Annotated in this window: 222 protein-coding genes, 4 tRNA genes and 1 other annotated feature (2 of these 227 running past the window's edge); of the genes, 95 read left to right on the forward strand and 131 right to left on the reverse strand. The window is 56.1% G+C overall.

The features are described from left to right. A protein-coding gene (locus OVA10_RS21200; RefSeq protein WP_268196747.1) for an ABC transporter substrate-binding protein crosses the window boundary here: on the forward strand, window positions 1-245 show its 3' portion. It extends 874 nt beyond the left edge of the window; only the last 245 of its 1119 coding nucleotides appear in the window; its start codon lies beyond the left edge, outside the window; its stop codon occupies window positions 243-245. Here the strand turns inward: OVA10_RS21200 and OVA10_RS21205 are convergent. From OVA10_RS21205 to tal, 3 genes are all read right to left on the reverse strand, one after another. Beyond that, window positions 232-1533, reverse strand: coding sequence for an MFS transporter (locus tag OVA10_RS21205; RefSeq protein ID WP_268196748.1), 1302 nt, complete (start codon window positions 1531-1533; stop codon window positions 232-234). The two genes, OVA10_RS21200 and OVA10_RS21205, sit on opposite strands and share 14 nt — an antisense overlap. Before the next feature lie 120 nt (window positions 1534-1653). Then, window positions 1654-2241: a molybdopterin adenylyltransferase gene (mog, locus tag OVA10_RS21210; protein WP_248859636.1), complete on the reverse strand. Its 588-nt coding sequence runs from the start codon at window positions 2239-2241 to the stop codon at window positions 1654-1656. A gap of 116 nt (window positions 2242-2357) precedes the next feature. Beyond that, window positions 2358-3311 carry a transaldolase gene (tal, locus tag OVA10_RS21215; RefSeq protein WP_100777705.1) on the reverse strand — a complete coding sequence of 318 codons (954 nt, stop codon included), beginning with the start codon at window positions 3309-3311 and terminating at the stop codon, window positions 2358-2360. 376 nt (window positions 3312-3687) lie between these two features. Here tal and OVA10_RS21220 point away from each other — a divergent pair, with 376 nt between their 5' ends. Together OVA10_RS21220 and yaaA are read left to right on the forward strand one after the other, a co-directional pair. Then, the gene (locus tag OVA10_RS21220) at window positions 3688-5118 is read left to right on the forward strand and encodes an alanine/glycine:cation symporter family protein (RefSeq protein WP_100777706.1); all 1431 of its coding nucleotides are present in this window, start codon (window positions 3688-3690) and stop codon (window positions 5116-5118) included. A 66-nt stretch (window positions 5119-5184) separates the two neighbouring features. Beyond that, complete coding sequence (gene yaaA, locus OVA10_RS21225; protein ID WP_268196749.1) at window positions 5185-5958, forward strand: peroxide stress protein YaaA; 774 nt, start codon at window positions 5185-5187, stop codon at window positions 5956-5958. A 67-nt stretch (window positions 5959-6025) separates the two neighbouring features. Here the strand turns inward: yaaA and OVA10_RS21230 are convergent, their stop codons facing one another. The 7 genes from OVA10_RS21230 to yjjY form a co-directional block, all read right to left on the reverse strand. Next, entirely contained in the window at window positions 6026-6322 is a 297-nt protein-coding gene (locus OVA10_RS21230) for a DUF2502 domain-containing protein (protein WP_100777708.1), read from the reverse strand. 239 nt (window positions 6323-6561) lie between these two features. Continuing rightward, window positions 6562-7848 carry a threonine synthase gene (gene thrC, locus OVA10_RS21235; protein ID WP_123429516.1) on the reverse strand — a complete coding sequence of 429 codons (1287 nt, stop codon included), beginning with the start codon at window positions 7846-7848 and terminating at the stop codon, window positions 6562-6564. A gap of 3 nt (window positions 7849-7851) precedes the next feature. After that, a complete protein-coding gene (thrB, locus tag OVA10_RS21240; RefSeq protein ID WP_100777710.1) occupies window positions 7852-8781 on the reverse strand; it encodes a homoserine kinase in 930 nt (309 codons plus the stop codon). A 1-nt stretch (window position 8782) separates the two neighbouring features. After that, entirely contained in the window at window positions 8783-11245 is a 2463-nt protein-coding gene (thrA, locus tag OVA10_RS21245; protein WP_102104556.1) for a bifunctional aspartate kinase/homoserine dehydrogenase I, read from the reverse strand. 23 nt (window positions 11246-11268) lie between these two features. Beyond that, window positions 11269-11387: a sequence feature (Thr leader region), on the reverse strand. Further along, window positions 11326-11394 carry a thr operon leader peptide gene (gene thrL / locus OVA10_RS21250; RefSeq protein WP_107704209.1) on the reverse strand — a complete coding sequence of 23 codons (69 nt, stop codon included), beginning with the start codon at window positions 11392-11394 and terminating at the stop codon, window positions 11326-11328. Its footprint overlaps the feature before it by 62 nt. Before the next feature lie 203 nt (window positions 11395-11597). Beyond that, entirely contained in the window at window positions 11598-12293 is a 696-nt protein-coding gene (locus tag OVA10_RS21255) for a tRNA/rRNA methyltransferase (protein WP_268196750.1), read from the reverse strand. 399 nt (window positions 12294-12692) lie between these two features. Next, on the reverse strand, window positions 12693-12833 hold the full coding sequence (gene yjjY, locus OVA10_RS21260) for a protein YjjY (protein ID WP_001303782.1): 141 nt from the start codon (window positions 12831-12833) through the stop codon (window positions 12693-12695). Between the two features lie 95 nt (window positions 12834-12928). Between yjjY and arcA (OVA10_RS21265) the strand changes: the two genes are divergently transcribed. Next, complete coding sequence (gene arcA, locus OVA10_RS21265; RefSeq protein ID WP_006174002.1) at window positions 12929-13645, forward strand: two-component system response regulator ArcA; 717 nt, start codon at window positions 12929-12931, stop codon at window positions 13643-13645. Between the two features lie 45 nt (window positions 13646-13690). Here arcA (OVA10_RS21265) and creD read toward each other — a convergent pair whose 3' ends face one another. From creD to creA, 4 genes are read right to left on the reverse strand one after another with little or no spacing between them, the layout of a single operon-like run. Then, window positions 13691-15043 (reverse strand): cell envelope integrity protein CreD, encoded by a 1353-nt coding sequence (gene creD / locus OVA10_RS21270; protein WP_268196751.1) that lies wholly within the window; start codon window positions 15041-15043, stop codon window positions 13691-13693. 57 nt (window positions 15044-15100) lie between these two features. Then, window positions 15101-16525 carry a two-component system sensor histidine kinase CreC gene (gene creC / locus OVA10_RS21275; RefSeq protein WP_268196752.1) on the reverse strand — a complete coding sequence of 475 codons (1425 nt, stop codon included), beginning with the start codon at window positions 16523-16525 and terminating at the stop codon, window positions 15101-15103. Then, entirely contained in the window at window positions 16525-17214 is a 690-nt protein-coding gene (gene creB, locus OVA10_RS21280; protein ID WP_100777715.1) for a two-component system response regulator CreB, read from the reverse strand. The genes creC and creB overlap by 1 nt, the downstream gene beginning before the upstream one ends. 14 nt (window positions 17215-17228) lie before the next feature. Then, complete coding sequence (creA, locus tag OVA10_RS21285; protein ID WP_100777716.1) at window positions 17229-17699, reverse strand: protein CreA; 471 nt, start codon at window positions 17697-17699, stop codon at window positions 17229-17231. A gap of 211 nt (window positions 17700-17910) precedes the next feature. Between creA and robA the strand changes: the two genes are divergently transcribed. Further along, complete coding sequence (gene robA / locus OVA10_RS21290; RefSeq protein ID WP_100777717.1) at window positions 17911-18780, forward strand: MDR efflux pump AcrAB transcriptional activator RobA; 870 nt, start codon at window positions 17911-17913, stop codon at window positions 18778-18780. Here the strand turns inward: robA and gpmB are convergent. Next, window positions 18777-19424: a 2,3-diphosphoglycerate-dependent phosphoglycerate mutase GpmB gene (gene gpmB, locus OVA10_RS21295; protein ID WP_268196753.1), complete on the reverse strand. Its 648-nt coding sequence runs from the start codon at window positions 19422-19424 to the stop codon at window positions 18777-18779. The two genes, robA and gpmB, sit on opposite strands and share 4 nt — an antisense overlap. 49 nt (window positions 19425-19473) lie before the next feature. On the opposite strand from gpmB, the gene yjjX reads away from it, so the two are divergent. Continuing rightward, a complete protein-coding gene (yjjX, locus tag OVA10_RS21300; RefSeq protein ID WP_123429520.1) occupies window positions 19474-19989 on the forward strand; it encodes an inosine/xanthosine triphosphatase in 516 nt (171 codons plus the stop codon). A gap of 84 nt (window positions 19990-20073) precedes the next feature. On the opposite strand, the gene trpR is transcribed toward yjjX, so the two are convergent. Continuing rightward, complete coding sequence (gene trpR / locus OVA10_RS21305) at window positions 20074-20400, reverse strand: trp operon repressor (RefSeq protein WP_100777720.1); 327 nt, start codon at window positions 20398-20400, stop codon at window positions 20074-20076. Between the two features lie 56 nt (window positions 20401-20456). After that, window positions 20457-22394, reverse strand: a complete 1938-nt coding sequence (gene sltY / locus OVA10_RS21310) for a murein transglycosylase (protein ID WP_268196754.1) — start codon at window positions 22392-22394, stop codon at window positions 20457-20459. A 226-nt stretch (window positions 22395-22620) separates the two neighbouring features. On the opposite strand from sltY, the gene ettA reads away from it, so the two are divergent. Continuing rightward, window positions 22621-24288, forward strand: coding sequence for an energy-dependent translational throttle protein EttA (gene ettA, locus OVA10_RS21315; protein ID WP_100777722.1), 1668 nt, complete (start codon window positions 22621-22623; stop codon window positions 24286-24288). A gap of 83 nt (window positions 24289-24371) precedes the next feature. Here ettA and OVA10_RS21320 read toward each other — a convergent pair whose 3' ends face one another. Continuing rightward, complete coding sequence (locus tag OVA10_RS21320) at window positions 24372-25271, reverse strand: LysR family transcriptional regulator (RefSeq protein WP_268196755.1); 900 nt, start codon at window positions 25269-25271, stop codon at window positions 24372-24374. Window positions 25272-25377: 106 nt separating this feature from the next. On the opposite strand from OVA10_RS21320, the gene OVA10_RS21325 reads away from it, so the two are divergent. Further along, a complete protein-coding gene (locus OVA10_RS21325) occupies window positions 25378-26379 on the forward strand; it encodes a zinc-binding alcohol dehydrogenase family protein (RefSeq protein WP_100777724.1) in 1002 nt (333 codons plus the stop codon). Between the two features lie 62 nt (window positions 26380-26441). On the opposite strand, the gene nadR is transcribed toward OVA10_RS21325, so the two are convergent. The 3 genes from nadR to serB form a co-directional block, all read right to left on the reverse strand. Beyond that, window positions 26442-27674: a multifunctional transcriptional regulator/nicotinamide-nucleotide adenylyltransferase/ribosylnicotinamide kinase NadR gene (gene nadR / locus OVA10_RS21330; RefSeq protein WP_100777725.1), complete on the reverse strand. Its 1233-nt coding sequence runs from the start codon at window positions 27672-27674 to the stop codon at window positions 26442-26444. 66 nt (window positions 27675-27740) lie between these two features. Beyond that, complete coding sequence (gene radA, locus OVA10_RS21335) at window positions 27741-29123, reverse strand: DNA repair protein RadA (RefSeq protein ID WP_100777726.1); 1383 nt, start codon at window positions 29121-29123, stop codon at window positions 27741-27743. An 11-nt stretch (window positions 29124-29134) separates the two neighbouring features. Next, a complete protein-coding gene (gene serB, locus OVA10_RS21340; RefSeq protein WP_100777727.1) occupies window positions 29135-30103 on the reverse strand; it encodes a phosphoserine phosphatase in 969 nt (322 codons plus the stop codon). 117 nt (window positions 30104-30220) lie between these two features. Here serB and OVA10_RS21345 point away from each other — a divergent pair, with 117 nt between their 5' ends. Continuing rightward, complete coding sequence (locus OVA10_RS21345; RefSeq protein ID WP_100777728.1) at window positions 30221-30865, forward strand: YtjB family periplasmic protein; 645 nt, start codon at window positions 30221-30223, stop codon at window positions 30863-30865. A 38-nt stretch (window positions 30866-30903) separates the two neighbouring features. Then, window positions 30904-31920 (forward strand): lipoate--protein ligase LplA, encoded by a 1017-nt coding sequence (gene lplA / locus OVA10_RS21350; RefSeq protein ID WP_248859627.1) that lies wholly within the window; start codon window positions 30904-30906, stop codon window positions 31918-31920. Between the two features lie 70 nt (window positions 31921-31990). Here the strand turns inward: lplA and deoD are convergent, their stop codons facing one another. From deoD to deoC, 4 genes are all read right to left on the reverse strand, one after another. After that, a complete protein-coding gene (gene deoD, locus OVA10_RS21355) occupies window positions 31991-32713 on the reverse strand; it encodes a purine-nucleoside phosphorylase (RefSeq protein WP_100777730.1) in 723 nt (240 codons plus the stop codon). 103 nt (window positions 32714-32816) lie between these two features. After that, a complete protein-coding gene (gene deoB / locus OVA10_RS21360) occupies window positions 32817-34040 on the reverse strand; it encodes a phosphopentomutase (protein ID WP_100777731.1) in 1224 nt (407 codons plus the stop codon). A gap of 60 nt (window positions 34041-34100) precedes the next feature. Then, the gene (deoA, locus tag OVA10_RS21365) at window positions 34101-35423 is read right to left on the reverse strand and encodes a thymidine phosphorylase (RefSeq protein WP_102104548.1); all 1323 of its coding nucleotides are present in this window, start codon (window positions 35421-35423) and stop codon (window positions 34101-34103) included. A 161-nt stretch (window positions 35424-35584) separates the two neighbouring features. Further along, window positions 35585-36364 carry a deoxyribose-phosphate aldolase gene (gene deoC / locus OVA10_RS21370; RefSeq protein ID WP_103947176.1) on the reverse strand — a complete coding sequence of 260 codons (780 nt, stop codon included), beginning with the start codon at window positions 36362-36364 and terminating at the stop codon, window positions 35585-35587. Between the two features lie 261 nt (window positions 36365-36625). Here deoC and OVA10_RS21375 point away from each other — a divergent pair, with 261 nt between their 5' ends. After that, window positions 36626-38173, forward strand: coding sequence for a YjjI family glycine radical enzyme (locus OVA10_RS21375; RefSeq protein WP_268196756.1), 1548 nt, complete (start codon window positions 36626-36628; stop codon window positions 38171-38173). Beyond that, window positions 38148-39008 carry a YjjW family glycine radical enzyme activase gene (locus tag OVA10_RS21380; protein ID WP_268196757.1) on the forward strand — a complete coding sequence of 287 codons (861 nt, stop codon included), beginning with the start codon at window positions 38148-38150 and terminating at the stop codon, window positions 39006-39008. Before OVA10_RS21375 ends, OVA10_RS21380 begins: the two co-directional genes overlap by 26 nt. Here the strand turns inward: OVA10_RS21380 and OVA10_RS21385 are convergent. From OVA10_RS21385 to OVA10_RS21420, 8 genes are all read right to left on the reverse strand, one after another. Continuing rightward, window positions 39003-39785, reverse strand: a complete 783-nt coding sequence (locus OVA10_RS21385) for a TatD family hydrolase (protein WP_268196758.1) — start codon at window positions 39783-39785, stop codon at window positions 39003-39005. The two genes, OVA10_RS21380 and OVA10_RS21385, sit on opposite strands and share 6 nt — an antisense overlap. Next, on the reverse strand, window positions 39782-40834 hold the full coding sequence (locus OVA10_RS21390) for a patatin-like phospholipase family protein (protein ID WP_268196759.1): 1053 nt from the start codon (window positions 40832-40834) through the stop codon (window positions 39782-39784). The genes OVA10_RS21385 and OVA10_RS21390 overlap by 4 nt, the downstream gene beginning before the upstream one ends. Window positions 40835-40978: 144 nt before the next feature. Then, entirely contained in the window at window positions 40979-41140 is a 162-nt protein-coding gene (locus OVA10_RS21395; RefSeq protein WP_002887716.1) for a DUF1328 domain-containing protein, read from the reverse strand. 83 nt (window positions 41141-41223) lie between these two features. Further along, window positions 41224-41841 (reverse strand): molecular chaperone OsmY, encoded by a 618-nt coding sequence (gene osmY, locus OVA10_RS21400; RefSeq protein ID WP_268196760.1) that lies wholly within the window; start codon window positions 41839-41841, stop codon window positions 41224-41226. Between the two features lie 305 nt (window positions 41842-42146). Continuing rightward, a complete protein-coding gene (gene prfC / locus OVA10_RS21405) occupies window positions 42147-43736 on the reverse strand; it encodes a peptide chain release factor 3 (RefSeq protein ID WP_102104542.1) in 1590 nt (529 codons plus the stop codon). Window positions 43737-43827: 91 nt separating this feature from the next. Next, window positions 43828-44505 carry a pyrimidine 5'-nucleotidase gene (gene yjjG / locus OVA10_RS21410; RefSeq protein WP_100777741.1) on the reverse strand — a complete coding sequence of 226 codons (678 nt, stop codon included), beginning with the start codon at window positions 44503-44505 and terminating at the stop codon, window positions 43828-43830. A gap of 17 nt (window positions 44506-44522) precedes the next feature. Further along, window positions 44523-44966: a ribosomal protein S18-alanine N-acetyltransferase gene (gene rimI, locus OVA10_RS21415; protein WP_100777742.1), complete on the reverse strand. Its 444-nt coding sequence runs from the start codon at window positions 44964-44966 to the stop codon at window positions 44523-44525. After that, window positions 44935-45348 carry a DNA polymerase III subunit psi gene (locus OVA10_RS21420; RefSeq protein WP_100777743.1) on the reverse strand — a complete coding sequence of 138 codons (414 nt, stop codon included), beginning with the start codon at window positions 45346-45348 and terminating at the stop codon, window positions 44935-44937. Before OVA10_RS21420 ends, rimI begins: the two co-directional genes overlap by 32 nt. 102 nt (window positions 45349-45450) lie before the next feature. Here OVA10_RS21420 and rsmC point away from each other — a divergent pair, with 102 nt between their 5' ends. From rsmC to OVA10_RS21440, 4 genes are all read left to right on the forward strand, one after another. After that, entirely contained in the window at window positions 45451-46479 is a 1029-nt protein-coding gene (gene rsmC, locus OVA10_RS21425) for a 16S rRNA (guanine(1207)-N(2))-methyltransferase RsmC (RefSeq protein ID WP_102104540.1), read from the forward strand. A gap of 156 nt (window positions 46480-46635) precedes the next feature. Beyond that, window positions 46636-46722 (forward strand) — tRNA-Leu (locus tag OVA10_RS21430). Window positions 46723-46751: 29 nt separating this feature from the next. Then, window positions 46752-46838: transfer RNA gene (locus OVA10_RS21435), tRNA-Leu, on the forward strand. A gap of 33 nt (window positions 46839-46871) precedes the next feature. Further along, window positions 46872-46958, forward strand: a tRNA-Leu gene (locus OVA10_RS21440). A 42-nt stretch (window positions 46959-47000) separates the two neighbouring features. On the opposite strand, the gene OVA10_RS21445 is transcribed toward OVA10_RS21440, so the two are convergent. After that, window positions 47001-47270 carry a DUF1435 domain-containing protein gene (locus OVA10_RS21445; protein WP_100780767.1) on the reverse strand — a complete coding sequence of 90 codons (270 nt, stop codon included), beginning with the start codon at window positions 47268-47270 and terminating at the stop codon, window positions 47001-47003. A 216-nt stretch (window positions 47271-47486) separates the two neighbouring features. Here OVA10_RS21445 and OVA10_RS21450 point away from each other — a divergent pair, with 216 nt between their 5' ends. Both OVA10_RS21450 and fhuF read left to right on the forward strand, forming a co-directional pair. Next, complete coding sequence (locus tag OVA10_RS21450; RefSeq protein WP_102104538.1) at window positions 47487-48551, forward strand: GGDEF domain-containing protein; 1065 nt, start codon at window positions 47487-47489, stop codon at window positions 48549-48551. A gap of 98 nt (window positions 48552-48649) precedes the next feature. Further along, window positions 48650-49438, forward strand: coding sequence for a siderophore-iron reductase FhuF (gene fhuF / locus OVA10_RS21455; protein ID WP_181827298.1), 789 nt, complete (start codon window positions 48650-48652; stop codon window positions 49436-49438). A gap of 82 nt (window positions 49439-49520) precedes the next feature. Here fhuF and OVA10_RS21460 read toward each other — a convergent pair whose 3' ends face one another. Then, entirely contained in the window at window positions 49521-50864 is a 1344-nt protein-coding gene (locus OVA10_RS21460) for a PTS sugar transporter subunit IIC (RefSeq protein WP_100777747.1), read from the reverse strand. A 328-nt stretch (window positions 50865-51192) separates the two neighbouring features. Between OVA10_RS21460 and OVA10_RS21465 the strand changes: the two genes are divergently transcribed. Continuing rightward, entirely contained in the window at window positions 51193-51651 is a 459-nt protein-coding gene (locus tag OVA10_RS21465) for a YbaK/EbsC family protein (RefSeq protein ID WP_100777748.1), read from the forward strand. Between the two features lie 46 nt (window positions 51652-51697). On the opposite strand, the gene bglJ is transcribed toward OVA10_RS21465, so the two are convergent. After that, window positions 51698-52321: a DNA-binding transcriptional activator BglJ gene (bglJ, locus tag OVA10_RS21470; RefSeq protein WP_129035777.1), complete on the reverse strand. Its 624-nt coding sequence runs from the start codon at window positions 52319-52321 to the stop codon at window positions 51698-51700. A gap of 11 nt (window positions 52322-52332) precedes the next feature. Next, window positions 52333-53055: a response regulator transcription factor gene (locus OVA10_RS21475; protein ID WP_123429534.1), complete on the reverse strand. Its 723-nt coding sequence runs from the start codon at window positions 53053-53055 to the stop codon at window positions 52333-52335. A 400-nt stretch (window positions 53056-53455) separates the two neighbouring features. Between OVA10_RS21475 and OVA10_RS21480 the strand changes: the two genes are divergently transcribed. The 9 genes from OVA10_RS21480 (at window position 53456) to opgB (ending at window position 60945) form a co-directional block, all read left to right on the forward strand. Further along, window positions 53456-54232 carry a threonine/serine ThrE exporter family protein gene (locus OVA10_RS21480; RefSeq protein ID WP_268196761.1) on the forward strand — a complete coding sequence of 259 codons (777 nt, stop codon included), beginning with the start codon at window positions 53456-53458 and terminating at the stop codon, window positions 54230-54232. Beyond that, on the forward strand, window positions 54223-54696 hold the full coding sequence (locus OVA10_RS21485) for a threonine/serine exporter (RefSeq protein WP_100777752.1): 474 nt from the start codon (window positions 54223-54225) through the stop codon (window positions 54694-54696). Before OVA10_RS21480 ends, OVA10_RS21485 begins: the two co-directional genes overlap by 10 nt. A gap of 65 nt (window positions 54697-54761) precedes the next feature. Then, window positions 54762-55403 (forward strand): TetR family transcriptional regulator, encoded by a 642-nt coding sequence (locus OVA10_RS21490; RefSeq protein WP_102104535.1) that lies wholly within the window; start codon window positions 54762-54764, stop codon window positions 55401-55403. 41 nt (window positions 55404-55444) lie between these two features. After that, window positions 55445-55897: a MarR family winged helix-turn-helix transcriptional regulator gene (locus OVA10_RS21495; protein ID WP_100777754.1), complete on the forward strand. Its 453-nt coding sequence runs from the start codon at window positions 55445-55447 to the stop codon at window positions 55895-55897. Between the two features lie 84 nt (window positions 55898-55981). Continuing rightward, window positions 55982-56410 (forward strand): organic hydroperoxide resistance protein, encoded by a 429-nt coding sequence (locus tag OVA10_RS21500; protein WP_268196762.1) that lies wholly within the window; start codon window positions 55982-55984, stop codon window positions 56408-56410. 124 nt (window positions 56411-56534) lie between these two features. Continuing rightward, window positions 56535-57074: a primosomal protein DnaT gene (gene dnaT, locus OVA10_RS21505; protein WP_268196763.1), complete on the forward strand. Its 540-nt coding sequence runs from the start codon at window positions 56535-56537 to the stop codon at window positions 57072-57074. A gap of 1 nt (window position 57075) precedes the next feature. Further along, window positions 57076-57813 carry a DNA replication protein DnaC gene (gene dnaC / locus OVA10_RS21510; protein ID WP_100777757.1) on the forward strand — a complete coding sequence of 246 codons (738 nt, stop codon included), beginning with the start codon at window positions 57076-57078 and terminating at the stop codon, window positions 57811-57813. A gap of 83 nt (window positions 57814-57896) precedes the next feature. Further along, window positions 57897-58382, forward strand: coding sequence for a DUF2501 domain-containing protein (locus tag OVA10_RS21515; protein ID WP_102104646.1), 486 nt, complete (start codon window positions 57897-57899; stop codon window positions 58380-58382). Window positions 58383-58653: 271 nt separating this feature from the next. Then, window positions 58654-60945, forward strand: coding sequence for a phosphatidylglycerol--membrane-oligosaccharide glycerophosphotransferase (gene opgB / locus OVA10_RS21520; protein WP_123429536.1), 2292 nt, complete (start codon window positions 58654-58656; stop codon window positions 60943-60945). A 94-nt stretch (window positions 60946-61039) separates the two neighbouring features. Here the strand turns inward: opgB and tsr are convergent, their stop codons facing one another. Next, a complete protein-coding gene (gene tsr / locus OVA10_RS21525) occupies window positions 61040-62710 on the reverse strand; it encodes a methyl-accepting chemotaxis protein (protein ID WP_102104533.1) in 1671 nt (556 codons plus the stop codon). A gap of 239 nt (window positions 62711-62949) precedes the next feature. On the opposite strand from tsr, the gene OVA10_RS21530 reads away from it, so the two are divergent. The 5 genes from OVA10_RS21530 (at window position 62950) to OVA10_RS21550 (ending at window position 68385) form a co-directional block, all read left to right on the forward strand. Continuing rightward, window positions 62950-63852, forward strand: a complete 903-nt coding sequence (locus tag OVA10_RS21530) for a helix-turn-helix transcriptional regulator (RefSeq protein ID WP_268196920.1) — start codon at window positions 62950-62952, stop codon at window positions 63850-63852. Window positions 63853-64063: 211 nt separating this feature from the next. Then, entirely contained in the window at window positions 64064-66217 is a 2154-nt protein-coding gene (locus tag OVA10_RS21535) for a carbon starvation CstA family protein (protein WP_100777761.1), read from the forward strand. A 97-nt stretch (window positions 66218-66314) separates the two neighbouring features. Beyond that, entirely contained in the window at window positions 66315-66518 is a 204-nt protein-coding gene (locus tag OVA10_RS21540; RefSeq protein WP_100777762.1) for a YbdD/YjiX family protein, read from the forward strand. Between the two features lie 10 nt (window positions 66519-66528). After that, window positions 66529-67482 (forward strand): GTPase, encoded by a 954-nt coding sequence (gene yjiA, locus OVA10_RS21545; RefSeq protein ID WP_102104531.1) that lies wholly within the window; start codon window positions 66529-66531, stop codon window positions 67480-67482. 357 nt (window positions 67483-67839) lie between these two features. Then, window positions 67840-68385, forward strand: a complete 546-nt coding sequence (locus OVA10_RS21550; RefSeq protein ID WP_100777764.1) for a YfaZ family outer membrane protein — start codon at window positions 67840-67842, stop codon at window positions 68383-68385. A gap of 59 nt (window positions 68386-68444) precedes the next feature. On the opposite strand, the gene OVA10_RS21555 is transcribed toward OVA10_RS21550, so the two are convergent. From OVA10_RS21555 to OVA10_RS21565, 3 genes are all read right to left on the reverse strand, one after another. Continuing rightward, window positions 68445-70985 (reverse strand): penicillin acylase family protein, encoded by a 2541-nt coding sequence (locus OVA10_RS21555; protein ID WP_268196764.1) that lies wholly within the window; start codon window positions 70983-70985, stop codon window positions 68445-68447. Between the two features lie 216 nt (window positions 70986-71201). Next, window positions 71202-72572 carry an NAD-dependent succinate-semialdehyde dehydrogenase gene (locus OVA10_RS21560; protein ID WP_268196765.1) on the reverse strand — a complete coding sequence of 457 codons (1371 nt, stop codon included), beginning with the start codon at window positions 72570-72572 and terminating at the stop codon, window positions 71202-71204. A 136-nt stretch (window positions 72573-72708) separates the two neighbouring features. Further along, complete coding sequence (locus tag OVA10_RS21565) at window positions 72709-72849, reverse strand: hypothetical protein (protein ID WP_164971804.1); 141 nt, start codon at window positions 72847-72849, stop codon at window positions 72709-72711. Window positions 72850-72994: 145 nt separating this feature from the next. Between OVA10_RS21565 and OVA10_RS21570 the strand changes: the two genes are divergently transcribed. The 5 genes from OVA10_RS21570 (at window position 72995) to OVA10_RS21590 (ending at window position 77601) form a co-directional block, all read left to right on the forward strand. Further along, on the forward strand, window positions 72995-73174 hold the full coding sequence (locus OVA10_RS21570) for a hypothetical protein (protein ID WP_142503576.1): 180 nt from the start codon (window positions 72995-72997) through the stop codon (window positions 73172-73174). Between the two features lie 74 nt (window positions 73175-73248). After that, entirely contained in the window at window positions 73249-74082 is an 834-nt protein-coding gene (gene xapA / locus OVA10_RS21575) for a xanthosine phosphorylase (RefSeq protein ID WP_268196766.1), read from the forward strand. A gap of 44 nt (window positions 74083-74126) precedes the next feature. Continuing rightward, a complete protein-coding gene (gene tsgA / locus OVA10_RS21580; RefSeq protein WP_268196767.1) occupies window positions 74127-75326 on the forward strand; it encodes an MFS transporter TsgA in 1200 nt (399 codons plus the stop codon). Between the two features lie 20 nt (window positions 75327-75346). Beyond that, a complete protein-coding gene (locus tag OVA10_RS21585; protein ID WP_268196768.1) occupies window positions 75347-76282 on the forward strand; it encodes a LysR family transcriptional regulator in 936 nt (311 codons plus the stop codon). 47 nt (window positions 76283-76329) lie between these two features. Further along, on the forward strand, window positions 76330-77601 hold the full coding sequence (locus OVA10_RS21590; RefSeq protein WP_268196769.1) for a DUF445 domain-containing protein: 1272 nt from the start codon (window positions 76330-76332) through the stop codon (window positions 77599-77601). Between the two features lie 26 nt (window positions 77602-77627). Here the strand turns inward: OVA10_RS21590 and OVA10_RS21595 are convergent, their stop codons facing one another. The 8 genes from OVA10_RS21595 to OVA10_RS21630 all read right to left on the reverse strand — a co-directional run bounded on the left by OVA10_RS21595 (window position 77628) and on the right by OVA10_RS21630 (window position 88883). After that, the gene (locus OVA10_RS21595) at window positions 77628-79256 is read right to left on the reverse strand and encodes an alpha-glucoside-specific PTS transporter subunit IIBC (RefSeq protein ID WP_268196770.1); all 1629 of its coding nucleotides are present in this window, start codon (window positions 79254-79256) and stop codon (window positions 77628-77630) included. A 33-nt stretch (window positions 79257-79289) separates the two neighbouring features. Beyond that, window positions 79290-80378, reverse strand: a complete 1089-nt coding sequence (gene bglB / locus OVA10_RS21600) for a beta-galactosidase BglB (RefSeq protein ID WP_107702322.1) — start codon at window positions 80376-80378, stop codon at window positions 79290-79292. Then, window positions 80375-82762 carry a hypothetical protein gene (locus tag OVA10_RS21605; RefSeq protein WP_268196771.1) on the reverse strand — a complete coding sequence of 796 codons (2388 nt, stop codon included), beginning with the start codon at window positions 82760-82762 and terminating at the stop codon, window positions 80375-80377. Before OVA10_RS21605 ends, bglB begins: the two co-directional genes overlap by 4 nt. 250 nt (window positions 82763-83012) lie before the next feature. Then, entirely contained in the window at window positions 83013-84686 is a 1674-nt protein-coding gene (locus OVA10_RS21610; RefSeq protein WP_268196772.1) for a hypothetical protein, read from the reverse strand. 69 nt (window positions 84687-84755) lie between these two features. Further along, window positions 84756-85823 (reverse strand): DUF2955 domain-containing protein, encoded by a 1068-nt coding sequence (locus OVA10_RS21615; protein ID WP_181827284.1) that lies wholly within the window; start codon window positions 85821-85823, stop codon window positions 84756-84758. Continuing rightward, a complete protein-coding gene (locus OVA10_RS21620) occupies window positions 85813-86880 on the reverse strand; it encodes an HlyD family secretion protein (RefSeq protein ID WP_123429545.1) in 1068 nt (355 codons plus the stop codon). Before OVA10_RS21620 ends, OVA10_RS21615 begins: the two co-directional genes overlap by 11 nt. Before the next feature lie 2 nt (window positions 86881-86882). After that, the gene (locus OVA10_RS21625; protein ID WP_100777776.1) at window positions 86883-87347 is read right to left on the reverse strand and encodes a MarR family winged helix-turn-helix transcriptional regulator; all 465 of its coding nucleotides are present in this window, start codon (window positions 87345-87347) and stop codon (window positions 86883-86885) included. A 126-nt stretch (window positions 87348-87473) separates the two neighbouring features. Further along, on the reverse strand, window positions 87474-88883 hold the full coding sequence (locus OVA10_RS21630) for an aldehyde dehydrogenase family protein (RefSeq protein WP_268196773.1): 1410 nt from the start codon (window positions 88881-88883) through the stop codon (window positions 87474-87476). A 99-nt stretch (window positions 88884-88982) separates the two neighbouring features. Between OVA10_RS21630 and OVA10_RS21635 the strand changes: the two genes are divergently transcribed. Continuing rightward, on the forward strand, window positions 88983-89885 hold the full coding sequence (locus OVA10_RS21635; protein ID WP_268196774.1) for a LysR family transcriptional regulator: 903 nt from the start codon (window positions 88983-88985) through the stop codon (window positions 89883-89885). On the opposite strand, the gene OVA10_RS21640 is transcribed toward OVA10_RS21635, so the two are convergent. Then, entirely contained in the window at window positions 89872-90351 is a 480-nt protein-coding gene (locus OVA10_RS21640; RefSeq protein WP_123429548.1) for a carboxymuconolactone decarboxylase family protein, read from the reverse strand. The two genes, OVA10_RS21635 and OVA10_RS21640, sit on opposite strands and share 14 nt — an antisense overlap. A 101-nt stretch (window positions 90352-90452) precedes the next feature. Here OVA10_RS21640 and pdxR point away from each other — a divergent pair, with 101 nt between their 5' ends. After that, complete coding sequence (gene pdxR, locus OVA10_RS21645; protein WP_268196775.1) at window positions 90453-91844, forward strand: MocR-like pyridoxine biosynthesis transcription factor PdxR; 1392 nt, start codon at window positions 90453-90455, stop codon at window positions 91842-91844. Between the two features lie 105 nt (window positions 91845-91949). Then, window positions 91950-92204 carry a DUF4282 domain-containing protein gene (locus OVA10_RS21650; RefSeq protein WP_102104517.1) on the forward strand — a complete coding sequence of 85 codons (255 nt, stop codon included), beginning with the start codon at window positions 91950-91952 and terminating at the stop codon, window positions 92202-92204. 45 nt (window positions 92205-92249) lie between these two features. On the opposite strand, the gene OVA10_RS21655 is transcribed toward OVA10_RS21650, so the two are convergent. Next, window positions 92250-92420 (reverse strand): DUF1127 domain-containing protein, encoded by a 171-nt coding sequence (locus OVA10_RS21655; protein WP_181827280.1) that lies wholly within the window; start codon window positions 92418-92420, stop codon window positions 92250-92252. A 176-nt stretch (window positions 92421-92596) separates the two neighbouring features. On the opposite strand from OVA10_RS21655, the gene OVA10_RS21660 reads away from it, so the two are divergent. Beyond that, a complete protein-coding gene (locus OVA10_RS21660; RefSeq protein WP_268196776.1) occupies window positions 92597-94012 on the forward strand; it encodes an aminotransferase-like domain-containing protein in 1416 nt (471 codons plus the stop codon). Between the two features lie 39 nt (window positions 94013-94051). On the opposite strand, the gene foxA is transcribed toward OVA10_RS21660, so the two are convergent. From foxA to OVA10_RS21685, 5 genes are all read right to left on the reverse strand, one after another. Next, the gene (gene foxA / locus OVA10_RS21665; RefSeq protein WP_248860250.1) at window positions 94052-96160 is read right to left on the reverse strand and encodes a ferrioxamine B receptor FoxA; all 2109 of its coding nucleotides are present in this window, start codon (window positions 96158-96160) and stop codon (window positions 94052-94054) included. 121 nt (window positions 96161-96281) lie between these two features. Beyond that, window positions 96282-97253, reverse strand: coding sequence for a helix-turn-helix transcriptional regulator (locus tag OVA10_RS21670; RefSeq protein ID WP_248859614.1), 972 nt, complete (start codon window positions 97251-97253; stop codon window positions 96282-96284). A gap of 84 nt (window positions 97254-97337) precedes the next feature. Further along, the gene (locus OVA10_RS21675; RefSeq protein WP_248859613.1) at window positions 97338-98459 is read right to left on the reverse strand and encodes a ribosomal protein uL16 3-hydroxylase; all 1122 of its coding nucleotides are present in this window, start codon (window positions 98457-98459) and stop codon (window positions 97338-97340) included. Between the two features lie 531 nt (window positions 98460-98990). Then, a complete protein-coding gene (locus OVA10_RS21680; protein ID WP_268196777.1) occupies window positions 98991-99596 on the reverse strand; it encodes an ATP-dependent Clp protease proteolytic subunit in 606 nt (201 codons plus the stop codon). A 64-nt stretch (window positions 99597-99660) separates the two neighbouring features. After that, window positions 99661-100431, reverse strand: a complete 771-nt coding sequence (locus OVA10_RS21685) for a DeoR/GlpR family DNA-binding transcription regulator (protein WP_268196778.1) — start codon at window positions 100429-100431, stop codon at window positions 99661-99663. An 89-nt stretch (window positions 100432-100520) separates the two neighbouring features. Between OVA10_RS21685 and OVA10_RS21690 the strand changes: the two genes are divergently transcribed. The 3 genes from OVA10_RS21690 to OVA10_RS21700 all read left to right on the forward strand — a co-directional run bounded on the left by OVA10_RS21690 (window position 100521) and on the right by OVA10_RS21700 (window position 102007). Continuing rightward, window positions 100521-100703 carry a hypothetical protein gene (locus OVA10_RS21690; protein WP_268196779.1) on the forward strand — a complete coding sequence of 61 codons (183 nt, stop codon included), beginning with the start codon at window positions 100521-100523 and terminating at the stop codon, window positions 100701-100703. Next, a complete protein-coding gene (locus OVA10_RS21695) occupies window positions 100700-101086 on the forward strand; it encodes a VOC family protein (protein ID WP_268196780.1) in 387 nt (128 codons plus the stop codon). Before OVA10_RS21690 ends, OVA10_RS21695 begins: the two co-directional genes overlap by 4 nt. 102 nt (window positions 101087-101188) lie before the next feature. Next, a complete protein-coding gene (locus OVA10_RS21700) occupies window positions 101189-102007 on the forward strand; it encodes a GNAT family N-acetyltransferase (RefSeq protein ID WP_268196781.1) in 819 nt (272 codons plus the stop codon). Here OVA10_RS21700 and OVA10_RS21705 read toward each other — a convergent pair. Continuing rightward, window positions 101992-102414, reverse strand: coding sequence for a FosA family fosfomycin resistance glutathione transferase (locus tag OVA10_RS21705; protein ID WP_102104508.1), 423 nt, complete (start codon window positions 102412-102414; stop codon window positions 101992-101994). The genes OVA10_RS21700 and OVA10_RS21705 overlap by 16 nt on opposite strands. A 204-nt stretch (window positions 102415-102618) precedes the next feature. Between OVA10_RS21705 and trpS the strand changes: the two genes are divergently transcribed. After that, complete coding sequence (gene trpS, locus OVA10_RS21710; RefSeq protein WP_268196782.1) at window positions 102619-103623, forward strand: tryptophan--tRNA ligase; 1005 nt, start codon at window positions 102619-102621, stop codon at window positions 103621-103623. A gap of 38 nt (window positions 103624-103661) precedes the next feature. Here trpS and OVA10_RS21715 read toward each other — a convergent pair whose 3' ends face one another. Together OVA10_RS21715 and OVA10_RS21720 are read right to left on the reverse strand one after the other, a co-directional pair. Next, window positions 103662-105056, reverse strand: a complete 1395-nt coding sequence (locus tag OVA10_RS21715; protein WP_102104506.1) for an MFS transporter — start codon at window positions 105054-105056, stop codon at window positions 103662-103664. A 45-nt stretch (window positions 105057-105101) separates the two neighbouring features. Continuing rightward, window positions 105102-106190 carry a cellulase family glycosylhydrolase gene (locus tag OVA10_RS21720; RefSeq protein ID WP_268196783.1) on the reverse strand — a complete coding sequence of 363 codons (1089 nt, stop codon included), beginning with the start codon at window positions 106188-106190 and terminating at the stop codon, window positions 105102-105104. A gap of 197 nt (window positions 106191-106387) precedes the next feature. Between OVA10_RS21720 and OVA10_RS21725 the strand changes: the two genes are divergently transcribed. After that, window positions 106388-107395, forward strand: a complete 1008-nt coding sequence (locus OVA10_RS21725; protein ID WP_268196784.1) for a LacI family DNA-binding transcriptional regulator — start codon at window positions 106388-106390, stop codon at window positions 107393-107395. 189 nt (window positions 107396-107584) lie between these two features. Here OVA10_RS21725 and OVA10_RS21730 read toward each other — a convergent pair whose 3' ends face one another. The 4 genes from OVA10_RS21730 to OVA10_RS21745 form a co-directional block, all read right to left on the reverse strand. Beyond that, window positions 107585-108058: a SymE family type I addiction module toxin gene (locus OVA10_RS21730; protein WP_268196785.1), complete on the reverse strand. Its 474-nt coding sequence runs from the start codon at window positions 108056-108058 to the stop codon at window positions 107585-107587. A 441-nt stretch (window positions 108059-108499) separates the two neighbouring features. Beyond that, a complete protein-coding gene (locus tag OVA10_RS21735; protein WP_268196786.1) occupies window positions 108500-108985 on the reverse strand; it encodes an Hcp family type VI secretion system effector in 486 nt (161 codons plus the stop codon). A gap of 1 nt (window position 108986) precedes the next feature. Further along, window positions 108987-109505: a hypothetical protein gene (locus OVA10_RS21740; protein WP_107702341.1), complete on the reverse strand. Its 519-nt coding sequence runs from the start codon at window positions 109503-109505 to the stop codon at window positions 108987-108989. Beyond that, window positions 109486-110001, reverse strand: a complete 516-nt coding sequence (locus OVA10_RS21745; RefSeq protein ID WP_107702342.1) for a DUF2778 domain-containing protein — start codon at window positions 109999-110001, stop codon at window positions 109486-109488. Before OVA10_RS21745 ends, OVA10_RS21740 begins: the two co-directional genes overlap by 20 nt. Before the next feature lie 282 nt (window positions 110002-110283). Here OVA10_RS21745 and OVA10_RS21750 point away from each other — a divergent pair. Beyond that, a protein-coding gene (locus tag OVA10_RS21750; RefSeq protein WP_416079273.1) for an IS3 family transposase occupies window positions 110284-111458 on the forward strand; the annotation gives its coding sequence in 2 pieces (ribosomal slippage) (window positions 110284-110542 and window positions 110542-111458; 1176 coding nt in all). 174 nt (window positions 111459-111632) lie between these two features. On the opposite strand, the gene OVA10_RS21755 is transcribed toward OVA10_RS21750, so the two are convergent. From OVA10_RS21755 to rraB, 7 genes are all read right to left on the reverse strand, one after another. Further along, window positions 111633-112148 (reverse strand): hypothetical protein, encoded by a 516-nt coding sequence (locus OVA10_RS21755; RefSeq protein WP_268196788.1) that lies wholly within the window; start codon window positions 112146-112148, stop codon window positions 111633-111635. Further along, on the reverse strand, window positions 112063-112566 hold the full coding sequence (locus tag OVA10_RS21760; RefSeq protein WP_268196789.1) for a hypothetical protein: 504 nt from the start codon (window positions 112564-112566) through the stop codon (window positions 112063-112065). The genes OVA10_RS21755 and OVA10_RS21760 overlap by 86 nt, the downstream gene beginning before the upstream one ends. Window positions 112567-112797: 231 nt before the next feature. Then, window positions 112798-114054, reverse strand: coding sequence for a tyrosine-type recombinase/integrase (locus tag OVA10_RS21765; protein WP_268196790.1), 1257 nt, complete (start codon window positions 114052-114054; stop codon window positions 112798-112800). A 186-nt stretch (window positions 114055-114240) separates the two neighbouring features. Further along, window positions 114241-114325, reverse strand: a tRNA-Leu gene (locus OVA10_RS21770). A 107-nt stretch (window positions 114326-114432) separates the two neighbouring features. Beyond that, window positions 114433-115164: a topoisomerase II gene (locus OVA10_RS21775; protein ID WP_100777803.1), complete on the reverse strand. Its 732-nt coding sequence runs from the start codon at window positions 115162-115164 to the stop codon at window positions 114433-114435. Between the two features lie 27 nt (window positions 115165-115191). Then, complete coding sequence (gene miaE, locus OVA10_RS21780; protein ID WP_123429573.1) at window positions 115192-115950, reverse strand: tRNA isopentenyl-2-thiomethyl-A-37 hydroxylase MiaE; 759 nt, start codon at window positions 115948-115950, stop codon at window positions 115192-115194. Between the two features lie 182 nt (window positions 115951-116132). Further along, complete coding sequence (rraB, locus tag OVA10_RS21785; protein WP_100777805.1) at window positions 116133-116558, reverse strand: ribonuclease E inhibitor RraB; 426 nt, start codon at window positions 116556-116558, stop codon at window positions 116133-116135. A gap of 99 nt (window positions 116559-116657) precedes the next feature. Here rraB and argL point away from each other — a divergent pair, with 99 nt between their 5' ends. From argL to OVA10_RS21800, 3 genes are all read left to right on the forward strand, one after another. Continuing rightward, window positions 116658-116753, forward strand: a complete 96-nt coding sequence (gene argL / locus OVA10_RS26195) for a putative translational regulatory protein ArgL (RefSeq protein WP_228483316.1) — start codon at window positions 116658-116660, stop codon at window positions 116751-116753. Further along, a complete protein-coding gene (gene argF, locus OVA10_RS21795; RefSeq protein WP_181827253.1) occupies window positions 116723-117727 on the forward strand; it encodes an ornithine carbamoyltransferase in 1005 nt (334 codons plus the stop codon). Before argL ends, argF (OVA10_RS21795) begins: the two co-directional genes overlap by 31 nt. A gap of 153 nt (window positions 117728-117880) precedes the next feature. Beyond that, on the forward strand, window positions 117881-118639 hold the full coding sequence (locus tag OVA10_RS21800) for an IclR family transcriptional regulator (RefSeq protein ID WP_100777807.1): 759 nt from the start codon (window positions 117881-117883) through the stop codon (window positions 118637-118639). A gap of 4 nt (window positions 118640-118643) precedes the next feature. Here OVA10_RS21800 and OVA10_RS21805 read toward each other — a convergent pair whose 3' ends face one another. The 5 genes from OVA10_RS21805 to OVA10_RS21825 all read right to left on the reverse strand — a co-directional run bounded on the left by OVA10_RS21805 (window position 118644) and on the right by OVA10_RS21825 (window position 125555). Beyond that, entirely contained in the window at window positions 118644-120263 is a 1620-nt protein-coding gene (locus OVA10_RS21805) for a glycoside hydrolase family 43 protein (protein ID WP_268196791.1), read from the reverse strand. Window positions 120264-120275: 12 nt separating this feature from the next. Further along, a complete protein-coding gene (locus tag OVA10_RS21810) occupies window positions 120276-121658 on the reverse strand; it encodes an MFS transporter (RefSeq protein WP_100780771.1) in 1383 nt (460 codons plus the stop codon). Between the two features lie 354 nt (window positions 121659-122012). Next, the gene (locus tag OVA10_RS21815; protein ID WP_268196792.1) at window positions 122013-123980 is read right to left on the reverse strand and encodes a YjhG/YagF family D-xylonate dehydratase; all 1968 of its coding nucleotides are present in this window, start codon (window positions 123978-123980) and stop codon (window positions 122013-122015) included. A gap of 14 nt (window positions 123981-123994) precedes the next feature. Further along, window positions 123995-124903 (reverse strand): dihydrodipicolinate synthase family protein, encoded by a 909-nt coding sequence (locus OVA10_RS21820; RefSeq protein WP_268196793.1) that lies wholly within the window; start codon window positions 124901-124903, stop codon window positions 123995-123997. A 199-nt stretch (window positions 124904-125102) separates the two neighbouring features. Continuing rightward, window positions 125103-125555, reverse strand: coding sequence for a YhcH/YjgK/YiaL family protein (locus OVA10_RS21825; RefSeq protein ID WP_268196794.1), 453 nt, complete (start codon window positions 125553-125555; stop codon window positions 125103-125105). 675 nt (window positions 125556-126230) lie between these two features. On the opposite strand from OVA10_RS21825, the gene arcA (OVA10_RS21830) reads away from it, so the two are divergent. The 11 genes from arcA (OVA10_RS21830) (at window position 126231) to OVA10_RS21885 (ending at window position 134720) form a co-directional block, all read left to right on the forward strand. Further along, window positions 126231-127451 carry an arginine deiminase gene (arcA, locus tag OVA10_RS21830; protein WP_100777812.1) on the forward strand — a complete coding sequence of 407 codons (1221 nt, stop codon included), beginning with the start codon at window positions 126231-126233 and terminating at the stop codon, window positions 127449-127451. A 10-nt stretch (window positions 127452-127461) separates the two neighbouring features. Continuing rightward, window positions 127462-128373: a carbamate kinase gene (arcC, locus tag OVA10_RS21835; RefSeq protein WP_268196795.1), complete on the forward strand. Its 912-nt coding sequence runs from the start codon at window positions 127462-127464 to the stop codon at window positions 128371-128373. 104 nt (window positions 128374-128477) lie between these two features. Beyond that, on the forward strand, window positions 128478-129482 hold the full coding sequence (gene argF, locus OVA10_RS21840; protein WP_100777814.1) for an ornithine carbamoyltransferase: 1005 nt from the start codon (window positions 128478-128480) through the stop codon (window positions 129480-129482). A gap of 47 nt (window positions 129483-129529) precedes the next feature. Further along, on the forward strand, window positions 129530-130933 hold the full coding sequence (locus tag OVA10_RS21845) for a YfcC family protein (RefSeq protein WP_181827246.1): 1404 nt from the start codon (window positions 129530-129532) through the stop codon (window positions 130931-130933). Between the two features lie 106 nt (window positions 130934-131039). Then, complete coding sequence (locus OVA10_RS21850; protein ID WP_095280563.1) at window positions 131040-131519, forward strand: arginine repressor; 480 nt, start codon at window positions 131040-131042, stop codon at window positions 131517-131519. 100 nt (window positions 131520-131619) lie between these two features. Beyond that, the gene (locus tag OVA10_RS21860) at window positions 131620-131724 is read left to right on the forward strand and encodes a pyrBI operon leader peptide (RefSeq protein ID WP_095280562.1); all 105 of its coding nucleotides are present in this window, start codon (window positions 131620-131622) and stop codon (window positions 131722-131724) included. A 34-nt stretch (window positions 131725-131758) separates the two neighbouring features. Beyond that, on the forward strand, window positions 131759-132691 hold the full coding sequence (gene pyrB / locus OVA10_RS21865; protein ID WP_100777816.1) for an aspartate carbamoyltransferase: 933 nt from the start codon (window positions 131759-131761) through the stop codon (window positions 132689-132691). A 12-nt stretch (window positions 132692-132703) separates the two neighbouring features. Then, window positions 132704-133165: an aspartate carbamoyltransferase regulatory subunit gene (gene pyrI / locus OVA10_RS21870; protein ID WP_100777817.1), complete on the forward strand. Its 462-nt coding sequence runs from the start codon at window positions 132704-132706 to the stop codon at window positions 133163-133165. Window positions 133166-133355: 190 nt separating this feature from the next. Next, window positions 133356-133742 (forward strand): enamine/imine deaminase, encoded by a 387-nt coding sequence (locus tag OVA10_RS21875; protein WP_100777818.1) that lies wholly within the window; start codon window positions 133356-133358, stop codon window positions 133740-133742. 194 nt (window positions 133743-133936) lie between these two features. After that, window positions 133937-134506, forward strand: a complete 570-nt coding sequence (locus OVA10_RS21880; RefSeq protein WP_123429582.1) for a hypothetical protein — start codon at window positions 133937-133939, stop codon at window positions 134504-134506. Then, window positions 134490-134720, forward strand: coding sequence for a hypothetical protein (locus OVA10_RS21885; RefSeq protein ID WP_123429583.1), 231 nt, complete (start codon window positions 134490-134492; stop codon window positions 134718-134720). The genes OVA10_RS21880 and OVA10_RS21885 overlap by 17 nt, the downstream gene beginning before the upstream one ends. 56 nt (window positions 134721-134776) lie before the next feature. On the opposite strand, the gene OVA10_RS21890 is transcribed toward OVA10_RS21885, so the two are convergent. The 3 genes from OVA10_RS21890 to mgtL form a co-directional block, all read right to left on the reverse strand. Continuing rightward, window positions 134777-137161 carry a beta-N-acetylhexosaminidase gene (locus OVA10_RS21890; RefSeq protein ID WP_268196796.1) on the reverse strand — a complete coding sequence of 795 codons (2385 nt, stop codon included), beginning with the start codon at window positions 137159-137161 and terminating at the stop codon, window positions 134777-134779. Between the two features lie 196 nt (window positions 137162-137357). After that, window positions 137358-140066, reverse strand: coding sequence for a magnesium-translocating P-type ATPase (gene mgtA / locus OVA10_RS21895; RefSeq protein WP_268196797.1), 2709 nt, complete (start codon window positions 140064-140066; stop codon window positions 137358-137360). 213 nt (window positions 140067-140279) lie between these two features. Next, on the reverse strand, window positions 140280-140333 hold the full coding sequence (mgtL, locus tag OVA10_RS26200; RefSeq protein ID WP_220186778.1) for a mgtA regulatory leader peptide MgtL: 54 nt from the start codon (window positions 140331-140333) through the stop codon (window positions 140280-140282). A 191-nt stretch (window positions 140334-140524) separates the two neighbouring features. On the opposite strand from mgtL, the gene treR reads away from it, so the two are divergent. The 5 genes from treR (at window position 140525) to nrdG (ending at window position 147772) form a co-directional block, all read left to right on the forward strand. Continuing rightward, window positions 140525-141472, forward strand: a complete 948-nt coding sequence (gene treR, locus OVA10_RS21900) for a trehalose operon repressor TreR (RefSeq protein WP_100777823.1) — start codon at window positions 140525-140527, stop codon at window positions 141470-141472. A 125-nt stretch (window positions 141473-141597) separates the two neighbouring features. After that, window positions 141598-143016 (forward strand): PTS trehalose transporter subunit IIBC, encoded by a 1419-nt coding sequence (treB, locus tag OVA10_RS21905; protein ID WP_181827912.1) that lies wholly within the window; start codon window positions 141598-141600, stop codon window positions 143014-143016. 51 nt (window positions 143017-143067) lie between these two features. Next, window positions 143068-144723: an alpha,alpha-phosphotrehalase gene (gene treC / locus OVA10_RS21910; RefSeq protein WP_268196798.1), complete on the forward strand. Its 1656-nt coding sequence runs from the start codon at window positions 143068-143070 to the stop codon at window positions 144721-144723. Between the two features lie 375 nt (window positions 144724-145098). Further along, window positions 145099-147237, forward strand: coding sequence for an anaerobic ribonucleoside-triphosphate reductase (nrdD, locus tag OVA10_RS21915; RefSeq protein WP_100777827.1), 2139 nt, complete (start codon window positions 145099-145101; stop codon window positions 147235-147237). 70 nt (window positions 147238-147307) lie between these two features. Then, window positions 147308-147772, forward strand: coding sequence for an anaerobic ribonucleoside-triphosphate reductase-activating protein (nrdG, locus tag OVA10_RS21920; protein WP_268196799.1), 465 nt, complete (start codon window positions 147308-147310; stop codon window positions 147770-147772). 32 nt (window positions 147773-147804) lie between these two features. Here the strand turns inward: nrdG and OVA10_RS21925 are convergent, their stop codons facing one another. The 10 genes from OVA10_RS21925 to OVA10_RS21970 form a co-directional block, all read right to left on the reverse strand. Then, window positions 147805-149715 carry a BglG family transcription antiterminator gene (locus tag OVA10_RS21925; RefSeq protein WP_100777829.1) on the reverse strand — a complete coding sequence of 637 codons (1911 nt, stop codon included), beginning with the start codon at window positions 149713-149715 and terminating at the stop codon, window positions 147805-147807. Between the two features lie 19 nt (window positions 149716-149734). Continuing rightward, window positions 149735-150880: a lactonase family protein gene (locus tag OVA10_RS21930; protein ID WP_181827238.1), complete on the reverse strand. Its 1146-nt coding sequence runs from the start codon at window positions 150878-150880 to the stop codon at window positions 149735-149737. 77 nt (window positions 150881-150957) lie between these two features. Then, a complete protein-coding gene (gene dagF, locus OVA10_RS21935) occupies window positions 150958-151698 on the reverse strand; it encodes a 2-dehydro-3-deoxy-phosphogluconate aldolase (protein WP_268196800.1) in 741 nt (246 codons plus the stop codon). Further along, window positions 151695-152813: a DgaE family pyridoxal phosphate-dependent ammonia lyase gene (locus OVA10_RS21940; RefSeq protein WP_100777832.1), complete on the reverse strand. Its 1119-nt coding sequence runs from the start codon at window positions 152811-152813 to the stop codon at window positions 151695-151697. The genes dagF and OVA10_RS21940 overlap by 4 nt, the downstream gene beginning before the upstream one ends. Further along, window positions 152797-153930 carry an amidohydrolase/deacetylase family metallohydrolase gene (locus OVA10_RS21945; protein WP_268196801.1) on the reverse strand — a complete coding sequence of 378 codons (1134 nt, stop codon included), beginning with the start codon at window positions 153928-153930 and terminating at the stop codon, window positions 152797-152799. Before OVA10_RS21945 ends, OVA10_RS21940 begins: the two co-directional genes overlap by 17 nt. 42 nt (window positions 153931-153972) lie before the next feature. Next, window positions 153973-154614 (reverse strand): DUF4310 family protein, encoded by a 642-nt coding sequence (locus OVA10_RS21950; RefSeq protein ID WP_095280544.1) that lies wholly within the window; start codon window positions 154612-154614, stop codon window positions 153973-153975. 13 nt (window positions 154615-154627) lie between these two features. Further along, on the reverse strand, window positions 154628-155404 hold the full coding sequence (locus OVA10_RS21955; protein WP_095280543.1) for a DUF4311 domain-containing protein: 777 nt from the start codon (window positions 155402-155404) through the stop codon (window positions 154628-154630). A gap of 22 nt (window positions 155405-155426) precedes the next feature. Next, window positions 155427-155726, reverse strand: coding sequence for a DUF4312 family protein (locus tag OVA10_RS21960; RefSeq protein ID WP_100777834.1), 300 nt, complete (start codon window positions 155724-155726; stop codon window positions 155427-155429). A 2-nt stretch (window positions 155727-155728) separates the two neighbouring features. Beyond that, entirely contained in the window at window positions 155729-156091 is a 363-nt protein-coding gene (locus tag OVA10_RS21965) for an SFCGS family glycine-rich protein (RefSeq protein ID WP_100777835.1), read from the reverse strand. Window positions 156092-156102: 11 nt separating this feature from the next. After that, a complete protein-coding gene (locus OVA10_RS21970) occupies window positions 156103-156441 on the reverse strand; it encodes a glycine dehydrogenase (RefSeq protein WP_100777836.1) in 339 nt (112 codons plus the stop codon). Window positions 156442-156853: 412 nt separating this feature from the next. On the opposite strand from OVA10_RS21970, the gene OVA10_RS21975 reads away from it, so the two are divergent. After that, window positions 156854-157009, forward strand: coding sequence for a Hok/Gef family protein (locus OVA10_RS21975; RefSeq protein WP_100777837.1), 156 nt, complete (start codon window positions 156854-156856; stop codon window positions 157007-157009). Window positions 157010-157078: 69 nt separating this feature from the next. Here OVA10_RS21975 and cybC read toward each other — a convergent pair whose 3' ends face one another. Together cybC and pmbA are read right to left on the reverse strand one after the other, a co-directional pair. Next, entirely contained in the window at window positions 157079-157465 is a 387-nt protein-coding gene (gene cybC / locus OVA10_RS21980) for a cytochrome b562 (protein ID WP_100777838.1), read from the reverse strand. 101 nt (window positions 157466-157566) lie between these two features. Then, a complete protein-coding gene (gene pmbA, locus OVA10_RS21985) occupies window positions 157567-158919 on the reverse strand; it encodes a metalloprotease PmbA (protein WP_100777839.1) in 1353 nt (450 codons plus the stop codon). Window positions 158920-159013: 94 nt separating this feature from the next. Here pmbA and yjgA point away from each other — a divergent pair, with 94 nt between their 5' ends. Continuing rightward, entirely contained in the window at window positions 159014-159565 is a 552-nt protein-coding gene (yjgA, locus tag OVA10_RS21990; protein ID WP_095280536.1) for a ribosome biogenesis factor YjgA, read from the forward strand. Between the two features lie 63 nt (window positions 159566-159628). On the opposite strand, the gene mpl is transcribed toward yjgA, so the two are convergent. Then, entirely contained in the window at window positions 159629-161005 is a 1377-nt protein-coding gene (gene mpl, locus OVA10_RS21995; RefSeq protein WP_102104471.1) for a UDP-N-acetylmuramate:L-alanyl-gamma-D-glutamyl-meso-diaminopimelate ligase, read from the reverse strand. Window positions 161006-161203: 198 nt separating this feature from the next. Here mpl and fbp point away from each other — a divergent pair, with 198 nt between their 5' ends. Together fbp and OVA10_RS22005 are read left to right on the forward strand one after the other, a co-directional pair. Further along, on the forward strand, window positions 161204-162202 hold the full coding sequence (fbp, locus tag OVA10_RS22000) for a class 1 fructose-bisphosphatase (protein ID WP_100777841.1): 999 nt from the start codon (window positions 161204-161206) through the stop codon (window positions 162200-162202). Window positions 162203-162350: 148 nt separating this feature from the next. Then, window positions 162351-162644, forward strand: a complete 294-nt coding sequence (locus OVA10_RS22005; protein WP_268196802.1) for a helix-turn-helix domain-containing protein — start codon at window positions 162351-162353, stop codon at window positions 162642-162644. 34 nt (window positions 162645-162678) lie between these two features. Here the strand turns inward: OVA10_RS22005 and OVA10_RS22010 are convergent, their stop codons facing one another. The 5 genes from OVA10_RS22010 to ytfQ form a co-directional block, all read right to left on the reverse strand. After that, entirely contained in the window at window positions 162679-164247 is a 1569-nt protein-coding gene (locus OVA10_RS22010) for a methyl-accepting chemotaxis protein (RefSeq protein ID WP_102104470.1), read from the reverse strand. 93 nt (window positions 164248-164340) lie between these two features. Beyond that, window positions 164341-165342 (reverse strand): galactofuranose ABC transporter, permease protein YjfF, encoded by a 1002-nt coding sequence (gene yjfF / locus OVA10_RS22015; protein ID WP_102104469.1) that lies wholly within the window; start codon window positions 165340-165342, stop codon window positions 164341-164343. After that, window positions 165329-166354, reverse strand: a complete 1026-nt coding sequence (ytfT, locus tag OVA10_RS22020) for a galactofuranose ABC transporter, ATP-binding protein YtfT (RefSeq protein WP_102104468.1) — start codon at window positions 166352-166354, stop codon at window positions 165329-165331. Before ytfT ends, yjfF begins: the two co-directional genes overlap by 14 nt. A 10-nt stretch (window positions 166355-166364) precedes the next feature. Next, window positions 166365-167867: a galactofuranose ABC transporter, ATP-binding protein YtfR gene (gene ytfR / locus OVA10_RS22025; RefSeq protein WP_100777846.1), complete on the reverse strand. Its 1503-nt coding sequence runs from the start codon at window positions 167865-167867 to the stop codon at window positions 166365-166367. 110 nt (window positions 167868-167977) lie between these two features. Then, entirely contained in the window at window positions 167978-168934 is a 957-nt protein-coding gene (gene ytfQ / locus OVA10_RS22030) for a galactofuranose ABC transporter substrate-binding protein YtfQ (RefSeq protein ID WP_095284160.1), read from the reverse strand. 306 nt (window positions 168935-169240) lie between these two features. Between ytfQ and ppa the strand changes: the two genes are divergently transcribed. The 3 genes from ppa (at window position 169241) to OVA10_RS22045 (ending at window position 173085) form a co-directional block, all read left to right on the forward strand. Further along, window positions 169241-169771 (forward strand): inorganic diphosphatase, encoded by a 531-nt coding sequence (gene ppa / locus OVA10_RS22035; RefSeq protein ID WP_064324598.1) that lies wholly within the window; start codon window positions 169241-169243, stop codon window positions 169769-169771. A gap of 185 nt (window positions 169772-169956) precedes the next feature. Beyond that, entirely contained in the window at window positions 169957-171027 is a 1071-nt protein-coding gene (gene yncE, locus OVA10_RS22040) for a 7-bladed beta-propeller protein YncE (protein WP_268196803.1), read from the forward strand. Window positions 171028-171102: 75 nt separating this feature from the next. Further along, window positions 171103-173085, forward strand: coding sequence for a TonB-dependent receptor domain-containing protein (locus tag OVA10_RS22045; RefSeq protein ID WP_107702370.1), 1983 nt, complete (start codon window positions 171103-171105; stop codon window positions 173083-173085). 42 nt (window positions 173086-173127) lie between these two features. Here the strand turns inward: OVA10_RS22045 and OVA10_RS22050 are convergent, their stop codons facing one another. The 3 genes from OVA10_RS22050 to tamA are packed head-to-tail and all read right to left on the reverse strand — an operon-like array spanning window position 173128 to window position 178981. Next, window positions 173128-173472: a gamma-glutamylcyclotransferase family protein gene (locus tag OVA10_RS22050; RefSeq protein WP_095280525.1), complete on the reverse strand. Its 345-nt coding sequence runs from the start codon at window positions 173470-173472 to the stop codon at window positions 173128-173130. Window positions 173473-173474: 2 nt separating this feature from the next. Next, on the reverse strand, window positions 173475-177251 hold the full coding sequence (gene tamB / locus OVA10_RS22055) for an autotransporter assembly complex protein TamB (protein WP_268196804.1): 3777 nt from the start codon (window positions 177249-177251) through the stop codon (window positions 173475-173477). After that, on the reverse strand, window positions 177248-178981 hold the full coding sequence (gene tamA / locus OVA10_RS22060; RefSeq protein WP_100777850.1) for an autotransporter assembly complex protein TamA: 1734 nt from the start codon (window positions 178979-178981) through the stop codon (window positions 177248-177250). Before tamA ends, tamB begins: the two co-directional genes overlap by 4 nt. A 224-nt stretch (window positions 178982-179205) precedes the next feature. On the opposite strand from tamA, the gene msrA reads away from it, so the two are divergent. Beyond that, window positions 179206-179847 carry a peptide-methionine (S)-S-oxide reductase MsrA gene (gene msrA / locus OVA10_RS22065; RefSeq protein ID WP_100777851.1) on the forward strand — a complete coding sequence of 214 codons (642 nt, stop codon included), beginning with the start codon at window positions 179206-179208 and terminating at the stop codon, window positions 179845-179847. Here msrA and OVA10_RS22070 read toward each other — a convergent pair whose 3' ends face one another. After that, window positions 179848-180906 (reverse strand): LacI family DNA-binding transcriptional regulator, encoded by a 1059-nt coding sequence (locus OVA10_RS22070; RefSeq protein WP_123429597.1) that lies wholly within the window; start codon window positions 180904-180906, stop codon window positions 179848-179850. 190 nt (window positions 180907-181096) lie between these two features. Between OVA10_RS22070 and OVA10_RS22075 the strand changes: the two genes are divergently transcribed. The 6 genes from OVA10_RS22075 to OVA10_RS22100 all read left to right on the forward strand — a co-directional run bounded on the left by OVA10_RS22075 (window position 181097) and on the right by OVA10_RS22100 (window position 188683). Beyond that, a complete protein-coding gene (locus tag OVA10_RS22075) occupies window positions 181097-182251 on the forward strand; it encodes a Gfo/Idh/MocA family protein (protein WP_123429598.1) in 1155 nt (384 codons plus the stop codon). A 17-nt stretch (window positions 182252-182268) separates the two neighbouring features. Next, window positions 182269-183447, forward strand: coding sequence for a Gfo/Idh/MocA family protein (locus tag OVA10_RS22080; RefSeq protein ID WP_181827232.1), 1179 nt, complete (start codon window positions 182269-182271; stop codon window positions 183445-183447). A gap of 2 nt (window positions 183448-183449) precedes the next feature. Continuing rightward, window positions 183450-184517: a Gfo/Idh/MocA family protein gene (locus OVA10_RS22085; RefSeq protein ID WP_268196805.1), complete on the forward strand. Its 1068-nt coding sequence runs from the start codon at window positions 183450-183452 to the stop codon at window positions 184515-184517. Between the two features lie 12 nt (window positions 184518-184529). Further along, a complete protein-coding gene (locus OVA10_RS22090; protein ID WP_181827230.1) occupies window positions 184530-185555 on the forward strand; it encodes a Gfo/Idh/MocA family protein in 1026 nt (341 codons plus the stop codon). Between the two features lie 58 nt (window positions 185556-185613). Continuing rightward, window positions 185614-187152: an MFS transporter gene (locus tag OVA10_RS22095; protein ID WP_248859559.1), complete on the forward strand. Its 1539-nt coding sequence runs from the start codon at window positions 185614-185616 to the stop codon at window positions 187150-187152. Between the two features lie 193 nt (window positions 187153-187345). Next, window positions 187346-188683: a hemolysin family protein gene (locus OVA10_RS22100; protein ID WP_100777858.1), complete on the forward strand. Its 1338-nt coding sequence runs from the start codon at window positions 187346-187348 to the stop codon at window positions 188681-188683. A gap of 74 nt (window positions 188684-188757) precedes the next feature. Here the strand turns inward: OVA10_RS22100 and OVA10_RS22105 are convergent, their stop codons facing one another. After that, a complete protein-coding gene (locus OVA10_RS22105) occupies window positions 188758-188964 on the reverse strand; it encodes a DUF1107 domain-containing protein (RefSeq protein WP_012015808.1) in 207 nt (68 codons plus the stop codon). Window positions 188965-189285: 321 nt separating this feature from the next. Between OVA10_RS22105 and OVA10_RS22110 the strand changes: the two genes are divergently transcribed. Next, window positions 189286-189843 carry a YtfJ family protein gene (locus OVA10_RS22110; protein WP_268196806.1) on the forward strand — a complete coding sequence of 186 codons (558 nt, stop codon included), beginning with the start codon at window positions 189286-189288 and terminating at the stop codon, window positions 189841-189843. Here OVA10_RS22110 and cysQ read toward each other — a convergent pair. Next, window positions 189837-190577, reverse strand: coding sequence for a 3'(2'),5'-bisphosphate nucleotidase CysQ (cysQ, locus tag OVA10_RS22115; protein ID WP_100777860.1), 741 nt, complete (start codon window positions 190575-190577; stop codon window positions 189837-189839). The genes OVA10_RS22110 and cysQ overlap by 7 nt on opposite strands. Window positions 190578-190767: 190 nt before the next feature. Between cysQ and OVA10_RS22120 the strand changes: the two genes are divergently transcribed. After that, complete coding sequence (locus OVA10_RS22120; protein ID WP_268196807.1) at window positions 190768-192711, forward strand: bifunctional 2',3'-cyclic-nucleotide 2'-phosphodiesterase/3'-nucleotidase; 1944 nt, start codon at window positions 190768-190770, stop codon at window positions 192709-192711. Between the two features lie 58 nt (window positions 192712-192769). On the opposite strand, the gene OVA10_RS22125 is transcribed toward OVA10_RS22120, so the two are convergent. Genes OVA10_RS22125 through OVA10_RS22145 form a run of 5 tightly spaced genes read right to left on the reverse strand, consistent with a single transcriptional unit; the run spans window position 192770 to window position 196706 of the window. Beyond that, window positions 192770-193156, reverse strand: a complete 387-nt coding sequence (locus OVA10_RS22125) for a winged helix-turn-helix transcriptional regulator (RefSeq protein ID WP_100777862.1) — start codon at window positions 193154-193156, stop codon at window positions 192770-192772. 49 nt (window positions 193157-193205) lie between these two features. After that, window positions 193206-193709, reverse strand: a complete 504-nt coding sequence (locus OVA10_RS22130; RefSeq protein ID WP_248859557.1) for a protein disulfide oxidoreductase — start codon at window positions 193707-193709, stop codon at window positions 193206-193208. Continuing rightward, window positions 193699-194283 carry a DsbA family protein gene (locus OVA10_RS22135; protein WP_123429606.1) on the reverse strand — a complete coding sequence of 195 codons (585 nt, stop codon included), beginning with the start codon at window positions 194281-194283 and terminating at the stop codon, window positions 193699-193701. Before OVA10_RS22135 ends, OVA10_RS22130 begins: the two co-directional genes overlap by 11 nt. A gap of 2 nt (window positions 194284-194285) precedes the next feature. Further along, window positions 194286-196298 (reverse strand): protein-disulfide reductase DsbD family protein, encoded by a 2013-nt coding sequence (locus tag OVA10_RS22140; RefSeq protein ID WP_268196808.1) that lies wholly within the window; start codon window positions 196296-196298, stop codon window positions 194286-194288. A gap of 48 nt (window positions 196299-196346) precedes the next feature. Continuing rightward, window positions 196347-196706 (reverse strand): copper resistance protein, encoded by a 360-nt coding sequence (locus tag OVA10_RS22145; protein WP_181827227.1) that lies wholly within the window; start codon window positions 196704-196706, stop codon window positions 196347-196349. Window positions 196707-196875: 169 nt separating this feature from the next. Between OVA10_RS22145 and OVA10_RS22150 the strand changes: the two genes are divergently transcribed. The 3 genes from OVA10_RS22150 to OVA10_RS22160 all read left to right on the forward strand — a co-directional run bounded on the left by OVA10_RS22150 (window position 196876) and on the right by OVA10_RS22160 (window position 199674). Next, on the forward strand, window positions 196876-197724 hold the full coding sequence (locus OVA10_RS22150) for an SDR family oxidoreductase (RefSeq protein ID WP_107702383.1): 849 nt from the start codon (window positions 196876-196878) through the stop codon (window positions 197722-197724). An 81-nt stretch (window positions 197725-197805) separates the two neighbouring features. Next, the gene (locus OVA10_RS22155) at window positions 197806-198630 is read left to right on the forward strand and encodes an AraC family transcriptional regulator (protein WP_102104451.1); all 825 of its coding nucleotides are present in this window, start codon (window positions 197806-197808) and stop codon (window positions 198628-198630) included. Between the two features lie 75 nt (window positions 198631-198705). Then, window positions 198706-199674, forward strand: a complete 969-nt coding sequence (locus tag OVA10_RS22160; RefSeq protein WP_123429640.1) for a DMT family transporter — start codon at window positions 198706-198708, stop codon at window positions 199672-199674. 79 nt (window positions 199675-199753) lie between these two features. Here the strand turns inward: OVA10_RS22160 and OVA10_RS22165 are convergent, their stop codons facing one another. Next, window positions 199754-201403, reverse strand: a complete 1650-nt coding sequence (locus OVA10_RS22165) for a methyl-accepting chemotaxis protein (protein WP_123429610.1) — start codon at window positions 201401-201403, stop codon at window positions 199754-199756. Between the two features lie 248 nt (window positions 201404-201651). On the opposite strand from OVA10_RS22165, the gene ytfE reads away from it, so the two are divergent. After that, a complete protein-coding gene (ytfE, locus tag OVA10_RS22170) occupies window positions 201652-202314 on the forward strand; it encodes an iron-sulfur cluster repair protein YtfE (RefSeq protein WP_100777870.1) in 663 nt (220 codons plus the stop codon). An 88-nt stretch (window positions 202315-202402) separates the two neighbouring features. Here ytfE and cycA read toward each other — a convergent pair whose 3' ends face one another. Both cycA and fklB read right to left on the reverse strand, forming a co-directional pair. After that, a complete protein-coding gene (cycA, locus tag OVA10_RS22175) occupies window positions 202403-203812 on the reverse strand; it encodes a D-serine/D-alanine/glycine transporter (RefSeq protein WP_100777871.1) in 1410 nt (469 codons plus the stop codon). 308 nt (window positions 203813-204120) lie between these two features. Further along, the gene (gene fklB, locus OVA10_RS22180) at window positions 204121-204741 is read right to left on the reverse strand and encodes an FKBP-type peptidyl-prolyl cis-trans isomerase (RefSeq protein WP_187469894.1); all 621 of its coding nucleotides are present in this window, start codon (window positions 204739-204741) and stop codon (window positions 204121-204123) included. A gap of 233 nt (window positions 204742-204974) precedes the next feature. On the opposite strand from fklB, the gene OVA10_RS22185 reads away from it, so the two are divergent. Beyond that, a complete protein-coding gene (locus OVA10_RS22185) occupies window positions 204975-205619 on the forward strand; it encodes an OapA family protein (protein ID WP_268196809.1) in 645 nt (214 codons plus the stop codon). Window positions 205620-205653: 34 nt separating this feature from the next. Here the strand turns inward: OVA10_RS22185 and OVA10_RS22190 are convergent, their stop codons facing one another. The 5 genes from OVA10_RS22190 to rpsF form a co-directional block, all read right to left on the reverse strand. Further along, window positions 205654-206589, reverse strand: a complete 936-nt coding sequence (locus OVA10_RS22190) for a DMT family transporter (RefSeq protein ID WP_268196810.1) — start codon at window positions 206587-206589, stop codon at window positions 205654-205656. 151 nt (window positions 206590-206740) lie between these two features. Continuing rightward, complete coding sequence (gene rplI, locus OVA10_RS22195; RefSeq protein ID WP_059179941.1) at window positions 206741-207190, reverse strand: 50S ribosomal protein L9; 450 nt, start codon at window positions 207188-207190, stop codon at window positions 206741-206743. 41 nt (window positions 207191-207231) lie between these two features. Then, window positions 207232-207459, reverse strand: coding sequence for a 30S ribosomal protein S18 (gene rpsR / locus OVA10_RS22200; RefSeq protein ID WP_000135199.1), 228 nt, complete (start codon window positions 207457-207459; stop codon window positions 207232-207234). A gap of 4 nt (window positions 207460-207463) precedes the next feature. Beyond that, window positions 207464-207778, reverse strand: a complete 315-nt coding sequence (priB, locus tag OVA10_RS22205; RefSeq protein WP_100777875.1) for a primosomal replication protein N — start codon at window positions 207776-207778, stop codon at window positions 207464-207466. Between the two features lie 6 nt (window positions 207779-207784). Next, a complete protein-coding gene (gene rpsF / locus OVA10_RS22210) occupies window positions 207785-208180 on the reverse strand; it encodes a 30S ribosomal protein S6 (RefSeq protein WP_100777876.1) in 396 nt (131 codons plus the stop codon). Between the two features lie 341 nt (window positions 208181-208521). On the opposite strand from rpsF, the gene yjfY reads away from it, so the two are divergent. Then, the gene (yjfY, locus tag OVA10_RS22215) at window positions 208522-208797 is read left to right on the forward strand and encodes a DUF1471 family protein YjfY (RefSeq protein ID WP_100777877.1); all 276 of its coding nucleotides are present in this window, start codon (window positions 208522-208524) and stop codon (window positions 208795-208797) included. 78 nt (window positions 208798-208875) lie between these two features. On the opposite strand, the gene OVA10_RS22220 is transcribed toward yjfY, so the two are convergent. From OVA10_RS22220 to ulaA, 6 genes are read right to left on the reverse strand one after another with little or no spacing between them, the layout of a single operon-like run. After that, on the reverse strand, window positions 208876-209562 hold the full coding sequence (locus OVA10_RS22220; protein WP_268196811.1) for an L-ribulose-5-phosphate 4-epimerase: 687 nt from the start codon (window positions 209560-209562) through the stop codon (window positions 208876-208878). Continuing rightward, window positions 209549-210415, reverse strand: coding sequence for an L-ribulose-5-phosphate 3-epimerase (locus OVA10_RS22225; RefSeq protein ID WP_181827221.1), 867 nt, complete (start codon window positions 210413-210415; stop codon window positions 209549-209551). The genes OVA10_RS22220 and OVA10_RS22225 overlap by 14 nt, the downstream gene beginning before the upstream one ends. A 9-nt stretch (window positions 210416-210424) precedes the next feature. Beyond that, entirely contained in the window at window positions 210425-211075 is a 651-nt protein-coding gene (gene ulaD, locus OVA10_RS22230) for a 3-keto-L-gulonate-6-phosphate decarboxylase UlaD (RefSeq protein ID WP_100777880.1), read from the reverse strand. A gap of 12 nt (window positions 211076-211087) precedes the next feature. Further along, window positions 211088-211555 (reverse strand): PTS ascorbate transporter subunit IIA, encoded by a 468-nt coding sequence (gene ulaC / locus OVA10_RS22235; RefSeq protein WP_268196812.1) that lies wholly within the window; start codon window positions 211553-211555, stop codon window positions 211088-211090. A gap of 9 nt (window positions 211556-211564) precedes the next feature. After that, window positions 211565-211870 carry a PTS ascorbate transporter subunit IIB gene (gene ulaB / locus OVA10_RS22240; protein WP_100777882.1) on the reverse strand — a complete coding sequence of 102 codons (306 nt, stop codon included), beginning with the start codon at window positions 211868-211870 and terminating at the stop codon, window positions 211565-211567. Between the two features lie 15 nt (window positions 211871-211885). Continuing rightward, on the reverse strand, window positions 211886-213283 hold the full coding sequence (gene ulaA / locus OVA10_RS22245; protein WP_123429617.1) for a PTS ascorbate transporter subunit IIC: 1398 nt from the start codon (window positions 213281-213283) through the stop codon (window positions 211886-211888). A gap of 359 nt (window positions 213284-213642) precedes the next feature. Between ulaA and ulaG the strand changes: the two genes are divergently transcribed. After that, window positions 213643-214707: an L-ascorbate 6-phosphate lactonase gene (gene ulaG / locus OVA10_RS22250; RefSeq protein ID WP_107702393.1), complete on the forward strand. Its 1065-nt coding sequence runs from the start codon at window positions 213643-213645 to the stop codon at window positions 214705-214707. Between the two features lie 111 nt (window positions 214708-214818). Then, window positions 214819-215574: an HTH-type transcriptional regulator UlaR gene (gene ulaR, locus OVA10_RS22255; protein ID WP_100777885.1), complete on the forward strand. Its 756-nt coding sequence runs from the start codon at window positions 214819-214821 to the stop codon at window positions 215572-215574. On the opposite strand, the gene yjfP is transcribed toward ulaR, so the two are convergent. Continuing rightward, window positions 215571-216299 carry an esterase gene (gene yjfP / locus OVA10_RS22260; protein WP_268196813.1) on the reverse strand — a complete coding sequence of 243 codons (729 nt, stop codon included), beginning with the start codon at window positions 216297-216299 and terminating at the stop codon, window positions 215571-215573. The genes ulaR and yjfP overlap by 4 nt on opposite strands. 138 nt (window positions 216300-216437) lie before the next feature. Here yjfP and bsmA point away from each other — a divergent pair, with 138 nt between their 5' ends. The 3 genes from bsmA to OVA10_RS22275 all read left to right on the forward strand — a co-directional run bounded on the left by bsmA (window position 216438) and on the right by OVA10_RS22275 (window position 219295). Further along, window positions 216438-216767: a biofilm peroxide resistance protein BsmA gene (bsmA, locus tag OVA10_RS22265; RefSeq protein WP_100780773.1), complete on the forward strand. Its 330-nt coding sequence runs from the start codon at window positions 216438-216440 to the stop codon at window positions 216765-216767. 136 nt (window positions 216768-216903) lie between these two features. Further along, entirely contained in the window at window positions 216904-217191 is a 288-nt protein-coding gene (gene yjfN, locus OVA10_RS22270) for a DUF1471 family protease activator YjfN (protein WP_100777887.1), read from the forward strand. Window positions 217192-217363: 172 nt separating this feature from the next. Next, window positions 217364-219295: a methyl-accepting chemotaxis protein gene (locus tag OVA10_RS22275; RefSeq protein WP_100777888.1), complete on the forward strand. Its 1932-nt coding sequence runs from the start codon at window positions 217364-217366 to the stop codon at window positions 219293-219295. Here the strand turns inward: OVA10_RS22275 and OVA10_RS22280 are convergent. Beyond that, the gene (locus OVA10_RS22280; protein WP_268196814.1) at window positions 219292-220914 is read right to left on the reverse strand and encodes an isovaleryl-CoA dehydrogenase; all 1623 of its coding nucleotides are present in this window, start codon (window positions 220912-220914) and stop codon (window positions 219292-219294) included. The genes OVA10_RS22275 and OVA10_RS22280 overlap by 4 nt on opposite strands. A 191-nt stretch (window positions 220915-221105) precedes the next feature. On the opposite strand from OVA10_RS22280, the gene OVA10_RS22285 reads away from it, so the two are divergent. After that, window positions 221106-222395, forward strand: coding sequence for an MFS transporter (locus tag OVA10_RS22285; protein ID WP_181827213.1), 1290 nt, complete (start codon window positions 221106-221108; stop codon window positions 222393-222395). A gap of 83 nt (window positions 222396-222478) precedes the next feature. Here the strand turns inward: OVA10_RS22285 and rlmB are convergent, their stop codons facing one another. From rlmB to hflX, 8 genes are all read right to left on the reverse strand, one after another. Further along, window positions 222479-223210, reverse strand: coding sequence for a 23S rRNA (guanosine(2251)-2'-O)-methyltransferase RlmB (rlmB, locus tag OVA10_RS22290; RefSeq protein ID WP_095280487.1), 732 nt, complete (start codon window positions 223208-223210; stop codon window positions 222479-222481). A gap of 70 nt (window positions 223211-223280) precedes the next feature. Next, window positions 223281-225728, reverse strand: a complete 2448-nt coding sequence (rnr, locus tag OVA10_RS22295; RefSeq protein ID WP_100777891.1) for a ribonuclease R — start codon at window positions 225726-225728, stop codon at window positions 223281-223283. 38 nt (window positions 225729-225766) lie between these two features. After that, a complete protein-coding gene (gene nsrR, locus OVA10_RS22300) occupies window positions 225767-226192 on the reverse strand; it encodes a nitric oxide-sensing transcriptional repressor NsrR (RefSeq protein ID WP_100777892.1) in 426 nt (141 codons plus the stop codon). A 201-nt stretch (window positions 226193-226393) separates the two neighbouring features. Next, on the reverse strand, window positions 226394-227692 hold the full coding sequence (locus OVA10_RS22305; RefSeq protein WP_100777893.1) for an adenylosuccinate synthase: 1299 nt from the start codon (window positions 227690-227692) through the stop codon (window positions 226394-226396). A 102-nt stretch (window positions 227693-227794) separates the two neighbouring features. Further along, window positions 227795-227992, reverse strand: a complete 198-nt coding sequence (locus tag OVA10_RS22310; RefSeq protein WP_095280484.1) for a DUF2065 domain-containing protein — start codon at window positions 227990-227992, stop codon at window positions 227795-227797. Between the two features lie 71 nt (window positions 227993-228063). Continuing rightward, window positions 228064-229068 (reverse strand): protease modulator HflC, encoded by a 1005-nt coding sequence (hflC, locus tag OVA10_RS22315; protein WP_100777894.1) that lies wholly within the window; start codon window positions 229066-229068, stop codon window positions 228064-228066. Between the two features lie 2 nt (window positions 229069-229070). Next, window positions 229071-230333, reverse strand: coding sequence for an FtsH protease activity modulator HflK (hflK, locus tag OVA10_RS22320; RefSeq protein ID WP_100777895.1), 1263 nt, complete (start codon window positions 230331-230333; stop codon window positions 229071-229073). A 60-nt stretch (window positions 230334-230393) separates the two neighbouring features. After that, window positions 230394-230686, reverse strand: the end of a protein-coding gene (gene hflX / locus OVA10_RS22325) for a ribosome rescue GTPase HflX (protein ID WP_268196815.1). The gene runs 988 nt beyond the window's last position; 293 of the gene's 1281 nt are visible here — the last part of the coding sequence; its start codon lies beyond the right edge, outside the window — the gene reads right to left on this strand; the stop codon is at window positions 230394-230396.

Consider the following 230686-nt stretch of genomic DNA (forward strand, 5'->3'; position numbering starts at 1 on the left):
TTAAAGCGCTGGTGTCGCGCCAGGGCGTGAGCAGCATTCCGGCCGTCGCGGAGGGCCGAACCGGCGCGCTGTACCATCACTTCTACAATAATCCGTATAACATCATCGCCATTGAAGCGTTGAGTAAACGCTTCTACCCAACGCTGTTCAATGATGTGGATCCGCTGGCGGATTATCACGAGCTGATCAAAAGCTTCACCCACATACCGGATGACAACATCATCCTGAGTTTTACCCCTCGTTAGTCTGCGCGTGCGCCATCAGCTGATGGCGCTCACCGCGAAGCCAGATCCCAAGCCCCATTCCCATCAACGCCAGCGCCAGCACGTACCAGGCAGGCGCCATCGGCGACACGCCCATCAGCAGCGTGACGGCAATCGGCGTCAGGCCGCCGAAAATGGCGTACGAGACGTTGTACGAGAACGAAATCCCGGTGAAGCGCACTTCTGCCGGGAAGGCGCGGACCATCACATAAGGCACCGCACCGACCACACCGACGCACAGCCCCACGACACCGTAGAGCAGGAACAGCTGTTCCGGATGTGCGCCCGCCAGATGATAGAACGCCCAGCTCGACCCCGCGAGCAGCAGGCTGCCTATGATGAACGTCCGGCTGGCGCCAAAGCGGTCAGCCGCCAGACCGGCAATCAGACAGCCAAAGCAGAGCATGATGGTTGCAATGCTGTTGGCCTGCAGCGTCACCGCCGGGGCAAAGCCGTACTGTTTTTGCAGCCAGACCGGCGACATTAAAATCACCACCACAATCCCGGCAGACAGCAGCCAGGTGAGCAGCATGGAGATCACCACCGCTTTCTGATGGCGCACCACAACTGATTTCACCGGCAGCTCCTGCGCCAGCGCTTTACGCTGCTGCATTTCGAGGAAAATTGGCGTCTCCTGCAACCAGCGGCGCAGGTACATCGCCACCAGGCCAAACGCGCCACCCAGCAGGAACGGAATACGCCAGCCCCACTCATGTACGGCCTGGGTGGTCATACTGGTGTTGATCAGGGTCGCCACCACCGAGCCGAGCAGAATCCCGACGGTCAGCCCGGCGGTTAAGGTTCCGCAGGCAATCCCGATGCGCCGCGCCGGAACATGTTCAGCGACAAACACCCACGCCCCCGGCACTTCCCCGCCGATTGCCGCCCCCTGCAAAATGCGCATCAACAGCAGCAGAACTGGCGCCACGATGCCCATTGAGGCATAGGTCGGCAGCAGACCGATGGCCAGCGTCGGCACCGCCATCAGCAAAATGCTGAGGGTAAACATCTTTTTACGCCCGACCAGATCGCCAAAGTGGGCCATAATGATGCCGCCCAGCGGACGCGCGAGATAGCCTGCGGCAAAAATGCCGAAGGTCTGTACCTGGCGCAGCCATTCCGGGATATCCGCCGGGAAGAAGAGTTCGCCCACGACGGCGGCAAAGAAGACGAAGATGATGAAATCGTAAAACTCCAGCGCGCCGCCGAGGGCCGCGAGCGTGAGCGTTTTGTAGTCCTGACGGTTCAGAGGCCGGGTGTAATGTGACATAGCAAACCTTTACTGGCAGTGTTGATTTAATTTTACAGCAATCGTAAAGAAAAAATGACTATACCGTAAATGTATCACCACGCCATTGAGGCTGTAGCTTATGTCACAAACACACTAATTTCAGGAGATTGTTTCGCGTCGCGCGCTTTTAGGACGAAAAGCTGCTACCACTTGCGGATCGGTCTCAATGTAGGGGCCGTCCAGTAACTGTATACAATACGGTACACTGGCGAAAATCCCGGCCACCGCCACTTTCCCGTCTTCGGCTTTCACACCTTCAAGCGTCTCTTTGATCGACTTCGGCTGGCCCGGCAGATTGAGAATCAATGCCTGTTTGCGGATCACCCCTACCTGGCGCGAAAGAATCGCCGTTGGCACAAAGTGCAGGCTGATCTGGCGCATCTGTTCACCGAAACCTGGCATCTCGCGGTCGGCCACCGCCAGGGTCGCATCCGGCGTCACATCGCGGCGCGCAGGCCCGGTACCGCCGGTGGTCAGCACCAGATGGCAGCTCATTTCGTCCACCAGCTCGCACAGGGTTTGCTCGATGATCGGCTGTTCATCCGGGATTAAGCGGGTTTGCACTTCAAATGGGGTGGTCAGTGCGGCAGCCAGCCACTCTTCTAACGCCGGGATGCCTTTATCGGCATAAACGCCGCTGGAGGCGCGGTCAGAAATCGACACTAAGCCGATGCGTAAGGTATTCATATCCATTCCCTTCATAACAATACTGATTAAGGGGAATGATACACGCAGAGGGGAAAATCAGACAGGGGACGAAAGAAGTAACGTGGCCGGGAGAGGCTCCCGGCCATGAAAAATGATTACAGCAGATCGCCGATCATTTTTTCCAGTTTTTCCTGGTCAACAGCAAACTTACGGATACCGTCCGCCAGTTTGTCTACTGCCATTGGGTCCTGGTTGTGCTGCCACAGGAACTCGGACTCGGTGATACGCTCTGGACGCGCTTTCACTTCGCCGGTGTAGCTCAGTTTACGCTCCAGTGCGCCTTCGCTCTCTGCCAGCTCTTTCAGCAGCGCAGGGGCGATGGTCAGACGGTCGCAACCCGCCAGCTCGATGATTTCGCCGACGTTACGGAAGCTTGCGCCCATCACGACAGTCTCATAACCGTGCTGTTTGTAGTATTCGTAGATTTCAGTGACGGAAACCACGCCTGGATCTTCAGATGCTGCGTACTCTTTCTTGTCGGTGTTGGCTTTGTACCAGTCCAGAATACGGCCCACGAACGGAGAAATCAGGTACACGCCCGCTTCTGCACAAGCACGTGCCTGAGCGAAGGAGAAGAGCAGAGTCAGGTTACAGTTGATACCTTCTTTTTCCAGCTGCTCTGCAGCGCGGATGCCCTGCCAGGTAGAAGCCAGTTTAATCAGGATACGATCGTTGCTGATGCCCGCATCGTTATACAGTTTGATCAGGTGTTTGGCTTTCGCGATAGACGCTTCGGTGTCGTAGGACAGACGCGCGTCAACTTCGGTAGAGATACGACCCGGAACCAGTTTCAGGATTTCCAGACCGATGTTCACAGCCAGTTTGTCAGTTGCATCCACAACCTGCTGCGCACGATCGTTGCTCTGGCCTTTCGCCCAGGTGACAGCTTCGTCGATCAGTTTGCGGTACTCAGGGATCTGCGCGGCGTTAAGAATCAGAGAAGGGTTAGTTGTGGCATCCTGCGGCTGGTACAACTTCATTGCCGCGATATCTCCGGTGTCAGCTACGACAGTGGTGAACTGACGAAGGGAGGTCAATTTATCCGTCATGATAGTGTTTCTCTTTTAACGTGCCCTGGATAATTCACGCTACCGACAGCCTGCCAGCAGCGGAAAAATGACAGGTTTACTTGTTAGGGGGATGTAACCGGTCTGCCATGATGATAACACGACGGAATGACAGCGCAACCGCAGACAGTGCGCTTACGGATAGTATGGTAAACTCTGAATATTAACAGCGTGCTAATTAACAGCAGGCTTACTCAACAATCTAACCTTACCCTAAAACATTCGCGTTGCAGACAGGCGGCAGGCGAGCAAATCCCCGGAAGTGATACGTCAGTAACTGGGATGAACGAGCACAGCCAGCGCACCGGCGGCCCGAAGCAGGAGGGGTAAGAAAGTGGCATCAACAAGAGGGACGTTAATGCCGGACTATTTCTCGTTTATCAATGAAGTCCTGTGGGGCTCAGTAATGATTTATCTGTTACTGGGGGCCGGGATTTGGTTTACCGTTCGCAGCGGTTTTATTCAGTTTCGCTATATTCGCCAGTTTGGCAAAAGTCTTAAAAACAGCGTCAGCCCCCAGCCCGGCGGATTAACGTCCTTCCAGGCGCTCTGCACAAGTCTTGCGGCACGCGTCGGCAGCGGGAATCTCGCCGGTGTGGCACTCGCCATCAGCGCGGGCGGCCCTGGCGCCGTGTTCTGGATGTGGGTCACAGCCATTATCGGAATGGCGACCTCCTTTGCAGAGTGCTCGCTGGCGCAGCTCTACAAAGAGCGGGACAAGCATGGTCAGTTTCGCGGCGGCCCGGCCTGGTACATGGCCCGAGGCTTGGGCATGCGCTGGATGGGCGTTCTGTTTTCCCTTTTCCTTCTCGTCGCCTACGGTCTTATTTTTAACACCGTTCAGGCTAACTCCGTGGCCCATGCTGTGCGCTATGCCTTCGACTTCCCGGAATGGATAACGGGTGTCGTCCTGGCGGTACTGACGCTGCTGGTGATCGTGACCGGCATCAAAGGCGTCGCACGCCTGATGCAGTGGCTGGTTCCGGCCATGGCCCTGCTGTGGGTGATCGCAAGCCTGGTGGTCACCGCCGCGCATCTCGAACAGGTTCCAGGGGTGATCGCCACCATTTTCAAAGCCGCGTTTGGCTGGCGAGAAGCCGCCGCTGGCGCACTGGGATACACCCTCAGCCAGGCGCTGACCGCGGGGTTCCAGCGCGGTATGTTCTCAAACGAAGCCGGGATGGGTTCGACGCCAAATGCGGCCGCGGCGGCAGCGTCATGGCCCCCTCACCCGGCGGCTCAAGGGATCGTGCAGATGATCGGTGTGTTTACTGACACCATTATCATCTGTTCAGCCAGCGCGATGATTGTGCTGCTGGCAGGGCCGGTGCCTCATTCCGCAGATGCCGTTGGAATTCAAATCATCCAGCAGGCGCTAGTGAATCTCTCAGGCAGTTGGGGCGCAGGATTTGTCTCGCTGATTGTGATTCTCTTCAGCTTCAGCTCCATCGTCGCCAATTACATTTATGCCGAAAATAACCTGATATTCCTGCGCATCGATTCACGCAACACCCTGTGGTGTCTGCGCGTCGCGCTCGTCGGTATGGTGTTGACAGGCTCGATGATGAGCCTGCCGCTGGTCTGGCAGCTGGCGGATGTGATTATGGCGCTGATGGCAATCACAAATCTGACAGCCATTCTGCTGCTGTCGCCGGTGGTGACGCTGATTGCCAGTGATTATCTACGCCAGCGGAAACTGGGCGTGAGGCCGGTGTTTGACGCCACCCGCTATCCCGAAATCGAGTCACAAATTGCCCCGGGCAGCTGGGATGATTTGCCACGGCAATAACAGTCATCGATCAAATCAGGCCGTTTTTTTGCTAAAGTCGCACTAAATTTCCTGCAAGGACTGGATATGCTGATTCTGATTTCACCTGCAAAAACGCTCGATTACCAGAGCCCGCTCGCCACCGAGCGCTATACCCAGCCCGAACTGCTGGATCATTCCCAGCAGCTGATCCGCGAGGCGCGCAAACTTTCCGCCCCGCAGATTGGCAAGCTGATGAGCATCAGTGACAAACTCGCCGATCTCAACGCCACCCGCTTCCACGACTGGCAGCCGGACTTTACGCCGAAAAACGCCCGCCAGGCGATCCTCGCCTTTAAAGGTGATGTGTATACCGGCCTGCAAGCGGAAACGTTCAGCGAAGCCGATTTCGATTTTGCCCAGCAGCACCTGCGTATGCTCTCGGGTCTTTACGGCGTGCTGCGCCCACTGGATCTGATGCAGCCGTACCGCCTGGAGATGGGCATTCGTCTGGAAAACGCCAAAGGCAGAGATCTGTACCACTTCTGGGGCGATATCATCACCGAGAAGCTGAACGACGCGCTGAGCGCTCAGGGCGATAACATCGTGATCAACCTGGCATCTGACGAATACTACAAATCCGTGAAGCCGAAAAAGCTGAACGCCGAGATCATCAAGCCGGTATTTTTGGATGAGAAGAACGGTAAGTTCAAAGTGATCAGCTTCTACGCCAAGAAAGCGCGCGGGTTGATGAGCCGCTACATCATCGAAAACCGCCTGACGAAGCCAAAACAGCTGACTCACTTTAACAGCGAAGGGTATTTCTTTGACGGCGAAGCGTCAGGGAAAGGCGAACTGGTGTTTAAGCGTCACGAGCAGTAATTCCCCGTGGCGCTACGCTTCCCGGAGCGACTCGTCGCTCTGCTAAGCGCAGCGCCATCAGGCAGTGTTAATGATGTTTCCAGTCCGGCCCCTTGCCGTGGTTATCATGCTTATCACCATGACGATTATCGTGAGGCTCGCGATGCTCGTCATGCGGATGCCAGCGGTTGTCGCGCCATTCGTAATGCGATTTCCACCAGTCATGGTCGCGCCAGCGGCCGCCATCCCAGTAGTGTCCGCTTTTATCCTGATCGCCAATCTGTAATTTAACCGCCGGGATCAGCGTGATCTCTCCGGCCTGTACCACTGCGGGAGCGACCAGCATCAGCGAAAGTGCGAGCATTGCAGGTTTCAGTTTAGACATAGGTGACTCCTTCATATTCTTGCCCAACGTGGGCCGATGTAAGGAGATTACGTGAGGGAAGTCGGGGATGTTATTCTCTGCAATCCTAATCTCTAAGTGAGCGCATTTATTGGGAATTTCTGCTTTTTCCCTGCATTTTTTCTCCTTATTTTCTCCATAAAAAAACCGGGCGAACCCGGTTTAGCTAGCTATGTGCGTTCTGTTAGCCGGTTAGGCGAAGCCGCCACCCGGCATAACCCTCACTCGCGCGTCATCATCAGCTGACGCAGCGCCGCAAAATCTGCTGGCAGAGTGTGGGACAGCAGCGGCAGATCGGCGCGATCGGCCAGCTCTTTTGGCAACGGCAGCGATTCACCCAGGATCTCATCCACGCTCTCTTTGAACTTCGCCGGGTGCGCTGTTCCGAGGAACAGGCCGTACTCGCCCGGATTAAGCTGGTCGCGCAGCGCACGATAGGCAATCGCCGCGTGAGGCTCGGAGGTATACCCCACCGCTTTCAGCTCACGCATCGTCGCTTTGGTAGTGTCATCACTCACCGCCGCATAGCCGAGATCGCCCAGACGCCAGATCTTACGGCGGAACAGCTCTTCCACGCGCGGCCAGTTGTTCGGCTGGCTCACGTCCATCGCGTTAGAGAGCGTCGCCTGCGTCGCGTTTGGCGTCCACTTGCCATCCTTCAGGAAGCGTGGAACGGTGTCATTGGCGTTGGTCGCCGCGATAAAACGCTTCACCGGCAGGCCCAGGGATTTGGCCAGCAGCCCGGCGGTCAGATCGCCAAAGTTGCCGCTTGGAACAGAAATCACCAGCTGATTGCGAGCTTCCTGCGGCAGTTGCGACACCGCCTCGAAGTAGTAGCAAATCTGCGCCAGCAGACGGCTGATGTTGATTGAGTTCGCCGAGTTCAGTCCCAGCGCCACTTTCAGCTCTTCGTCGTCGAAGGCCTGCTTCACCAGCGCCTGACAGGCATCGAAATCGCCGTCGATGGCGACGGTTTCAATGTTACCGCCGAGGGTACAGAACAGTTTTTCCTGCAGCGGGCTGATTTTGCCCTGCGGATAGAGGATCACCACGCGCACGTTTTTCAGGCCGTAAAACGCGTGAGCCACCGCTGCACCGGTATCACCAGACGTCGCCGTCAGAATGGTGACCGGTTTGTCGCCGCTGATGTGCGTCAGCATCTGCGCCATAAAGCGCCCGCCGAAATCTTTAAACGCCAGCGTCGGGCCGTGGAACAGCTCCAGACAGCCGATGTCTGGCTCAACGGATTTCACCGGTGCCGGGAAGGCAAACGCAGTGCGCACGCGCGCTTCCAGCAGTTCGTGAGGAATTTCATCGCCAATAAAAGCAGAGAGGATTTTCGCGCTGCGGCTGACGAAATCCTGCTTCAGCATTTCATCGACTTCCGTCAGGCTAAACTCCGGCAAATCATGCGGAAAAAACAGCCCCTGATTTTTGCCCAGCCCCTGAGTCACCGCCTGCGCGAAGCTCACCTGCTCGTTATGATCTTTAAGATTGTAGAGTTTCATCGTTTATCCCAGTACTCGTGCGCCTGCCGTGTCCAGACGGCAAATATGAACAAAGCCTTCCTGATTTTGCAGGTAATTTTTCGCCAGCCAGTCTGCCACGCGCTGCGCGGTGTCCGGCTTATCGCAAAGGGCGAACAGCGTTGGGCCTGAGCCCGAAATACCGCACGCCTGCGCGCCGATATCCAGTGACGCCTCACGCGCTTCATTGAAGCCCGGCAGCAGTTTGGTGCGGTACGGCTCGGCAATCACATCTTTCATCAGCTTCGCGGCGAGCGCAGGCTGACGGGTATAGCAGGCGTGAATAAAGCCCGCCAGATGACGACCGTGCGCGATACAGTCCTGACGACGATACTGCGCGGGCAGAATCGCGCGCGCTTCAGCGGTCGAAACTTTAATCCCCGGATAGGCCAGCACCCATAGCCACTCATCAAAGCCTGGCACCTGCTGGCTGATAATGCCGTTCTCTTCGATCATCAGCTGCATCCCGCCAAGGAAGCACGGCGCGACGTTATCATAGTGAATGCTGCCAGAGATGCGCCCTTCCAGTTCGCCCATCAGTGACAGCAGGCGGGTGTTGTTAAGCGGTTTGCCGCAGTGTTCGTTCATCGCCACCAGCGCGGCGACGACGGAACAGGCGCTGGAACCCAGCCCGGAGCCAATCGGCATACTTTTTTCAAGGGTCATGGCGACCGGCACGTTTTTACCGATCTCCTGACAGAAGCGCTCCCAGCACTGGTAGACAATATTCTCGCGCGGCTCTGGCGGCAGCTTGTTGGCGAAGCGGCCAATGTTATTGAGGCTGAAACTGTCCGCCGCTTCGACGGTGACGGTATCACCCAGCAGCGAACCGTCGAGGGGCGTTACCGCCGCACCCAGCACATCAAATCCGACGCTCATATTAGCGCTGGAAGCCGGGGCATAAACTTTGACCATGTTAAACTCCTAACTTCCATGACAGGGTACGCAGCAGATCGGCAAACACGCCCGCCGCCGTCACATCATTCCCTGCGCCATAACCGCGAAGTACCAACGGTAATGGCTGATAATAGTGGCTGTAAAACGCCAGGGCGTTTTCGCCGTTTTTCACTTTAAAGAGCGGATCGTTCCCGTCCACTTCAGCAATCTTCACGCGGCACACGCCGTCGTCTTCGATGTTGCCAACATAGCGCAATACTTTGCCTTCATCACGGGCTTTTGCGATACGTGCCGCAAAGTCGTCATCGAGCTGCGCTAAGCGATCCATAAAAGTAGCGACATCGCCGCTGTCATCAAAACTTGCAGGCAGCACCGGCTCGATGACGATATCCGACAGCTCCAGCTCACGGCCGGTTTCACGGGCGAGGATCAGCAGCTTACGCGCGACATCCATGCCCGAGAGATCGTCACGCGGGTCTGGCTCGGTATAGCCCAGCTCACGCGCTTCACGGGTGGCTTCCGAGAGGCTCATCCCTTCATCCAGCTTGCCGAAAATGAACGACAGAGAACCGGAGAGAATGCCGGAGAAGCGCTGCAGTTCATCACCCGCGTTCAGCAAGTTTTGCAGGTTCTCAATCACCGGCAGCCCCGCGCCGACGTTGGTGTCGTAGAGGAACTTACGGCGAGACTTGCTGGCCGCGGTGCGCAGCTGATGGTAATAATCCATCGACGAGGTGTTGGCCTTTTTGTTCGGCGTCACGACGTGGAAACCTTCGCGCAGGAAGTCAGCATACTGATCGGCGACGGCCTGGTTTGAGGTACAGTCCACAATCACCGGATTAAGCAGGTGATACTCTTTCACCAGACGAATCAGACGGCCAAGATTAAACGGCTCTTTCGCCTGCGCCAGTTCATCCTGCCAGCTTTCCAGATTCAGCCCGTGGACGTTGGTCAGCAGCGCTCGGGAGTTCGCCACGCCGCAGACACGCAGATCGATATGTTTGTTCTTCAGCCAGCCCTGCTGACGCTTCACCTGCTCCAGCAGTGCGCCGCCCACACCGCCGACGCCAATGACGAACACTTCGATCACCTGATCGGTGTTGAACAGCATCTGGTGCGTGACACGGACACCGGTGGTCGCGTCATCATTGCTCACCACAACCGAAATCGAGCGCTCGGAAGAGCCCTGGGCAATGGCCACGATGTTGATGTTGGCGCGTGCCAGCGCGGCAAAGAATTTTGCGGAGATCCCGCGCAGGGTGCGCATTCCGTCGCCGACGACCGAGATAATCGCCAGGCGTTCCTGGATCGACAGCGGTTCCAGCAGCTCTTCTTTCAGCTCCAGATAAAACTCATCTTCCAGCGCGCGACGCGCACGGCCACAATCCGCCTGCGGCACGCAGAAGCTGATGCTGTATTCAGAGGAGGACTGCGTGATGAGCACAACGGAGATACCGTTGCGCGACATCGCGGCAAACACACGTGCGGCCATGCCGACCATGCCTTTCATCCCCGGACCGGAGACGCTGAACATCGCCATGTTATTGAGGTTAGAGATGCCTTTGACCGGCAAATCGTCTTCATCATGGCTCGCGCCAATCAGCGTTCCTGGCGCCTGCGGGTTACCGGTATTTTTGATGAGGCAAGGGATCTGGAACTGGGCAATCGGGGAGATGGTGCGTGGATGGAGGACTTTTGCGCCGAAATACGACAGCTCCATCGCTTCCTGATACGACATCGATTTCAGCAGCCTTGCGTCCGGCACCTGGCGCGGATCGCAGGTATAGACGCCGTCAACGTCCGTCCAGATTTCGCAGCAATCGGCGCGCAAACAAGCAGCCAGCACGGCGGCAGAGTAGTCGGAACCGTTACGGCCCAGCACCACGAGTTCGCCCTTCTCGTTACCGGCAGTGAAGCCCGCCATCAGAATCATATGGTCAGCCGGGATTTTACTGGCGGCGATGCGACGGGTAGATTCGGCGATATCGACGGTGGATTCGAGGTAATGGCCCACCGCCAGCAGTTTTTCGACCGGGTCGATCACCGTGACATGGTGACCACGCGCTTCCAGCAGGCCCGCCATGATGGCGATTGAGAGTTTTTCACCGCGGCAAATCAGCGCCGCGTTGATGCCATCCGGGCATTGTCCCAGCAGGCTGATGCCGTGCAGGACATGTTTGATCTGTGCGAACTCTTGTTCCACTAAGGCTTTCAGCCGGGCGAGCGGGAAGCCTGGCTGGATATCTGCCAGCCCCTGAAGCAGCTCGGTAAAAATGCGCTCGGCATCGCTGATGTTCGGGAGAGCATCCTGGCCACCGATGGTTTTTTCAATCATCGCCACCAGGTGGTTAGTAATTTTCGCCGGGGCAGAGAGCACGGTTGCCACCTGCCCCTGCCTGGCGTTGCTTTCCAGGATATCGGCAACGCGCAGAAAACGTTCTGCGTTTGCCACTGATGTACCGCCGAACTTCAAGACTCGCATGGTTTACCTCGTGATCTTTGGTCGAAAAAAAAGCCCGCACTGTTCAGGTGCGGGCTTTTTTCTGTTTTTCCTGTTACGCGTCAGCCCGCATCGTTACCTGTGGTAATGATGATGGTTGTTGTAATGGTGGTGGTGCTAACGCGATTCATGGATGTTGTGTGCTCTGTGTTGTTTTCTGTCTGTCCTGTATTCTTTTAGGGTTAAAGTATCCGGCACCTTAAGTCAATGAATTTTTAATTTGATCACAATTTGTAACCCTTTCACGACCCGCTGCTTGCGGTTTTATTTTTATCCGGATACGACCAGTTGCAACCCTTATCGACAGACGGTTAAGCCATACGAAAAACAAATGTCAGGTTTTTATTCTGCCAATTTTTTTTTCGATATCGTGCAGCAATCGGTGCAACATTGCCGTGTCGCGCTGCTCAAGCAATCCCAGTCGCTGATGAAGCCAGTCCACCATTTTCTGATCGTCAGCCACGCCAAGCTGGTTTAAGAGCGAGTGCGTTCGCGTGCGCAACGCCCGCAGCTGGTTTTCATCTCCGCCGTTCACATCGGGCGCGGGAATTTGCATTAAAGATGCTAATTGATAGCAATAGACCATCACCGCCTGGCCGAGATTGAGGGACGGATAATCCGCCACCATCGGCACACCGGTCAGCACGTCTGCCAGCTCCAATTCTTCATTGGTCAGGCCCGAATCTTCGCGGCCAAAAACCAGTGCAGCTTTGGTTAGCCACGTGCTTTTTTCTTCCAGCAGCGGCACCAGTTCGGTTGGCGTCGCGTAATAATGATACTTCGCCCGGCTGCGGGCGGTGGTCGCGACGGTGAACGAAATGTCGTGCAGCGCATCGGCGAGATTCGCGTAAGTGGTTATGTTATCGAGGATTTCACCCGATCCGTGTGCCACCCAACGGGCGGCTGGCTCAAGGTGCGCCTCGCTGTCTACGATGCGCAAATCGGTGAATCCCATGGTCTTCATTGCCCGGGCGGCAGCGCCAATATTTTCTGCTCTTGCTGGCGAAACCAGCACTATCGATAAGTGCATTTTTGCTCTCTTTTTAATCAGTTAGCCGGTAAAAGTGTGACGCAGCTCAACATATTACGCAGCGCGAATTTACAAAATTGCAACACAAATCACCGAAATAGCGTTTCACCATGAATTAAAAGCGCTAAACTGTTCCGTAACGGAACTAGTGATTCAAATGTTAACAGACATTAGTTATCCGTATGTTTAATAATGATAATACTCGTATTGATTGGTTTTTCGAATTGGATTCGCGTTGTTTATTAATCAATATCTGCAACTAGTTGGTTTATTGAAAAATTGTGACAAAGGCTAGCAATCAGATACGATGATTTCATCAAACTGTTAACGTGCTACAATTGAACTTGATATATGTCAACGAAGCGTAGTTTTATTGGGTGTCCGGTGTCACTTAGCCTGTTATGTTGCTGTTAAAATGGTTAGGATGACAGCCGTTTTTGACACTGTCGGGTCCTGAGGGAAAGTGCCCACGACCAAGCTAATGATGTTGTTGACGTTGATGGAAAGTGCATCAAGAACGCAATTACGTACTTTAGTCACGTTAGGCCGATCATGTTAATTTGCGACATGTATCAGGCAGGTCAGGGACTTTTGTACTTCCTGTTTCGATTTAGTTGGCAATTTAGGTAGCAAACATGCAGACCCCGCACATTCTTATCGTTGAAGACGAGTTGGTAACACGCAACACGTTAAAGAGCATTTTCGAAGCAGAAGGCTACGATGTCTTTGAAGCGACCGATGGCGCAGAGATGCATCAGATCCTTTCTGAAAATGATATCAACCTGGTCATCATGGATATCAACCTGCCCGGGAAAAACGGCCTTCTTCTGGCACGCGAGCTGCGTGAACAGGCGAACGTGGCGTTAATGTTCCTGACAGGCCGTGATAATGAAGTTGATAAAATTCTTGGCCTGGAAATCGGCGCTGATGACTACATCACCAAGCCGTTTAATCCTCGCGAGTTAACCATTCGTGCACGCAACCTGCTGTCCCGTACCATGAATCTGGGTACGGTGAGTGAAGAGCGTCGTAGCGTAGACAGCTACAAATTCAACGGCTGGGAACTTGATATCAACAGCCGTTCGCTGGTTAGCCCGAACGGTGAACAGTACAAACTGCCGCGCAGTGAATTCCGCGCCATGCTGCACTTCTGCGAAAACCCGGGCAAAATTCAGTCCCGTGCAGAGCTGCTGAAGAAGATGACGGGCCGCGAGCTGAAGCCGCACGACCGTACTGTTGACGTGACGATCCGTCGCATTCGTAAACACTTCGAGTCTACGCCGGATACGCCAGAAATCATCGCCACTATCCATGGCGAAGGCTATCGTTTCTGCGGCGACTTGCAGGAATAATCCCGCTCTCAATGCAGTAAAAACGGCGCTTAACGCGCCGTTTTTTTATTTCCAGATCCGTAACGAATACGGGTTCTCTTCACTTTTCGGCATACTGCGCTTCACCTGTGTGAGCGAGTACCAGTCAAAGTGCCGCGTCAGATACATCACCGCAAACAGCGCTATTGCCAGCACGCCCGACCCCAGCAGCAGCGCGCTGTCTTCCGAACGCAGCAGGAACCACATCACACCGTCCAGGCCTAACAGCGCTACGACAAACACCGCGCTTCGCTTCCAGCCCTTCAGCACCGCCTGCAAATAAACCCCGTTCATCATCGCCCCGACCAGGCTTGCGATAATCCAGGCAGGGGTAAAGCCCACATGTTCTGACAACGCCAGCAGTACCAGATAGAACAGTACCAGCGACAGCCCCACCAGCAGATACTGCATCGGGTGCAGACGAAGGTGAGAGAGCGTTTCGTAGACAAAGAAAGCCATAAACGTCAGCGCAATCAACAAAATGGCATACTTAATGGCACGGTCAGTTAACTGATACTGATCGGCAGGCGTCGCCACCGTCACGCTAAAGGCTGGAACGTCACGAAACGAAGGTGTTTCACTCGCGCTGAACACGCTTTCAAGATTGTTCGCAAACCAGCTGCTTTGCCAGTGGGCCTGAAATCCTGAGGCGCTGATTTCGCGCTTCGACGGTAAGTAATCCCCCATAAAACCAGGGTGCGGCCAGTTGCTGCGCAGCGTCAGCTCGCTGTTACGCCCGACCGGCACGACGGAGAAACTGCCCGTCCCGTTGAGATTCAACGCCATCTCCAGTTCGATGTTTTTTGCATTGAGCGTTTCCCACGTCAGTGGAATGTGAATCCCCGCCTGCTCCCCCAGGATGCCGGAACCCGGCTCTACGGTCATGGTTTCGCCGTTCACTTTCGACACGTTCACCGCACCGATCCCACGCGCATCACCGACGCCGACAGCCACAAACGGTTGGCCCAGCGTGATGGTTTCCCCTTTGAGCTGGTCCAGCTTATCCGTATTAAATTGCGCTTTCAGTTTCAGATCAGTGCTCCAGATCTGCCCATCGTAGATGCCGATGCTTCGGGATTCGACCTGCTGATTGCCATCAATCACCAGCGATTCCGGCAGCAAAAAGTGCAGGAAACTGCGCTTGTGCTCAACCTGAACCTTATCTTCAATCGTGTAATAAATTTCCGTTACCGGAATCGCGATTAACGGGCCGGTGAGCTGCTGCGGCCCGCTGGTGCTTTGGCGCAGCGTATCTTCGACGTCATCGCGATAGCTGGCACGCTCCGAAATCAGGTTGCTTACCATAAACAGCGGAACTAACAGCAGCAGGATGCACCCCATCAGGGTGCTAACTTTCCAGAACAGGGGGGATTTTTTCATTGCCTTCTCCTTAGTGATGGAGAGAGCGTAACGTGGCTATGTGCGCGGAATTTGAAGTTATGTGAAGGGACGGTGAAGTGCCAAAATAGCCTCGACGCCGCCTGCTTCGCGATTGCGAAGTTGAATATCGCCGTGATGCAGACGCGCCACCTCCTGCACAAACGCCAGCCCAAGGCCGCTGCTCTTCAGGCCCGTTTCGCGCGGAAGTGAGTAAAAGCGCTCAAAGATGCGGGCCAGGGCGTAGTCTGGAATACCGCTGCCGCTGTCGGTCACCTTCAGCAGGGTCTGCTTGTGCGCGGCTTCAGCGGTGAGCGTGATACTCCCGCCGTGCGGCGTAAAGTCGATGGCGTTATCCAGCAGGTTGCCCAGCGCCTGCTCCAGCAAATCCGCATCGCCCTCGACCGTCGGCACGTCGACCTGACAACTCAGATGGATATCTTTTGCCGCCAGCATCGTTGCGCGCGCGTCGCTGATGCGCGTGAACAGCGCAGTCATATTGACGGTACCGGGGATAATCTCCACGCGGTTTTCCAGCTTCGCCTGCTCCAGCAGCTTTTCGACCAGCGACTGCATCCGCGCGTTCTGCACCAGGATATTGTCGATAAACCGCGCGGCTACCGGCGGTGGCGGCTGCTCTGACAAGATCTCCGCCGCGCCGCGAATCGCCGCCAGCGGGCTTTTCAGCTCATGGGTCAGGGCGTGAACGTAATGCTCAATATAATTTTTGCCTTCGAGGCGGATACGCATGTTTTCCAGCGCCTGCGCCAGCTTGCGCAACTCGCTGCTGCCCGGATCGGGCAACGGCAGCGGCGTCTCGTGGGTCACAGAATCCGCGTAGCGCGACAGGGAGCTGATGGAACGGTTGATCCACCACGCCACAATCAGCCCTATCAGCAGGGCAATCCCCAGCAGCGCGCCGCCCGCCCAAAGAATGCGCCGCTCGCTGCGGTGGATCACCGGCGCCATAGCGCTGTTCGGTTTCCCCACCGACAGCACGCCGATGATTTTTCCCCGATCAACAATGGGTGCCGCCACGTACATCACGGTGCTCTCAGGGTCGTTGGGATCGTCCTGGGTACTGCGCGCGCCGTACTGCCCGCGCAGGGTGCGCCAGACATCATTCCAGCGCGAATAATCCTCTCCCAGCCCTTTGCCGATGGAATCAAACACCACTTTGCCCTGCGCGTCGGTCATGTAGACGTGATATTCGTTGCGCACTTTGTAGATGCCGCCAATGTTGGCGCGAAACGGGCGTTGATGCAGCTGCGAGAAGGCCTGCGCAACTCTGCCGTTTTGGGGATCATTCGCCAGCAGATCGTCGCGCCCCACTTCCGCCAGCAGCGTGGCGGTATCAATCAGTGTCCCCTCGGTAGCCCTGCGTACGCCGGGTTTCACCTCCTGCACAAAGATCGACAGCACAAACCAGGCGGCGATTGCGACAATCAGGAAATAGCCCAGCAGCAGCCGCATGCCGATGCGCATTACGACAGCCCCAGGCTGTAGCCCATGCCGCGATGGGTGCTGATGGGCGAAAGGTCCGCATTCACGGCGCGCAGTTTGGCGCGCAGGGTTTTGATATGGGTATCCACGGTGCGATCGAAGCTGTCGCCATCCTCGCCCCAGACTTTGTCCATCAGCTGCTGGCGGGAAAATACCCGGCCAGGCGCGTGGAGCAAGGTTTTGAGCAGCAAAAATTCGTAGCGCGTTAAAAGTAATGCTTCGCCGCACCAACTGATCTGCGCGGCGGGTTCGTTGAGTTCAAACTGCCCGATGCGCAGGATCTCCGAAGGCAACGCCGATTTCTGCATCCGTCGCAAAATGGTCCGCACCCGGGCGCACACTTCGCGCGGCGAGAAGGGTTTGGCGACGTAATCATCGGCCCCCATTTCGAGGCCCAGCAGTTTATCCACCTCATCGCTGCGGGCCGTGAGGAACAGCACCGGCAGCGACGGATGTTGCGCCAGCAGCTGACGACACAGCTCGAAACCGCTGATATCCGGCAGACCCACATCCAGAATCGCGAGCGCAGGCGCCTGACGCCGCGCCTCTTCGAGCGCAGGCAGCCCGCGTTCGAAGGACTTCACCGCAAAGCCTTCCTGCGAAAGCATGTAGATTAGCGTCTCGGCGATGCTGATTTCGTCTTCCACCAGCCAAATCAACGGTTGCTGCATCGGGTGCCCCTGAGTTAGCGCCACGGCATGATCGGCACGGCGCTCAGTGCGTTTTTCGGCGATCCCTCAACCACTTTATCGGAGTACGCGAGGTACGCCAGCGTGTTCCGTTTTGCATCATAGAAACGCACGACCTGCAGTTTTTTGAACACCAGCGAAGTGCGTTTCTGGAACACCACATCGCCCTGCGCTTTGCCGTTTTTAATTTTGTCGCTCAGCTCCACCGGCCCCACCTGCTGACAAGAGATCGCCGCATCGGCCGTATCTTCAGCCAGCCCCAGCCCCCCTTTGATCCCGCCCGTTTTCGCGCGGCTGATATAGCAGGTGACGTTCTTCACATCGGGATCGTCAAAGGCTTCGACCACGATTTTATGGTCCGGGCCAAAGATTTTAAACACGGTATCGACGGAGCCAACTTCTTCGGCCAGCGCGTTACGACCCACTAACAGCATCAGAGCGGTGAAGATCAATGTCTTGTATTTCATATTGTTACCATTCTTTAAAATTGCATTGAGCGATTATTCAACAAACAGGATAAAAATGTAGCAAGATCACAGGATTAGCAATTTGATGCTCATAATGTGCGGCAAAAAGCATTAATGCGCAAAAAAAACACTGAATGCTAAAACATCAAAAAATGCTATTATCCGCTACCCTGTTATCAGGCACCTGCTGTTTTATGGATGAGGATAGTATATGGATCAGGCTGGAATTATTCGCGATCTGCTTACCTGGCTAGAAGGTCATCTGGACCAGCCTTTGTCACTGGATAATGTGGCGGCAAAAGCAGGTTATTCCAAGTGGCATTTGCAAAGGATGTTCAAGGATGTCACCGGTCATGCTATCGGTGCCTATATTCGTGCACGTCGTCTCTCAAAATCGGCGGTGGCCTTGCGCCTGACAGCGCGTCCGATTCTGGATATTGCGCTGCAATACCGTTTTGACTCGCAGCAGACCTTTACCCGCGCCTTCAAAAAACAGTTTTCGCTGACGCCTGCGCTCTATCGTCGTTCACCCGACTGGAGTTCGTTTGGCATGCGCCCGCCGCTGCGTCTGGGCGAATTTGCGATGCCAAAATATGAATTCGTCACCCTACCAGAGACGCACCTGATTGGCACGACGCAAAGCTACTCCTGTTCGCTGGAACAGATTTCTGAATTCCGTCATCAGATGCGCACCCAGTTCTGGCGCGATTTCCTGAGCCACGCCCCGGCGATCCCGCCGTTGCTGTATGGCCTGAATGAAACGCACCCAAGCCAGGAAAAGGACGACGAGCAGGAGGTGTTCTACACCACCGCGCTCACGCCTGAGATGGCCAACGGCTATATTCAGGGCTCGAAGCCGGTCGTGCTGGAAGGCGGTGAATACGTGATGTTCAACTATGAAGGGCTGGGAACGGGTGTTCAGGAGTTTATCCTGACCGTATACGGTACCTGCATGCCGATGCTGAATCTGAACCGCCGTAAAGGCCAGGACATTGAGCGCTACTATCCGGCCAGCGATGCTAAACCGGATGAAGGCCCAATCAATCTGCGTATGGAATTCTTAATTCCGATTCGCCGCTAACGCTGCAGTTCATCCAGCGCAGGGGCGTCCAGATGCGAGATGTCCCCTGCCATTTCCACCACCCAACCAGACGCCAGCCACGGGCTTTCCTGATAGTCGATGCGGGAAATAGAGCAGTTGCGCAGACGCAAACGGCGTTCGGCATAGGCCGGCAGCCCAAGAATGGTGCTCACCAGGCAGCCCAGTGCGATACCGTGGCTCACCAGCAGCGGTCGGCTACCTGCCGGTAGCTTGAGGCAATCTGCCAGTGCCGCCTGAACGCGCACGCTCAGCTCCTGCATGGACTCCCCCTCAGGAATACGGCCATCTTCGGTGCCGTTGACCAGCGTACGACGCCAGCCCTCTTCCTGCTCCGTCAGAGAATCCACATGACGTTTTTCCAGCACGCCCATGTCGAGCTCGCGCAGGCGAGGATCGAGGATAATATCGCATCCGCAGGCCTCAGCGATAATGCGCGCCGTTTGCTGCGTGCGCCCTAAATCGCTGGCGATAATGTGCGTGATGCCCAGGTTTCTGGCGCGCTCCGCAACCTGCCATGCTTGTTGCTCACCTTTGGCGGTGAGAGGACTGTCTGACTGGCCTTGAATACGTCGCTCGGCGTTCCACTGCGTTTCACCGTGGCGAACAAGGTAAACCTGTAACATGTTTTTTTCCGTTATACTGCGATGAGTTTTTTTCGAATCGAGCTTAATTATGCACCATGTTGTCTCTGCTACCACTAATCCTGCCAAAATTCAGGCAATTCTAAGGGCATTTGAAGAGATCTTCGGCGAAGGATCCTGCCATATCGACGCCGTCGGCGTCGAGAGCGGCGTCCCTGAACAACCTTTCGGAAGCGAGGAAACGCGCGCTGGCGCACGAAATCGCGTCGTGAATGCGAAAGCTCTGCGCCCGCAGGCCGATTTTTGGGTCGCGATTGAAGCGGGAATTGACGAAGGGGCAACCTTTAGCTGGGTGGTGATTGAGAGCCGCGAGCAGCGCGGAGAATCCCGTTCAGCGACGTTGCCTTTACCGGCTACCATTCTGGAAAAAGTGCGGGCGGGAGAAGCGCTCGGGCCGGTGATGTCGCACTACACCGGCATCGACGAGATTGGCCGCAAAGAGGGTGCCATCGGCGTGTTTACCGCCGGAACGCTGACGCGTTCGAGCGTTTACCATCAGGCAGTGGTGCTGGCGTTAAGCCCGTTTCATAACGCGATTTACCGTTGAAAACCAAGATGAGAGCTGATCTTTTGCAGGTCTGATAAGCGCAACGCCATCAGGCCTGCAATTGCTCTCTTTCCAGATGGCACCTCAGGCATTTTTCAGCAGCACTTCCTCAAGCCACTGGCGCAGCTCAACCGGGGCTGATTTCAGGCTGTTCGAACCACGGGTAATCGTAGCAATCCCCGCCCCCAGCTCATTCTTCAGCTCACGCTGGCTCATCTCCCCCCGCAGCAACTCTTCAATAATGCGCACGCGCGTCCCCAGCGCTTCGCGCTCGTCGGGCGTCAGGATCAGTTGCATCAGAGGCAGGTGCAGATCTTTCTCGTAGGACTGGCGAAGCAGCTCCACAAAACGAAGCCACTCCTGGTTGCGCTGTTCGGCCATCGCCGATGAATAAGGGGAATGCTGGGTCATGTTATGCCGCCGTTTGTACTCTTAGACGAGTACAAGCATAACACAACCCATCCGGATTAATACTTTCTCTGCCACTCCGCGTCGCTCATCAGGGTGTCTTTCTGCCCCATGAAGTAGCGGTAGTAGGCGTCATAGGCCAGCACATTCTTCACATAACCGCGCGTTTCGGAGAACGGAATGCTCTCGATAAACGCCACCGCGTCGATGCGCCCGGCGCTGTTGCCAAGCCAGGTGCGCACACGCCCAGGCCCTGCGTTATACGCCGCCGAAGAGAAGATGCGGTTATTGCCGAACTGCTGATACACATACTGTAAATAGCTGGTGCCGATGTTGATGTTGGTATCCGGATCCAGCAGCTGTGACGGGCTGCTGTAGCCTGGAATATTAAACATCTTCACCGTATGCGTGGCGGTCCCCGGCATAATTTGCATCAGGCCGCTGGCCCCCACCGGCGAGCGCACTTTCGGGTTCCAGGCACTCTCCTGACGGGCAATCGCCATCGCATAGCTCTGCGGGATATCTTTGCCGCTGGTGTAGCGATCAAACAGATCGTTGTAGGCCAGCGGGAAACGCTCTTCCAGATGATCCCACAGTTTTCCGGCGATCGTCGCCTGCACGCTCAGATCCCACCAGCGATTATCGAAGGCATAACGCGCCAGCTGGGCTTTTTCGTCAGTCGTGCGGCTGGTCACCAGGTTGGCCCACTCGCTGCGCGCGGTGTTATCCATGCTCCAGTACATCAGCTCGCGCACGCGCGCCATTTCCGGACCCTGCGTCAGGGCTGGATTGGCGTTTGTCGGGGCTTTGTCGATCTTCAGCGTGTACTCTTCGCCCAGACGCTGCGCCGCCGCCATCGGATAGAAACCGCGCTGCTGCATCAGGTAGTGGAGGATCTCTTTCGCTTCGTCATCGCGCCCGCGCTCCATCAGCAAATCGGCCTGCCAGTAACGCCACTCGTCCTTTTCTTTCGCATCCATCGGCAGGCGGGAGAGCCAGGTGTTTAAACCACGGCGATCGCCGGTGCCGAGCGCCATACGCACACGGCGTTCAACCAGCGAGGTCGAGTTTGAGCGCATGATCGCATCGTCACGCCAGCGCGCCTGCTCGTCGGTCACATCGGTGCCCATTAGACGCCACGCGACGATATCGCGCAGCTCCTGGGTTTGATCGTCGTTGAGCTGCTGCGCCTGCACCAGCTGCGGAATCATCAGCCGTGCGTTTTCCACATCGTCACGCGCGACGCTGGTAAAGGCCACCGCCGCCATCTGGCGGGTGAAATCGGTCGCGCCCGTCGAGCGAGCAAACGTCAGCACAGAATTGGGATCGTTGGCGAGCTGGAGAACCGCCGTGGAAATGGTCTGGTAATCGGAGGGCATCTGCCCAGCCAGCGTGGTCACGAGACGCGTGTTGCCCGCTTTCATCGCCAGGCGAATACGTTCGAGATAGGCGAGCGGATCTTGCTGACCCGATGCGCGCCAGGCGCCAAACAGCGAGTCACAGGCGTTTGGCAGATTTTTGCCCGTCAGCCACAGATCTTTCGCTCCGCTCCAGGCTTCCTGCTGCTGCCCGGTCGCCCATTTGGCGTAATAGAAATTACACTGCGCTTCGGTGGTGCCCGGTTTTTCCGGGCTGAACGCCAGCAGACCGCGCCAGTCTTCGCGACGCGCCAGCTCGTTCACAAAGCGCGATTGCAGAGTGCGGGCGGGCGGTAGCGTCGGATTCGCCTGGATAAAATTCGCGACGGTGAGGGTCGGCTGGTTCATGAGATCGTCGGTGATCTGGCGGTATTCCAGATACGGATAGAGCGGATACTCTTTCAGCGTCGGCATCAGTGCCTGCACGGTATCCATCTGCTTACTGTCCCACGCCTGCTTGATTTGCGCATAGCGGTTGCGCTGTTCATCCAGTGAATCGGCATGCGCTGCGTGGCTTATCGTCATCACGCATACGCTGGCAGCCAGCAGACGCCAGACCACCTGTTTGGCTTTTTCCACAAGCTCTTCCTCATTTTGTTGAATACCGTTGCGGCGTCGTGCCACATAAAAATGTAATGGATCTATGCTAACCAGGCATACCGCAACACGCCACGTTATGGACACTTTTTTACCTTTCTTGCGTGCTTTAACACTCCCGACGTTCCTGGCTGGGATTAGGCACTGAAAAAGGCTACACTTCGCAGCTGAATTCTATTTTCTTCACGATAAAAGAGGCGAAGTCCACGTGGCTCAATTCGTTTATACCATGCATCGTGTCGGCAAGGTCGTTCCGCCGAAACGTCATATTCTGAAAAATATCTCGCTGAGCTTCTTCCCGGGCGCAAAAATTGGTGTTCTGGGTCTCAACGGTGCCGGTAAGTCCACCCTGCTGCGCATTATGGCCGGCATCGATACAGACATCGAAGGTGAAGCTCGCCCGCAGCCTGGTCTCAAAATCGGTTACCTGCCGCAGGAACCGAAGCTGAACCCGGAACACACCGTTCGCGAATCCATCGAAGAAGCCGTTTCTGAAGTTGTTAACGCACTGAAAGGCCTGGACGAGGTGTACGCGAAGTACGCTGAACCGGACGCTGACTTCGACAAACTGGCGGCGCAACAGGGTAAATTTGAAGAAATTATCCAGGCGCACGACGGTCACAACCTGAACGTCCAGCTGGAGCGTGCGGCCGATGCCCTGCGCCTGCCAGACTGGGACGCGAAAATCGAAAAACTGTCCGGTGGTGAACGCCGCCGCGTCGCACTGTGCCGTCTGCTGCTGGAAAAGCCAGACATGCTGCTGCTCGACGAACCAACGAACCACCTGGATGCCGAATCCGTCGCCTGGCTGGAACGCTTCCTGCACGACTTCGAAGGGACCGTTGTGGCGATTACCCACGACCGTTACTTCCTTGATAACGTGGCAGGCTGGATCCTGGAGCTGGACCGCGGCGAAGGTATTCCGTGGGAAGGCAACTACTCCTCCTGGCTGGAGCAGAAAGATCAGCGTCTGGCCCAGGAAGCGTCTCAGGAAGCTGCTCGTCGTAAATCGATTGAGAAAGAGCTGGAGTGGGTTCGTCAGGGTGCTAAAGGCCGTCAGTCTAAGGGCAAAGCCCGTCTGGCACGCTTTGAAGAGCTGAACAACTCCGAATACCAGAAACGTAACGAAACCAACGAACTGTTTATTCCACCAGGCGCGCGTCTGGGGGATAAAGTCGTTGAAGTGAGCAATCTGCGTAAATCCTACGGCGATCGCCTGCTGATCGACGACCTGAGCTTCTCCGTGCCGAAAGGGGCGATTGTCGGGATCATCGGTCCGAACGGCGCCGGTAAATCAACCCTGTTCCGCATGATGTCTGGTCAGGAACAGCCTGACAGCGGCACCATCACGCTGGGTGATACCGTGAAACTGGCCTCCGTTGACCAGTTCCGTGACGCGATGGACAACAGCAAAACCGTGTGGGAAGAAGTCTCCGGCGGGCAGGATATCATGCGTATCGGTAACACCGAGATGCCGAGCCGCGCCTACGTTGGCCGCTTCAACTTCAAAGGTGTGGATCAGGGTAAACGCGTCGGCGAGCTGTCCGGCGGTGAGCGTGGCCGTCTGCATCTGGCGAAACTGCTGCAGGTTGGTGGTAACGTACTGCTGCTCGATGAACCGACCAACGACCTGGATATCGAAACCCTGCGTGCGCTGGAAAACGCCATGCTGGAGTTCCCGGGCTGTGCGATGGTGATCTCGCACGACCGTTGGTTCCTGGACCGTATTGCCACCCACATTCTGGATTACCAGGACGAGGGTAAAGTGGAGTTCTTCGAAGGTAACTTTACCGAATACGAAGAGTACAAGAAACGCACGCTCGGCGCCGATGCGCTGGAGCCAAAACGTATCAAGTACAAGCGTATCTCCAAATAAGTGCCTGATTTGCCCGGCGGCGTTTTGCCTGCCGGGCAAACGAAAGAAAGCAAGCCGGGTAAGGCGTCACTGCCTCCCGGCATTCACACCCCAACGTAAAACCGCTTCACCTCATCAAACTGCATCGCAAACTGGATATAGCTCATCAACGCAGGCGAATTCAGCTTCCGGCTCGGGTAGACCAGCCATAGCTCATTCCCCTCCACGCGCCATTCTGGCAGCACGGGCACCAACGCCCCCTTCTCGATTTTATCTTCCAGCAAAAACGCGGGCAGCAGCGTGATTCCCGCCCCCGCAATGGCACTCTCCCTGGCGTAAACCAGGTTATCCGTGACATGGGCGTTGTCAGGCAGATGCCGATAATCCTCGTCGTTACGACGCAACAGCCACTCCGGCCAGGCTTTGTGAGTGATACAGCGGTGATCCACCAGCTGCCGTGGATGTTCCAGAGGAGCAAAGCGCGCCAGATAATCCGGCGAGGCCAGCATATAGCGCGGGCAGTTGCCAATCATACGGCCAATCAATGAAGAGTCCTGCGGCTTGCCGGTGCGCAGCGCGACGTCATAGCCAGACTCCACCAGATCCTGCACATCATCTGAAATACAGACATCGAGCGACACATCCGGATAACGGCGCTGAAACTCCGCATTCAGATGCGCCAGCAGCGTGGCACCGATCCCCGCCGGGCTTGTGATCCGCAGTCGACCGCCGGGATTATCGCGCAGACGCTGAATGGCGTATTCCGCGCGCTCGCTCGCCGCCAGCATCTCGCGGCAGTGCACCAGATAGTGCTCTCCGGCATAGGTTAAATTGAGTTTGCGGGTGGTGCGGTTCAGCAGGCGGATACCGACCTGCTGCTCAAGCTGGCTGATTCGCTGGCTGACGCTTGATTTCGGCAGACCCGCTTTTTGCGCCGCCGCGGTAAAACTCCCCATCTCGGCCACCAGCGCAAACAGGGCCATATCCTGTAGCTGTTTAAACATGATTGTTCATCTCAAGCGAACACTTTGTTATTGATTGTCCATCTTATCACGCAACTGGTGACTTAATAGACTAGCCTCAACAAACGCATTCCATAAGGAGTTCACCATGTCCGTTAAAGCCATTGCCGTTAATCCAGACCAGCCTTCTGCTTTTATTGAGATCACGCAGCCCATGCCGCAGCCCGGCGAGCATGATTTGCTGGTTGAGGTGAAAGCCGTTTCTGTAAACCCGGTCGATACTAAAGTTCATGCCAGCCTGAGCAAAAACGGTCTGCAAGCGCCGCGTATTCTGGGCTGGGACGCCAGCGGAATTGTGAAGGCGGTCGGTGCGGGCGTTACGCAATTCAAAGCCGGTGACGAAGTGTGGTACGCAGGGGACATCACCCGTCCGGGCAGCAATGCCACGCACCAGCTGATCGATGCGCGCATCGTCGGCCACAAACCGCAAAACCTCGACTGGGCTGCCGCAGCGGCGCTGCCGTTAACCGCCCTGACGGCGTGGGAAGGATTGTTTGAACGGCTGAATATCCAGGACGCCGGATCGGACAAAACACTGCTGATCATCGGGGGCGCGGGCGGCGTCGGATCGCTGGCGATCCCCTTTGCCAAACACAACAGCCAGATCAAGGTGATCGCCACGGCGTCCCGGGAAGATTCGGCCCAGTGGTGTCGGGATCGCGGTGCGGATCTGGTGGTGAATTATCGCGACCTGCAAGGTGAACTGGCGAAGCACGACATTACCTTTGTGGATTACATTTTCATTCTTAACGATACCGACGGGCACTGGGCGGCGGTCAGCGAGCTGATTGCTCCGCAGGGGCATATTTGCACCATCGTTGAGAACGACCATCCGCTGGATCAAAGCAAGCTGAAGTCTAAATCTGCCGCGCTGCACTGGGAGTTCATGTATACCCGAAGCATGTATCAGACCGCAGACATGGCGCGTCAGGGTGAGATTCTGAATGAGGTCGCGAAGCTGGTCGAAAACGGTGTGGTGGAGAGTTCGCTGAGTGAGACGCTGCAGGGATTAAGCGTGGAGAGCATTAGCGAAGCGCACCGCAAAGTGCTGGACGGGCATATGCGCGGGAAGGTGGTAGTGCAGTTCTGAGGTCATACCCCCTCTTTCTGCCCTCTCCCTGTTTGGGAGAGGGGATCATTCGGAGCAGCGCTTTACGCCTGCTCACCCATCAACGTCTTCACCAGCTCCACGCAGCGCAGGAAGCGGCCATCGTAGTCCGACTCCTCCACATGGACAAACTCCACGTTATTCTCACGCAGCATATCCACCAGCATGGTCTGGAACTCTTTGCGGTCGACGGAGCTGCCCAGGCTGCGCATCCCATCGGCGACCCACGGCGTATTGTTTTCCAGCAAAATCACCAGATCGAAGCGATATTCATCGATCAGCGCCTGAACAAACGGATGCTCACGGCCCTCGTACTTTTTACAGAACGCCTGAGTGGTCACGAAATCCGTATCCACAAACGCCACTTTGTTCGCGTATTTCACCGCGAAATCAATGTACTGCGCATGGCCCAGCGCGATTTTGTCGTAATCGGAATACTGGAGCGCCATCTCATCGCCGCCCAGGTGTGAGAAGACGTAATCGCGCCCATACTCCCAGGCACTGGTGGTGTTGAAGATATTCGCCAGCTTGTTGACCAGCGTAGATTTACCGCTCGATTCACCGCCCAGAATCGCCACCGTGCGCACAAAGAACGGCTTCACTTCCGTTGGGATGTAATCCCAGTAGCGGAAGGGGTTTTCGCGGATTTGCGCGCCGCTGATGTTCATGAAGGTGCGCTTAGGATCGATCAGCACCGTTTCCGTTCCGAGATGTTCGCGGAACTGCGGCGCATCGGACTCCTCAGACGTATAGATCCAGTTCGGGGCTATCCCCTTCTCTTCCATAAAGGCTTTGATGCCGTTACTCCACACATCCCAGCCGTGCGGATACGGCTCCATGCCCTCTTCGTTAAAGGCATGAATACGAATGTTTTTTTGGTATTTGAACGTCTGCAGCAGCCAGCGCAGACGATCTGAGACAGTCGGCTGCTGGGACATTGCGCTGTCTTCGAACAACGCGCGATCACGCGTGTCATCGTAACCCATGATGATATGCAGCTCATCCACCTGGCTACAGGCGCGCTGAATCAGATAGATATGGCCGGTATGCAGCGGATAAAACTTGCCAAATACCACGCCGATATTCTTTTGCATGCGCGGAAATTCGAGGCCCAGAAAGCGGTGCAGCGCCTCAAGTTTTTGCGCGCTCGGGCTTTTGATTTTGGCATTCAGAAGCTGGCTTAAATAGCCCTTGGTCATCCCGCTGGCTTCCGCCACCTGCTGCAACGTACAGCCTTTCTGGCGGATCGCGGTTTTAAGATAGTCAAATGTTGACACAAGAGCCTCCTGCTAAGTGAGGCGGGTCAGCAAAACGCTCCCGCCAAAAAGATACGCACGTTAATATTATAAGTCGTCAAAGACGCTTAACGCATCCGACAGTTTTTTCACCGGGAAAATTTTCATCCCTTCCGGCACTTTTTTCGGTACGTTGGCAGCAGGGACAATGGCACGACGGAAACCGTGTTTCGCCGCTTCGGAGATACGCTCCTGGCCGCTCGGGACCGGGCGAATTTCTCCGGCCAGCCCCACTTCGCCAAACACCACCAGATCCTGCGGGAGCGGTCGGTTGCGCAGGCTGGAGACCATCGCCAGCAGCAGGGCCAGATCGGCACTGGTTTCTGTCACTTTCACGCCGCCCACCACGTTAACGAACACATCCTGATCCGCCATTTGCAGGCCGCCGTGACGGTGCAGCACCGCCAGCAGAATCGCCAAACGGTTTTGCTCAAGCCCGACCGCCACGCGACGAGGGTTGCCCATCATGGATTGATCCACCAGCGCCTGTATCTCCACCAGTAGCGGCCGCGTCCCTTCCCAAAGCACCATCACCGAGCTGCCGGCAGTCTCTTCGTCGCCACGGCTCAGGAAGATGGCCGATGGGTTGCTCACTTCACGCAGCCCCTGTTCGGTCATGGCGAAAACGCCCAGCTCATTCACCGCACCAAAACGGTTTTTATGGCTGCGCAGGGTGCGGAAACGGGAATCCGCATCGCCGTCGAGCATCACGGAGCAGTCGATACAGTGCTCAAGCACTTTTGGACCGGCCAGGGAGCCGTCTTTGGTGACGTGGCCGACCATCACGATAGCCACGCCGCGCGTCTTAGCAAAGCGCGTCAGATAGGCGGCGGTTTCACGCACCTGCGCCACGCTGCCCGGCGAAGACTGAATATCCGCCATGTGCATGACCTGGATGGAGTCGATGACCATCAGCTTCGGCTGCTCTTCGTCAGCAATCATACAGATTTGCTCGATGCTGGTTTCCGACAGCATATTCAGATTGCCGGTCGGCAGACCGAGACGGTGCGCGCGCATCGCGACCTGCTGCAAAGACTCTTCACCGGTCACGTACAGGGTTTTCATCTGTTCGGCGAGTTTGCACAGCGTTTGCAGCAGCAGCGTCGATTTACCGGCGCCGGGGTTACCGCCGATCAGAATCGCGCTGCCCGGCACCACGCCGCCGCCCAGTACGCGGTCAAACTCTTTAAAACCGGTGGAAAAACGCGGCACTTCATCGAGGCTGATCTCGGAAAGTTTTTGTACCTTCGAGACGCCAGCGTTACCCGCATAGCCGCTCAGACGCTCGTTGCGGGCCACGGTTGGCGAAGCGGCCACACGCACTTCGGTGATGGTGTTCCAGGCATGGCAGGCGCTGCACTGCCCCTGCCAGCGCGGATAATCCGCACCACATTCATTACAGACAAATGCGCGTTTTGGAGCTTTCGCCACGGTTTACCTCTTTATTTCTGATTCACGCTACCGGAAAGGATGCAGAACACCCCCATCAGATCGGCGTGACGAATGGTGACTTCCGTCTTTTCGTTTACTTTTGGCTTGGCATGATAGGCAATGCCCAGCCCGGCCACTTTAATCATTGGCAGATCGTTCGCGCCATCACCGATGGCGACGGTCTGCGTGACCGGAATTTCATATTTTTCCGCCAGACGCGTCAGGGTGTTGGCTTTGTACTGGGCATCCACGATATCGCCGATCACTTCGCCGGTCAGTTTACCGTCGCGGATCTCCAGTTCGTTCGCCACAACAGTGGTCAGGCGCAGTTTGTCGCGCAGGTAGTCCGCGAAGAAGGTGAAGCCGCCGGAGGCAATCGCCACTTTCCAGCCGAGGGTTTCCAGCTTCAGTACCAGTTGGGTGAGGCCAGGCATCAACGGGAGTTCATCACGCACCTGACGCAGGATGTTGGCATCGGCCCCTTTTAACGTGGCGACGCGCTGCTTCAGGCTGGCGGCAAAATCGAGTTCGCCGCGCATGGCGCGTTCGGTCACTTCCGCCACCATCTCGCCGCTACCGGCCAGTTTCGCGAGTTCGTCGATGCACTCGATCTGAATGGCGGTCGAATCCATATCCATCACCAGCAGTCCTGGCGTTTTCAGATGCGGGATCTTCCCCAGTGGTGCCACGTCCAGCCCGGCTTCGTGGGCCAGGCGGGTCGCGCGTTGTGTCAGAGATCCGGCCAGACGCAGCACCTGATAATCTTCCACGCACCAGGCCGCCACAATCACCATCGCCGCGCCGAGCTTGGTTTGGTATTGCGTCAGGCGTTGCTTATCCAGGCCACGGCCATACAGCAGCCAGCCGCTACGCCCCGCATGGTAGTCCAGAGGCATGACCTCGTCGCCACTTAATGAGAGCGGCAATCCTGGCCATAAAGAGACGTCATCGGTCAGGTCGCACCAGGTAATGTTCGGCATTGAAGCTCCTGTAAATTGGTTCGCGCCGGAAGGTTCCAGGGGGAAAATAACGCATGAGGCTACCCTGTAACCATCACTTCTGGCAACATTAAGCCGTAAATTTTCAGCAGGTGGAATATGGCTCGCGCAAAACTGAAATTCCGGCTTCATCGTGCAGTGATTGTCCTGTCCTGCCTCGCGCTTCTGGTGGCGCTGATGCAAGGGGCATCCTGGTTTAGCCAGAATCATCAACGACAACGTAATCCGCAGTTCGAAGAGCTGGCGCGAACCCTGGCGCGTCAGGTTACCCTGAGCGTTGCACCCGCAATGCGCACCGAGACGCCGGACGATAAACGCATCGCCCAAATACTGCGTCAGATTACGGAAAACAGCCGTATTCTGGATGCGGGCGTCTACGACGAACAGGGCGATCTGATTGCCCGCGCCGGTGAGCACGTTGACGTGCGCGACCGTCTGGCGCTCGACGGCAAAAAGGCTGGCGGCTATTTCAATCAGCAAATTATCGAGCCGATTCAGGGCAAGAATGGCCCGCTGGGCTACCTGCGTCTGACCCTCGACACCCACACCCTGCCGACCGAAGCCAAGCAGGTGGATAACACCACCAATATTCTACGCCTGATGTTACTCCTTTCGCTGGCGATTGGCGTCGTGTTAACGCGCACGCTTTTGCAGGGCAAACGCACGCGCTGGCAGCAATCGCCTTTCCTGCTGACGGCCAGTAAATCGGTGCCGGAAGAGGAAGAGAGCGAGAAGAAGGATTAATGGTAAAGTGGGTGGACGATTCGGAAAGGAAATCTGCCATGACGACACTACGCCTGCTTATCTCTGACTCTTACGATCCCTGGTTCAACCTCGCGGTGGAAGAGTGCATCTTCCGCCAGATGCCTGCCACACAGCGCGTCCTGTTTCTCTGGCGCAACGCCGATACGGTGGTCATTGGCCGCGCGCAGAACCCGTGGAAAGAGTGCAACACCCGGCGCATGGAAGAGGATAACGTGCGTCTGGCCCGTCGCAGCAGCGGCGGCGGCGCGGTATTCCATGACCTCGGCAATACCTGCTTTACCTTTATGGCCGGTAAACCGGAGTACGATAAAACCATCTCCACCGCGATTGTGCTCAATGCCCTGAACGCCCTCGGCGTGACGGCAGAAGCCTCCGGGCGAAACGATCTGGTGGTCAAAACCCCAGAAGGCGACCGTAAAGTTTCCGGTTCAGCCTATCGCGAAACCAAAGATCGCGGTTTTCACCACGGCACTTTACTGCTTAACGCTGACTTGAGCCGTCTGGCGAACTATCTCAATCCCGACAAAAAAAAGCTGCAGGCCAAGGGGATTACCTCGGTGCGCGGTCGCGTGGCGAATCTGGTGGAGCTGCTGCCAGGCATCACCCATGAGCAGGTCTGCGAGGCAATTCGTGAGGCGTTTTTCGAACACTATGGCGAGCGCGTCGAGGCGGAAGTGATCTCCCCGGACAAAACGCCGGATTTGCCCAACTTCGCCGAAACCTTTGCCCGGCAAAGCAGCTGGGAGTGGAACTTCGGCCAGGCACCGGCGTTCTCGCATCTGCTGGATGAGCGTTTCACCTGGGGCGGCGTAGAGCTGCATTTCGACGTTGAACGGGGCATTATCACGCGCACGCAGGTGTTTACCGATAGCCTCAATCCGGCCCCGCTGGAAGCGCTGGCGGCCCGTTTGCAGGGATGTTTGTATCGCGCGGAGAGTCTGCAGCAAGCGTGTGACGCGCTGTTAGGCGAGTTCCCGGAGCAGGAAAAAGAGTTGCGGGAGTTGTCGGCGTGGATAGCGAAAGCGGTGCGGTGACAGAAAAGCCCGCAAGCGGGCTTTAACATTGCAGGCCGGGTAAGACGGAGAAGCCACCCGGCAAACAGACTTACTCTTTATCGCCCAGCAGAACGGATTCCAGCGCGATTTTGATCATGTCGTTGAAGGTGGTCTGACGCTCAGCGGCAGTGGTCTGCTCGTGAGTACGGATGTGGTCAGACACGGTGCAGATGGTCAGCGCTTTCGCACCAAACTCAGCCGCTACGCCGTAGATGCCCGCCGCTTCCATTTCCACGCCCAGGATGCCGTATTTTTCCATCACGTCGAACATTTCGCCGCCGTCCGGTGCATAGAACAGGTCAGCAGAGAAGATGTTACCAACGCGCGCATCAACGCCCAGCGCTTTCGCCGCGTCAACCGCGTTACGCACCATGCCGAAGTCAGCGATGGCTGCAAAGTCGTGGTCTTTGAAACGCATACGGTTGACTTTGGAATCGGTGCAAGCACCCATACCGATGACGACGTCACGCAGTTTCACGTCCATACGCACTGCACCGCAAGAGCCCACGCGGATGATTTTCTTCACGCCGAAATCGGTGATCAGCTCTTTGGTGTAGATGGAGCAGGACGGGATACCCATACCGTGACCCATCACAGAGATTTTGCGGCCTTTGTAAGTACCTGTGAAGCCCAGCATGCCGCGCACGTTGTTCACTTCACGTACGTCTTCGAGGAAGGTTTCCGCAATGTGCTTCGCGCGCAGCGGGTCACCCGGCATCAACACTACGTCCGCGAAATCGCCCATTTCTGCATTAATGTGTGGGGTAGCCATCTTCAGATCCTTTTAAAATTGTCGTTTTGTCGGGTGGCGGCGGCGCCTGACCCAACCTACTAAATCGTAGGCCCGGCGAGCGTAGCGCTGCCGGGCATGCGCATCACAGCATGTTTTTGCCGTAGTCCATTGGCGACGTACCGAAGTAGCTCGCAATGGTCTGGCCGATATCCGCGAAGGTTTCGCGGTGGCCCAGCGATCCTGGTTTCACTTTCGGTCCGTACACCAGCACAGGAATGTGCTCGCGGGTGTGGTCGGTACCGGTCCAGGTTGGGTCGCAGCCGTGGTCAGCGGTGAGGATGATGATGTCATCTTCCCCCACCAGCTCCAGCAGCTCTGGCAGACGGCGGTCGAACAGTTCCAGACCGGCAGCATAACCGGCGACGTCGCGACGGTGGCCCCAGGAGGAGTCGAAGTCTACGAAGTTGGTGAAGACGATAGTCTTGTCGCCCGCTTCTTTCATCTCTTTGATGGTGGCGTCGAACAGCGCGTCCAGACCGGTGGCTTTCACTTTTTTGGTGATGCCGCAGTTGGCGTAGATGTCTGCGATTTTACCGACAGAAACCACTTCGCCCGCTTTCTCATCAACCAGTTTCTGCAACACGGTCGGTGCTGGCGGTTCTACGGCCAGATCGTGACGGTTGCCGGTACGCTGGAAGTTGCCCGGTTTGTCGCCGATAAACGGACGAGCAATTACGCGGCCAATGTTGTAGCCGCCTTCGGTCAGCTCTTCACGCGCGATTTCGCACAGCTCGTACAGACGATCCAGGCCGAAGGTCTCTTCGTGGCAGGCAATCTGGAACACGGAGTCAGCGGAGGTGTAGAAAATCGGCTTGCCGGTTTTCATGTGCTCTTCGCCGAGCTGATCCAGAATCACCGTACCGGAGGAGTGGCAGTTACCGAGGTAACCCGGCAGATTGCCGCGCTCAACCAGCTTGTCCAGCAGCTTCTGCGGGAAGCTGTTTTCGTGATCGGAGAAGTAGCCCCAGTCGAACAGAACCGGTACACCGGCAATTTCCCAGTGACCAGACGGGGTGTCTTTACCCGAGGAAAGCTCGTGCGCCCAGGCGTATGCGCCGATCACTTCTGCGTTAGCGTCCATACCGGCTGCCACTTTACCAGTCGAACCTTCATGCGCTTTCACCAGACCCAGGCGGGTCAGGTTTGGCAGCGTCAGTGGGCCCTGACGGCCATTGTTCGCTTCGCCTTTCGCACACGCTTCTGCGATATGGCCCATGGTGTCGGAACCGACATCACCAAAGCGGTCTGCATCTTCTGTAGCGCCGATGCCGAATGAGTCCAGCACCATAATAAATGCACGTTTCATATGTTCTCCGTACTTATGTGCTTCAAAAATTCATAAAAAACCGATCAGATCAGTATACCGCTATTCGGTGATACGACGATAGACGGTTGGTGTGGTTTCGGGAGCCGTGTCGTCAAGTTTAATGGCCGCTTTCACCGCTTTCGCTGCTTCCTGCCAGCTGGCTTCGTCTTTGGCGTGGATGACCGCCAGCGGACGCTGCCCGTCAACGCTGTCACCCAGACGGGTCATATCGGTAAAGCCGACGCTGTAATCAATCGTGTCCGATGCCTGACGGCGTCCGCCGCCCATCGATACCACGGCCATGCCCAGCGCACGGGTGTCCATGGCGGAGACAAAACCTTCCGCGTCGGCGTAAACCGCCTTGCTGAGCGTCGCGGTCGGCAGGTATTTCGCGTAGTTTTCGACGAAATCGGTTGGGCCTTTTTGCGCAGCCACCATGCGACCGAAGATCTCTGCCGCTTTGCCGTTATCCAGCACTGCCTGCAGTTTCGCGCGCGCGTCGGCGTCGTCTTTGGCGAGCTTACCGGAGATCAGCATCTCAACGCACAGCGCCATCGTGACGTCGAACAGACGCGGATTGCGGTATTCGCCGGTCAGGAACTGCACGGCTTCGCGCACTTCGACGGCGTTACCCGCGCTGGAGGCCAGCACCTGATTCATGTCGGTGAGCAGCGCTGTCGTGCGCACGCCCGCACCGTTGGAGACGCCCACGATCGCTTCGGCCAGTGCCGCAGAGAGTTCATAGGTCGGCATAAACGCGCCGCTACCCACTTTCACATCCATCACCAGGGCATCAAGACCTTCCGCCAGCTTTTTGGCGAGGATCGAGGCGGTGATCAGCGGAATGGAATCCACTGTCGCGGTGATATCGCGGGTGGCGTAAAAACGTTTATCCGCCGGCGCGAGAGAGCTGGTCTGGCCGATAATCGCCACACCAACGTCTTTAATAATTTCGCGGAAGCGCTGGTCATCCGGGAAGATATCGAAGCCCGGAATGGCTTCCAGTTTGTCGAGCGTACCGCCCGTATGCCCCAGGCCGCGCCCGGAGATCATCGGGATATAACCCCCACATGCGGCGACCATTGGGCCGAGCATCAGGGAAGTGACATCGCCCACGCCGCCCGTGGAGTGTTTATCCACAATCGGGCCGTTGAGGTTAAGGCTTTTCCAGTCCAGAACGGTTCCTGAATCCCGCATCGCCATGGTCAGCGAGACACGTTCCGGCATCGCCATATCGTGGAAGAAAATGGTCATCGCCAGGGCGGCAATCTGCCCTTCAGAGATGGTGTTGTCACGAATACCGTTGATAAAGAAGCGGATCTCTTCGTCGCTTAATGCATGACCATCACGTTTTTTACGAATAATTTCTTGTGCGAGAAACACGGTAACCCCCGGGAATCAGGTTAAATGCGGCGGTAAACCCGCCGCGATAATAATATTACTCTACATAATTCGAGCTGCCGGAGGGCGGCAAGAAAGTGCCCCTCAGGCGCCTACACAAGTAAGAGACTGGGGTGAAAGTGCAGCCTGACTATGACGAGTAATTAGTAGCTGCTGGCGCTCTTACCGTCACCGTGACCCAGCGCTTTCAGCAGGCTTGCCAGCAGGCTGGATGCGCCGAAGCGGTAGTGACGGGAATCCGCCCAGTCGGCGCCAAACAGGTCGTCAGCGATAGCCAGGAACTGCTGCGCGTCCTCTGCAGTACGCACGCCGCCCGCTGGTTTGAAACCCACGGTTTTAGACACGCCCATGTCGCGAATCACTTCCATCATGATGCGAGCGCTTTCTGGCGTTGCGTTGACCGGCACTTTACCGGTAGAGGTTTTAATGAAATCCGCACCCGCTTTGATGGAGATTTCAGATGCTTTACGAATCAGCGCTTCTTCTTTCAGCTCGCCCGTTTCGATAATCACTTTCAGCAGCACGTTAGCCGCCGCACAAGCGTCTTTACAGGCTTTCACCAGGTCAAAACCGACCTGCTCGTTGCCGGCGATCAGCGCACGGTACGGGAACACCACGTCAACTTCATCAGCACCGTAGGCAATCGCCGCGCGGGTTTCAGCCAGCGCAATGTCGATGTCGTCATTGCCGTGCGGGAAGTTGGTGACGGTAGCAATACGCACGTCAGGCGTGCCCTGCGCGTTCAGCGTCTTACGTGCAATCGGGATAAAACGCGGATAGATGCAGATGGCAGCGGTATTGCCCACTGGCGTTTTCGCCTGATGGCACAATGCGATCACTTTTTCATTGGTGTCGTCATCGTTCAGGGTGGTCAGGTCCATCAGTTTCAACGCGCGCAGGCTGCTTGCGGTTAAATCGGTCATAACATTCTCCAACGGCTTCGCCGTATAAATTTTCACCGTGCGGGTCTGTGAGTATTCTAACATTCACCCGCATTCACACTTCGACATTCATCACAGTTAATGAAAACTGCGTACAAATTTGCATTACTGTAATGAGATCAACTTCAAACTTTAGTCCTCAGGCTGCTGGCTAAAACAGCAATCACCCGCGTCGGATCAAATGGCTTCGCATGATGAGTTCCTACAATCTGCCCATCAACCGCAGAATAAAAGGAAGCGAACATGTCCACCTCCGGTCTCGATGCTTTGCAACAACGTTGCCAGCAAATTGTGACAAGCCCGGTACTGACAGCCGAGCAAAAACGTCATTTCCTGGCGCTGGAAGCGGAAAACAATCTGCCCTACCCCGCGCTGTCACAGGCCGCGCGTGCGGCTCTGGACGAGGGTTTCATCTGCGATATGTTTGAAGGCCATGCGCCCTTCAAACCGCGCTACGTTCTGCCGGACTACGCTAAATTCCTGGCAAACGGCTCAGAGTGGTTAGAGCTGGAAGGGGCGAAAGATCTCGATGACGCCCTGTCGTTACTCACTATCCTCTACCACCATGTTCCATCCGTCACATCGATGCCGGTGTTTCTCGGCCATCTCGACGCGTTACTGCAACCCTATGTTAGAATTCTAACACAAGAAGAAATTGATAGCCGAATAAAACGTTTCTGGCGTTATCTCGACAGAACCCTGCCAGACGCGTTTATGCACGCCAACATCGGCCCTGCGGATACCCCAGTCACCCGCGCTATTTTACGCGCTGACGCAGAGCTGAAGCAGGTCGCACCGAATCTCACCTTTATTTACGACCCCGAAATCACCCCTGATGATTTGCTGCTGAGCGTGGCGAAAAATATTTGCGAATGCAGTAAACCGCATATTTCCAACGGTCCGGTGAATGATAAAATTTTCACAAAAGGCCGTTATGGCGTGGTGAGTTGTTACAACTCCCTGCCGCTGGCGGGCGGTGGCAGTACCTTGGTTCGCCTCAACCTCAAGGCTATCGCCGAGAGCAGTGAATCAATGGACGATTTCTTTACCCGCACGCTACCGCACTACTGCCAGCAGCAGATCGCGATTATCGATGCACGCTGTGATTTCCTGTATGAGCAATCCGGCTTCTTTGAGAATAGCTTCCTGGTAAAAGAGGGGCTGATTGATGCGGATCGTTTTGTGCCGATGTTTGGCATGTACGGTCTGGCCGAAGCGGTGAATACCCTGTGCGAGAAAGCCGGACTGAACGCGCGTTACGGCAAGGATGAGCAGGCCAATGCGCTGGGCTACCGCATGAGCGAACAGCTTGCGGAATTTGTCGAAAATACGCCGGTGAAACACGGCTGGAAGCAGCGCGCCATGCTGCATGCCCAGTCGGGAATCAGCTCTGACGCGGGTACTACGCCGGGTGCGCGTCTGCCGTATGGCGATGAGCCGGATCCGATTAGCCACCTGCTGGCCGTCGCGCCGCATCACAAACATTATCATTCGGGCATCAGTGATATTTTGACGCTGGACGAAACCATCAAGCGTAACCCGCAGGCCGTGGTTCAGCTGTGTCTTGGGGCGTTTAACGCCGGGATGCGCGAATTCACGGCCAACGTGGCCGGGAACGATCTGGTGCGTGTGACCGGGTATATGGTGCGCCTGTCGGATCTGGAGAAATACCGCGCGGAAGGCTCTCGTACCAACACCACCTGGCTTGGCGAAGAGGCCGCACGCAATACACGTATCCTTGAACGTCAGCCGCGCGTGATAAGCCATGAACAACAGATGCGCTTTAGTTAGTCAGGTTATCCCCTTCTCCTGCGTGGACGGGCCGGGCAGCCGCCTGGCACTCTTCCTGCAGGGGTGTAACCTGCGCTGCAAAACCTGCCACAACCCGTGGACCATTGGCCGCTGCAACGATTGTGGCGACTGCGTGCTTCACTGCCCGCACGATGCCCTGAACATTCAGGCCGGGCGCGTCTGGTGGCAGGAGAGTATCTGTCAAAAATGCGACACCTGTTTGCACGTCTGCCCGCAACAGGCCACCCCGATGGCGCAGCGTTTCAGCGTAGAGGAAATCCTCGGGCAGATTCGCACCGTCGCGCCCTTTATTGAAGGGATAACCGTCAGCGGCGGCGAAGCCACTACCCAGCTGCCGTTTGTGGTGGCGCTGTTTCGCGCCATCAAAGCGGACGCCTCCCTGAAGCATTTGACCTGTCTGGTAGACAGCAACGGGCTGCTGAGTGAAACCGGCTGGCAAAAGCTGCTGCCGTTTTTTGATGGTGCCATGCTGGATCTGAAAGCCTGGAACAACGAGCATCACCGTTTCCTGACCGGGCGCGAAAACCCGCAGATCAAACACAGCATTCGCTGGCTGGCGCACCATCAGCGTTTAACGGAACTGCGGCTGCTGGTGATCCCGGATCATTGTGATTATCTGAAACATCTGGAGTCGCTGATCGCCTTTATTCACGATCTCGGCGACGTGCCTGTCAGGATCAACGCTTTTCACGCCCACGGGGTGTACGGCGAGGCGGCCAGCTGGCGCAGCGCCACGGCGGAGGATGTAGAACCTCTGGCCCGCGCGCTGGAAAAACAAAGAATCGCGGTGATCCGCCCGGCGCTCTATTTATAGGGTGATGCCAAACAGATCTTCGGTGTTTTGCAGCAGCGCATCGGCGAGGGTTTCTGCCGGCTCAGCACGTAATTCACACAGCGTCGTAAAAACGCGCGCCGCCTGCTCCGGGCGATTCGGCTGGCCCTGAAAACCATTCAGCGGCATGTCCGGCGCGTCAGTTTCCAGCAGCAGGGATGACAGGGGCAACTGCGCCATCACGTCGCGGGTTTTACTGGCGCGCGGATAGGTGATCGTGCCGCCGACGCCAATTTTGTAGCCCAGCTCGATAAAACGTTGCGCCTGTTGCAGGCTTCCGGAAAAACCGTGCACCACGCCGGTTCGCGGCAGATCGGCGCGTTTGAGGTGCATCGCCAGTTTGTCGTGAGTGCGTCTTGAGTGGAGGATCACCGGCAGATCATGGCGTTTAGCCAGTTTTAGCTGCGCATCCAAAAGCGCCTGCTGGCGATCGAATTGCGGATCGTCACGATAGAGATCGAGACCGATCTCACCGATCGCCACCAGCTTGTTTCCGACGGTGAGAATACAGGCTTCCAGCTGGTCCAGATGCGCATCCTGATGCGTTTCCACCACAATGGGATGCAGGCCCAGCGCGGCGTAGAGTGCCGTGTGGCTGCGGGCCAAATCGAGCACCCGTTCAAAATTTGCCGCTTCAATGGCAGGGACGATAATCGCCTGCACACCCGCCTTCGCAGCCTGCGCGATACTTTGCGCTTCATTGCCGGTAAACGGCGGAAAATCAAAGTGGCAATGGGTGTCGACAAAGCGAAAAGTCACGCCAGATCCTCGTTATCAAAGGTCGTATCGTTCGCCTGCGGGGCATCCACCAGCGGCATCGTCAGGGCGTCGTTGGCCACAATCGCCGGTGGCGTGATGATGCGCTTATGTCGATAAATAGGCGGGCTTTCGGCCAGCAGTTTCCCCACCGTTGCCAGGAAATAGCGAGCGCACAAACGCCCGGTTTTGTAGTCATCGCGCAGCGCAGGTATGCGGCTGCCCAGCGCCATGCTGTTAAGGGGCTTCGGCGGATAGATCTCAAAGATTTTCAGCTTGCCCGGCGGTTTTTCGATAAACCGCTGCATTGCGCTGTAGCTGGCTTCATGCTGATGAGCGATGTTCACCAGCGGCTGCAGGCTACTGTCCCCCAGCCATTTTTCCATGCGCTTAAACCACTGCGGGGTGTAGTACATCTGCGACGGCACGGTGCGGATCACCACGATAGTTTGCGCGCCACGGCGGGCGGCTTCCTGGACGGGCACGGCGTCGCTGATCCCACCGTCCAGATAGTTGATGCCGTCGAGGGCCGCTGCGGTCCGGTAGAAGCCAGGAATCGCGCTGGATGCACGCAGAATATCCAGCCAGTTCTCTTTTTGCGGTGAGAAGTAGCCCGGCGTGTAGTCATCGCCCCGGCTGGCGCACATCCAGAACTCTTTTCCCGTATCAAAAAGGCGAGAAGCGGTGTCCATTGCCAGCGGCATTTGGCTGGAAGTGGAGTCTAAGAGCCAGTCCAGATCGATGAGATTTCCGCCGCGTACAAAACGCAGCGGATTGAAGAAATCGCGTGAAGTGGTGTAGCGCATGATCACTTTGCGGGCGTAACCGGGCTGGTTACAGACGTAGGCAGAGAGGTTTTGCGCCCCGGCGGACGTGCCAAAGAAGAGATCGAAGGGGTTAAATTGCGCGCGCATGAATTCATCCAGCACCCCGGCCGTGAAGATGCCTCGCTGCCCACCGCCTTCGCATACCAGCGCCAGCCGGCCGACGCGAAAGGGTTTTAACGCCAACGGCGCGATATTGCCGAGCGTAACCGAAATTCTCTGCCCCACTGCTACACCTGTTTTTTTATTCTTCTGTTATTACACAGTAGCGCAAACTGCCCCTATGACTCAAACCAGAAAAAGCCAGTCGCAAGGACTGGCTTTTAGTGTGGTGTTGTCGGCTGTGTTTTCCGACGGGCTGATTACGCTTATCTAGGGACGACGGCGTCCGGTAAACAGGCTGACCAGGAACAGGATAATACCGACAACGAAAACAATTTTCGCCGCGCCGGCCGCTGTACCCGCCAGACCACCAAAGCCCAGAGCGGCGGCAATTAACGCGATAACCAGAAATATAATGCCCCAACGAAACATAAAACTCTCCTTTACCATAGTTAATATCAGCCGCTATATGTGAGCGCTCAGGTGCTCACAAGCGTTGTGTCCAAAAGTCGTTCTTATTTCGCTTTCAGATCGTTTTTGACGCTTTTAACGCCATCGACGGCTTTAGCGATAGTTTCGGCGCGTTCCACCTGCGCCTGGGAATCAACCGTACCGGAGAGCTGGACCACACCGTCGGTGGTTTCAACTTTCACTTTACGAGACGGTACGATGTCATCTGCTAATAGTTTAGCTTTGATTTCGCTGGTGGTTGCGGTGTCGCCTGCATAGCCTTTCACAGACGCGTCTTTAGCATCACGCACGTGCAGTTTGTCGCTGACTGTGGTGACGCCTTCAACGCCTTTCGCCACGGTGACGGCTTGTTCAGCCTGCGCCTGGCTTTCCACGAAGCCACTCAGGGTGACCACTTTTTTGTCAGTTTTTACGGAAATGTCGGTGCTCTTGATGTTTTCATCATCCACCAGAGCCGCTTTCACTTTTGCTGTGATAGAGCTGTCATCCATGAAATTACCGACTTTATTCATAGAGCTATCGATTTTTTGCCCTGCGCTGTCCGCGGTGGATTGTGCCTTATCCGTAGTAGTGCTTTCTGCCAGGGCAGAACCACTTACCAGGAGGCCACCCAGAGTGACTGCCAGCAGAGTTTTAGAAATCTTAAGTCTTGTCATATTCATCGATGTATTCCTGTAGTTTGCTCGGAAGTTGAGCGTCAAAACATCCCTTCATACTAGTTTTTAATCTTGCGAATAAACACACGGCCGGGATGAGAGACTCATGAACACGCATTGAACAGGACTATCATCCGCGCCCGGTGTTAAACACTGAGTTAAATATAGATCACATTGACAAAGCCGCTTTCAGAATCGGGCAAAAAACGAGCAATAACGCTAAAATCGCGTTGAATTAAGAACATTCCGCAAGGGATTAATAAGGCTGGAGTTTAAGAAGAGCACGGCGGGCGCCGTGCTCTGAGAAAGGATTAGTGCTCGCGGGTTTTGCGGAACTGAACGTCAGGATAGCGTTCCTGGGTCAGATTCAGGTTAACCATGGTTGGGGCGATGTACGTCAGGTTATCGCCGCCATCGAGTGCCAGCTGGATTTCGTTCTTACGTTTGAACTCTTCGAATTTCTTCACGTCAGCACATTCGACCCAGCGCGCCGTCGCCACGTTCACCGATTCGTAGATCGCTTCCACGTTATACTCGCTCTTCAGACGTGCAACGACCACGTCGAACTGCAGCACACCGACCGCGCCCACGATCAGATCGTTGTTGGCAATTGGACGGAAGACCTGTACCGCGCCCTCTTCGGAGAGCTGGACCAGACCTTTGAGCAGCTGCTTTTGCTTCAGCGGATCTTTCAGCCGGATACGACGGAACAGTTCCGGCGCGAAGTTCGGGATACCGGTGAACTTCATCATTTCACCCTGGGTGAAGGTGTCGCCGATCTGAATGGTGCCGTGGTTATGCAGGCCGATGATGTCGCCCGGATAGGCTTCTTCAACGTGTGAACGGTCGCCCGCCATAAAGGTCAGCGCGTCGGAAATCACAACATCTTTCCCGATACGCACCTGGCGCAGCTTCATGCCCTTTTCATACTTACCGGAAACCACACGCAGGAAGGCCACGCGGTCGCGGTGTTTCGGGTCCATGTTGGCCTGGATCTTAAAGACGAAGCCGGTGAACTTCTCTTCTGCGGCTTCGACCAGACGGGAGTCAGTTTTGCGCGGCATCGGCTGCGGCGCCCACTCCACCAGACCGTCGAGCATATGATCCACACCAAAGTTACCCAGTGCGGTACCGAAGAATACCGGCGTGATTTCCCCGGCCAGGAACAGCTCTTTGTCAAACTCGTGAGAAGCGCCTTTGACCAGCTCCAGCTCATCGCGCAGCTGAGAGGCCAGCTCTTCGCCCACCGCCACGTCCAGATCCGGGTTATCCAGACCTTTTACGATACGCACGTCCTGGATGGTGTGACCTTTACCGGTCTGGTACAGATACACTTCATCTTTATAGAGGTGGTAAACGCCCTTGAACAGCTTACCGCAGCCGATCGGCCAGGTAATTGGCGCACAGGCGATTTTCAGCTCGCGCTCCACTTCGTCCATCACTTCCATCGGATCGCGGATGTCACGGTCGAGTTTGTTCATGAAGGTCAGGATCGGCGTATCGCGCAGACGGGTGACTTCCATCAGCTTACGGGTACGATCTTCTACCCCTTTCGCGGCGTCGATGACCATCAGACAGCAGTCAACCGCCGTCAGCGTACGGTAGGTATCTTCGGAGAAGTCTTCGTGGCCTGGGGTGTCGAGCAGGTTCACCAGGCAGTCGTGATACGGGAACTGCATCACGGAGGTGGTAATGGAAATACCACGCTGCTTTTCCATCTCCATCCAGTCCGATTTGGCGTGCTGGCTGGAGCCACGGCCTTTTACCGTACCGGCGGTCTGAATCGCCTGTCCGAACAGCAGTACCTTTTCGGTGATGGTCGTTTTACCGGCATCCGGGTGAGAAATAATGGCAAAAGTACGGCGCTTCGCCACCTCTTGCAGATAAGGAGACAACGTCATAATCAAATCTTCTTATATAAGCGCGGCAGCAGGCCACGCATCATGGAATACGAAATTGCGGCTATTTTACCCATCAATGGGGGGCAGGCAATCATTGTTTACACAGGAGTTGCTCCAGTTCGTTCAATGACGATACGGTCCAGGTCGGTTCGATACCTTCAGGCAGCGCGCGACCGTGTGCGTTCAGCCAGCAGGTTGCCAGCCCGGACTTCATCCCGCCCAGAATATCCGACTCGGCGGTGTCTCCGACCATCAGCACGCGCTCACGTGCGGGATGACCGGCTTTTTCCAGCGCATAGTCAAAAATACGCGGATCGGGTTTTGGCACGCCCACCTGTTCAGAGATCACCAGCGCGTCGAAATGATCGCGCAGGCCCGTGCGTTCAAGGCGGATCTGCTGCAGGGCGGTAAAGCCGTTGGTGATGATCCCGAGCTTCACTTTGCCTTTAAGGGCATTAAGCAGGGAAATCGCCCCAGGCAGCGGTGCGCAAATCTCCGCCATCGCGTTGAGAAAAGCCTCGTTCAGCGCACCGGGAGAGACATTCAGACGCTCGGACCAGCCCTGAAAACGCTGATGCTGGAGCTGTAACGCCGAGATGGCACCGTTCTGGTAATCCACCCAAAGCGGTTTGTTCACCGCCTGATAGTCCTGAAAATCTTCTGCGGTAAAGGTGACGCTATAGTCTAAAAACATCCGCTGTAGGCCGCCAAACGAATCAAACGTAAACAGCGTTTCGTCGGCGTCAAAGAAAATCCAGTCCCATTTCATCGTTACAACCTTATTTGTTATCCAAGCGGCAGCGCCATGATGATGGCGTCTTCGCGTCCCTCGGCAGTCGGGTAATAATTACGGCGAATCGTCGCCTCGTTAAAGCCTAAGCTTTCGTAGAGTGCGATGGCGGCCGCATTGGAGGCGCGAACCTCCAGCCACAGCGTGAAGACATCACGTGCCTCCAGCTCGCGTATTACATGTTCCAGCAGTTCCCGGGCCAGGCCACGGCGCTGGTATGCGGGATCGACGGCAATGTTAAACAGCGTCGCTTCATCCAGCACGACCTGCGTAATGGCAAATGCCGCCATTTCGCCATCGACATCCAGATGGAAATTCAGATAGCGCTCGCCCTGATTGCTGGCGAATGTTTTTTCGCTCCACGGAAAAGCATGGGCGCGCGTCTCAATCGCGAACGCTGATGCCAGATCAGACGTCGTGAGGGAAGAAATCGTGTTCATATTCACAGATTTGTTGCCATAGCGCGCTTCGCGCCTTTGGGTTTGCTTTCAATTCTTCCAGTGGCGGCGTAAGCAGCTGACCGCCCTCAAGGGGAGTCTCATCCGCAACGCCAAGCCGCCAGCTGTTGCAGCGGCTCTCCGGCGGCAGCATCGCCACGCGCTCGGGCGTCAGCTGTAGCACCTGATCGGCGCTCACTTTCAGCGTACGCAGAACGTCGCTGACCAGCGTCTCAGTGAGCGAAGGCAGCTCTTCAGCCACCATGACCAGACGAACGTGTGCCGGGATGGAGATAGCGATTTCCCCCTGCAACGCCGTCGGGCGACGCAGAGACCACTGGGTGATGCCCAGTTGCTGTAACTGCCAGTCACGTCGGGATGTCATAGGGAAAACTCCTGTCTGTCAGGCGCGCAAATATAGCAAATTCGTCGTATATCCGCCAACAAACTACTATAATCCCCGGCTGAGTTTATTGAGGAACAATTCATGTCTGCATTTACCCCGGCAAGTGAAGTCTTGCTGCGTCACAGTGATGATTTCGAAGAAAGCCGTATTCTGTTTGCCGGAGATATGCAGGATGATCTGCCTGCCCGTTTCGAATGCGCCGAAAGCCGCGCCCATACCCAGCAATTCCATCACTGGCAGGTGTTAAGCCGTCAGATGGAAGATCGCGTGCGCTTCAGCCTGGTGGCGGAGCAAAGTGATATCGCCGACTGCGATACGCTGATCTACTACTGGCCAAAGAACAAACCTGAAGCGCAGTTCCAGCTGATGAACCTGCTCTCCATGCTGCCGGTTGGCTGCGACATTTTCGTTGTCGGCGAGAACCGCAGCGGCGTGCGTAGCGCCGAGCAGATGCTGGCGGAATACGCGACGCTGAACAAAATCGACAGCGCGCGTCGCTGCGGTTTGTACCACGGTCGTCTGGAAAAACAGCCTGAGTTTGATGCCGAAAAAGCCTGGGGCGAATATCAGCTCGAAGGGCTGACAATCAAAACGCTGCCGGGCGTCTTTAGCCGCGACGGTCTGGATGTGGGCAGCCAGCTGCTGCTCTCCACCTTTACGCCGCACACCAAAGGCAAAGTGCTGGATGTCGGCTGCGGCGCAGGCGTGTTGTCTGCCGTGCTCGCCACCCACTCCCCGAAAGTGCGTCTTACCCTGTGCGACGTGAGCGCGCCGGCCGTTGAAGCCAGTCGTGCCACTCTTGCCGCCAATGAACTCGAAGGCGACGTTTTCGCCAGCAACGTGTTCTCAGAGGTGACAGGGCGTTTCGATATGATTATCTCCAACCCGCCATTCCACGACGGCATGGAAACCAGCCTTGAAGCAGCACAAACGCTGATTCGCGGTGCGGTACGTCACCTCAACAGCGGCGGTGAGTTGCGCATCGTGGCCAACGCCTTCCTGCCTTATCCTAACCTTCTGGATGAGATTTTCGGCTTCCATGAAGTGCTGGCGCAGACCGGTCGCTTTAAAGTTTACCGCACGGTTATGACACGTCAGGCGAAGAAGTAATTTGCCGCCAGCCCGGCTGCGCATCGCGCTCCGGGCGATACAAATGCCGATTTTTGCAGCAATCAAAACATCCTGGGCAATTATCTGTTGACGGAAAGCTGAAAACATCTAGAATGCGCCTCCGTGGTTGCGATACTTTTTAAGTATTGATGGTATGCGACGGTGGCGGAATTGGTAGACGCGCTAGCTTCAGGTGTTAGTGTCTTTACGGACGTGAGGGTTCAAGTCCCTCCCCTCGCACCACAAACCATGTTTGATATTGTTCTCACCGGGCGACGGTGGCGGAATTGGTAGACGCGCTAGCTTCAGGTGTTAGTGTCTTAACGGACGTGGGGGTTCAAGTCCCCCCCCTCGCACCAACGAGGCAATATCAAAAAGAATAAGATAACAGTGCGAAGGTGGCGGAATTGGTAGACGCGCTAGCTTCAGGTGTTAGTGTTCTTACGGACGTGGGGGTTCAAGTCCCCCTCTTCGCACCACTTATCTTATCTCCTCCCTGATTAACTCCCTGTCATTTCCCTTTATTTCAAACTCATCATTATTACCAGCATTCCACTGATCAGCGCCACGCATGACGGCAGCAGAACGAAATGACGCAACTGCTTATGCCAAATCATTCCTGATGTGACCAGCAGACCCGACACGATAATCGCTTTCCAGACGTCCAATGAGAGATCGGCAAATGTCAGCCCAGCGATGACGATCCCCGGAAGCAACACACCCCATCCACTTCCCAGCGCCTTGCTCAACATGTTTTTCTCTCTCAATGCGATAATGATAACCAATATCATATGATAGGTTTTCTCATTTGTCAGCACTGGCCGATATATTCCGGCAACCTTTACCTTTCCCGTAATGACAGGAAATGAGTAAGGTGATAAATTGCACACCTGTTAACTATTTATAATAAATTTCTGATATTTTAGTCCCTGATTATTGCGCAGTATTTCATTCACATCGGCAGCCATTAGTTTGATTTAATTCAGAATTACTAAAAATATACCGACATGACAGCACAATCCTGGCGTTCATTACGTCACAAGAAATATCAGTTATCTTTACGTTTATTTTTATTCCTGAACGCCGTGTCAGCACTTTTTACTGTGTTCAATCCCTTATACAGCGTGCATACGCTGACCCTGCCTGTCGCGCTCATTTTCACACTCAGCCTGTCGCTGCTGGTCTGGCACTGGAAAAATAAAACCCGGCAGATCAATATTCCGCTGATTTCATTCATTTTTGGTGGAATTTGGGCCTGGCACATCGCCTGGAAATTTATGCTGGTCACGCAGGATCCTTATACTTTCCTGCTGCTGGCCTTGTTAAGCGTCCTGTTTATCGGCTCGCTGGCGTTTGCCAGTGATATCAAAGCGTTTACTATCCACTCGCTGCCGACATTTCTGGTCTGTCTGTGGTTTTGCCCTCCCGAGTACTGGCCACGCATCGTTTACTCCCTCGCGCTGCCGATGATTGGGATTGCAATCCATCACGTGATTCAAAGACGTAACGACCGTTTTGCTCAGGACTTGCTGTACCGACTGCTTGAGGAGCGGGAAACGCTTAACGATCTGAGCATGATGGATCCGCTGACCGGCCTGTATAACCGCCGTGGCCTGCAAAGCCGCCTGGAGAATCTGCCTACGCTTGAGCAGGGAGAGCATTTCGTTCTGCTGCTGGATATCGATCATTTCAAGGCCTATAACGACCACTACGGCCATATGATGGGCGATCAGGCGCTGATTCGGGTTTCGGCTGCAATCCGTGACGCCGTGCGCTCACGCGATATCGTCGCCCGTTTTGGCGGTGAAGAGTTTATGGTGCTGCTGACCAGCGTCACGCTCGATCAGGCGCGCCAGACCGCCGAACGTATTCGCCAGAAGGTCTACGACCTGAAGATCCCGCATATGTTTAATGAGAGCGTGGCGACCAACGTCACCATCAGTATTGGCATTGCGATTTATGAGTCAGAGGATATCGAAGCGGCGCTCGAAAAAGCGGATAAAGCGCTCTACGAAGCCAAGCACATGGGCCGCAACAATATCCTCTTAAGCCCTGAACTCCAGGCAGGATAAGCCCCACCTCCCGCTTTACCGACAAAAGGCTTGCGATCGGTTTGCTCTATAGCTAGGATTGGCAATCATTATCATTTAGATTTGTATCCTATTCTCCTATGGCTACTCGTTCCGCACAAATCGTTGATCCTGTCATCTGGCTAGCCCCTCCTGGCGCCGGGCGTTCAACGCTTGCGGATTCCGTACGGGAAACCATCGCCGAGCATCGCGCTTACCTGCTCGATTTCATCAAGCTGGATGAACCCCATCCGCACCAGGCCATGACGCTGGCGCAGTGGTGTCGCCCGGCAGAGATGCACTCTTTGCTCGCGGTGTACTCCGATCATATCTATCGAAACCAGCCTAATCTTGCGCGAGAAAATAAACCGTTACTCTCCCTGTGGGCGCAATGGTACATCGGGCTGATGGTGCCTCCGCTGATGATAGCCCTGTTAACGCAGGACGCCGCGCTGGACCTTTCCCCGGAGCATTTTTTCGTCGAGTTTCATGAAACCGGCCGCGCGGCCTGCTTCTGGATTGACGTCCATGAGGATCGGAATACGACGGTGTTGTCCGCGCAGGAACGTATGGAAACGCTGGTGAAACAGGCGCTCATTCCAGTGGTAAATGCGCTGGAAGAGACTGGCGATATCAACGGGAAGCTTATCTGGAGTAATACCGGGTATCTCATTCACTGGTATCTGACTGAGATGAAAGCGGTGCTGGGCGATGAGACCGTCGAGGCGCTGCGTCAGTCCTGTTTCTTTGCCAAACAGCTTTCAGATGGCCAGGATAATCCGTTGTTCCGCACCGTGGTTCCGCGTGACGGATTACTGGTCCGGCGGACCTGCTGCCAGCGCTATCGCCTGCCGGATGTTCAGCAGTGTGGTGATTGTACGCTGAAATAATACCTATACAGGCTGCCCTCTTTCAGCGAGGGGAAAATGCAAATACAAAAACGGCAACCGGAGTTGCCGTTTTGCTTTTTGATTAAGCCACCTGCTGGCTATCCTCTTCAGCACGCTGTGCTTCTTCGGCTTCCTGCTCCAGCAACTGCTTCTCGTACACTTTAAAGAACGGGTAGTAGATGATGGCAGAGACCAGCGCCAGCAGGATGACCAGCACCGCCGCACGGAAGTCCCAGCCCAACGCCCACGCAGCACCTACCGGAGCCGGAGCGGTCCACGGCACCACAGAAATCACGCGTCCAATAAGATCCAGCTTCATGGCAGCCCATGCGAGCACTGCGTTCACCATTGGTGCCAGCAGGAATGGAATGAAGAACACAGGGTTCATCACGATTGGCGTACCGAAAATCACCGGTTCGTTAATGTTAAAGAAGCTTGGTACAACGCTTAAACGGCCAATGGAGCGCAGGTGTGCGGAACGGCTGCGCAGATAGCAGATCACCAGCCCCATCGTGGCGCCCGAGCCACCGATGACGATAAAGAAGGTCCAGAACGCTTCCATAAAGATATGCGGCAGTGGCGCACCCTGAGCCAGCGCGGTCTGGTTCATGCCCAGGTTAGTCAGCCAGAACATCTGCAGCATGCCTGACACAATCGCAGCGCCGTGGATCCCGGCAAACCACAGCAGGTGACCAATTAACACAGCCAGCAGAATTGCAGGCAGAGAATCCGCCGCCGACACCAGCGGTTTAAAGATCGACATAATCGCCTGAGGGATCAGCATGTCGAACTGAGACTGAATAAACAGGCTCAGGGGATAAAGCGTAAGCACCACGACCAGCACCGGGATCAGCAGATCAAATGAGTTTTTGATCATCGGTGGCACCTGGTCCGGCAGACGAATGCCAATATTGTGTGCCTTCAGGAAACGCATCATCTCCACGCAGTACACGGCCACCAGAATCGCAGTAAAGATCCCGGTCCCGCCCAGGCTATCGACCGGCATCGCCCCTTTGGTTTTCGGTGCAGCAACCAGTAAAAATGCCATCAGCGACAGCATCGCGCACATGAACGGGTCGAGCTGATGCGACTTAACGTAGTGCTTACCGAGGTTGTAGGCGATAGCCGCACAGATGTAGATCGACATGATTCCCATGGTCATATCGAACGGGGTCAGGATCTGCCCTTCGAACTGTTTCGCCATATCCAGCCACGCACGGGCAAAGCCCCATGTGGTGTCCGGTGAGAAAGGCGGGTAAGCAAACACCAGCAAGAAGGAGCCGACAATCATAAAGGGCATCGCGGAAATAAATCCGTCACGAATCGCCATCACGTGGCGCTGAGAGGAGATACGCCCGGCGACGGGACTGACATAGTTTTCAACGAACCGGAAAATAAGATTAAACGCAGCATGGTTGGCAGACATAGTGAGGCTCCTGTCAGACGTTCAGTTTGGACGCAGACGCGCCACACGGTGATCCATACATCATTGTCACCACCTTGCTGGTTCGTGTACCAGCGGTACCGCTCGGACAAATTGGTTTCATATTCGACTCTTATTATTGGATACAGGGGAAGTTACATCGTCAGTATTAATCTCTCCATCACACTCTGCAACCGGTTACTGTAACCGGTTTCCGTGAATGTGAAGGCGATCCAGAAAACGAGTGAACAGAATATTTGTTACCTAAGAGATATTTACAGAGCATAATTTCTTATGACAGATTACGCAGGATATTTGTCAGGAGATAACAATGAGTTTGCAGTCCGTACGGCAATTTTTTGCTGACAATGCCCCGGATATTGATGTCATCGAGCTTAGCCAAAGCACCGCAACGGTTGCACTGGCCGCAGCCGCCCATCATGTCGAGCCGGGACAGATAGCGAAAACCTTATCACTGAAGGTTAAAAACGAGGTGATTCTGGTGGTCGCAAAAGGCGATGCACGCCTGGATAACAAAAAACTGAAAAATGCATTTGGCGCGAAAGCGCGGATGCTGTGCAGTGATGAAGTGGTGACGCTAACCGGGCATCCCGTTGGTGGAGTTTGCCCCTTCGGCCTGGAGACTCCGCTGGCCGTTTACTGCGACGTTTCCCTTAAACAATATGAGGAAGTGCTTCCTGCGGCCGGGTCAATTCACAGCGCAGTGCGTATTGCGCCTGAGCGAATGGCTGAGCTTACATCGGCTAAATGGATTGATGTCTGCATCTGATCGCTGCGCCAGGTTCCTCTGGCGCAATGATGCACAATGAAAAGCACTACGCCGCCTTAACAGTCAGTTTCAGCTCACGCATGGGCAACTGCCCCAGAATATCTGCCGCATGCAGCAGCCCCACATCGGAACTCACCCCCAGCTTCACCATCACATTATATTTATGCGCGCGAACGGTTTTGATATTGCGTTTAAGCTGCTCCGCAATTTCGGGGATGGAAAGGCCCGCCGAAAGATGGCGCATAATCGCCCGCTCCATTGGGCTTAACATTCTGGATAAGCTTCCTTGCCAGTGGGCAAAGGCGTTGTTATTGACTCGCTCTGTTTCGCTTAACAGAATGATAAGCAGTTTTTGCAGCTCAGCCAGTGAAGCCGACTTACTGATTATTCCGTGAAGACGGGAAGGCGTCAGTTGACCAATCAATCTTGCCTCAACGTCGTCTGCTGCCAGAATAATGCGCTGTATACCACTGTGTGTCAGGGCCAGTTCTCGCAGTGACACCAGACAATTTCTTCGTTCTTCTCGCACATCTGAAAGCGAATAGATCACTGAGAAAAAAGGAGTCTGTGAAAGCGCAGCCTTGAAACTGCTAAAGTTTTTAAACAGATGAAGGCGATATTCGCTAAATGGCGCGATGGCAAAGAGATGTTCAAGCCCCACGGCACTCATCGTGCATTGGTCTATGACAGCAATATCTCTTCCTGAGGCATTTGTTTCCATTCCTTTTGCTCTCCATAGGCTGAGATTAAGTTCAGCTCTCTCATTCCCTGTGTACTATTGATCCATGCGTACATTTCTGCATTTCCGTGCAGAGATAACCGACGCATCGCACTATTTTTTTGTGCACTGACGGTTTTATTGCTTTTTTTCAGTAATGTGGCGATTTGGTTTATTCCCCAGCCTTTTCCAAGCAGACGTAATACTTTACGTTCCGAGAGGGTCAGTATTACAGGGACTTTATACTCATTATCATCAACTCGCGGCTCAGGTGATAACAGCGTCTGACTTATCCGTTCGGAATACTCGCTCCCCGCGCGGATCGCGTTGATGACGCCTTCGATAGGTTCCATATCCGAAAGCAGTGTGCTTTCGGGGCGTATGAGCAACTCAACAGCGAGAGGGTAAAGAGGACGTGAGACCAGAAAAATCCAGTGGATATCCCGGTACTGACTTAATAACAGATAATAGTGTTCAAGCGCGCCGCGAGGGTTGACGTAATCACCTGAAATATCAGCAACCACGACAGATGCACGATTTAAATTCTGTAAAGTCAGATCGTCATGTGTGCGGCAAAAAGACACGTCATATTCTGGAAAATGGCTGGCCATGATGCCGCCCAGACCGGTTTGCATCACCGGGATTTTACTGATAACGATTACTGATTTTCCCTTCACTGGTGACATAGATTCTCCGAATCCTTTCTTCATCTAATTAATGATATTAAAATCACGGCTCAGACATGGGCATTATCCTGACCCTAAGTTATTAGTACAGGTTATATTAACGATAACAACTATAACCCTGACATTGTTAAATCCGAGGATAATATAATACAAAAATCAGAATAACATAATAGTCCTTGCGCAAAATATTAAACCCATCAAACTAAATTAATAAATTATATATATCATCAATTAGTATTCACGAAATAAATAAAAAACACCCCAGACCGCTCTGCGCCTGCCGTTGCATCCTGCCACTGATTACACAAATGTTGATCTGACCCAGAGCCAGACAGGCTGCCGTTTGTGCTAAAAGTAAACATTCCAGACACTCTGGCAGTTCTCATTTTCAGGGCAACCAATGCAGGCAGATCAGTCGTCACAACGCGCCGCCACGCGACTATGCATACAGTGCGGTCTTTTCTTATTACAACACGGCGCAGAGAGCGCATTGGTCGAAGAGCTGTCGACCCGCCTGGGTCTGGCGCTGGGAATGGACAGCGTAGAAAGCTCTATCTCGTCTAACGCCATCGTGCTGACCACCATAAAAGAGGGCCAGTGTCTGACGTCAACGCGCAAAAACCAGGATCGCGGCATCAATATGCACGTGGTCACCGAAGTGCAGCACATCGTCATCATGGCGGAACACAAGCTTCTGGACTTGCCCGGCGTTGAAAAACGGTTCAACCAGATTAAGCCGCTGCGCTACCCGCGCTGGTTAGTGGTGCTGATGGTGGGGCTGGCCTGCGCCTGTTTCTGCAAACTGAATAACGGCGGATGGGACGGCGCGGTGGTGACCTTTTTCGCCAGTGCCATCGCCATGTACGTGCGCCAGCTCCTGACGCAGCGCCATATGCATCCGCAGATTAACTTTTGTCTCACCGCCTTTGTCGCAACAACCGTCTCCGGTCTGCTGCTGCGCCTGCCTGTGTTTGTCAGCACACCGAGCGTTGCCATGGCGGCCAGCGTCCTGCTGCTGGTACCGGGTTTTCCGCTGATCAACGCCGTCGCTGATATGTTTAAAGGGCACATCAATACGGGTCTGGCACGCTGGGCGATTGCGAGCCTGTTAACCCTCGCGACCTGCATCGGCGTGGTCATGGCCATGACACTCTGGGGGCTGCGCGGATGGGCATAATCGACTTTTTATTCGCTCTGGCACAAGACATGGCGCTGGCTGCCATTCCTGCCGTGGGCTTTGCGATGGTCTTTAACGTGCCGCAGCGCGCGCTGCCCTGGTGCGCCCTGCTGGGTGCTATCGGTCATGGTTCGCGAATGGTGATGATGACCGCCGGGTTTAACATCGAATGGTCAACGTTTATGGCCTCGATGCTGGTAGGCTGTATCGGCATTCAGTGGTCGCGCTGGTATCTGGCGCACCCGAAAGTGTTCACCGTGGCGGCGGTGATCCCGATGTTCCCCGGCATATCCGCCTACACAGCGATGATCTCGGCAGTGAAGATCAGCCACTTCGGCTACAGCGAGCCGCAAATGATCCTGCTGTTGAGCAATTTCCTCAAAGCCTCGTCCATCGTCGGCGCGCTCTCCATCGGTCTGTCGATTCCCGGTTTATGGCTCTACAGAAAGCGCCCACGCGTTTGAATTTGTGTTCTCCCGCTGCCATGGCGATAATCCCTGCATTCTGTTTGGCGATGTAAGGAGTGGAAGTGGCTAACCCTGGCAGCGAATTCCCCGACCACCAAGATGATTCCAGCCTGAAGGACAAAATTTTTCAGAGCGCGATTACCCTGTTTGCCGAATACGGTCTGAACGGCGCGCGAATGGAGCAGATTGCCGAAAAAGCCGGCACCACCAAGCGCATGGTGGTTTATCACTATAAAAACAAAGAGAACCTCTATCTTCAGGCGCTGGAGTACGTTTACACCGAGATCCGCGCCAGCGAAAAACAGCTTAGTCTGTCAGGACTGCCGCCCGTTGAAGCGCTGGTCCATCTGGTGGAAGCAACCTTCGACTACCACGCCGATCACCCGGATTACATTCGTATTATCTGCATGGAGAACATGCAGCGTGGCCGCTTTATGCAGCAGTCCAGCTATCTGCGTCAGGTTAATCGCAGCGCGCTCGAACTGCTGGAAGCGATCCTGCAGCGTGGCAAAGAGAAGCAGCTATTTAATCAGACCGTTGATGCGCGCGACCTGCACCGTTTGATCAGCAGCTTCAGTTTTCATTACGTCGCCAACAGCTATACCTTCACGCTGCTGTTTGAAGACGGCGCCGATGAGCAGGCCCAGCGACAGCACTATCGCAAAATGGCCGTTCAGGTGGCCCTTCGCTATACCTGCCCATAAAATCGCTTGCAATTAAATCGCGCACTATCTATATTCATTTCATGAACGCGAAAACGAACGACACCACCGCTGCGCTGATGCTGGATAACCAGCTCTGTTTTGCCCTCTACTCGGCAAATCTGGCGCTCAATAAGCTGTACCGGCAACTGCTGGCACCGCTTAACCTGACCTACCCGCAGTATCTGGTGATGCTGATTCTGTGGGAGCAGGATGACATTACGGTGTCGGAGATTGGCGAACGTCTGTTCCTGGATTCCGCCACCCTCACCCCGCTGCTGAAGCGTCTGGAAAGCGCTGGTCTGCTTGTCCGTCAGCGCTCGCGCCAGGACGAACGCCAGGTCGCCGTCACCTTAAGTGATGAAGGCCGCGCCCTCCAGCAGCAGGCGAAAAGTATTCCCCAGGCCGTGGGCTGTGCCGCACAATGCGATGCGGATTCCATGCTCGCTCTCAAGCAGCAGCTTGAGCAACTGCGCCAGCAGCTTCATCGCGCCTGAGGCTATAGTTAATAAGATTTTGTTTACCCATATATATCGCGCACTATTTAATAGCACGCATAACCGTAAGATGAGGAACCTGCCATGTCTTTAGAAAAAGTTGTTTATACCGCCAAAGCCAAAGCCACCGGAGGCCGTGATGGCCGTGCGACCTCTTCCGATGGCGTTCTGGATGTCAAACTGGGCGTACCGAAAGAGATGGGCGGTATGGGCGGCGAAGTCACCAACCCAGAGCAGCTGTTTGCGGCGGGCTACTCTGCCTGCTTCCTGGGCGCGATGAAATTTGTCTCTGCCCGTGACAAAATCGCGCTGCCGAAAGATGCGTTTATCGAAGGCGAAGTTGGCATTGGTCCACTGCCAACCGGTTTTGGTATCGAAGCCAAACTGAATATCCACGTGCCAGGTATGGACGAAGCCGAAGCCAAAAAGCTGGTCGACGCGGCGCATATCGTTTGCCCGTACTCTAACGCAACCCGCGGCAATATTGATGTGACGCTGAATATCATCGTCTGATAAGCCCCGTCGTATGCAGCCCCGGTGCGCACAGTGCCACCGGGGAAATCCCCCACCGTCCCCCCTTCTCTCTGTGCTACTATGACCCCATATCACGACGTCGTATCCCAGTAGAGAAAGTGTTATGTCATACAGACTCCTGACCACCAGCGTCGCCGGAATCGATGCCTTTGTGCGCGATCCCCGTGGCATCTTAACCAAAGCCGATGGCGGTACTCTCGCCGTGTTTGCCGACAACGCGCCCGCGTTTTACGCCATCACGCCTGAACGCCTGGCACAGCTTTTGGATATTGAAGCGCGTCTGTCGCGCCCGGTCAGTGACGTCGCGTTAGATACACAATTCTTTGAAGAACCGACCAGTGCGCCGGTTGCCGTCCCGATGGGCAAATTTGCGATGTACTCTGGCTGGCAGCCGGATGCGGATTTCCAGCGCCAGGCCGCCCTGTGGGGTATCGCCCTGACGCAGACCGCCACGCCGGAAGAGCTGGCCGCGTTTGTCGCGTACTGGCAGGCCGAAGGCAAAGTGTTCCACCACGTGCAGTGGCAGCAAAAGCTCGCGCGCAGTATTCAGATCAATCGCGCCAGCAACGGCGGCCAGCCTAAGCGCGATATCAACACCATTTCCGAACCCGATAATCAGATCCCACCAGGATTCAGAGGATGATATGAAAAACGTCGGCGACCTGATGAAACGTCTGCAAAAAATGATGCCTGCCAACGTGAAGCCGGCCTTCACCTCGGGTGAAGAGCTGCTGGCCTGGCAAAAAGAGCAGGGAAAGATGCGCTCAGAAGCCCTGACGCGGGAAAACCGCGCCATGAAAATGCAGCGTACCTTCAACCGCTCCGGCATTCGTCCCCTGCATCAGAACTGTTCCTTCGATAACTATCGCGTGGAAAACGACGGTCAGATGATGGCCCTCGCCAAAGCACGCCAGTATGTCGAAGAGTTCGACGGCAGCATCGCCAGCTTTATCTTCAGCGGCAAACCGGGTACCGGCAAAAACCACCTTGCGGCGGCCATCTGTAATGAGCTGTTGCTGCGTGGAAAATCGGTTCTGATTATTACCGTCGCAGACATCATGTCGGCGATGAAAGACACCTTCAGCAACCGCGAAACCACGGAAGAGCAGCTGCTGAACGATCTGAGCAACGTCGATCTGCTGGTCATTGACGAAATCGGCGTCCAGACCGAATCCCGCTACGAAAAAGTGATCATCAATCAGATCGTTGACCGTCGCTCCTCGTCGAAGCGCCCGACCGGCATGCTCACCAACCATAAAGCGGAAGAGATGACCAAGCTGCTGGGTGAGCGCGTCATGGACCGCATGCGCCTCGGCAACAGCCTGTGGGTGAACTTCACCTGGGATAGCTACCGCGATCGCGTTACCGGCAAAGAGTATTAGGATATTTCCAGGAATGGCGCGCCTTTCACAGGTATATACTGAAGCCACTTCCAGCCCGATCAGGGCCTTTTAGAGTGCAATTTATGAAAAAAAATCTTCTTCTCGGCACAGCATTTAGCGTCGTTCTGCTCACCGGCGCCGCCCACGCGGCCTCCTGGCAGGAGTCGCTCTCCAGCGCAGCGAACGAACTGAGCAAAAGCAGCGGTAGCGCACAGAGCGGCGGGCTGTCTGCTTCGTCCCTCACCAGTCTGCTGGGCGGCAGCAATCAGAGCCTGAGCGCTGGCACCATGAACAACGCAGCCGGTATTCTGGGCTACTGCGCCAAACAGAAGCTGGCATCGGTCACTGACACGCAGAATATTAAAAACCAGGTTTTAGATAAACTGGGGCTGGATACGCAAGAGCAGAAGCAGGACACCAACTATATGGATGGGATCCAGGGCCTGCTGAATGCCAAAGACGGCCAACAGCTGAACCTGAGCACCCTCGGTGACTCCGCGCTGGCGAAACAGGTGAAAACCAAAGCCTGCGATCTGGTGCTGAAACAAGGCGTTAATTTCCTCTCCTGATCCATCCCATTTTCTGCCACAACACGCCGCGATTGTTCCGTTACTCTGACAACGCGGCGCCAGACTCGTATTTTGCTCATTCTTTTACGTCTCAGCCCGCGTATAACGCGATGCGACGGCGATCAAAATTTCCACTTTCTAAACCAAATCCTAACAACAGCACATTTTAGTGACACTAGAATTGCAGCTATGTGACTTCGCCATTAAATTGTATCAACCAAAAAATAATCAGTTAGCCAGCTAAGCGACTGGCGCTATTGAGGATAAGCTGTTGTCAGAGTTTATTTCCCTTGCCCTGTTCCTGGCTTCCGTTGGCATCTATGCCTGGAAGGCCGGCCGCAACACCTGGTGGTTTATTGCCACATTACTGGTGTTGGGTATTTTTATTGTTTTAAACATTACCCTGTACGCCAGCGATTACTTTACCGGTGACGGCATTAACGACGCCGTGCTGTACACACTCACCAACAGTTTGACAGGCGCAGGAGTTAGTAAGTACATACTTCCGGGCGCAGGGCTGGTTCTGGCGCTGGTGGCGGTGTTTGGCACCCTCGGCTGGGTACTGCGTCGTCGCCGCCATCTTCCGCATCATATGGGTTATAGCCTGCTGGCTCTGGTGCTGGCGCTCGGTTCCGTCGATGCCAGCCCGGCCTTCCATCAGATTACGGAACTGGTGAAATCCCAGTCCCGCGACGGCGATCCCGATTTCACGGCGTATTACAAAGAGCCGTCAAAAACCATCGCGCACCCGAAACTGAATCTGGTCTATATCTACGGCGAGAGCCTTGAGCGTACCTATTTCGATAACGACGCCTTCCCGAACCTGACCCCAGATCTCGGCCCGCTGAAAGACGAAGGGCTAGATTTCAGCCACACGGCGCAGTTGCCGGGCACCGATTACACCATCGCCGGGATGGTCGCCTCTCAGTGCGGTATTCCGCTGTTTGCGCCGTTCGAGGGTAACGCCTCCGCGTCGATGTCGAGCTTCTTCCCGCAGAATATTTGTCTCGGCGATATCCTCAAGAACTCCGGCTACGAAAACTACTTCATGCAGGGGGCCAACCTGCGCTTCGCCGGGAAAGACGTGTTCCTGAAATCCCACGGTTTCGATCACCTTTACGGTGCTGAAGAGTTAAAAACCACCGTCGCCGACCCGTCTTATCGCAATGACTGGGGCTTCTACGACGACACGGTGCTGGACGAAACCTGGAAGAAATTCGAGGAGCTGTCCAAATCCGGCAAACGCTTCTCGCTGTTTGCCTTAACCGTGGATACACACCATCCGGACGGCTTTATCTCGCGCACCTGCGAGCGCAAAAAATACGCGATCAACGGCAAGGACAATCAGTCGTTCAGCGCCGTGACCTGCAGCCAGGAACACATCGCCGCCTTTATCAATAAAATCAAAACCTCGCCGTATTTCAAAAACACGGTGATCGTGGTCTCTTCCGACCATCTGGCGATGAAAAACACCGCGTGGGATGAGCTGAACAAGCAGGATCGAAGCAACCTGTTCTTTGTGATGCGCGGCGACCAGCCTCAGCAGGAGGTCATCGCCACGAAGCGTAACACCATGGATAACGGCGCAACGGTGCTGGATATTCTGGGCGGCGATAACTTCATCGGGCTGGGGCGCAGCACGCTCTCCGGCCAGTCGCTCTCTGAAGTCTTCCTCAATATGAAAGAGAAGATTCTGGCGTGGAAACCGGACGTGATCCGCCTGTGGAATTTCCCGAAAGAGATGAAAGATTTCACCATCGACCAGCAGAAAAACATGATTGCCTTCTCGGGCAGCCACTTCCGCCTGCCGCTGCTGCTGCGCGTCTCCGATAACCGCGTCGAACCGCTGCCGGAGAGCGAATACTCCGCGCCGCTGCGCTTCCAGCTGGCCGACTTCGCCCCGCGTGATAACTTCGTCTGGATCGATCGCTGCTACAAAATGGGCCAGCTGTGGTCCCAGCCGCTGTCGATTTCAACGGACTGGTGCGTGTCGCAAGGCCAGCTCGGCGGCGAACAAATCGTGCAGCGCGTCGATAAAGATCAGTGGAAAGGCAAAACCGCGTTCAAGGATACGGTAATTAACACTGACCGCTATCAGCGCAACGTGGATATGCTGAAAGTGGTCGATAACGATATTCGCTATAAAGCCGACAGCTTCGTGTTTAACGTGGCGGGAGCGCCGGAAGAGGTGAAGCAGTTTAGCGGTATTTCGCGCCCGGAATCCTGGGGACGCTGGTCAAACGCGCAGCTCGGCGATGAGGTGAAAATCGAATACGCCCAACCGCTGCCGGAGAAATTTGATCTGGTGATCACCGCGAAAGCCTTCGGCCCGAATGCCAACAAACCGATCCCGGTGCGTATCGGCGACAAAGAGCAGACGATAACCCTCGGCAACGAAGTGAGTACCACTACGCTGCATTTTGAGAACCCGTCGCGCAGCAATACGGTCGTGATCGTTCCGCCCGATCCGCAATCAACGAACGAGGGCAATATTCTCGGGCATTCGCCGCGCAAACTGGGGATTGGGATGGTCGAAATGAAAGTGGTACAGAACGCCGGTTAACGGCACATCTGCGTGCATGTCGGGTAAGCACAGCGCCACCCGACAACATCACAAATGCCTAAAGCGCCCCGCCTGAACAGGGCGCTTTTTTACATCAGAAGGTTTCCCAGTTTTCACTGGACGCGGTCGTCGCGGCAGCGGCTTTACGTCCCTTCGCCGAGATCACTGGCGTTTTCAGACCGGCGTTATCACGTGATTTCTGCTGCTCTTGCTGAATGCGGAAGACCGCCACAGCCTGCGTCAGACGGCTCGCCTGCTCTTCCAGCGCGGCGGCTGCCGCTGCGGACTCTTCCACCAGCGAGGCGTTCTGCTGCGTCACACGGTCCATCTCCGCCACAGCCAGGCCGACCTGGTCGATACCGCGGCTCTGCTCATCAGACGCAGAGGCGATTTCGCCCATAATGTCGGTCACGCGGGTCACCGCATTCACGATTTCACCCATCGTTTCACCGGCGCTTTCCACCAGAGTAGAACCCAGCTCAACGCGGCCTACGGAGTCCTCGATCAGGCTCTTGATTTCGCGTGCCGCCTGGGCGCTACGCTGTGCCAGGTTACGCACTTCGCCTGCCACCACCGCAAATCCACGGCCCTGCTCACCTGCGCGCGCAGCTTCGACGGCGGCGTTCAGCGCCAGGATGTTGGTCTGGAAGGCAATACCGTCGATCACGCTGATGATGTCAGCGATTTTCTGCGAACTGCCGGCGATGTCACGCATGGTTTGCACCACGTTATCCACCACTTTCCCGCCTTTCTGCGCGGTCTCGGATGCACTCAGCGCCAGATTACTCGCCTGACGGGCGTTTTCGGCGTTCTGCTTCACGGTAGCGGTCAGCTGTTCCATGCTGGCAGCGGTCTCTTCGAGAGACGCGGCCTGCTGCTCGGTACGAGAAGAGAGGTCGTTGTTGCCGACAGAGATTTCGCTCGCGCCGCTGTAAATCGCATTCGCGCCGTTACGCACGTCGCCCACGGTGCTCACCAGCTCGCTCTGCATATGACGCAGGGTATCGGCCAGCTGTCCCATCTCGTTGGTGCCTTCGACGTCAATGCGCTTCACCAGATCGCCACTGGCGATATGACGGATGCTGTCGATCAGACGATTCAAAGGCGAGATCAAGGATTGCTTGATGCCGAGCCAGACGCCAACGATCACCACCAGCACCGCGATCAGCACGCTGATCAGCACCCAGATCGCCTGAGTGTAAGAGCTGTTGCTGTCATCCACGGCGGTCTGATACAGATGATCGTTTTGCTGCAGGTAGTTCACATACTGCTTCTCAAAACCATCCTGATAGCTCTGGGTCGGCTGATCGAAGAAGTCATTGATCTTGCCTGCGCCCAGCAGCTGAATCAGCTCGGCCAGCGCACCGTGATAGATATCATAGTTTCGCTTGATCTCCATGGCGGCAGCGTCGCTCTGACGCGGATCGCGCGGCAGTGCTTCGTAGTCAGCCCAGTTTTTCTCCGCCTGCTTCAGGGAAGCGGACGCAATCTGCATCAGCTCTGCAACGGTTGCGCCGCTGCCGATATTGCTCTGATCCATCATGTAGCGAATACCCGCGCGGTTCAGGGTATTACGGGTTTGCAGCAACGCGACCCAGCTGCCGTTCAGCGTGGATTGTTGCTGGCGAATAGTTTGTAGGACAGTGAAGTTTTCTTTGTCATGCTTCAGGGCATTAAAGAAAAGACCACCGGATGTCAGTTGTAACAGGCCAAAAATAGCCAAAACCAGCAACAAGCTGGTGACAATCTTGATACGATTTAACATGTTTTCTCTTTCCATCAGACAGATAACAGAATTTTCGGCCTGGTTAGGGAAAACTTTACGAAAATCGTGTTGATGATTTGAACATTTACGGATGATTTCGCAAAAAACTATTAATGTTTATCCTAAATCGCGCCGTTATATATTCCATAAGATAAATTTTATCTCTGTCGCACTGACATATTCTGTCAGTGGCATCCTTATTCTTCAGAGATCCTCACCGCACTAAACGGGAATATAATATGACAACTACAGCCCGCAGCCGCTCTGCTGAACGACTCGTCGATATTCTTATGGAGCTGCATTTAAACGGCGTCGTTAACCGCCGCGATCTGATGCAAAAATATAAAATAACCGAACGTACGGTATATCGGGATCTGAATGCGCTGTCGCCGATTGTTCAGCATACGGGAAATGGTCTGTATCGCCTGATTCACGCCCAGCAAAATCCCAGCGGGCACGGGCTGCACAACGCTGTCGCTAACTTTTTGAATGCTGACAGTTATTTCCCAGACAGAGGCACCGCGTTCTGGCAGAGTCTGGAGGCGCGCATGGAAGAGAATCATATTCTGATCCTTAACAACGACGCTGAGCACTCGGTTCAGAATGATATTCGTCGTCATCTCACTGCAATTGAAAAATCGATAAAAGAGCGTCACGTTTGCCAGATAGTTTATAAAGACAAAACCCGGCTCATTAATCCATACAAATTAATTAACAAAAAAAATATATGGTATTTACAAGCTACGGAAAATGGCAGGCTGAAATCCTTTTCATTAAGCCAGATCAGTTGGCTGGATATTCAAAAAGAGACTTTCTCGCTGGATAGCGATACGGCTGAATTACTGGAAAAAAATCTCGACCCGTGGGTGAGTGAAGAGACCTTCGAGGTAAAAGTGTTTACCAACAATCGTATCTCGCACTACTTCACGCGCCGGGACCTGTTGCCGGAGCAGGAGGTGGTCGCAGAAAGCGACGACGGGGTGACGATCCGCTGTCAGGCGGCACATGAAAATCAGATCCTGCCGCTCATCTTCTACTGGCTGCCAAACATTCAGGTGCTGGAGCCTCAATGGCTGCGGGACAAACTCTTCGACACGCTCGAAGGTTATATGACAAATGCTACCGCCGACGCCCTCGAATAAACGATGTGATCTCAATCACATAAACCAGACCACTGGTGGCGAGCCTTAACCACTCGCCCCGGTCTTTGACCGCTTAACCACCGCAATCAACCACTCACCCATTTACCTTCCTTTACACGCGCGACGATCTGGCAAGATCGCCACAGCATTAATCAATACCTCCTCAAAACAAACTCAGGCCCTTTTTCCAGCTAAAAAACCAGGTCTAACTATGGATACGAAAAAACTACTTAAGCACGTACCCTGGGCGCTCCTCGGGATCCTCGGTGCTTTCTGTCTGGCGGTTGTCGCATTACGCCGGGGCGAACACGTAAGCGCCCTGTGGATCGTGGTCGCGTCGGTTTCCGTCTATCTGGTAGCGTACCGCTACTACAGTCTTTACATCGCGCAGAAGGTCATGAAACTCGACCCGACGCGTTCCACGCCGGCGGTCATTAACAATGACGGCCTGAACTACGTTCCTACCAACCGCTATGTGCTGTTTGGTCACCACTTTGCCGCGATTGCCGGTGCAGGCCCGCTGGTTGGGCCGGTGCTTGCCGCGCAGATGGGTTACCTGCCGGGTACCCTGTGGCTGCTTGCCGGCGTGGTTCTGGCAGGCGCGGTGCAGGACTTCATGGTGCTGTTCATCTCGACCCGCCGTAACGGGGCCTCTCTGGGTGAGATGATTAAAGAAGAGATGGGCCGCGTGCCGGGCACCATTGCCCTGTTTGGCTGCTTCCTGATCATGATCATCATCCTTGCGGTGCTGGCGCTGATCGTGGTGAAAGCCCTGGCAGAAAGTCCGTGGGGTGTATTCACTGTCTGCTCGACCGTACCGATTGCGCTGTTCATGGGTATCTACATGCGCTTTATCCGTCCGGGCCGTGTCGGTGAAGTGTCCGTGATTGGTATCGTGCTGCTGGTGGCGTCCATTTACTTCGGCGGTATCATCGCTCACGACCCGTACTGGGGCCCGGCGCTGACCTTCAAAGACACCACCATTACCTTCGCATTGATCGGCTACGCGTTTATCTCCGCCCTGCTGCCGGTCTGGCTGATTCTGGCCCCGCGTGACTATCTGGCGACGTTCCTGAAAATCGGTGTCATCGTCGGTCTGGCGATCGGTATCGTGATCATCAACCCGGAACTGAAAATGCCAGCCGTGACCCAGTACATTGACGGTACCGGTCCACTGTGGAAAGGCGCGCTGTTCCCGTTCCTGTTTATCACCATCGCCTGTGGCGCCGTCTCTGGCTTCCACGCCCTGATTGCCTCCGGCACCACGCCGAAGCTGATGGCCAACGAAACCGACGCGCGCTTTATCGGTTACGGTGCAATGCTGATGGAATCCTTCGTGGCGATCATGGCACTGGTTGCAGCGTCCATCATCGAGCCAGGTCTGTACTTCGCGATGAACACTCCGCCTGCGGGCCTTGGCATCACCATGCCAAACCTGCATGAGATGGGTGGCGACAACGCAGCGCTGATTATGGCGCAGCTGAAAGACGCCAGCGCACACGCGGCGGCGACCGTCAGCTCCTGGGGCTTTGTGATCTCGCCTGAGCAAATCATGCAGACCGCAAAAGACATCGGTGAGCCATCGATTCTGAACCGTGCCGGTGGCGCACCAACCCTGGCCGTCGGTATCGCACACGTGTTCCACAAAGTGCTGCCGTGGGCTGACATGGGCTTCTGGTATCACTTCGGCATCTTGTTCGAAGCGCTGTTCATCCTGACCGCGCTGGACGCCGGTACCCGTGCGGGCCGCTTCATGCTCCAGGACTTGCTCGGTAACTTCGTGCCATTCCTGAAGAAAACCGACTCTCTGGTGGCGGGCGTTCTGGGCACCGCGGGCTGTGTGGGCCTGTGGGGTTACCTGCTGTATCAGGGCGTCGTTGACCCGCTGGGCGGCGTGAAGAGCCTGTGGCCGCTGTTCGGTATCTCTAACCAGATGCTGGCTGCCGTGGCGCTGGTCCTGGGTACCGTGGTGCTGGTGAAGATGAAACGCACCAAATACATCTGGGTGACGGTCGTTCCGGCGCTGTGGCTGCTTCTGTGCACCACCTGGGCGCTGGGTCTGAAACTGTTCAGCACCAACCCGCAGCTGGAAGGCTTCCTGTTTATGGCTAACCAGTACAAAGCGAAAATTGCCGCAGGCGGCGGTGACCTGACTGCACAGCAGATTGCCAACATGAACCATATCGTGGTGAACAACTACACCAACGCCGGTTTAAGCATTCTGTTCCTGGTCGTGGTCTATAGCATCATCTTCTATGGCATCAAAACCTGGATGAAAGTGCGTAACGCCGAAGGGCGTACGGATAAAGAAACCCCGTATGTGCCTGTACCGGAAGGCGGCGTGAAGACCTCTTCACACCACTAAAACCCTGGCGGGTGGCGACTACGCTAACCCGCCCTACGCAATACCTGTAAGCCCGGCAAGCGTAGCGTCGCCGGGCTTTTTCTATCTGGATGGCACAATGTTTGGTAACTTAGGCGAAGCAAAAAAATACCTCGGTCAGGCGGCGAAAATGCTGATTGGCATTCCGGACTATGACAACTACGTTGAACATATGCAGACCAACCATCCGGATAAACCGTACATGACCTACACAGAATTCTTCCGCGAGCGCCAGCAAGCGCGCTACGGCGGCGATGGCAAAGGCGGCGTACGCTGTTGCTAAAGGAGAGAACATGACCCCCATTGCAGTCACCCTGTTAACCGGCTTTCTCGGCGCGGGCAAAACCACCCTGCTGCGCCACATCCTCAACGAACAGCACGGCTTTAAAATTGCGGTGATCGAAAACGAATTCGGCGAAGTCTCTGTTGACGACCAGCTGATAGGCGATCGCGCCACCCAGATCAAAACCCTGACCAATGGCTGCATCTGCTGCACCCGTTCAAACGAGCTGGAAGACGCTCTGCTCGATCTGCTCGACAGCCGCGATCGCGGCGATATCGCCTTCGACCGCCTGGTGATCGAATGCACCGGTATGGCCGACCCCGGCCCGATTATCCAGACCTTTTTCTCCCACGAGATCCTCTGCCAGCGCTACCAGCTGGACGGCGTGATTGCGCTGGTGGATGCGGTCCATGCCGACGAGCAGATGAACCAGTTCACTATCGCCCAGTCGCAGGTAGGTTACGCGGACCGCATTCTGCTGACCAAAACCGACGTGGCTGGCGACGCCGAAAAACTGCGTGAACGCCTGACGCGCATCAACGCCCGCGCGCCGATTTATACGGTGGTCCACGGCGATATCGACCTGGCGCAGCTGTTCAACACCAACGGCTTTATGCTGGAGGAGAACGTCACCTCAAAACCACGCTTCCACTTTATCGGCGATAAGCAGAACGACGTCACCTCCATCGTGGTCGAGCTGGATTATCCGGTCGATATCAGCGCCGTGTCCCGCGTGATGGAAAATCTGCTGCTGTCGTTTGCCGACAAACTGCTGCGCTACAAAGGGATGCTGTGGATTGACGGCGAGCCAAACCGCCTGCTGTTCCAGGGCGTTCAGCGCCTCTACAGCGCCGACTGGGACCGTCCGTGGGGTGATGAAACGCCGCACAGCACCATGGTCTTTATCGGGATTCAGCTGCCCGAAGAGGAAATCCGGGCGGCGTTTGCCTCACTCAAGCCCTGATCGCAGGAAACATAACCGCCCTTATCGGGCGGTTATGGCAAATATCGCGTAATGTCGATTAGAGAAATGTAATTTTTCGTCATTTACAAAGTTTTTTTGAAATAATGATAATCCTAATTAATTCACTTCTCATCATTATTTCCGCGATATTCAGGCTTTGTTTAGCTGATAAATAAAACGAAGTCTAAACACGAAAAGATAAATAGTTGACGCCGTGACAAACCCACTTTAGCTCAACAACAATCATACCGAAAAGTAACAAAACCAGCATAAAACCGCGAGTCACGTCACATTTGCAGTCATAAACATCGCTTGTTAAGGTGTCCTCAGATTAATTTGATGACGAGGAAATACACCATGAAAAAGATTAACTTCATTCTGCTTTCTGTCCTGACCGTAACATCTGGCTCCGCACTGGCGATGGGCGCATCTATTGAGCAGGGTAAAAACTTCACCAACTTAAATATCGAAATGGGCAAATCCACCTCCGGTATTTATGCTGAAAGTAACTGGCTCAAAAATACCGATGACGGTACTCAGACGGGTGGTGTAGGTGCAGGTTATAACCTGGAAGTGGGTCCGGTAATGCTGAATGCAGGTGCGAAAGCCCTCTACCTCGGCCCGAAAAAAGGCGATAACGGTGTCGCATTCCCGGTCGGCGGTGGTGTAAACGTGGCTCTGACCGACAGCATTAACGTCTTCGGCGAAGGTTACGTAGCACCTAACGGCCTGAACAACAGCGTGAAAAACTACGTCGAAGCCAATGGCGGCGTGAGCTGGACGCCGGTTAAACCGGTTACGCTGAAAGTGGGCTATCGCCACGTAAGCGTTGACGGCAAAGACGGTCGTCCAAACCACACCCTGATTGACGGTGCCTACGTCGGCGGCGGCGTAAGCTTCTAAGGCTTGCGAACAAAACAAAAAACCTGCCCCAGGGCAGGTTTTTTTATATAAGAGATTCGCTAGCGCTGAACCTGCAAAATCTCCTGCGATTCCTGATTGGCACTCACCTCCTGCGGCGTTAACCACAGCGGCTTCCGGCCAAAGGTTTCGTACATTTTCAGCTGATCGTCATAATGCTTATCCGGCGTCCCGTCCGGGGCCACAAACCCGCTTTGACCGGGCGCAACCACGTCCCACGCCAGCACCGGGCTTGCTCCCGATTGAGGGGAGAAGACAATCATGTCGTTTTCCGTTCCCCGGTTCTGATATTCGGCCTGATGACGCGCCTCTTTCGCCGCCGCCTGCGGCACGCCAAAGAAGTTGTTCGCGCGGAAGGTCAGCGCCATGGCAGGCGTTTCCCACGTGTTGATATCCGTGCCGTAGCGCGCCGACAGCGTCTGCCACGCATCCTGCAGGGCCGCGAGGACGACCGTCTCCTGCGACTGTCCGGCAAAGAGATCGACCTCCTGCGGGATCGCCGATTTCTCTCCCTCCAGTGCTTCGAACAGGATCTTGGCCCCGACGCTGATATTCAGCGAGCCGGTCGGCCCGTCCTGCGTCGTTTCATAGCCGCTGGCGCTGTACCAGGTGTTAAAGGGTGCCGGTACGGCGGCAACCACCGTGCGCTTCAGCATACTGGTCAGCCAGGCATTGAGAATGGCGGAACCGGGCTGATCATAGGTTTTCCCGTCGTCGCGTAAGCGATTTTGACCGTCCCAGTTCGTCAGCTTTTGCACCAGCAGCTGGCGGGGATCGCTTTGCGGCAAACTGGCCGCCGCTTTTTGCAGCGCAGGCAGGAACAGACGCAGGTTCAGATCCTGACGGCTGGTTTTTTGGATCAATCCCCAGGCTTGTTCGTAGGTCAGCGTGGGCTGTTTATCGATAAGCTGCGTGATTTCAGTAACGCGATCCGCCCCGCCCCATAAGAACGCGAACAGATCAGAGGCCGGATAATCTCTCTGCGGAGCGTTGTTCCAGTTAGCGATATACCCCGACTGCGGGTTATACACCTTCGGATTGAGATCAAACGACAGCAGCCCCTGCCAGTCCCACTTTCCGGTGCCAGGCACCGGCAGGCGCGGATCGTGACCCGACTGGCGTTTCGGATATGCGCCCCCATGAACGTAACCGATGTTGCCGTCGATATCCGCGTAATACCAGTTGATAGTGAGCGCCTGCTTCGCCGCCTGCGCCGTCCAGCTCGGCCAGTCTTTGGCCTTCATCTGGTGCGTCCACGCCAGCAGGGAAGCCACCTCTTTCCCCTCCCATGCGCGCGCTTTGGCGTAGGCGGTGTGTGTCGTCGGATCGACGTTGATCACATTGCCGTGAACGGTTCGCCAGACGGTAAACGTCTCCGGCTGCCCGTCTTTCACGGCGATCGTCTCTTCGCGACGCTGCATTTTGATCCACTCGCCGTTATGCAGATATTCACCGGGTTTGCTCTCGGAGGTCTGCTCCGCAAAGATATCCACATCGTCGCCGAATCCCGCCGTCGCGCCCCATGAAATGGTCCCGTTGTGGCCGAACACCAGCCCCGGATAGGCAAACGGCGTGTTGCCGGTCACGTCATAACCCGCGCCGTGCAGCCCAATACCATAGGTATACGCCGGGGCGTACCAGCCAAATTGCGGGCCGTTGACCATAATCGCTTTCGCGTCCTGCGCCTTTTTCTTGCCAATCACCCACATATTGCTGGTGGTCGGGTAACCCGCCAGGCCATTGGCCCCACTACGGGCAAACTGGGCGGCGATCGTTTCGCGGTTTTGCCCGGCGGTGAGTGCCAGCAGTGCGCCATCCCGGCCTTTCGCCGGTCGGTCGAGCATCGGTGCGGGGAGATCGTAGCGCGGGAGCAGCGCGGCGGTTTGGCTGTTTTTCAGATCGACAGTGATCGGATAGCGACTCTCCTGTGCGGCGATGGTGGTCGGCGCTGCCGGATTCACCAGCCATTTCAGCTGGTTAAACACCCCCATCCCTTTTTGCGCGCCGTATCTATCTTTTAACGCCGTGAGAAGCGCCAGGTTGTCGATTTCACTGGTGCTATCGGAGAAACGGTTGGCCATCGTGCCAACAAAAACCATCGCCACATCAAAGGGCTGCCAGTGCCCAGGCTTAAAACCAAACTCGGTAAATTGCGCAGGCAGACGCTTACCCGGCTCGGCGTTCACTTTATCAATCCAGGCGTTCATGCCGTCGGCATAACCCTGAAGGATCGCTTTATCATCGGCGGAGAGCGCGGCGATCTGCGCGTGAATCGACGCCGGCCAGTAGTTCTGGCGGATATCCTTATCAAAACTCACAAAAGATTTTCCGAGCACTTCAGACACCGTGCCCTGGGTGCTGCGACGGGCCATCTCCATCTGGAACAGGCGATCCTGCGCCACCACATAGCCGTAACCGTAAAAAAGACGATAGGTATCATCGGCGTAGATATGCGGCATGCCGTAGCTATCGCGAACGATCTTGACCTCTGTCGGGGCGGTATTCGCCAGCGCCGCGAGGCTCCAGCTTAGCGTCAGGGAAGCCACAACACAGTTCACGATCATACGATTTGTATTTTTCATTGTATCCTCTTGCAGGTGTATGATTTTCGATTTGATACTAGCAAGAGGCGAATTGTTATCCAGAACAGCCGGTTTGTTTCACTGCGAACTGTGAGTCTGGTAACTAATTAATGATACGAATATATCCATTATGTGATACCAGGCGAATCACAATAATTTGTTGATTGCAAAAAAAGGGCGGCTCGTAAGCCACCCTGTTTAGTGCTGTGAAATCGGTTAGCGGCGAACGACCACCAGCTTCTGATTCACAAACTCTTTAATGCCCAGATCCGACAGCTCGCGACCGTAGCCGGAGCGCTTCACGCCGCCGAACGGCAGTTCAGCCGCCGTGTCGGTCAGCCAGTTGATGTAGACCATCCCGGTTTCGATCCGCGAGGCCATTTTCTTCGCACGCTCAATGTCCTGGCTGAATACCGCCCCGCCCAGCCCGTAGTTCGAGTCGTTTGCCAGGCTCACCGCTTCGTCGTCGTTTTTGACGACATAGAACTGCGCCACTGGCCCGAAGAACTCTTCAAAATAGGCCGGATTCTCACGGGAGATATGGGTCAGGATCGTCGGCTCAAAGAAGTTGCCGTCGCGCTGCACCGGCTTGCCGCCCACGTGGACTTTCGCGCCGTTTTTCACCGCCTCGTTAACCTGTTTGGTTAACGTCTCCAGCGCATCTTTCGACGACAGCGGCCCCAAAGTGGTGCTCTCATCCAGCGGATCGCCGATTTTGACCTCGCGGAACGCCTCGGTGAAAGCCGTCAGGAACTGATCGGCCACTTTTTCATGGACGATAAAACGTTTCGCGGCGGTACACACCTGCCCGGCGTTGTTGAGTCGGGCATTGACGCCAATCTTCACCGCTTTCTTGAGATCCGCATCGTCGAGCACGATAAACACGTCGTTACCGCCCAGTTCGAGGGTCGATTTTTTGATGTGCTTCGCCGCCTGCGCTGCGACCACGCTCCCGGCCTTCTCAGACCCGGTCAGGGCTGCACCCTGCACGCGCGGATCGGCAATGATCTTCGCGACCTGATCCTGCGAGATAAAGAGGTTCGTCCAGGCGCCGTCCGGCGCACCGGCTTCACGCACCAGATGGGCGAACGCCTCCGCGCAGTGCGGCACGATGCTGGCGTGTTTCGCCACCACAGGGTTGCCCGCTGCCAGGTTTGGCGCCAGCACACGCATCAACTGATAGAACGGGAAATTCCACGGCTCAACGGCCATCACCACGCCGATAGGATGGTGCTCCACCCAGGCGTCTCCCAGTTCCGATTTGTACTTCACTGGGGCGAGAAATTGTTTCGCATTGTCTGCGTAATAGCGGGCGATTTGCGCGCAAAGTTTCACTTCCCCGCGGCTTTGTCCGATGAGTTTCCCCATATCCTGACTGGCGATTTTTGCCAGCTCTTCGCTCCGGCTATCGATCAGATCCGCCAGCTTATGCAGCACCGGCAGACGCTGTTCGATAGCGCCTTTCGCCCAGTCGGAATGGTAAAGGGCATCCGCCGTTTTTAGCGCGGCCTCGACATCAGCATCGGTATGAGATTTGTACTCTTTAATGAGCTTGTTGTTAGCAGGATTCACTGTCTGGTAAGCCATGTAGGTCTCCTTAATTACCGCTTAGGGTATTAAGGGTAGTCAAAATGGCCGGGGGTGGGCGTAAAGTTGGGTATATACGGACGTTTCTTAGAAACATGTTGTAAAAAAGGCACATCACCCGATGTGCCTTACCTGTTTATTCGTCAAAAGAGCAGTAACCGCCTTTATGATGCGAGCCGGTCCCACCGTGAGGGTGCTGCCCTTTTGGGCAAGCCAGTGCTGTAAATGACGTCATCGTAAATAAAGCCAAAAACATCGCTACAATAATCTTTTTCATGTATTCCATCCGCGAAATTAATAATTCCTATTTATATTTCCCCGCGTAAACAAACGGGAAGGAAAATTATACTCCCGGTGAAGAGGGTTATTAATTAACGGATGTCGCAAATAGATTAACGATCGTGCTGCGCGATGAATTTTTTATGAAAGAGGAATACCCCGTTCAGAATGGCAGCGGCAAAACCGCAGAGCCACAAGGCTCACCATTGACTCCCATCACAATTCCTCTGCGCCATTTCCACCACTACCTCTGGGCTGCTCATCCTAACCCGTTGAAAATCCACATACCCAACAACCATCCATTCGAAAAACACTATCAATAACCCATTTTATCCAATTGGATCTGCAATCACGCTCTCCACAGAATGTGTACAAACCTACGCATTCAGGAGTTCCCATGTCTATTTCCGTGATTAACAACACCCCGTATGAAGCCGTTGAAATCATTCAGGCTGCCAAACCCGGCTTTAAACCGCGCATCGCGTTTATCCTCGGCTCCGGCCTTGGCGCGCTGGCGGATAAGCTTGATAACAAAACCGTTATCTCTTACGAAAAACTGCCGGGCTTCCCGGTCAGCACCGTGATTGGTCACGCAGGTGAAGTGGTGTTGGGCTCGCTGCACGGCGTGAATCTCATCTGCATGAAAGGACGCGGGCATTTCTATGAGGGCGTCGGGATGGGCATCATGACCCACGCGGTGCGCACCTTTAAGCTGCTCGGCTGCGAATTCATGTTCTGCACCAACGCCGCCGGTTCACTCAACCCGACCATCCCGGCGGGCAGCCTGGTGGCGCTCAATGACCACATCAACACCATGCCGTCCACGCCGCTGGTTGGGCCGAACGACGACCGTTTTGGGCCGCGCTTCTTTAGCCTCGCCAACGCCTACGACAACGATCTGCGCGCAAAACTGCACCACACAGCGGGTGATCTCAACATCACGCTGCACGAAGGCGTGTTCGTCTCCTACCCGGGGCCAAACTTCGAAACGGCGGCAGAAATCCGCATGATGCAGAACATGGGCGGCGATGTGGTCGGCATGTCGGTGGTGCCGGAAGTGATTGTTGCGCGCCACTGCGGCCTGAAAGTGCTGGCGGTTTCGGCCATCACCAACATGGCGGAAGGGCTGAGCGACGTGGAACTCTCCCACGAACAAACCCTGAAATGTGCGGCGATGGTCACCGACGATTTCATTCGCCTGATTAGCCAGTTCGTGAAGAACTGCCGCTAACTTCCCGTCCAGCGGCGGGCACGCGCCCGCCAGGAGAAATACAGATGTCAGAAAATTACTCTCGCGGCAGTCTGAATGCGATTTCGTATCTGAGCTACTACTTCGTCGGCGCGCTGGTCTCGACGCTGGGGATTGTCCTCGGCCCGCTCTGCGCCGCGTTCAATAAGGATCCGAGTTTCATCGGCCAGGTGTTTACCCTGATGAATATCGGCATGTTCGTGCCGATCATGCTCGGCGGCATTCTGATGAAAAAATGGGGTCTGCAAAAGCCGCTGGTGATCGCCGCCGCGCTGACGATCCTCATCAGCGCCCTGCTGTTCGCCACTCCGACGCTGACCATGTTCAGCGTGGCGGTCGCCATTATCGGTGCCTGCGGCGGTATTTTTATGACCCTCGGCAGCTACCTGGTGGTGCGCATCAATCCGGACGAAAAAAGCCGTTCATCGAGCCTGATCTTCACCGATTTCTTCTTCAGTCTGGCGGGCGCGACGCTCTCCTTCCTGCTGGCGTGGCTGTTTAAAATGGGCGCGAGCTGGATTGCCATGTACGGCATCATGGGCGGGCTGGGCGTGCTGATGCTGATCCTCACCCTGCGCAGCCGTTACCCAAGCACCGTTGCGCCAGAACCGGCGCATCAGGACACCACCCGCAAAGAGCCGTGGGGTCGTTCCGTCTGGCTGCTGTGCGGCGCGCTGTTCCTGTTCCTGCTGGCGGAGCCGATTTTCACCATGTGGACGCCAGGCTATCTGCAGTGGCGTTTCCAGATGCTGCCAGAACAGGCGGCGCTGTACACCACCGTCTACTGGGTGGCGAAAGCGACCGGACTGTTCCTCAATCAGTTCACCGTGAAGTGGATGAAACTGCGCACCTTCCTGCTGATCTGCACCGCCGTCGGTCTGGTGGCGATTGCGCTTATCAGCAACAGCGCCAATACCACGCTGATCCTGATTGCCTGCGGCGCGTTCGGTTTCTTCAATTCCGGCCTGTTCTCCGGGCTGATGAGCTACGGTTCGCTGCAGGTCAGCCGCAGCTCCCCGACGCTTATCTCTGCGCTGCTCACCTGCGGCACCGTCGGCACGCTGCTGTTCGCCACTGTCTCGTCGCTGGTTAACAGCCGCTACGGCCTGCACGGCGCAGTGAATGCCTCCACCTGCGCCTACGCGCTGCTGATGGTGACGCTGCTTGCGGCCATCGCCTGCAGCAAGGCCGAACGCCTGCACCGGGGCGAGGCGGTCGCGGTTTGACAGGCTCCAGGGAGGGTTGCATGATATCGTCACCCTCCTTTTTCTCGGTGCCCGGTATGCTCGATTCACAGGCCAACAGCCGCATTCGCTTCCGGATGCTGCGCTATTTCCAGACCCTCGCCGATGAGCTGCATTTTGGGCGCGCTGCCGCCAGGCTGAATATCTCCCAGCCACCGCTGAGCATGCAAATCAAAGAGCTGGAAGAGCTGCTGGGCGTGGAGTTGTTTGAGCGAACCAGCCGAAAAGTGGTGCTGACTCACGCCGGAAAAGTGCTGAAAGCGGAAGTCGACCGTCTGCTCAGCGCCACCGAACAGTCCCTTAACTATGTGCGCCAGATTGGCCGCAGTGAAAAGCAGCACATCAATATCGGGGTGATTGGCAGCGCGATGTGGGGGCCGTTGCTGACGCGCATGAAAGCGTTCCGCGAGGCCAATCCGGACGTCAACTGGACGCTGCACGAGCTGGGCCAGCAGGAACAGACCGAGGCCCTGCGGGCGCGCACCGTGGACATCGCCATCAACCGCAACGTGATCCCTCACGTCGAAGCCAAAATTCGCTGCCAGATGATTGCCCGTGAAGCGGTGTGCGTGGCGGTGCATGAGAGCGATCCGTTGTGCCGCCGCAGCAAAATATCCCTGAAAGATCTGGTTGATCGGGCGTTTATCTCCCTCTCTTTCACCCACAGCGACTTTGCCCGTCAGGTGTATGACAGCTGCCTCGCGCTGGGCGTCTCACCGCTAGTAACGCATCAGGTCTTTGAACCGCAGACCGCGCTGGCGCTGGTCAGCACCGGTAACGGCGTATCGCTGTTACCCGAATCCTGTGCGCTGATCCACTGGCCGGGCGTGGTGTTCCTGAAACTTACCGAGACTATCCCCGCCGATCTCTACGCGCTGTGGTACGACGAGCCGCTGCCGGATCTGTTCAGCCGTTTTCTGGCAGCCCTGCGCGACTGATCACACTTTTTTGCACTCCTCCCACGTTCCGCTCTATTCTTAACCCTATGGAAAAATTAGCTGAACTCAAACGCGCCAAGCTGTTGGCGCTGTCGCTGCTGCTGGTTGCCGCCGCGATTTTCATTGCCACGCTGTTTCTGCCGCAGACGATCTGGGTACGCGGCGCGAAGGCGATTGCCGAGGCGGCGATGGTCGGCGCGCTGGCGGACTGGTTCGCCGTGGTGGCCCTGTTCCGCCGGGTGCCGATCCCGTTTATCTCGCGCCATACGGCGATTATCCCGCGCAATAAAGATCGGATCGCCGATAATCTCGGCCTGTTCGTGCAGGAAAAATTTCTCGATACCCAGTCTTTAGTTGCGCTGATCCGTCGCTACGAACCCGCACAGATGATCGGCAACTGGTTCAGCCAACCGGATAACGCTCAGCGTGTCGGGCAGCATCTGATTCAGGTAATGGGCGGGTTCCTGGAACTGACGGACGACGGGCGCATTCAGCGCTTACTGAAACGCGCCGTACACAAGGCCATCGATAAGGTCGATTTTACGCAAACCAGCGCGGCGATGCTGGAGAGCATGACCAAAAACAACCGTCATCAGGTGCTGCTGGACGCGGTGATCAACCGCCTGATCACCCTGATTCAGCGCGACAGTACGCGGGACTTTATCGCCGCGCAGATCGTTCACTGGCTTAAAACCGAACATCCGCGCAAAGCGATGATGCTGCCGACCGAGTGGCTCGGCGATCAGAGCGCCGAGCTGGTCTCCGATGCGGTGAACGCGATCCTCGACGATATCAGCCACGACCGCACGCACCAGATCCGCCAGGCGTTTGATCGCGCCACGCTGAAGCTTATCGACAACCTGAAAACCGATCCGGAGATGGCGTCTAAAGCGGAGAACATCAAACACTACCTGAAGAATGACGAAGCGTTTAACCGCTATCTCGGCGAGATGTGGGCCGACCTGCGCGCGTGGCTGAAAGCTGATATGCAGAGCGACGACTCCCGCGTGAAGCAGCGCATCGCCAACGCCGGGCAGTGGTTTGGCGAAACGCTGGTGGCCGACGCCAGCCTGCGCGCCTCGCTGAACGAACATCTGGAGCAGGCGGCGCATCGCGTGGCACCGGATTTCGCGGCCTTCCTGACGCGCCATATCAGCGATACGGTGAAGGGCTGGGATGCAAAAGACATGTCACGACAGATCGAGCTGAATATCGGCAAAGACCTGCAGTTTATCCGCGTTAACGGCACGCTGGTCGGCGGAACTATCGGGTTGATTCTGTTTCTGCTGTCGCAAATTCCGGTGCTGCTCCCCCACTAAAAAATGGGGCAGAGCGCCCCATTTTGTTATGAGTTTACCGGCTGCGGCGCAGGCGAATCTCTCCCCGCCTCGCGCGCGCGAATCACTTCCGCCTCAAAGAATTCCCGGACCACGGTGACCGACAGGCCGATCACGATTTGCAGGTTCCTGCCATTACGAATCTTCCCTAACGCACCCGCAGCTTTCAACGCGTTGTCATCCATCACGCACGACGGATCGTGGATCACCAGCCGCAGGCGGGTCTGGCAGTTGCTGATGGTTTCAACGTTTTCCGCGCCACCGACGCACTGCAGGATCGCAATCGCCTTCTCGCGATCGGGTTGTTTGCCCGCCGCCTTTTTATCGCGGTAATCCTGTTTCGAATAGAGACGCACCTCGTCTTCATCCTCGTTACGCCCCGGCGTCAGGATGTTGTATTTGAGGATCACGTAGCGGAAGACCATAAAGTTGATCGCCGCAAATCCAAAGCCGATGGCCAGATGGATCCAAATCAGGTGCGCGTGGTTTTGCGCGTAGAAGATCCAGTTGAACAGGATCATGTCGTTCATCCCGCCGCCCATAAAGCCCACCACCCCGGCCATGTACAGCGCCATACACAGCACCGCGCCGATCAGCGCGTTGAGCAGATAAAGCACCGGCGAAATAAACAGATAGGTGAATTCGATCGGTTCGGTAATACCCACGCTCATCGCGGTGATGATCGCCGGGATCACCAGGGCCGCCACTTTTTTCTTCTGGCTTTTCTTCGCGGTGGCGTAAATCGCCAGCCCCGCACCCAACGAGCAAAAGACGCTGATATTGCCGTAAAGGGAGTAGCCCGCCGCCGGGAACTGCTCGCGCAGCGGCACGGCAGAGGCCGCGTAGGTCGAGACGTTCTCGATCCAGTGGGTGTAGAGACCGCCGTCCACCACCGCCGGGCCGAAGAAGAACGGGAAATAGACGAAGCGGTGTAGTCCCGTCGGCACCAGAATTCGCTCCACAAACGCAAACAGCCCCATTCCCAGCACGTCGGCTTCGATGTAGAACGTTTGCATGGCGTTGATGCCCAACTGCACTTTTGGCCACACCAGACAGGTGAGCCACGCCAGAGGGATCATCAGGAAGAAGGCGATAATGAACACCAGCGCCATCCCCTGGAAAATCGAAAAGTAGTCGTGGAGTTTTTTCTCGAAAAAGCGGTTGTGGATCCAGGTGACGATCCCGCCGACGATCAGGGAGAAGACGATACTGGTATCCAGCGTTTTGATGCCGCCCACCAGCGCCAGTCCGCTCTGCCCACCCACTTCCTGGCTGAAGTTAACGCCGAAATCAGCGCCCCAGAAGGTGAGCATCCCATTGGTAAAATAGTTAAACGCCATATAGGAGAAAAAGGCCACCAGCGCCGCGCGCGCCTGGGCGGATTTCGCCAGGCCAATCGGCAGCGCCATACAGAACAGCAGCGGGAAGTTGCGGAAAATCGTCCAGCCGCCGGACTTCAGAATCGTCATTACCTTGTAAAAAGTCGCGTCCGGATGGGCCAGATCGCCCATGATATCGGGCATGGTGAGGATGTTGGTGACGGCCAGCAGCAATCCTGTGAACGGCAGGAAAGCTATCGGCACCGCCATCGCGCCGCCAAACGTCTGGAAGGCGCCCATGATGTTGAGTTTTTTCATTTATTATTATCTCCAGCTATCCGCTCTCGCGGGTCAGGTCACAGAGGTTTTGCCAGGCCAGTCACCCTGCTCCCTCTCCAGCAGGAGCAGCATCGTTAACGCCTGAGCGTAGGGAACGGGGGCCATCGCGATATCGCAGTAATACTGGATATCCCAGCCCAACATGGTGCCGCGTGAGGCTTCGAGGACGATGCCGTCCTCGTCAATGCGCGCCATTACGGCGTCAAACGCCCGCAGCGCGTAAACGCTGACGGAATCATCCAGAATGCCCATCCGAACGCCGCGCAGCATGCCGTAGGCAATCCCCGCCGTGGCGGAGGATTCCTGAGGTGAGAGCGGATCGTCGAGCACCGTGTGCCACATGCCGTTGTCAGCCTGGAGCGTGCACAGGGAGCGCACCTGGCGCGCCACCACCTGCGACAGATAGCGACGCACGCCTGTGTCCAGATGCTCGCCCATCAGTTCGATAAATTCGGGGATTGCCACGGTGATCCACGCGTTGCCGCGCGCCCAAAACGCCCCGGCAAAGTGGTGTTTATCGACAAACGTCCAGCCGTGATACCACAGCCCACTGGCCGGATCGCTGAGATAGCGGGTGTGCAGCAGAAACTGGTATCCCGCCTCGTCAATCAGGTCGCGACGCTTGAGCACAATCCCCGCCACGCCAAGGAAAAGGCAGGTCATAAACAGCGTGTCGTCCCAGAGCTGGCCGGTGTTGGGCTGCTCTTTCACCACGTGCTGGAAGCCGCCCTCTTCAGTTTTGGGCAGATCACGCAGCAGGGCGTCGGCCCAGTCGTTGACCGTTTTCAGCAGATCCTCACGCTGATGTTGCCCCGCCACCAGCGCCAGCACGATCATCGGTGCGGTGGTGTTGATCTGTATCTCCGGCAACCCTTTGGCGATCTGCGCCTCATACCATGCGAGGATCGACTGCTGCAGCGCCGCGTCCTGCTGGTGCGCGGCGTAACGCCAGAATCCGTAAAGCCCGACGCCGATTTCCCACTCCCACTCCTCAAAGTGGATCGCAAAACCGTCGCCAACGCCCACTTCATTCAAATTCTTCAGACGGCAAAATCCGCGCACCACGCGGTCCAGCGTGCTCATCCGTTCATCCTTGTTCATGCGTTTACGTCCTTGAAAATAATGCGTGGGGCAGTGCTGTGCAGAGCGGGAAATGTCGCGGCGAGATCGTGATCTTTCTCGATCGTCATTGCGCCCATCCGGGCGCTGAACGCCGCAAAAGCCACGTCGTCGCCGTAGCCCGCTTCCACGTACCACGCCACGTCGCGTCCCGCCGCGCGACACTCGGTTCCGGCCGTAAGCCCGTGGTCGATGGTGTGCAGGGGAGCAGAGCAGATCACCGCCGCAAAAGCCTGACCGGCGCGAACGATACGGGCGTGCGTCGAGGCGATGACACGATCAAAGGCATGTACCGGCAGGTGAAGATGCGTCCACGGCAGGGCTTCTTCTTCAGCGATGTGCCAGCGCATCACAGCGCCGTTTTCCTGCTGCATCACATGCGGCATTACGCCGTTTCCCGCCCAGAATGAAGGCCGCTTTTCGCCGCCTGGCTCGGCTTCACCCGGATGATTAATCCAGATTTTGGCGTCAGGACGGGAAGCAAATTGCAGATCGAGCAGATGCTGCTGATGGCCTGGCTCCCCCGTGTGGTGATCGACGCAGGAGGACAAACTGACGCCCGGCGCTTTCCAGAGGCAAATATTCCCGCCACCGCAGGTGTACCACGCGGTCAGTTCGCCTTCGCAGAGCGTGGCGTACTTCTCTGACTCGGCAGGCGGCACGTAGTCGCTGGCGCAGAACAACGGCAGCGAGGCGCATTTGCGGTTATAGCTGCCGCCCCCCCAGGCCACCGCGCCGTAAGCCGACAGCTCGGTGAGCCTCCCTGCCAGCAGCTCTTTTTCGTAGACGCGGCCCATGGTTCCGGCGGCGACGCCGTTCTGGTAATGCAGCGAGCTTAATAGCATTAAGCGGTCAATGAGCTGACCTGCGCGGGTGCGAATCGCCTGGCTCTCGGCCAGCTGATAAAGCGCGAACAGGCCAATATAATCAACGGGATAATAGGGCGCGGAGTTCCACTCGACGAAACCATGCACATCGATGGCGTCGAACCACTGCACCAGACGCGCTTCGGCAATCGCCTGCTGTTCGCGCCCAAGGCGGCCCGAGGCGATAAACTGTTCGTCCGGGAAAAACTGCCCCGCCAGATACTGGGCGGTATGAAAACAGAGCGCGTGGTTTTCGCTCCAGAACCACATCACGTCGCAGCCCTGTTCGTCGAGCCAGTAGCGATAGCCCAGCAGAGTCGATTTCACCCGTCGCCAGAGGGCTGGCGGGAAATGCTCCCCCTGGTGATAGCGCCAGATCCACAGCAGCGGCACCAGCGAAAAATCAGAGCAGTCTTCGCGTGCGCTGATGCGCTTGAGAGTGCTGTTCAGCAGGGTTTCACACTGAGGGCCGTATTCGTGCAGGTGCATCATCGCCAGCAGGCGGCAGGTGCGATCCATGCCATGCGCGGCGATATAGCGCAGCGCTTCCTGTTTGCGCCCTGCAAGGGTGGTGGCGCGGGCAAGCACCGGCGCATCGGGCGTGACGTTGATGCCGACGTGACGCGTGAGTGTCACTTCACCACGCTGGAGCATCAGTCGCAGCTGATAGTGCGCCTCACCGATATCCGCCGGTAACGGCAGGGCGATTGTCGTTTCTCCGGCGTTTAGCGCGCCAAAATCGAGTGTTCTCGGCGTAAAGTTGTCGTTGCCCATGCCGCGCAGTTCCCCGCGAAGCACAACGCCCGCAGGGACTGGCACACTGCCGTGCAGCCCCACGCAGTGGTCAATGGCCGCCAGTTCCGGTCGCAGCCCGCCCGCAAACTCACTCAGACAATCGACCGCATCCCCCGACATGCCGGGCAGCGCCACGCCAAGAGGCGCGTCATCCAGATAGACCATCTGCAGAGCAAAAAGGGTGTCGCGCTCAAACAGCTCGTCGAGATGGATCAGCAGGCTATTTTTGCCCGCGTTCAGCGGCAGGCGCACCTCGACATGCTGCAGGGTATTGCGCGTAAACGGCGTATGGCAGAGGGTTTCTGTCCCCTCAATCCATATCCGTACGCCGCCACAAGTACCCACACGAAACAAAAATTCCCCGGTGTATGGCGCGAAAAGATCAACCGTCAGCCAGCGCTGAAGGTGGAAAGGCAAATGGCGAAAATCAGAAAATGAAACGCTGTCGTTCTCACCGCTAAAGGTCACTTCTCGGCACGGCAGCGCCTGGGCGGGATCGACCGCGCGCCGGGCGTGCGTCTGGCGAAAGCCGCGGCGGCAGAACGCCTCTGCTTTCGGGCCGGAGCCGTTGCGAAAGTGATAGTCTATTTCCGGGTCGATGGCTTCGCCGGTATAGAATTCAGCAAAGCGCTCTTCCTTTGCCGCGGAAAAGAGAAAACGCGTCAGCGCTTCGCCCTGTTTAAGTTGCCAGTCACCCTGTGACATATTTTCCTCGCCTTCATACGACTTATCGATTGCGGGCCAATCATCAGCGGGATTGCACTTTTCGGCGAGCAGCCAATAGTGGGGATTGGCCGGAACTGCCTGGCAACTCACAAAGCGAGCCACCACCGGGGAGACGACGTGACGACGATCACGCCTTACGTGAAATGAAAAAAAAGAATGTGACGATGGGCGCACAGCCATTGCGCCGTGCACGTGTCTTGCGCGACGTTCGTCACATTTTTGGCAGGATTTAGCCCTTCAGCGCCTTTAGCTCCTCGCCCAGGCTATCGGCCAATGCCCGTACGCGTGAAGCATCAAACAGCACGTGCAATCCCGGCGAGGCGTCCGCGTGTTTCGCGCAGTAGTCTTCCATTTCTGACGCGCTGCGATACAGCTCCTGAATGTTGATCTGGCAGATCTCGCGCATGCTCCAGCTGTTTTCCACCTCACGGGCAAAGCGCAGAGTGAAGAAGGCTTTCTGAGCGTGCAGGAACAGGTGGCAGTAGAGCGCAAAGCCTTGCCACTCCTCCAGCCAGCGGTTTTTCAGGGCATACGGGAACGCGGCGATCTCCGCGAAACGCAGCGCGCGTTCACGTAAGCTCACAGAGGCGTCGCGGGCGTCATCTTTCTCTTTGGCGATGCGCGTCAGGCAGGCGGCGGATGTCTCCACATCGCTGGCGTCAAAGGAGATATCGCGCTCGGAGCCTGGCAGCCAGTGGTTGCGATTGAGCTGTCCGTAGAGGCTCCACACCGCCTGGCCGTAGCTTTCCGGCACCTGACTGTGGCGGTGAAACACGTGGTCGCGGACGTAAATCGCGTTATAGAGCACCTGTCCGGCCTGCTCCAGCAGGGCGGTGAACTGGTCAAAGACCGGCGGTTCAGGGCGCCAGCCGTAGCTTTCGTCGAGCCAGTACGTCAGCAGCTGATCGCGCGACAAATGGGCGCCATCATTCGCCAGCATCCGGCTGCATGCCAGCAGATTACATTCGCTCAGGGTGCCCATGATCCAGTGGTTATCGACCCCCTCCCAGCTGGTTTTACACACCGCGCCGCGAATCGCCGGATTGCTGCGACACCACAGCAGACGGCCCTGCAGCTCGTCGATGCGCGGGAACGGGAAAATCCCCCAGCCCACTTCTTCGCCCACCAGATCGATATCCGCCCACACTTCGCGCTCGCGGACTGCCAGCAGCGCCGGGTTATTCGGAAACGATGGCCAGAAGCGCTCGGGAGTCAGTTTGATGGAGACGCTGACGCTTTCGGGCAGCGGGCGGATCGCCTCCAGCACGTTGCCGAGATCGTGATTGCTCGCCGGGAACACCCGCAGCACCAGATGCTTGTTCTCTTTCTGCATCGTCCGGGAAAGCGCGCTGAAACAGCGGCTGTAGAGGGAAAAACTGCGCTCGTCCCGCTCGGCAAGCCGGGCATTGTCTTGCCCCTGTAGCGCCCAGTTCGGGCGCGAAATGGGCAGCAGGCCGTCGGTATTGGAAATCGCCACCAGCAGGCCGCTCAGTGCCGGAATGCGCTGGCAAATCAGCGACACTTTCTCGCTCAGATACGCGCACCAGAAATCGACGTCAAAGCGCACGCCGTGGCCCGGCTCGAACAGATGCGGATGCGCCAGCAGCAGGTCGGTCGGGAAGTTGAACTCTTTGGCCTGCAGATAAAAACGCAGTCCTTTTTGCTGGCACAGTTTACCGAGACGATTGAGATGGACGCAGCGGGCGCGCTGCTGGCTGGAGAGGCGATCGTTGTACTGAAGCGGGGTGTAGCCCTTGGGCGAAACCAGCATGTCGAACAGGTCCACCTGCCCGACAATCACGGTATTGAAATCATGCGCGACGGCGTAATCCACCAGCTCGCAGGCCTTATCCCAGTTCCAGTAAGCCTGATTATTTAGCTCCAGCGCCCTTGTCTGCCACATCTCCCTGCTCCTTTTGTCGCCCAATTGACCGGCCGACAGTCATAGCACAGAACGCAGAAAATAGGTGTGTCACGGTTCTCGAATGACGTAGCGGGTCGGCTCAAAAAGGTTCAGGAACAGATGCACCAGGAACACCAGCGTCAATGTGGAGACCAGCGCCACCGTCACCGAGACGATGCGGTAGAGATCGCTGAACACCAGATCGCCGTCAGGGTGCATGTTCTGACCAAACATAATGCCGATGGTGGTGATGCTGGCAAATCCGACGCCCGCGCCGACTTTTTCCATGACGTGCAGACGTGCGCCAAACGCCAGCCCGAGGCCAATCAGCGGCATCATCAGCAACATGTGGCTGCTGTGATCGTAAAGCACCAGCTGCATTACCAGGATGTACAGACAGCCGAGGATCACCCCGACTACGCGCCACAGGGAGCTTATCACCGCGCCGCGATAGTTCATCGGAAAGAGGATCAGCACGCCCGCCATCAGCGCCGACAGGGAATCGCTGAGATCGCTTATCTGAAAGACAACAAAAATCAGCGTTGCCACAGTGCCGGAGAGCAGGGATTCGTGGCGCACGCGGGCAGCGTTTTTCTCAATCAGCGGCGGCGGCTTGCGCGGTTCGACGTCCGGCAGCAGGTAGTTCATCAGCGCGCTTAAACAGACCGCCATGATGCTGGCCTCTATGTTTGAGAACAGCAGCGTGTGCCAGTTCGTGGTCGGATAACTCATGAAATTGAGCATCACGCTCTGACACACCACCCCCATCGAGCCAAACAGGAACAGCGGCCCCTTGCTCATAAACCGAAAACGCATCACGTAGAGGGCGAACACCACCAGCGTCATGATCAGCGGCCATTGTGAGAGATAGCCGATGATAATTACCATTTCGATGCAGTTCAGCGACGCGCTAAAGATAAACTGCTTCGCCACGTGGCGGTTAAACACCGGCACCAGCGACAGCAGCATGATCGGGTAGACCACGTAAAAGACGCCGTAGCTGGTGTTGTAAAACGTCGAAATGCTCAGCGCGATCATCCCGGCAAAGACGATGCGCAGAGTCTGGCGAAAGTCGTTCGCCGTGTAGACGATGTTGCCGTGCGGGGTAAAGACCCGCGCGAGCGTATTAATAGACATAATGCAGCAGGCTCACGAGGTGAATTTGCAGCCCGGAGAAGAAGCGGGCGAACGGCCCTTCGCTGTTGTACAGCTGCACCGTGGCGCGGGCGCCGGTTGGCAGGTGTTTTGGCAGCGTTTCGTCCAGCGCGATGTGAATGCGCATGCGCTGCGCGTCACGCACCCAGCGGTTGGAGGTTTCAGGCTGAGAGAGTTCGCCGTTCACCGCCTCCTGTCCCGCCAAAATCCCGGCGTCACTGCTGGTGACGTGCGCGCGGAAAACGCGGCCCGGGAAGGCGTCAAACACCACCGCAGCGTCGGTGCCCTGATGGGTATGGCGCAGGCTTTTCTCGCGGAAATCGGCGACGATATCAGTCTGGTTATTCACCAGCGCCAGCGCGGCAGAGCCTGACGAGGCGTAAAAGCCGGGGCTAAGCTGCACGTTGCTCACGGTGCCGTCGGCCAGCGCGTAGACCTTCGTCCAGCTCAGGTTTAGTTCCGCCTCTTCCAGTGCGTTGCGATATTTTTGCAGTGTCACGTTGCGCTTCTCATCCCGCTCACCGCGCTCGATGCGCAGGTTATGGATATTAGCTTCAAGATTCGCCACCGACTGTTCGCTGCTCTGCCAGGTGGTGCGCACTTTATCCAGATCCGATTGCGAGACGTTCTGCAGGGTGCTCAGGCGCTGATAGCGGTCAAAAGTGACTTTATCGTTGCGGGCGGTCAGCTGCGCCGTTTTCAGATTGGCCTGCGCGGCGACAATCTGCGCGTCCAACTGCTGATTCGAGAGCCGGGCCTGTTCCAGAGCGATCTGGGCGGCTTCGACCTTATTGCGAAACGGCGTCGGGTCGAGTTCAAACAGCACATCGCCTTTTTTAACCTGGCTGTTGTTGTGGACGTACACCGCTGCGACGTTGCCGGAAACGCGCGCGGAAACCGGCGTCACCACACGCATCACGGTGGAGTCCGGCGTCAGCGGGATCCAGATATCCGCGACGATAAAATAGACAAACATCAGCAGGAAAGAGGCAATACTCACCCTAACCCAGCGGGCAAACTTTTGTTCAGGAGTCATTATTTTTAGATCTTGTTGTCTTCTTCGCGGATTGACCGCAAATTGCAGGCGATTTGATTTAATGTTGCGCAGAAAATCTCAAGATGTTCAGGCGCGATATTATATGACACGCGTTGCTGAAAATTTTCGACCACCTGGGTGAGCGTTTTCAGGACCGCGTGACCTTCCGGCGTGAGGGTTAGCAAGCGGATGCGCTTGTCATAAGGGGATACCGTGCGCAGCAGATAACCCTGCTTTTCCAGCTGAGTCAGGGTGCGCATCAGCGGCGGCAGTTCGATACCCTGCACTTCCGCCAGTTCGCTGACCGAGACGTTATCGCCAAGCGATTTGAGCTGCATCATCACCGTCCAGCTCGACTGGGTGAGTCCCGTATCGAGAATGGCATCATCAATAACCGCGCGCCATTGACGCACAATCATCGCCATCCGCATGCCCATCGGCCTGCGGCAAAACAGATCATCTTCGCTCACGGCAACCCCCCTCTCATCACCGTAAGCAAGATAATAGTTATCAGGGTAACTATCAAGAAACGAGAGGGGAAAGAGCAGGAATTGCGAATTCATAGGCCGGTGGGCAGGCGCCCACCGGGCGGGGTATTATTCAAGAATGGTTTTGGGCTCCATAAACGCGCTGATCCCCCACGCGCCCATCTCGCGGCCTACGCCCGAGTGTTTGAATCCGCCGAAAGGTGCTTTCGGTTCGTGGGCGAGCGTATTAACCAGTACCCGGCCAGACTCAATTTGTTGTGCAACGTCACGCGCACGCTCGCCGCCCAGTACCAGCGCGCTCAGGCCATAATCCGTATCGTTGGCAATGGCGATAGCTTCGGCCTCATCGCGATAGGCGATAATCGACAGCACCGGGCCAAAAATCTCCTCGCGGGCGATGGTCATCTGGTTATCGACATCCGTAAACAGCGTCGGACGGACAAACCAGCCGTTTTGTGTGCCCTCCGGACGCCCTTCGCCCCCTGCCAGCAGACGCGCCCCCTCTTCTGTGCCTTTGCGGATGTAACCCTGCACGCGCCGCCACTGTTTTTCGCTGACCATCGGCCCCACTTCCGTCGCCGGGTCACGCGGATCGCCCGATTTTACTGCGGCCATCGCCTGCGCCAGCGCCGCTTCGCATTCCGCTTTGCGCGAGCGTGGCACCAGAATACGCGTTCCGGCCACGCACGCCTGGCCGCTGTTCATCAGGCCAGCCTGGATTGCCAGCGGAACCACCTGGGTTAAATCGGCGTCTTCCAGCACAATCGTCGGCGATTTACCGCCTAACTCCAGCGTTACGCGCTTAAAGCTCTCAGCGGCGTTGCGCAGAATCGCTTTGCCGGTAGCGGTTGAACCGGTAAACGATATTTTTGCCACGTCCGGATGACGGCTGATAGTCTCCCCCACCGTCTCGCCGCGCCCGGTCACGATGTTAAACACGCCCGGCGGTAATCCGGCTTCGCTCAGGGCCTCGGTGATAATCTGCGTCTGCCATGCGCTCATTTCGCTCGGTTTAATCACTGCCGTACAGCCCGCCGCCAGCGATGCCGCCAGCTTGCCGCAGATAAACCCTGCATCGCTGTTCCACGGCGTGATAAGCCCCGCCACGCCAAGCGGCACCATCTGTACCGTGGCGGCGCCGACCTGGGTCGTGAATTCAAACGCCGTCAGCGCGTCGATGGCCTGGGCTATCACCTCTGCCGGATAACTCGCCATCCACGCCGATCGCGACGCCGGAGCACCGTACTCTTCGATAATCGCCTCCAGCAAATCGTCATGACGCGCCGCGACTGCCGCATGCATCCGTTTGAGGGCCGCAATGCGCGCCTCGCGTGTGGTCCTCGCCCATGCCGGAAACGCAGCCTTGGCCGCGCTGATGGCGCGTTCCGCGTCGAGTTCATCCGCAAGCCGGACCTGCCCGAACACCTGCGCGGTCGCCGGGTTGTAGAGATCAAAACGCTCTGTGCCGTGCGGTGTGACAAATTCACCGTTGATAAAAATCCGATCGATATGACGCATAACACCTCCTGAGGCTGGAAGAACCCAGTCTGGCACGCCTTTTACGTTTCGATAATCCACGCTATCCTGCAAAGGTTATTGCGATTTTCAGGACAATCTATGCACCGTTCAGGACTGACAGAGCTGGAAGTGGTGATGGCCGTGGTGCGGCGCGGCAGTTTTCGCGGCGCAGCGCAGGAACTCAACATGTCGGCGACGGCAGTGAGCAATGCCATCGCCGGGCTGGAAAGCCGCCTGCAGACGCGGCTGTTTAACCGCACCACCCGCAGCGTTGCGCTGACGGACGCCGGGCAGCGCTATGTGGCGCGTATCGGCCCGGCATTGCAGGCGATCCGCCAGGCCAGCGAAGAGATCCACAGCGAGACGGACGAACCTGCCGGAACGCTGCGCCTGAACGTGCCGAACAATATCGGCACCCTTTTTCTGGACGATCTGCTGATCGACTACATGATCCGCTACCCCAAAATGCGCGTGGAGACCGTCAGTGAAGCGCGCCTGATCGACATTGTCGCCGAGGGGTTTGACGCCGGGATCCGCCTGGAAGAGTCTGTCCCACAGGACATGATCGCCATCCCGCTCACCGCCGATATCCGCCAGTTGGTCACTGCCACACCGGACTATTTTGCCCGACACGGTATTCCGCAAACGCCGGATGATTTGCGCCACCATCAGGGGATTGGAATGCGCATGTCGCACGGCGGGATTTATCGCTGGGAGCTGGAACGGCGCGGCGAGCGCTATGCCCTGGCCGTCCCGCCGCGTTTTGCGACGTCGGATCTGTTTGCCTCGATACGGGCGGTGAAAGCGGGGCTGGGAATCGGTTTTTTACCGGAACTTTATATCCAGCAAGAGCTGGCATCGGGGGAACTGGTGAGCGTGTTAAATGACTGGACGCAGCCCTTTGCCGGGCTGCGCCTCTACTATCCCGGCCACCGGCACGTCCCGCCGGGGTTGCGGGCGCTGGTGGCGCTGGTTCGCGAACGCGGGATTATTCCAGGTTAGCTTTGTTCAGGCCGTAAGCCGCATCCATTGCACCCGGCTCCATGCGCGAGGTAATTCCCAGACGGTTCCAGGCGTTGATCGCCACGATGGCAAAGTTAAGCTCTGAAATCTCGGTGTCGGAGAAGTGCTCAGCCACGTTGCAGTACAGTTCGTCGCTGATGCCGTGGACGCTGATTTGGGTCAGCGCTTCGGCGAAGGCCAGCGCCGCTTTTTCACGTGCGCTGAACAGCGGCGATTCGCGCCATGCGGTCAGATGATACAGGCGCAGCTCGCGCTCACCGGCAATTTTCGCCTCTTTCGAGTGCATATCCAGACAGAACGTGCAGCCGTTCAGCTGAGAGACGCGGATATCGATCAAGTGCTTCAGGGCCGGGTCGATGGAGGTTTTGCCGATCGCCATGCTCAGGTCGGACAGGGCTTTGGCAAGTGCAGGTGTGGCTTTATGGTGGTTAACGCGAGTGCTCATTGTCTTTCCTCTTTTTGTGCGGCATATCAAATGCGATGGGGCAAATCTACGCCGATCATGACATAGTAAAAAGACACAAAATCCAGGAAACGAGGTAGGACATGAAATCGGGCTATCACGATATCTACACCCGCTATCGCGACAACATCACGCGCGGCGTGCTGAAGCCCGGCGACAAAGTGCCTGCCATCCGCGTGCTGGCCGAAGAGCTGAAAGTGGCGCGCAAAACCGTCGAAACGGCTTACGCGATCTTGATCGGAGAGGGCTATCTGGTGAGCGAGGGGGCGCGCGGGACGCGGGTGAATCCTGATTTAACCCTCCCGGCGAAACAACCGGCTCCCACTGAGCAGGCCACCGGCACGCTGCCGGAATCGCTCATCAGCCAGCGCGAGCGCGCCGGTTTCCTGCGTCCAGGTATTCCGGCGCTGGACAGTTTTCCCTATAAAAAGTGGCTGCTGCTGGCAGGCCAGGCGACGCGATCGATGCGTCAGGAAGAGATGCTGAACCCGCCGGTCATGGGCTGGTATCCCCTGCGCCAGGCGATTGCCAGCTACCTGAACATTTCGCGCGGATTGTCCTGCACGGCAGAACAGGTGCTGATCACCAGCGGGTACAGCGGCAGCCTGCGGCTGATCCTCGATACGCTGGCAAGCCGCAGCGATAAAGTGGTATTCGAAGATCCGGGCTATTTTATGGGGCAGCAGCTGTTAAAGCGGATCGTCCCGCGCCTGCACACGGTGCCCGTGGATCGCGCCGGAATGGACACAGAGTATCTTCTGCGCCACCACCGTGACGCCCGTTTTGCCATCGTCACCCCTTCACATCAAAGCCCGCTGGCGGTAACGCTTTCTCTGCCGCGCAAACAGCAGTTGCTCAACTGGGCAACGCATAACGAGGCGTGGATCATCGAGGACGACTACGACGGCGAGTTTCACTACACCCGCAAAGTGCTGCCGTCGTTGAAAAGCCTCGATCGTCACGACCGGGTGATCTTTATGGGCACGTTCAGCAAAACCGTGATGCCCTCCCTGCGCATGGGCTATCTGGTGATGCCCGCCAGCACCGTGGAGGCCTTTACCGACTGCGCGGATATTGTTGCCAGCGGCCAGCCGGTGCTGACGCAAAAAATTCTCACCACCTTTCTTAACGATGGCCACTTTTTCCGCCATCTGAAAAAGATGCGCACACTCTACCAGCAGCGTCGCGACTGGATGATCGCCGCACTACAGGAGGTGTATGGCGAGCGGTTTTTCACAGAGCAAAACGATGGCGGAATGCATATCGTGGCATTCCTGAGCGCAGGCAGTTGCGACCGCGAGATCGCCCGCTGCTGGCAGGCGCAGCAGCTGCAGGTCAATGCGCTTTCAGAGTGGTATCGCGGTTCCGGTAAACGCTACGGGCTGGTGATGGGCTATAACAACGTGCGCAGCTATGACGAGGCGCTGGAACTGCTGCGACGCCCGCAGGCCGAGACCCTGCGCCTGCTGGAATAGCCAGTATCGGACCCGATAAATTTCGTAGGTGTGCGTGGCAGAACATCTCTTTATACTCTGCGGGCTTATTTCGTCGGATTCCGACATTTTTCTAAGGACAAGAAAATGAAGTCAATTTTAGGATTTGATTATCTGTTAACGCCGCGCGTGCTGGTCTTTTTCTACTGGATCGCCATGGTGCTGATTCTGATCGGCGGTGTGTATTCCATGTTCACCGAGCATCTGTTTACCGGTTTTATCGGCATGATTTTCAGCCTGATCGGCTGTCGCGTGATGTTCGAGCTGATTATGGTGGCGTTTAAAAATAACGAATACCTGCGCCGCATCGCGGAAAACACCAGCAAAACCACCGCAGAGTAATCTTCAGGCATTTATCTGCTCCCCCGCAGATAAATGCCCTGCCATTCAGATATTGCATGCATCATTTCGCGTTAATCCGACATCCTTCAGCTGTTCGTCGCTCATGCCCTGCAACACACGTCGCGTCTGCTGGCGGCGACGCCATTTGATCAACGCCTGCCAGATAAAAACGAAGCCGATAAAAGGTCTGTTTGGGCGGTTTTCGTTGAATTCCATGATGTTCTCCTCACGCTGTTTGAGGCTCTATCATCGTCGGAAACCGGCTTTACAATACAGATTCAAAAACAACTTTTCTTTAACATACAGATCCGCTAAAAATGAATCTGCATGGCGATTTTCGCCCTTATCTGTACTGGTTTAACCATCTGTATGGTCACATTCGAGGATACAGCATGACGCGCTACCAACATCTGGCCAATCTTCTGGCGCAACGCATTGAACAGGGGCTGTATCGCAGCGGCGAGCGGTTACCGTCGGTGCGTGCCCTTAGCCAGGAGCATGGCGTCAGCATCAGCACCATTCAGCAGGCCTATCAGACCCTCGAAAATCTTCAGCTGATTACCCCCCAGCCGCGTTCAGGCTATTTTGTCTCGCAGAAAAAAGCCCTGCCGCCCGTTCCGGCGATGACCCGCCCGGTGCAGCGCCCGGTGGACGTCACCCAGTGGGATGAAGTAATGATGCTGCTCGATGCGCGCGGCGATCGCGAGATGGTCTCCTTTGGCGGCGGCTCGCCGGATCTGACCCAGCCAAGCCTGAAACCCCTGTGGCGCGAGATGAGCCGCATCGCGCAGCACAACCCGGCGGAAATGCTGAGCTATGACGTGCTGGAGGGGCGTAAAGAGCTGCGTGAGCAGATCGCGCGCCTGATGCTCGACGGCGGATCGACCGTCGCGGCAGACGAGATCGTCATCACCAACGGCTGTCACGGTGCGCTCTCTCTGGCGCTGCTCTCCGTGTGTAAGCCGGGGGATATTGTGGCGGTAGAGTCGCCGTCGTTTCACGGCACCATGCAGATGCTGCGCGGGTTTGATATCAAAGCCATTGAGATCCCAACGGATCCTGAAACCGGGATCAGCATTGAAGCGCTGGAACTGGCGCTGGAGCAGTGGCCGATCAAAGCGGTGATCCTGGTACCAAACTGTAATAACCCGCTCGGGTTTATCATGCCGGAAGCGCGCAAACGGCAGGTTCTGGCGCTGGCCCAGCGACACGATATTGTGATCGTTGAAGATGATATTTACGGTGAGCTGGCGGCGGAATACCCGCGCCCGCGCACCATTCACTCTTTCGATATCGACGGGCGCGTGCTGCTGTGCAGTTCATTTACCAAAACCGTCGCCCCTGGGCTGCGCGTCGGCTGGATTGTGCCTGGTCGCTATTACGACCGGGTGATGCACATGAAATACTCGGCGGGCGGGTTTAACGTTCCCGCCACGCAGATGGCGGTGGCGGCGTTTATCCGCGACGGGCATTACCACCGGCATGTGCGGCGTATGCGTCAGATTTATCAGCAAAATATGGAGCGTTACACCTGCTGGGTGCGGCAATACTTCCCGGCTGAGATTTGCGTGACGCGCCCGCAGGGGAGTTTTTTGCTGTGGGTGGAATTACCGGAGCAGGTGGATATGGTGTGTGTCAGTAAGCAGCTGTGTGCGCTGAAGATTCAGGCTGCAGCGGGATCGCTGTTTTCCGCATCCGGGAAATATCGCAACTGTCTGCGGATTAACGTCGCATTGCCGCCCAACGAGAGAAATCGTGAGGCGCTGAAGAAAATGGGCGAGGCGACTTATATCGCTATGGAGGAGTAGTGTTGCCGCCGGGCGGCAACACTCTCCATGAGCCTCACATCAGAACTTCCAGGACACGCTGCCGACGATACTGCGCTCTGCGCCGAAGTAGCAGTAAGAGAGCGAGTTACAGGCCGCCACGTAGCTTTCGTCCGTCAGGTTGTTCACGTTAAGCTGCGCGCTCAACCCCTTCACACCCAGTTTCGACAGATCGTAGCCCACCGCAACATCCACCAGCGTATAGGATGGGAGCGTGTGCGTGTTCTGGCGATCGCTCGTCACACCGTTCACGTAACGCACGCCGGAACCGAGCGTCAGGCCGTCAAACGGACCGGTTTTGACGTCGTAGCTCAGCCAGGTGCTGGCCATATTGCGCGGGGCGTAGACGGCGCGTTTGCCCTCCTCTTCCGGGCTGCTCTTCTTATAACGAATGTCCGTGTAGGTATAGGCCGCCTGCACGCGCAGGCTGTCGGTGAGCTGGCCGATAGCTTCCAGCTCCACGCCTTCCGATTCGATCTCCCCGATGGAGCGGTACGGATCTGTCGGCTCCTCTTTGGTGGCGATGTTTTTCTGGTTAATGCGGAACACCGACGCACTGAACTGGCTGTTCATCCCCTCCGGCTCCACCTTCACGCCCGCTTCCCACTGCTTGCCCTTCATCGGGTCCAGGATCTGGCCGTTCTCATCGGCAAAGCTGGTCGGCGTGAAGGCCGTGGAGTAGCTGATGTACGGTGCAATACCGTTATCGAACAGGTACAGCAGCGCCGCACGGCTGCTGAAGTTGTTCTTATCCAGATCGCTGCGGCTGCTGTTGAGCTTGTCGATATTGGAGACGCTCACCTGGTCGTAACGCCCGCCCAGCGTCAGTCGCCAGCGGTCGATGGACATCTGATCCTGCAGGTAGTAGCCCGTCTGGCGCAGCTTGTGCTTCTCTTTGCTGTACATGGTGATGTAATCCGGCTTCGCGCCGTACACCGGGTGGAAGGCATTGATCGGCGGGAAACCACCGTAGTAGCCAGTGGTATTGTTGCTGCGATCCTGATAATCCAGACCGATCAGCACGCGGTGGTTCACCGCCCAGGTATCGAAGCTGCCGTCCACCTGGTTATCCAGCGTGATCGCGTTCATCTTCTCGTCGGAACCGGAGTAGCCGCGATTCAGATCCGTTTCGTTCAGCCATCCTGCGGCATAGACCTGATTCAGCTCGACTTTGGTATGCAGGTAGCGCAGCTTCTGGCGCACCGACCAGCCGCTATCAAACATATGTTCGATGTTGTAGCCGACCATGTTCTCGCGGCGGTCATATTTGTCGTAATCGTCTTCGCCTTCAAAGAAGGTATTGGAAATCTTCTTGCCGTCGTGGGGAACCACGGTGCCTTCGTACGGCAGGCCAGAGTGGCTCCCGCCTTCCGGATCGCGATGCAGATAGGCCATCAGATCGAGACGCGTGTTGTCGGTGATACGCCAGGTGAGGCTCGGCATCAGCGCGTAGCGCTCTTCCTTCAGCGGGCCAAACTGCGAATCGGCGTAGCGGGTCATCCCGCTCAGACGTGCGGCCACGCGGTCGTTATCGTCCAGCGGACCGGTGACGTCGAACATCGCCCCGCGCTGATCGTTATTCCCGGCGAAAAGTTTGATCTCACCGCCCGCATCAAATGAGGGTTTGCGCGAGGTCAGCGCCACGATACCGCCCGGCGAGGAGCGCCCGTACAGCACGGATGCCGGGCCACGCACCACTTCGATATTTTCCAGGAACCAGGGATCGACGACCAGCGAGCTGTGGGAGTTGGTATCCCCCATCATCTTCAGACCGTCGAGATAGACGTTATCCAGGCTGCCGTCGGAGAAGCCGCGCAGCACGATGTAATCAAAGCGGTTCGACGCACCAATCTGGTTGCTGTAGACGCCAGGCGTATAGCTCACCGCCTGGCGCACGCTGGTCGCGCCCTGCTCTTCGAACTGCTCGCGCGTCACGATCGACACCGACTGCGGGGTTTCGATATCGGGCGTTTCGAGTTTGGTGGCGCCACTCTGCATTTGCGAGGTGACAACGACGGTTTCGGTTTTCGGCGTATCCTGCGCCAGCAAAGGGAACGCAACGCTGCCGGTCACCCATCCCACCAGCAGTGCCAGCCGTGATTTAGCGAACATGAAAGTCTCCAAAGGTATTTCTAATTGTTAATAAGAATTATTACCTTTTTGAGATCGCAAACAGCTATGCACGACGCCAGGTGACGTATGCGAAATGACAAATCGTATGCGGGAGATTCGCGCGATGGCGAAAAGTGAGTTAGCCGTGTCGGCGCAGATCGCCGGGGGAGATACCGTATCGACGGCGAAACGCAGTGGCGAAATTGGTCGCGTGCTGATAGCCGGACATCCACGCGGCCTGCTGCACGCTGTGCCCTTCCAGCAGATAGCGGCGTGCCAGCTCCAGACGGCAGTCGCGCAGGTAATCAAACACCGTTTTGCCGTAGGCGTGGCGGAACTTCGTCCGCAGGCTGCCAGAGCTCATGGCCGCCTGCGTCGCCAGCTGTGCGAGGGTGTACTCCTGTTCCGGCGACTGTTCCAGCATGCGCCGGATACGTTCCAGACGGGCATGTTCTCCGCTCGGCGACAAAGCACTGCGTCCTGTTTGCGGCTGGCACTGGTTCAGACCGTGGCCGAGCAACTGGTACATCAGCCCTTCGAGCAACAGCGTGCGCGCCACGGCGCTCAGCCCCTTCTGCTGCGCATGCTGAATGCCGATCAATACAAATCCAGGCACCGGCCAGACGAACGTTGGCGCATCCAGACGCTGCCATTCCTGAAGCAGCGTTTCCAGTAAGCTCTGGCGATCGGCATTATTCGGATAGACGCCAAAGGAAAGAGTTTTCAGGGTGCAGTCCGCGTCGTGACGGGCGCTCATCGCCTGCTGTTCGCTCAGCTGCGAGCTAAAGGCCATCCCCGGCAGCACCTGATATTCCTGGCCGTTCAGCGTCAGCGTGACGCAACCTTCCAGCACCACCAGCATATAAAGCGGGCTGCTGTGGCGGGAGGTGGTTTCGTAGGGCTGGAGCACGCGCACGTCGGAGTGCGTCAGGGAAATACCGGAGGAGAGGGTCATCTCTTCGACATCGCCGTGCAGAACGGGGCTGTCCCAGGCGTTATCTGCCAGATGCGGAAAGCGATAATCAATACCGTAGCGCTCGCCAAAGCCAATAAAATCCTCAACGCAGAACAGGCGTTTGGTTGAGCTATCAGGCTGTGCGGCAAGATTCATGATGGCGTTTGCGTGGGCGGATGACACACGAACATTAACACTGCGGCGGCGCAAAGGCTACGCCGCCGCAGGTCATCGTTCGGATTACTCTTCGAAGTACCAGTAACCCTGGTTAATCAGATCCGTCAGTTCCGCGATAAACGCCGGGTTTTTCAGCGCGTCGCCGAGTTCGTCCTGGCCAAACTCGGTGTAACGGCACAGCACATCGGCCGCTTTCGCATCTACCGTTTCGAGCAGTTCGCTGTTGATAAAGAAACTGCCGCCCACGTTCAGCACGCGCAGACCGCTCAGGCGGGAGAGCGTTTCGCCGCCCTGCAAGGCATCCAGCACCTCTTCAGGTTCGTAAGCCGGTTCCGCCGCGGCGATATCCAGCTCGTGACGCGGAGTGCTGACAAAGCTGCCGAACCATTTTTTGAAATCTTCTGGCTGGCTGATCATCTCGATCATCATGTTGCGCAGACGATCAAGTTCGTACTGCTCTACGCGGCCAGGGTGTTCGCGACAGGTCAGATCCGGATCGCTGTAGTGCTCGCCGCCCAGATCGTTTTCCAGCGCGTAGTCGGCAAAGCTGCTGATCAGATCACGACCGTTAGGCCCACGGAAGCCCACGGAATAATTCAGCGCGGTTTCGTGGGTAAAGCCGTCGTGCGGGAATCCAGGCGGAATGTAGAGAATATCGCCCGGCTCCAGATCTTCGTCGATAATCGGCGTAAAGGGATCGACGTGCAGCAGCGCCGGATGCGGGCAGAACTGACGCATCGGCAGCTTGTCGCCCACGCGCCAGCGGCGGCTGCCCATCCCCTGAATGATAAACACATCGTACTGATCGATGTGCGGGCCAACGCCGCCGCCAGGCACGGAGTAGGAGATCATCAGATCGTCCAGACGCCAGTCTGGCAGCACGCGGAACGGGCGTACCAGCTCAGCGGACGGCATGTGCCAGTGGTTCACCGCCTGCGCCAGCAGCGACCAGCCGTTTTCACCCAGTCCGTCAAAATGCTCGAAAGGACCGTTGCTCGCCTGCCACTCACCGTTGAAATGGCTGACCAGACGGCTGTCGACTTCTGGCTCCATCGCCAGGCCCGCGAGTTCATCAGGCGTGATCGGATCGACAAAATTCGGGAAGGCATTTTTCAGCACAACGGGTTGTTTTTGCCAGTATTTTTCAAGAAATTCCGGCCAGTTGAGATTCAGTTGATACGCCATGGAAAGCACCAGTGAGAAGGGAAACAGGTCCGATTATGAGAGACGAGCCGTGAGGCTGCTTTGTCGTGGGTCAATTGGCCGCCAAATCCCTCCCCTTCAGCCGTTCGCATGACACACCGTGACAGTTTCAGCCTTTAAGGTTATCGCCCGATCCCTGGCGACTTATATCGTTAATGACTATGAGCGCGCTGTTACGAGGCCTGATATGAGCCATTACACTGAACTTCCTGTTTCAGGAACGGTTAGCACCACGATGGGCGTTTTCACACGCAGGGAAAATCCGTCGGTTTTTTCGCCCGTTGCGAATGCGCTACCTGCCGGGAGTCGCGTGACGGTTCAGGGGGCGGTGGTGGGAGATGCGGTTGAGGGCAATGCGCACTGGTATCGGGTGGGCGAGGATACCTTTATCTGGGCCGGGGCTTGTACACGGCTGGAGCCGTATCCGGAATTTCCGGAGGTCATAAGACCCAACTGGACAGCGATTATTTTACATGAACGTTAGCGCCCGAAACCGGGCGCTAACAGGAACACTTAATCCAGTTTCAGTTCATCATACTGGGTGATGATTTTGCCCACGACGCCGTAATCCAGCGCCTCGACAGGAGACATCCAGAAGTTACGGTCGGTGTCTTTCTTCACTTTTTCCAGCGGCTGGCCGGTCGCATCGGCGATCAGCTTGTTCACGCGGTCCAGCATGCGAATGATTTCACGCGCTTCGATTTCGATATCCGTTGCCTGACCACGCACGCCGCCCAGCGGCTGATGGATCATGAAACGGGTATTGGGCAGCGCATAGCGGTGCTCTTTTTTCGCCGCCAGGAAGATGGTGATCCCGGCGCTCGCCACCCAGCCGGTCCCGATCACGTGCACGTCCGGGCGGATAAACTTGATAAAATCGTGAATGGTATCGCCCGCTTCCACGTGGCCGCCCTGGCTGTTGATGTACAGCTTGATCGGATCGTTGCTCACGCTTTGCAGCAGGATCAGTTGGGTGATCACTTTCTCGGCCAGCGCCTGGTCAATTTCACCGGAGATAATGCTCGAGCGAGACTCGAGCAGTTTTTGCTGAAGCGCGCCCGCGCCGTTTTTCCCTTCTGATTTTTCTGTGTTGTCGCGATCTTTCTGTGTGAAGTGCATTGTTATTATCCTCGGCTTTTAGCGCTCAAAGTGAGAGTGTAGCCTGTTTTGCCTGGCAAAGTCGTCAGGCGCACACAATGCGAACATCCTGAGTCGCGAACGCATTAAGAACGTCCTGGTTCATACTCGCTTCAACCACCAGCACATCGATATCACCGGTTTTGGCGACCACGAAGCGCGCCACGCCGGGGATCTTGTCGGTGGTCAGCGCCACGATGGTCTGATTGCTTTGGGCAATCACCGTTTTCTTGAACTCGCAGTCGGCAAAATCAAAGCCGGTCAGCCCCATTTCTGGGTCCATTGCGCAGCCGCCGATAAAAGCCTGATCGAAGATAATCCCCTGGATCTGGCTGGCTGCCGTCGCCCCAACCGCGCCGCCGGAGGCGCGCTGAATCTGCCCGCCAGTCATGATCACCTCACACAGCGGGTGGCGCAGCAGCTCCGCCGCAATTGCCGGCGAATTGGTCACGATAGTCACCTTAAGATCGGCAGGCAACGCTTTCGCCAGAGCCAGATTGGTTGTGCCGGTATCCATAAAAATGCAGCTGCCGGATTTGATAAAGGTTGCCGCTTTCTGCGCGATCATGTCTTTTTTTGCAGGATTTTTTTGCTCGCGGCTAAGGAAGTTTCCCGCATCCGGCAGTTGAAGCACCGCGCCACCGTAGACCTTTTTGCATAATCCCTCTTTGCTAAGCTCATGTAAATCACGGCGAATTGTGTGCTCAGACACCTTCATCTGGGTGGCTAACTCCGTGCAGACTACCCGGCCCTTCTCCTGAAGGATCTTGCGGATCAGGTCTTGTCGTTGTTCCGGAAAAGCAGCATAATCGAGCATAAAGGGTCCTGTTAAAATCCAAATCGAGCATCAATGCGCATAATGTTGCATGACGCTCACCCTGTCAACAATGCAGCCTGGAAGGGAGCATGATGATAAAACGCAGCAAGCCGTCTCACCCGCTTGTGGCTACTCAGCCTTACGACGGATTCTGGTTCCAGCCCGTCAGCCACACTGAGCGATCGCAGCAAAAAGTGCAGCGGGAAGAGTTGCCCGCCCGGTTTCAGGAACATCACCCAACAACGCGCAGCAAACAACGAGGCTTAATATGAAAATTGCACATGTCGCCCTCTGGACCCGCAACCTGTCCGCGCAGGTTCAGTTCTGGGAAACGGTTTTCGGGGGTCGCAGCAACGAGATTTACATCAGCAAAAACCGCCCCGGCTTTGCATCGCACTTTATTACGCTCACCGACGGCCCGACGATTGAGCTGATGACGGTCCCGGAGCTGGCCGACGCCCCCGCTTACCCGGAATTTGTCGGCTGGGCGCATATCGCCCTCAACGTCGGCAGCAAAGCGAACGTGGATCGTATGGCGGATCAGGCGCGGCAGAACAGTACCCTGCTCAGCGCACCGCGCATGACAGGCGATGGATTTTACGAAGCGGTGATCGCCGATCCCGACGGGAACAGAATTGAACTGGTGGGGGAGTAATTTCTGCGTTTGCCGGTGAAGTGAAAACCCGGAACGTTCAGAAATACAGGAGAGGGTTCATCCGCTACACTGATGTCCTCTCCCTTACCGAGGATCGCCCTCATGGAACTGACCGCAGTCAGCGCCCTTCACTTCAGCGTGACGGAACTTACTCGCATTCTGGAGCGCTGCTTTCAGGACTATTTCGTCCCGTTTTCGCTCACGCCCGAGGCTATTGCCCTGCGTTTTGCCGCAGAGGGGATGAGCATGGAAGACTCCTGCGTCTGGCTGCAGAACGGTGAGCCGGTGGCAATCGCCATTATCGCCCGACGCGACGCTCTCGCCCGTCTCGCGGCGTTTGCTATCGTTCCGCCACTTCGTGGGAAAGGGCTAGCCCGCACGATGCTCGCACCGCTGTTCGCCACGTTGAAAACCAAAGACGTAGCGCGTTTTTATCTGGAAGTGATCGCCGAGAACCACGCCGGGATTGCGCTGTATCGATCGCTGGGTTTCCGCGATTCACAGGCGCTGTACGGCTTTAAAGCCATCACGACGAAGAACCCGCCGGGCGCAGAACTGCACACTACCACGCTGGATGCGCTCTACCGTGCGCTCTTTTCTGCGCCACGGGAGACCACGCCCTGGCAGCTCGATCCGCTGGCGCTGCGCTCGTTACCCTGCAAGGTGTTAAACACCGGAGGTGCATGGGCGGCCATCACGACTCACGGCCCTGCGCCACAGCTGCGCTATCTGTTTGTGGAACCGGCATCGCGGCGTAAGGGAGAGGCGCTGCGCCTGTTGCAAACACTGATCGAGCAGTATCCAGCAATCAGCACCCCGGTCGCAGTGCCGGAGCGTTTTGCGCGGCTATTTTTGGCGGCAGGCTACGCGCAGATGGACATTTCGCAGCGTGAGATGGTTTGCGATCACGCCGGTGAATAAAACTGCATCCCGGCATAGGGCTTTTCCCGACACGCCGCCAGTCGCGCGGCGAGATCGCCCACATGCAGTTCCAGCTTATGCCCGTCTGGATCGAGAAAATAGAACGACGCCCCTTCGCTTTTATTGCTTTTCCAGACGGTGACGCCCGCCTGCTCAAGCCTATGTGAAAACGAGTCAAAATCTGCCGGTGCGACGCTGAACGCATAGTGGGTGTAGTCGCTTTCGTTGGGCGGAACATAGTCGCGGGTCTCGTCAAACGACAGGCACAGCCAAAGATCGCCACAGGTAAGATACGCGCCGGTGTCCCACTGCGCATGCAGTGATAAACCCAGCAGATCGCGCCAGAACGCCACGCTGGTTTGCAGATTGCTGACGGCCAGCGTGAGGTGGTTGAGTGATTGCAGCATACGATCCCCTGTTGTGTTTCGCTCAGAACATGATACGGTAATTCGATGAACAGAAAACACCTCCCCGCTTTACATCACACCCTGTGGTGGCTGCCTTCTTAACGGCGGCCCGGAAGTGTTTTCCCTCTTTTCAGATAGCCGCCGAAAGGCGGCTATTGCATTTCAGAGACGTCTTTCGGCTTTTAAAACCTTAAGGAGTCTTTCATGAACCCTAAAACGACTATTCTCACCGGCGACCGTCCGACTGGCCCTTTGCATCTCGGCCACTATGTCGGATCGCTACGCCAGCGTGTTGCGTTGCAGCATGACTATCAACAGTTTGTGCTGGTCGCAGACCTGCAGGGCCTGACGGATAACGGCAGTAACCCGCAAAAAATACGCGACAACATCCCCGAAGTGCTGGCCGATTATCTTGCCGCAGGTATCGACCCCGATGTCACCACCCTCTGCCTGCAATCCGCCCTTCCGGCGCTTGCCGAGCTGACGATGCTGTATATGAACATCGTCACCGTGGCGCGCGTGGAGCGTAATCCGACGGTGAAAAATGAGATCGCGCAGAAAGGGTTTGCCCGCTCGCTGCCCGCCGGTTTCCTGGTGTACCCCATCAGCCAGGCGGCGGACATTACCGCGTTTAAAGCCGAAGTGGTGCCGGTCGGCGATGACCAGTTGCCGATGATCGAACAAACCAACGAAATCGTACACAAGATGAATAGCCTGCTGCCCGCCCCGGTGCTGCGCCACTGCAAAGCGATGCTGAGTGACACCAGCCGTCTGCCGGGCGTCGACGGTAACGCCAAAATGTCGAAATCCCTTGGCAACACGCTGCACCTTTCGGCCAGCGAAGAGACCATTCACCGCGCCGTCAGCGCCATGTATACGGACCCTCACCATTTGAAAGTGAGCGATCCGGGCCAGATCGAGGGTAACGTGGTGTTCACCTGGCTGGATGCGTTCCATGCGGATAAAGCCAAAGTCGCGGCGATGAAAGCCCACTATCAGCAAGGCGGGCTGGGCGATCGGACCTGTAAAAACGAGCTGGAAGCGTGCCTGCAGGAGCTGATCGCGCCGATGCGCGAGCGGAGGGCGACCTACATCCAGGACAAAAGCCAGCTGATGGAGATACTGAAAAAAGGCAGCGAACGCGCCCATGAGGTCACGCAGGCGACCTTAAAAGAGGTGAAACGGGGGCTGGGCGTACCGGTGTTCTGAAAGTGCATTGACGCCTGACGAGCAGGCGTCAATGTCGGTTAGTTGACTGATACCGGGCGATCAAGACGCTCGTCTCCCTGATTTTCCTGCGTCGTCGCATGACGCCGCTCCGCCAGCAGACGACAAATCTCAGCGTGTTTCTCTTCGGTAAAGGTGAAGCGCGACATGCAACCCAGACGGATCAGCGAGCCAATGGCCGGAAGCAGGCAGATGCCGAAGAATAACCCGGTCAGCACGCCGTCGCTCTGGGTTTGCGCCTGCGGCACGTAGCCGATCATCGTCAGGAACACGCCGATTAAGCCCCCACCCACGGCTACCGACATTTTGCCGGTAAAGGTCTGCCCGGAGAAGGTGATAGCCGCGCAGCGTTTATGGGTGTGGTACTCGGCGTATTCGATGGTGTCGGCGATCATCGACGAGGTGAGGATATTGCTCATCATCACGAACAACGTGCTCAGGCCGAGCAGCAAGAACAGCAGCGCCGTGTGCTGATAGCCCGCGAACCACATTACCGCGCGCACGGCGATATCCAGCCCACAGAGAATCATAAACAGTTTTCGTTTCTGCATTTTGCGCGTCAGCATCGGCGCAATCAAACACACCACCGCCGCCACGATCCCCATCACGCCAATCGCCATCTGCAGGCTGCCGTCGCCCAGATTGTAGATAAAGAAGTAGATGTAAATCCCGTTGGCGACGTTATGGAATACGCAGAAAAAGAACGACAGCAGGATGATAAACAGCGGCTTGTTCTGGCGCAGATTGTGGAAGGTGTCTCGCATCGTCACCTTCTCGGTGCTCGGCGGCACGCGCTCTTTAATCTGCATAAACCCGTTCAGCATCAGCGGCAGGCCGAACAGCATCATCACCAGCGCCGCCATAAAATAGCCTTTGTCGTTGCTGTACTGAGCGAAAAACGCCGCCAGTTTCGGGAAGAAGATATTCGCGCAGGCAATACCGGCGTTAACCCCGAGCATGGCCGCCGTCACTGCGCGGGTGCGCTGGCCGGAGTCATTAGTCATCACCGATGACATGGACCAGAACGGGATATCGGAGATGGCGTACAGCGTCCCCCACAGAATGTACGTCACCCCGGCGTAGAGGATTTTGGTGGTCATGTCCGCTTCGATTTTATAGAACGACAGCAGCGTGACGCCGGTAATCAGCAGCGGAGCGATAAGTAAAAAATGCCTGAACTTACCGAAACGACTGTTAATGGTGTCCATAAAACTGGCAAACAGCGGATCGTGAACCGCATCCCAGACGCGGGCAATCAGGAAGATCGAGCTTGCCGCCAGCGCCGAGATCCCCAGCACGTCGGTGTAAAAATAGTTAATAAATGAACCCACTAAACCAAAACTAAAACACTGACCTAAACCATAGCCAAAATAGGACCACAACTCGCGAGACGGTATTTTCATTGTCGTTGCCATAGTGCGTACCTTGTTGTCCGGCGGCGTACCGCCGGATCGTTATTGTTATGCCTGCGGCTGCGGGGCGATTTGTCGGAGCTTGCGCATCAGGGCGATTTCACTGCGCGAGAAGGGGATACCGTTCTCTTCAAAGACGTCGTGGAACCACAGACGGCAGTAGTCGGTGGAGCCGGTCATGATCACCGGCCACGGCAGCCAGGTCTGGGTTTTGCCGCGCACCAGGCCCCACTGATAGGGCGCGACCTTCGCGGTGTACATCAGCGGAAGCTGCTCTTCGATGGTGCTGCCGACGTGACGCGCCAGCCATTCGGTGCAAAACAGCGGGCGGCCAAGCTCGTGTAATTGCTGAATAATCGCCGTCATACGTCCGGTATTGGTGTAGGCGTGATAACTCACCACGTCCGACAGGCCCAGCGCGGTTTGATCGAGCGGATGCTGGAAGAACGTCTCCCCTGCCTCCTCCGGCGGCACGCGCCATGCGCAGACCGTCAGGGGTTGCTCAGGATCTTCTTCCCGCGCCCACTGAAACGCCAGTTTCATTAATTCATGCGCGTAGGTTTCCAGTTTTTCGTCATAGAGCACTTCCACGGTGCCCGTTGCAAAAATCCCGCGGTTGCCCGGTTCGTTATAGAGATCCCAGAGCAGAACGCGCTTATCATCGCGGAAATGGCGGATAACGTCGCGGATATAGCGCTCAATTTGCGGCCAGCAGTCGCGATCACACACTTTATCGCGCCCTGGGCTTGCCGCCGCCTGGCTGTTGTGTTTGCCCGGCACCGGTGGCTTTTGCGGGCCGAGATACGGCTCGTCGCCCGAGAACCCGCAGTCGTCCATCAGCGTCAGCATAGTGCTGAACCCGTGGCGGTCAGCCAGCGTCAGAAAGTGCTCAATGCGCGCCAGTAGCCCGTCGCGATCGTGCTCCCAGACGATAAACGGCAGATTTATGCGCAGGGTGTTGTAGCCCGCCTCCGCCGCCCAGCCCAGCTCGCGGTCGATGGTTTCGGCATCGAACGTCTCCTGCTGCCAGATATCGGTCCAGTTCACCGCCGTCGATGGCAGATAGTTAAATCCGCACAGCCACCCTTTTTGCTGATACCACGCCTGCGCCTGTTCCTTGCTCCACTGCTGTTTCATCGTCGCCTCACTTGCTGATAATATTTAGCTAATAAATATTAGTTGCGTTATAAATGAGCAAACAGGCGCATTCAGAAAAGCGACAGCAATCACAAAGTTCAGGCTTGAGCGCGTAAGAAACGTGATCGACCGCGCTTTCGCCTGACCGATGACAAAGCCGTGAGGTATGATGCTGTTTCTGAAGGGGGAGCGGACGGATGAAGCGGAAAAACAAAATCACAATGAACGATATTGCGCGGGCGGCGGGGGTGTCGCAGGCGACGGTATCGCTGGTGCTTAACCAGTCCCGCAACATCAAACTCAGCGACGAAACGCGCCAGCGGGTGATCGGCGTAGCCACAGAGCTGGGCTACGATCGCCTGCCCGCCATTCACACGCCGCGCAACCAGGAAGAGGTGGCGCTGCTGGTCAGCTCCCTGCAAAGTTACGATCCCTTTATCGACGCCATCAGCCAGGCGCGGGATGCGGCCTGGCGCAACGAGACGCTGCTGACCGTGTACGATTACGGCGACGACGTGGAGCTGGCCCTGAACATCATTCGCCAGCTGGAGAAGCGCAACTGCGTGGGGATTATCCTCGCCTCCCCCGTCACCACGCTGGTGGACATGACCGATTTCCAGGACTGTACGCAGCTCCCGTTGGTGCTGCTGAATCAGCGCGATCCCGGCTCACCGCTGCTGCCATCGTTCATTCCCGACGACTACGCCAACGCCTTCCAGGTGACGCGTCATCTGATTGCCCAGGGGGCAACACGCATAGCGCACATCACCGGCGAGAGCTGGATGGAAGCCACCCGCCAGCGTCAAGCGGGTTACCAGGCTGCCCTCGAACAGGCCGGGCTGGCGTACGACGAGAGCCTGGTTCGTCCGACCAACTGGCAGTTCAGTGAGTCCTACACGGCCACCGAGTCCCTGCTGCAACTCCCTACCCGCCCGGATGCGATCTTCTGCGCCAGCGACTGGCTGGCGATCGGCTGCTATCAGGCGCTGGCCGTGAACAACGTACAGATCCCGCAGGACATGCTGCTGGCGGGCTACGACGATCAGAAAATTTCCGAACAGCTCACCCCGCCGCTGACCAGTATTCAACTGCCGTACAGCGAGCTGGGACGACTGGCGGTGGAGTATTTGTGCAATCAGGAAGATGTAGCGACGCATGTGACACTGGCGGGCAGGCTGAAGGTGCGCGCCTCAAGCCTCGTCTGAGGTAAACACCATGCCCGCATAGGATTTCTCACAGAACGCCACAAGTGATGTTAATCGTAAAGCCACTTGCTGGTTAACGCGGTGAAAGAGAAGGTAAAGCACGATTGATTTTTACTTAAAACGGACATGGGATGACATGCCCGTATAGTTTTATTGCTTAGAGGATTACCTGAGGTGGAAAGTCAGACATTATTTCAACATCGCCTGCCCAACTCCTCGCTTCCCAACCGGTATATCGCCAGTATCATTCAACGCCCCCGGAAATGCCCTCAACCACTGCGCGACTTTCTGTTTATTGATAATCACCACACTCATACCTTCCAGGCATCCCCATAATTCTCTTGTATGCTGCGGCGTAATCACGATGCAGTCTTTCATGGCGCGGATTTTTACGGGCATACCGTTGATAAAGCCTGCGCGGGTTAACCAGTCGCCGCCCAGCAGAAGATATTTCATGTCTATGCGCGCATAAAGTTCGCAACAGGCGGCACTGTCCTGCGGCGTTTCCGCGCGGGGATGGACGGGCGCCGCGTTGGGCGGGTTGCCGTGAAGACTGCGGGCGCTGTTTTTGCGTACCAGCTCGCGGTTTTCAATCATGCCGGTGAAAGCGTCTGATTCTGTTTTGCAAACAGTAAACTCTGGCTTAAAATTCGTCGCAGCCATTTTCAACTCCGTATTAGTTGGTTGTGGTTAGCGGTATGGGGGTGTTGCAGCACCTTCATATCGCGAATTCCTCGTTAAATATTCTTTGAGATTCCTTTGCCGTTCGGCGTAATTTCTGGTGACCATTATACAGGGCTGAATATAAATACAGCGGTTTTAGGTGGGGTAAATTTGAAATTTGCGAGGGGGATTCAGGAAAAGGGTTGGGTCAGGGAAATTACGCAGCGAGGACTATCAGAATATAAGTTGAGCGCCCGCATGGACCTAAGAGCAACCATTCGCCGATCTGCGGGCTGGCAATGAGTCGTTTTATTATCAAGTTCGGTGAACGACTGAGCGATAACTTTTAATACGATGGCAGTTACACAGAATTACGGACAGGCTTCTTTGAGAGGATAAGCGTTAATAAAGAGGAGGCACTCAATGCCTCCTTTCTATTTGTTACGCTCTTACGTTCCAATCGTCCGTATACTGGACATTACCATCAACATAACGCCAGGTGATTTTGTCATACATCATGGAAACAGATTCCATGTGGTTGATCTGCGAGTTTCCTGCCATTTTAGCGTTTGGCATCCCTGGGTTAATGCCCGTCACTTTCACGCCCTCAATGGTCATGACGAAGTAGCACTCTTCTTGTCCTGCATGGTTAATGCGATACCAGCGAATTTCCGCACTTTTCAACGTTTGACCGGTGGCAACGGCTTTGTATAGATACGGGCTGGAGCTATCAAACTCCTTTTCAATCATCATCGGAGAATGTGAACGCTTGCCAGTAATCTTCCCGTTGGCACTGTCTACTGGAATGTTCAGACCATGACTAAAGCCAACAATCTCTATACTCCCCTCACGATCCTGAACGTCTACAGCTCCTTTAATGTCTGCGCCGCCATCGTCCTTAAGCCACATGTAAGCCGGAATAGGCATTTTACAAACTCCTTTTAGTTGTGATTTTCTTCGTGATGAACCAGTAGCAAACAATCGTTAAGAGCAACTGAAAGCCCACAATCGCCGCCATTGTGAAATTTGAATACGTTTGATCTGGGAATAAAGTCTGATAAGGCAGCAAGCGAAACAACGCCCAAAACAGGAAGGTAAACCCGAAGATTTTAGCTAACCGTCGCAATGTGGAACTGATCCACTCTCTGGGGATGCCTGCTGGACTAACTTTGTGTGTCGCGCCACTGTACGCCGTGGTAATAGCGCTCATGACAGGTACGCTGATTAATATATTGATTAAGACGCTAAAATAGTCGTCTAACGATTCCCAAACTTCTAAATCAGGTTCACCCAAAATGAAGCGGGTAAACTTGTCGGCGCTCTGGAAATCGAAAAGCCCCGTAATAGAATTAACTAATCCATCATACGGAACCATTTCAGCGACGATCAGCATAACAACAGCGAACAGCACTATCTTGATGAATAAACTAAGGGCATGTTTTGCCATTGGAGATCACCTCAATCGTCCCGTATGCCTGTAGCTTCCTCATGCAAGGAACATCTATTCTTTGGCTTCTCAGCAGAGCATTACGCAACATGGCAAAATCAGAATCATGTGGGAGAGTGATACAACCTTCTGAGAGTACGCCTGGATGCAAACGGAAATTGCCACGCTTAACGTTCTCAATCCATGCGTAATCGTCGATCTCCCAATCATCACGCCATAATGCGAACCATTCAGAATGTTTGAATGTTGCACCATTGGCGAAGTGATTATAAATGTCTCTTCCCCCTGCGTTTAGCTGTGACTTGAGTCCACCTTGAGGGCGGTCAACAATCCAGTATTTACCCGCTGGTACTGGCCCCTCTTTGGGGATCATTCCACATGCCCCACGATTACGGTAAGCACCATTACCAGAGAAAGCTAAAAACGTGCCTATACCAGGAAACGATAACGGTGAGTAGTACGCATCATTAATTACGAACTTTCCATGTAGAGCCATAGATAACCCTTTTATCTATAATGAGTTATTGGCTTATCGTAATCCTACGCAATCGGACGTAAGAAGGTTTTCTTCCGAGAGACCTCTGATTTTCAGACAATAGCCCGTTGGTGGTAAGACAACGTGTAAGGCCGTTAGGCGGTAACATCAGAGGTATGTCAGGAAGCTAGGTTTATCAAGTTAACCATGTACCCTCAGGGGCGAGACCTGTAGTGGCACACTGAATTTGGCCACCTGAATAGAGGTGATATCATCGCCTCATAGTCAAAAACAGGTGACATTATGACCGGACGTAACAGACGTAATTTTAGCCCCGAGTTTCGCCTCGAAGCTGCTCAGCTTGTACTCGATCAGCACTACACGGTTGCAGCCGCTGCTACGGCAATGAATGTCGGTAAATCCACGATGGATAAGTGGGTCCGACAGTTAAAAGAGGAACGAGCGGGAAAATCCCCCACAGCTTCACCAATGACGCCTGAGCAGATTGAAATACGCGAGCTGAAGAAAAGACTTCAACGAGTTGAAATGGAAAGGGATATATTAAAAAAGGCTACCGCGCTCTTGATGTCAGACTCCCTGAACAGTTCTCATTAGTTGAGAAGCTCAGGGCGCGGTTTCCCGTTGCCGTTGTGTGCAATGTGTTTGGGGTTCATCGCAGTAGCTATAAATACTGGCGGCGACCAAAGAAGCCTGATGCCACGCGCGTGTCATTACTCAGTCTTGTTCGTGAAAGCTATCGCGAAAGTAATGGTTCCGCAGGTGCACGTAATATTGCCGTGATGGTCACAACCAAAGGCGTAAAACTGAGTCGCTGGCGGGCAACAAAGCTGATGAAAGAACTTAATCTCATCAGCTGTCAGCAGCCTGGCCATCGATATAAGAAGGCGTCTAAAGAGCACGTAGAGATCCCCAATTATCTTGAACGCCAGTTTGCAGTAACAGAGCCTAATCAGGTCTGGTGTGGCGATGTGACTTATATCTGGACGGGTAAACGTTGGGCTTATTTAGCCGTTGTGCTTGATCTGTTTTCCCGTAAACCGGTTGGCTGGGCGATGTCATTTTCCCCGGACTCTGCACTGACAACGAAAGCGCTATCCATGGCCTGGGAAGCACGAGGAAAACCCGCTAATTTGCTGTATCACTCGGATCAAGGTAGCCACTATACCAGCAGAGATTTCAGACAGTTACTGTGGAGATATCAGATAAAACAAAGCCTGAGTCGCCGGGGAAATTGCTGGGATAACAGCCCAATGGAACGGTTCTTCAGAAGCCTGAAAACGGAATGGGTGCCGGATAATGGATACGCTAATTTTAGCGAAGCCAGCGCAGCAATAACAAACTACATCATGGGATATTACAGCCAGCTCAGACCTCATCAATATAACGGTGGTTTGACGCCGAATGAATCAGAACGATTGTTCTGGAAAGACTCTAAAGCCGTGGCCAATTTTTGTTGACCACTACAGATCTACATTGAAGTGGTTTACTGAATTTCCATACTTTTATTATATTCACTACTCCATCGATTTGCGGACAGAGTTTTTAAATATCACTAATTCTAAATAGCTCACTGTTCATTAATCTATATTTTTAATCTACTCTACTATTTTATTAAGAAGCATTAGAGTAGATTATCTATTCCAGAGCGCTTTGTGTATTTTTCCTGTCTGGTGATAATCGGAAACCAGATCGATAAACTCTTTAAAATCCTTGTTTTCTACCACCAGACGGTTTACGGATTGCCAATCAATACTTGTTCGCTCTCGTGCAGGAATCAGCGTTTGGCTATTACCGGGATCTTGCGGATTAAGAAGGATCACGCCAATACCATGCAATGCACACAACATCTGCAGCTCTCTTTCTACACCACGCTGCTTATCTTCATTTATTTCGGTCGCGACAAGATAACCAAAATGGGCCCAGCTTGAATTGCTCACTGCCTGGAAGAAACATTCTCGAACATTGCTACGGTTAAGCTGACGTTTTACCTCAAAAGACCACAGACGGGTTAAACGCCCTTCGCTATACCGTACGCAGTTTTGCACAACGCTATCCCAACCTTTATCGAGAGGCTGCAAAGCAACAATATCCGGATAAAGCCAATGGTTTGCCCCCAAGACCTTTGTTGTTGCTTGAACGCTTTTCATCGATACGACGGCAAAGCAATTCTTCTTCTTCAGCAAGGTACTCAATCAAAAGCGGGTAAAGAGCATGCTCAGAAAAAGCTACCGTCTCAGCAGACGGAGTCGGAGCAATATCAAAAGATGACTCTTGTTGCACGCCATTATCGATTTCCTTACCCCAGTAATAAAGTCTGGGCCGAGGTTTGTCACGCGTCATAACCTGAGGACACATCGCTTTTGCTTGAACGGTTCTGCTCCCACCGACTTCAGCAGCTATTTGACTCAAGAAATCTTCATCACTGGCGAATCGAGGATTTTGACGCTTTACAGTAAGCTCTGCGCCATAGTGATCAATGATTTTTTGGGCAAGCTGACGGGCTGTAAATTGCTCATCAGGATTAGCCTGAAGAACATTAATAATCATCTGTGGGCGACTAGTCATGGCTCCTGCCTTTAATGTAACAGTAAGAACGCTTCTATCTGAATGAATGGCTAAATCTCAGATGCTGCTTTTCTGGTGAAACAGTGTAAAACTACCTATCACTTGAACCAAGCTTACAATATGAGTTTTTGGCATTGAACAACAGATTTCATTACAAAAACGAACACCGCATCAGAAGCCATGTTAAAGAAAAAAAAAGGTATGTCAGACACATACCTTAAATATATCTAATCATTCCATGCTTAATTTGGCAAAATCAAACGGACTCACCGCCTTCTCCCTATTCACATCCAGAAAATCAGCCCACCACTGCAGCATCAGTCTGCGCTCATCCAGATGCTCAGCTTTATGAATGTAAGCAGCACGTACTGAGTTACGTTCCATATGGCTCATTTGCCGTTCCACGGCATCCCTCGACCACAATCCAGACTCAATCAATGAACTACAGGCCATTGTTCTGACACCATGTCCACAAACCTCTACCTTCGTGTCATAACCCATAACGCGCAGCGCCTTGTTTACCGTATTTTCACTCATCGGTTTGCGATGGTCGTGATCGCCAATGAAAACAAAATCGCGATCGCCACTAAGTTTGTGTACCTGTTTAAGGATTGCTAACGCTTGATGAGAAAGCGGTACCAGATGAGGCGTACGCATTTTTGAACCGCGCTGGGAATGCTTTACTCCTTCAATAGCTTCGCGCTCTGCAGGTATTGTCCACATTGATGTTTCAAAATCGATCTCAGACCAACGAGCAAAGCGCAGTTCACTTGAACGAATGAATACCAAGAGCGTTAGCTCAACAGCAAGACGAGTCAAAGGCCTACCGGTATAACTGTCAATGCGCTGAAGGAGTTCAGGAGTACGTCTCAACTCTAACGCAGGCCTATGCTGCCGGTTACTTGAAGCAACAGCACCGGCCATCTCCTGTGCCGGATTATAATCAAGCAAACCACTCTGTACGGCATAACGCATAATTGCCGTAGTTCGCTGTTGCAGCCGTGACGCAACCTCAAGACGTCCAGACATCTCTACGGCTTTTATCGGGGCTAACAAATCCCGTGTTTTAAGCTCGGCTATATTACGTTTGCCAATGGCTGGAAAGAGATTGTCCTCCAGGCTTTTCAGCACTCGTCGGCTATGTTCTTCCGTCCACTTTTTATTCGTGGCGTGCCACTCAATAGCAAGTTGTTCGAAAGTACGTGCTTCTTCCTGCTCAACCTTATCATTTTTCTTTTTATCTCCCGGATCGATGCTGTTTGCCAAAAGCTTACGAGCTTCATCACGGCGGGCTCTAGCATCTGCAAGAGAAACTTCAGGATATACACCTAAAGCCAGCATCTTTTGCTTGCCGTCATAACGGTACTGCAGACGCCAGTATCTTGAACCATTTGGGTGGACGAGAAGATGCATACCGTTGCCATCGGTCAGCTTGTATTGCTTATCCATTGGCTTGGCTGTTCTGACTTTGATATCTGTTAGAGCCATGCTTATCCCCTCCCTGTTGGTACAAGCATTATCGAACCGGAAATACCATCATCTGTACCAACATCTGTTGGTAGATGTACGTTGAAGTCGGTTGACCTTGAGAGAGTTAATATAGCGGGAATGATGTGTAAATACTGGATTTCAGGCACAAAAAAAGACGTCCGTTGACGTCTATTGATGTTCCGATGGTGCCGAAGGCCGGACTCGAACCGGCACGTATTTCTACGGTTGATTTTGAATCAACTGCGTCTACCGATTTCGCCACTTCGGCACTGAAGGGGTATGCGGAAACGTTGTGGATTATACCTGTCGCGCGCCGCCATGCAAGCGACGACGCGCTAAACCCGCGCTAAGTGCCCAAAAAAACAGCGCCCATCGTCACTCTAGCTCCGAAACCGCCAGCCGAATCACGCCGGCGGCATGGCTTTCAGGCAGTTGCAGCACTTTGGCCCACATCTCCTGCACCATATCGCACGACAACTTCTCTTTGCCCGTCGCCTTGTCCGGCATCTGCAGTAGCTGAATATCCTCGCCGTACTTCGCGGCCAGCTCTTTCATGATCGGGCGCACGTCGGCGACGGCGGTGTCGCGCTCCTGCGCCGTCACGGTGTGGCGGTTTTTGCCGTAGGCGGCGCGCATCATGTCGGCGTCGGCCTGCATGCGGCGCTGCATCATCGGCTTATCCAGCACCCGCATCGGGTTGATGCCGCCCTTTACGTCCGGGTAGAGAAAACGGAAACAGGCGTCGTCGCTCACCTTCTGAATGGCGGCGGTCTGTTCCATATTCGCCTTCATGTAATCCACCACGTTCGCGTCCGGCGCGGTCTGCAGGCGCGACATCTGCAGGTGCAGGATCTGCGGCTGAATCACGTCGATGATCTGTTGCTCGGAATCACCCTCTTTTTGCATCGCGAGGATCTGTTCACGGATGCGCTGCTGGAATGCGGGTTCTTGCTCCTTCAGCACCTGCCAGGCAGGCATACTGTTGAGCGTGGTGTCGAGTTGCTGTTCGGGGTTTTGTTGCAGGCGTTGTTTATCGTAATAGACCCAGCACGCCACGGCAGCGGCCAGTACGGCAACAATCACAATCGGTTTCCAGGCTCTCTTCATCGTCTCGCATCCTTTTGATCTGTCGGATTACACCGGCACGCCGCTATGAAAACGAAACTCACTGTCCGGTGTCGAGATAAGTGTGGCTTCAATTTCACCAAAAAGCTGTACGCGGGAAGAGATATCGTTGTCGCTTACCTGTTGAGCAAGTGTCAGATAGTCCTGGTAATGGCGTGCTTCCGAGCGCAGCAGCGACAGATAGAACTTCTGCAGGTCGTCGTCGAGGAATGGCGCCAGCGCGGCGAAACGCTCGCAGGAGCGCGCTTCGATGTACGCACCGCAAATCAGCTTGTCGATCAGCGTCAGCGGTTCGTGAGTGCGCACTTCCTTCAGCATCCCTTTGGCGTAGCGGCTGGCGGTGATTTTGACGTACGGAATATTGCGCGCCAGCATCGCCTCGCGCACCTGCCAGAAGTGGTGCAGCTCTTCTTTTATCAGCAGCACCATACTGTCGATCAGCGCCTGACCCCACGGGTCGTCAGTTTTGGGCATCACGCTTTTACCAATCTGCTTATGCAGGGCGATAAAATCCGGTTCCGGCCCTTCGCGGAAGGTGAAGGCTTCGTAGGGTTTGAGCCAGTCGAGCAGCGCGTCGGCCCCACTTTTGTCGGCGACATATTTACGCACCAGCAGGAGCGCCGTCTGTGCGGCTTTGAGTTCGCACACCATGTGATCGGTGAGCAGGAGCGGCAGATTTGCCGGATCGCGGGCTTTATCAATCCATGCTTGCGGGGTCGGGCAGTGGAGGAAATTAAGAACGGGGGTGAGTATCTGCGGGTAGTCCATGATGAAACCTTACAAAGCGGCAACAGCTGCGGCAGCCGAAGCTGCCGCAATACACTTTACCATTCACGCTGCCTCTTCGTTGGCTGCCCTCGTTCCCCCAGGTCACTTACCTGTGTAAGCTCGCTGGGACTCACTCGGTTACCGCCTCGACGCAGCGTGAATGATGTTGTGTATTTTATTAATTAGTGGCGCACGCCGTCGTCATCTTCGTCGACGAAATCTTCATCGTCTTCGTCATCGCCGTCTTCGCCGTTTGGATCTTCGTAGTAGGTTCCCCAGCCGTCGTATTCCACTTCAAACTTCTCGGCCAGATCCATCAACTGCTCAACCTGCGCATCGATCAGCTCTGCTTTCAGCGCCCCTTCGCTCAGGATGTCGCAGCAGATGACGGTTTCGCCCTCTTCCACTTCCAGCTCTTCCGGCTCGGTCACTTCGTAACCCATTTTGAACGCTTCTACCGCCAGTTTCTCCAGCGATTCAAAGTCATCTGCAGAGAAATGGTGCTCGATGGTGTACAGCGCGTCCGGATCGCTGCCGTCTTCCAGCAGCTCTTCAATGATCAGGCGCGTCTCTTCGCGTTGCTCTTCCAGCAGTTCTGGGTTTGCCATGGCTCGTTCCTCTTTAAGTTCGGCAGATACTTCTATTTTCACACACGGACGTGTTTGCCTCCACCTAATGTAAGAAAGAATTGTTAAACAGGGTTGCAAATGAATATTCATACATATAAAGTGAATTTTAATTCAATAAGTGGCCTTTGCCATGTGAGGATAACATGTCTGAACTGTATAAAAAGCACTTCCTGAAATTGCTCGATTTTACGCCTGCACAGCTCAACTCTTTGCTGACGCTCGCGGCAAAGCTTAAAGCGGATAAAAAAAATAACACTGAAGTTCAGTCGCTTACTGGCAAAAACATCGCGCTCATCTTCGAAAAAGACTCAACCCGTACACGATGCTCTTTCGAAGTTGCCGCATTTGACCAGGGCGCGCGCGTCACTTATCTCGGCCCGAGCGGCAGCCAGATTGGGCATAAAGAGTCAATTAAGGATACGGCCCGCGTACTCGGGCGGATGTACGACGGAATTCAGTATCGCGGCCACGGCCAGGAGGTGGTCGAAACCCTGGCGGAATATGCTGGTGTGCCGGTATGGAACGGACTGACCAACGAGTTCCATCCTACCCAACTGCTGGCGGATTTGCTTACCATGCAGGAGCACCTGCCGGGCAAAGCGTTTAACCAGATGACGCTGGTGTATGCGGGCGATGCGCGCAATAACATGGGCAACTCAATGCTGGAAGCGGCGGCGCTGGTCGGGCTGGATCTGCGTCTGGTCGCGCCTAAAGCCTGCTGGCCGGAGGAGAGCCTGGTGGCGGAGTGCAGCGCGCTGGCGGTGCAGAATGGCGGAAAAATCACCCTGACGGAAGATGTGATCGCCGGAGTGAAAGGTGCAGACTTCATCTATACCGACGTCTGGGTGTCGATGGGCGAGCCAAAAGAGAAGTGGGCGGAGCGTATCGCGCTGCTGCGTAACTATCAGGTGAATTGCGAAATGATGGCCCTGACGGGCAATCCGAACGTCAAGTTCCTGCACTGTCTGCCGGCGTTCCATGACGATCAAACGACCCTCGGCAAGCAGATGGCGAAAGAGTTCGATCTGCACGGCGGAATGGAAGTGACCGATAAAGTGTTTGAGTCGGCGGCGAGCATCGTCTTTGACCAGGCGGAAAACCGGATGCATACCATTAAAGCCGTCATGGTAGCGACACTTGCGGAGTAAGCCTTCACTCTCGCTTTCTCCACACGGCAGAAAGAATCAACAGCAAAAACGGCGACCTGGGGTTGCCGTTTTGCTTTTACCGCCATTCGATTGATTTTTCAGCGAAAAAAAGGTACTTTTTCACCTGAACTCCAGCGTGGACGGTCCTTAATTATGCCTATTATTCAGTCTGTTGAACGTGCCTTGCAGATCCTCGACCTGTTTAATGAACAGGCGACGGAGCTGAAGATCACTGACATCAGTAAACAGATGGGTTTGAGCAAAAGCACGCTTCACTCGCTGCTCAAAACGCTCCAGCTGCATGGCTATATCGATCAGAATCCGGAAAATGGCAAATATCGCCTCGGCATGAAACTGGTGGAGCGCGGCCATTTTGTGGTGAGCTCGATGGATATTCGCCAGAAGGCGAAAGGCTGGCTGACGGATCTGTCGCAGCGCACCGGGCAGACCACCCATCTGGGCATTCTCGACGGGCGCGAAGGCGTCTATATTGAGAAGATCGAAGGCAAGCTGGCAGCCATTGCCTATTCACGCATTGGCCGTCGTCTTCCTGTCCATGCGACTGCTATCGGGAAAGTGTTGATCGCCTGGCTCAACGATACCGACCTCAACGCCCTGCTCGACGGCTATCAGTACACCTCTTTCACCCCGGCGACGATAACCTCGCGCGAGGCGTTGCTGGCAGCGCTGGCGCAAACCCGCGCCCAGGGTTACGCCCTTGATAGCGAAGAGAACGAACAGGGTGTGCGCTGCGTTTCGGTGCCGGTGTGGAATCATGAATCCCGCGTGATTGCGGCACTGAGTCTTTCGACCTTAACCTCGCGGGTCGATGATGACGCGTTCGCCCGCTTCCGGGGAATGCTGGAAGAGGCCGGGCTGCAGCTCTCAAAAGCGCTGGGCTACCCGGCCTGAAGCGTCACGCGGTGGCAGGCGTATAGCTGAAGTAATCAAAATCGGCATAACAGCCATCGCCGCTGATGTCTTCACAGTGCAGTCCGACAAACGCCCCCGTAAAGAACCCACGGCCGCCGATGTAATCATCCGACAGTTTCCACGCGTCATAGGTGACGGGCACGGTCTGCCACTGCTCGCCGTCAAACGAATAGCTGTAGCGATAAACTAAATGCTCGACGTCAACGCGCAGCCACACGCCCTGCGCGTCGTCCGGTACGGGGATCGGCTGCTCGTGCAGCGGCCACGACGGCACGTTCTGATCGAGCTGAATCACCTTGAGCGTCCTGCCCTTCCCTTCCTCGTAGTCGACAAAGCAGTAGCTCCAGTTTTTGCTGTTGTAGTAGCAGGTTAACCCGGCACTTTGCTGGAAATGGCGCGGGGCAAACTCCATGCGCGTCTCGGCGCGAAACGCGAAATGCTGCCAGCGCCGCGCCACGGTGGACTGGGTAAAGGTCGAGTTGAGGGAGTCGTTGCCATACAGCCGCAGGAATCCCCGACGTGCCGTCAGCGATCCGAGAGAATCGTCGAACGGAATGCGCAGGGTTTGCAGTTCCGGGTTAAGCGTTGATGTATCAAAATCATCGCGCCAGTTCGCCGTCGACACGCTTTGACTCTCCGCCATCTGCGGCCCCGGTACGTGGACCTGCGCGTGTTTCCCGCCCTCGACATAAGGCCAGCCGTCACGCCAGGTGATGCGTGCGATCCCGGTTTCACGTCCTAACGAACAGTACCCGCGTCCGCCAGAGGCCAGCAGCGGCACGCCCGGCAAACGCTGCGGTCGGCTGGTCAGATACGCCATATACCACTCGCCGGTGTGCGTCTCCAGCAGCGATCCGTGCCCGCTCTTTTGCAGCGGATTTTCCGGCAGATGCCAGCTGGTCATCATCGTCACTTCGGGGTGCAGCTCGTAAGGGCCATCGATGTTTTTGGATCGCAGCACGACCACGGCATGTTCGTAGCTGGTGCCCCCCTCCGCGACCATCAGATAGTACCAGCCCTCCTTGCGATAGAGATGCGCCCCTTCCGTGTAGCACAACGGCGTGCCGGTAAACAGCGTTTTGCGCTCCGGTGAAAGCCGCTGCGTCTGGGGGAAATACTCCTGCATCACGATGGTGTTATGCGGATTGCTGTGGTGGCGAGGCCCCCAGGGTCGGTAAATGTAATATTTGCGGCCATCGTTATCGTGGAACAGCGACGGATCAAAGCCACCGTTGCCCATCGGAATCGGCTCGCTCCACGGCCCTTCGATGGACGGCGCGGTGACGAGGAAATTTTTGCCATTTTTCCACGGGGAATCGACGATTTTCACGTCCGTGTACAGCAGCCAGAACTGCCCATCGGCGTAGCTCAGACACGGCGCCCAGATGCCGCCAGAATCAGGATTGCCTTTCATATCCAACATCGACACACGATCCAGCGGCGTGCTCACCAGCGACCAGTTTTTCAAATCGCGTGAGTGATAAATCCGCACGCCGGGGAACCACTCAAAGGTCGAGGTGGCAATGTAATAATCCTCACCCTGCCGGCACAGGGACGGGTCCGGGTTGAATCCGCTCAGAATCGGGTTAGTGATAGTGTACATAGCGTCTCCTTCTTAATGGGATGCCGCCGTCGCCGCAGCGGGAAGATCCTCGCCCTGCGCCGCACGGTGTTTAAGCAGTTGCTGGCTGATGGCCTCGACGCGGTCATCGCTGAGTTTGTAGAGCGAGAGCATGATGAACATGCCGACGTAGAGCACCACCGGAACCACGCAGAACAGGATTTTGATGGTGGTCAGCACTTCGATGGGCTGCACGCTGCTGCTGGCGGAGTAATTGACATAGGCGAGGATCCAGCCGACCACCGCGCCGCCAATCGCCAGGCCGATTTTCAGGCTGAACAGATAGGTAGAAAACACCAGCCCGTCCAGACGGCGGCCGCTGCGACTCTCTTCATAATCGACAACGTCGGAGGCCATCAGCCATTGCAGCGGCGTGGTGGTGTTAAAGACAAACAGGAACAGGATATTGAGGGCGAAAATCAGGCCGATATACGCCACCGGCGTGATGAAAATCAGCAGGCTGATCAGGGAGTACGCCACGATAATCCACTTGAACGATTTCACGCGGTCGAAGCGGCCTAACAGCCGGGATGAACAGAGCGAGCCAAACATGGTGGCGATGCTGCCGTAGAGTAAGAACTGCGTGGCCATCTCCGGATGATCCATCACGTATTTTACGAAATAGAGCGTGGCCCCACCGCGCACCACGTTCGAGCAGGTCGCCATCATTTTGAACGCGCACATAATCCGCCACTGGCTGTTGCCCCACAGCAGCTTCAAATCTTTTGATACCGACGAACCCGGCTGCACCTCAAAGGTATAACGCTCTTTGGTGGTGAAGAAGCATACGTAAAGCAGCACCACACCGCTCAGGCCGAGCACGCACATCGCGCCAAAGTAGCCCAACTGTTCGTTGCCTTTACCGATGATCCCCACCAGCGGCAGCGCAATCCCACTGATCGCCAGCGATCCCGCGGCGGCGAGGAAAAAACGCCACGACTGGAGCGCATGACGCTCTTTCGGATCGGCGGTAATCACCCCGGGCATGGCGCAATAAGGGACGTTCACGAAGGTGTAGACCAGCGTCAGCAGAATGTAGGTCACGCAGGCGTAGATGATTTTACCGTTGGCGGAAAAGTCCGGTGTGTAGAAGGTCAGCATGCAGACGACGCCAAACGGGATCGCGCCCCAGAGCAGGAACGGGCGGAACTGGCCGTGGCGCGTGCGGGTGCGATCCACCAGCAGCCCCATCAGCGGATCGGTGACGGCGTCGAGTATGCGCGACACTAAAAACAGCGTCCCCATAATGCCCGCCGATAAACCAAACACATCCGTATAAAAATAGGCCAGCAAAAACATGGTGGCCTGCCAGACAAAACCACAGGCGGTATCACCCAGCCCGTAGCCAATTTTATCTTTCATGGTTAATTGCATTATTACCCCCAACGCAGAAAGTGAAAAAGTGCAAACGTCAGGGACCTGTTCCAGGCAAAAGCAATACCTGGTGCATCGTCAGGAATACACCCTTTTGTCGTGTGCTGATCGGACTATTTCGTGTTAATTGAGTGTAAGTAAATGATCGATTAACCAGCAATGGTCATATCTTATTTATGAATTATGATATTTTGCTTTTGTGATAATCGTCGTTATATAACCACAAATTAAAAAATAGTTTTAGCTTTTATTTTTAATACGTTATGAAAACATTCATTTATTAAGCACTACTATATTACAGGCGTAATAAAACCGCCCGCAAATAATCATCACAGGCAGTTAAATTTATTTTACGCTTTATATTCCGAGCGCTTTTTTACCGGCGTTAATCACCTCGATAATTTTATCGGTATCATAAATACAGCCTTTCCAGGTTCCGCCGCTCACCGACTGCAACGCCGCCCAGAGCCGCGTATCGTCCGGCAAGAAATCGTGGGAATGTAACTCCGGGTGCGGCGCCCGACGCGCCAGCTCCGCAGCGCCCTCTTCCGGCGTGAGCGGATACTGCGCCGTGCCGATGAAATTCACCCGACCAGTTAACGAAAGCCTGTCCACCTCGATCTCGATGATGTCGTTATCGCGCAGCTTGCCAATCGGCCCACCGGCCAGCGCTTCGGGGGCCACGTGGCCAAAACAGGCGCCGGTCGATACGCCGGAGAAACGGGCGTCGGTGATCAGGGATACGGTCTTGCCCCAGGAGACGTGTTTTAGCGCCGAGGTCAGCTGGTAAGTCTCTTCCATTCCGGTACCGGACGGGCCTCCGCCGATAACAACCATGATATCGCCGCGCACGATCTCCCCGCTTTTGATGGCTTTGATTGCCCTCGCTTCGGAGACAAATACCCGCGCCCGGCCAGTATGACGATACACACCGTCCTCACCCACCACCGACGGATCGATCGCCGTGGCTTTTATCACCGATCCTTCCGGCGCGATATTCCCCACCGGGAACGCCACGGTAGAGGTCAGCCCACGGGCTTTGGCCCGTTCCGGCGGCAGAATCACATCATCAGGATCAACACCGTCCTGCTCGCGCAAACACTGACGGAAACGTTCGCGACGCGCGGAGGCTTGCCACCAGTCAAGGTTTTCCCCGACCGTCTGGCCCGTCACCGTCATGGCATCCAGATGCAGCAGGCCAAGATCGCGCAGATGGAGCATCACTTCCGGCACGCCGCCCGCGAGGAACGCGCGCACGGTCGGGTGATAATCCGGCCCGTTCGGCAGCACGCTCACCAGGCGCGGCACGCTGCGGTTGATGCGCGTCCAGTGGTCAACATCCGGGATCGTGCAACCCGCCGCATGGGCGATCGCAGGAATATGCAGCAGCAGATTGGTCGATCCCCCAAACGCGGCGTGGATCACCATCGCGTTTTCAATGGCTTTGTCCGTCAGGATATCGCGCGTGGTGATCCCGCGATCGTCGAGCTGCGCCACAGCGCGGGCCGACTGTCGCGAAATTTCCAGCCACACATCCTGCCCGGATGGAGCCAGCGCTGAGTGTGGTAGCGCCAGCCCGAGCGCTTCGGCCACTACCTGTGATGTTCCGGCGGTGCCTAAAAACTGGCAGCCACCGCCCGGTGAAGCACAGGCGCGGCAGCCCAGTTCAGCGGCTTCCTGTAATGAGAGTTCATGGTTAGCGTAGCGCGCGCCGATGGTCTGCACCTTTCCGGCATCTTCGCCGAACGTTGGCGGCAACGTCGCGCCACCCGGCACCAGAATGGTCGGCAGATGGTGCATGGAGGCGAGTGCAATCATGGTCGCGGGCAGGCCTTTGTCACAGGTGGCGACGCCAATCACCGCCCTGCGCGTGGGAAGCGAACGAATAAGACGACGGAAAACGATGGCGGCGTCATTGCGGTACGGCAGAGAATCAAACATCCCGTGCGTCCCTTGCGAGCGCCCGTCGCAGGGATCGCTGACAAAGGCCGCAAACGGAATTCCCCCGTTGCGAGTGATCTCTTTTGCCGCCGCCTGCATTTGCAGGCCGATTTCCCAGTGGCCGGTGTGATACCCAAGCGCCACCGGGCGGCCATCTCCTGCGCGAATCCCGCCCTGAGTGCCAATAATCAGCACCTCTTTACCCGTGAGTTTATTGGCGTCCCAGCCCATGCCCGCGTTCTGCGTCATACCAAACAGGTTGCCACTCGGCGACTCCATCAGCATTTGCGGCGTCAGCGGCAGCGCGCCCTGCGGCCCGGCCGCATGGGTGATAACGGAATAAAATGCATCATCCTGCGGGGTAAATATCGTCTCTATCGCCATCTTATCCTTCCGGTTCAGCAGAGTTTCAGCTGTTGCAACAGCGATTTCAGCTGCGCCTTGCGTGACTCATCCAGCGGGCTGGCTGGCGGCAGCACATAGGTCGAAACCGGCCGCCCGCACAGAGAAATCGCCTCTTTGATCACATTCACAAACGGCGTATCGAGCTGATACATCTGCGGGATTTGCAGCATCGTCTGGTGATACTGCGCGGCCTGGGCCAGATCGCCGTCGCGGAACGCCTGCAGCAGTTTGACTGAGACCTGCGGCGCAAAGTTGCCGCTGGCCGAGATGGCCCCGTCGCCGCCCAGCAGCAGCGTATTGAACAGGTGATCGTCATACCCGCAGAGCACAGTGAAGTGCGGATGCGCCCCTTTCACGGTCTGGATCATGCTGCGCAAATGGGCCACAGAGTCGATGGTGTCTTTGATACCGACAATATTGGCACACGTATCGGCCAGCGTTTTCACCAGCGCGGGCGTTAAGTCCTGGCCGGTCAGCGCCGGGAAGTTATAGAGGATCACCGGGAGCGTCACGCTTTCCGCCACCTGCTGGTAATAGCGGATCAGATTCTGCTCGGACACTTTCCAGTAATAAGGGTTAATCACCACAATGCCATCGGCACCCACACGCTGGGCATGCTGGCTGAGTTCAATGGTTTCCCGGGCATTCGTTCCACCGGTGCCAATCAGCACCGGCACCCGGCGATTAACATGCTCAATCGCAAATTCGGCAATCGCTTTACGCTCGTCGGCGTTGAGCTGAGAAAACTCGCCCCCGCTGCCTAAAAAGAACAGTCCGTCGACGCCCGCATGAATCATGTCGTCGATGAGCGCGGCGGTGCCGGATTTATCGAGCTGGCCTTCGGCGGTGAAAAGGGTGGAGACAGGAGGAATAATCCCCGAGAACTGCACGGTCTGCTGCATGTGATCTCCCTGTTGAAACAATTTGTTCTACATTATAGAACAGCGTTCATTTATTTAACTCTCATACTAAGCCGCGACGCGCAAAGAGGTAAACCGGGAAAAATCAGTAAGGGGCGATTTTTTAGACTGGATCACGAAATGATGAAACGAGGGATAAAAGTTGTAGCCCGGTGAGCGAGGCGCCACCGGGCGAGGGAAATTAAGCCACCAGCATCTTCACGACGACTTTACGCACCTGCGCCGGGCTGCCCACCGCACACAGCGGTTTATGCACTTCGCCCGGGTAAAACACCACAAAATCCCCTTCGCTTAACACCACGGTTTTTTCCTGATCGCCTTCCGGCAGGAACGCGATGTCTTTATCCGCCAGCCAGTCGGTGTCCGGCGTGCCGTGGGGCAGCGTGCTGAACGTCATCCCTTCCTGGCCTTTCATGATGATTTGAATGTCCAGATAGCGGGCATGGTACTCCGCGCGGCGCTCGGCGAACGGCTGCGTCATGTCTTCTGAGACCAGATAAAACAGGTTGTTACCGTCGATATCGTGCTTGCCGAGCGAGGTGGTGTCGGTGACGTGCGCTTTGACGTGTTCGATAGCCTGGCGCAGCTCTTCCGGCAGCCAGGACTGGAGATGATGAATGTTGCCAACGATCATGAGTAAACCCTCAATATAAAACAATGTTTCATTTTCAACTTTTATACGAGAATTCTCTCTGCCATACCACCCCTTTTTATGCCCTCTTTGCGCCAGCGCATGTTTATCGGGAAATGTGTTATCCACCTGTTAAACCCTGCCAGGCAACTATGCACCGATTATGCATAACCACGGTCAGAGGCTTTGCATAGATTCTTATAAGCCACTGATTTCGCGGTGCTAAGTAAAAAACGCCTTGTCGGGTCACAGTTTATCAATCTGTTTAATTTCAAATAATCTGGATAGTTATTTATTAATTTAGCTTTGGACCAAAATAGTTAACGGAGATGAGTGCATATTCATTCTAAGTGAAATTTTTTATCCTTTTAAATCATGCCGTTAGTTATTTATGTCTGATTATTTCATTATACATAACAATAACAATCTCAAATAACCCCAGCCAATTATGCTTAATGATTCATTCCCGAATATAACCTAATTAAGCATAATCTGACGCGAATCATGCAATAGAAAACAAAGCCGACAATATCCGATCTCACGTGAGCCACATCACAAAATACAATTCTTAACTGCCTACTATGGGCCTTGAAATCAATTGAGCTTAAAGGGCTATGAATTAATAACGATTCATAGCACAGCCCTTTTTATTCTGAAAAAACAGTTAAAGGAATAATTATGGAAAAGCATTACGTCGGTTCTGAAATTGGTCAATTGCGTAGCGTTATGCTGCATCGCCCGAATTTAAGTCTGAAACGCTTAACGCCGTCGAATTGTCAGGAGCTGTTGTTCGATGACGTTCTGTCCGTCGAGCGGGCGGGTGAAGAGCACGATATCTTCGCAAACACCCTACGCGAGCAGGGAGTGGAAGTCCTGCTGCTAACCGATTTACTCACCCAAACGCTTGATAACAAAGACGCAAAAGCCTGGCTGCTGGACACCCAAATCTCTGACTATCGCCTTGGCCCCACCTTCGCCAACGATGTGCGCGGCTGGCTGGCGGATATGTCCCATCGCGAACTGGCCCGCCGTCTGAGCGGGGGTTTGACCTACGGCGAAATCCCGGCCTCGATTAAAAATATGGTGGTCGATACCCATACGGCTAATGATTTTATTATGAAGCCGCTGCCCAACCATTTATTTACACGCGACACCTCATGCTGGATTTATAACGGTGTTTCGATTAACCCGATGGCAAAACCGGCCCGTCAGCGTGAAACCAATAATCTACGCGCAATATATCGCTGGCACCCGGCGTTTGCCGACGGTGATTTTATTAAATACTTTGGCGATGAGAATATTAATTACGATCACGCCACATTAGAGGGCGGCGACGTATTAGTGATTGGTCGCGGCGCCGTATTAATTGGCATGTCTGAACGCACCACTCCGCAGGGCGTCGAATTCCTGGCCCAAAGCCTGTTTAAACACCGCCAGGCCGAACGCGTAATTGCCGTCGAACTGCCGAAACACCGCTCCTGTATGCACCTCGACACGGTCATGACTCACATCGACGTCGACACCTTCTCCGTCTACCCGGAAGTGGTGCGCAAAGACGCCCAGTGCTGGACGCTCACCCCGGACGGTCGCGGCGGCTTGCTGCGCACCCAGGAAACTGACCTGCTCCACGCCCTCGAAAAAGCCCTCGGCGTTAACCAGATACGACTGATCACCACCGGCGGCGACGCTTTCGAAGCCGAACGCGAGCAGTGGAACGACGCCAACAACGTGCTGACCATTCGCCCCGGCGTGGTGATTGGCTACGAGCGCAACATCTGGACCAACGAGAAATACGACAAAGCCGGGATCACCGTGCTGCCGATTCCGGGCGACGAACTCGGACGCGGTCGCGGCGGTGCGCGCTGCATGAGCTGCCCGCTGGAACGCGACGGAATTTAAAGGAGCCATCATGGAAAGAAAACCCACTCTGGTCGTGGCGCTGGGCGGTAACGCGCTGCTCAAACGCGGCGAACCGCTGGAAGCGGACCTTCAGCGCCAGAACATCGAACTGGCGGCCCGCACTATCGCTGGACTCACCGCCCAGTGGCGCGTGGTGCTGGTCCACGGCAATGGGCCGCAGGTCGGGCTGCTGGCGCTGCAAAACAGCGCCTACGACAAGGTCACGCCCTATCCGCTCGACATTCTCGGGGCTGAAAGCCAGGGAATGATCGGCTACATGCTCCAGCAAGCGCTGAAAAACAACCTGCCGCAGCGCGAGGTGAGCGTCCTGCTGACGCAGGTCGAAGTCGATGGCAACGACCCGGCGTTTCGCAACCCGACCAAATACATCGGCCCGGTGTACAGCGAAGAGCAGGCCAACATCCTGCGGGCAGAAAAAGGCTGGGTGTTTAAAGCCGACGGCAGCTACTTCCGCCGCGTGGTGCCGTCGCCACAGCCGAAACGCATCGTTGAGAGCGACGCCATTATCGCCCTGATAGCACGCGATCATCTGGTGATTTGCAACGGCGGCGGCGGCGTCCCGGTGGTGGAGAACGCCAACGGCTATCGCGGTATTGAAGCGGTCATCGACAAAGATCTCTCCGCCGCCCTGCTGGCCCGCCAGATTGAGGCCGACGCGCTGCTGATCCTCACGGACGCCGACGCGGTGTACCTCGACTGGGGCAAACCGACCCAACGCCCGCTGGCGCAGGTCTCTCCGGAGGTGCTCAAAACCCTGCAGTTCGACGCCGGTTCGATGGGGCCGAAAGTTGCCGCCTGCCGTGAATTTGTCGAGGCCTGCAACGGTATCGCCGGGATCGGCGCGCTGGCCGACGGTGCCGCGATTCTGGCAGGCGACAAGGGGACGTTGATTCGCAATTGATTCCTATTTTTCCCTTCACCCTGCTCCGGGCATTTCCCCTCTCCCGTTAAGAGAGGGGCGGGTGGAGGGCACCAGACAGCTCAACATTTAACAAGGATCGCCACATGACCATTAACCTGAAAAACCGCAACTTCCTCAAACTGCTGGACTACACCCCGGCAGAAATCCAGTACCTGATCGATCTGGCCATCGACCTGAAAGCCGCCAAAAAAGCCGGGCGCGAAAAGCAGACCTTAGTCGGCAAAAACATCGCCCTGATCTTCGAAAAAACCTCTACCCGCACGCGCTGCGCCTTTGAAGTGGGCGCCTTTGACCAGGGTGCGCAGGTCACCTACCTCGGCCCAAGCGGATCGCAGATTGGCCACAAAGAGTCGATGAAAGACACCGCCCGCGTGCTGGGCCGCATGTATGACGGCATCGAGTATCGCGGCTATGGCCAGGCCATCGTCGAAGAGCTGGGCGAATACGCGGGCGTGCCGGTGTGGAACGGGCTGACCGATGAATTCCACCCGACGCAAATCCTCGCCGATCTGATGACCATGCTCGAACACGCGCCGGGCAAAACCCTGCCGGAGCTGAGCTTCGCCTATCTGGGCGACGCGCGGAACAACATGGGCAACTCCCTGATGGTCGGCGCAGCGAAGATGGGCATGGATATCCGTCTGGTGGCGCCGAAATCCTTCTGGCCGGAAGCCGGGCTGGTCGAGCAGTGCCGCGCCATCGCCAAAGAGACCGGCGCACGCATCACCCTGACGGACGACGTGAATGAGGGCGTTCACGGCACCGATTTCCTCTACACCGACGTGTGGGTGTCGATGGGCGAACCGAAAGAGGCCTGGGCAGAGCGTGTAAGCCTCATGAAACCGTATCAGATCAACGGCGACGTCATGAAAGCCACCGGCAATCCGAACGTGAAATTCATGCACTGCCTGCCCGCGTTCCACAACGAACACACCAAAGTGGGCCGTGAAATCGAAATGGCGTACGGCCTGAAAGGGCTGGAGGTGACGGAAGAGGTCTTCGAATCCCCGAACTCTATCGTCTTCGACGAAGCAGAGAACCGCATGCACACCATTAAAGCGGTCATGGTGGCGACACTCGGCGACTAATCACCGCCCGGCGCGGCCACAGGCTGCGCCGGGGCAAGGAGAACATCATGGGCAAGTTCAAATTTCCTTCCGCTTACACCATTCTCTTTTTCCTGATCGCCGTGGTCGCCGCCCTGAGCTGGATTGTTCCGGCCGGACAGTACCAGATGGCAATGAATGCCGCCCTCGGCAAAGAAGTGCCCATTGCCGGAACCTACGCACACGTCGCCGCGCATCCGCAGGGGATCGTTGCGGTGCTGATGGCGCCGATCGCCGGGCTGTACGATCCTGAATCTGGCCAGGCGGGAGCGATCGACGTCGCGCTGTTTATTCTGATCATCGGCGGTTTTCTCGGGATCGTCACCAAAACCGGGGCGATTGACGCCGGGATCGAACGCGTCACCACCCGGCTGCGCGGTCGCGAAGAGTGGATGATCCCGATCCTGATGGCGCTGTTCGCCGCCGGTGGGACCATTTACGGCATGGCGGAAGAGTCGCTGCCGTTCTACACGCTGTTAGTGCCGGTGATGCTTGCCGCCCGTTTCGACCCGGTGGTCGCCGCCTCCACGGTGCTGCTCGGCGCGGGGATCGGCACGCTCGGTTCAACCATTAACCCCTTCGCTACGGTCATCGCCGCCAACGCCGCGGGGATTCCGTTCACCAACGGGATCGCCCTGCGCGTCGCCCTGCTGGCGATCGGCTGGATCATCTGCGTGTGGTGGGTGATGCGTTACGCCCGCAAGGTGCGCCAGGACCCGTCCCTGTCGATTGTCGCCGACAAAGAGGCTGAGAACCGTGCGCATTTCCTCGGCGATAAGGGCCAGCAGTCGCTGGAATTTACCCCGGTGCGTAAAGTGATTCTGATGATTTTCGCCCTCGCCTTCGCGGTGATGATCTACGGCGTGGCGGTGCTCGGCTGGTGGATGGCAGAGATCTCCGCAGTCTTCCTCGCCAGCGCCATTATCGTCGGCCTGATCGCCCGCATGAGCGAAGAAGAGCTGACATCAACATTTATCAACGGGGCGCGGGATTTGCTGGGCGTCGCGCTGATTATTGGTATTGCGCGCGGTATCGTAGTCATCATGGATAAGGGCATGATTACGCACACGATTTTGCACAGTGCCGAAGGCCTGGTGACCGGACTGTCGACGGTGGCGTTTATCAACGTGATGTACTGGCTGGAAGTGGTGCTGTCGTTTCTGGTGCCATCTTCCTCGGGCCTTGCCGTTCTGACGATGCCGATCATGGCACCGCTTGCCGATTTCGCTAACGTCAACCGCGACCTGGTCGTGACGGCGTACCAGTCAGCCTCCGGGATTGTCAATCTGGTCACACCGACGTCCGCCGTGGTGATGGGGGGTCTTGCGATCGCGCGCGTACCGTACGTGCGTTATCTCAAGTGGGTCGCCCCGCTGCTGGGTATTTTGACGGTGGTGATCATGGTGGCGTTGAGCCTGGGTGCGCTTATCTGATTTGCCGGATGGTGCTGCGCTTATCCGGCCTGCAGTAATCTTTTTGTAGGCCCGGTAAGCGTTGCGCCACCGGGCATTTTTTGTTGGCAACAGAGATGGGAACCAGATGATGGAATATGGAGAATACTCCCCAAAAGAACAGCTTCAGCTCGCGGTATGCCAGAGCCTGATCAGCGAAAACAGCTACCTTTCTCAGGAAGAGATCCGCCGCGACCTTCAGGAACGGGGGTTTGACAGCATCAGCCAGTCGAGCGTCTCCCGGCTGCTGAAATTGCTAGGTGTCATAAAAATTCGAAATGCCAAAGGACAAAAGATTTATTCGATGAATCCGCAGTTGCGCCCTGCGCCGGATGCAGCCCGTTCGATCTCCGAAATGGTGGTCAGCGTGGAGCACAATAGCGAATTTATCCTTATCCATACCGTCGCCGGATACGGGCGCGCCGTGGCGCGAATTCTGGATTATCACCAGTTACCGGAAATTTTAGGTGTGGTGGCCGGAAGCAGTATTGTCTGGGTCGCGCCCCGCGTAGTAAAGCGCACGGCGCTGGTACATAAGCAAATTAATTATCTACTCAGAACGCATTAATATTCAAATAGAACCGTTTGCACTGAGTAAAGTGTGCATTAATCGCTTGATCAGAAAATCGAGCTGAGTATAATGCCCGACAATTTGCCGGGAGGAAGTCATGGTCAAGCGTGTACGACATACAGTCATACCGCGTCTGAAAACAGACGCTGGCCTGCCGTTTTTCTTCCCGTTGATAACCCTATTCCCAGAGCCCCTCATTTGAGGGGCTTTTTTTTGCCCGGCGTCAGGAGATAAACATGAATCCGCTTTATCAAAAACACATCATTTCCATCAATGACCTCAGCCGCGAAGAGCTGGAACTGGTTCTGGATACCGCGGCAAAACTGAAGGCCAACCCACAGCCCGAGCTGCTGAAGCACAAAGTGATCGCCAGCTGCTTCTTTGAAGCCTCCACCCGTACCCGTCTGTCGTTCGAGACCTCCATGCACCGTCTCGGCGCGAGCGTGGTCGGCTTCTCTGACAGCAGCAATACGTCGCTGGGCAAAAAAGGCGAGACGCTGGCGGATACCATCTCCGTCATCAGCACCTACGTGGACGCGATTGTCATGCGCCACCCGCAGGAAGGCGCAGCGCGTCTGGCGACCGAGTTCTCCGGCGGTATTCCGGTGCTGAATGCCGGTGACGGTGCGAACCAGCATCCAACGCAGACCTTGCTGGATCTCTTCACCATCCAGGAAACGCAGGGACGTCTGGAAAATCTGCACATCGCCATGGTCGGGGATCTGAAATATGGCCGCACCGTCCACTCGCTGGCCCAGGCGCTGGCGAAATTTAATGGCAACCGCTTCTACTTTATCGCCCCGGCGGCGCTGGCGATGCCGCAGTACATTCTCGATATGCTCGATGAAAAAGGCATCCAGTGGAGCCAGCACGCCAGCATTGAAGAGGTGATGGGTGAAGTGGACGTGCTGTACATGACGCGCGTGCAGAAAGAGCGCCTCGACCCGTCCGAGTACGCCAACGTTAAAGCGCAGTTCATCCTGCGTGCCAGCGACCTCGAAGGCGCACGCCCGAACATGAAAGTGCTGCACCCGCTGCCGCGCATCGACGAAATTGCCACCGACGTGGATAAGACGCCGCACGCCTGGTATTTCCAGCAGGCAGGCAACGGCATCTTCGCTCGCCAGGCGTTACTGGCACTGGTTCTGAATCGCGAATTCGTTCTGTAAGGGGAAATGACAATGACACATGATAATAAACTCCAGGTTGAAGCCATCAAACGTGGCACCGTGATTGACCATATCCCTGCGCAGGTGGGCTTTAAACTGCTGACGCTGTTTAAGCTGACCGAAACCGACCAGCGCATCACCATTGGCCTGAACCTGCCGTCCGGCGAGATGGGCCGCAAAGACCTGATCAAAATCGAGAACACCTTCCTGACCGACGAGCAGGTCAACCAGCTCTCCCTGTACGCGCCGGATGCGACGGTGAACCGCATCGACGATTACGAAGTGGTGGGCAAATCGCGCCCGAACTTACCGGAACGCATCGAGCACGTGCTGATCTGCCCAAACAGCAACTGCATCAGTCATGCTGAGCCAGTGTCGTCCAGTTTTGCAGTGAAAAAACGGGCGAATGACATCGCACTCAAATGCAAATATTGCGAAAAAGAGTTTTCTCATTATGTGGTGCTGGCCAACTAATTGAGGTTGGTATTGAGATTCCGGCCTCCTGTTACACGAAATCATTCGCACCGCATCAAGGCCAAATATCCCCGGAAGCACAGGAAACTCTGTGACCGGGGTATGAGGACGCGGCCAACGAAGAGGCGGCGTGAAGGATGATGTGTATAATGGCCGGGACCCTTCTTAACGCTGTAATCCTGGAGAAAATATGAGCAAAGTACTTGCGACGGAAAATGCACCAGCGGCTATCGGTCCTTACGTTCAGGGCGTAGATCTCGGCAGCATGATTATCACTTCCGGTCAGATCCCGGTGAACCCGAAAACCGGCGAAGTGCCGGAAGATGTGGCGGCGCAGGCGCGTCAGTCACTGGAAAACGTGAAAGCGATCGTTGAATCCGCGGGCCTGAAAGTGGGCGATATCGTGAAAACGACCGTATTCGTCAAAGATCTGAACGATTTCGCGACCGTTAACGCCACTTACGAAGCGTTCTTCAACGAGCACGACGCAACCTTCCCGGCGCGTTCTTGCGTAGAAGTCGCGCGTCTGCCAAAAGACGTGAAGATTGAGATTGAGGCGATTGCAGTTCGTCGCTGATCGATGTGCCCTCTCCGCTGCGGAGGGGGCTGTTTCTGCTACCTCCCCCTTCCCCGCAACTTTTTCATCCCCCTCCATTTTTCTCTGAATCACCTTCGCAGTTCAGGAATTTTTCCCATGATCAGAACTCTCTTTTTTATAAAGAAGGGTAGGGTTAACACCCACAAATTAGGGTGTTTTAAAAGAGAGAATGAGTGCGTATTGAAGAAGAGGTTTTTCTTGATGAATACGGCATGCGGCGAAAGAGGTTCGTCTATGACCATCGTATTCACCACAGCTATGTTTTTGTCGCCGCTAAAGAAATTTACACCGTCATTATTGGTAGCCTGGTTGAGGAGCTAACCTTTACCCGGATCGGTTACAAAATGCCAGCCGGAGTGACGTTCCCGTTGAACGGCATGGCGGAAGTCTATTTTGATGCCTTTGACGGGATGGATAATTTGGCCGATTTTCGTCATGTTCGATTTGAGGGGTTAGGCAGTGCTGTTGTATTACAAATGGTCTCACTGGCTTTAATCGCCCACTATGAGACATTTAATATCGGCGGTTTCGTCTTCCAGGCCGCCTCCGGTGGAGTGGTCGATATCGGCCGCCGCATCACGCTTGAAGAGACCTATGACTACATACTTGGGTTAAAAAATGAACCGCGTTATAATCAAAAGACTGGCTTGCCAAAGAAAGTTCCGCGGCCACTGATAGCCAAAGATTTACGGGCATACAAAACAGTTACAGAGGGGAGAGCCAGCTATGTCGTATTACATTAAGCAACAATGCCCGGCACTTTCCACCTCTAAAAATGGTGAAAAAATTCTGTTTCAAACATTCGCATTTGCTCAACTGACCACGCATTATGTCAATGCAGACGCGCATACCAGCCCCGCCAAAACCAGCCTGACGGCAGCAAAGAAACGCTCTTCTGCTACCCTGTTACGCCAAAAGCTTAATGGCCCTCTGGTGCGTGAACTGCGCGAAATCTGACAGCGTTAAAAAGGCCTGAAAATCAGGCCTTTTTTGTGTTTATTTCAACATAACGTCTACTGATTCCGCGTCGCCCTGAGCAACTTCTCCAGCGGATAAACCGCTGCAATCACCACTTCATCCTGAATCTTCGCCGCGTTATCCAGCTCGGTCTGAATCGAGGCGATCTCCTTATCGTCCAGCGTGCCTTGCCGCGCCACCAGATCCGTCAGGCGCAGGCCAATCGACGCCAGTTTGTCCACCTCCTGAATCACCGGTTTGATGGCTTTCACCTGATAGCTGTTTTCACTCAGCGCCAGCGCGTCGCTGGTATTGTTCTGCCAGCGCGTAAAGACGTGGCGCAGCGCTTCGGCGCTTTCCGTGTCTTCGGCATCGCTTATCAGCCGCTCGGCCCATTTATCCATCTGACGCACCGTGGCGCTCTCGGCGTTCAGCGCGTCGGCGTAGCGGTTTAGCGGCTCAAACTGATGATAATTTCCGGCCTGGAATTTCAGGTGCTGACGGGTGTAATACTGCGCAGGCTCCACGGCCTGGGCGAGAATGTGCAGCGGCAGGGTGTCGGCGTTATTCGCCAGACGAGTGAACTGCGCCTGCTGCTGGCTATGCTGTTGCAGCCCGACCGACACCGTCGTCCAGCTGTCCATCGCCTGCAAACGGGTGTACATATTGTCGATATCATTCACATCCTGCGCAGACCACAGGCGCTCCGCCACTGCAAACGCGCGCGGCCAGAGTTTGATATCCAGAACCGGGGCAATCACGTTTTCCGCCCACAGCGCCGCTTCGCCGCCGAGCAGGTTGGCCTGCTGATCGGCATCCGGCACCGTCGGCTGAATCCCTTTCGGCACCTCATTGAGGCGCGCGCCGGAAATCGAATAGCGGGCGTTCCCCACCAGGAAGTAGCCGGTGAGTTTGTCGTCCGACACATTGACCACCGGGCGCGTTTCGCCCATCCAGGTGTCGACGGTGAAGCTCAGCTGGTTGTCGTCGCGCCATTCGATATGATCAATCGCACGGCGGGATTTGCCGCTGAAATCGATAAATCCGCGCCAGCCGGAAACGCCTTTAATCAGCGTAAAACTGCCCTCGACCGGTTTGCCTTTCAGACGTGGCATCGTGAAAGTCCAGCTCTGCGCGCTGTCGGAATCGGCGATGATGTCCATGCCGTTCAAGCCCTGCGGCACGATCTCATTGCGGTAGTGATAGGCCGTGGACTGGGGCTGATCGAGGTAAAAACCGGTGGAGAGAATGCCTTTATAGCCCTGCTTCGCCACCTCGCCCAGCGCGTCCTGCCCCTGCCAGGACTGGATCAGAATGCTTTTCGGCAGATCAGGATGATAGATCTCATCCCAGCCGACCATCTGGCGATGGTGTTTCTCAAGAATGGTTTCCAGTTTGCGGTTGAAATAGGCCTGCAGCGCATGGCTGTCCGCCAGTTTGTTGTCGCGCATAAACTGCTGGATGGCGGTGCTGTTTTTCCACTGGCTATCGTCAACTTCATCACCGCCGATATGCAGATACGGATCGGGGAAGATCGCTGCCAGTTCGCTGACCATCGCGTCGGCAAAGGTGTAAGTCGCCTCTTTTGTTGGATCGAGAACGGGTTTCAGCACGCCCCAGTGGCGCTCCATTTCATACGGGCCTGGTGCGCTCATCAGTTCCGGATAGGCCACGGCGATCGCCGACGCATGGCCCGGCATGTCAATTTCGGGAACCACGCGAATACCCCGCGCGGTGGCGTAACGCACCACGTCGCGCATCTGCTCCGGTGTGTAGAACAGCCCGTCGCTGGCGAGCTGGGTCAGTTTAGGATAGCGCTTCGAGGTAAACCGCCAGCCCTGATCGTCCGTCAGATGCCAGTGCAGGACGTTTAGCTTCGCCGCCGCCATGCCGTCGATCTGGCGTTTAATGTCCTCCAGCGGAATGAAATGACGCGCCGAATCGAGCAGCAGCCCGCGCCACGGGAAGCGCGGGGAGTCGTCAATCGACACCCACGGAATCGAGGTGTTTTCCGCGCCATTTTGAATCAGCTGGAGCAACGTTTCCATCGCCCGCAGCGCGCCAAAGCGCGTGTTAGCGGTGATGTTCACACCGCTCGCATCCACGGTGAGTTTGTAGCTCTCATCGCTGTCCGGCAGCGGTTGCGGCTTCACTTTTTTGGCGATGGTCACTGAAATAGTGGGCTTTTCAGGTTTGTCGGCCTGAGGCTGAAGCGTCCACCCTGTTTGCAGCGCGATGCGCTGGCGAAGACGGTTTGCGGCATCACCCAGATCGTCGCCGCTGATGCTGACGGAAATATTATCGCTGAGGACGAATGCGCCCTGCTGTGCGGGCCGTTCAACGTGGGCGGGCCAGGGCATTAACGGCAGATCGCCTGCCGGAGCCGCCAGCGCAGAGGTACCGAGCAAAAGCCCGGCGGTGATGAGGCTAAGACGTAACATAATGTTCCTTATCAGAATTTGACGGGCCAAAAACAGACAAAACATTTTGTTAACATGCGTACAAATTGTCGTCAAGCAAAGTGCATGACGGGGATCACAGGTTGTGGAATTTGGGAGGAAGGCTATTTTGCCGGGCGGCGACGACATCTTACCCGGCAGATTCGGAACACAGGCCCGGCGGTGCCGGGCATGAGATTTACTGCCAGCCGTAACGACGGCTATAGAATCCTTTCACCATCTGCGTCAGCACCATGTAGCCCGCCAGAATCGCCACCAGCCATGGGAAATAGCTCAGCGGCAGCGCCTGCAGGTTCAGGTAGCTTGCCAGCGGTGAGAACGGCAGCGCGATCCCCAGCACCATCACCACGCCGGTCATGATGATCAGCGGCCAGGCGGCGCGGCTCTGGAAGAACGGAATACGGCGCGTGCGGATCATATGCACAATCAGCGTCTGCGACAGCAGCCCGACCACGAACCAGCCGGACTGGAACAGGGTCTGATGTTCTGGCGTGTTGGCGTGGAACACGAACCACATCAGGCAGAAGGTCAGAATGTCGAAGATCGAGCTGATCGGGCCAAAGAACAGCATGAAGCGGCCCAGATCAGACGGATTCCAGCGCTGCGGCTTTTGGATCTGCTCGTCATCCACGTTATCAAACGGGATCGCCACTTGGGAGACGTCGTACATCAGGTTCTGAATCAGCAGGTGCAGCGGCAACATCGGCAGGAACGGCAGAAATGCGCTCGCCACCAGCACACTGAAGACGTTACCGAAGTTAGAGCTGGCGGTCATTTTGATGTATTTCAGCATGTTGGCAAATGTACGGCGCCCTTCGATCACACCCTGCTCAAGCACCATCAGGCTCTTTTCCAGCAGGATGATGTCGGCCGCTTCGCGCGCTATATCCACCGCGCCGTCGACGGAAATCCCGATATCCGCCGCGCGCAGCGCAGGCGCATCGTTAATACCATCGCCCATAAAGCCAACGACGTGCCCTTCGCGGCGCAGCAGCGTCACAATGCGCTCTTTGTGCATTGGCGTCAGGCGCGCAAACAGCGTGGTGGTTTTGGCAAGCTGTGCCAGTTCATCGTCAGAAAGCGTTTCAATATCGCTGCCCGTGACAATCACACCCGCATCCAGCCCCACTTCATGACACACTTTCGCCGCCACCAGCTCGCTGTCGCCGGTAAGAATTTTGACGGTAATGCCGCTGGCTTTCAGCGCTTTCAGCGCCGGAGCCGTCGTCTCTTTCGGTGGATCGAGGAAGGCGATGTACCCTTCGAGGATCAGATCCGACTCATCAAGGCGATGGTAATCCCCTTCGCGCCCCGGCAGGAATTTGCTGGCCACCGCCACGACGCGCAGCCCCTGACGGTTCAGGTTATCCGTCACACGCTTGATGCGGCGCAGCATGGTGTCGTCCAGCGGCACAATTTCACCGTTATGACGCACCTGCGTGGAAACATTCAGGATCTCCTGCAACGCTCCTTTGCAGATCAGCTGATGCACATTCGCCTGCTCACTCACCACCACCGACATGCGGCGACGCTCGAAGTCGAATGGGATCTCATCCACTTTTTGCCAGCGCGTTGAGAGTGCGCGCGCAGAATCTTCATCCACCCCTTCCAGCACGGCGACATCCAGCAGGTTTTTCAGCCCGGTCTGGTAATGGCTGTTCAGCCACGCGGTTTGCAGCACGCGCTCGCTGACTTTTCCGGAGATATCCGTATGATTCTCCAGCACAATTTTATCCTGAGTCAGGGTGCCGGTTTTATCGGTGCAGAGGATATCCATCGCGCCAAAGTTCTGAATGGCGTCGAGGTGTTTCACAATCACTTTCTGACGGGAGAGTTTCACCGCCCCGCGCGCCAGCGTGGAGGTGACAATCATCGGCAGCATTTCCGGCGTTAAGCCCACCGCCACGGAGAGGGCGAACAGCGCCGCTTCCCACCAGTCGCCTTTGGTGTAGCCGTTGATCAGCAATACGATTGGCGTCATGACCATCATAAAGCGGATCAGCAGCATACTGACGCGACCGATACCTTTCTGGAACGCATTTGGCTCGCTTTCCTGCTCGCTCACACGCCCGGCAAGCTGACCAAACCAAGTGTTGCCGCCCGTGGCGATAACGATGGCCTGCGCGGTGCCGCTCACCACGGTGGTGCCCATAAAGCACAGGGTATCGCTTTCGAGCGGATTAGTTTGCTGCGGATCGCGGCTGCGCGCCACTTTCTCGACCGGCAGGGATTCACCGGTCAGGGACGCCTGGGCGACAAACAGATCGCGGGCCTGAATCACGCGCAGATCGGCCGGGATCATGTCCCCTGCCGCCAGTTTGATCATATCGCCCACCACCAGCTGATCGATCGGCAGTTCCAGCCAGGCGCTTTCGCCTTTCGTGTTAATGACGCGCTGCACGGTGGCGGTATTGCTGACCATCGCCTTCAGGGCGTCCGCCGCGCGGGTGGAGCGCGCCTCCTGGATAAAGTTGAGCATGGTAGAGATCGCCACCATCAGCGCGATCACGCCTGCGGCAAACAGATCTTCCGTGGCATACGAAATGATCGCCAGCACCGTCAGCAGCAGGTTGAACGGGTTGCGGTAGCAGAGCCACAGATGGACCCACCACGGGGCCGGTTTTTGCGCCGGGATTTTGTTGTCGCCGTGCGCGGCGCGTGTTTTTTCTACTTCGGCTGCGTTCAGCCCTTCCGGATGACCGCCGAAGGCGCGCCAGACTTCGTTTTCGTCCATCGCGGCGGCTTTCAGGCAATGCTTCGTCAGCGTGGAGGGAATGGCAGCGCCTGCCAGGTTTTTGGCATTCGGCAGCGGATCGCGCTGAACCAGACGGCGCGGCAGGTGGCGGTTTAGCTGCGCGAGCAGCTGCTGGGTGATATTTTTCAGCATAGTAAGCCCCCCGCATCCGCAAAGGCGGACGCAGTGTTAACTTCAGGCACAGCAAGGCGGTACCTGAAGGGCACTTAAATTTTCAAAGCAGAGATTATTTACCCCACTCTTTCAGGCTGTATGCCGGCGCATAGCCAACGCAGATGCAGCTTGAAATAGGACGGGTAACGTCACTGCCTCACACATCACCGGTGAGACAGCGAAAAGGCTGGCTTACCGGAAAGGACTCAGTCTCCATGACTGGAGAGGGGTGGGATCGGGATCCATACGGCCTCCGGTAAGTGAAAAAAGGGGTTATCACCGCGCAGTTATGGGTTTTAACCATACCGTTAGTGGCGGTTCGGGCGGTATGATACGCCCGCAGATTTAAACCGTACATATACCAGACTTTGCTCATTGCGAATTAAATCGTAAGCAGTAGTCTCAATTGACGACCGTGCTGTTACAGGGAATAAAGGATGCAGAATCGCCTGACCATTAAAGACATCGCCCGTTTAAGCGGCGTGGGGAAATCCACCGTGTCGCGCGTACTGAACAACGAAAGTGGCGTCAGTGAACGCACGCGCGAGCGCGTCGAGGCGGTGATGAATCAGCACGGTTTTTCTCCTTCCCGTTCCGCGCGCGCCATGCGCGGACAGAGCGACAAAGTGGTCGCCATTATTGTTTCGCGTCTCGATTCCCTGTCGGAAAATCTGGCGGTGCAAACCATGCTCCCCGCCTTTTACGAGCAGGGTTACGACCCGATCATGATGGAGAGCCAGTTCTCGCCTCAGCTGGTGGAAGAGCATCTTGGGATGCTGCAACGACGCAATATCGACGGCGTGGTGCTGTTTGGGTTTACCGGCATTCAGGATGAAATTCTGAAACCCTGGCAGGCCTCGCTGGTGCTGCTGGCGCGCGACGCCAGCGGCTTTGCCTCCGTCTGTTACGACGACGAAGGGGCGATCCTTACCCTGATGCAGCGCCTGTACGAGCAGGGCCATCGCCATATCAGTTTCCTCGGCGTGCCGCACAGCGACGTCACCACCGGCAAGCGCCGCCACGAAGCCTATCTCGCGTTTTGCAAACAGCATGCTCTCCCGGCGGTAGCCTCTTTGCCTGGCCTGGCCATGAAACAGGGCTACGAACAGGTAGCAAGCGTGCTCACCCCGCAAACCACCGCCCTTATCTGCGCCACGGATACCCTCGCGCTGGGCGCCAGCAAGTATTTGCAGGAGCAGCGCATCGACACTATCCAGCTCGCGAGCGTCGGCAGCACACCGCTGATGAAGTTCCTGCATCCGGAGATTGTCACCGTCGATCCGGGCTACGCCGAAGCGGGCCGTCAGGCGGCGATGCAGCTGATCGAGCAGATAAACGGTCGCTCTGAACCACGCCAAATCGTTATCCCCGCCCATATTTCTTAACCCTCCGAAAACGGATTATTGTGATCCTCACCCAATTTCGGGAACGTTCCCATTTTCAGCGTCTCGCTCAAAGAGTAGGCTTGCGTCCAGGTCATTACCCTCCACATCTGTCATGAGGCTTCATGATGAGCAAAGTTAAACAAACTGATATCGACCAGCTGATCGTTCTGGTTGGGGGACGCGAGAATATCGCCACCGTCAGCCACTGCATTACCCGTCTGCGTTTTGTGCTGAACGATCCGGCCAAAGCCAATCCGAAGGCCATCGAAGAGCTGTCGATGGTCAAAGGCTGCTTTACCAACGCCGGGCAGTTCCAGGTGGTGATTGGCACAGAAGTGGGTGATTACTATCACGCCCTGCTGGCGACCACCGGGCATTCGTCGGCAGATAAAGAGCAGGCCAAAAAAGCGGCGCGCCAGAATATGAAATGGCACGAGCAGTTGATCTCCCACTTCGCGGAAATCTTCTTCCCGCTGCTGCCAGCGCTGATCAGCGGAGGTCTGATCCTCGGTTTCCGCAACGTGATTGGCGACGTGCCCATGAGCGACGGCAAAACCCTGGCGCAGCTTTACCCCGCGCTGCAGAGCATCTATGACTTCCTGTGGCTGATTGGCGAGGCGATCTTCTTCTATCTGCCGGTCGGGATCTGCTGGTCGGCGGTGCGCAAAATGGGCGGCACGCCGATTCTCGGCATCGTGCTTGGCGTAACGCTAGTCTCTCCGCAGTTAATGAACGCTTACTTACTTGGGCAACAGGTGCCGGAAGTGTGGAACTTCGGCCTGTTTACCATCGCTAAAGTGGGTTATCAGGCGCAGGTTATTCCCGCCCTGCTGGCCGGTCTCGCACTCGGCTTTATTGAAACGCGCCTGAAACGCATCGTCCCGGATTACCTCTATCTGGTGGTCGTGCCGGTCTGTTCGTTGATTCTGGCGGTATTCCTCGCCCACGCCTTTATCGGTCCGTTTGGCCGCATGATTGGCGACGGCGTGGCCTTCGCGGTGCGTCACCTGATGACCGGCAGCTTCGCCCCGATTGGCGCCGCGCTGTTTGGCTTCCTCTATGCGCCGCTGGTGATTACCGGTGTACATCAGACTACGCTCGCCATCGACATGCAGATGATTCAGAGCCTCGGCGGTACGCCGGTCTGGCCGATTATCGCCCTGTCGAACATTGCTCAGGCGTCGGCGGTCACCGGCATTATCCTGGTCAGCCGTAAACACAACGAGCGTGAAATCTCGGTGCCGGCAGCCATCTCCGCCTATCTCGGCGTGACCGAACCGGCGATGTACGGTATCAACCTAAAATACCGCTTCCCGATGCTGTGCGCGATGATCGGCTCAGGTCTGGCGGGGCTGCTGTGTGGGCTGAACGGCGTGATGGCGAACGGCATCGGCGTCGGTGGCCTGCCGGGTATCCTCTCTATTCAGCCGTCCTACTGGCAGGTGTTCGCCCTGGCCATGGCGGTGGCGATTATCGTCCCGATGGCGCTGACCACGGTTATCTATCAGCGCAAGTTCCGTCAGGGCACGCTGCAGATTGTTTAACGTCTTCTTTCGGGGCGCAGTTGCGCCCCTTCGCATTTGCAGGAACGCATTATGAATACCCTTCCGCACTGGTGGCAAAACGGCGTCATCTATCAGATTTACCCAAAGAGTTTTCAGGACACCACCGGGCGTGGTACCGGTGATTTACGCGGCGTCACGCAGCGTCTGGACTATCTGAAAACCCTCGGCGTGGATGCCATCTGGCTGACACCATTCTATATTTCCCCGCAGATCGATAACGGCTACGACGTGGCGAACTACACCGCCATCGATCCGGCTTACGGCACGCTGGATGATTTTGACGAACTGGTGAAACAGGCCCATGCGCGCGGCATCCGTCTGGTGCTCGACATGGTGCTCAACCACACCTCCACGCAGCACGCGTGGTTCCGCGAATCTCTCAGCAAAGAGAGCCCGTACCGTGAGTTCTATATCTGGCGTGACGGTACGCCGGACGCGCTGCCGAACAACTGGCGCTCCAAATTTGGTGGCAACGCCTGGCGCTGGCACGCCGAGAGCGAGCAGTATTATCTGCACCTTTTCGCCCCTGAGCAGGCGGATCTGAACTGGGAAAACCCGCAGGTCCGCAGCGAGCTGAAAAAAGTGTGCGAGTTCTGGGCCGATCGCGGCGTGGACGGCCTGCGCCTCGACGTGATCAACCTGATCTCCAAGGACCAGGATTTCCCGGACGATAACCTCGGCGATGGCCGCCGTTTCTATACCGACGGCCCGCGCGCCCATGAATATTTGCAGGAGATGAGCCGGGATGTGTTCACCCCGCGCAACCTGATGACCGTGGGCGAGATGTCCTCCACCTCGCTGGAAAATTGCCAGCAATACGCCGCGCTCGACGGGCGCGAACTGTCGATGACTTTTAACTTCCATCACCTGAAAGTCGATTACCCGAACGGCGAAAAGTGGACACTCGCGAAGCCCGATTACGTGGCGCTGAAAACTTTGTTCAGCCACTGGCAGCAAGGGATGCATGGCGTTGCGTGGAACGCTCTTTTCTGGTGTAACCACGATCAGCCGCGCATCGTTTCGCGCTTTGGCGACGAGGGGGAATACCGCACCACCTCCGCCAAAATGCTGGCAATGGTGCTGCACGCCATGCAGGGCACGCCGTACATCTACCAGGGGGAAGAGATCGGCATGACCAACCCGCACTTCGCCCGCATCACCGATTATCGCGATGTGGAGAGCCACAACATGTTCGCCGAACAGCGGGCAAAGGGGCGCGATGCAGAGGAACTTCTGGCGATTCTGGCGAGTAAATCCCGCGACAATAGCCGCACGCCGATGCAGTGGGATGCCACCCCGAACGGCGGTTTTACCACCGGCGAGCCGTGGATCGATCTGTGCGATAACGTCGCAACCCTCAACGTTGACGCGGCGCTCAGCGATCCCGACTCCGTGTTTTATACCTATCAGTCGCTGATCGCTCTGCGCAAATCGCTGCCGCTGCTGACCTGGGGCGACTATCAGGATCTGCTGCCGACGCATCCTTCCCTGTGGTGTTACCGCCGCCAGTGGCAGGGGCAGACGCTGATCGTGGTCGCTAACCTGAGTCATGAATGCCAGGCGTGGCAGTCGGACGCCCTCAGCGGCGACTGGCGCGTAGTGCTCAGCAACTACGCCGAAGTCGCCAGCCAACCCGCCGCGATGACACTGCGTCCGTTTGAGGCGGTGTGGTGGCTGCAGGCGTAGTACAAAATGCCGGGCAGCGCTGCGTTTGCCCGGCAATATTTTACTGTTTTTGTTGAATATTTAATCAGATTTTTCCTGCCCGGATTTACAATCGCTGTAGTGCCCGCCGTTTGTACTCTCGTCTTTTTACTTTGTTCTGAATCAAAAAAATCGCAAACATGTTTGATGCAAATCACTACATATAGAACTTAAAATGTACGCCGACCCAACATATTGTATTTATCGTCTACTATTCCAACAAGACAACGGCGACGACGCCGGCCGGAATTGTGGATAACAAGCGTCGGGAACGAGGGAAGTGACTGAGGCATCGGGACTTGTGCCCTGTGCAGCTTTCCCCACCTCTGTGGATAACCTGTTTTTAATGGAGTGATCATGACACCGCATGTGATGAAACGAGATGGCTGTAAAGTGCCGTTTAAATCAGAGCGCATCAAAGAAGCGATTCTGCGTGCAGCTAAAGCAGCGGGAGTCGATGACGCAGATTACTGCGCCACCGTCGCAGAAATCGTCAGTAGCCAGATGAATGAGCGCAGTCAGGTGGATATCAACGAGATCCAGACTGCGGTAGAAAACCAGCTGATGTCCGGCCCGTACAAGCAGCTGGCGCGCGCCTACATTGAGTACCGTCACGACCGTGACATCCAGCGTGAAAAGCGTGGTCGCCTGAATCAGGAGATCCGTGGCCTGGTCGAGCAGACCAACTCTGCGCTACTGAACGAAAACGCCAACAAAGACAGCAAAGTGATCCCGACTCAGCGCGATCTGCTGGCCGGTATCGTCGCCAAGCACTATGCCCGTCAGCATCTGCTGCCGCGCGACGTGGTGCAGGCGCATGAACGCGGTGAGATCCACTACCACGATCTCGATTACTCCCCGTTCTTCCCGATGTTCAACTGTATGCTGATCGACCTGAAAGGCATGCTGACCCACGGCTTTAAAATGGGCAACGCCGAGATTGAGCCGCCAAAATCCATCTCTACCGCCACGGCGGTAACGGCGCAAATCATCGCCCAGGTCGCCAGCCATATTTACGGCGGCACCACCATTAACCGCATCGACGAAGTGCTGGCACCGTTTGTCACCGAGAGCTTTAACAAGCATCGCAAAGTGGCGCAAGAGTGGCAGATCCCGGACGCGGACGGCTATGCCCGCTCCCGCACCGAGAAAGAGTGCTACGACGCGTTCCAGTCTCTGGAATACGAAGTGAACACCCTGCACACCGCCAACGGCCAGACGCCGTTCGTGACCTTCGGTTTTGGTCTGGGGACCAGCTGGGAGTCGCGTCTGATTCAGCAGTCGATTTTGCGCAATCGTATTTCGGGTCTCGGTAAAAACCGCAAAACCGCGGTGTTCCCAAAACTGGTCTTCGCCATTCGCGATGGCCTGAATCACAAGTTTGGTGATGCGAACTACGACATCAAACAGCTGGCGCTGGAATGCGCGAGCAAGCGCATGTATCCGGATATTCTGAACTACGACCAGGTGGTGAAAGTCACGGGTTCGTTCAAAACCCCGATGGGCTGCCGCAGCTTCCTCGGCGTGTATGAAAATGAAAACGGCGAGCAGGTGCATGAAGGCCGCAACAACATCGGCGTGATCAGCCTCAACCTGCCGCGCATCGCGCTGGAAGCAAAGGGTGACGAAGCCGCGTTCTGGACCCTGCTCGACGAACGTCTGCAGCTGGCGCGTAAAGCGCTGATGACCCGTATTGCGCGTCTGGAAGGGGTGAAAGCGCGCGTGGCGCCGATCCTCTATATGGAAGGTGCCTGTGGCGTGCGCCTGAAAGCAGACGATGACGTTTCTGAAATCTTCAAGAACGGCCGCGCGTCGATTTCGCTGGGGTATATCGGCATCCACGAAACCATCAACGCCCTGTTTGGCAATCAGCACATGTATGACAGCGAAGCCCTGCGCGCGAAAGGCATCGCTATCGTTCAGCGCCTGCGCGATGCGGTCGACCAGTGGAAAGACGAAACGGGCTACGGCTTTAGCCTCTACAGCACGCCGAGCGAAAACCTGTGCGACCGCTTCTGCCGTCTGGATACCGCCGAGTTTGGCGTGGTGAACGGCGTGACCGACAAAGGCTACTACACCAACAGCTTCCACCTCGACGTGGAGAAAAAGGTCAATCCGTACGACAAGATCGACTTTGAAGCGGCCTACCCGCCGGTGGCGAACGGTGGCTTTATCTGTTACGGCGAGTACCCGAACATTCAGCACAACCTGAAAGCGCTGGAAGACGTGTGGGATTACAGCTATCAGCACGTGCCGTATTACGGCACCAACACGCCGATCGACGAGTGCTACGAGTGCGGTTTCACCGGTGAATTCGAATGTACCAGCAAGGGCTTTACCTGTCCGAAATGCGGTAACCACGACGCAGCGCGTGTCTCCGTGACCCGCCGTGTCTGTGGTTATCTCGGCAGCCCGGACGCACGCCCGTTCAACGCCGGTAAGCAGGAAGAAGTGAAGCGCCGCGTGAAACATTTGGGGAATGGCCAGATCGGGTAATCCTCTGCCGCGCTGATGCCGGATGAGCAAGAGCAGCCAGCGCGGGCATTGCGATAATTGAGAAGCGAAAATGAATTATCACCAGTATTACCCCGTCGACATCGTCAACGGCCCCGGCACCCGCTGCACGCTGTTTGTGTCCGGATGCGTTCACGAATGCCCTGGCTGCTACAACAAAAGCACCTGGCGTCTGAATTCGGGCATGCCGTTTGACGACGAGATGGAAAACCGGATTATCAGGGATCTGAACGACACGCGGATCCCGCGCCAGGGGATCTCCCTCTCCGGCGGCGATCCGCTCCATCCGCAGAACGTGCCGCACATTCTGAAACTGGTGAAACGCATTCGAGAAGAGTGCGCGGGGAAGGATATCTGGGTGTGGACCGGCTATAAGCTGGATGAGCTAAACGACGCTCAGATGGAAATCGTCGACCTGATTAACGTGCTGGTGGATGGTAAGTTCGTGCAGGACTTGAAAGACCCGGCGCTGATTTGGCGCGGCAGCAGCAACCAGGTTGTACATCATTTGCGCTAAACCGTGGGCGGAGACGTTTTCCGCCCATCGCCTCAAAAACGACTCAAACTCTCCATCGCCACCGTTTTGAATTCTGCAAAATCACGGCAACCGCACAGGCGCGTCATCGCCCGCTCGCGCAGAAAGGTGACGAAAATATCGTAAATCGCCATCGCCTCTTCGTATTCACTTTTGCTGATCGCCAGCAGGAAAATTACGTGCGCCGTTTCGTCGCCCCACTTTATTCCCTGCGGAGCCAGTACGGTGTAGACCACGGTTTTTTGCGCCAGCAGACCGAGGGAGTGGGGCAGCGCGATACCGTCGCCGAGCATGGTGCTGACGATGGCTTCACGTTCGACCACCGAGTCGAGAAACTCCGCGTCGACAAATCCTTCCTCACGCAGTTGCCCGCACAGTTCCTGGAACAACGTTTGCTGATCACTGTTTGAATCAATCACGCGGAAATGGTCGGCGTCGAAGTATTTTTCCAGCATCCACGGACGGGTGCGATCCACCAGCACCAGCTTGCCGATCTGCTCCAGCTGATAGTCAGTCGGGAACGGCGCGATCTGCACCACCGGTTTCGCTTTTTCACTGATGCGGGCGGTGGAGATCACGAAATCCTCGCTGATGCTTTCCGCCAGCTCGTACTCGCGCAGGGTGACGGTGCGCGTCACTTCCACCTGCGGATATTTGCGCTGCAGCACCGCTTCAATCATGCGTGCCATCGCGTTCCCGGCGTCGCACACCAGCAGGACGCGCGGCTGACGCTGATAGCCAACGTTGTAATGGCGTTCCAGCCCGACGCCGATGTGCAGCACCAGAAAACCAATCTCGTTTTCGCTGATCACGTACGGCGTGTATTTCCCCCAGCCGGAGACCGCCGCCAGGGTCATATCCCACGCCATCGGGTAGTGCTGTTTGATGTTATCCAGCAGCGGATTGGGGATCATGATTTGGTAGCGCACGCGGGTGATCATGGTTTTGATATGCGTCAGCAGATCCGCGTGCAGCTGGGCATCGTTCAACAGGTTGTAGTTATAGTGGGTGTTAATGTAGCGCAGGATATAGTTCACCAGCGCTTCGTCGTCGTCAGCGTTAATCGCGCTCGGGGCGATCTCCTGAATCTGGCGCGCGGCGATGTGGACGCAAAGCCAGTTCTCCTCTGACGGTGAGAGCACTTTATCCGCCAGCCGGGCAATGGCCGCAGCAATATCCCGCGCGGCGTCACGCACGTTCTCTTCGACATCCTCGGCGTTAAATTCCGGCAGCGGATAGCCTTCGCTGATGCGGCGCACGGACACGGCGCAGTAGAGCCGTACAAACAGCTCGCCTTCATCCGTGAGACGAATGTGATGGCGCGTGAGGGTGTCATGCAGCACCATGACCAGCTGCTCCGGCACACCCGCATTCAGGGCGACTTCCGTCACCAGCGGATTGAGGCTGTCCTGCTGTGCCAGCTCCCACAGCAAATCCGTCAGGCAGGCGCGAATCGACATCTCACTGCCGAACAGTTTCATGCCGTGGCGAGGGCGCGTTTCCAGCGTCAAGCTATAGCGGTGGAACCACTCTCGTACCTCCACCATGTCGTTTTGCAGGGTCGCGCGGCTGACAAACCATTCATCAGCCAAATCTTCCAGCTTTAACGAAAAAGCAGAGGTGAGAAAACGCACCACCAGATAATGCACGCGCTCCTGTCCGGTGCGCGGGATCCGCAGCGCACGCGGGCGAGAATCCTGCAACGACTGATAGCGCGCGGCATCGTCAATCTTGAGCTGATAGCCGTTGCCGCGGCTGAGAATAAACTGTGCGCCGTGGCCTGCCAGCAGCGCGTTCAGGGCGGTGATGTCTGCCCGCACGGTACGTGTGGATACCGACAGCCGCTGCGCCAGCTCGTCCTGCGGCAGCGTCTCGTTTTGCAACAGATCAAACAGTTGCGCTAAACGTTGGTTCGGAAATCGCACGTCTTTATCCTCTTACGGCTCATGGCCCGGTTGAAATGACCATCTGTGATGGGCTGCCGACCGGCGTGTAGTCCGGTTCGAAGCTTAGCTTGCCATCGGGTGCAACGCGAAAACGGGTGATGTTATCGCTGCGCTGATTCATAACGTACAGCCAGCGGCCCTGCTTATCCAGGGTCAGAGAGCGTGGGTAATCGCCACGGGTCCAGACATCCTCCTGATGCACCAGCGTGCCCTCGGCCGTTACCCTAAAATGCGCGATGCTGTTATGCAAACGGTTCGCGACGTACAGCTGCTGGCCATCGGCGCTCAACGCCAGCCCTGCGGCAAAACTGGTGCCTTTATACTCTTTCGGCAGGGAAGAGATCGTTTTGCCCTCTTTCAGCGTGCCGGTGGCCTGATCCAGAGCATACCAGGTCAGGGTCGAGGACTCTTCGTTGATCAGCCACAGGCCATCGCCTTTCGGCGTAAAGACAAAATGGCGCGGCCCGGCGCCTTTGGACGAGGCGTTGATAAACGGCGGCTCGTTTGGAGTGAGCTTTCCGCTTTGCTTGTCAAAACGGTACTGATAGATCCGATCCAGACCGAGGTCCGTCGAAAAAACATATTTCCCGCTCGGATTGGCGGCGATCATATGCGCGTGAGGGCCGTTATGATCGCTTACGGCAAAACTGCCTTCGACAGCCGCTTCCGGTTTCGCCGCACCCGGTTCGCCCTGATCCTGATGGGTGTCCGTCGCCTCTCCCAGACTGCCGTCAGCCTTCACGGGCAGCACAGCAATCGAGCCGCTGACATAGTTCGCCACCAGCAGATGACGCCCCTCTGGCGTCAGAGAAACATACACAGGTCCCGCCCCGCCGGACGCCACCTGATTCAGCTCGGTCAGTTCACCGTTTGCCCCGATGCGTAACGCCTGAATCACCCCTTTCTCCGCTTCGCTCGCCAGATAGAGGGTTTTGCCATCGTGCGAAACCGTAAGCTGCGCCGCGTTGGGTAACTGGCTCACGAGGGTTTTCTCCCCGAGCGCGCCATTGTTGGGATCGACCGTAAAACGGTACAGCCCTTCGCCGTTCGGGTTGTAGGTGCCGACCCAAGCGTACTGGGGTTGTGCGACGGCGGCGGTGGCAAGCAGGGAGAGTGAAGCGACGAGCAGGTGATGGGTATGCATGGCGGCTCCTGGTGTTGTGCGGTTTGATGCCCTCACCCGACCCTCTCCGAAGGGAGAGGGTTCAGGCTAGACGAGAACTACTTGACCAACGTCTTCGTCATTTCCAGCAGCGTGCGCACGTCCTCAGGACGGGTATCGCCGCTGGCTTTGTCGATAATCGAACTATAAATATGCGGAATGATTTTGCTCACACCTGCATCGAGGGCGATCTGCAGGATCTCCTCGAAGATTTCCAGATCGATACCGCCGGTTGGCTCCAGCCAGAAATCGTGGCGGGCACAGGCTTCAGCAACGGCCTGGTATTCGTCACGGCATTTCAGGCCGCCCATCGGGAAGTATTTGATGGAGCTGCCGCCGAAATCTTTCAGCAGGGCAATCGCCGTCTCAACCGGGACAATACCGTCCGGTGCCGCGCTGCTCAGCGGGCCGGTGGAGATTTTGACCATTCCGACGGTTCCCGTTGGCGAGACCAGGCCGTTAACCACCGACGCATTCTGCCCCAGCAGTGCGCGGCTGGTCGCCACACCGGTGAACACCTGGTTGATGTGCTGCGGCTGCACCTGGCGAGAGATTTCGCTGACCATCGCCGACTGGTTCGGATCGCCCGCCCCGAGTCCGACGGAGAGGGCGTTGTCGATCAGCGCTGCATACTCGCGCATATCAGCGACGGCACTCGCCACATCAGGATAGTTTTTGGAAAGCACGCCCACCAGTACATGGCCTTCTGCGGCTTCATAGATTGCGCTGGCGTTGGCTTTGGAACCGGCCAGCACGTTCAGGCACACGCGGTCACGATAAAAATTGGGGGTCAGTTTCATGCTTGTTTCTCCTGGCTTAAGACTTCACGGATGCGGCGATAAACAATGTTCAGCTGATCGGCGCTGACGCTGCGCACATCCGCTTCGATAATCCCTTCGTTGGCCTTGTAGCCACGGAAATAGATCGCGTATTCGCCCTGCTTGAGCTGACTGACCAGCTCGCCGGTGCCCACGCCGGTGGTGGCTTCATCGAATTTAATTTCGGTACGAGCGATATCGCGGCCAGCGCTGTCCCATACCACGCGGGCCGTGACGCCGTTAAGCGTATTCAGCGCATCAATAAAGGGCGTCATCTTCGCCACCATCTCTGCTCCGCTCTCTTTGGTCGCCGTCAGATAGTGTTCGATGGCGCAGGTCAGGCCCAGAATCCCCTCTTTGCCCACTTTCATCGCGCGGCCAATACCCGCTGTCTGGCGTTTGACCCACTCAACGTACTGGGTTTTGCCAATCACCAGGCCGCTGGTTGGCCCTTCGATCGCTTTCGCCCCGCTGTAAATCACCAGATCCGCGCCAGAACGATAGTAGGTATGAAGATCTTCTTCGGCCGCCGCATCGACGATCAGCGGCAGATCGTGTTTTCGCGCGACCACTGCGGCCTGCTCAACGCTGAGCATGCTTTTCTGCACGCAATGGTGCGATTTGATGTAGAGGATCGCCGCCGTGCGTGGGGTGATCGCCGCCGCCAGCTGATCGGCGGAGCACTCGTTGGCATAACCGGCTTCCACCAGCTTACCGCCGCCGAGCGCAACCATGGTGCCGACCGGTGCGCCAAAGTTGACGTTGTGGCCCTTCGGCAGCACGATTTCGTTGTTCTCAATCGGCGTAACGTGCAGGTTTTCCAGCAGCCAGTCGCTGTCTTTGACCAGCACCGCGGCCACGGATTGGGCAATTCCTGCTGACGCGCATGAGACCACCGTCGCCCCTTCCACGTCCAGCAGCTTCGCGATGTACTCTCCGGTTTTATTCACCAGATCTTTCATTTCGAAGTACTGGTTCATGCCGTCCATCGCCGCCTGCACCACTTCCGGGCGCGGCGTCGACACGCCCAGCGCGGTCATGCGGCCTGAGGTGTTAATCACCTGTTTTAAATTGTATTTCTCATAAATCGAAGGCATTTTCCGTACTCCCTTGTTCGGTCATATAGCCCTTGCCCGCGCGGATCGCGGCAAGCGGCACCAGAATATGTTCAGCCTGCAGGCTGTCGTTTTCCGCATCCACCAGCAGCGTGGGCTGGCGTTTAACGGTGAACAGCGTCAGATCGGCATCCAGACCCGGCTGAATTCGGCCTTTATGAGCCAGACGCAGGCCATCGGCGGCGTTCGCGGTGACGCACTCGATCACCTGCGGAAGCGACATGCCGATTGCGAGGAATTTCGACATCACGCTCGCCAGACTGCCCACCGGCCCATTAATACGGTTGCGGCAGTAAATGTCCGAGCTGATGGTGTGCGGCAGAATGCCCATCGCGATGGCGCGTTTCGCCACTTCAAAGCTAAAGCTTGCGGTACCGTGGCCCACGTCCAGTCGCACGCCGCGCTTGAGAGCACGGGTAACGGAGGCGCGCAGTTCGCCCTCTGGCGTCAGAATGCGGTTCGGTTTGCCGTTATAGCAGTGGGTGATGATGTCGCCGGAACTGAGCAGTTCGGCAATCTCGTCGAGATTCGGTGGATTGTTACCGATGTGGACCATCAGCGGCAGATCGCCGTTCTCTTTCTGAATCGCATTCGCGCGCTCCAGTGGAGTGATGCCGTTTTCGCCGACCACGCTGCTGCTCATGCGCGCTTTCAGGCCGACGATGAAATCCGGGTGGCGTGCAACGGCCTGTTTCACCGCATCGGCGTCGATATTGGCCATGTTCGCCAGTTCGTTCTGGGCGATCAGCCCCACGCGGGAGATGTTCAGCAGGGCAAAAACCTCCGTTGAGGCTTTGCGGGTAATTTCGTAGAAGTCGTCCACGTCATCTGCGCCGGTACTGCCCGCGTCCACCACCGAGGTCACGCCCGTGGCGATGCCGACGCTGTCTGGCTCATCGTGGTAGATCGGAGAATTGGGATAGCAGTGAACGTGGGAGTCAATCCAGCCGGCGCTGACGAAGACTTCACCATTCAGCTCGACGGTTTTGTGTGCGGGAGTGGAAATCTCGCCCAGCGCTGCGATTTTACCGTCCTGGATGGCGATATCGGTCAGGGTATCGTCGGTCAGGCGCGCACGGCGCAGGAGTAAATCAAACATGCGTATCTCCTGAAAGGACGGGCGCGTGAGCGCCCGTGGGAGTTAAAGGGCCACCGGGAACAGCGAACCTAAAATCATGGCGCCGAGGATCGCGCCGCCGGTAATCGGCTTCTGCCAGAGGTAAAACAGCAGCGCGCCGACCAGCGAACCGATACCAATCGGAATAGAGGCGGTCATAGCGCTGAGAATAATCAACGGCCCGAGGAAGCGGCCAGAGGCGTTACCCGCGCCCATCATCACGTCAGCCCCGTAGGTGGAGTTGCTCTGATTGATGGTAAATTTACGCGCCAGAATGATCACGTAGCCAATCGCCAGACCAATCACCAGGCCGGTCGCCAGCGAGGCGATAAAGTTGGTCACCGGGAACATGATCCCCGCGCCCAGCAGCAGCGCCGGAACGCCGAGGCCCACGCCGGTCTGAATCGCACCGCCGATATCCAGGATCCCCACCAGGGAGCCTTCAATGATACGGGCGAACAGGAAGCTTGCGCCGAACGCGGCGACCGCACCGTAAACACCGGTGTCGATACCCGCTTTCAGCATCGCCACGAAAGCCACTTCGTTAAACGCGCCGATGCCGTACAGGTAGTACATGTGCGTCCCGGCGAAGACGCCGGAAGAGAGCAGGCCAACGAAGATCGGGAACGACCAGTCGGCATACCAAAAACCTTTATTCTGTTCCATGTCGAGGCTCCTGTTATTTGCCGCTGAGCGAGCTGTGGATCAGATCGAGCCAGTTCGGCACGGTCAGATGGAAGGATTCGATCATCTTCATGTCGAAGCCGCGGAAGAAGCCGCTCAGAACGAACAGCAGCACGATGGCGACCATCATCACTTTGGTGACGTGATTCCAGCCGCTCTCTTCAACGCCCTTACCGATCAGAATGCCCAGCACCAGACCCGGTACGGCGTTCCCCATAATCAGCTGCGCTGCGCCGCCAAACACGGTCGCCCAGAAGCCCGATTTTTTGCCCGCATCGATAGCCGCCAGCCAGAAAATGACAGGCATCACGGTGTTCACCAGCAGGTTCGCTGCCGGAACCAGCACCTTCACGGCGGTGACCTGCAGGGCAGCCGGAACGGACGAGGCGGTGAGGTTAAGGAAGGTGACCACGAACATGCCGATGATGCCGCAGGCAATCGCCATTTTGCGTGGGTCGTGCAGTGTTTCGCCCACGTTGCGGTTTTTCAGCATCAGCGCCGCCGCACCCCAGTTCGGGATGATGCGATGGTCAACGTCTTGAGTGAATGCCCCCGCAGCCACTGACGATGCCCAGGCGTTAAAGAAGAACCCCAGACCAAAGGAGAAGTGAGACGCAGGGTCCCCTTCACAGGAGTTCAGTTCCCCCAACGTACGAAACGCGCCCATACCCTGTGTGGTAGGCGCATGAAACATGCGTGCAGCCCCGGCGCCCACGCCGACGCCAACCAGGCCGCCGATGATGAGCGATTTTATTAAAATTATCAGGAACATTAGTCTGCCCTATTAGTAAGAATCAGCGTTGCGTGACAAAGTCCACCTTGTCGAGATTGATGGCGGTCACGTTGACGGTCACATCCAGCTCCACGCTGTAGGTGCGTCTTTCCCGGCGCAAAAAGAAGTACAGAAAAGCTTCCTTACGCACCGCTTCTTGCGCCTGAACAACCTGCACATCCTGTGGCTCAATACGCAGTAAGATATGCGGCGATGCTTTCATCACCGCGGCCTGAACGTGGTTTAGTGCGTCGGCAAAGGCGCGGGATTTCATCTCGCCTTTGCCTTTCACTCTCACCGTGGTGGTGAATTGCTCTTTCATGCTCAGGCGCCGTGCTTCTTCTGCCACGCCTGAACCAGACGCTCGCCCAGCTCTTCTTTATCCATAAAGCCGAAGCCCAGCACGTTGCAGCCTTCGTTAATGGCAGTGACGCCCTCTTCCACTGAACGCATGCCGTATTTCGCTTTGTAGCCATATTTGGTCTGTGCGGTGATTGCACCCGCGCCGCCGCTGCCGCAGAAAGAGATGCCGAAAGTGGCGTTTTCCGCTTTCATGACGTCGCCCAGTTTCATGTCTGCCGCCACGCCTGGCACGACAACCGCACGTCCGCCTGCTTTTTCAACGCCGATAGCCACTTTCTGGCCTTTGCCCAGACGATCGCCAATCACAACAGTAATTTGTTCCATGGTAGTGCTCCTTAAAGGTTGTCTTTCGCGACTTCGAAGTGAACGGAGAGCAGCCAGGCTTCTTCATCAGGAAGGTTGCCAAACTGCGCGACCACTTCGCGGGCAAGCCGCATTGAATCTGCAGAAATTTCGTCAAACAGGTCAGCTTCTACGTCCGGCAGCGGTTCGCCGGTCACGGACCGGTGCGCCATTGCGCGAACGTGGGACGTCAGCATCTGAACCTGGACGTCATTGGGAATGATGTTGTGATGGCGAAGCAGAGTGAATACCTGCTCCAGCATGGTGTCGGCGAGCTGTGCCGTCTGCGCTGCCTGTTCCCCAACGTCGTTCATTACCGCTCCGTTAATCACTCGTCTTACCCCGTTAATGGCTCTGGGATAAAACTAACGCTGGCGGTTATTTGTTTGTAGCGAGTTGTTTTCCACTTCGAAGTGGAAAGGAGAGCGGCACCAGTGATCTGTGCCACATAATTGCGGTGAATATGAATTATCAGCTGGATTTGCGTGATGAATATCACGCTATTCGGTGGTCAAACGGCAGGAAAGAGAACGAAAAAGTTTACGAGCAGGCTCGTAGAAATGTGAACTGGATAAGGTTTTCTTATGGGGATTCGGTAAAGTGCGCGTGGGTGCTTGAGACTGACCGTCTCATGCATGGGACGGAAAGTGGAAAGCCCCTATCTGAATTTAAATCAGGGTCGGGGCTGGAACAACACGTCTTACCACGTGAAGTAATGCCTTACCCGCTGCCAAGGAGGCATCCATGAAGCAGCAGAAACCGATTATCAGGGCTCTGATGATTGTTGCTTTGACAATAATCATCTTATCTCTGATAAACCGCAAAACGCTTTGCGAAATCCGTTTTCGTCAGGGTTCGCTAGAGTTAGTTGCGCGGATGGACTGCCGCTCCTGGAAGTAAGGAGCTAAATGCGGAGGCAGGGATTATGCCTCCGCTTCACGAGGATGGGCGTACAGCTCAGGCACCCAATTAACGGTACTTTTTGTGGTACTCATTGCGGGTGGTGACAAAGCCGTCAGCCGCGGCCTGTGCCTCTTTGACTTTACCTTCGTTGGCCAGCTTCAGCGCACCGTCGATCTGACCGACCAGCACGTCAAAGCCATGGCGGAAATCTTTCATCTCGGCGCTGTCGGGAGCCGCGTTTTCCAGCTTCGGCGGCGTCGCTTTTTGCGCGTCGAGCGCGGCGGCGCGCATTTTGGTTAATGCGTCTTTCATTTCCGTCGCATTATCCGTTTTTTGCACCACTTTCAGATTGGTGCTGAGGGTATCCATATTGTCTTCAAGATCGGCGGAGAAGGCAGCCGAACTCATGACCAGCGTTGAAGCGACGACGACGGCTAACAGGCTTTTATACATTGCTCACATCCTTTTTTATTATGAAAAAAGTCATACCTGCCGCATTCAAGGTGCAGGCACGCGCGCACTCAACGCACCTGCTGCCCGAAACAGGACGGGTATTACTGACCGGCGATTTTCATCTCCGGCAACAGCACTGAACCACACTGTATATTGCTGCGCGTTTCAATATCGTTACCGACCGTAACAATATTGCGCCACATATCTTTTAAGTTGCCGGCGATGGTAATTTCGCTCACCGGATACTGAATTTCACCGTTTTCAACCCAGAACCCCGCCGCACCGCGCGAGTAGTCCCCGGTAATACCGCTCACACCCTGGCCCATCAGCTCGGTGACCACCAGACCGGTGCCCATCTGCTTCAGCATCTGTTCAAAACTCAGACCCTGGCCTTCGATGCGCCAGTTGTGGATACCGCCCGCGTGACCGGTGCTTTTCAGCCCTAGCTTGCGCGCAGAGTAGTTGGTCAGCAGCCACTGCGTCAGCACGCCATCTTTGATGATATCGCGACGCTCCGTGCGCACGCCTTCGCTGTCGAACGGCGTGGACGCCAGCCCTTTCAGCAGGTGCGGATGCTCTTCGATGGTCAGCCATTCCGGCAGGATTTGGGTGCCGAGCGCGTCGAGCAGGAAGGTGGATTTGCGATACACCGCGCCACCTGCAATCGCACCAACCAGATGACCAAAGAGGCCAGTTGCCACTTCATTGGCAAAAATCACGGGCGCTTTCATGGTGGAGAGTTTGCGCGGCGACAAACGGGAAAGGGTGCGTTTTGCGCACTCTTCGCCGACCCACTCCGGCGACTGCAAATCGCCCATCGCGCGGCCAATGGTGTAGGCGTAATCACGCTCCATGTCACCGTTTTCTTCTGCAATCACGCAGCTGGAGAGCGAATGGCGCGTCGAGCAGTAGCCCTGCAGCATGCCGTGGCTGTTGCCGAATACTTTGATGCCGTAGTGGCTGTTGAAGCTGCCGCCTTCGGTATTCGTGATGCGTTTATCTGCTTTCAGAGAAGCTTGCTCGGCGCGGGCAGCGAACTCGATGGCTTCGTCCGGCGTCACTTCAGCCGGATGGAACAGGTCGAGATCCGGCGCGTCAAACGCCAGCAGCTCTTTATCCGCCACGCCTGCGTACGGGTCCGGTGAGGTGTAGCGCGCAATATCCAGCGCCGCCTGCACGGTACGGGCGATCGCATCCGGGCTTAAATCCGTCGAAGAGGCGCTGCCTTTGCGATTCTGGTGATAAACCGTAATCCCCAGCGCGCCGTCACTGTTAAATTCAACGTTTTCCACTTCGCCAAAGCGGGTGCTGACGCTAATGCCCGTGGTCTTGCTGACCGCCACTTCGGCGCCATCGGATTGGCCTGATGCCAGCATCAGTGCGGTGGATACCGCTTCTTCAAGAATCTTACGCTGCGCTTCAACTTGTGAGGTTACTTTCATCGCAAATGCCATACTGTAAGAGGGAGTTATCTGAAGTCTAACAGAGAACCGTTTTTCAGTGCGCGTCTTAACTGGTAACATTAGCCTCTTTTTTAAGGAGCCTGACATGACTAAGCAGCCCGAAGACTGGCTCGACGACGTTCCCGGTGATGACATCGAAGACGAAGATGATGAAATCATCTGGGTCAGTAAAAGTGAAATTAAACGCGACGCCGAAGAGTTAAAGCAACTTGGTGCGGAAATGGTAGAGCTGGGTAAAAACGCGCTGGATAAACTCCCGCTCGACCCGGATCTGCGCGGAGCCATTGAACTGGCCCAACGAATCAAAAAAGAAGGCCGCCGCCGTCAGCTGCAGCTGATCGGTAAAATGCTGCGCCAACGCGATGTAGAACCGATTCGCCAGGCGCTGGACAAGCTGAAGAACCGCCACAACCAGCAGGTTGCGCTGTTCCATAAGCTGGAACAGATCCGCGACCGTCTGGTCGACAATGGCGACGACGCAGTCGCAGAAGTGTTGAACCTGTGGCCGGACGCCGACCGTCAGCAGTTACGTTCGCTTATCCGTAACGCGAAGAAAGAGAAAGAAGGGAATAAGCCGCCGAAATCTGCGCGCCTGATTTTCCAGTATCTGCGCGAGCTGGCTGAGAACGAAGGTTAAATTATTGCCGGATAACGCTGCACTTATCCGGCCTACGTCCCCGTAGGCCGGACAGCGGTTACTCTACTGCTCTACCGCTTCTGCTTTCTTCGCCAGACCATCCAGCAGTTTCTGATGTATCCCACCAAAACCGCCGTTACTCATCACCAGAATGTGATCGCCCGGCTGTGCCGTTTTCACGATCATATCGGCCAGCGTGTCTACGTCCGCATGCCAGTGCGCAGGCTGCACACAGGCTTCAGCAACTTCCGCGACCTGCCACGGAATATGCTGCGGTTGCAGCAGGAAGACTTCATCCGCACGCCCTAACGACGGCGCGAGATCGTCTTTGCAGATCCCCATTTTCATGGTGTTCGAGCGAGGTTCCAGCACTGCCAGAATACGCGCCGTACCGCCCACTTTACCGCGCAGGGCAGCCAGCGTAGCGAGGATCGCCGTGGGGTGATGGGCGAAATCGTCGTACACGGTCACGCCGTTGGCTTCGCCGCGCAGTTCGAGACGACGACGGGCGTTGATAAACGAATTCAGCGCATTCGCGGCGTCGGCAGGCAGCACGCCTACGTGACGCGCGGCGGCAATCGCCATCAAACCGTTATGCATGTTGTGTTCGCCGACCAGCTCCCACTTCACTTCCCCCACTTTCTCACCGTCCAGCAGCACTTCCCATTCGGAGGCGTCGGTGGTCAGTTTTTTCGCCTGCCAGTGGCCCTGCTCGCCCACCAGCTCCTGCTCGCTCCAGCAGCCCATCGCCATCGTCTGTTTCAGATTGATGTCGTTTTCCGGGTAGATGATGCGGCCCTGTCCCGGCACGATACGCACCAGGTGGTGGAACTGTTTCTGAATGGCTTTCAGATCGTCAAAGATATCCGCGTGATCGAACTCAAGGTTGTTGAGGATCAGCGTGCGCGGGCAGTAATGCACGAATTTGGAGCGCTTATCAAAGAACGCGCAGTCGTATTCGTCCGCTTCAATCACAAAAAACGGGCTGTCGCCCAGACGCGCGGAGACGTCGAAATTCCCCGGTACGCCGCCGATCACAAAGCCCGGCTTGTAGCCGCAAGCCTCTAAGATCCAGGTCGCCATACCGGCGGTGGTGGTTTTGCCGTGCGTACCGGCAACGGCCAGCACCCAGCGATCGCGCAGCACGAAATCATGCAGCCACTCAGGGCCGGACATGAATGGAATGTTGCGTTCCAGCACCGCTTCCACACACGGATTACCACGGGTCATGGCGTTGCCGATAATCACCAGGTCTGGCTCAGAGTCGAGCTGACTGGCGTCATATCCTGAAATCAGGTCGATACCCTGCTTCTCAAGCAACGTGCTCATCGGCGGATACACATTGGCGTCCGAACCTGTCACCTCATGGCCTAAAGAGCGCGCCAGCATCGCCAGTCCGCCCATGAATGTGCCACAAATCCCCAATATATGAATGCGCATACGTCACTATCCCTCTTCTGTGTGGCGCACATTTTACTCACATGTCAGCGCCAGAGAAACGCATTTCAGGTAAATCCGTATTTTGCTGGCGCGATTCACCTCTGCGCTAATATTTGAATGTTTGTTAAGATTGTTGGACTTCAGGCTTTATACGCAACATACGATCGCTTTACTCACATACGATGCAGGGAAAGTGTTATGAAAACGTTAGGTGAATTTATTGTCGAAAAGCAGCACGAGTTCTCTCATGCTACCGGTGAGCTCACTGCTTTGCTGTCGGCAATAAAGCTCGGCGCGAAGATCATCCACCGCGATATCAACAAGGCCGGTCTGGTCGATATCCTGGGTGCCAGCGGTGCCGAAAACGTGCAGGGCGAGGTTCAGCAGAAGCTCGATCTGTTCGCGAATGAAAAACTGAAAGCGGCACTGCGCGCACGCGACATCGTCGCAGGGATCGCCTCCGAAGAAGAAGATGAAATCGTTGTTTTCGAAGGCTGCGAGCATGCTAAATATGTCGTTCTGATGGACCCGCTGGATGGCTCCTCAAACATCGACGTTAACGTTTCTGTCGGCACGATTTTCTCTATCTATCGCCGCGTGACCCCGGTCGGTACGCCGGTCACCGAAGAAGATTTCCTCCAGCCGGGCAGCAAGCAGGTCGCGGCCGGATATGTGGTTTACGGCTCTTCCACCATGCTGGTTTACACCACCGGCTGCGGCGTTCACGCCTTTACTTACGATCCGTCACTGGGCGTGTTCTGCCTGTGCCAGGAGCGTATGCGTTACCCTGCGAGTGGCAGCACCTACTCCATCAACGAAGGTAACTACATCAAATTCCCGAACGGCGTGAAGAAATACATCAAGTTCTGCCAGGAAGAAGATAAGTTAACCCAGCGCCCCTACACCTCGCGCTACATCGGCTCTCTGGTGGCGGATTTCCACCGCAACCTGCTGAAAGGCGGCATCTATCTCTACCCAAGCACCGCCAGCCACCCGGAAGGGAAACTGCGCCTGCTGTACGAATGCAACCCAATGGCGTTCCTGGCCGAACAGGCCGGCGGCAAGGCGAGCGACGGTAAAGAGCGCATTCTGGATATCATCCCGGAAAGCCTGCATCAGCGCCGCTCGTTCTTTGTTGGCAACGATCATATGGTCGAAGACGTTGAGCGTCTGATCCGCGAATACCCGGACGCATAACGTTTTTAACATGGGGAGCGTTGCTCCCCCTTTTTTCATTTATATATTTTACCGTATAAATGAATATAAAAATGGCGCTTTAATCTTCCCGCCCTCTCGCGCATTATTCTGAACAGTTAACTATTTATTCAGAGGAGCGCCCGACGCGATGCAAAATTATTCTCGTGCAAACACCGGTATTGATTTAAACCTCATTCCCGTTTTTATTGAGATTGTCCGATGCGGCAGCATGGCGAAAGCCTCTGTGCGTCTTGAGATGTCCCGCCCCGCCGTCAGCCTGGCGTTGAAGCGTTTTAATCAGCTTTTTGACGAGCCATTATTTATTCGTAAAGGCTTATATCTTGAGCCAACGCCAAAAGCGTTAGAATTGACAAATTCGCTGGAAAATTTAATGGCTGATATTCATGAAAATATTGGCGCGGTGAATGCTGTGGAAGCGTAAACCCTGACGCGTTATACGCCAGGGTTTATTATTATCAGGCCGTTTGCGCCGACAGTTTAAACGATGACATCGCTTCAATCAGTTCGCGCGACTGCTCTTCAAGGGAACGCGTCGCGGCGGAAGATTGTTGTACCAGCGCGGCATTTTGCTGCGCTGTCTCATCCATTTGATTGACTGCAATATTCACCTGCTCAATACCTCGACTCTGCTCAAGCGACGCGTTGGCGATCTCCCGCATCAGTTTGGTCATGCGCAGCACTTCCGTTGCAATCTCGTCCATCGTCTCACCGGCCTGTTGCGCCAGCTCGCTCCCTTCGCTGACGTGAGTCTGCGAATCGCTAATGAGGGTGCGGATCTCTTTCGCCGCGTCGGCGCTTCGGCTGGCGAGATTACGCACTTCCCCGGCCACCACCGCAAACCCACGCCCCTGCTCGCCCGCACGCGCCGCTTCCACCGAGGCGTTAAGCGCCAGGATGTTGGTCTGGAAGGCGATGCCGTCAATCACACTCAGAATGTCGGCGATGCGCGCAGAGCTGCCTGAGATATCGCGCATTTTTTCAATCACATAGCACACCATTTCGCTGCCGTGATCGGCGGTATCCGAGACGCGTTTCGCCAGCTGATGCGCCTGCTCGGCGTTATCGGCGTTTTGCTTCACGGTGGCGGTGATCTCTTCCATGCTGGCCGCCGTTTGCTCAAGGGAGGTTGCCGTGGATTCCGTGCGCTGGGCCAGATCCAGGTTACCTGCCGTCAGTTCCCGGCTGCCCGTGTCAATCTGCGAGCTGGCATCACGCACGCGCATGACGGAGCCCATCAGCGACTGGCGCATCTCTTCGATGGCCGCATTCAGGCGGTTAAACTCCTGACTGGTCGGCGCGTTCAGGCTGTGAGTCAGATCGCCCGCCGCCACATGTTCAAGCTGGGCGATAGAAGCCAGAAGCGGTTTGAGCAGCATATGGCGCAGGGACAACCACGCCAGCACGATGATCCCGGCGGTCAGCAGAGCGGCGATCACGATCAGCAGCATCACCCGATTTTTACTCGACTGCACCGCTTTCACTTCCGATTTCCCGCGCTTTTCGCTCCACGACTGGAACGCCTGCATATCGTTATCAAACTGGCGCGCGACCGGAATCAGCTTGTTCTCCAGCAGATCGTAATAGGCATCGGCGCTTTGCTGGTTAAGGGCAGCCACCATCGGGGTGATCCCTTCGGCGTTATAGGTGGCAAAACTCGCCGCCACCTTATCCAGCAGTTGCTGCCCTTTCGGATTATCAATGCCGCCGTCGATCACCCCTTTCAGCGTTTTTTGCGCCTGGGCAACTTCGCGATTGATGTTCTGCACGGATTTGGCGGCATCATCCAGCATGCCGATCTCCATCAGCCGAACGGCCTGACCCGCCTCATTGCGCGCACGCAAAATCAGCGTGTAACCCGCGTTGAGCTGCACCATCTGTTCACCCTGAAGGTGATTGATGCGCTGTAAAGAAGAGGAACTCTGTGTGAGGGCATAAATGCCAATGCCGCTGACAATCAGCAGCAGAAGGGTCATAACGGCCAGTAACGAAAGCAAGCCGGTACGAATCGATAGCGTTTTCAGCATGATGTTATTTCCGGTAGCGAGATATTTCTGGACAGAAATAAAGGTTATCGACCGCTACCGGAAAAAGTTTACACTTTAAGCAAATTCAGGGTGTTATCTGTTGAGCGGTGTGGTGCTAACGCGCGTCACAGGCGAGCTGAGGCGGTTTTCCCACAGCACCGTCAGGCCTCGCTGCAGCGCGATAAAGATGAACAACAAAATGCCAATCGCGATTTTGGTCCACCAGGAACTCAGCGTGCCGTCGAAGTTAATGTAGGTCTGAATAAGCCCCTGGATCGCCACGCCAAACAGCGTCCCAAGCACCGTCCCCACGCCGCCACTCAACAGCGTGCCGCCAATCACCACCGATGCAATCGCATCCAGCTCTACGCCCACGCCCGCCAGCGCGTAGCCCGCCTGGGTATAGATGGAGAAGACAATCCCCGCCAGCGTCGCCAGCCCCGTCGAGAGCATATAGATGCGAATGGTCGTGCTGCGGGTGGAGATCCCCATCAGATTCGCCGAGGTCGCGCTGCCGCCGATGGCGTACACCTGGTTACCAAAACGGGTGCGATGGGCGAGGAAAATGCCGATCACCACCACGCCTAACATCAGCAGGCCCATCGCGCTCAGACGCCCGCCGCCGGGGATTTTCCACGCCAGGCTTGAGAGCGTGTCGTAGATCGGGTGGTTAATCGGGATCGACTCTTCCGACACCAGATAGCTCACGCCGCGCAGGAAGAACATCCCTGCGAGAGTGATGATAAATGCCGGGATCTTCAGGGCATCGATCAGCAGTCCCATGAACGCGCCAAACGCGCAGCCCATCGCCAGCACCAGCGGGAAGGCCAGCAGCGGCGAGATCCCCCAGAAACCGATCGCTTTGGCGAGGAACACGCCAGTAAAAGCGATCACCGAGCCGACGGAGAGATCGATCCCGCCGGAGAGGATCACGAAGGTCATGCCGACAGCGATGATCCCGAGAAAGGCGTTATCCGTCAGAATGTTGCAAATCACGCGCGTGGAGGCGAAACCGGGGAATTGCGTCAGGCAGTAGAGATAGCCCAGCACGAAGACCCCCAGCGTGATCATGAGCGGTAAATTACGTTTTATCATGGCCGCGAATCCCCTTGATGATGCTAATAAAGCGCGACGACTGAACAATCAGCACGCAGAGCACAACCACCGCTTTCACCACCTGATTCAGCTCCGGCTGGAAGCCCGAAAGCAGAATGCCGGTGTTCATCCCCTGGATAATCAGCGCGCCAATCACCGACAGCAGCAGGTTAAAGCGCCCACCCATCAGCGATCCGCCGCCAATCACCACCGCCAGAATGGCGTCCAGCTCCAGCCACAGCCCGGCGTTGTTGGCATCAGCACCGCGAATATCGGCGGCGACGATGATCCCGGCAATCGCCGCGCAGACACCGCTCAGCACATAGGTCAGCATCACCACCATACGAGTGCTGACGCCCGCATTTTTCGCGGCGCGAATGTTGATCCCGACCGCTTCGATAAACATCCCCAGCGCCGTTTTGCGGGTAAACAGCCAGAATACGATCAGCGTGACGAGGGCAATGATCACCGGCGTCGGGAACAGCAGCAGCTTGCCGCTGCCGATCCACGCCAGCGACGGTGAGTCAAAGGTGACGATCTGCCCGGAGGTAATCAGCTGCGCCACGCCGCGCCCGGCCACCATCAGAATTAAGGTCGCGACAAACGGCTGAATTTTGAGAAGCGAAACGAGGATCCCGTTCCACAGCCCCGCCAGCACCCCGGTGCCCAGCGCCGCTAAAATCACCACAGGCAGACTGTGCCCGGCGACCGTCATCGAGGCGGCTGTCGCACCGGCGATGGCCATGGTCGCTCCCACAGAGAGATCAATGCCGCCGGTGGCAATCACCAGCGTCATACCGATCGCCAGCAGCGCCACCGGTGCCGCGCGGTTTAGGATATCGATGGGGCTACCGAACAGCCGCCCATCCTGCAAAATGATCTGGAAAAAGTGCGGCGCAACGAGGCTGTCCACCACCAGCACCAGCAGCAGCGCCACAATTTGCGGCGTGCCGGTAGGCCAGCTGAAGCGGCGCCTGGACTCGCCAGGCTTCGGAAGAGAACGGGACATCACGATTGACTCCTTATGCCGCGATGGCATTCATGATCGCCGGAACGGAGAGTTCATCCAGCGGGATCTCTGCCACCTGCTTGCGATCGCGCATGATAATCACGCGATCGGCATACCCCACCAGCTCCTCAAGCTCGGATGAGATAACCAGCAGCGCCAGACCGTCGGCGCAGAGCGTTTCGATCAGGCGAATAATTTCCGCGTGCGCGCCGACGTCGATACCGCGCGTCGGCTCATCGAGGATCAGGAACTGCGGTTTGGTCAGCAGCCAGCGGGAGAGCAACACTTTTTGCTGATTGCCGCCGGAGAGAAACTCAATCGGCTGTTCAGGGCTGGGGGTGCGAATGCCCAGCTGGCGGATAAAGCGTTCGGCGATGGCGATCTGCTCGCGCTTCGGAATGGGCCGTAGCCAGCCGCGCTGCGCCTGTAGCGCCAGGACGATATTTTCGCGCACCGAGGCCGCGGCAATGATGCCGTCGGTTTTACGATCTTCCGGGCAAAAACCGATCCCAAGGCACGAGGCCTGATGCGGCGATCGCAGGGTTTGCGGTTTGCCTTTGATCATCGCGCTGCCGCTGTCGGCGGGCTTGATGCCGAAGATCACCTCGGCGGTTTCGGTGCGACCGGACCCCAGCAGGCCCGCCAGACCGACAATTTCGCCGGGACGCACTTCCAGGTCGAACGGCGTGATGGTTCCTTTTTTGCCGAAATCTTTGAAGGCGGCGACGGGTTTGTCGCTCAGCAGTGTGCGGCCCGCGCGCTGCAGCGCATGGGTGTCCAGCTCGCGGCCCAGCATCATTTTGACCAGTTCGATCTGCGGCAGCTCGCGGGTGTCGCGGCAGCCGACAAAACTGCCGTTGCGCAGAACCGTAATACGATCGCTGACCTGATAGACCTGATCGAGGAAGTGGGTGACGAAGATCAGGCTGACGCCCTGATCGCGCAGCTGGCGCATCAGGGTGAAGAGCATTTCCACTTCCTGGGTATCGAGACTGGCGGTGGGTTCATCGAGGATCAGCACTTTGGCAGAGAGATCGATGGCCCGGCAAATGGCGACAATCTGCTGCATCGCTACGGAAAAGCGGTTCAGCGGCTCGCGCACGTCGAGGGAGAAACCGTAGGATTCCATCAGCCGGGTGGCACGCGCCTCCATCTCTTTTCGGCGCAGCAGGCCAAACCGGCGCGGCTCACGGCCAATAAACAGATTATCCGCCACCGACATGTTCGGCAGCAGGTTCACTTCCTGATATACGGTCCCGATGCCCAGCTGCTGGGCGTGAGCGGTATTTTTCGGTGAAATGGCGTTGCCTTCCAGCCAGATGCTGCCGCGATCGGCGTGATACACCCCGGTTAAGGCCTTGATCAGCGTCGATTTCCCGGCGCCGTTTTCCCCGAGCAGCGCCATAATCTCACCGCGTCGCAGGCTGAAATCGACGTTATCCAGCGCTTTCACGCCGGGGAAGAATTTGCTTAATCCTTCGGTTCGGAGGATTTCCTGGTGTTGTTCAACGGTCATGGTTCCCCCTGCATCAAGCCGAATGACGCTACGCTTATCCGGCCTACAAAAGCGTGTACTGTAGGCCGGGCAAACGCAGCGCCACCCGGCTTTTGTCCTGGCTTAAAGGCTTAGTAGCCCATGTTTTTCTTCTTCTCTAACTCTTCTTTCGCCGTATCTGGCAGATAGAGGGTCGATTTGGTGATGGTCAGCTGTTCGGGTTTGGTGCCGTCTTTCTTGAATTTCTCAAGGGCATCAAACGCCGGACCAGCCATGTTTGGCGTCAGCTCGACGCTGGCATTCGCTTCGCCGTCGATCATCGCTTTGTAGATATCCGGTACGCCGTCGATAGAGCCGGTGAGGATATCTTTGCCCGGTTTCAGGCCCGCTTCTTTGATCGCCTGAATCGCACCGATCACCATGTCGTCGTTATGGGCGTAAACCATGCAGATGTTTTTGCCGTTGTTTTCCGCTTTGATGAAGCTCTCCATAACCTCTTTACCTTTACTGCGGGTAAAGTCGCCGGACTGAGAACGGATGATTTTGATGTTTGGCGCTTTGGCGATGGCTTCCGCAAAGCCTTTCTTGCGGTCGATCGCCACGCTCGCGCCGACGGTGCCTTGCAGTTCGACGACGTTACACGGCTTGCCATCCACCTGCTTAATCAGCCAGTCGCCGATCAGCTGCCCTTCGAGCACGTTGTTGGCGGTGACGGTGGTCATATAGAGAGATTTGTCTTTGACATCAATGGAACGGTCGAGCAGGAATACGGGGATTTCAGCGTCTTTGGCTTCTTTCAGCACCGGTTCCCAGCCCGTCGCCACCACCGGCGCGATGAAGATGGCGTCTACGCCCTGGGCGATAAACGAGCGCACCGCTTTAATCTGGTTTTCCTGTTTTTGCTGGCCATCGGCGATTTTCAGCGTGATGCCGCGCTTTTGGGCTTCGCTTTTCGCGACATTGGTTTCCGCCGCTCGCCAGCCTGATTCCGAGCCAACCTGTGAAAAACCGACGGTTAATGGTGCGGCCATCGCCATAGACGACATGGCTGCCGAAACTGCTGTGACAAGAAGTAAGCGCTTCCACATAATGATGCCCTCGTAGCCCAGGTTATTGTTGGTCAAAAGATGTTCTGCGAAAAAACTATAGCCAATGGGCGATGTAACGGATTGCGTTACATCACACTTCAGAAAAGTGAATAAAACGTTAATCACAAGTTTGTAATCGCTTTCATTCACCCATTAAATATGCGGCTGAGTTTATGGATTTTCCTGTCATGGAAAGGGTCTGAAAATGGCACGAGGATGCGGATGAGAATGAAAACAGGCGGAGACTTTCGGCGCGAGTTGGCTATAATACTCGCCACTTGTTTAGCATACATATAGGACACTCACATGAGCTTACTCAACGTCCCTGCGGGTAAAGAACTGCCGGAAGACATCTACGTTGTTATCGAAATCCCGGCCAACGCAGATCCTATCAAATACGAAATCGACAAAGACACCGGTGCGCTGTTCGTTGACCGTTTCATGTCCACTGCGATGTTCTACCCGTGCAACTACGGTTACATCAACCACACCCTGTCTCTGGACGGTGACCCGGTAGACGTGCTGGTCCCAACGCCATACCCACTGGCCCCAGGTTCTGTGGTTCGCTGCCGTCCGGTTGGCGTTCTGAAAATGACCGACGAAGCCGGTGAAGATGCGAAACTGGTTGCGGTTCCGCACACTAAGCTGAGCAAAGAGTACGATCACATTAAAGATGTGAACGACCTGCCAGAACTGCTGAAAGCGCAGATCACTCACTTCTTCGAGCACTACAAAGATCTCGAAAAAGGCAAATGGGTTAAAGTTGACGGCTGGGACAACGCAGAAGCAGCGAAAGCTGAAATCGTTGCATCCTTCGAGCGCGCTGCTAAGAAGTAATTCTTACGCCCAATGCTAAGCCCCGCGAGTCGGGGCTTTTTTGTGCCTGTCATTCCATATCCCCTTAACAATTAACCGGTTATTGTCCTACCAGAAAAGGTAGCCGTTGTTCACACAACTCAATTGATAATGAGAGTAGATATCATTATCATTTTCACTTCGTAAATAAATGTGAATAAACGTCAATGACCCTACACAATGTGAAGACCCTCAAAGCCTCCGCCGCACTCGCGGTTACTGCTGCTTTTATGCTGACCAGCGTGTCTGGTTACTCCGCCACCCTGCCAGAGAAAGACTTTATCACCCAGCCCGTGGGCCACGGTGTCTACGAACTGGCCTACGACGGAGAGGCAAAGGTGCTGTTTGCCGCCAGCGCCCCCTCTTTTGATAAAGACAAAACCAACGGCAAAATCTACAAGCTGGACCTGGAAGATCTGACCGGCACGGGCGTCATTGAAACCACGCGCCGCGCGTTTGCAACCGTGCTGGACGAAGAGAGTCAGACGCTTTACGTGGGCAATACCCTCGAAGGCTCCGTGACCCTGATCGATACGCGCACCGGCAAAGAGCAGGCCGTGATTCAGCTCGCCGACACCAGCAACCCGAAAGATATCGCCCACACCCGCGAAATGGTGCTCGATAAACAGCATCACCGCCTGTACGTTACCGGCGTGGTGGAGAAAGGCATCGTCTGGGTGGTGGATACGAAAAAGCGTCAGCTCATCAACACGCTGACCAATATGGGTGAGTACCCGACCGGGCTGGCGCTGGACGCGGAGAAAAACCGTCTGTACGTGGTGAATGGCCGCAACGAGCTGATCGCTGTTGATACCCAAAGCGATACCATCGTCAGCCGGTTCAGCGTCGAACCAGAGAAAAAACACTTCTTTCTGAACATCGCCCTCGACAGCAAAAACAACCGCGCCTTCCTCACCGACCCGGATTTACCGAAGGTGCTGGTGGTGGATATCACTACCGGCAAGGTGCTCCAGCACATCGACGTCACCAACTCGCTGGCGGTGCTCTATAACGAAAAGCGTCACGAAGTTTACGTCACGCACCGCAACGCCAAACTCATCAGCATTATCGACAGCCAGACGTACCAGCTGAAAAACAGCATTGCGACCACCGCGATGCCGAACAGCCTCGCCCTCTCCTCCGACGGTAACGTGCTGTACGCCAGCATTAAACAAGACGAGAAAGTGGCAAAAGAGAAACCGGATTACGTCATCAAAATCACGCTCGATAAGCTCTGATTTCATCATCCACCACACCTTGCGGCGTAAGACCGCAGGGTGTTTTTTTTTATTTTTCCTTTTGGGTTTATGGCTATGAAAACGCGTCAATTTATTACGTTCACAGGCATGGTGGCGTTAACCGGCACACTGGTTTTACCCGCGCAGGCAGATGATGAAATGGTGGTCACCGCCACCGGCTTTTCACAACAGAAAAAAGAAGCGCCCGCGACGATTTCAAGTATCGATCGCAAAACGCTGGATATTCAGCCCGACCAGACCATCGGCGACGCGATTAAAAATATCCCCGGCGTGTCGGTCTCTAACGGCGGCAGCGATATGGCCAACGGCAGCATCATGATGCGCGGTATGGACTCAAGCTACACGGCGTTTATGGTCAATAGCGTGAAACAGAACACCAGCGAATCGCGCCCCTACGGCCAGGATATCGGTGCCGAAGCAGGCTTTTTACCGCCAATGGAAGCCATCGAACGCATCGAAGTGATTCGCGGCCCGATGTCATCCCTGTACGGCTCTGACGCCATCGGCGGCGTGGTGAACGTGATCACCAAAAAACCCTACGGCGTGGCCGACTGGACCGGCGCTATCGCCGCCAATACCTGGCTGCAGGAGCATAAAGATCTGGGCAACACCAGCCAGCTGAACCTGTTCGCAATGGGACCGCTCATCCAGGACAAACTCGGTCTGAGCATTGCCGCCGACGGGCTGGATCGCCGCGATGACGAGCGCCAGAACTACTTCGGCAAGCACAACCGTAAATCTGTCGATGCCACTCTGGGCCTCAAGGCCAGCGAAAATAACCTCTTTGACCTGAATGTGGTTGTCGGCGAGCAGGAAAAAAACCGCACCAAAAAACGCGGTACGCCGTGGATGTGGAAATTCGATCGTGACGCCGTGACGCTCACCCACACCGGCTGGTATGCGGATGACACCATTGCCACCACTAACTACATCAACTACGAGAAAGGGCGTTCGAAGTACCTGCTCGATAACACCTCGCCGGAGTACGTTCAGACGGAAAACTACGTCGCCAACTCGCAAACCACTTTTACCTTCGATAACCATAAGCTCACCGTCGGCGCGAACTTCACGCGCGAAGAGCTGAACGACCACTTCTATGAGTCGGGCAAAACGCTGCCGGGCGTCGAACCGGTCACCAAAGTGACACGCAACGGCTGGGCGCTGTTCGCGGAAGATGGCTGGACGATTAACGACTTTACCTTGACCACCTCCGCGCGCGGCGATTACGACAGCTACTTCGGCGCGCACATCACGCCAAAACTGTACGGCAACTGGGCGATTTCTGACGCCTGGGCGCTGAAAGGCGGGATCTCCGCCGGCTATAAAAAACCGGAGCTGCGCGCCACCTCCGATCAGTTTGTCACGCCGCACGGATCAACACCGCCCTATCCGTTCCTGACCGTGGGTAACGACGATCTGAAACCAGAGAAAAGCCTCAACGCCGAAACGGGCCTCTACTGGACCGGGGAAGCCGTATCGCTGGACGGCACCGTCTTCTACACCCAGTTTAAGGACAAAATCTCCGAGCAGACGATTTGCGAAACCACCGCCACCAACCAGTGCGAAGTGAACGGTTATAAAGCCGATTCCGTCGATAAATACTTTAACGTCAGCAAAGCGGATGTTTACGGTATCGAGCTGAATGGCGACTGGCAGATCACTCAGGATCTGAAAGCGAACGCGAACTACACCTACAACCACAGCGAGCAGAAATCTGGTGTGAATAAAGGCTACGCGCTGAACGACTATCCGCGCCACATGGCGAACCTGTCGCTGAACTGGGCGGCAACGCAGTCGCTGGATCTCTGGAGCAACGCGAACTATCGCAGCAGTAACCGGGACAGCAACAGCGGCACGAAGTATGAGGCTTACACGCTGGTCGATATCGGTGCGCGCTACAAGCTGAATAAGAATACGCAGCTGCTGGCGGGGATTTACAACCTGTTTGATGCGGATCCGAAACGCGAAACATCGTGGGGAGAGTACGGGCAGCTCGAAGGGCGCCGGTATAATCTTGGCGCGCGCATCGAGTTTTAAGGGTACCAAAAACAACGCCACCCGAAGGTGGCGTTGTTTTTATCAGTACTGGTCTCTGTCTAACCAGTTACCGCTTTCAATCAGTTTCAATCCATCGACCGGACGCTGGTACACGTACATCCATGCACTGCCATACGGGGTCTGGATCAACTGGCGTGCATATTCACCGCCCCTGGTGCGCAAGGCATCAAGTTCAGCAAGTGTAGCGTTATCAATACGATAAACTTCACCCTGTACCGTCCCGTTCCCCGGAACCGCGCCTGGATAGTGGCCCAGACTGTACAACTGGTAGTTCTCGATATTGTAATTTCCCAGCAACTGGGCGTTCGTCATCCAGTGACTGTTGCCCTGCCTGGTGCGTAAACTGCCGTATACAAATATTCGCATTGCTAAAACTCAAACTGATAGAGCAAATCGAGCGCCTGGTCTACGCCAGACACCGCTTCCAGATATAGCTTAGGCATCAGCCGATAGCGTAGCGTGAGAGTTGCCAGTGAGTCAAAGATCCCCACGCCATATTTCACCTGTAGACCCGGCAGTACATAGCCGCTGACCACCACCTGCGAAGAGTCACCGACCCCCTGGGTGTCCAGCGCCAGATTACTTACGCCAAACGTCTCGCCGATTTTACCCACAACCTGACCACTTTGTGCAACCCCCAGGCCGACTAACATTGAGGTCATCGCCGCACTATCGCTCTGCTGGCTGTCCAGACCCTGCCCGCGCAGCAGATAAGAGAGCGCTTCCTGCTGCGACATCGCCGGATCGGAGAAGATCTCCGCCTTCGGCTCGTCGGCCGTTCCGGTGACACGCACCCCGGCAATCACATCGTTTTCGGTCGACTCTGGGTTACGAATCGCTTCGATGTTGAGCAGCGGCTGGTCCGGCGGGCCGGAGAACAGCAACTCACCTTTGCGCACAATCAGATCCTGGCCGTAGGCGTGGAAACGCCCTTCCGGAATGTTAATTTGCCCGTTCAGGCCCAGCCCTTGCTGATCCTGCGCCACTTTCAGATCACCCGTCAGTCGCGCCTTCAGGCCAAACGCATCGAGACGCACGTTGTTGCCGACGTGAATGATCAGGTTACTGTTAATCGGAATCGCGGCGCTTTTGGTTTCGACCGGCTTCAGATCGTTATTCAGCATCACCTCATCACTGGAAACGCCGACGGCGCTTTCCGGCACGTCGTGAACCACGATGCGCGCCCACGGCACATCGACGCGGCCATCGAGGGTAAACTGGCTCGGCGTCGCCTCGAACACCACATCCGGCGACACGTCGAGGCGCACCATTGGTGGCACCGTCATACGCACCCGGCTGCCTTTCGCCGCCACGCGCGCGCGCCAGTTATCGATCTGGCTCCAGTCGGCGTCACCGCTGAGGTTGATTTGCCCTTGCTGCGTGCGCACCACCCCGGCCAGCGTCGAGCTCATGCCGTTGAAGTTCATTGAGATCTGGCTCGGCTGCATATCAAACGGCATAAAGTTGCCGTCGATATCCACACCGTTGAGCTGCATCTGACCAAACAGCTGCGGGCTTTCGGCGTTGCCCGCCAGACGCAGATTGGCGCTGAGCATCCCCGCCGCTTTTTCGCCGCGGGAGAAGATCGGGTTCACCATCGCCAGGTTCATATTGCGAATATTGACGTTACCGCCCAGATTACGCCGTCCTTGCGGATCGGTGATCTGCACCTGGCCGTCAAACTGTCCGTTGTTGGTCAGGCGAATCAGCCAGCCCAGTTCCGCACGGTTGTTATGCAGATCTGCCGTCAGGTTCAGCGTCTCGAACGCCACCGGCAGCGGCGCGTCGTTCAGCGTCTGGGTCACTTTTACGTTGCGCCCGGAGAGGGTCACGTTGCCTTGCGGCAGCCCTTCTTTGGTGGTGTCCCAGGACACATCGGCTTTACCGCTAAAGACGCCGCTCGCGTCGGTAGTTTCTGGCATAAACGGCTTGAGCATCGCGAGATCGAAGCGGTTCAGATTCACCACCGCACGCCCTTCCGCACCGGCATCAATGGTCTGCGGCACGCACAGTTCGGCGTTCGGGTTAGTCCAGCAGTGTGGCCCGATGCTGATTTTCTGCTCGGCGTTGCGGTAATCCAGCGCGATGGAGCGGGACAGCGTCAGTGGCCCTACCGGCGTGCTGAACCGGGTATTATCCAGAACCCCTTTCCAGCGCTCCTCTTTGCGGTCGAAACTCCCCGTCAGATGCAGCTGGCCGGAGACCGGCTCGCCCTGCACGCGCAGCTGGAGATCGTGCTGCTTCTCGCTGCCTTTTGCGTCCAGCGTGACCAGGTTGATATTCACATCCGGCTGGGAAATCCGCTCGACGCGCAGGTTCAGGTTACCCGCGATCTGATCGGTGGATTTGACGTCGCCTTTCACCAGAACGCGCGCGACGGACAGCTCCTGCCAGCGCAGATTGTTGGCGGTGATATCCGCCAGCAGCTGCGGCGCATCGACGGTGCCACGCACTTTCACTAAGCCTTTCGCAGTGCCGCCGAGGCCCGGCAGGGCATTGTCGAGATTTGGCGCGTCGATGGTGGCATCCAGATTGAGATCTTTCACGCCCAGCTCGCCTTTGATATCGGCGGTGTTGCGTCCGAGCGCCACGTGCAGTTTCGGGATGATCCACTGCAGATAGCTGTTCCCGCGCAGAGAGCCTTCGACGTTCACTTTATTCTGCTTCACGTTGCCGGTGATTTTGAGCTCCGGCACCTCCATCTGCCAGCTTTCGCCGTACAGACTGCCGCGCGTTTTGATCGTCCCGTCGAGTTTCGACGGCCAGTCCGGCACCTCTTTGGCGGTGTTGATCCCTTTGAGGTTCAGCTCGCCGCGCCAGCTGATCGCTTTCTGCCAGTCGAGCAGCGCCGTCAGTTCGGTTTTGCCTTCCAGCGCCGCCACGGAGAGTTTGTCGAGGTTAATCTGCTGCTCGTTACCCTTCGCATCCAGGGTAATGTCCGCAGGCGGTAACCCTTCGCCTTTCACCGACGTGCGGAACGACAGGGTGTAATCGGTCATTTTACCGCTCAGCTTGAGCTTCAGCTTATCGGCCTGGAACTGTTTTTCGCCGGTAAACGGCCAGTAAAGCTGTTCGCTCACCACCTCCAGATTCAGCGGTAAACCCGCTTCCGCCAGCTGAGTCTGCCCGCGCAACACCATATCTACCGGGCCGGAGAGATTCACGCCAAACTCCAGCTTCTCGCGCAGCGCACCGCCCACTTTCAGCTTCACCTTCTCGCCTTTGAGCGGGTCGATATTCAGGGCGCTGTTGAGGGTGATATCCACCGGCCAGTTGTCGCGCAGCAGCGCCTGTCCGGTCGCGTTCACGCTCCCCTGGTTGGTATCAATATCCAGCGCATCGAGCTTCATGGTGCCGTCGATGCTGCTCACTTTCAGCAGCATGTTGAACACGGTCAAATCCGTGTCGCCCGTCAGGCGCAGCTGTTCGCCCTTAAACTCTTCGATATTCAGATTGAGCGGCAGATGAACGTCGGTCATCTCCGGCAGAACTGGCTTCGAGAAGAGATCTTTCAGGGTCTCGCCGAGCGGTTTCTCTTCCGGCTGCGGGTTCTGAATTTTCGGTTCGACGATCTCTTCCTGTGCCACTTTCGCCACTTTTGGCAGGGCGATCAGCAGCCCCTGCAGAGAGGTCGGCGTCAGCGTCAGGTTTTTCTCCTGCCAGCGCAGGCCGGAGGTGAAGTCCATCACCGAAACGGTGGTGTCGTCGATCTTAATATTGACGTTATTGAGCGCCACGCGGTACAGCGCAATCGGATAGGGAGTGGAGAGGTTCAGCGGGCCGCTGTCCTCCTCCTCGACAGGGGCAGATTTCGGCATTTTGTCCGAATCTATCGCCACGTTGACGTCTTTTAACGACAGATCGTTGACGCACAGGCTGCTGTCACGCAGACAGCTGAGCTTAACCGCAAGGTGAAACTCGCCCGCGTTCACCGCCACGCCGGGCTGCTGGTAGCGGATATTCTTCAGACGCAGATCGCGCCAGCCGCCCGTCACCTGGCCGATCTCAAGCCCTGGCACCCAGCGGTTAGCCGCGTTAAACAGCAGATGCAAGCCGGTGGTGGTGCCCACCAGGAACGCCACCGTGCCGAGCAACAGCACGATAAAAATCAGAACGCCGAGGCTGATCTTCTTCCATAAACTCATAATTCAGGCCCCAGACCGATGTAAAACTGTAAACCGTGTTCGTCTTTGTCGCCGACCGGAACGGCGAAATCGAGCTTGATCGGCCCGACCGGCGATTGCCAGCGCACGCCTACGCCCGCACCGGTTTTGAAATCGCTTTTGCGAATATCGCTCACCGCTTCACCGCCGTCGACAAACATCGCCCCCCACCATTTGCCGCTGACGTTGTACTGGTACTCCAGCGAGCCGGTCGCCAGTTTGGAGGCCCCCATCAGCTGGCCTTTGTCATTTTTCGGGGAGATCGATTTGTATTTGTAGCCGCGAATACTGCGGTCGCCACCCGCGAAGAAACGCAGATCTGGCGGCACTCGTTCGAAATCGCCGGTTTCAATCCAACCGAGGTTTCCGCGCGTCACAAAGCGGTGTTTGTCATAGAACGTACGGATCCAGACGTTTTGCGCCTGTACTACCGAGAAATCGACGTCCGATCCCCAGGCGGTATTGGAGTAATCAATCGAGTAACGCTGGGAATCGCCCCAGGTCGGCATCAGGCCGCCGCGCGAGCGGGTACGGCTGATCATCACGCCCGGATAGAGCAGCATGGTGGTGTTGGTGACGTTTGCCTGGGTAAAGTGGTCGAGACTCCAGCGCAAATTAATCGCCCGCTGCCAGCCGCTGGAGAGGTCCCAGAAGCGCGACAGCGCGAGAGTGGTGGAGTCAGACTCCGTATCGTTTAAATCGGTACGCTTAAAGCCGCCCTGCACCAGGTAATACTGCTCCAGCGGGTTCTTCAGCAGCGGCATTTTATAGCTGAAATCGAGCTGCTGTTCCGGCGCGGAGATACTGGCGCTGGTGGTCAGACTGTGGCCGTAGGAGTTCATCCACGGCTTTTTCCACGTCGCTTTCACGCGCGGACCGACGTCCGTTGAGTAACCGACACCGGTTTCGATGGTGTTTTCGGTACGCGGTGAAACCACCCCGTGCAGCGGTAACACTTTGGTTTTGCGCGCTTTGTCGAATTCCGGCGCAACAACCACGGAGTTAAACCAGCCGGTCGCCGACAGGCGGCGGTTCAGCTCTGCCAGATCTTTTGACTGGTAGTAATCGCCCTCTTTGAAAGGGATCAGGTTTTGCAGATACTCGTCGCGGATTTGCGAGCCTTCGAAGGTCACGTCGCCAAAACGGTAGCGTTCGCCGCTATCGTAATCGATATCCCAGAACGCCTGGCGGCGGTCGAGGGCAACGCCCAGCTGGCTTTTATTGAACTGGCTGTCGAAGTAGCCCTTACGCAGCGCGACGCTGGTAAGCTCTTTTTTAAAGTGGTCGTAGTCGCCGTGATTCAGCACGGTGCCAACTTTCGGGCGCGTGCCCAGCAGATCCAGATAATCACGGTCAGTGCGCGCGCCGCCGCGCAGCACCACGTTGGTGCCGCCAATCAGCACCGGCTCGCCCTTGGAAACGCGGGCAATTAACACCTGACGGCCTTTGGCCGGTGGTGGACGTAAATCGAAATCAATGGTGGGTTCGTAGTAGCCCAGCGCTTTTAACCCTTCGCGGATCGCATCATCTACGCGCGCGCGAAAGCGCCGGTCCGGCGTCACTTCGTCACTCTCAATCGTTGACAGCTGTGCACGCACGTTTTTTTCCAGCGTCCCGGATAACCCCTCAACCTGCAAACGGACATTCGCCGCGCTGGCGACCCCGCTTGTCAGCAATAAACTGACCAAACAAAACTGGCGGATCTTTGGCACGTTCTCTCCTGAATATCCTTGTTTCCACCCCTGGAAGCAATTGATGTACCGCTCCGCGGCGTATCACGGCATAAAGCCCAAAACCCAATAAGAGGGTTGAAAAATGGCCGAGAGGCCTAATATTTCTTATGTTTAAATCTAGACTCATTCAGCGTATTTATTGTGTTCAATTAAACGCTCCATGACAACCTTAACTGAAACATCGCTGCCCCGGAGGCCCTACCGTGAGTTTATTCGACAAAAAGCATCTTGTTTCTCAAGCAGATGCACTGCCGGGACGTAATACGCCAATGCCGGTCGCTACCTTACACGCTGTGAACAATCATTCAATGACTAACGTCCCGGACGGGATGGAGATCGCCCTCTTCGCCATGGGCTGCTTCTGGGGCGTCGAGCGTCTGTTCTGGCAACTGCCGGGCGTCTACAGCACGGCGGCGGGCTACACCGGCGGTTACACGCCTAATCCGACCTATCGCGAAGTCTGCTCGGGCGATACCGGCCACGCGGAAGCCGTGCGCGTGGTGTACGACCCGGCGATCATCAGCTACGAACAATTATTGCAGGTTTTCTGGGAAAACCACGATCCGGCCCAGGGGATGCAGCAGGGTAACGATCACGGCACGCAATACCGTTCCGCCATTTACCCGCTGACGCCGGAGCAGGACGCCGCCGCGCGCGCCAGCCTGACCCGCTTCCAGGAGGCGATGAATGCCGCGGGCGATAAGCGTCACGTCACCACCGAAATCGCCAACGCCACGCCGTTCTACTACGCGGAAGATGACCACCAGCAGTATCTGCACAAAAACCCGTACGGCTACTGCGGGATCGGCGGGATTGGTGTCTGCCTGCCGCCACAGTTAGCCTGATTACTGCTCCAGCGCCACGCGAGCCGCGTGGCGCGTGGCATTACTGACCGATCCAAAATCCATCACTTTACCCTGCAACAGCAGGTTAAACACCGACGCCTGTGGCCGGTTCAGCCGCGTCTGAAGCAGGTGCACCGCCTCAATCCCCAGCTCACGACACGGCACCGTGACGCCCGTCACCGGCGCATCCAGCCGGTTTTGCAAATTCCAGGTGAAATCGGTGGTGATAATGGAGATATCCTCCGGCACGCGCAGACCGCGACGCTGCAACGCCCTGAGCACCCCTTCCGTCATACTGGTGCTGTTGGGGAAAATCACCTGCGGCCACTGGGTTTTATCGTGCCCGGCCAGCCAGTCGTCAAGGGCGCGCTCGGCCTCCTCCGCCGTAAACCACTCGGTTACCAGCAAATCGTTTTGCGGATCGAACGGCACGTGAAAATGGCGGTACGCCTCTTTAATGCCGTCGAGGCGCGCGTAGAGCGTCTCACGACGCAGGCAGGTCATGGTCAGAATTCGGCGGTGGCCCTGCTCGAAGAGATGGCGCATGGCGGTAAACCCGATGGCGCGATGATCGGGCGAAACAGAATCGAGCGCCATTTCCCGATCGATGGAGTTAATTAAAACGCAGGGTTTATTCAGGGTGGTGGCGAGTTTAAAGATGGTGGAATCATCCGTGCCGATAATAATGATCGCGTTAATATTTTTATGCCCGGCTTTTTCGAGAAATAATTTTACGTCCGCGCGCTGTTCTTCTAATCCGCAATAACTGATCCAGACATCATGGGGCGCACTGGCTTCGGCAATGCCTTTCGTCACCTCAAGATAAAAAATATCCCCGCGTCCCTGAAAGGTGCGTTCAGGGGCAAACACCGCAATGCCGTTAATCAGCAGCCGCCCGCTCGCCATGGACGCCAGCACGCCAAGTTCCCGCGCGCAGCGCACTATAGCCTCGCGGGCCTTGTCGCTGGTATAGGATTTGCCGCTTAAAACCCTGGAAACGGTGCTGACGGAGTAGCCCGTCAACGCCGCAATTTCGTCCATTTTTAGCTTGCCCGGCATAGTGTGACCTCGCTCGCATTCAGTTTTTGCAATTATTTGCAGAAACAGCCTGTTGATTTTAAAACCAAATCTACCGGGCGTAGGTGTTTACTTATGCGCCTTGCGAGTATTCTCACAAAAACACATTGTCGCTGCGGTTCGCCTTTCCTATTTTCCCCTCATCACTCTTTTTAACGACTTAAGGTGTGACATGGAAAAGGTACGGTTTGGCATTATTGGTATCGGCAATATCGGCACGGTTCATGCGCGCTATCTGTTAGCGGGTGTCGTTAAAGATGCCTGTCTGACGGCGGTCTGCGAAAACGATCCCGAAAAACATCACGCCATTCGGCAGCTCGTCGGCGAGTCCGTCGCGCTCTTTCATGAGGCCGAAGAGCTGCTCACCAGCGGGCTGATCGACGCAGTCATTGTCGCCACGCCCCACTACGATCACCCCCGGCTTTCCATCATGGCGATGCGCCACGGCATTCATACCCTGTGCGAGAAACCGGCGGGCGTCTACACCGCACAAGTGCAGGAGATGAACGCCTGCGCACGCGAGTGCGACGTGGTGTTCGGCATCATGTACAACCAGCGCCCTAACCCGCTGTATCAGAAAGTGAAAGATCTGATCGACAGCGGCGAGCTGGGCGAAATCCGCCGCTCTAACTGGATTATCACCAACTGGTACCGCTCGCAGAGCTACTACAACTCCGGCGGCTGGCGCGCCACCTGGAAGGGCGAAGGCGGCGGTGTACTGCTCAACCAGGACCCGCATCAGCTCGATCTCTGGCAGTGGCTGGTCGGGATGCCGGTGCGGCTGCGGGCGTTTTGCCAGTTCGGTAAACATCGTCAGATTGAAGTGGAAGACGAGGTGACCGCCTACGCCGAATATGCCAATGGCGCGACCGGGGTGTTTATCACCACCGTCGCCGAAACACCGGGAACCAACCGGCTGGAGATCACCGGCGATCGCGGCAAAGTGGTGGTCGAAGAGGGAAAACTGCGCTACTGGCGGCTGCGGGAGTCCGAAACCGACTTTAACGCCCGCTGGCAAAACGGCTTTGGCGAGCCGGAGTGCTGGGAGGTTTCCATCCCGGTCGCTGCGGAATGCAGCGAACACCACGTCATTACCGCCAACTTCTGCGCCGCCGTGCTGCGCGGCGAGCCGTTGATTGCGCCCGGGCTTGAGGGGATCAACGGCCTGACGCTCTCCAACGCCATGCATTTATCAACCTGGACGGACGACTGGGTCACGCTCCCGCTCAACGAGAAACAGTACCTGCGCCTGCTGCAACAGCGCATCGCCACCTCTGTGGACAAAGAGACCACCAGCCGCACCCTGGATGCCTCAGGCACCTGGTAACACCGGAGAAAAGAACGATGTTAAAAATCGCCATCGTGGGAACAGGGAACATCTCGCATAACCATATTCAGAGCTATTTGCAGTTCGGCCAGCGCTGCACCATCGTGGCGCTGGTGGACATCTACCCGGAAAAAGCGCACGAGAAAAAAGCGCGCTATGGCCTGAATGACGCGCGCATCTATGAAAGCCACCAGCAGATGCTGGCCGCCGAAGCGGATATTGATATCGTCGACGTCTGCACGCCGCCCTACGTCCACGCCGAAATCAGCATCGACGCCCTGAACGCCGGGTGTCACGTCCTGTGTGAAAAACCGATGGCCGCGTCGCTTGAGGAGTGCGACGCGATGATTGCCGCGCAACAAGCCAGCGGGAAAACCCTGTCGATCATCGCCCAGAACCGCTTTACCGACGCCTTCTGGCGGCTGAAAGCGGCGCTGGATTCCGGCCTGGCGGGCAAAATCTGCCACGCGCAGGTGGACTCGTTCTGGTGGCGCGGCCACTGCTATTACGACCTGTGGTGGCGCGGCACCTGGGAGAAAGAGGGCGGCGGCTGCACCCTCAACCATGCGGTTCACCACATCGACGCCATCCAGTGGATGCTGGGCTTTCCGTCGGAAGTGGTGGCGATGATGACCAACGTCGCCCACGACAACGCCGAAGTGGAAGATCTGAGCGCCGCGATTTTCAAATACCCCAGCGGCGCACTCACGCAGCTCACCGCTTCCGTGGTGCACCACGGAGAAGATCAGAAGATTGTGATTCAGGGTGAGAAAGCGCGGATCTCCGCACCGTGGGAGGTGTTCGCCAGCGTCAGCGCCGACAACGGTTTCCCGCAGCCCACGAACGATACGACGCGCGAAACGCAGCTGAATGCGGTATTTCACGAGACGCCCAAACTCGAGTGGACGCTGCACACCGGGCAGATCCACGACCTGCTGCGCGCGGTTGAACAGCAAACCGCTCCGCTGGTCGATGGCGTGCAGGGCAAACGCTCCCTTGAACTCATCACCGCCATCTATAAATCGTCCATCACCGGAAGTGTGGTCCGACTGCCTATCTCCCGCGATGACCCGTTCTATCGCACCGGTGGCACCAACGTGCTCGCCCCGCGCTTCTACCAAAAATCCGCCAGCGTCGCCAATTTCAGCGAAACCGGCGCCATTCCATTAGGCAAAAATCTGGACCAGGGGATCTGACCATGAATAAACATGACGGTATGAATTACGCGCCCGTGGGCAAACCACAGCCGGTGGTCCAGCCCGGTGAATTCGTCTTTGCGGCAGCGGCTCTCGATCACGGCCATATCTACGGCATGTGCAACGGGCTGATGGAGGCCGGGGCAACGCTGAAATGGGTCTACGATCCCGACCCCGCGAAAGTGGATAAATTTGTGCAGCAGTATCCGCAGGTGAAGGTCGCCGACTCGCTGGAGATGATTCTTGCCGACAGCGACGTGCAGCTGGTCGCCGGGGCGGCGGTTCCGTCCGAGCGCTGCGCGCTGGGGCTGAAGGCCATGGCCGCAGGTAAAGACTATTTCACCGACAAAGCGCCGCTGACCACGCTGGAGCAGCTCGACGATGCCAAAACGATGGTGGCGAAAACCGGGCGTAAATACGCGGTCTATTACAGCGAGCGTCTGCACGTCGAAAGCGCAGTGTTTGCCGGGCAACTGGTGAAACAGGGGGCGATAGGTCGCGTGGTACAGACTCTCGGCACGGGCCCGCACCGCGAAGGGCAAGGCCGCCCGGACTGGTTCTACGAGCGGCGCTATTTCGGCGGCATTCTGTGTGATATCGGCAGCCACCAGATCGAGCAATTCCTGTTTTACACCGGCAACCACGAGGCCACGGTGGTCGCCAGCCAGGCACGAAATTTCAACCATCCACACCACCCCAATTTTGAAGATTTCGGCGACGCGATGCTCAAGGGTGAAAACGGGGCCAGCGGCTACTTCCGCTGCGACTGGTTTACCCCCAACGGGCTGTCAACCTGGGGCGATGGGCGTCTGACGCTGCTCGGCACCGACGGGTATATCGAAATTCGTAAATATGTCGATCTCACGCGCGGCGAACAGGACGTGGTCTATCTCGTCAACAACGAGGGCGAATTCCGCTATCCGGTGGCGGGTCAGGTCGGTTTCCCGTTCTTTGGTGAGCTGATCCTGGACTGCCTGAATCGCACCGAAAACGCGATGACCCAGGCGCACGCCTTTAAAGCGGCCGAGCTGTGCGTGAAAGCGCAGATGCTGGCAAACGCGGCGGATTAACGAGAGGTGCGGATGAAAACGCTCAATGCAGCCCTTATCGGCGGCGGTGCGATCCACAGCTGCCACGTCAATGCCCTGCGCCAGATGCCTGGCGTGACCCTGCGCGCGCTGGCGGATATCAACAGCGAAGTCGGTTTGAAGCTGGCGATGGCGTATCAGTGCCGCTTTTATCAGGATTATCAGGAGATGCTGCTGGATGACGAAATCGACGTGATTCACATCTGCACGCCGCATTTCGAGCATAAACGGATGATTCTGGCGGCCCTTGCGGCAGGGAAGCATGTGTTCTGCGAAAAGCCGGTGGGGATGAACGGCGGCGAAATCACTGAGATCGCGCACGCCGCGCAGAATGCGGCAGGTCTGCTTGGCGTGTGTTATCAGAACCGGCTCAACCCCACCAGCCAGCGCATCCGACGGGAGCTGGCAGAGGGGGAGATGGGCAAGATGCTGAGTATCAAAGCCGTGCTCACCTGGTCGCGTTCGGGCGCTTATTACACCGAAAGTCCCTGGCGCGGACGTTTTGCCACCGAGGGCGGGAGCTTGCTGATCAATCAGGCGATTCACACCCTCGATCTGATGCAGTGGTTTGCGGGCGGCGTGACGCGCCTGAAAGGGGTCGTCGACAGCGGCGAGCTGGCCGACGTGACGCAAGCCGAGGACAGCGCGATGGCGACGCTGCACTTCACCAACGGCGCGCGTGGCCTGTTTTACGCCACCAACTGCCACACCATCGACTCGCCGCTGCTGCTCGAGATTCACTGCGAAAAGAGCACCTTGCAGCTGTGCGATAACGCCCTGTGGCGGTTGTGCAACGGCGAGCGGGTGAAACTGGTAAGCGACGCATCGCCAAACGGTGTCGCAAAAAGTTACTGGGGTTTAGGCCACCAGCACGCGATTGGCGATTTTTATGCCGCCATCCAAAACCCGGAAAAAGCGGATTACACCGATATTCGCGAAGCCGGAAAATCAATCAACCTTGTGGAGGCCATTTATCGTTCATCCCAGATTCGGCAATGGATTGAGATTAATCAGCAGTGAATAAAAATCGGCCAGAATAAATCTGGTTCATAATAACCCTACTCTGAGTATCAATATTATGGTCAAACCAACTGAACGCAGGGTTGGTTATGGTGTGGCGCTTGGCTACGGCATAACCGATCTGTTTGGCGGAGGCGCTTTCGCCATTATTGGCACCTGGCTGTTATTTTTTTATACCACCTATTGCGGACTGAGCGTGCTCGAAGCCGGTTCTATCTTTGCTATTGCGCGGGTCATTGACGCCGTATTAAGCCCGATTATGGGTTATATCACCGACAATTTTGGCAATACCTGGCTCGGGCGGAAATTTGGTCGCCGCCGCTTCTTTTTATTATTAAGTTCACCGCTGATGTTTTTATATGCCCTGCTGTGGGTAACCGATATGGGCTACTGGTATTATCTCGGCACCTATTTGTCGATTGAATTATTGTCGGCGATGGTGCTGGTACCGTGGGAAACGCTGGCGGCTGAGATGACCAACCGCTACGAAGAGCGCAGCCGCTTGTCAGGAGTGCGGATGATCTGCTCCCAGCTCGGCGGTTTTCTGGCGGTGTCCGTGCCCGGCGTGATTATGCATTTCACCGGGAAAGATAATCCGTTTACTTATACCCTCACTGGATTGATCTTCTCCTGCGTCTTTTGTCTCGCGGTATTTATTACCTGGCGTACCACCTGGGAGGCGAAAGATGTGCATCAGGAGTCCGATTTTAAAATTGAGACCCACCGCAGTAGCGGTTTACTCAATCATCTGAAATATCTGGTCCTGGATCTCTTCTCCGCCTTCCAAATTCGCGCCTTTCGTTTACACATCATCATCTATATTTTCTCGTTTACCGCGATGGATGTGTTCGGTTCAGTTTTTACTTATTACGTGGTTTATTGTCTGAGTCAGGACGCAGCGGCGGTTTCCGGCTGGCTCAGTATCGCCGCGTTTGCCTCGGTGCCGGGCACTTACGGATTTATGCTGCTGTTAAACCGGCTGAATATTTCCCCGTCGGCGGCGCTGCGAATCGCTTACGGCTGTATATTCTTCGTGCTGGCGTTCTTGTTCGCCGTCTATTACACGGAAACCCAGGTCCCTGCCCTGCTGTTCTCGGCGGTCTTTATTCTGCTTGGCGCGGCGCGTGCCGGGTTGTATTACATCCCGTGGAACATCTACAGCTTTATTCCTGACATCGACGAGATGGTCACCCAGCAGCGCCGGGAGGGGATTTTTGCCGGCGTCATGGTGCTGACGCGTAAAAGCACCGTCGCGCTGGCGATCATGCTGATCGGCGTGGTGTTGCAGGAGTCCGGGTTTGTGAAAGGCAACGGTGCGCAGCCTGAATCGGCCCTGTACGCCATTATCGGCCTGATGCTGTTCGCCACCTCCGCGCTGCTGGCGGTGAGTTTCATCACTACCTATAAATTCACCCTAACGCGCGACACCCACAAACTGCTGCTCAAAGAGATCGCCCGTCGCAAGCTGGGCGGCGATTACCGCGACTGCGATGCGCATACCCGGGTGGTCATTAAACAGCTCACGGGCTATGAGTACGACGAGGTCTGGGGCGGTAACGCCGCACGGCGACCGGTGGATAATGTCAGTTTGTCCTGATTAAGGGGCCGGGCAGCACACGCCTGCCCGGCCTGTTTTTGCCAAAAATGTGACCTCTGGCGGATTTACACACGTTTACGCTATACTACCCGCTGAAATAATCGGCTCAACGCTACGAGCCGATGTTCAATGTGTCTTCACACAAACGAAATCAACTTCCCTTCCGAGGATCTGGCGAGAAGCCGGATAAACTATGTTAAACAGTATTTTAGTAATACTTTGTCTTATTGCCGTCAGTGCATTTTTCTCGATATCTGAGATTTCGCTGGCCGCCTCCCGCAAGATCAAACTTAAACTGCTTGCCGACGATGGCAATCTCAATGCACAACGCATCCTGAAAATGCAGGAAAATCCCGGTATGTTCTTTACCGTGGTGCAAATCGGTCTGAACGCCGTCGCCATTCTCGGCGGTATCGTGGGTGACGCCGCCTTTTCTCCGGCCTTCTATAGCCTGTTCTCGAAGTACTTCTCGCCTGAACTGTCCGAGCAGCTGAGCTTTATTCTCTCCTTCTCGCTGGTGACCGGCCTGTTCATCCTGTTCGCGGATTTAACCCCGAAACGCATCGGTATGATTGCGCCAGAAGCTGTGGCTTTGCGCATCATCAACCCGATGCGCTTCTGCCTGTACGTGTTCCGTCCGCTGGTCTGGTTCTTCAACGGCCTGGCAAACACCATTTTCCGCCTCTTCAAACTGCCGATGGTGCGTAAAGATGACATCACGTCTGATGATATTTATGCGGTGTTTGAAGCCGGTGCGCTGGCAGGTGTTCTGCGTAAGCAGGAGCATGAACTGATCGAGAACGTGTTTGAACTCGAATCCCGTACCGTGCCGTCCTCCATGACCGGGCGCGAAAACGTGATTTGGTTTGATCTGCACGAAGACGAGCAGAGCCTGAAAAACAAAGTGGCCGAGCATCCGCACTCCAAGTTCCTGGTCTGTAACGAAGATATCGATCACATCATCGGCTATGTCGACTCGAAAGATTTGCTGAACCGCGTGCTGGCTAACCAAAGCCTGGCGCTGAACAGCGGTGTGCAGATCCGCAATACCCTGATTGTGCCGGACACCCTGACGCTCTCCGAAGCGCTGGAAAGTTTCAAAACTGCGGGTGAAGACTTCGCGGTGATCATGAATGAATACGCGCTGGTCGTGGGTATCATTACGCTCAACGACGTGATGACCACCCTGATGGGTGACCTGGTCGGCCAGGGTCTGGAAGAGCAGATCGTCGCGCGCGATGAGAACTCATGGCTGGTGGATGGCGGCACGCCGATTGAAGACGTGATGCGCGTGCTGGATATCGACGAATTCCCGCAGTCGGGCAACTACGAGACGATTGGCGGCTTTATGATGTTTATGCTGCGTAAAATCCCGAAACGTACCGACTCGGTGAAGTTCTCCGGCTATAAATTTGAAGTGGTGGATATCGACAACTACCGCATCGACCAGCTGCTGGTGACACGCATCGATAACAAACCGACCGTGCTGGTGCCGAAGCTGCCGGACGCGGAAGAGAAAGCCTCGGCGTAATTCCCCCACAAACATCAACGGCTCCCAATGGGAGCCGTTTTTATATACTGCTTTAACTACTGCATAGCACGTGGTTAAGCCATCTCAGTTTGCAGACGCATAACCTGGCGGTTGACTTCGGACATCACAGAATAGTGCTGTTTGTCCTTCACTTTCGGGATAAGAATTTTGCCCTTATCAAATTCGAAAGCGCCAACATCCTTGATGTACAACCGTCCTCGGAACAGGATCTTCACGTACTTCGCCACCTGAAGCGGGTTGTAGCGTTGGAAAATTTTCATTCTTGTATCTCCTGCGAATCATACGCTCTTGCGGCGCCACAATCGGGCCGACTGTCCTGAGCGCAAATTTATTGCTCAATGACTATAGACCAGAAAAACGTTGATACCCAGTATGCATAAGTTTATTTACCGTTTGATTACAAATATTCAGAACATTCTTTGCATAGCATTTCTAAAAGCAGTATAAGCCTTCGTTTTTTTACGGATATGTGCGTTCGCCCGCAAACTGGCACTCGGATTGCGGGAAAAGCCGATTGATCGCACTTATGATTAAACCGTAAGACCAAGTGGTCGGATCACCTGCAACTATAAGGAAACACCATGACCCTTCGTAACATCCTGGCCGCAGCCTGCCTGTTACTGCCGCTGATGGCTTCCGCACACAACATTGAAAAGGGACAACGTGTGCCACCAGTCGGTATTGCCGATCGGGGAGAATTGATTCTCGACAATGATAAGTTTAGCTATAAACCCTGGAATAGCGCGCAGCTCGCGGGCAAAGTGCGAGTGGTGCAACATATTGCCGGTCGTACCTCGGCAAAAGAGAAAAATGCCACCCTCGTGGAAGCGATTAAGACTGGAAAATTCCCGCACGACCGTTACCAGACCACCACCATCGTGAACACCGATGACGCGATTCCAGGCTCGGGCATGTTTGTGCGCAGCAGCCTGGAGAGCAATAAAAAGCTCTATCCGTGGTCGCAGTTTATTGTCGACAGCGATGGCGTGACGCGTAAAGCCTGGGGTCTGGAAGAGGAGAGTTCATCGATTGTGGTGCTGGATAAAGATGGCCGCGTGCAATGGGTGAAAGACGGCGCGCTGACGCAGGAAGAGGTGCAGCAGGTTGTCGCCCTGCTGCACAAATTGCTCGGTCAGTAAATCGAGACCCGGAAGCCCGGATTTAAGAACGACTCGCGCGGGGTGTAGTCCAGTGGCTTGCCCTGCCAGTCGTGAACGTGCGCGCCCGCGGCAGAGGCCACCGCATGACCTGCCGCCGTATCCCAGACGTTGGTTGGCCCAAAGCGCGGATACAGCTGCGCCTGCCCTTCCGCCACCAGGCAGAATTTCAGCGACGAGCCAATCGACGTCGTCTGGTGCTCGCCGATTTGATGCAGGTACTCCTGCAGCTCAGCGTCACTGTGGGAACGGCTGATGACCACCAGCGGTGGTCGCGCGTCGCGCACCTGGATGGGCTTGCGCGTACCGCTCTCTTCCTTCCACGCCTTGCCTTCTGCGGCGCTGTACATCACCTTCAGCACCGGCGCGTAGACCACGCCCAGCACCGCTTTCCCGTTTTCAATCAAGGCAATATTGACGGTGAACTCACCGTTACGCTTGATAAATTCTTTGGTGCCATCCAGCGGGTCCACCAGCCAGTAGCGCTGCCAGTGCTGGCGCACATCCCAGCTCTGCGGATCTTCTTCAGACAGCACCGGGATATCCGGCGTCAGGGCCTGAAGCCCTTTGAGGATCACCTCGTGGGCCGCGAGATCGGCCGCTGTCACCGGCGAGTCATCCGCTTTGCTGACAACGTCCATCGGCTTTGTGCCATCGTAGACCTGCATAATGGCATCACCCGCATCCCGTGCGAGCTGACAAATTTTATCTAACATTATCCACCTCTTCGTTATCGCAGTGGTCATAACTTATTGTTTTAGTTATATCGTATTGTTAACAATTCCGCTATCTGTGAAGCAATTCTGGTTTCACGACGCTTTTTTCTGGCAGGATTCACACTTCTGTAAGCAACAAAATATACATACATATTCTTTTGTGGCTTGGATCGTAAAAAGGACTCCTCTGATGATTAAGTTTAGCGCAACGCTCCTGGCAACGCTGATTGCCGCAAGCGTGCAGGCCGCGACGGTAGATCTTCGCATTCTGGAAACTACCGACCTGCATAGCAACATGATGGATTTCGATTACTACAAAGATACCCCGACCGAAAAATTCGGACTGGTACGCACCGCAAGTTTGATTAACGCCGCGCGCGGCGAGGTGAAAAACAGCGTGCTGGTCGATAACGGCGACTTAATTCAGGGTAGTCCGCTCGGCGATTACATGGCGGCGAAGGGGCTGAAAAAAGGCGATATTCACCCGGTTTATAAGGCGTTGAATACCCTGGATTACGCCGTCGGTAACCTCGGAAACCACGAGTTTAACTACGGGCTGGATTATCTGCATATGGCGCTCGCTGGCGCAAAATTCCCGTACGTTAACGCCAATATCATCGACGTTAAGACCCAAAAGCCGCTGTTTACGCCCTATCTGATTAAAGAGACTGAGGTCGTGGATCAGGACGGTAAAAAGCAGACGCTGAAAATCGGCTATATCGGGTTTGTGCCACCGCAGATCATGACCTGGGATAAAGCCAATCTCTCGGGCAAAGTGACCGTTAACGACATCACCGAAACCGCGCGCAAGTACGTTCCGGAAATGCGAGAGAAAGGGGCTGATCTGGTGGTCGTGGTGGCGCACTCCGGGCTGTCTGCCGATCCGTATCAGGCGATGGCCGAGAACTCCGTCTATTACCTCAGCGAAGTACCGGGCGTTGACGCCATTCTGTTTGGTCACGCGCACGCGGTCTTCCCAGGCAAAGATTTCGCCAGCATTAAAGGTGCCGATATCGAGAAAGGAACCCTCAACGGCGTGCCGTCGGTGATGCCAGGCATGTGGGGCGATCATCTGGGCGTGGTGGATCTGGTGCTGAATAACGATGGCGGAAAATGGCAGGTGACCCAGTCGAAAGCCGAAGCGCGCCCAATCTACGACGCGGCGGCGAAAAAATCGCTGGCGGCAGAAGATAAAAATATCCTGAACGTGCTGAAACACGATCACGATGCGACCCGCGAATTTGTCAGCAAGCCGGTCGGGAAATCCTCCGACAATATGTACAGCTACCTGGCGCTGGTGCAGGACGATCCCACTGTTCAGGTGGTGAATATGGCGCAGAAAGCCTACGTTGAGCGCTTTATTCAGGGCGATCCGGACCTGGCGAAACTGCCGGTGCTTTCCGCCGCGGCTCCGTTTAAAGTCGGCGGACGTAAAAACGATCCGGCCAGCTACGTTGAAGTGGAAAAAGGTCAGCTCACCTTCCGCAACGCGGCGGATCTCTATCTCTATCCGAACACGCTGGTGGTGGTAAAAGCCACGGGGAAAGAGGTGAAAGAGTGGCTGGAGTGTTCCGCCGGTCAGTTTAACCAGATCGACGTTCATAGCAGTAAGCCGCAGTCGCTGATCAACTGGGATGGTTTCCGCACCTATAACTTCGACGTGATCGACGGCGTGGACTACCAGATCGACGTGTCACAGCCGGCGAAATACGACGGTGAATGCCAGACGGTGAACCCGCAGGCGGAACGTATCAAGCATCTGACCTTCCAGGGTAAACCGATCGACCCGAACGCGGTATTCCTGGTCGCGACCAATAACTATCGCGCGTACGGCGGCAAATTCGCCGGGACCGGCGATAGCCATATCGCGTTTGCATCACCGGACGAGAACCGCTCGGTGCTGGCGGCGTGGATTGGCGAGCAGTCGAAAAAGGATGGCGCGATCCATCCGGCGGCAGACAACAACTGGCGTCTGGCCCCGATTCAGAGCGCGTCTAAGCTGGATATTCGTTTTGAGACGTCACCGTCTGACAAAGCGGCGGCGTTTATCAAAGACAAAGCGCAGTATCCGATGAGCAAGACCGGAACCGATGATATCGGGTTCGCGATTTATCAAATGGATTTGAGCAAGTAAACGTATTTACCCGGCCTGCACAACGGCAGGCCGGGTAAAGGTTAACGCCGTGCGGCAATCACGCCGCACGATCCTCGCGATGAGCCAACACCTGCGGCGTATTTACCTCGATCCAGTCCACCAGCGCGGCGACCTTCTCGCTCACCTCATCGCCCAGCGGCGTGAGGCTGTACTCCACGTGCGGAGGCACCACCGGATACGACACACGATTCACAAATCCATCCTGCTCCAGCGCCTGTAATGACTGCGCCAGCATCTTCTCGCTGACGCCACCCATTTTACGACGCAGGTCGCTAAAGCGATGCGTGCCCTGGCGCAACGCCACCAGAATCAGCACGCCCCAACGGCTGGTGACGTGTTTGAGCACTTCACGGGACGGACACTGCTCGGCAAACAGGTTGCCGTCGCGCATTTGCTCGCTGAGGGTAGGGATTGCTGTTTTCATACTGATCTTTTCACACATACTAACTAAAAGTTAGTGATATTATGCCACATCAAAATCCCGCCCACCAGAGCCGCAGCTTCATGCCCCAGCCGCTGGTGTAACCCGTGGTAATGGATTTGACCTCTCCGCGCGAGACGATAAGCACCGTCGGGGTCACCTGCACCTGCCAGCGGCGTGCGAGCTGGCCCTGAGGGTCGTTGACCGTCGGCATCCCGTAGTGCTTTTTCGCCAGCCAATGGCTCAGCGTGGCATCGTCACCGGAACGCAGCGCCACGCTGATGACGTTTCTCCCCTCCTCTGCCATCTCTGCCACCGACGGCGTGGTGTAGCGGCATACGCCACACCAGGTCGCCCAGACATACACCAACAGCGGTCTGTCGTGGCTGCGCTGCGCCAGATCCACCGATTCGCCGTCCAGCGTCTGCAGCGGCGTGCTGATAAAGGTCGATGGAAGCGCAGGTTTGCGGAACTGATCGGTGATCAGCACTGCCGCGAGGGCAATCAGCAGCCAGACCATACCCTCACGCAGCCAGCGCAGCGCTTTACTGCGCATCTGGCTTCGCCAGCTCTTGCTTCACCAGCGCCTCCAGGTCGTCGTACGGAATAGCACCCGGCACCAGGGTTTTGCCGACCAGGGTCGCCGGAGTGCCCTGTACGCCCAGCACCTGAGCAAGAATCAAATTCATCTGCAGGGTTTCGCCGCTCTTCTCATCGGCCTTGATGGCGCCCGTGCCCGTTTTCTGCTGAGCGGCCAGGATAGAAGCCTCGTCGTGATAGCCTTTCTTCGACATCAATCGCTGGTGCAGCGCCCAGTACTGCTGAGGCTGCTGTCGCCAGGCCGTCAGCGCAATTCGCGCTGAGTGGGCCGAGCTTTCACTGCGAAACGGCAGCAGTTTCACCACCAGTTTGACGTCCGGAAATTTATGCACAATCTTCTCAAGCTCCGGGTCAAACTGCTTGCAGTAGGGGCAGTTGTAATCGGTAAACGACACCAGCGTCAGGCGTGGTTTTTCCGCGCCCATCGCAGGCGTGTCAGGATCATTCCAGAGCAAATTCTCCAGATCGGGTTCAGCGGCAAAACCCAGGGTCGAAAAACAGAACAGCACGATCAAGGTTAAAATACGCATTGTTAATGTCCTTTGGCGTTATTCAGGGTCTGAAGGAGATCGTCACGATCCAGCAGCGGCGGCAATATGCGGCCTTGCTCCAGCCCGGGGCCATAAATTTGGTTGAAGGGGACGGCGGCACTCTGACGCGCGCGAAGGAACTGGCTAATCGTCTCGGATGGGCGGCTCCAGTCGCCGCGCAGTGCAACCACATCCGGTTCGCTGAGGGCATTTTGCACCTCGTCGCGTAGCAGCACGTTGTATTTGTTCGCTTTGCAGGTCACGCACCAGTCGGCGGTGACATCGACGAAGACCCGTTTGTTGTCGGCCAGCGCGGCGGTAATCGCCTGTTCGCTGAGCGGCTGCCAGACGATGCGATCTTTCGCCAGCCCCGGTTGACCGGCGCCGATGAGCGGAAGGGAAATACCGAGCGACACCATCGCGGCCAGGGCACTCCCCAGCGCCACCCGCCATCCCCAGCGCCATAGCGTGGCGATCAGCAGCGTGATGACGATGAACGCGCCTAACGCCTGCGTCGGCACTCGCCCAATGTGAACGGCGAGCAGGCTGGCAAGCCACAGCCCTGACGCGAGCATCATCAGGCCGAGGATTATCCGCACGACGTTCATCCAGCGTCCCGGACGCGGCAGGCGCAGCGCCAGCCCTGGCCAGGCAGCGATCAACAGCCACGGCAGGCTCATGCCGATCCCCATCACCAGGAATATCCCCCACAGCAGGGACAACGGGGCGACCAGCGCCACCGAAACCGCCGTGCCGAGAAACGGCGCGGTGCACGGAGTTGCCAGCAGCGTCGCAAAGGCCCCCTGGCAAAAATGGCCAACCAGACCATTGCCGCCCCGCGTGGCGAGAAACGTAGAGACACCGGATGAGAGCCTGATTTCAAACAGCCCCAGCAGGCTGGCGCTGAACCCCACCACCACCACCACCATCGCGGCAATAAACCACGGGTTCTGGAACTGGATGCCCCAGCCGAGCGCCTGATTGCTGAGACGCAGCGCCGTCATCATCAACGCCAGCGCGAGGAACGAGGTCACGATTCCGGCGGCCGAGGCCATAAACTGCTGACGCACCACGCGGCGATGAGTCGACGAGGCCTGCACGACACTGCTCAGTTTCATCGCCAGCACCGGCAGGACGCACGGCATGACGTTGAGGATTAGCCCTCCGGCCAGCGCCATCAGCAGAATCCAGGCCATGGTAAACGGGGCGTCCCCGGATGGCGCGTCGCCCACCGTCACCTGACTCTCCTGCGCCTGACCGCTGTCAGCGAGCACCAGCGACAGGGTTTTGCCCCGCAGATCCGGTGCGCTGTCTCCCCAGCCGTCGCTGACGGGCAGCGTCGCGGTCAGGGTCTGGCCGTCAATCCGGTAAACCGGTTTGCCAAAATCCGTGTCGGCCTGGGTATCGATAAACAGCTCGGGCTTCTGCCAGCCCGCCTCGCGGGTGGCGGTGATGCGAAGCTTTTCGTCACCGAAACCGGCGCTTAGATCGGAAGTGAGCCCTTCCTTGAGCGGCAGCGTACCCAGCGCGCGGCTGAAATCGTAGCTAAATTGCGGATCGGCGGGCGCACTGAGATCCAGCGCAAAGGGGTAGTCCGTCAGGATGCAGACGTTGCTGCAGGTGGAGAGCGTGAGCACGCCCGACAGTTTCTCCGGCATTGCGCCGCGCAGGGTGATCGGAAACGACACATTACCGTCGTAGCCCTGCGTGGTAATGCCTGCCACCTCGAAACGCTGCGGCACCGGCCAGCGCCAGTCCATCTCCAGCGGCGTGTTCCAGCTTATCGCCGGGGCGATGCCGCCCTCTCCAGGCGATCGCCAGTAGGTTTTCCAGCCTTTTTCGAGACGAACATCCAGCAGCAGGCGCGTGTCGTGCCCTTGCCGGGCGTCTGCCCGCACGCGAACGCTGGCGTGGTCATTATCCGCGGCGCGTAGCCAGCCGCTGTCGGCGGCCTGACTGACGGGCAGCCATAGCCAGAACAGGCAGAGCACAAGCTGCCTTAAAAATGCATACATTTATTTTCTCCATAAATAATTAATTACCCTGAATTAGCAGGCAATCAATCATTCACGGAATACGCAGAGTCGCAGATGCACCCGCAATCGGGGCGGAGAGATGACGCGAGGCGGCCAGCGGCGCACCGGGCGATGGGGTACGGCGGCCAGCACCGCCAGGACCAGCGTGATGGCAAACAGCGCGCCTTCAAACATGATCGGCGGTGTTGCCAGCAGGGATTTGGCACTCAGCTCGCAAGGGGTGACCGGGGCATCGCTGTCGCCAGTCTGCTTTACCGTTTGCTGAGCCACAGAAGCGGCGTTCATCACCAGCGCGTGCAGCCCCGCCATGCGCTGGGTGGTGCAGACAAGCACCACCAGACATGCCAGAGCGACAAGAAGAAAAGCTTTACGCTGACGGGGGATCATAGACGCCTCAATCAAATTCAGGCGGATATCTTAGCGGCAAAAAAGGCGCTGTGCTGTAAAGAAACGTCGTGATGACAAATTTAACACTTACCTTTTTGTACGTACTTACTAAAAGTTAGTAAGAGTGGTAATGTTCCGTCATACCATGCAAACAACGAGGAAATAACTCATGATCGCAATTACCGGCGCAACCGGCCAGCTTGGCCAACACGTTATCAACAACCTGCTTAAAACCGTTCCTGCCAGCGAGATCGTGGCAATTGTACGTAACCCGGCAAAAGCCGACGCCCTGAGCCAGAAAGGCATTACCGTTCGCCAGGCGGATTACACCGACCAGGCCGCGTTCACCACCGCCCTGAGCGGCGTGGAGAAACTGCTGCTGATCTCCTCAAGCGAGGTCGGCCAGCGTGCGACCCAGCATCAGAATGTTATCAACGCGGCAAAAGCGGCGGGCGTGAAATTTATCGCCTACACCAGTCTGCTCCATGCGGATAAGTCGCCACTCGGCCTGCGCGATGAACACATCGCCACCGAAAAGGCGCTGGCCGAGTCCGGCATTCCTTACGCCCTGCTGCGCAACGGCTGGTACACCGAAAACTATCTCGCCAGCGCACCACCGGCCCTGGAGCACGGCGTGTTTATCGGCGCGGCGGGTGACGGCAAAATCGCCGCAGCCACACGCGAAGATTATGCCGCTGCGGCGGCGAAAGTGATCGCGGAAGAGGGTCATGCAGGCAACGTGTACGAACTGGCTGGCGACACGGCGTGGACGCTGAGCGAACTGGCTGCCGAGCTGAGCAAGCAAAGCGGAAAACCGGTGACCTATCAGAACCTGAGCGAAGCCGATTTCGCCGCCGCGTTGAAAAGCGTGGGCTTACCGGCCGGGCTGGCGGATATGCTGGCAGATTCCGATGTCGGTGCCTCGAAGGGTGGTCTGTTCGACGACAGCCGTACCTTGAGCAAACTGATCGGTCGCCCGACCACGCCGCTGGCTGAGAGCATCAAAGGCATTCTGTAATTGTTAAGCGGTGGTTAATTTTAGTGGCATCCCCGTGGGTCATCTCTGATAATGAAAAGATGACCCACCTGGAGGCTCACCGTGCAAGGCGTACCCGAACAGTTCATCGATGAGAGAGACAGCGCGCGCTTTCGCCATCTGGCGCAGGTGCCGGGCGTCGAACTGTATCATGCGCATATCTCACGTTACGCCTTTGAACCTCACACCCACGAAGCCTTCGGGATCGGCGCGATAGAAGCCGGAGCCGAACGCTTTCGCTATCGTGGCGCGCAGCATGTCGCGCCCGTTCACTCTGTTGTCACCATGAATCCCGACGAGTTGCACACCGGCGAGGCCGCCACTGAAGACGGCTGGCGCTACCGGATGGTCTATCTCGATCCCGATCTGCTCGAAGAGGTGACCGGCATTCGCCACTGGTGGTTTAGCGACGTCACGCGCCACGACCCGCTACGTTCGCAGCAGATCTGTCAGCTGATTTACGGACTGTGGCACACGGACGATCCGCTGGCCCAGAAGGGCTTACTGCTGGATCTGATCGAGACATTTCAGCCGCTGGCGCGCCATGCTCCGGTCATTCAGGAAGGGGCGCATCGCTTCGAGCGCGCGCGCGAGTATCTGCACGACAACTATATGCATCCGGTGACCCTGGATGAGCTGGCGCGCGTGGTCTCGCTGAGTCCGTACCATTTCCAGCGCCAGTTCAAAGCGCACTTTCACGTGACGCCGCACCAGATGCTGATGGCGATCCGCCTGTGGCGCGCCAAAGCGTTTCTCACCCTCGGCATGCCGGCCGCTGAAGTGGCCGCCGCGACCGGGCTGACCGATCAGTCTCATCTCACCCGCGCCTTTACCCATCGCTACGGCATTACGCCCGTTCGCTATCAGAAGCAGGTCGTTCGGCGCTAATGCGCAATCTCATACAATATTCCCGGCGGACCTCTTTCTACACTGTGCGAAGGTTTCTCTGACGTGGATGGCAAAATGATTAGCGGCGTGTTGTATGCCCTGCTGGCGGGTTTGATGTGGGGATTAATTTTTGTCGGCCCACTCATTGTGCCGGAATACCCGGCAATGTTGCAGTCGATGGGGCGCTATCTGGCGCTGGGGCTTTTCGCCCTGCCGCTGGCGTGGATGGGGCGCGCTCGCCTGCGTCAGTTGAGTCGCGGCGACTGGGTCACCGCCCTGGGCCTGACCATGATGGGCAATCTGATCTATTACGTTTGTCTGGCCAGCGCCATTCAGCGCACCGGCGCGCCCGTGTCGACCATGATTATCGGCACCCTGCCGGTGGTGATTCCGGTGTTCGCCAACCTGCTCTATAGCCATCGCGACGGTAAACTGGCGTGGTCGAAAATGCTGCCTGCGCTGGTGTGTATCGCCACCGGTCTGGCGTTCGTCAATATCGCCGAGCTGCGTCATGCGCGTGTCGATGAGTTTGACGGATGGCGTTACGGGTCGGGGATTTTGCTGGCGTCGATCTCCGTGGTCTGCTGGGCGTGGTATGCCCTGCGTAACGCCCGCTGGCTGCGGGAAAACCCGGATAAGCATCCGATGATGTGGGCCACCGCCCAGGCGCTGGTGACGCTGCCGGTATCGCTGCTCGGCTACGTGGCATCTTGCTGGTGGCTGGGGCTGCAACAGCCGGAGTTTGCCCTGCCGTTCGGGCCGCGTCCGTGGGTGTTTGTCGGCCTGATGGTGGCGATTGCGGTGCTGTGCTCGTGGGTGGGTGCTTTGTGCTGGAATATCGCCAGCCAGAAATTGCCGACGGTGATTCTTGGGCCGTTGATTGTCTTTGAAACCCTGGCCGGGCTGCTTTATACCTTCCTGATGCGCCAGAGCGTGCCGCCGCTGTTAACGGGGTGCGGGATTTTGCTGCTGGTGGTGGGAGTAGTGATTGCCGTCAGAGCGAAGCCGGAAAAACCGACGGTGGTGACGGTTTCGCAGGTTTGACACCACGCCCGGAAAGCGTCAGGGCTTTCCGGGCGCGGATTGTAGTAGCCGGATGGACGCTAGCGCCCTCCGGCCTCTGTCAGAAGGTTTCCCAGTTCCCGTCAACCATCGCTGCTGCGGGTTTAGCTTTTGCGACGTAGGTTTTCACCGGTGCCGCTTTTACCGCCTGACCGCGAGTGATTTTAAACACCGCGACCGCTTCGTTCAGGCGCGCAGCCTGATCTTCCAGCGCCGCTGCGGCTGCCGCTGACTCTTCCACCAGCGAGGCGTTCTGCTGAGTCACGCGATCCATCTCGGCGACTGCCTGCCCGACCTGATCGATACCACGGCTCTGCTCGTCGGACGCCGAGGCGATTTCGCCCATGATATCGGTCACGCGGGTGACGGCATTCACGATCTCAGACATGGTCTCCCCGGCCTGATTCACCAGTGCAGAACCGGCGTTGACGCGATCGCCTGAATCATCGATCAATGCTTTGATCTCTTTCGCGGCCTGAGCGCTACGCTGGGCCAGAGTACGAACTTCCCCTGCCACGACTGCAAAACCACGGCCCTGCTCGCCTGCACGCGCCGCTTCTACCGCCGCGTTGAGAGCCAGGATGTTGGTCTGGAAGGCAATGCCGTCGATCACGTTAGTGATCTGGGCAATTTTGCTGGAACTAGTGGCAATCTCATCCATCGTGCGCACTACGCCTTCCACCACGCTGCCGCCTTTTTTGGCGGTGGTTGATGCATCCAGCGCCAGTCGGGACGCCTGACGGGCGTTATCGGCGTTTTGCTTCACGGTGGCGGTCAGCTGTTCCATGCTCGCAGCGGTCTCTTCCAGCGACGCGGCCTGCTGCTCGGTGCGGGAGGAGAGATCGTTGCTGCCGGCGGAAATTTCACCGGCGCCCGTATAGATTGTGTCAGCCCCTTCGCGAACCACGCCGACGGTGTTCGCCAGTGCGGTTTGCATCTCTTGCACGTTACGCGCCAGTACCGCCATTTCGTTCTTGCCCTGGGCGTCGATCGGCTGCGTCAGATCGCCTGCCGCAATCGCGCGGATATGGCTGATCACATCATGCAGCGGGAGCAACAGCACGCGGCGCATCGCAATCCAGCTGGTAATAATAACGGCGGCGACCACCACCATAATGGCGGAGAGGATCCACAGGATGCGGGTGTAGTCGCTTTCATTGTCCTGAATGCCTTTGCTGGTCAGCTTCGCCTGCGCTTCACGCCACTCGCGATACACCTTTTGCATCGCGGTCTGCTTTTGCTCGGCGTTTTGCTTGAACATATCTTCCAGGTTGCCCTGTGCCAGTAAGGTGTTCATTTGCGTCAGGGTGGAGGAGTAGACGCGGTACTGCTCTTCCAGCTGTTTGGAGAGGTTTTCGTCCATCCCCGGCGTTTCCGGCAGAGCATAATATTTATCGTAATGACCCTGCGCTTCCGTCAGCAGGTTTTTCGCGGTAGCGACCAGCTCGTTCAGCTGCCCGCCGTTAATCTGGCTCGCCACGCTGCTCTGCAAGCGGAGCATTCCACGGTTGAGAGTGACGCGCGCCTGGTTGAGGCTGATCCAGGCGTCAGTAAATTCCGCGACGTTCTGGCTGGAGAGCTGAGAGACGGTGAAATTGTCTTTGTCATTATTCAGAGCATTGATGAATACCCCGGCGGAGATCAGCTGAACGGCGCCCAGCCCGAGCAACACCGAGATTAAGAGGGTGATGACTTTTATACGTTTAAACATGCGATGCCTTTAGTTATCTGCAGGATTTTATCTGACCTGTATCTATCGGCAGGGGCGCGGGGTTGTTTAACGCCTTCTCCGGCATGAGAAGCCCATTCGCGGAATTTTTCAAATCCATTCAGCAGGTTAATACATCAAAATAAATGTGACGGATATCTCATTTTCTCCGCTGCCCCCAAAGGGTTATAGCTTCACCAAAAAGATGCATTTAAAATGCATCTTATATTCTTAATGATGAGGTAACGACGATGGCCTTCCGCGACCAACCTTTAGGCGAGCTGGCGCTCTCCATCCCGCGCGCATCTGCGCTGTTTCGTAAATACGATATGGACTACTGCTGCGGCGGGAAGCAAACGCTGGCGCGTGCGGCATTGCGTAAGGCGCTGGATGTTGATGCGATTGAAGCTGAGCTGGCGCAGCTGGCCGAACAGCCCATCGAGAAAGACTGGCGCAGCGTGGCGCTGGCGGAAATCATCGACCACATCATCGTGCGTTACCACGACCGTCACCGCGAACAGCTCCCGGAACTGATTCTGCAGGCAACCAAAGTTGAGCGCGTGCATGCCGATAAAGCCACCGTACCGCGCGGCCTGGCGAAATACCTGACCATGCTGCACGAAGAGTTATCCAGCCACATGATGAAAGAGGAGCAGATCCTCTTCCCGATGATCAAACAGGGCATGGGTACGCAGGCGATGGGACCGATCAGCGTCATGGAGAGCGAGCACGACGACGCGGGCGAACTGCTGGAGGTGATCAAACACACCACCAATAACGTGACGCCGCCGCCAGACGCCTGCACGACCTGGAAAGCGATGTACAACGGCATTAACGAGATGATCGACGATCTGATGGAACACATTAGTCTGGAAAATAACGTCCTGTTCCCGCGTGCTTTAGCCGGGGAATAAAAAAAGGCCCGGTCGCGTGAGCGCTTACCGGGCCTCTGTTTTGTGCTTTAGTGTGCCGGAGAGGCGAAGCGCGCCCCCGGCAACAGACTTAACGCATGCCTGCCATACGTTTCTTACCGATAAACAGCCAGCCTAACCCCAGCGCAATGAACCACAGCGGCGTTACGATCAGCGCCTGACGGGTGTCATCTTCCAGCGTCAACAGAACCAGCACAAACACGAAGAACGCCATGCAGACCCAGCACATCAGCTTGCCGAGCGGCATTTTGTAGATGGATTTCTCATGCAGCTGCGGACGCTGTTTGCGGTACACCAGGTACGAGCAGAGGATGATGGTCCAGACAAACATGAACAGGATCGCGGAGACCGTGGTGATCATGGTGAACGCACCAATCACGCTCGGGTTGACGTACAGCATCACCACACCGCCCAACAGGCAGATGCAGGAGAAGGTCAGCCCTTTCGCCGGTACGGCACGTTTGGAGAGCTTCGCGAAAGCGCTGGGCGCCACGCCTTCCTGCGCCAGACCGAACAGCATACGGCTGGTCGAGAACACGCCGCTGTTGGCAGAAGAGGCCGCCGACGTCAGCACCACGAAGTTAATCAGGCTTGCCGCAGCAGGCAGACCAACCAGCACGAACAGTTCTACGAACGGGCTTTTGGTTGGAACGACGGAGCTCCACGGCGTCACGGACATAATGACGATCAGCGCGAAGACGTAGAACATGATGATACGAATCGGGATGGAGTTGATCGCGCGCGGCAGGGATTTCTCCGGATCTTTGGTTTCCGCAGCGGTGGTGCCCACCAGCTCAATACCCACGAAGGCGAACACCGCAATCTGGAAGCCAGCAAAGAAGCCGCTCAGCCCTTTTGGGAACCAGCCGCCGTCATTCCACAGGTGCGTAAAGGAAGCCTGCACGCCGGTCGGTGACTGGAAGTGCGTCAGCACCATCACCAGCCCCACGACAATCAGCCCGACGATGGCGACGATTTTGATCATCGCAAACCAGAACTCCATCTCACCAAACATTTTCACCGTGGCGAGGTTGAGGCTCAGCAGCAGGACGATCACCGCAAGGGACGCCACCCAGTCGGAAAGACCGGGGAACCAGAATTGCGCGTAGGCGGTGATGGCGACAACGTCAGCCATGCCGGTGACCACCCAGCAGAACCAGTAAGTCCAGCCGGTAAAGTATCCCGCCCAGGGGCCGAGCAGGTCAGAAGCGAAGTCGCTAAAAGATTTGTATTCGAGATTCGAGAGCAGCAATTCACCCATTGCACGCATCACGAAGAACAGCATAAAACCGATGATCATATAGACGAAGATGATCGACGGCCCGGCAAGACTGATGGTTTTGCCCGACCCCATGAACAGCCCTGTGCCGATGGCACCGCCGATGGCAATAAGCTGAATATGACGGTTTGTGAGATTGCGCCGTAGCGACTGTTCAGACGAAGCCTCTTCGTCGGCAACGACTTTTACCTGATCTACCATGTGTTTTTTTCCTATTATGCCTGTCTGTGTTGTTAAGGCTCTTCTGGCCTTTAGTTACGTCATGATGTGACGGTCCCTTAAAAAGGACTCATCGATAGTAGGTAAGAATCGGCGGGATGAATACTATGAAATAGATATTATGTTAATAATATGTTTAAAGTGAGTGTCATATCACTCATACAACGCGAAACAGCTCACAAAAATACACGCAACTCGTAGCTTTGCAAGATAAAATATTGATATCGGCTTAACTATAGGTTTTCTCACTATTTCCCCTCCCGCAGGGGGAGAGGAAATGCGTGTGCCGATTACAGAATTTCCAGCAGCTCGACTTCAAACACCAGGGTGCTGAATGGCGGGATGGACGCGCCAGCGCCACGCTCGCCGTAAGCCAGGTTCTGCGGGATAGTGAGTTCCCATTTAGAACCTACAGGCATCAGCGTCAGCGCTTCGATCCAGCCTGGGATCACGCCGTTGACCGGGAATTCAGCCGGTTCGCCACGGGCGACAGAGCTGTCGAACACCGTACCGTCGATCAGTTTACCGGTGTAGTGCACGCGTACATGGTCAGTACGTGCCGGGATTGCGCCTTCGCCCTGAGTGATGACGCGGAACTGCAGGCCGGATTCGGTGCTGTTCACGCCCTCTTTCTCACGGTTCTCTTCCAGGTATTTCACGCCTTCGGCGGCCATCTCTTCAAAACGCTCGCGACGGACGGCATCCGCACGTTCGTGAACTTCACGCAGTGCGCGATGTACAACGTCTACCGGTACAGCCGGGTGTTTGCCTTCCAGCGCGTCAGCGATACCCGCCACCAGTGCTTCAGGTAACAGTCCTTCCAGGCCGGATTCGCTCAGCTGCTGTCCTACCTGCAAACCGATACCGTAGCTTGCCTGCGCTTCGATAGTGTCAAAAGTCGGGGTGGTCATGGGTTTTCCTTCCATCACATTTAAAGTAGCGGGCAGCATATCAGCCACGCCCTTATGGGTAAAACTTTGTCTTAAGTTAAGATGACAAACTGCGCCGAAACAGAAACAATAGAGGTGACCAGGTGTTTTCCTAAACGTGAGTCACACGAGTCGGGTTTACTACGCCATTCAGGCAGTTAGCAGACTATACTTCTCAGGACAGGATTATAATGATGCGGAGCAGGAGGAGAGCCATGCCCGGGCGATTTGAACTGAAACCTACCCTGGCGAAAATCTGGCATGCGCCGGACAACTTTCGCATCATGGATCCGCTGCCGCCCTTCCATCGCAGAGGCATCATTATTGCCGCCCTGGTGGTGGTGATTGGGTTCCTGCTTCCTTCTGGCGATGACAGCAGCGATATGCAGCCTGTCACGCGTAATGCGCAGTTAGATATTCAGTCGCAGTCGCGGCCACAGCCCGATCAACAGCCGATGCAAACACAGCTGGTCACGCCGTCAAACGATCCAGGCCAGGTGGCGCCGGTCTCCCCGGAACCGATTCAGGAAGAGCAGCCGCAGGAACAAGCCGCAGCGCCTGTTCAGTCGCAAGCGCAGCAGCCCACCGGCATTGAACAGCAGTGGCGCTCCTATCGCGTCGAGCCGGGTAAAACCATGGCGCAGCTCTTCCGAGACCATAATCTGCCACCGACTGATGTTTACGCCATGGCGCAGGTAGAAGGCGAAGGAAAACCCCTGAGTAATTTACAGAATGGCCAGATGGTACAGATTCGCCAGAACGCCAGCGGCGTGGTGACAGGGCTGACGATTGATACCGGCAGCGGCCAGCAGGTGCTGTTTATGCGTGAGCCAAACGGCAGCTTTATCCGCGTGAAGTAGCCGAAAGCCCGGTCACACTGGCCGGGCGTTCATATCAGGCGGTTTTTTTGGCCTTATTCACCCACCAGATCCCCGAACAGACCAGCACCAGCGCGATAGCGTATTTGATCTCCAGAATGTTTTCCCCGAGGAAAATGGCGGACAGCACAGTACCCGCAACGGGAATGACAAAGTTAAAGGGGGCTATCATGCTGACGCGATTTACTTTGAGCAGCATACTCCACAGTGCAAAGGCCACGGACGAGAGCAGCGTCAAATAGCCGAGAACGGCCACCGCAGCCGTGCTGTGCACTTCCAGCCGCCCACCCGTCGAGTAGCCCCCTACCACCAGCACCAGCCCGCCAATGGCCAACTGCCACCCGGTCATCACCGTGGGATCGACGGTTTGCGAAATACGTTTCCCGTACAGCGTGGCTGCCGAGAGGATGAACGCCGCCAGCACCACAAAACCATCGCCGTTCCAGACAAAGTGAAAATCCAGTAATCCGCTGTTGAAATTCACCAGCATCACGCCCGCAAAGCCCAGAATACAGCCGATGGTTTTGTTATAGCTGAGTTTGTCGTTTTGATAGATAAAGTGCGCGAGCAGTACGCTGAAGAAGGTTCCGGTCGCATTCATGATCGACCCTTTCACGCCGGTCATGTACGCGAGGCCCACATAGAAGAAAACGTACTGGATTGACGTTTGCGTCAGGCCCAGCAGGCTCAGCTGCCCAAACTGCTGTGGCGTGAGCCGGGCGATGGGTTTGCGTTGCGCGAGGGCAAACATCAGCAGTAGCAGGCCTGCAAAGAGAAAACGGTAACCGGCAAAGACCACTTTCGACGGAATATCGTCGGTGGCGATCTGAAAAAGTTCGTAGCCGCTTTTGATCGCCGGATAAGAGCTTCCCCACAGCAGACAGCAGAGCGTGGCGCTGGCGTAGGCGATATTCTTACGGGCAAACAGGGATAAGGGCTGAGAGGCATCCATAGCAAATCTCAAAGATAAAATAGCGTTTCAATTATTATCAGGGATTGCGACGGGAATAGCTACCATACAAGTTGAGAGGTGTGATTCTGGCGGGGCTAAAAAACAAAACGCCGGCACAAGGCCGGCGCTTAGACGCTAACTAAGTAAAAAATTACTCAGCTACAACGTTAACAACCAGTTTAGCGAACACTTCGCTGTGAACCTGGAAGTCCACTTCGTGCTCACCAGTGGTACGCAGAACGCCGTTCGGCATGCGAACTTCGCTCTTAGCCACTTCAACGCCAGCTGCAGTTACAGCGTCAGCGATGTCGCGGGTACCGATAGAACCGAACAGTTTACCTTCGTCGCCAGATTTAGACGCGATGGTAACGGTGCCCAGTGCATTGATTGCTTCAGCACGAGCGTTAGCAGCCGCCAGAACGTCAGCCAGTTTGGCTTCCAGTTCAGCACGACGTGCTTCGAAAAACTCAACGTTTTTCTTAGTAGCTGGAACAGCTTTACCCTGTGGAACCAGGAAGTTACGTGCGTAACCCGCTTTAACGTTAACCTGATCACCCAGGCTGCCCAGGTTTGCTACTTTATCAAGCAGAATAACTTGCATTACCTTATCCTCTTAAAGTCGTATTAATGGACCGTGCCCGATTACTGATGACGATCAGTGTACGGCAGCAGGGACAGGTAGCGAGCGCGTTTGATAGCGCGAGCCAGCTGACGCTGATATTTTGCACGAGTACCGGTGATACGGCTTGGGACAATCTTACCGCTTTCGGTGATGTAGTTTTTCAGCGTTGCGATATCTTTATAGTCGATCTCTTGAACGCCTTCCGCGGTGAAACGGCAGAACTTGCGACGACGGAAATAACGTGCCATATGGCTAGTCTCCAGAATCTATCAAATCAATCTGCTCGGCATGCAGAACCATTTTGCTCAGGCCGTTCTTTGCCTTGTGGCAAGAGATGAACCCCTGAACGGTGACTGCACAGCCGACCGTTATACTGTGAGTAATGGCCTGGTTTTCGTGTCCGCTAATAATAACGGGCATTTGGCACCACGCCTGCCGGTGAAACCCGGCTTCCTCCTGCACAGAACGATGCTCAAGCACGAACTGGCAATGAGGAATTCCTGATGGGCTGACCTTACGAAGGGGGGTCCTGCACACGGTACCGGACAACACCAGACGGTTGGTCATCAGAAATTACTCTTCAGAATCCCCAGCATCAGAATCATCTGCGGTTTCGTTTGCGAAATCATCGCGACGCTCACGGCGCTCGTCTTTCGCTTTAACCATCGGAGATGCTTCGGTAACTGCGTTCTTAGTACGCATTACCATGCTGCGGATAACGGCGTCGTTGAAGCGGAAGTTAGTTTCCAGCTCATCGATCACTTCCTGCGGAGCTTCAACGTTCAGCAGAACGTAGTGAGCTTTGTGCAGTTTGTTGATCGGGTAAGCCAGCTGACGGCGGCCCCAGTCTTCCAGACGGTGGATCGTACCTTCTGCTGCAGTGATTGCACCAGTGTAACGTTCGATCATACCCGGAACCTGTTCGCTCTGGTCAGGATGGACCATAAAAACGATTTCGTAATGACGCATCGAATTGCTCCTTACGGATTATTCAGCCTCCTGTCTGGGTCAGCCGCGGCCCATGGAGGCAAGGAACGTGTTAAAGGGCGGCCGAAAAATTGACGCGTCATTCTAATTGCGAACCCCCATAAACTCAAGCTGATTGCACAAATAATTCGCACAAAGCGTAAAGCTGGCCTAAGTGGATGATTTAAAATTAGACACATCGGAAAGCGCTACTTTTTTGAACAACAGCATCAGAAATGGTCGCCATTCCCCACACTATTAGCGATTACACTTTAATCAGACCCTATCCCAGGCGAATAAGGAGAGGAAAACCGTACACAGCACGCAGTCGTGGAGCGCATATCATGAAAAAAATCGTAATAGCCATTCTGGCTGCGCTTTTGCTCAGTGCAAACGCGATGGCAGCCATCAAGATCGACGGTCGACAGGCCAGAAATATGGATGATGTGCAGAGCTTAGGCGTAATTTACATAAACCATAACTTCGCCACCGAAAGTGAAGCAGATCAGGCGCTGAATGAAGAGACTGATGCATCGGGCGCAAAGTACTACCACGTCATTTTGACCCGTGAGCCCGGTAGCAACGGCAATATGCATGCAAGCGCAGATATCTATCGATAAGACTTTGACGCTAGCACCAGGAAAGCCAAAACGAGAACATAGCCATAGTTTGACTTGCCCCCTGCCCGGGGGCTTTTTTTATTTCTGCCCGTAATAAGCATGAGGGCCATGCTTGCGCAGATAGTGCTTGTTCATCAAATAGCGATCAATGGGCTGTAGCTGCGGATTGATTCCGCGCGCAATCCACGCCATCTTCGCCACCTCTTCCAGCACCACCGCGTTGTGCACCGCCTCGTGAGCATTTTTGCCCCACGCAAACGGGCCGTGCTGCCAGACGACAATCCCCGGCGTATGCAGCGGCTCGCACTCGCCTATCGTCTCGATAATGACCTTGCCCGTATTCAGCTCATATTCACCCTGTACTTCTGCTTCGGTTAATGCCCGGGTACAGGGAATATCACCGAAGAAATAGTCTGCGTGCGTGGTACCGAGTGCCGGGATAGCGAGCCCGGCCTGCGCCCAGGCTGTCGCATGGGTGGAGTGGGTATGCACCACGCCGCCGAGGGTAGGATAGCGGCAGTACAGCGCCAGATGGGTTGCCGTATCCGAGGAAGGGTTCCATTTCCCCTCGATAACGTTACCCTCAAGATCCACTACCACCATATCCTCTGGCTGCATAACGTCATACGCCACCCCGCTTGGTTTGATGACCATCCGCCCGCGCACGCGGTCGATAGCACTTACGTTGCCCCAGGTGAATGTCACCAGGCCGTAGCGCGGCAAATCCCTATTCGCGTCATAGACCTGCTGTTTAAGCTGTTGCATGAGCCGCCTCCCGCAATCCCGCCCGCGCCATACGCTCGCAAACCCAGTCGCGCGCTTTCGCCACTTCGGCTAGTGGGTCGTCTGCCGTTTCGCTCCACATCTCAATCAAATAAGGCCCGCAATAACCGCTCTGTTTGAGTGTCCGGAAGCACTGTTCGAAATCCACCACCCCGGTGCCGAACGGTACGTTTTTGAATACGCCGGGACGTGTGTCTTTGACGTGAACCGCTACGATATGCCCGCAACCAGCCTGCAACTCCATTTGTACGTCGTTATCCCACGCCGAGAGATTGCCGATATCAGGATAGATCTGGAACCACGGATTATTGAGATAGTGTGCGTAGCCTAGCGCTTTGCTGATGGAGTTCATCAGCGGGTAATCCATGATCTCCATCGCCAGCGTCACCTGGGCACGGCTGGCCATTTCTACGCTTTGCTTCAGCCCCTCACGAAAGCGACGCCGCGTTTCGTCATTGGCCTCCTGATAATAGACGTCATAGCCCGCCAGCTGGATGACGCGAATCCCGACATCCTGCGCGAAAGTGATGGCTTTACGCATGATCTCCAGCCCCTGGGCGCGAATCGGGTCATCTTCGCTGCCCAGCGGAAAACGGCGGTGCGCACTTAAGCACATTGACGGCACCCGCACGCCCGTTTCCGCCACCGCATTGACCAGCGCCAGCCGCTGTTCACGGCTCCAGTCGAGACGCGCGAGACGAAGATCGGTCTCATCCACCGACATTTCAACAAAATCGAACCCCAGCTGACGCGCCAGTTGCAGGCGCTCCCGCCAGCACTCCCCGGCAGGGAGTGCTTTTTCGTAGATCCCGAGCGGGACCTGTTTCGATAACATATCCGCTCCTTATCCCCACAGCTGGGCGATGGAGCGTTTAAACTGACGCGCAGCCTCTACCGGTGAAACCGCATCACGAATGCTGCGCCCGGCAATAAAGACGTGAATCGGAATGCCTTTAAACAGCGGTAAATCCTCCAGCGCCAGGCCGCCGGTCACCGTCACTTTGAAGCCCATCTCCGAAAGACGTTTAATTGCGCTGATATCCGCGTCGCCCCAGGCCACACCAGCGGCCTGCGCGTCGCGGCTGCGGTGATACACCACCTGCTGAATGCCCGCATCACGCCACTCTTGCGCCTGCTCCCAGGTCCAGTAGCCGGTCAGCTCAATCTGTACATCGCCATTGAATTCGTTTGCCACTTCCAGCGCGCCTTTGGTGGTGTTGATATCGGCACAGCAAATCACCGTCACCCAGTCTGCGTTCGCTTCAAAACACATGCGGGAGAGAATTTTCCCGGCGTCGGCGATCTTGGCGTCGGCCAGTACGATTTTATGCGGGTATAGCGCTTTCAGGTCACGGACGGCGCGAACACCTTCCCCGACGCAGAGAATGGTGCCGACTTCGATGATGTCCACCTCTTCCGCAATCAGACGCGTGGTTTCATACGCATGGGCCATCGTTTGGTTATCCAGTGCGACCTGCAACATCGGTAATGACATTTCACTTCCCTCTTATACTGCCGCCGCAGTGGCGTGATCGATTAATTCCAGCACTTCCTGCTCGGTACGGCAGGTGCGTAAACGGTCGAAATTGGCTTCATCATCAAACAGATTAACGATCTGCATGATGCCCACCTCCTGGTGAGTCGTCGCATCGACTGCCGCCAGGGTGATCAGGATATCGATCGGATCGTTATCCTCATGGTTAAACACCAGCGGCGACTTCAGCGTCACCAGCGCAAAGCCGGTTTTTTTAACGCCCTCTTCCGGGCGGCCATGCGGCATAGCCAGACCCGGTGCGATAACAAAGTACGGGCCGTGCTGCGCCACGCCGTCGAGGATGGCCTGGTAATAGCGCGGCTCAACCACATCGGCGTTAACCAGCAAATCGACGCCCAGTTTGACGGCGTCCTGCCAGGTGCTGGCCTCGGCCTGAAGCAGGATGGAATGGTTCTCCGCCAGCGAATCTCGTAATTTCATGACGCGTCCTTATTTGATATCACCAGGGAAGTGCGCTTTGATGACCTCCATCAGCTTCGGACCAAAATCGGCAGCAGAGAGCATGTTGCGCACGCCCACCACATATTTATTGCCCGTCACCGTGATCTCCCCTGCGATATGCGTGGAGGCAATAATCACATCCGCCCCGCTCAGCTCGCTTTTGTATTCGCCCACGGCACAGCTATTTACCGAATGATCAACGCCCTGCCCGGTGAGAAACTGGTCCACTTTCATTTTCATGATCATGGAGCTGCCCTGTCCGTTACCACACACTGCCAGAATACGTACGGTCATAATCAAAACTCCTTATTAAGCAGACTGCTCTGCCAGTTGTTTCTCTGCGTCTTCTTCAGCGCGAAGTGCGCGTCCGGCGAAGACCATATAAACCAGTGCAATCAGGATAATGATGGCCATAAATGCGAGCCCGATGGAGGCGAAGCCCTGCATCATCGGCGGCGCCAGAATCGACCAGTCGGCCATGCCCATCCAGGCGCTCATGCCGGTCAGTTTGACCGCCCATACGCAGCCGAAGATTTCGATCATCCCCATCACCAGACAAATTTTCAGCGCCGCGCGCCAGCCGCCGAAGTGGTTAGCAAACACGCCGATGGTGGCGTTAGAGAAGAACATTGGGATAAAGCCGGGAATGATCAGAATGGAGGAGCCGCAGCCGACCAGAATGCCAACGGCAATCAGCTGGCCGATGGTGCCCCACATAAAGCCCCACACCACGGCGTTCGGCGCGAAGCTATAGATTGCCGCACAGTCGATCGCCAGAACGGCACCGGGGATCAGGCGCTGAGAGATACCGTTGAAGGCTTCGGAAAGTTCAGCCACAAACATGCGCACGCCCTGGGTGATGATGAAAATCGCCACCGCGAACTGGAAGCCCGTTTGCAGAATGTAGATACTCCAGTGGGTTTTGCCGGCCATCGCCTGCACAACGTCAATGCCGAAGGAGAGCAGGATCGCGCCAAAAAAGAGGGTCATGACGATGGCGGTGGAGACAATATTGTCGTGGAAGATATTCAGCCAGCCGGGCAGTTTGAGATCTTCAACGCTCTCCTCTTTCTTACCGAGGTACGGCGCAACTTTATAGGCAATCCAGGAGGCGAACTGCTGCTGGTGACCAATTGAGAAACCGCAGCCGTCAGTCACTTCCTGCGTCGGTTTGTACATCATGTTGGAGGTGATACCCCAGTAGAGCGACACCAGCACTGCCGTGCAGATAATAGTGGTCCACATCGGGTAGCCGAAGATATAGAAGAAGACGGCGATCAGACCCGCCTGCTGGAACATGATGTGCCCGGTGAGCATTATGGTGCGAATGCCGGTAATACGCCGCAGCAGGACGAACGTAATGTTCAACGCCAGCGCGAGCAGCACCGCATATCCTACCCAGCTGTACGCCTCGCCCATGCGTTCAATGGTCGCCATCATCGAGGCGTAGGTGTCAGAGATGGCACCGTTAATGCCATAAACTTCCGACATTTTGGCGACAACAGGCTTGAACGTGCTGGTTAATATACCTGACCCTGCCTGCAGCAACATAAACCCGATAATCGTTTTGATGGTGCCTTTCACAATTACGCTCGCGCTTTTGCGTAACAGGATATAGCCGAGGCAGGTCACAATACCCAACAACAGCGGCGCGTTGGTCATTACCTGGTTGAAGAAAACGGTAAAGACGCTGTAGAGGATTTCCATAACACACTCCAGAAAGTGAGGGTACGAAGGATAAACTGCGTACAAGAAGTGCCCTCACTCTAGTAATCACAAATAATCACCACAAGATTGCATTTGATTATTTGTGACGCGTCACGCAAATTATTTCCCTGCACTTTATAGTGATTTTCATTCAGCATCCACCACGTCAAATTTTTCTTTTAATTTATACAATTAACCAAACAAGCTAATAATTAAGCCTGTTTGCACGCCCGCGCCAGGCATCCATGTCCGATCCATCAATCAGTAAAATCACCATTGCAAAGCTGATTTAATGGTGACAACATAAATCATAACGCGTCACATTGTGATTAATTATGATTGAAACAGGGAGTCAAACGATGAGTAAAGTAAAATCCATCACCCGCGAATCATGGATTCTGAGCACTTTCCCGGAATGGGGTAGCTGGCTGAATGAAGAGATCGAACAGGAACAGGTCGCACCGGGCACCTTTGCGATGTGGTGGCTGGGTTGCACCGGGATTTGGCTGAAATCGGAGGGCGGCGCAAACATCTGTGTCGATTTCTGGTGCGGGACGGGCAAGCAGAGCCATGGCAATCCGCTGATGAAAGCTGGCCATCAGATGCAGCGCATGGCTGGCGTCAAAAAATTGCAGCCGAACCTGCGCACCACGCCGTTTGTGCTGGATCCGTTCGCGATTCGTCAGATCGATGCCGTGCTCTCAACCCACGATCACAACGATCATATCGACGTGAACGTAGCAGCAGCGGTCATGCAAAACTGCGCCGACGATGTGCCCTTTATTGGGCCACAAACCTGCGTGGATCTGTGGATGGGTTGGGGTGTGCCAAAAGAGCGCTGCATCGTGATGAAGCCCGGCGACGTTGTGAAAATCAAAGACATTGAGATCCATGCCCTCGACGCCTTTGACCGTACCGCATTGATTACTCTGCCTGCCGACCAAAAAGCGGCTGGCGTGCTGCCAGACGGCATGGACGAGCGCGCGGTGAACTACCTGTTCAAAACGCCTGGTGGATCGCTCTATCACAGCGGCGATTCGCACTACTCCAACTACTATGCGAAGCACGGCAACGAGCATCACATCGACGTAGCGCTGGGATCGTACGGGGAAAACCCGCGCGGTATCACCGATAAAATGACCAGCGCCGATATGCTGCGCATGGCGGAAGCGCTCAACACCAAAGTCGTGATCCCGTTCCACCACGATATCTGGTCAAACTTCCAGGCCGATCCACAGGAGATCCGCGTCCTGTGGGAAATGAAAAAAGATCGTCTGAAGTATGGCTTCAAGCCGTTTATCTGGCAGGTCGGCGGCAAATTTACCTGGCCGCTGGACAAAGATAATTTCGAATACCACTACCCGCGTGGTTTCGATGACTGCTTCACGATAGAACCCGATCTGCCGTTCAAATCGTTCCTGTAGTGGCGGAACTCAGGTTGCCAGGCGAGTCGCCTGGCAATTCTCTCATTTGCTTAGTATTTTCAGGCTATTTCAAATATCATCTTTTAAAATCAATTTATTTCGGAATAGCTCATGACGGAAGCGCAACGGCATCAAATTTTACTGGAACTCCTGGCGCAAACCGGCTTTGTCACCGTCGAACAAGTGATTGATCGCCTGGCAATCTCCCCAGCCACGGCGCGGCGTGATATCAACAAACTGGATGAGAGCGGGAAGCTCAAAAAAGTACGCAACGGTGCCGAGGCGATCAGCCAGCAGCGCCCGCGCTGGACGCCGATGAATATCCATCAGGCGCAGAATCATGATGAAAAAGTGCGTATTGCGCGGGCGGCTTCGCAGCTGGTGAATCCGGGGGAAAGCGTGGTGATCAACTGCGGCTCCACGGCCTTTTTACTGGGCCGCGAGATGTGCGGGAAGCCAGTGCAAATCATCACGAACTATCTGCCGCTGGCCAATTACCTGATCGACCAGGAGCATGAAAGCGTGGTGATCATGGGCGGCCAGTACAACAAAAGTCAGTCCATCACCCTCAGCCCACAGGACAGCGAAAACAGCCTGTATGCCGGGCACTGGATGTTTACCAGCGGTAAGGGCCTGACTGCCGACGGGCTGTACAAAACCGATATGCTGACGGCGATGGCGGAGCAGAATATGCTAAACGTTGTCGGAAAACTGGTGGTACTGGTCGACAGCAGCAAAGTAGGCGAGCGCGCCGGCATGCTGTTCAGCCGGGCAGAACAGATCGACATGGTGATCACCGGCAAAAACGCTAACCCTCAGATCCTGCAAAAACTGGAGGATCTGGGTGTCACCATTCTTCGCGTTTAGAGATGCTTTTGGAAAAAACCGGTCGTGGCATCCAGCGCCGTGGGCGTGATGCGATGCCCCACGCCTGCTTCCCACAGGCAGGTCAGGTTTTTATCCAGCCCCTCACGCAACAACGCCTGCTGTAATCGGAATGTCTCGGCGGCAGGCACAATATCGTCTGCTTCGCCGTGCCAGAGCAGCAGAGGGCGGTCTGCCAGACGCGGTAAGGCGTGTGTCACGTCCCACTCCGCGAGGGTTACCAGAACGCTTTCAACGTCCTGCGCCTGTGGCGGAAAGAGGGTCTGCGACAGAGAGGTAAAGTATCCCGACCCCATCAGGCTCGCTACGCATTTTACCTCCGGGTGGCGCGCCATAATGCCCAGCGCGGTCATGCCGCCCATCGACGCCCCCGCGACGGCAAGACGTTCATCGGCCACCAGCCCCGCCGCATAAAGCGCATCGCGAAGCCCAGCGAACTCCGCCAAACTGCCGTGTAATATTTGCCAGAACTGCCCTAACCGCGCCTGTTCATCACCCGTAAACCGCGCCCCGTGCCGGGGTGCATCCGGCATCACCACGCGAAAACCCGCCTGCGCCAGCGCGACGGCAAAATAGCTGTAAACCAGTTTTGATGAGGTAAACCCATGATAAAAAATAATAACGGGTAAAGGTTGCTCACTTAACCCAGCCGGGAAAGCGTGTAGAATTTCATGGTCGCCAAGCCGCTGTGTCTTAAGTTCAATCATCGTCGATCCTCTTTCTAATGGGTGATTCATAATCTTGAGAACTGGATTACGCTTTCACGATATTTTCATTCGAAAATGACGTCACAGATAACAGTTTGGGAACATTCCCCCAAAATGAAATTCGCAGACATCTACACTATGGCTATCAGGAAACGAGATATGGTTATGCGCAGGTTCGCTGCTTTATTGCTGGTGCTGCTGTTAACAAGCTGTAGCGTGCTGGAAGGAACACCACAGCCCGCCCCGGCCGCCACCAGTTATCCTCAGGAAATTCGTCGTAATCAGACCGAAGGATTACAACGTATGGGTACCGTCAGTGTGCTGGTTCGTGGCTCACCGGCGGATGCGGAGGATGCAATAAAAGCGAAAGCTGTCGCCGCAAAAGCAGATTACTACGTCATTATTATGGTGGATGAAACCATTATTACCGGACAGTGGTACTCGCAAGCCATTTTGTATCGCAAATAACTGTCAGGATTTAAACGACATTTACACTGCTTTGCGTCCATAGACGTTTTCCTGTCCACAATAAACTCCATGCCTGTGACAATGGAAGTGAGTTTATTTGCGAAGGATTGCCCGGCGGATACCGGAGACATGTGAAATGGAGCTGACAATGAAACGATCTCTTGCTTTGACCTCACTGCTGCTCTCAGCGGGGCTGATGAGCACAACCGCGCAGTCAGCCGAATTTGCCAGCGCTGATTGTGTCACAGGCTTAAATGAAATTGGCCTTATCTCCGTGAATAACATTTCAGGGAGCCCGCAAGACGTGGAACGTGTGATTGCATTTAAAGCGGATGAGCAGGGTGCTTCGTGGTATCGCATTGTCCAGATGCAGGAGGACCGATACGCCGACCAGTGGCGAGTACAGGCTATTCTCTACGCCTGACAAGCCTCCGATAAAAGCCACTTAATTTTAGTGGCTTTTGTATTTTTACCCATCTATTATCTTTAACGTTACCAAACAGAGACATCAATGTAACATTTTGTTACATAAAGTTGATAAATGTTAGCGCCGCTCTGCCGTTGAACTGCCATACCTTTTCAACAATGAGCAATTTATGATCAACTTTTTCCGCCGTTCAGGCCTTGGCGCAAAGCTATCGTTACTTACCGGCGTGAGTGTCGCAACGCTCTTTCTGCTGTTCACTTTTCTTCTGAGCCATAAAGCCAGCCAACAGCTGGAAGCACTGGCGGTGGAAGATCTTCATAACCAGTCCACCGGCATCGTGGATATGGTGCAGATGTTTAATACCAGCCTGAGTGAAGAAGTTGAGAGTTACACTAAACTCTTCGGCACCTTTCTGCCCCAGCCGCTTAGCATCGATCCCGGTCAGCTACGCGCCATCAATGGCCAGAACGCCCCCTTGCTGAAAGGCGGCGATACCGAACTGCATGAAAACAACAGCTTCTCCGACGACTTTCTGAGTCGTACCGGCGCGATCTCAACCTTGTTTGTCCGCAGCGGCAACGATTTTGTACGCGTGGCAACCTCCCTGCGCAAAGAGAACGGCGAACGTGCGATCGGTACCGTGCTGGACAACTCCAGCGCCGCCTTCAACGCCGTCACCAAAGGCGACGTCTATCGCGGCCTGGCCCTGCTGTTTGGCAAGCGCTACATCACTCAGTACCAGCCGGTTAAAGATGCGAGCGGTCAGGTGATTGCGATCGTGTTTGTCGGCGTAGATATCAGCCATTCCTGGAACGTAATGCGCGATAAAATTCTTAATCGCCGCCTGGGCGACAGTGGCCACTTTTACGTCCTGGATCGCAGCAACGGCAAAACACGCGGGCAGTATCTGTTCCACGCCAGCGAAGAGGGCCAACTCCCAAAATGGGATAGCGCACTCCAGCAGCAACTGCTGAGCGGAAAAGAGGGCACCGTCGAGCGCATCAGCGACGATGGCCGCACGCTGAAAATGGCCTATACGCCGCTGCCGGGCTGGAACTGGACGATTGTCGGTGAAGTGGATAAATCCGTACTGCTGGCGAACGTCAACGCCTTACGTGACCGCTTCCTGCTGGCAGGCGTCGTGCTCTCGGCGCTGTTCGCTGCCGCGTTTGTCATTATCATTCGCCGCTGGTTAACCCGCCCTCTGCGCGATGTGATTCACCTTGCCCGCCAGTACGCCGCAGGCGATCTGCGCGCCGAACTGCCCGTCAGCCGTCAGGATGAAGTGGGGCAACTGATCGGCGCGATTAACGGCATCGGCGGCGGGCTTCAGCAAATCGTGCACCAGGTGCGCGAAGCCGCAGGTGAGATTCACCTTGGCACCAACGCACTGGCAGCCGATGCGGGCGAAATCTCCGGGCAGATCAACAAACAGGCCAGCAGCGTTGAAGAAACCTCCGCGAGCATGGAGCAACTGGCCGCCACCGTGCAGCAAAATGCGGCGAACATGGAACAAACGCAGCAGCTGGTACGGGAAACATCGCGCGCTGTTCATCACGGTGGGGAAACGGTCGGTAACGCTGTCGCCACCATGGATGATATTCGCGACGCATCGAAACGTATCGAAGATATCACCCGCGTGATTGAGTCCATCGCGTTCCAGACCAATATTCTGGCGCTGAACGCTGCAGTAGAAGCCGCGCGCGCCGGTGAACACGGCAAAGGTTTTGCGGTGGTGGCGCAGGAGGTCCGGGCGCTGGCCGCGCGCAGTGCAAACGCCGTTAAAGAGATCGAGCAGCTTATCGGCGACACGCTGAAAAAGGTAAGCGAGGGCCACCAGCTGTCCGAGCAAACCCGGCAGGCGATGGACTCGATCATCGTGCATATCGATAACATCAACCAGCTGGTCACGGAGATTAACCACGCCTCGCACGAGCAGTCGGCGGGGATCCGTCAGGTCAATCTGGCGATGACCCACATCGGCGAAGCGACACATATTAACGCCGACCGCGTATCGCGCAGCGAGCAAACCGCACACACGCTGCGCGAGAAAGGCTCACACCTGACCGAGCTGGTGAGCCTGTTCCGCCTGAAGGGTTAACCGACTCGCCCCGTGGCGCGCAGCAGCAGGTCGTTTTGCACCTGTTCGCTCAGCAGCGAGCCGCCGCGGGGATCCAGCATCATGCGACACCAGGCTTGCGCCACCGGCGGCGAGGCATGTCGCAACATCTGCGCCCCGGCCCCCAGCAAAAAGAGCTGCTGGGTAATTTCCCGGCCCTGAGCCTCCTGCGGTTTACGCAGTTTTTGCTGCAGCTGCCGCCAGCCACGATCAAAATGACGATCCTGACCTTTCACCTGCGCGAAGTCCTCGTGCAGCACATCAACAATGCCCGAATGTTTCGTCAGCACCCGCAGTACATCCAGGCACATGATGTTGCCCGACCCTTCCCAGATGCTGTTCACCGGCATTTCGCGGTACAGGCGCGGCAATTCGCTCTCTTCGCAATACCCGGCACCGCCCAGCACTTCCATCGCCTCGGCGACAAAGGGAATTCCGCCTTTGCACACGCTGAATTTCGCTGCGGGCGTAAAGAGCCGTGCCCATGCAGATTCTTGCGGATCGTCCCGGCGATCCCAGGCGCGCGCCAGGCGGAACAGCAGCGCCGTTTGCCCTTCGAGCTGAAGCGCCATCCGGCTCAGCACATCGCGCATCAGTGGCTGGTCGATAAGGTTTTTGCCAAATGTCTGCCGCTGATGGGCATGATACAACGCGGCCGAGAGCGCGCGGCGCATCAGCCCGTGGCTGCCCAGTGCACAGTCAAAGCGCGTCAGGCCGCCCATCTTCAGGATCTGGCGCACACCCTCGCCCTCTTCGCCTAATAGCCAACCGGAGGCGTTCATAAACTCGACCTCACTGCTTGCGTTCGACCGGTTACCGAGCTTGTCTTTCAGGCGTTCCAGCCGGACGGCGTTGCGCTGCCCGTCAGGCAGAATGCGCGGAACGAAAAAGCACGACAGCCCTCCGTGAGCCTGAGCCAGCACCAGATGGGCATCGCTTTGCGGCACAGAGAAAAACCATTTATGTCCTATCAGCCGATAACTGCCGTCGCTGCACTTCTCTGCCCGCGTGGTGTTGCTCAGCACATCGGACCCGCCCTGCTTTTCGGTCATTCCCATACCGATGAGCAGCCCACGCTTTTGCGCGCCAGACGCCAGATGCGGGTCGTAGCGATCGCTCAACAGCGGCGAGAGCCAGTCGTGGAAGGGTTTGGGAAGGGATTGCTGAAGTAATGGCGTGGCGGCGAAGGTCATGGTGATGGGGCAAAGCGTTCCGGCCTCAACCTGAGCATGAAGCACAAACCGCGCGGCGCGGGCGACAAACGCCCCTTTACGCGCCTCCTCCTCCCACGCCAGATTGTGGACCCGATTAGCGCATAGCCCCTGCATCAGCAGATGCCACGCCGGATGGAAGCGCACATCGTCCAGCCGCTCCCCGCGCGGATCGTAACGTAACAGTTCTGGCGGATTGGCGTTTGCGAGGCGACCCAGCTCCAGCGACTCCGCCGTTCCGAGCTGCTGGCCGATGCTGGCGAGAAATTCGCTGTCCCATTCCGCCCCTTCGCGTGCCACCGCCTCACGCAGCGCGCAATCGGACAGAAAAAGATTGCTGTTCGACAGGGGTACAGGCTGATTGAAAACCGTGTGTGTCTGCCAGTGCATATGTCTCCCTCCTTCAATGGCAATGAAGGTAAGTATGGACAGACTGCACAACGGCTGCATGGGAGTCGGGTCACAAGGCGACGATCTGATTGAAATCATTCGTGAAACAGGTCACACAATATAAGAATAAACTATTTCACGTCGGCCATTCTGTTGAATAATTTATTCTCATCTTCCGAGAGAGAATCATTATGCAATCTTCCCAACGTGCGCCGGATGCGCACAAGCGCGCTTTAATTGCAGGTTCGATTGGCAACTTCATCGAATGGTATGAATTCGCGGTGTACGGTTTTATGGCGACCGTCATTGCGAAGAACTTCTTCCAGCTGGAAGGTGAAGCGGGGATGACCAGCCTGATCCTCACCTACGCCTCATTTGCGATCGCGTTCTTCTTCCGCCCGCTGGGCGCAGTCGTTTTTGGCCGCATCGGCGACCGCATTGGCCGTAAGCCGACGCTGATTATCGTGCTGGTGCTGATGACGCTCGCGACGGCCGCTATCGGCATGGTGCCGGTTTACGCCAGCATCGGCATTGCCGCACCGCTGATCATTACCGGGCTGCGCATTTTGCAGGGCCTGTTTGCGGGCGGCGAGTACGGCGGGGCCGTGTCGCTGATGACCGAGTTCGCTCCACGCGGCAAACGGGGGCTTTACGGCGCATGGCAATCCTTTACCGTGGCACTTGGGCTGCTGGCAGGCGCTGGCATCGTCGCACTGCTCTCGGTTGTGATGACGCCGGACGCGCTGCATGACTGGGGCTGGCGTATTCCGTTCTTCCTCGCGCTGCCGATGGGCGTGGTCGCCCTGTGGCTGCGCGTCAGCATGGAAGAGACGCCGAGTTTTGTGCAGCAAAAGGAAAAACCGGTTGTCGCCGAAGCGCACACCGCTGCCACGCTGAAAGCGATTGTGATGGGGATTGGCCGTGTGATGGTCTGGTCAGCCGCCGGGTATACCTATCTGGTGATCATGCCGACCTATCTGCAATCCGCATTGCATACGGGCTTTAACCAGGCGCTGCTGATTGCGGTGATTTCGAATATCGGATTTGCGCTGACGATTATCCCGTCAGGAATACTCAGTGACCGCATCGGGCGACGCACGGTGATGGTGATGGCGACCGCGCTGCTGCTGATCCTCGCCCTGCCGCTGCTGAAAATTTTGCAGGCGGAATCCAGTACCCTGGCGGTGAAAGCGATTGTGGTGTTAATTGCGGGCGGTCTGGTGGGGATGCTCGCGGGGCCAGGGCCTGCGATGCTGTCGGAGATGTTCCCGACGCGCGTGCGCTATACCGGGCTGGGTCTGGCCTATTCGCTGTCTAACGCCATTTTCTCTGGCTGCGCGGGGTTGATTATCACCGGGTTGATCAAGCAGACGGGGAATCTGGATATTCCAGCGTATTACGTGATGGCGACGGCGGTGGTGAGCATTGTCGCGCTGATGACGTTGAATAAAGATGACCATTTGCGGTCTTTAGAAGAGTAGTGTTTGGCCGGGTGGCAGTTCGCCTTACCCGGCCTGGACGTTTTTGTAGGCCCGGTAAGCGAAGCGCTACCGGGCACAAAAAATCACCCGCGCTGACGCACCGCTTCGAACAGGCAAATACCTGTTGCCACAGACACGTTCAGAGACGAGACGCTGCCCGCCATCGGAATGCTGATCAGCTCGTCGCAATGCTCGCGCGTCAGACGGCGCATCCCTTCCCCTTCAGCACCCATCACCAGCGCCATACGGCCGGTCATTTTGCTCTGATAAAGGGTATGGTCTGCTTCGCCAGCGGTGCCGACAATCCAGATGTTCTCTTCCTGCAGCTGACGCATGGTGCGCGCCAGGTTGGTCACGCGGATCAACGGCACGTTTTCCGCCGCGCCACAGGCGACTTTCTTCGCCGTAGCATTGAGCTGCGCAGAACGGTCGCGCGGCACAATCACCGCATGCACGCCTGCCGCATCTGCACTACGCAGGCATGCGCCAAGGTTGTGCGGATCGGTCACGCCGTCGAGGATCAGGAAGAACGGGTTATCGAGCTGGGCGATCAGATCCGGCAGATCGTTTTCCTGATACTGACGGCCCGGTTTCGCACGCGCGATAATGCCCTGGTGAACGGCACCCTCGCTTTTTTCGTCGAGGAACTGGCGGCTCGCCAGCTGAATCACCACGCCCTGGGCTTCCAGCGCATGGATCAGCGGCAGCAGACGTTTATCCTCGCGGCCTTTCAGAATATACACTTCCTGAAAACGCTCCGGAGCGCGCTCCAGCAGGGCCTGCACCGCATGGATGCCGTAAATCATTTCACTCATTGATGGTTCTCATTAATTGCTTTTGCCGGGCAATTCTACGCTTGCCCGGCCGACAAAGGGTGAGGGAGTGTTACTCCGCCACTTTTTTCTTCGCAGCACGCTTCGCTTTGGTCGCGGCCGCTATTTTCTGGGTCTTGGCGGACGGTTTTTTCGCGCCTTTCTCTTTCTTCGCTTTGGGTGGTTTTGGCGCTGCTTTGCCTTTATCACCACGGAACGCGGCATCTGGCTCGAAGTTCACCTTTTTACCCGCCTGACGACGCCTGCCGCCGGTTTTACCGTTCGACCCTTTTTTCGCTTTTTCGCGCTCGGTTTTACCGACGTTACGCGGAGCACGTTCGCTTGAGATCAGACTGAAATCAATCTTACGTTCGTCCATGTTAACGGCTTCCACCTTCACTTCCACGCGATCGCCCAGACGGTAAGTCTGGCCGCCGGATTCACCCGTCAGGCGTTGACCAACCTGATCGTAGCGGTAGTAATCGTTATCCAGCGAGGAGACGTGGACCAGGCCGTCGATAAACAGCTCGTCGAGACGCACAAAGAAGCCAAAGCCGGTAACGCTGGCGATGACGCCTTTAAAGACATTGCCCACCTGATCCAGCATGAAGTCACACTTCAGCCAGTCCGCCACGTCACGCGTTGCTTCGTCGGCGCGACGTTCGGCCATGGAACAGTGCTGACCAAGCTGGAGCATCTCTTCCATGGAATAGTGGTAGCCGCCCGTTTCGGTGGTGTTGCCCTTATGCCCCTGCTCTTGCGCCAGCAGATATTTAATGGCGCGGTGCAGCGACAGATCCGGGTAACGACGAATCGGCGAGGTAAAGTGCGCATAAGACTGCAGCGCCAGGCCGAAGTGACCACGGTTTTCCGGATCGTAAATCGCCTGTTTCATGGAGCGCAGCAGCATGGTTTGCAGCATTTCCGCATCCGGACGATCGCTGATGGACTCCAGCAGCTCGGCGTAATCGCGCGGCTCTGGTTTACTGCCACCCGGCAGCTCCAGGCCCAGCTCCGCCAGCACCGAACGGAACGCGGTGATCGCTTCAGTGGTCGGTTTATCGTGAATACGGAACAGCGCAGGCTCTTTGGCTTTCTCAACGAAACGCGCCGCCGAGATGTTTGCCAGGATCATGCACTCTTCAATCAGTTTGTGGGCATCGTTACGCTGCGTCTGCTCGATACGCTCGATACGACGCTCAGCGTTGAAGATAAACTTCGCCTCTTCGCTCTCAAAGGAGATCCCGCCGCGCTCTTCGCGCGCCTGGTCCAGCACTTTGTAGAGGTTGTGCAGCTCTTCGATGTGTTTGACCAGCGGCGCATATTGCTCGCGCAGCTCCTGGTCGCCCTGCAGCATGTGCCAGACTTTGGTGTATGTCAGGCGCGCGTGCGAGCTCATCACTGCTTCATAGAATTTATAGCCGGTTAAGCGCCCTTTGGTGGAGATGGTCATTTCACAGACCATACACAGACGATCAACCTGCGGGTTCAGGGAGCACAGCCCGTTGGAGAGCACTTCGGGCAGCATTGGAACGACCTGCGACGGGAAGTACACGGATGTACCACGGCTGCGGGCTTCGCTGTCCAGCGGGGTGTTGGGGCGGACGTAATAGCTGACGTCAGCAATCGCCACCCACAAACGCCAGCCGCCGCCGCGTTTTTTCTCGCAGAAGACGGCGTCATCGAAGTCGCGGGCGTCTTCGCCATCAATGGTTACCAGCGGCAGATCGCGCAGATCCACGCGGCCGATTTTGGCCTCTTCCGGGACCTGCTCTTTCAGATCTTTGACCTGATTTTCAACCGCAGCCGGCCAGACGTAAGGGATTTCATGCGTACGCAGCGCCATATCTACGGCCATGCTGGTGCCCATGTTATCGCCGAGCACTTCCACGATCTTACCAATCGCTTTGGTGCGGCGCGTTGGACGCTGGGTGAGTTCGACTACCACCACAAAGCCCATGCGTGCGCCCATCACCTCTTCCGGCGGGATCAGGATGTCGAAGCTCAGACGGCTGTCGTCCGGCACCACAAAGCCCACGCCTGCATCGGTGAAGTAACGCCCGACGATCTGGCTGGTTTTGGGTACCAGCACGCGAACGACGCGCGCTTCGCGGCGGCCCTTGCGGTCAGCCCCTAACGGCTGCGCCAGAATCTGATCGCCGTGGATGCACATCTTCATCTGTTCAGAGGACAGATACAGGTCGTCTTTGCGGCCTTCTACGCGCAGGAAGCCGAAACCATCGCGATGGCCAATGACGGTGCCTTTGAGCAGGTCGAGACGTTCCGGCAGCGCGTAGCACTGGCGACGCGTAAAGACCAGCTGGCCATCACGCTCCATGGCACGCAGGCGGCGACGAAGGGCTTCAATTTGCTCTTCGCCTTCAATGTTTAATTCAACGGCAAGTTCTTCACGATTGGCGGGCTTTTCGCGTTTTGTTAAGTGTTCGATGATGAACTCGCGGCTTGGGATAGGATTCGCGTACTTTTCTGCTTCGCGTTCCTGGAAAGGATCATGTGACATGTCGGTTCCTCCGTTGTCAGCTCCGGTGGAAATTTTCTTCATTCCACCAGCAATAATTTATATAGCGGTTGATTCTCTTCAACCAAATCGGCCAGCGTGTAGTTATCCAGTTCCTTGAGAAAACTTTGCACAGCCGTAGAAAGCGCCTTTTTCAGGCGGCAAGCGGGGGTGATGTGGCAGAAGTCGCTGCTGCAGTTCACCAGAGTTAATGGCTCCAGTTCACGTACCACATCTCCAACACGAATACTCTGTGCAGGTTTTCCGAGACGAATCCCCCCGTTTTTCCCGCGGACGGCAGTTACGTATCCCGCACGGCTAAGTTGATTGATTATTTTGACCATATGATTACGGGACACGCCGTACACCTCTGTCACCTCAGAGATACTGGTCATCTGTCCTTGTGGCAACGACGCCATGTAAATCAGCGCACGTAAGCCGTAATCGGTGAAACTCGTTAACTGCACATCAACCTCAGGAAAAGGGAAAAACGCGGTCTAACCGCAGAGATATTCACTATTGATGATAAACCAGCCAGATACTTAGCGGCTAATTTATTTGACTGAAAGGGAGAAAGAGGAACTAAAAAGCCGGATACGCGTTGCTTATCCGGCTTAAGAAGCGTTTTGTAGGCCTGGCAAGCGTAGCGCCGCCAGGCAGAACGAGGTTTATGCGTCGAACGGGTCGCGCAGAATCATCGTTTCGGTACGGTCAGGGCCGGTAGAGATTATATCGATCGGCACTTCGGTCAGTTCTTCAATACGCTTGATGTAGTCCAGCGCGGCTTTCGGCAGACCGCTACGCTCTTTCACACCAAAGGTGGTTTCGGACCAGCCTGGCATGGTTTCGTAAATCGGCTCGATACCTTCCCAGTCGTCAGCGGCCAGCGGAGTGGTGGTCACTTCGCGGCCATCTGGCATACGGTAGCCCACGCAGATTTTCACTTCTTTCAGGCCGTCCAGCACGTCCAGCTTGGTCAGGCAGAAGCCAGACAGGGAGTTGATCTGCACTGCGCGACGCACTGCAACCGCATCCAGCCAGCCGGTACGACGACGACGACCGGTGGTCGCGCCAAACTCGTTACCTTGCTTGCACAGGAACTCGCCGATGTCATCAAACAGCTCAGTCGGGAACGGACCTGCACCCACGCGAGTGGAGTAAGCTTTAATGATACCCAGCACGTAATCCACATAACGTGGACCCAGGCCGGAGCCAGTCGCCACGCCACCCGCGGTGGTGTTAGAGGAGGTCACGTACGGATAGGTACCGTGGTCGATATCCAGCAGCGTACCCTGCGCGCCTTCGAACATGACGAAATCGCCACGTTTGCGCGCCTGGTCCAGCAGGTCAGACACATCCACAACCATACCGGTCAGGATGTCAGCAACCGCCATGACATCATCCAGTACTTTCTGGTAGTCAACGGCGTCTACTTTGTAGAAGTTCACCAGCTGGAAGTTGTGATATTCCATCACTTCTTTCAGTTTTTCAGCGAAGGTGGCTTTGTCGAACAGGTCGCCAACGCGCAGACCGCGACGAGCAACTTTATCTTCGTAAGCAGGGCCGATACCACGGCCGGTGGTGCCGATAGCTTTCGCGCCACGTGCTTTTTCGCGCGCCACGTCCAGTGCGACGTGATAGTCGAGGATCAGCGGGCAGGCTTCGGAGAGCAGCAGACGCTCACGAACCGGGATACCACGGTCTTCCAGGCCTTTCATCTCTTTCATCAGCGCAGCAGGAGACAGCACAACACCGTTACCGATGATGCTGGTCACATTTTCACGAAGAATGCCTGATGGAATAAGATGGAGGACGGTTTTTTCACCGTTGATTACGAGAGTATGGCCTGCGTTGTGACCACCCTGATAGCGTACAACATATTTAGCACGTTCAGTCAGAAGATCGACAATCTTCCCTTTACCTTCGTCACCCCATTGGGTGCCCAGTACGACAACGTTGTTACCCATTTTTCAAAATCACCGATTGCTTAAAAATGGATTCTACCACCGCTTTTTCAGAGTTACAGCACTTTTTGCCCTCAATATAATGCAAATCCGACCACTTTTTGATCAGCCAATCGTTTTCCTCAACATGTAGTAGATCACCACTCCTGCAACCACAAGACCCCCGCCAAAACGACGTAAAATATTATCCGGCAGTTGGGTCATAGTGGCGATCATTCGACGCCAGGCGCGCGGATAAAGCATCGGGCCAAGGCCTTCGAGCACCAAAACCAGAGCAAGCGCCAGCAAGATGGTGGAATTCATTTTAGCTCCTGATAAAAGAAAACCACCGCTCCGTTGAGAGCGGTGGTTTGATAACTCAAACGGGAATGAGTTTATCGCGTGGCGTTGCCTGGCGTCTTCATATAACGGAAGAAATCGCTGTCAGGACTGAGCACCATCACATCCTGATTGCTCTGGAAGCTGTTTTCATACGCTCGCAGGCTACGGATAAAGGCATAGAAATCCGGATCCTGGCTGAATGCATCGGCAAACAGTTTCGCGGCTTCCGCATCGCCTTCACCGCGCATAATGCGGCCCTGACGTTCGGATTCTGCCAGCGTTTTCGTCACTTCATAGTCCGCTGTCGCGCGCAGTTTCTCAGCCTCTTCCTGACCCTGTGAACGGTGGCGACGGGCTACCGCTTCACGCTCAGCGCGCATACGGTTGTAAATCGCTTCGGACACTTCCGCAGGCAGGTTGATCTGTTTGATACGCACATCGACCACTTCGATACCTAACGCCGCCATACTGTTCGGGTTGATCACCGGCACTTTGCCGTTGGTTTCAGCCTGAACACGCTCAGCCGCTTTAGCAATCGCATCGTCCGCTGCTGGCGTCGCAACTTCGTCTTCCGTGCCCGCAGTACCGGAGTTCAGCGCATCACGCACTTCCAGGGTCAGACGACCACGGGAGTCGGTCACGATGTCTTTCACATCCAGACGACCAATTTCAGAACGCAGACGGTCAGAGAACTTACGTTTCAGCAGCACTTCGGCCTGAGAGACGTCACCGCCGCCTGTTGCCAGGTAGTAACGGCTGAAGTCGCTGATACGCCATTTGATGTAAGAATCGACGATCAGGTCTTTTTTCTCTTTAGTGACAAAACGATCGGCCTGGTTATCCATCGTCTGGATACGAGCGTCGAGCATTTTCACTGATTCAATCATCGGGAGCTTGAAGTGCAGACCCGGTTCAAAGACCAGCGGTTTGTTTTCATCGTCACGAAGGACTTTACCGAAGCGCATGGTAATCCCGCGCTCGCCCTCTTTCACCACAAAGATGGAGGTATAAAGTACGACCAGCGCGATGATGATAATCGCAATAACTGACTTACGCATCGTTATTCCCCCTGACGCTGGCTGTCGTTACGCTGTGCGTTGGCACGGCGTTGGTCCATGATGTCACCATCGCTTGAAGAAGACGTGGTATTGGCGCTGGAATTGCTGCTGGATGCCGGAGGCAGACGCAGCAGATTGTTTGCTCCGCTGTTATCCTGTTTTGCCGCAGGCGCATTACCGCCTTTCAGCATCTGGTCCAGCGGTAGCACCATCAGGTTGCCACCTTTGTTGTCGTTCACCAGCACTTTACGGGTGTGGCTCAACACTTTCTCCATGGTCTCGATATACAGACGCTCACGGGTAATTTCCGGGGCAGCTTTATATTCCGGCAGGAGCTTCGCGAAGCGAGCCACTTCACCCTGGGCTTCCAGGATGGTCTGAGTCTTATACGCACGCGCCTCTTCGAGGATACGCTGCGCCTGACCGTTAGCACGAGGCTGAACTTCGTTGGTGTAAGCTTCAGCTTCACGGATGTATTGCTGTTCGTTTTCACGCGCGGCAATTGCATCATCGAAGGCGGCTTTGACCTCTTCCGGCGGACGAGCGGCCTGGAAGTTGACGTCTAGCAGGGTGATACCCATGTTGTACGGACGGATGGTCTCTTCCAGCTCGCGCTGGGTATCGCTACGAATAACGGTACGACCTTCGGTCAGAATACGGTCCATGGTGTATTTACCGATCACGCCACGCAGGGCGCTGTCGGTAGCCTGACGCAGACTGTCGTCGGCGCTGGTCACACTGAACAGATAGTGCTGCGGATCGGTGACGCGGTACTGCACGTTCATCTCAACGCGCACCACGTTCTCGTCAGAGGTCAGCATCACGCCAGACGCCGCCAGTTCGCGTACCGATTCCACGTTTACCGCAGTCACGTTATCCACGAACGTTGGCTTCCAGTTCAGACCCGGCTCAACCAGATGGCTAAACTTACCGAAACGAGTGACCACACCGCGCTCAGCTTCTTTAATGGTGTAGAACCCGCTGGCAGCCCAAATGATGACCACAGCAGCAGCAACAATGCTCACTACGCGGCCACCCATGTGCGGGCGCGGACCCTGAGTGGAATTTCCACCCGAGCCAGAACCTTTACCTGTACCGAAACCACCAAGCTTTTTGCTCAGCTTGCGAAAGATATCGTCCAGATCAGGAGGCCCCTGCTCGCGACCACCTTTGTTGCCATTTCCCCCAGAGTTGCCGCCTTGATTATTGCTGCTTCCCCACGGGTCGCGGTCTTGTCCGTTATTACCGGGCTGATTCCACGCCATGTATATGCTCCATATTTGTTATGCAAGGGCGAATTTTCAGGCTCGTGCACCTTTATCTGGTCAGACGACGTAGTCCACCAGCGTAGGTTCTTGTTTACAGAGGCGACGCCAGTCAACGATCGGCATACGCACCTGCATCACCAAGCTGCCGTCATCCTCCATCCACTCTTTTTCTATCGCCTGAAGCTGATAAAACCGGCTGCGCAGCCTGCCTTCCTGTGGCGGCAGACGCAGCGTGTGCTGAGCCACCTCACCAGAAAGACGTTCTGTCAAAGCCTGGAAAAGTAGTGGCACACCGACACCGGTCTGAGCGGAAAGCCAGACCCGAATCGGTTTGTTCTCTTCATCTCGGT

The sequence above is a fragment of the Lelliottia sp. SL45 genome, assembly GCF_026672535.1.
GTDB classification, from domain to species: Bacteria; Pseudomonadota; Gammaproteobacteria; order Enterobacterales; family Enterobacteriaceae; genus Enterobacter; species Enterobacter nimipressuralis.

Excerpts from the sequence above, each read along its gene's own strand:
- OVA10_RS21205 (WP_268196748.1), bottom strand. The coding sequence starts at position 1,533 with ATGTCACATTACACCCGGCCTCTGAACCGTCAGGACTACAAAACGCTC.
- mog (WP_248859636.1), bottom strand. The coding sequence starts at position 2,241 with ATGAATACCTTACGCATCGGCTTAGTGTCGATTTCTGACCGCGCCTCC.
- tal (WP_100777705.1), bottom strand. The coding sequence starts at position 3,311 with ATGACGGATAAATTGACCTCCCTTCGTCAGTTCACCACTGTCGTAGCT.
- OVA10_RS21220 (WP_100777706.1), top strand. The coding sequence starts at position 3,688 with ATGCCGGACTATTTCTCGTTTATCAATGAAGTCCTGTGGGGCTCAGTA.
- yaaA (WP_268196749.1), top strand. The coding sequence starts at position 5,185 with ATGCTGATTCTGATTTCACCTGCAAAAACGCTCGATTACCAGAGCCCG.
- OVA10_RS21230 (WP_100777708.1), bottom strand. The coding sequence starts at position 6,322 with ATGTCTAAACTGAAACCTGCAATGCTCGCACTTTCGCTGATGCTGGTC.
- thrC (WP_123429516.1), bottom strand. The coding sequence starts at position 7,848 with ATGAAACTCTACAATCTTAAAGATCATAACGAGCAGGTGAGCTTCGCG.
- thrB (WP_100777710.1), bottom strand. The coding sequence starts at position 8,781 with ATGGTCAAAGTTTATGCCCCGGCTTCCAGCGCTAATATGAGCGTCGGA.
- thrA (WP_102104556.1), bottom strand. The coding sequence starts at position 11,245 with ATGCGAGTCTTGAAGTTCGGCGGTACATCAGTGGCAAACGCAGAACGT.
- OVA10_RS21255 (WP_268196750.1), bottom strand. The coding sequence starts at position 12,293 with ATGCACTTATCGATAGTGCTGGTTTCGCCAGCAAGAGCAGAAAATATT.
- arcA (WP_006174002.1), top strand. The coding sequence starts at position 12,929 with ATGCAGACCCCGCACATTCTTATCGTTGAAGACGAGTTGGTAACACGC.
- creD (WP_268196751.1), bottom strand. The coding sequence starts at position 15,043 with ATGAAAAAATCCCCCCTGTTCTGGAAAGTTAGCACCCTGATGGGGTGC.
- creC (WP_268196752.1), bottom strand. The coding sequence starts at position 16,525 with ATGCGCATCGGCATGCGGCTGCTGCTGGGCTATTTCCTGATTGTCGCA.
- creB (WP_100777715.1), bottom strand. The coding sequence starts at position 17,214 with ATGCAGCAACCGTTGATTTGGCTGGTGGAAGACGAAATCAGCATCGCC.
- creA (WP_100777716.1), bottom strand. The coding sequence starts at position 17,699 with ATGAAATACAAGACATTGATCTTCACCGCTCTGATGCTGTTAGTGGGT.
- robA (WP_100777717.1), top strand. The coding sequence starts at position 17,911 with ATGGATCAGGCTGGAATTATTCGCGATCTGCTTACCTGGCTAGAAGGT.
- gpmB (WP_268196753.1), bottom strand. The coding sequence starts at position 19,424 with ATGTTACAGGTTTACCTTGTTCGCCACGGTGAAACGCAGTGGAACGCC.
- yjjX (WP_123429520.1), top strand. The coding sequence starts at position 19,474 with ATGCACCATGTTGTCTCTGCTACCACTAATCCTGCCAAAATTCAGGCA.
- trpR (WP_100777720.1), bottom strand. The coding sequence starts at position 20,400 with ATGACCCAGCATTCCCCTTATTCATCGGCGATGGCCGAACAGCGCAAC.
- OVA10_RS21320 (WP_268196755.1), bottom strand. The coding sequence starts at position 25,271 with ATGTTTAAACAGCTACAGGATATGGCCCTGTTTGCGCTGGTGGCCGAG.
- OVA10_RS21325 (WP_100777724.1), top strand. The coding sequence starts at position 25,378 with ATGTCCGTTAAAGCCATTGCCGTTAATCCAGACCAGCCTTCTGCTTTT.
- serB (WP_100777727.1), bottom strand. The coding sequence starts at position 30,103 with ATGCCGAACATTACCTGGTGCGACCTGACCGATGACGTCTCTTTATGG.
- OVA10_RS21345 (WP_100777728.1), top strand. The coding sequence starts at position 30,221 with ATGGCTCGCGCAAAACTGAAATTCCGGCTTCATCGTGCAGTGATTGTC.
- lplA (WP_248859627.1), top strand. The coding sequence starts at position 30,904 with ATGACGACACTACGCCTGCTTATCTCTGACTCTTACGATCCCTGGTTC.
- deoD (WP_100777730.1), bottom strand. The coding sequence starts at position 32,713 with ATGGCTACCCCACACATTAATGCAGAAATGGGCGATTTCGCGGACGTA.
- deoB (WP_100777731.1), bottom strand. The coding sequence starts at position 34,040 with ATGAAACGTGCATTTATTATGGTGCTGGACTCATTCGGCATCGGCGCT.
- deoC (WP_103947176.1), bottom strand. The coding sequence starts at position 36,364 with ATGACCGATTTAACCGCAAGCAGCCTGCGCGCGTTGAAACTGATGGAC.
- OVA10_RS21375 (WP_268196756.1), top strand. The coding sequence starts at position 36,626 with ATGTCCACCTCCGGTCTCGATGCTTTGCAACAACGTTGCCAGCAAATT.
- OVA10_RS21380 (WP_268196757.1), top strand. The coding sequence starts at position 38,148 with ATGAACAACAGATGCGCTTTAGTTAGTCAGGTTATCCCCTTCTCCTGC.
- OVA10_RS21395 (WP_002887716.1), bottom strand. The coding sequence starts at position 41,140 with ATGTTTCGTTGGGGCATTATATTTCTGGTTATCGCGTTAATTGCCGCC.
- osmY (WP_268196760.1), bottom strand. The coding sequence starts at position 41,841 with ATGAATATGACAAGACTTAAGATTTCTAAAACTCTGCTGGCAGTCACT.
- prfC (WP_102104542.1), bottom strand. The coding sequence starts at position 43,736 with ATGACGTTGTCTCCTTATCTGCAAGAGGTGGCGAAGCGCCGTACTTTT.
- yjjG (WP_100777741.1), bottom strand. The coding sequence starts at position 44,505 with ATGAAATGGGACTGGATTTTCTTTGACGCCGACGAAACGCTGTTTACG.
- rimI (WP_100777742.1), bottom strand. The coding sequence starts at position 44,966 with ATGAACACGATTTCTTCCCTCACGACGTCTGATCTGGCATCAGCGTTC.
- OVA10_RS21420 (WP_100777743.1), bottom strand. The coding sequence starts at position 45,348 with ATGACATCCCGACGTGACTGGCAGTTACAGCAACTGGGCATCACCCAG.
- rsmC (WP_102104540.1), top strand. The coding sequence starts at position 45,451 with ATGTCTGCATTTACCCCGGCAAGTGAAGTCTTGCTGCGTCACAGTGAT.
- OVA10_RS21445 (WP_100780767.1), bottom strand. The coding sequence starts at position 47,270 with ATGATATTGGTTATCATTATCGCATTGAGAGAGAAAAACATGTTGAGC.
- OVA10_RS21450 (WP_102104538.1), top strand. The coding sequence starts at position 47,487 with ATGACAGCACAATCCTGGCGTTCATTACGTCACAAGAAATATCAGTTA.
- fhuF (WP_181827298.1), top strand. The coding sequence starts at position 48,650 with ATGGCTACTCGTTCCGCACAAATCGTTGATCCTGTCATCTGGCTAGCC.
- OVA10_RS21460 (WP_100777747.1), bottom strand. The coding sequence starts at position 50,864 with ATGTCTGCCAACCATGCTGCGTTTAATCTTATTTTCCGGTTCGTTGAA.
- OVA10_RS21465 (WP_100777748.1), top strand. The coding sequence starts at position 51,193 with ATGAGTTTGCAGTCCGTACGGCAATTTTTTGCTGACAATGCCCCGGAT.
- bglJ (WP_129035777.1), bottom strand. The coding sequence starts at position 52,321 with ATGAGTGCCGTGGGGCTTGAACATCTCTTTGCCATCGCGCCATTTAGC.
- OVA10_RS21475 (WP_123429534.1), bottom strand. The coding sequence starts at position 53,055 with ATGTCACCAGTGAAGGGAAAATCAGTAATCGTTATCAGTAAAATCCCG.
- OVA10_RS21480 (WP_268196761.1), top strand. The coding sequence starts at position 53,456 with ATGCAGGCAGATCAGTCGTCACAACGCGCCGCCACGCGACTATGCATA.
- OVA10_RS21485 (WP_100777752.1), top strand. The coding sequence starts at position 54,223 with ATGGGCATAATCGACTTTTTATTCGCTCTGGCACAAGACATGGCGCTG.
- OVA10_RS21495 (WP_100777754.1), top strand. The coding sequence starts at position 55,445 with ATGAACGCGAAAACGAACGACACCACCGCTGCGCTGATGCTGGATAAC.
- OVA10_RS21500 (WP_268196762.1), top strand. The coding sequence starts at position 55,982 with ATGTCTTTAGAAAAAGTTGTTTATACCGCCAAAGCCAAAGCCACCGGA.
- dnaT (WP_268196763.1), top strand. The coding sequence starts at position 56,535 with ATGTCATACAGACTCCTGACCACCAGCGTCGCCGGAATCGATGCCTTT.
- dnaC (WP_100777757.1), top strand. The coding sequence starts at position 57,076 with ATGAAAAACGTCGGCGACCTGATGAAACGTCTGCAAAAAATGATGCCT.
- OVA10_RS21515 (WP_102104646.1), top strand. The coding sequence starts at position 57,897 with ATGAAAAAAAATCTTCTTCTCGGCACAGCATTTAGCGTCGTTCTGCTC.
- tsr (WP_102104533.1), bottom strand. The coding sequence starts at position 62,710 with ATGTTAAATCGTATCAAGATTGTCACCAGCTTGTTGCTGGTTTTGGCT.
- OVA10_RS21530 (WP_268196920.1), top strand. The coding sequence starts at position 62,950 with ATGACAACTACAGCCCGCAGCCGCTCTGCTGAACGACTCGTCGATATT.
- OVA10_RS21535 (WP_100777761.1), top strand. The coding sequence starts at position 64,064 with ATGGATACGAAAAAACTACTTAAGCACGTACCCTGGGCGCTCCTCGGG.
- OVA10_RS21540 (WP_100777762.1), top strand. The coding sequence starts at position 66,315 with ATGTTTGGTAACTTAGGCGAAGCAAAAAAATACCTCGGTCAGGCGGCG.
- yjiA (WP_102104531.1), top strand. The coding sequence starts at position 66,529 with ATGACCCCCATTGCAGTCACCCTGTTAACCGGCTTTCTCGGCGCGGGC.
- OVA10_RS21550 (WP_100777764.1), top strand. The coding sequence starts at position 67,840 with ATGAAAAAGATTAACTTCATTCTGCTTTCTGTCCTGACCGTAACATCT.
- OVA10_RS21555 (WP_268196764.1), bottom strand. The coding sequence starts at position 70,985 with ATGAAAAATACAAATCGTATGATCGTGAACTGTGTTGTGGCTTCCCTG.
- OVA10_RS21560 (WP_268196765.1), bottom strand. The coding sequence starts at position 72,572 with ATGGCTTACCAGACAGTGAATCCTGCTAACAACAAGCTCATTAAAGAG.
- OVA10_RS21565 (WP_164971804.1), bottom strand. The coding sequence starts at position 72,849 with ATGAAAAAGATTATTGTAGCGATGTTTTTGGCTTTATTTACGATGACG.
- OVA10_RS21570 (WP_142503576.1), top strand. The coding sequence starts at position 72,995 with ATGAAAGAGGAATACCCCGTTCAGAATGGCAGCGGCAAAACCGCAGAG.
- xapA (WP_268196766.1), top strand. The coding sequence starts at position 73,249 with ATGTCTATTTCCGTGATTAACAACACCCCGTATGAAGCCGTTGAAATC.
- tsgA (WP_268196767.1), top strand. The coding sequence starts at position 74,127 with ATGTCAGAAAATTACTCTCGCGGCAGTCTGAATGCGATTTCGTATCTG.
- OVA10_RS21585 (WP_268196768.1), top strand. The coding sequence starts at position 75,347 with ATGATATCGTCACCCTCCTTTTTCTCGGTGCCCGGTATGCTCGATTCA.
- OVA10_RS21590 (WP_268196769.1), top strand. The coding sequence starts at position 76,330 with ATGGAAAAATTAGCTGAACTCAAACGCGCCAAGCTGTTGGCGCTGTCG.
- OVA10_RS21595 (WP_268196770.1), bottom strand. The coding sequence starts at position 79,256 with ATGAAAAAACTCAACATCATGGGCGCCTTCCAGACGTTTGGCGGCGCG.
- bglB (WP_107702322.1), bottom strand. The coding sequence starts at position 80,378 with ATGAACAAGGATGAACGGATGAGCACGCTGGACCGCGTGGTGCGCGGA.
- OVA10_RS21605 (WP_268196771.1), bottom strand. The coding sequence starts at position 82,762 with ATGTCACAGGGTGACTGGCAACTTAAACAGGGCGAAGCGCTGACGCGT.
- OVA10_RS21610 (WP_268196772.1), bottom strand. The coding sequence starts at position 84,686 with ATGTGGCAGACAAGGGCGCTGGAGCTAAATAATCAGGCTTACTGGAAC.
- OVA10_RS21615 (WP_181827284.1), bottom strand. The coding sequence starts at position 85,823 with ATGTCTATTAATACGCTCGCGCGGGTCTTTACCCCGCACGGCAACATC.
- OVA10_RS21630 (WP_268196773.1), bottom strand. The coding sequence starts at position 88,883 with ATGCGTCATATCGATCGGATTTTTATCAACGGTGAATTTGTCACACCG.
- OVA10_RS21635 (WP_268196774.1), top strand. The coding sequence starts at position 88,983 with ATGCACCGTTCAGGACTGACAGAGCTGGAAGTGGTGATGGCCGTGGTG.
- OVA10_RS21640 (WP_123429548.1), bottom strand. The coding sequence starts at position 90,351 with ATGAGCACTCGCGTTAACCACCATAAAGCCACACCTGCACTTGCCAAA.
- pdxR (WP_268196775.1), top strand. The coding sequence starts at position 90,453 with ATGAAATCGGGCTATCACGATATCTACACCCGCTATCGCGACAACATC.
- OVA10_RS21650 (WP_102104517.1), top strand. The coding sequence starts at position 91,950 with ATGAAGTCAATTTTAGGATTTGATTATCTGTTAACGCCGCGCGTGCTG.
- OVA10_RS21655 (WP_181827280.1), bottom strand. The coding sequence starts at position 92,420 with ATGGAATTCAACGAAAACCGCCCAAACAGACCTTTTATCGGCTTCGTT.
- OVA10_RS21660 (WP_268196776.1), top strand. The coding sequence starts at position 92,597 with ATGACGCGCTACCAACATCTGGCCAATCTTCTGGCGCAACGCATTGAA.
- OVA10_RS21670 (WP_248859614.1), bottom strand. The coding sequence starts at position 97,253 with ATGAATCTTGCCGCACAGCCTGATAGCTCAACCAAACGCCTGTTCTGC.
- OVA10_RS21675 (WP_248859613.1), bottom strand. The coding sequence starts at position 98,459 with ATGGCGTATCAACTGAATCTCAACTGGCCGGAATTTCTTGAAAAATAC.
- OVA10_RS21680 (WP_268196777.1), bottom strand. The coding sequence starts at position 99,596 with ATGCACTTCACACAGAAAGATCGCGACAACACAGAAAAATCAGAAGGG.
- OVA10_RS21685 (WP_268196778.1), bottom strand. The coding sequence starts at position 100,431 with ATGCTCGATTATGCTGCTTTTCCGGAACAACGACAAGACCTGATCCGC.
- OVA10_RS21690 (WP_268196779.1), top strand. The coding sequence starts at position 100,521 with ATGATGATAAAACGCAGCAAGCCGTCTCACCCGCTTGTGGCTACTCAG.
- OVA10_RS21695 (WP_268196780.1), top strand. The coding sequence starts at position 100,700 with ATGAAAATTGCACATGTCGCCCTCTGGACCCGCAACCTGTCCGCGCAG.
- OVA10_RS21700 (WP_268196781.1), top strand. The coding sequence starts at position 101,189 with ATGGAACTGACCGCAGTCAGCGCCCTTCACTTCAGCGTGACGGAACTT.
- OVA10_RS21705 (WP_102104508.1), bottom strand. The coding sequence starts at position 102,414 with ATGCTGCAATCACTCAACCACCTCACGCTGGCCGTCAGCAATCTGCAA.
- trpS (WP_268196782.1), top strand. The coding sequence starts at position 102,619 with ATGAACCCTAAAACGACTATTCTCACCGGCGACCGTCCGACTGGCCCT.
- OVA10_RS21715 (WP_102104506.1), bottom strand. The coding sequence starts at position 105,056 with ATGGCAACGACAATGAAAATACCGTCTCGCGAGTTGTGGTCCTATTTT.
- OVA10_RS21720 (WP_268196783.1), bottom strand. The coding sequence starts at position 106,190 with ATGAAACAGCAGTGGAGCAAGGAACAGGCGCAGGCGTGGTATCAGCAA.
- OVA10_RS21725 (WP_268196784.1), top strand. The coding sequence starts at position 106,388 with ATGAAGCGGAAAAACAAAATCACAATGAACGATATTGCGCGGGCGGCG.
- OVA10_RS21730 (WP_268196785.1), bottom strand. The coding sequence starts at position 108,058 with ATGGCTGCGACGAATTTTAAGCCAGAGTTTACTGTTTGCAAAACAGAA.
- OVA10_RS21735 (WP_268196786.1), bottom strand. The coding sequence starts at position 108,985 with ATGCCTATTCCGGCTTACATGTGGCTTAAGGACGATGGCGGCGCAGAC.
- OVA10_RS21740 (WP_107702341.1), bottom strand. The coding sequence starts at position 109,505 with ATGGCAAAACATGCCCTTAGTTTATTCATCAAGATAGTGCTGTTCGCT.
- OVA10_RS21745 (WP_107702342.1), bottom strand. The coding sequence starts at position 110,001 with ATGGCTCTACATGGAAAGTTCGTAATTAATGATGCGTACTACTCACCG.
- OVA10_RS21755 (WP_268196788.1), bottom strand. The coding sequence starts at position 112,148 with ATGAAAAGCGTTCAAGCAACAACAAAGGTCTTGGGGGCAAACCATTGG.
- OVA10_RS21760 (WP_268196789.1), bottom strand. The coding sequence starts at position 112,566 with ATGACTAGTCGCCCACAGATGATTATTAATGTTCTTCAGGCTAATCCT.
- OVA10_RS21765 (WP_268196790.1), bottom strand. The coding sequence starts at position 114,054 with ATGGCTCTAACAGATATCAAAGTCAGAACAGCCAAGCCAATGGATAAG.
- OVA10_RS21775 (WP_100777803.1), bottom strand. The coding sequence starts at position 115,164 with ATGAAGAGAGCCTGGAAACCGATTGTGATTGTTGCCGTACTGGCCGCT.
- miaE (WP_123429573.1), bottom strand. The coding sequence starts at position 115,950 with ATGGACTACCCGCAGATACTCACCCCCGTTCTTAATTTCCTCCACTGC.
- rraB (WP_100777805.1), bottom strand. The coding sequence starts at position 116,558 with ATGGCAAACCCAGAACTGCTGGAAGAGCAACGCGAAGAGACGCGCCTG.
- argL (WP_228483316.1), top strand. The coding sequence starts at position 116,658 with ATGAATATTCATACATATAAAGTGAATTTTAATTCAATAAGTGGCCTT.
- argF (WP_181827253.1), top strand. The coding sequence starts at position 116,723 with ATGTCTGAACTGTATAAAAAGCACTTCCTGAAATTGCTCGATTTTACG.
- OVA10_RS21800 (WP_100777807.1), top strand. The coding sequence starts at position 117,881 with ATGCCTATTATTCAGTCTGTTGAACGTGCCTTGCAGATCCTCGACCTG.
- OVA10_RS21805 (WP_268196791.1), bottom strand. The coding sequence starts at position 120,263 with ATGTACACTATCACTAACCCGATTCTGAGCGGATTCAACCCGGACCCG.
- OVA10_RS21815 (WP_268196792.1), bottom strand. The coding sequence starts at position 123,980 with ATGGCGATAGAGACGATATTTACCCCGCAGGATGATGCATTTTATTCC.
- OVA10_RS21820 (WP_268196793.1), bottom strand. The coding sequence starts at position 124,903 with ATGCAGCAGACCGTGCAGTTCTCGGGGATTATTCCTCCTGTCTCCACC.
- OVA10_RS21825 (WP_268196794.1), bottom strand. The coding sequence starts at position 125,555 with ATGATCGTTGGCAACATTCATCATCTCCAGTCCTGGCTGCCGGAAGAG.
- arcA (WP_100777812.1), top strand. The coding sequence starts at position 126,231 with ATGGAAAAGCATTACGTCGGTTCTGAAATTGGTCAATTGCGTAGCGTT.
- arcC (WP_268196795.1), top strand. The coding sequence starts at position 127,462 with ATGGAAAGAAAACCCACTCTGGTCGTGGCGCTGGGCGGTAACGCGCTG.
- argF (WP_100777814.1), top strand. The coding sequence starts at position 128,478 with ATGACCATTAACCTGAAAAACCGCAACTTCCTCAAACTGCTGGACTAC.
- OVA10_RS21845 (WP_181827246.1), top strand. The coding sequence starts at position 129,530 with ATGGGCAAGTTCAAATTTCCTTCCGCTTACACCATTCTCTTTTTCCTG.
- OVA10_RS21850 (WP_095280563.1), top strand. The coding sequence starts at position 131,040 with ATGATGGAATATGGAGAATACTCCCCAAAAGAACAGCTTCAGCTCGCG.
- OVA10_RS21860 (WP_095280562.1), top strand. The coding sequence starts at position 131,620 with ATGGTCAAGCGTGTACGACATACAGTCATACCGCGTCTGAAAACAGAC.
- pyrB (WP_100777816.1), top strand. The coding sequence starts at position 131,759 with ATGAATCCGCTTTATCAAAAACACATCATTTCCATCAATGACCTCAGC.
- pyrI (WP_100777817.1), top strand. The coding sequence starts at position 132,704 with ATGACACATGATAATAAACTCCAGGTTGAAGCCATCAAACGTGGCACC.
- OVA10_RS21875 (WP_100777818.1), top strand. The coding sequence starts at position 133,356 with ATGAGCAAAGTACTTGCGACGGAAAATGCACCAGCGGCTATCGGTCCT.
- OVA10_RS21885 (WP_123429583.1), top strand. The coding sequence starts at position 134,490 with ATGTCGTATTACATTAAGCAACAATGCCCGGCACTTTCCACCTCTAAA.
- OVA10_RS21890 (WP_268196796.1), bottom strand. The coding sequence starts at position 137,161 with ATGTTACGTCTTAGCCTCATCACCGCCGGGCTTTTGCTCGGTACCTCT.
- mgtA (WP_268196797.1), bottom strand. The coding sequence starts at position 140,066 with ATGCTGAAAAATATCACCCAGCAGCTGCTCGCGCAGCTAAACCGCCAC.
- treR (WP_100777823.1), top strand. The coding sequence starts at position 140,525 with ATGCAGAATCGCCTGACCATTAAAGACATCGCCCGTTTAAGCGGCGTG.
- treB (WP_181827912.1), top strand. The coding sequence starts at position 141,598 with ATGAGCAAAGTTAAACAAACTGATATCGACCAGCTGATCGTTCTGGTT.
- treC (WP_268196798.1), top strand. The coding sequence starts at position 143,068 with ATGAATACCCTTCCGCACTGGTGGCAAAACGGCGTCATCTATCAGATT.
- nrdD (WP_100777827.1), top strand. The coding sequence starts at position 145,099 with ATGACACCGCATGTGATGAAACGAGATGGCTGTAAAGTGCCGTTTAAA.
- nrdG (WP_268196799.1), top strand. The coding sequence starts at position 147,308 with ATGAATTATCACCAGTATTACCCCGTCGACATCGTCAACGGCCCCGGC.
- OVA10_RS21930 (WP_181827238.1), bottom strand. The coding sequence starts at position 150,880 with ATGCATACCCATCACCTGCTCGTCGCTTCACTCTCCCTGCTTGCCACC.
- dagF (WP_268196800.1), bottom strand. The coding sequence starts at position 151,698 with ATGAAACTGACCCCCAATTTTTATCGTGACCGCGTGTGCCTGAACGTG.
- OVA10_RS21940 (WP_100777832.1), bottom strand. The coding sequence starts at position 152,813 with ATGCCTTCGATTTATGAGAAATACAATTTAAAACAGGTGATTAACACC.
- OVA10_RS21945 (WP_268196801.1), bottom strand. The coding sequence starts at position 153,930 with ATGTTTGATTTACTCCTGCGCCGTGCGCGCCTGACCGACGATACCCTG.
- OVA10_RS21950 (WP_095280544.1), bottom strand. The coding sequence starts at position 154,614 with ATGGAACAGAATAAAGGTTTTTGGTATGCCGACTGGTCGTTCCCGATC.
- OVA10_RS21955 (WP_095280543.1), bottom strand. The coding sequence starts at position 155,404 with ATGTTCCTGATAATTTTAATAAAATCGCTCATCATCGGCGGCCTGGTT.
- OVA10_RS21960 (WP_100777834.1), bottom strand. The coding sequence starts at position 155,726 with ATGAAAGAGCAATTCACCACCACGGTGAGAGTGAAAGGCAAAGGCGAG.
- OVA10_RS21965 (WP_100777835.1), bottom strand. The coding sequence starts at position 156,091 with ATGGAACAAATTACTGTTGTGATTGGCGATCGTCTGGGCAAAGGCCAG.
- OVA10_RS21975 (WP_100777837.1), top strand. The coding sequence starts at position 156,854 with ATGAAGCAGCAGAAACCGATTATCAGGGCTCTGATGATTGTTGCTTTG.
- cybC (WP_100777838.1), bottom strand. The coding sequence starts at position 157,465 with ATGTATAAAAGCCTGTTAGCCGTCGTCGTCGCTTCAACGCTGGTCATG.
- pmbA (WP_100777839.1), bottom strand. The coding sequence starts at position 158,919 with ATGGCATTTGCGATGAAAGTAACCTCACAAGTTGAAGCGCAGCGTAAG.
- yjgA (WP_095280536.1), top strand. The coding sequence starts at position 159,014 with ATGACTAAGCAGCCCGAAGACTGGCTCGACGACGTTCCCGGTGATGAC.
- mpl (WP_102104471.1), bottom strand. The coding sequence starts at position 161,005 with ATGCGCATTCATATATTGGGGATTTGTGGCACATTCATGGGCGGACTG.
- fbp (WP_100777841.1), top strand. The coding sequence starts at position 161,204 with ATGAAAACGTTAGGTGAATTTATTGTCGAAAAGCAGCACGAGTTCTCT.
- OVA10_RS22005 (WP_268196802.1), top strand. The coding sequence starts at position 162,351 with ATGCAAAATTATTCTCGTGCAAACACCGGTATTGATTTAAACCTCATT.
- OVA10_RS22010 (WP_102104470.1), bottom strand. The coding sequence starts at position 164,247 with ATGCTGAAAACGCTATCGATTCGTACCGGCTTGCTTTCGTTACTGGCC.
- yjfF (WP_102104469.1), bottom strand. The coding sequence starts at position 165,342 with ATGATAAAACGTAATTTACCGCTCATGATCACGCTGGGGGTCTTCGTG.
- ytfR (WP_100777846.1), bottom strand. The coding sequence starts at position 167,867 with ATGACCGTTGAACAACACCAGGAAATCCTCCGAACCGAAGGATTAAGC.
- ytfQ (WP_095284160.1), bottom strand. The coding sequence starts at position 168,934 with ATGTGGAAGCGCTTACTTCTTGTCACAGCAGTTTCGGCAGCCATGTCG.
- ppa (WP_064324598.1), top strand. The coding sequence starts at position 169,241 with ATGAGCTTACTCAACGTCCCTGCGGGTAAAGAACTGCCGGAAGACATC.
- yncE (WP_268196803.1), top strand. The coding sequence starts at position 169,957 with ATGACCCTACACAATGTGAAGACCCTCAAAGCCTCCGCCGCACTCGCG.
- OVA10_RS22045 (WP_107702370.1), top strand. The coding sequence starts at position 171,103 with ATGAAAACGCGTCAATTTATTACGTTCACAGGCATGGTGGCGTTAACC.
- OVA10_RS22050 (WP_095280525.1), bottom strand. The coding sequence starts at position 173,472 with ATGCGAATATTTGTATACGGCAGTTTACGCACCAGGCAGGGCAACAGT.
- tamB (WP_268196804.1), bottom strand. The coding sequence starts at position 177,251 with ATGAGTTTATGGAAGAAGATCAGCCTCGGCGTTCTGATTTTTATCGTG.
- OVA10_RS22070 (WP_123429597.1), bottom strand. The coding sequence starts at position 180,906 with ATGCCGGGCAAGCTAAAAATGGACGAAATTGCGGCGTTGACGGGCTAC.
- OVA10_RS22075 (WP_123429598.1), top strand. The coding sequence starts at position 181,097 with ATGGAAAAGGTACGGTTTGGCATTATTGGTATCGGCAATATCGGCACG.
- OVA10_RS22080 (WP_181827232.1), top strand. The coding sequence starts at position 182,269 with ATGTTAAAAATCGCCATCGTGGGAACAGGGAACATCTCGCATAACCAT.
- OVA10_RS22085 (WP_268196805.1), top strand. The coding sequence starts at position 183,450 with ATGAATAAACATGACGGTATGAATTACGCGCCCGTGGGCAAACCACAG.
- OVA10_RS22090 (WP_181827230.1), top strand. The coding sequence starts at position 184,530 with ATGAAAACGCTCAATGCAGCCCTTATCGGCGGCGGTGCGATCCACAGC.
- OVA10_RS22095 (WP_248859559.1), top strand. The coding sequence starts at position 185,614 with ATGGTCAAACCAACTGAACGCAGGGTTGGTTATGGTGTGGCGCTTGGC.
- OVA10_RS22100 (WP_100777858.1), top strand. The coding sequence starts at position 187,346 with ATGTTAAACAGTATTTTAGTAATACTTTGTCTTATTGCCGTCAGTGCA.
- OVA10_RS22105 (WP_012015808.1), bottom strand. The coding sequence starts at position 188,964 with ATGAAAATTTTCCAACGCTACAACCCGCTTCAGGTGGCGAAGTACGTG.
- OVA10_RS22110 (WP_268196806.1), top strand. The coding sequence starts at position 189,286 with ATGACCCTTCGTAACATCCTGGCCGCAGCCTGCCTGTTACTGCCGCTG.
- cysQ (WP_100777860.1), bottom strand. The coding sequence starts at position 190,577 with ATGTTAGATAAAATTTGTCAGCTCGCACGGGATGCGGGTGATGCCATT.
- OVA10_RS22120 (WP_268196807.1), top strand. The coding sequence starts at position 190,768 with ATGATTAAGTTTAGCGCAACGCTCCTGGCAACGCTGATTGCCGCAAGC.
- OVA10_RS22125 (WP_100777862.1), bottom strand. The coding sequence starts at position 193,156 with ATGAAAACAGCAATCCCTACCCTCAGCGAGCAAATGCGCGACGGCAAC.
- OVA10_RS22130 (WP_248859557.1), bottom strand. The coding sequence starts at position 193,709 with ATGCGCAGTAAAGCGCTGCGCTGGCTGCGTGAGGGTATGGTCTGGCTG.
- OVA10_RS22135 (WP_123429606.1), bottom strand. The coding sequence starts at position 194,283 with ATGCGTATTTTAACCTTGATCGTGCTGTTCTGTTTTTCGACCCTGGGT.
- OVA10_RS22140 (WP_268196808.1), bottom strand. The coding sequence starts at position 196,298 with ATGTATGCATTTTTAAGGCAGCTTGTGCTCTGCCTGTTCTGGCTATGG.
- OVA10_RS22145 (WP_181827227.1), bottom strand. The coding sequence starts at position 196,706 with ATGATCCCCCGTCAGCGTAAAGCTTTTCTTCTTGTCGCTCTGGCATGT.
- OVA10_RS22150 (WP_107702383.1), top strand. The coding sequence starts at position 196,876 with ATGATCGCAATTACCGGCGCAACCGGCCAGCTTGGCCAACACGTTATC.
- OVA10_RS22160 (WP_123429640.1), top strand. The coding sequence starts at position 198,706 with ATGATTAGCGGCGTGTTGTATGCCCTGCTGGCGGGTTTGATGTGGGGA.
- OVA10_RS22165 (WP_123429610.1), bottom strand. The coding sequence starts at position 201,403 with ATGTTTAAACGTATAAAAGTCATCACCCTCTTAATCTCGGTGTTGCTC.
- ytfE (WP_100777870.1), top strand. The coding sequence starts at position 201,652 with ATGGCCTTCCGCGACCAACCTTTAGGCGAGCTGGCGCTCTCCATCCCG.
- cycA (WP_100777871.1), bottom strand. The coding sequence starts at position 203,812 with ATGGTAGATCAGGTAAAAGTCGTTGCCGACGAAGAGGCTTCGTCTGAA.
- fklB (WP_187469894.1), bottom strand. The coding sequence starts at position 204,741 with ATGACCACCCCGACTTTTGACACTATCGAAGCGCAGGCAAGCTACGGT.
- OVA10_RS22185 (WP_268196809.1), top strand. The coding sequence starts at position 204,975 with ATGCCCGGGCGATTTGAACTGAAACCTACCCTGGCGAAAATCTGGCAT.
- OVA10_RS22190 (WP_268196810.1), bottom strand. The coding sequence starts at position 206,589 with ATGGATGCCTCTCAGCCCTTATCCCTGTTTGCCCGTAAGAATATCGCC.
- rplI (WP_059179941.1), bottom strand. The coding sequence starts at position 207,190 with ATGCAAGTTATTCTGCTTGATAAAGTAGCAAACCTGGGCAGCCTGGGT.
- rpsR (WP_000135199.1), bottom strand. The coding sequence starts at position 207,459 with ATGGCACGTTATTTCCGTCGTCGCAAGTTCTGCCGTTTCACCGCGGAA.
- priB (WP_100777875.1), bottom strand. The coding sequence starts at position 207,778 with ATGACCAACCGTCTGGTGTTGTCCGGTACCGTGTGCAGGACCCCCCTT.
- rpsF (WP_100777876.1), bottom strand. The coding sequence starts at position 208,180 with ATGCGTCATTACGAAATCGTTTTTATGGTCCATCCTGACCAGAGCGAA.
- yjfY (WP_100777877.1), top strand. The coding sequence starts at position 208,522 with ATGAAAAAAATCGTAATAGCCATTCTGGCTGCGCTTTTGCTCAGTGCA.
- OVA10_RS22220 (WP_268196811.1), bottom strand. The coding sequence starts at position 209,562 with ATGCAACAGCTTAAACAGCAGGTCTATGACGCGAATAGGGATTTGCCG.
- OVA10_RS22225 (WP_181827221.1), bottom strand. The coding sequence starts at position 210,415 with ATGTTATCGAAACAGGTCCCGCTCGGGATCTACGAAAAAGCACTCCCT.
- ulaD (WP_100777880.1), bottom strand. The coding sequence starts at position 211,075 with ATGTCATTACCGATGTTGCAGGTCGCACTGGATAACCAAACGATGGCC.
- ulaC (WP_268196812.1), bottom strand. The coding sequence starts at position 211,555 with ATGAAATTACGAGATTCGCTGGCGGAGAACCATTCCATCCTGCTTCAG.
- ulaB (WP_100777882.1), bottom strand. The coding sequence starts at position 211,870 with ATGACCGTACGTATTCTGGCAGTGTGTGGTAACGGACAGGGCAGCTCC.
- ulaA (WP_123429617.1), bottom strand. The coding sequence starts at position 213,283 with ATGGAAATCCTCTACAGCGTCTTTACCGTTTTCTTCAACCAGGTAATG.
- ulaG (WP_107702393.1), top strand. The coding sequence starts at position 213,643 with ATGAGTAAAGTAAAATCCATCACCCGCGAATCATGGATTCTGAGCACT.
- ulaR (WP_100777885.1), top strand. The coding sequence starts at position 214,819 with ATGACGGAAGCGCAACGGCATCAAATTTTACTGGAACTCCTGGCGCAA.
- yjfP (WP_268196813.1), bottom strand. The coding sequence starts at position 216,299 with ATGATTGAACTTAAGACACAGCGGCTTGGCGACCATGAAATTCTACAC.
- bsmA (WP_100780773.1), top strand. The coding sequence starts at position 216,438 with ATGGCTATCAGGAAACGAGATATGGTTATGCGCAGGTTCGCTGCTTTA.
- yjfN (WP_100777887.1), top strand. The coding sequence starts at position 216,904 with ATGGAGCTGACAATGAAACGATCTCTTGCTTTGACCTCACTGCTGCTC.
- OVA10_RS22275 (WP_100777888.1), top strand. The coding sequence starts at position 217,364 with ATGATCAACTTTTTCCGCCGTTCAGGCCTTGGCGCAAAGCTATCGTTA.
- OVA10_RS22280 (WP_268196814.1), bottom strand. The coding sequence starts at position 220,914 with ATGCACTGGCAGACACACACGGTTTTCAATCAGCCTGTACCCCTGTCG.
- OVA10_RS22285 (WP_181827213.1), top strand. The coding sequence starts at position 221,106 with ATGCAATCTTCCCAACGTGCGCCGGATGCGCACAAGCGCGCTTTAATT.
- rlmB (WP_095280487.1), bottom strand. The coding sequence starts at position 223,210 with ATGAGTGAAATGATTTACGGCATCCATGCGGTGCAGGCCCTGCTGGAG.
- rnr (WP_100777891.1), bottom strand. The coding sequence starts at position 225,728 with ATGTCACATGATCCTTTCCAGGAACGCGAAGCAGAAAAGTACGCGAAT.
- OVA10_RS22305 (WP_100777893.1), bottom strand. The coding sequence starts at position 227,692 with ATGGGTAACAACGTTGTCGTACTGGGCACCCAATGGGGTGACGAAGGT.
- OVA10_RS22310 (WP_095280484.1), bottom strand. The coding sequence starts at position 227,992 with ATGAATTCCACCATCTTGCTGGCGCTTGCTCTGGTTTTGGTGCTCGAA.
- hflC (WP_100777894.1), bottom strand. The coding sequence starts at position 229,068 with ATGCGTAAGTCAGTTATTGCGATTATCATCATCGCGCTGGTCGTACTT.
- hflK (WP_100777895.1), bottom strand. The coding sequence starts at position 230,333 with ATGGCGTGGAATCAGCCCGGTAATAACGGACAAGACCGCGACCCGTGG.